This is a genomic window from Wenzhouxiangella limi, assembly GCF_010499265.1.
Lineage (GTDB): Bacteria > Pseudomonadota > Gammaproteobacteria > Xanthomonadales > Wenzhouxiangellaceae > Wenzhouxiangella > Wenzhouxiangella limi.
On record NZ_JAAGSC010000041.1, the window covers coordinates 49,521 to 279,336 of the forward strand.

At 64.4% G+C, this 229,816-nt stretch carries 204 protein-coding genes, 1 tRNA gene and 1 pseudogene (1 of these 206 running past the window's edge); 117 read left to right on the plus strand and 89 right to left on the minus strand.

Annotated elements, in window-relative coordinates:
* Positions 1–10 precede the first annotated feature (10 nt).
* The 4 genes from G3I74_RS08955 (at position 11) to G3I74_RS08970 (ending at position 5,726) form a co-directional block, all read left to right on the plus strand.
* Positions 11–103 carry a hypothetical protein gene (locus G3I74_RS08955; protein ID WP_338063099.1) on the plus strand — a complete coding sequence of 31 codons (93 nt, stop codon included), beginning with the start codon at positions 11–13 and terminating at the stop codon, positions 101–103.
* A 205-nt stretch (positions 104–308) separates the two neighbouring features.
* Positions 309–1,763: a DUF3375 domain-containing protein gene (locus G3I74_RS08960; RefSeq protein ID WP_338063087.1), complete on the plus strand. Its 1,455-nt coding sequence runs from the start codon at positions 309–311 to the stop codon at positions 1,761–1,763.
* Positions 1,760–2,344 carry a DUF4194 domain-containing protein gene (locus tag G3I74_RS08965; RefSeq protein ID WP_164211258.1) on the plus strand — a complete coding sequence of 195 codons (585 nt, stop codon included), beginning with the start codon at positions 1,760–1,762 and terminating at the stop codon, positions 2,342–2,344. Before G3I74_RS08960 ends, G3I74_RS08965 begins: the two co-directional genes overlap by 4 nt.
* Positions 2,328–5,726 carry an ATP-binding protein gene (locus G3I74_RS08970; protein ID WP_239056804.1) on the plus strand — a complete coding sequence of 1,133 codons (3,399 nt, stop codon included), beginning with the start codon at positions 2,328–2,330 and terminating at the stop codon, positions 5,724–5,726. Before G3I74_RS08965 ends, G3I74_RS08970 begins: the two co-directional genes overlap by 17 nt.
* A 10-nt stretch (positions 5,727–5,736) precedes the next feature.
* Here the strand turns inward: G3I74_RS08970 and G3I74_RS08975 are convergent, their stop codons facing one another.
* Positions 5,737–6,156, minus strand: coding sequence for a type II toxin-antitoxin system VapC family toxin (locus G3I74_RS08975; protein ID WP_164211259.1), 420 nt, complete (start codon positions 6,154–6,156; stop codon positions 5,737–5,739).
* Between the two features lie 5 nt (positions 6,157–6,161).
* A complete protein-coding gene (locus G3I74_RS08980; RefSeq protein WP_164211260.1) occupies positions 6,162–6,404 on the minus strand; it encodes a FitA-like ribbon-helix-helix domain-containing protein in 243 nt (80 codons plus the stop codon).
* A 108-nt stretch (positions 6,405–6,512) separates the two neighbouring features.
* Between G3I74_RS08980 and G3I74_RS08985 the strand changes: the two genes are divergently transcribed.
* The gene (locus tag G3I74_RS08985) at positions 6,513–7,724 is read left to right on the plus strand and encodes a DUF3322 domain-containing protein (protein ID WP_164211261.1); all 1,212 of its coding nucleotides are present in this window, start codon (positions 6,513–6,515) and stop codon (positions 7,722–7,724) included.
* Positions 7,725–7,874: 150 nt separating this feature from the next.
* Positions 7,875–8,186 carry a methylated-DNA--[protein]-cysteine S-methyltransferase gene (locus tag G3I74_RS08990; protein ID WP_420823075.1) on the plus strand — a complete coding sequence of 104 codons (312 nt, stop codon included), beginning with the start codon at positions 7,875–7,877 and terminating at the stop codon, positions 8,184–8,186.
* Here the strand turns inward: G3I74_RS08990 and G3I74_RS08995 are convergent, their stop codons facing one another.
* Genes G3I74_RS08995 through G3I74_RS09010 form a run of 4 tightly spaced genes read right to left on the minus strand, consistent with a single transcriptional unit; the run spans position 8,187 to position 14,570 of the window.
* Positions 8,187–10,277 (minus strand): diguanylate cyclase, encoded by a 2,091-nt coding sequence (locus G3I74_RS08995; protein ID WP_164211262.1) that lies wholly within the window; start codon positions 10,275–10,277, stop codon positions 8,187–8,189.
* Positions 10,268–12,007 (minus strand): putative bifunctional diguanylate cyclase/phosphodiesterase, encoded by a 1,740-nt coding sequence (locus G3I74_RS09000; protein ID WP_164211263.1) that lies wholly within the window; start codon positions 12,005–12,007, stop codon positions 10,268–10,270. Before G3I74_RS09000 ends, G3I74_RS08995 begins: the two co-directional genes overlap by 10 nt.
* 13 nt (positions 12,008–12,020) lie before the next feature.
* Positions 12,021–12,506 (minus strand): chemotaxis protein CheW, encoded by a 486-nt coding sequence (locus G3I74_RS09005; protein WP_164211264.1) that lies wholly within the window; start codon positions 12,504–12,506, stop codon positions 12,021–12,023.
* Positions 12,507–12,539: 33 nt separating this feature from the next.
* Positions 12,540–14,570 carry a methyl-accepting chemotaxis protein gene (locus G3I74_RS09010; RefSeq protein ID WP_164211265.1) on the minus strand — a complete coding sequence of 677 codons (2,031 nt, stop codon included), beginning with the start codon at positions 14,568–14,570 and terminating at the stop codon, positions 12,540–12,542.
* A 453-nt stretch (positions 14,571–15,023) separates the two neighbouring features.
* On the opposite strand from G3I74_RS09010, the gene G3I74_RS09015 reads away from it, so the two are divergent.
* Entirely contained in the window at positions 15,024–16,433 is a 1,410-nt protein-coding gene (locus tag G3I74_RS09015; protein ID WP_164211266.1) for a PAS domain-containing protein, read from the plus strand.
* Positions 16,430–17,119 (plus strand): response regulator, encoded by a 690-nt coding sequence (locus G3I74_RS09020; RefSeq protein WP_164211267.1) that lies wholly within the window; start codon positions 16,430–16,432, stop codon positions 17,117–17,119. Before G3I74_RS09015 ends, G3I74_RS09020 begins: the two co-directional genes overlap by 4 nt.
* Positions 17,120–17,176: 57 nt before the next feature.
* Here the strand turns inward: G3I74_RS09020 and G3I74_RS09025 are convergent, their stop codons facing one another.
* On the minus strand, positions 17,177–18,907 hold the full coding sequence (locus tag G3I74_RS09025; protein WP_164211268.1) for an endonuclease/exonuclease/phosphatase family protein: 1,731 nt from the start codon (positions 18,905–18,907) through the stop codon (positions 17,177–17,179).
* Positions 18,908–19,028: 121 nt separating this feature from the next.
* On the opposite strand from G3I74_RS09025, the gene G3I74_RS09030 reads away from it, so the two are divergent.
* The gene (locus G3I74_RS09030) at positions 19,029–19,415 is read left to right on the plus strand and encodes a DUF6746 family protein (RefSeq protein WP_164211269.1); all 387 of its coding nucleotides are present in this window, start codon (positions 19,029–19,031) and stop codon (positions 19,413–19,415) included.
* 9 nt (positions 19,416–19,424) lie between these two features.
* Here G3I74_RS09030 and recQ read toward each other — a convergent pair whose 3' ends face one another.
* The 3 genes from recQ to hemH form a co-directional block, all read right to left on the minus strand.
* Positions 19,425–21,245: a DNA helicase RecQ gene (gene recQ / locus G3I74_RS09035; protein ID WP_164211270.1), complete on the minus strand. Its 1,821-nt coding sequence runs from the start codon at positions 21,243–21,245 to the stop codon at positions 19,425–19,427.
* Positions 21,246–21,312: 67 nt separating this feature from the next.
* Positions 21,313–22,086: a GDSL-type esterase/lipase family protein gene (locus G3I74_RS09040; protein ID WP_203594648.1), complete on the minus strand. Its 774-nt coding sequence runs from the start codon at positions 22,084–22,086 to the stop codon at positions 21,313–21,315.
* Between the two features lie 3 nt (positions 22,087–22,089).
* On the minus strand, positions 22,090–23,247 hold the full coding sequence (gene hemH / locus G3I74_RS09045; RefSeq protein ID WP_164211271.1) for a ferrochelatase: 1,158 nt from the start codon (positions 23,245–23,247) through the stop codon (positions 22,090–22,092).
* A 162-nt stretch (positions 23,248–23,409) separates the two neighbouring features.
* On the opposite strand from hemH, the gene G3I74_RS09050 reads away from it, so the two are divergent.
* The 4 genes and pseudogenes from G3I74_RS09050 to tatC form a co-directional block, all read left to right on the plus strand.
* The gene (locus G3I74_RS09050) at positions 23,410–24,366 is read left to right on the plus strand and encodes an NHL repeat-containing protein (RefSeq protein ID WP_164211272.1); all 957 of its coding nucleotides are present in this window, start codon (positions 23,410–23,412) and stop codon (positions 24,364–24,366) included.
* Between the two features lie 54 nt (positions 24,367–24,420).
* A complete protein-coding gene (tatA, locus tag G3I74_RS09055) occupies positions 24,421–24,705 on the plus strand; it encodes a twin-arginine translocase TatA/TatE family subunit (RefSeq protein WP_164211273.1) in 285 nt (94 codons plus the stop codon).
* 12 nt (positions 24,706–24,717) lie between these two features.
* Positions 24,718–24,993, plus strand: coding sequence for a Sec-independent protein translocase protein TatB (gene tatB / locus G3I74_RS09060; RefSeq protein ID WP_164211274.1), 276 nt, complete (start codon positions 24,718–24,720; stop codon positions 24,991–24,993).
* Positions 24,971–25,732: pseudogene (gene tatC / locus G3I74_RS09065) on the plus strand (twin-arginine translocase subunit TatC); the annotation flags it as partial. The gene tatB and the pseudogene tatC, both read left to right, overlap by 23 nt.
* 34 nt (positions 25,733–25,766) lie before the next feature.
* On the opposite strand, the gene G3I74_RS09070 reads toward tatC, so the two are convergent.
* On the minus strand, positions 25,767–26,612 hold the full coding sequence (locus tag G3I74_RS09070; RefSeq protein WP_164211276.1) for a BPSS1780 family membrane protein: 846 nt from the start codon (positions 26,610–26,612) through the stop codon (positions 25,767–25,769).
* Positions 26,609–27,325: an LOG family protein gene (locus G3I74_RS09075; protein ID WP_203594649.1), complete on the minus strand. Its 717-nt coding sequence runs from the start codon at positions 27,323–27,325 to the stop codon at positions 26,609–26,611. The genes G3I74_RS09070 and G3I74_RS09075 overlap by 4 nt, the downstream gene beginning before the upstream one ends.
* Here G3I74_RS09075 and G3I74_RS09080 point away from each other — a divergent pair.
* The 3 genes from G3I74_RS09080 to G3I74_RS09090 are packed head-to-tail and all read left to right on the plus strand — an operon-like array spanning position 27,309 to position 28,796.
* Positions 27,309–27,734, plus strand: a complete 426-nt coding sequence (locus tag G3I74_RS09080; RefSeq protein ID WP_164211277.1) for a c-type cytochrome — start codon at positions 27,309–27,311, stop codon at positions 27,732–27,734. The genes G3I74_RS09075 and G3I74_RS09080 overlap by 17 nt on opposite strands.
* A 2-nt stretch (positions 27,735–27,736) precedes the next feature.
* Complete coding sequence (locus G3I74_RS09085; RefSeq protein ID WP_164211644.1) at positions 27,737–28,381, plus strand: rhomboid family intramembrane serine protease; 645 nt, start codon at positions 27,737–27,739, stop codon at positions 28,379–28,381.
* A gap of 19 nt (positions 28,382–28,400) precedes the next feature.
* A complete protein-coding gene (locus G3I74_RS09090) occupies positions 28,401–28,796 on the plus strand; it encodes a response regulator (RefSeq protein WP_164211278.1) in 396 nt (131 codons plus the stop codon).
* Here G3I74_RS09090 and G3I74_RS09095 read toward each other — a convergent pair.
* From G3I74_RS09095 to G3I74_RS09135, 9 genes are read right to left on the minus strand one after another with little or no spacing between them, the layout of a single operon-like run.
* On the minus strand, positions 28,793–30,037 hold the full coding sequence (locus G3I74_RS09095) for an EAL and HDOD domain-containing protein (RefSeq protein WP_164211279.1): 1,245 nt from the start codon (positions 30,035–30,037) through the stop codon (positions 28,793–28,795). The genes G3I74_RS09090 and G3I74_RS09095 overlap by 4 nt on opposite strands.
* 2 nt (positions 30,038–30,039) lie before the next feature.
* Complete coding sequence (locus tag G3I74_RS09100; protein ID WP_164211280.1) at positions 30,040–32,565, minus strand: response regulator; 2,526 nt, start codon at positions 32,563–32,565, stop codon at positions 30,040–30,042.
* 32 nt (positions 32,566–32,597) lie between these two features.
* The gene (locus G3I74_RS09105; protein ID WP_164211281.1) at positions 32,598–33,725 is read right to left on the minus strand and encodes an FIST signal transduction protein; all 1,128 of its coding nucleotides are present in this window, start codon (positions 33,723–33,725) and stop codon (positions 32,598–32,600) included.
* A complete protein-coding gene (locus tag G3I74_RS09110) occupies positions 33,722–35,818 on the minus strand; it encodes a putative bifunctional diguanylate cyclase/phosphodiesterase (RefSeq protein ID WP_164211282.1) in 2,097 nt (698 codons plus the stop codon). Before G3I74_RS09110 ends, G3I74_RS09105 begins: the two co-directional genes overlap by 4 nt.
* Positions 35,819–35,874: 56 nt before the next feature.
* Positions 35,875–36,792, minus strand: coding sequence for an oxygen-dependent coproporphyrinogen oxidase (hemF, locus tag G3I74_RS09115; RefSeq protein ID WP_164211283.1), 918 nt, complete (start codon positions 36,790–36,792; stop codon positions 35,875–35,877).
* Positions 36,793–36,804: 12 nt separating this feature from the next.
* On the minus strand, positions 36,805–39,246 hold the full coding sequence (locus tag G3I74_RS09120) for a DNA topoisomerase I (RefSeq protein WP_164211284.1): 2,442 nt from the start codon (positions 39,244–39,246) through the stop codon (positions 36,805–36,807).
* 1 nt (position 39,247) lies between these two features.
* On the minus strand, positions 39,248–39,724 hold the full coding sequence (locus G3I74_RS09125; RefSeq protein ID WP_164211285.1) for a Smg family protein: 477 nt from the start codon (positions 39,722–39,724) through the stop codon (positions 39,248–39,250).
* On the minus strand, positions 39,725–40,873 hold the full coding sequence (gene dprA, locus G3I74_RS09130; protein WP_164211286.1) for a DNA-processing protein DprA: 1,149 nt from the start codon (positions 40,871–40,873) through the stop codon (positions 39,725–39,727). It abuts the gene before it with no gap.
* 9 nt (positions 40,874–40,882) lie between these two features.
* Positions 40,883–42,082, minus strand: coding sequence for a LysM peptidoglycan-binding domain-containing protein (locus G3I74_RS09135; protein WP_164211287.1), 1,200 nt, complete (start codon positions 42,080–42,082; stop codon positions 40,883–40,885).
* 98 nt (positions 42,083–42,180) lie between these two features.
* On the opposite strand from G3I74_RS09135, the gene def reads away from it, so the two are divergent.
* The 9 genes from def to G3I74_RS09180 all read left to right on the plus strand — a co-directional run bounded on the left by def (position 42,181) and on the right by G3I74_RS09180 (position 52,149).
* The gene (def, locus tag G3I74_RS09140) at positions 42,181–42,693 is read left to right on the plus strand and encodes a peptide deformylase (RefSeq protein WP_164211288.1); all 513 of its coding nucleotides are present in this window, start codon (positions 42,181–42,183) and stop codon (positions 42,691–42,693) included.
* Entirely contained in the window at positions 42,690–43,616 is a 927-nt protein-coding gene (gene fmt, locus G3I74_RS09145) for a methionyl-tRNA formyltransferase (RefSeq protein ID WP_164211289.1), read from the plus strand. The genes def and fmt overlap by 4 nt, the downstream gene beginning before the upstream one ends.
* Positions 43,594–44,916: a 16S rRNA (cytosine(967)-C(5))-methyltransferase RsmB gene (rsmB, locus tag G3I74_RS09150; protein ID WP_164211290.1), complete on the plus strand. Its 1,323-nt coding sequence runs from the start codon at positions 43,594–43,596 to the stop codon at positions 44,914–44,916. The genes fmt and rsmB overlap by 23 nt, the downstream gene beginning before the upstream one ends.
* The gene (locus tag G3I74_RS09155; RefSeq protein WP_164211291.1) at positions 44,891–45,421 is read left to right on the plus strand and encodes a DUF4390 domain-containing protein; all 531 of its coding nucleotides are present in this window, start codon (positions 44,891–44,893) and stop codon (positions 45,419–45,421) included. The genes rsmB and G3I74_RS09155 overlap by 26 nt, the downstream gene beginning before the upstream one ends.
* A 1-nt stretch (position 45,422) precedes the next feature.
* Positions 45,423–47,561 carry an ATP-binding protein gene (locus tag G3I74_RS09160; RefSeq protein WP_164211292.1) on the plus strand — a complete coding sequence of 713 codons (2,139 nt, stop codon included), beginning with the start codon at positions 45,423–45,425 and terminating at the stop codon, positions 47,559–47,561.
* Positions 47,562–47,626: 65 nt separating this feature from the next.
* Positions 47,627–48,976 carry a sigma-54-dependent transcriptional regulator gene (locus G3I74_RS09165; RefSeq protein ID WP_164211293.1) on the plus strand — a complete coding sequence of 450 codons (1,350 nt, stop codon included), beginning with the start codon at positions 47,627–47,629 and terminating at the stop codon, positions 48,974–48,976.
* Between the two features lie 14 nt (positions 48,977–48,990).
* Complete coding sequence (trkA, locus tag G3I74_RS09170) at positions 48,991–50,367, plus strand: Trk system potassium transporter TrkA (protein ID WP_164211294.1); 1,377 nt, start codon at positions 48,991–48,993, stop codon at positions 50,365–50,367.
* Positions 50,367–51,821, plus strand: coding sequence for a TrkH family potassium uptake protein (locus G3I74_RS09175; protein ID WP_164211295.1), 1,455 nt, complete (start codon positions 50,367–50,369; stop codon positions 51,819–51,821). The genes trkA and G3I74_RS09175 overlap by 1 nt, the downstream gene beginning before the upstream one ends.
* A 7-nt stretch (positions 51,822–51,828) precedes the next feature.
* Positions 51,829–52,149, plus strand: a complete 321-nt coding sequence (locus G3I74_RS09180) for a tetratricopeptide repeat protein (protein ID WP_164211296.1) — start codon at positions 51,829–51,831, stop codon at positions 52,147–52,149.
* Positions 52,150–52,164: 15 nt separating this feature from the next.
* Here the strand turns inward: G3I74_RS09180 and G3I74_RS09185 are convergent, their stop codons facing one another.
* Positions 52,165–52,383, minus strand: a complete 219-nt coding sequence (locus G3I74_RS09185; RefSeq protein WP_164211297.1) for a DUF1653 domain-containing protein — start codon at positions 52,381–52,383, stop codon at positions 52,165–52,167.
* A gap of 220 nt (positions 52,384–52,603) precedes the next feature.
* On the opposite strand from G3I74_RS09185, the gene G3I74_RS09190 reads away from it, so the two are divergent.
* A complete protein-coding gene (locus G3I74_RS09190) occupies positions 52,604–55,579 on the plus strand; it encodes an EAL domain-containing protein (protein ID WP_164211298.1) in 2,976 nt (991 codons plus the stop codon).
* On the opposite strand, the gene G3I74_RS09195 is transcribed toward G3I74_RS09190, so the two are convergent.
* Positions 55,555–55,947: an ectoine synthase gene (locus G3I74_RS09195; protein ID WP_164211299.1), complete on the minus strand. Its 393-nt coding sequence runs from the start codon at positions 55,945–55,947 to the stop codon at positions 55,555–55,557. The genes G3I74_RS09190 and G3I74_RS09195 overlap by 25 nt on opposite strands.
* A 118-nt stretch (positions 55,948–56,065) precedes the next feature.
* Here G3I74_RS09195 and G3I74_RS09200 point away from each other — a divergent pair, with 118 nt between their 5' ends.
* The gene (locus G3I74_RS09200) at positions 56,066–57,169 is read left to right on the plus strand and encodes an AI-2E family transporter (RefSeq protein ID WP_164211300.1); all 1,104 of its coding nucleotides are present in this window, start codon (positions 56,066–56,068) and stop codon (positions 57,167–57,169) included.
* 13 nt (positions 57,170–57,182) lie between these two features.
* Here G3I74_RS09200 and G3I74_RS09205 read toward each other — a convergent pair whose 3' ends face one another.
* From G3I74_RS09205 to G3I74_RS09215, 3 genes are read right to left on the minus strand one after another with little or no spacing between them, the layout of a single operon-like run.
* Entirely contained in the window at positions 57,183–58,034 is an 852-nt protein-coding gene (locus tag G3I74_RS09205; RefSeq protein WP_164211301.1) for a helical backbone metal receptor, read from the minus strand.
* Positions 58,018–59,850 (minus strand): SLC13 family permease, encoded by a 1,833-nt coding sequence (locus G3I74_RS09210; RefSeq protein ID WP_164211302.1) that lies wholly within the window; start codon positions 59,848–59,850, stop codon positions 58,018–58,020. The genes G3I74_RS09205 and G3I74_RS09210 overlap by 17 nt, the downstream gene beginning before the upstream one ends.
* Positions 59,851–59,878: 28 nt before the next feature.
* On the minus strand, positions 59,879–61,921 hold the full coding sequence (locus tag G3I74_RS09215) for a thioredoxin domain-containing protein (protein ID WP_164211303.1): 2,043 nt from the start codon (positions 61,919–61,921) through the stop codon (positions 59,879–59,881).
* A gap of 95 nt (positions 61,922–62,016) precedes the next feature.
* On the opposite strand from G3I74_RS09215, the gene G3I74_RS09220 reads away from it, so the two are divergent.
* From G3I74_RS09220 to G3I74_RS09250, 7 genes are read left to right on the plus strand one after another with little or no spacing between them, the layout of a single operon-like run.
* On the plus strand, positions 62,017–63,219 hold the full coding sequence (locus G3I74_RS09220; protein ID WP_164211304.1) for a class I SAM-dependent rRNA methyltransferase: 1,203 nt from the start codon (positions 62,017–62,019) through the stop codon (positions 63,217–63,219).
* Between the two features lie 4 nt (positions 63,220–63,223).
* Positions 63,224–64,081: a prolipoprotein diacylglyceryl transferase gene (gene lgt / locus G3I74_RS09225; protein ID WP_164211305.1), complete on the plus strand. Its 858-nt coding sequence runs from the start codon at positions 63,224–63,226 to the stop codon at positions 64,079–64,081.
* Positions 64,078–64,911, plus strand: a complete 834-nt coding sequence (locus G3I74_RS09230; RefSeq protein ID WP_164211306.1) for a thymidylate synthase — start codon at positions 64,078–64,080, stop codon at positions 64,909–64,911. Before lgt ends, G3I74_RS09230 begins: the two co-directional genes overlap by 4 nt.
* Positions 64,911–65,447 carry a type 3 dihydrofolate reductase gene (folA, locus tag G3I74_RS09235; protein WP_164211307.1) on the plus strand — a complete coding sequence of 179 codons (537 nt, stop codon included), beginning with the start codon at positions 64,911–64,913 and terminating at the stop codon, positions 65,445–65,447. The genes G3I74_RS09230 and folA overlap by 1 nt, the downstream gene beginning before the upstream one ends.
* Positions 65,444–66,331, plus strand: coding sequence for a cation diffusion facilitator family transporter (locus tag G3I74_RS09240; RefSeq protein ID WP_164211308.1), 888 nt, complete (start codon positions 65,444–65,446; stop codon positions 66,329–66,331). Before folA ends, G3I74_RS09240 begins: the two co-directional genes overlap by 4 nt.
* Before the next feature lie 6 nt (positions 66,332–66,337).
* Positions 66,338–67,162 carry a symmetrical bis(5'-nucleosyl)-tetraphosphatase gene (locus G3I74_RS09245; RefSeq protein WP_164211309.1) on the plus strand — a complete coding sequence of 275 codons (825 nt, stop codon included), beginning with the start codon at positions 66,338–66,340 and terminating at the stop codon, positions 67,160–67,162.
* A 41-nt stretch (positions 67,163–67,203) separates the two neighbouring features.
* Complete coding sequence (locus G3I74_RS09250) at positions 67,204–67,638, plus strand: universal stress protein (protein ID WP_164211310.1); 435 nt, start codon at positions 67,204–67,206, stop codon at positions 67,636–67,638.
* 44 nt (positions 67,639–67,682) lie between these two features.
* Here G3I74_RS09250 and aroE read toward each other — a convergent pair whose 3' ends face one another.
* The 5 genes from aroE to mnmC1 all read right to left on the minus strand — a co-directional run bounded on the left by aroE (position 67,683) and on the right by mnmC1 (position 72,894).
* Positions 67,683–68,513 (minus strand): shikimate dehydrogenase, encoded by an 831-nt coding sequence (gene aroE, locus G3I74_RS09255; protein WP_164211311.1) that lies wholly within the window; start codon positions 68,511–68,513, stop codon positions 67,683–67,685.
* A complete protein-coding gene (gene hemB / locus G3I74_RS09260) occupies positions 68,510–69,508 on the minus strand; it encodes a porphobilinogen synthase (RefSeq protein WP_164211312.1) in 999 nt (332 codons plus the stop codon). Before hemB ends, aroE begins: the two co-directional genes overlap by 4 nt.
* A gap of 21 nt (positions 69,509–69,529) precedes the next feature.
* On the minus strand, positions 69,530–69,826 hold the full coding sequence (locus tag G3I74_RS09265) for a sll1863 family stress response protein (protein ID WP_164211313.1): 297 nt from the start codon (positions 69,824–69,826) through the stop codon (positions 69,530–69,532).
* 128 nt (positions 69,827–69,954) lie between these two features.
* The gene (locus tag G3I74_RS09270; RefSeq protein ID WP_164211314.1) at positions 69,955–70,950 is read right to left on the minus strand and encodes a hypothetical protein; all 996 of its coding nucleotides are present in this window, start codon (positions 70,948–70,950) and stop codon (positions 69,955–69,957) included.
* A gap of 60 nt (positions 70,951–71,010) precedes the next feature.
* Complete coding sequence (mnmC1, locus tag G3I74_RS09275; protein WP_164211315.1) at positions 71,011–72,894, minus strand: FAD-dependent 5-carboxymethylaminomethyl-2-thiouridine(34) oxidoreductase MnmC1; 1,884 nt, start codon at positions 72,892–72,894, stop codon at positions 71,011–71,013.
* Positions 72,895–73,007: 113 nt separating this feature from the next.
* Here mnmC1 and G3I74_RS09280 point away from each other — a divergent pair, with 113 nt between their 5' ends.
* From G3I74_RS09280 to gcvH, 3 genes are all read left to right on the plus strand, one after another.
* Positions 73,008–73,442, plus strand: a complete 435-nt coding sequence (locus tag G3I74_RS09280) for a MerC domain-containing protein (protein WP_164211316.1) — start codon at positions 73,008–73,010, stop codon at positions 73,440–73,442.
* A 76-nt stretch (positions 73,443–73,518) separates the two neighbouring features.
* Positions 73,519–73,821 (plus strand): Mpo1-like protein, encoded by a 303-nt coding sequence (locus G3I74_RS09285; protein WP_239056808.1) that lies wholly within the window; start codon positions 73,519–73,521, stop codon positions 73,819–73,821.
* Positions 73,822–73,879: 58 nt separating this feature from the next.
* The gene (gcvH, locus tag G3I74_RS09290; protein WP_164211318.1) at positions 73,880–74,266 is read left to right on the plus strand and encodes a glycine cleavage system protein GcvH; all 387 of its coding nucleotides are present in this window, start codon (positions 73,880–73,882) and stop codon (positions 74,264–74,266) included.
* A gap of 14 nt (positions 74,267–74,280) precedes the next feature.
* On the opposite strand, the gene nfi is transcribed toward gcvH, so the two are convergent.
* From nfi to groES, 7 genes are all read right to left on the minus strand, one after another.
* Complete coding sequence (gene nfi, locus G3I74_RS09295) at positions 74,281–74,925, minus strand: deoxyribonuclease V (protein WP_164211319.1); 645 nt, start codon at positions 74,923–74,925, stop codon at positions 74,281–74,283.
* 12 nt (positions 74,926–74,937) lie between these two features.
* On the minus strand, positions 74,938–75,390 hold the full coding sequence (locus G3I74_RS09300) for an Mpo1 family 2-hydroxy fatty acid dioxygenase (protein ID WP_164211320.1): 453 nt from the start codon (positions 75,388–75,390) through the stop codon (positions 74,938–74,940).
* Positions 75,391–75,427: 37 nt separating this feature from the next.
* Entirely contained in the window at positions 75,428–77,971 is a 2,544-nt protein-coding gene (glnE, locus tag G3I74_RS09305) for a bifunctional [glutamate--ammonia ligase]-adenylyl-L-tyrosine phosphorylase/[glutamate--ammonia-ligase] adenylyltransferase (RefSeq protein ID WP_164211321.1), read from the minus strand.
* Positions 77,968–78,756, minus strand: coding sequence for a gamma-glutamyl-gamma-aminobutyrate hydrolase family protein (locus G3I74_RS09310; protein WP_164211322.1), 789 nt, complete (start codon positions 78,754–78,756; stop codon positions 77,968–77,970). The genes glnE and G3I74_RS09310 overlap by 4 nt, the downstream gene beginning before the upstream one ends.
* Positions 78,753–79,757: an amidoligase family protein gene (locus G3I74_RS09315; RefSeq protein WP_164211323.1), complete on the minus strand. Its 1,005-nt coding sequence runs from the start codon at positions 79,755–79,757 to the stop codon at positions 78,753–78,755. Before G3I74_RS09315 ends, G3I74_RS09310 begins: the two co-directional genes overlap by 4 nt.
* Before the next feature lie 131 nt (positions 79,758–79,888).
* Positions 79,889–81,547: a chaperonin GroEL gene (gene groL / locus G3I74_RS09320; protein ID WP_164211324.1), complete on the minus strand. Its 1,659-nt coding sequence runs from the start codon at positions 81,545–81,547 to the stop codon at positions 79,889–79,891.
* 53 nt (positions 81,548–81,600) lie between these two features.
* Positions 81,601–81,891: a co-chaperone GroES gene (gene groES, locus G3I74_RS09325; protein ID WP_164211325.1), complete on the minus strand. Its 291-nt coding sequence runs from the start codon at positions 81,889–81,891 to the stop codon at positions 81,601–81,603.
* A 302-nt stretch (positions 81,892–82,193) separates the two neighbouring features.
* Between groES and cutA the strand changes: the two genes are divergently transcribed.
* The 6 genes from cutA (at position 82,194) to accC (ending at position 87,701) form a co-directional block, all read left to right on the plus strand.
* Positions 82,194–82,496 (plus strand): divalent-cation tolerance protein CutA, encoded by a 303-nt coding sequence (gene cutA / locus G3I74_RS09330; RefSeq protein WP_338063088.1) that lies wholly within the window; start codon positions 82,194–82,196, stop codon positions 82,494–82,496.
* The gene (locus G3I74_RS09335) at positions 82,489–84,741 is read left to right on the plus strand and encodes a protein-disulfide reductase DsbD (protein WP_164211327.1); all 2,253 of its coding nucleotides are present in this window, start codon (positions 82,489–82,491) and stop codon (positions 84,739–84,741) included. Before cutA ends, G3I74_RS09335 begins: the two co-directional genes overlap by 8 nt.
* On the plus strand, positions 84,738–85,271 hold the full coding sequence (locus tag G3I74_RS09340; RefSeq protein WP_164211328.1) for a TlpA family protein disulfide reductase: 534 nt from the start codon (positions 84,738–84,740) through the stop codon (positions 85,269–85,271). Before G3I74_RS09335 ends, G3I74_RS09340 begins: the two co-directional genes overlap by 4 nt.
* Before the next feature lie 125 nt (positions 85,272–85,396).
* Positions 85,397–85,843, plus strand: a complete 447-nt coding sequence (gene aroQ / locus G3I74_RS09345) for a type II 3-dehydroquinate dehydratase (RefSeq protein WP_164211329.1) — start codon at positions 85,397–85,399, stop codon at positions 85,841–85,843.
* 31 nt (positions 85,844–85,874) lie between these two features.
* Entirely contained in the window at positions 85,875–86,339 is a 465-nt protein-coding gene (accB, locus tag G3I74_RS09350) for an acetyl-CoA carboxylase biotin carboxyl carrier protein (protein WP_164211330.1), read from the plus strand.
* Positions 86,340–86,351: 12 nt separating this feature from the next.
* Positions 86,352–87,701, plus strand: a complete 1,350-nt coding sequence (gene accC, locus G3I74_RS09355; protein ID WP_164211331.1) for an acetyl-CoA carboxylase biotin carboxylase subunit — start codon at positions 86,352–86,354, stop codon at positions 87,699–87,701.
* A gap of 37 nt (positions 87,702–87,738) precedes the next feature.
* On the opposite strand, the gene G3I74_RS09360 is transcribed toward accC, so the two are convergent.
* From G3I74_RS09360 to G3I74_RS09380, 5 genes are read right to left on the minus strand one after another with little or no spacing between them, the layout of a single operon-like run.
* Complete coding sequence (locus G3I74_RS09360) at positions 87,739–88,221, minus strand: chemotaxis protein CheW (RefSeq protein WP_164211332.1); 483 nt, start codon at positions 88,219–88,221, stop codon at positions 87,739–87,741.
* Positions 88,218–93,590, minus strand: a complete 5,373-nt coding sequence (locus G3I74_RS09365; protein ID WP_164211333.1) for an Hpt domain-containing protein — start codon at positions 93,588–93,590, stop codon at positions 88,218–88,220. The genes G3I74_RS09360 and G3I74_RS09365 overlap by 4 nt, the downstream gene beginning before the upstream one ends.
* 49 nt (positions 93,591–93,639) lie before the next feature.
* Entirely contained in the window at positions 93,640–95,682 is a 2,043-nt protein-coding gene (locus tag G3I74_RS09370; RefSeq protein ID WP_164211334.1) for a methyl-accepting chemotaxis protein, read from the minus strand.
* 40 nt (positions 95,683–95,722) lie between these two features.
* The gene (locus tag G3I74_RS09375; protein WP_164211335.1) at positions 95,723–96,304 is read right to left on the minus strand and encodes a chemotaxis protein CheW; all 582 of its coding nucleotides are present in this window, start codon (positions 96,302–96,304) and stop codon (positions 95,723–95,725) included.
* A 43-nt stretch (positions 96,305–96,347) separates the two neighbouring features.
* Positions 96,348–96,776 carry a response regulator gene (locus G3I74_RS09380; RefSeq protein ID WP_164211336.1) on the minus strand — a complete coding sequence of 143 codons (429 nt, stop codon included), beginning with the start codon at positions 96,774–96,776 and terminating at the stop codon, positions 96,348–96,350.
* A gap of 179 nt (positions 96,777–96,955) precedes the next feature.
* Here G3I74_RS09380 and gshB point away from each other — a divergent pair, with 179 nt between their 5' ends.
* From gshB to G3I74_RS09415, 7 genes are read left to right on the plus strand one after another with little or no spacing between them, the layout of a single operon-like run.
* Positions 96,956–97,897 (plus strand): glutathione synthase, encoded by a 942-nt coding sequence (gene gshB / locus G3I74_RS09385; RefSeq protein ID WP_476726643.1) that lies wholly within the window; start codon positions 96,956–96,958, stop codon positions 97,895–97,897.
* On the plus strand, positions 97,894–98,760 hold the full coding sequence (locus G3I74_RS09390; RefSeq protein WP_164211337.1) for an energy transducer TonB: 867 nt from the start codon (positions 97,894–97,896) through the stop codon (positions 98,758–98,760). Before gshB ends, G3I74_RS09390 begins: the two co-directional genes overlap by 4 nt.
* Before the next feature lie 26 nt (positions 98,761–98,786).
* Positions 98,787–99,341: a YqgE/AlgH family protein gene (locus tag G3I74_RS09395; RefSeq protein WP_164211338.1), complete on the plus strand. Its 555-nt coding sequence runs from the start codon at positions 98,787–98,789 to the stop codon at positions 99,339–99,341.
* A complete protein-coding gene (gene ruvX / locus G3I74_RS09400; RefSeq protein WP_164211339.1) occupies positions 99,334–99,774 on the plus strand; it encodes a Holliday junction resolvase RuvX in 441 nt (146 codons plus the stop codon). Before G3I74_RS09395 ends, ruvX begins: the two co-directional genes overlap by 8 nt.
* A complete protein-coding gene (locus tag G3I74_RS09405; RefSeq protein ID WP_164211340.1) occupies positions 99,761–100,696 on the plus strand; it encodes an aspartate carbamoyltransferase catalytic subunit in 936 nt (311 codons plus the stop codon). Before ruvX ends, G3I74_RS09405 begins: the two co-directional genes overlap by 14 nt.
* Before the next feature lie 42 nt (positions 100,697–100,738).
* Positions 100,739–101,425, plus strand: coding sequence for a tRNA (guanosine(46)-N7)-methyltransferase TrmB (gene trmB / locus G3I74_RS09410; RefSeq protein ID WP_164211341.1), 687 nt, complete (start codon positions 100,739–100,741; stop codon positions 101,423–101,425).
* A gap of 36 nt (positions 101,426–101,461) precedes the next feature.
* Positions 101,462–103,270, plus strand: a complete 1,809-nt coding sequence (locus G3I74_RS09415; RefSeq protein WP_164211342.1) for an SLC13 family permease — start codon at positions 101,462–101,464, stop codon at positions 103,268–103,270.
* A gap of 27 nt (positions 103,271–103,297) precedes the next feature.
* Here the strand turns inward: G3I74_RS09415 and G3I74_RS09420 are convergent, their stop codons facing one another.
* A complete protein-coding gene (locus G3I74_RS09420; RefSeq protein WP_164211343.1) occupies positions 103,298–103,642 on the minus strand; it encodes a Rieske 2Fe-2S domain-containing protein in 345 nt (114 codons plus the stop codon).
* A gap of 16 nt (positions 103,643–103,658) precedes the next feature.
* On the opposite strand from G3I74_RS09420, the gene G3I74_RS09425 reads away from it, so the two are divergent.
* Positions 103,659–103,937, plus strand: a complete 279-nt coding sequence (locus G3I74_RS09425) for a hypothetical protein (RefSeq protein ID WP_164211344.1) — start codon at positions 103,659–103,661, stop codon at positions 103,935–103,937.
* 12 nt (positions 103,938–103,949) lie between these two features.
* Here the strand turns inward: G3I74_RS09425 and G3I74_RS09430 are convergent, their stop codons facing one another.
* The 12 genes from G3I74_RS09430 to G3I74_RS09485 all read right to left on the minus strand — a co-directional run bounded on the left by G3I74_RS09430 (position 103,950) and on the right by G3I74_RS09485 (position 113,750).
* Positions 103,950–105,638, minus strand: a complete 1,689-nt coding sequence (locus G3I74_RS09430) for a Na(+)/H(+) antiporter subunit D (RefSeq protein WP_203594652.1) — start codon at positions 105,636–105,638, stop codon at positions 103,950–103,952.
* Complete coding sequence (locus G3I74_RS09435; protein ID WP_164211346.1) at positions 105,631–105,924, minus strand: hypothetical protein; 294 nt, start codon at positions 105,922–105,924, stop codon at positions 105,631–105,633. Before G3I74_RS09435 ends, G3I74_RS09430 begins: the two co-directional genes overlap by 8 nt.
* Positions 105,924–107,399, minus strand: a complete 1,476-nt coding sequence (locus tag G3I74_RS09440) for a proton-conducting transporter transmembrane domain-containing protein (protein ID WP_239056810.1) — start codon at positions 107,397–107,399, stop codon at positions 105,924–105,926. Before G3I74_RS09440 ends, G3I74_RS09435 begins: the two co-directional genes overlap by 1 nt.
* Positions 107,396–108,883 (minus strand): monovalent cation/H+ antiporter subunit D family protein, encoded by a 1,488-nt coding sequence (locus tag G3I74_RS09445; protein ID WP_164211347.1) that lies wholly within the window; start codon positions 108,881–108,883, stop codon positions 107,396–107,398. The genes G3I74_RS09440 and G3I74_RS09445 overlap by 4 nt, the downstream gene beginning before the upstream one ends.
* A gap of 18 nt (positions 108,884–108,901) precedes the next feature.
* The gene (locus G3I74_RS09450; protein WP_164211348.1) at positions 108,902–109,264 is read right to left on the minus strand and encodes a cation:proton antiporter subunit C; all 363 of its coding nucleotides are present in this window, start codon (positions 109,262–109,264) and stop codon (positions 108,902–108,904) included.
* A complete protein-coding gene (locus G3I74_RS09455) occupies positions 109,261–109,731 on the minus strand; it encodes a Na(+)/H(+) antiporter subunit B (RefSeq protein ID WP_164211349.1) in 471 nt (156 codons plus the stop codon). The genes G3I74_RS09450 and G3I74_RS09455 overlap by 4 nt, the downstream gene beginning before the upstream one ends.
* Complete coding sequence (locus G3I74_RS09460) at positions 109,728–110,282, minus strand: DUF4040 domain-containing protein (RefSeq protein WP_338063089.1); 555 nt, start codon at positions 110,280–110,282, stop codon at positions 109,728–109,730. Before G3I74_RS09460 ends, G3I74_RS09455 begins: the two co-directional genes overlap by 4 nt.
* A 29-nt stretch (positions 110,283–110,311) precedes the next feature.
* The gene (gene mnhG / locus G3I74_RS09465; RefSeq protein WP_164211350.1) at positions 110,312–110,668 is read right to left on the minus strand and encodes a monovalent cation/H(+) antiporter subunit G; all 357 of its coding nucleotides are present in this window, start codon (positions 110,666–110,668) and stop codon (positions 110,312–110,314) included.
* Positions 110,661–110,954, minus strand: coding sequence for an MrpF/PhaF family protein (locus tag G3I74_RS09470; RefSeq protein ID WP_164211351.1), 294 nt, complete (start codon positions 110,952–110,954; stop codon positions 110,661–110,663). Before G3I74_RS09470 ends, mnhG begins: the two co-directional genes overlap by 8 nt.
* Positions 110,951–111,424, minus strand: coding sequence for a Na+/H+ antiporter subunit E (locus G3I74_RS09475; RefSeq protein WP_164211352.1), 474 nt, complete (start codon positions 111,422–111,424; stop codon positions 110,951–110,953). The genes G3I74_RS09470 and G3I74_RS09475 overlap by 4 nt, the downstream gene beginning before the upstream one ends.
* 112 nt (positions 111,425–111,536) lie before the next feature.
* A complete protein-coding gene (locus G3I74_RS09480; RefSeq protein ID WP_164211353.1) occupies positions 111,537–112,313 on the minus strand; it encodes a nuclease-related domain-containing protein in 777 nt (258 codons plus the stop codon).
* A gap of 12 nt (positions 112,314–112,325) precedes the next feature.
* On the minus strand, positions 112,326–113,750 hold the full coding sequence (locus G3I74_RS09485) for a phospholipase D-like domain-containing protein (protein WP_164211354.1): 1,425 nt from the start codon (positions 113,748–113,750) through the stop codon (positions 112,326–112,328).
* Positions 113,751–113,845: 95 nt separating this feature from the next.
* On the opposite strand from G3I74_RS09485, the gene metK reads away from it, so the two are divergent.
* From metK to metF, 3 genes are all read left to right on the plus strand, one after another.
* Positions 113,846–115,063, plus strand: coding sequence for a methionine adenosyltransferase (metK, locus tag G3I74_RS09490; protein ID WP_164211355.1), 1,218 nt, complete (start codon positions 113,846–113,848; stop codon positions 115,061–115,063).
* Positions 115,064–115,120: 57 nt separating this feature from the next.
* Positions 115,121–116,581, plus strand: a complete 1,461-nt coding sequence (ahcY, locus tag G3I74_RS09495; protein WP_164211356.1) for an adenosylhomocysteinase — start codon at positions 115,121–115,123, stop codon at positions 116,579–116,581.
* Positions 116,582–116,703: 122 nt separating this feature from the next.
* Positions 116,704–117,558: a methylenetetrahydrofolate reductase [NAD(P)H] gene (gene metF / locus G3I74_RS09500; protein ID WP_203594653.1), complete on the plus strand. Its 855-nt coding sequence runs from the start codon at positions 116,704–116,706 to the stop codon at positions 117,556–117,558.
* A gap of 19 nt (positions 117,559–117,577) precedes the next feature.
* On the opposite strand, the gene G3I74_RS09505 is transcribed toward metF, so the two are convergent.
* Both G3I74_RS09505 and G3I74_RS09510 read right to left on the minus strand, forming a co-directional pair.
* Positions 117,578–117,766 (minus strand): zinc ribbon domain-containing protein, encoded by a 189-nt coding sequence (locus tag G3I74_RS09505; RefSeq protein ID WP_203594654.1) that lies wholly within the window; start codon positions 117,764–117,766, stop codon positions 117,578–117,580.
* A 10-nt stretch (positions 117,767–117,776) separates the two neighbouring features.
* On the minus strand, positions 117,777–118,724 hold the full coding sequence (locus G3I74_RS09510) for an isoaspartyl peptidase/L-asparaginase family protein (protein ID WP_239056815.1): 948 nt from the start codon (positions 118,722–118,724) through the stop codon (positions 117,777–117,779).
* Between the two features lie 133 nt (positions 118,725–118,857).
* On the opposite strand from G3I74_RS09510, the gene G3I74_RS09515 reads away from it, so the two are divergent.
* Positions 118,858–119,274, plus strand: coding sequence for an MAPEG family protein (locus G3I74_RS09515; RefSeq protein ID WP_164211358.1), 417 nt, complete (start codon positions 118,858–118,860; stop codon positions 119,272–119,274).
* Here G3I74_RS09515 and G3I74_RS09520 read toward each other — a convergent pair.
* Positions 119,260–119,781, minus strand: coding sequence for an NUDIX hydrolase (locus G3I74_RS09520; protein ID WP_164211359.1), 522 nt, complete (start codon positions 119,779–119,781; stop codon positions 119,260–119,262). The two genes, G3I74_RS09515 and G3I74_RS09520, sit on opposite strands and share 15 nt — an antisense overlap.
* 104 nt (positions 119,782–119,885) lie before the next feature.
* On the opposite strand from G3I74_RS09520, the gene G3I74_RS09525 reads away from it, so the two are divergent.
* A complete protein-coding gene (locus G3I74_RS09525) occupies positions 119,886–121,283 on the plus strand; it encodes an NHL repeat-containing protein (RefSeq protein WP_164211360.1) in 1,398 nt (465 codons plus the stop codon).
* 22 nt (positions 121,284–121,305) lie between these two features.
* On the opposite strand, the gene G3I74_RS09530 is transcribed toward G3I74_RS09525, so the two are convergent.
* Positions 121,306–122,229, minus strand: coding sequence for a 5'-3' exonuclease H3TH domain-containing protein (locus tag G3I74_RS09530; RefSeq protein ID WP_203594655.1), 924 nt, complete (start codon positions 122,227–122,229; stop codon positions 121,306–121,308).
* Entirely contained in the window at positions 122,226–122,858 is a 633-nt protein-coding gene (locus G3I74_RS09535; RefSeq protein ID WP_164211361.1) for an HNH endonuclease, read from the minus strand. Before G3I74_RS09535 ends, G3I74_RS09530 begins: the two co-directional genes overlap by 4 nt.
* Before the next feature lie 145 nt (positions 122,859–123,003).
* Here G3I74_RS09535 and G3I74_RS09540 point away from each other — a divergent pair, with 145 nt between their 5' ends.
* Positions 123,004–124,359, plus strand: coding sequence for a Do family serine endopeptidase (locus tag G3I74_RS09540; protein ID WP_164211362.1), 1,356 nt, complete (start codon positions 123,004–123,006; stop codon positions 124,357–124,359).
* Between the two features lie 20 nt (positions 124,360–124,379).
* On the opposite strand, the gene G3I74_RS09545 is transcribed toward G3I74_RS09540, so the two are convergent.
* The 6 genes from G3I74_RS09545 to G3I74_RS09570 form a co-directional block, all read right to left on the minus strand.
* The gene (locus G3I74_RS09545; protein ID WP_164211363.1) at positions 124,380–126,197 is read right to left on the minus strand and encodes a putative nucleotidyltransferase substrate binding domain-containing protein; all 1,818 of its coding nucleotides are present in this window, start codon (positions 126,195–126,197) and stop codon (positions 124,380–124,382) included.
* Positions 126,198–126,233: 36 nt separating this feature from the next.
* Positions 126,234–128,423, minus strand: a complete 2,190-nt coding sequence (locus tag G3I74_RS09550) for a 3'-5' exonuclease (protein WP_164211364.1) — start codon at positions 128,421–128,423, stop codon at positions 126,234–126,236.
* Entirely contained in the window at positions 128,420–128,794 is a 375-nt protein-coding gene (locus tag G3I74_RS09555) for a response regulator transcription factor (protein ID WP_164211365.1), read from the minus strand. The genes G3I74_RS09550 and G3I74_RS09555 overlap by 4 nt, the downstream gene beginning before the upstream one ends.
* A 73-nt stretch (positions 128,795–128,867) precedes the next feature.
* The gene (locus G3I74_RS09560; protein WP_164211366.1) at positions 128,868–129,392 is read right to left on the minus strand and encodes a hypothetical protein; all 525 of its coding nucleotides are present in this window, start codon (positions 129,390–129,392) and stop codon (positions 128,868–128,870) included.
* Between the two features lie 111 nt (positions 129,393–129,503).
* Positions 129,504–131,276: a sodium:solute symporter family protein gene (locus G3I74_RS09565; RefSeq protein WP_164211367.1), complete on the minus strand. Its 1,773-nt coding sequence runs from the start codon at positions 131,274–131,276 to the stop codon at positions 129,504–129,506.
* A 16-nt stretch (positions 131,277–131,292) separates the two neighbouring features.
* Positions 131,293–131,562 (minus strand): DUF4212 domain-containing protein, encoded by a 270-nt coding sequence (locus tag G3I74_RS09570; RefSeq protein WP_420823076.1) that lies wholly within the window; start codon positions 131,560–131,562, stop codon positions 131,293–131,295.
* A gap of 156 nt (positions 131,563–131,718) precedes the next feature.
* On the opposite strand from G3I74_RS09570, the gene G3I74_RS09575 reads away from it, so the two are divergent.
* A complete protein-coding gene (locus G3I74_RS09575; protein WP_164211369.1) occupies positions 131,719–135,687 on the plus strand; it encodes a hybrid sensor histidine kinase/response regulator in 3,969 nt (1,322 codons plus the stop codon).
* Here G3I74_RS09575 and G3I74_RS09580 read toward each other — a convergent pair.
* Positions 135,666–136,346: a response regulator transcription factor gene (locus G3I74_RS09580; RefSeq protein ID WP_164211370.1), complete on the minus strand. Its 681-nt coding sequence runs from the start codon at positions 136,344–136,346 to the stop codon at positions 135,666–135,668. The two genes, G3I74_RS09575 and G3I74_RS09580, sit on opposite strands and share 22 nt — an antisense overlap.
* A 26-nt stretch (positions 136,347–136,372) precedes the next feature.
* Complete coding sequence (acs, locus tag G3I74_RS09585) at positions 136,373–138,316, minus strand: acetate--CoA ligase (protein WP_164211371.1); 1,944 nt, start codon at positions 138,314–138,316, stop codon at positions 136,373–136,375.
* Positions 138,317–138,476: 160 nt separating this feature from the next.
* On the opposite strand from acs, the gene G3I74_RS09590 reads away from it, so the two are divergent.
* From G3I74_RS09590 to G3I74_RS09645, 12 genes are all read left to right on the plus strand, one after another.
* A complete protein-coding gene (locus tag G3I74_RS09590; protein ID WP_164211372.1) occupies positions 138,477–139,805 on the plus strand; it encodes a DcaP family trimeric outer membrane transporter in 1,329 nt (442 codons plus the stop codon).
* A 145-nt stretch (positions 139,806–139,950) separates the two neighbouring features.
* A complete protein-coding gene (locus G3I74_RS09595; protein ID WP_164211373.1) occupies positions 139,951–143,829 on the plus strand; it encodes an EAL domain-containing protein in 3,879 nt (1,292 codons plus the stop codon).
* 2 nt (positions 143,830–143,831) lie between these two features.
* Positions 143,832–144,947: an MlaE family ABC transporter permease gene (locus G3I74_RS09600; RefSeq protein WP_239056816.1), complete on the plus strand. Its 1,116-nt coding sequence runs from the start codon at positions 143,832–143,834 to the stop codon at positions 144,945–144,947.
* The gene (locus G3I74_RS09605; RefSeq protein ID WP_338063090.1) at positions 144,944–145,720 is read left to right on the plus strand and encodes an ABC transporter ATP-binding protein; all 777 of its coding nucleotides are present in this window, start codon (positions 144,944–144,946) and stop codon (positions 145,718–145,720) included. Before G3I74_RS09600 ends, G3I74_RS09605 begins: the two co-directional genes overlap by 4 nt.
* Entirely contained in the window at positions 145,720–146,685 is a 966-nt protein-coding gene (locus G3I74_RS09610; RefSeq protein ID WP_164211375.1) for an MlaD family protein, read from the plus strand. The genes G3I74_RS09605 and G3I74_RS09610 overlap by 1 nt, the downstream gene beginning before the upstream one ends.
* Positions 146,682–147,317, plus strand: coding sequence for an ABC-type transport auxiliary lipoprotein family protein (locus G3I74_RS09615; RefSeq protein WP_164211376.1), 636 nt, complete (start codon positions 146,682–146,684; stop codon positions 147,315–147,317). Before G3I74_RS09610 ends, G3I74_RS09615 begins: the two co-directional genes overlap by 4 nt.
* Positions 147,318–147,402: 85 nt before the next feature.
* The gene (locus G3I74_RS09620) at positions 147,403–148,956 is read left to right on the plus strand and encodes an AbgT family transporter (protein WP_164211377.1); all 1,554 of its coding nucleotides are present in this window, start codon (positions 147,403–147,405) and stop codon (positions 148,954–148,956) included.
* 43 nt (positions 148,957–148,999) lie between these two features.
* On the plus strand, positions 149,000–150,373 hold the full coding sequence (locus G3I74_RS09625; protein ID WP_164211378.1) for a TolC family protein: 1,374 nt from the start codon (positions 149,000–149,002) through the stop codon (positions 150,371–150,373).
* Between the two features lie 10 nt (positions 150,374–150,383).
* Positions 150,384–151,412, plus strand: a complete 1,029-nt coding sequence (locus tag G3I74_RS09630; RefSeq protein WP_164211379.1) for an HlyD family secretion protein — start codon at positions 150,384–150,386, stop codon at positions 151,410–151,412.
* Positions 151,413–151,427: 15 nt separating this feature from the next.
* The gene (locus G3I74_RS09635; protein ID WP_164211380.1) at positions 151,428–152,549 is read left to right on the plus strand and encodes an ABC transporter permease; all 1,122 of its coding nucleotides are present in this window, start codon (positions 151,428–151,430) and stop codon (positions 152,547–152,549) included.
* On the plus strand, positions 152,549–153,682 hold the full coding sequence (locus G3I74_RS09640) for an ABC transporter permease (RefSeq protein ID WP_164211381.1): 1,134 nt from the start codon (positions 152,549–152,551) through the stop codon (positions 153,680–153,682). Before G3I74_RS09635 ends, G3I74_RS09640 begins: the two co-directional genes overlap by 1 nt.
* Before the next feature lie 36 nt (positions 153,683–153,718).
* The gene (locus tag G3I74_RS09645) at positions 153,719–155,086 is read left to right on the plus strand and encodes a leucyl aminopeptidase family protein (protein ID WP_164211382.1); all 1,368 of its coding nucleotides are present in this window, start codon (positions 153,719–153,721) and stop codon (positions 155,084–155,086) included.
* Between the two features lie 12 nt (positions 155,087–155,098).
* Here G3I74_RS09645 and G3I74_RS09650 read toward each other — a convergent pair whose 3' ends face one another.
* A complete protein-coding gene (locus tag G3I74_RS09650) occupies positions 155,099–156,061 on the minus strand; it encodes a DUF3667 domain-containing protein (protein ID WP_164211383.1) in 963 nt (320 codons plus the stop codon).
* A gap of 58 nt (positions 156,062–156,119) precedes the next feature.
* Here G3I74_RS09650 and G3I74_RS09655 point away from each other — a divergent pair, with 58 nt between their 5' ends.
* The 4 genes from G3I74_RS09655 (at position 156,120) to G3I74_RS09670 (ending at position 162,037) form a co-directional block, all read left to right on the plus strand.
* Positions 156,120–157,490: an MATE family efflux transporter gene (locus G3I74_RS09655; protein WP_164211384.1), complete on the plus strand. Its 1,371-nt coding sequence runs from the start codon at positions 156,120–156,122 to the stop codon at positions 157,488–157,490.
* Positions 157,491–157,564: 74 nt separating this feature from the next.
* Positions 157,565–159,427 carry a signal peptide peptidase SppA gene (sppA, locus tag G3I74_RS09660; RefSeq protein ID WP_164211385.1) on the plus strand — a complete coding sequence of 621 codons (1,863 nt, stop codon included), beginning with the start codon at positions 157,565–157,567 and terminating at the stop codon, positions 159,425–159,427.
* Positions 159,428–159,574: 147 nt separating this feature from the next.
* The gene (locus G3I74_RS09665; protein WP_164211386.1) at positions 159,575–160,591 is read left to right on the plus strand and encodes a metal-dependent hydrolase; all 1,017 of its coding nucleotides are present in this window, start codon (positions 159,575–159,577) and stop codon (positions 160,589–160,591) included.
* A 27-nt stretch (positions 160,592–160,618) separates the two neighbouring features.
* Positions 160,619–162,037: an alanine/glycine:cation symporter family protein gene (locus tag G3I74_RS09670; RefSeq protein ID WP_164211387.1), complete on the plus strand. Its 1,419-nt coding sequence runs from the start codon at positions 160,619–160,621 to the stop codon at positions 162,035–162,037.
* A gap of 16 nt (positions 162,038–162,053) precedes the next feature.
* Here the strand turns inward: G3I74_RS09670 and mnmG are convergent, their stop codons facing one another.
* The 5 genes from mnmG to G3I74_RS09695 all read right to left on the minus strand — a co-directional run bounded on the left by mnmG (position 162,054) and on the right by G3I74_RS09695 (position 169,136).
* Complete coding sequence (mnmG, locus tag G3I74_RS09675) at positions 162,054–163,934, minus strand: tRNA uridine-5-carboxymethylaminomethyl(34) synthesis enzyme MnmG (RefSeq protein WP_164211388.1); 1,881 nt, start codon at positions 163,932–163,934, stop codon at positions 162,054–162,056.
* Between the two features lie 67 nt (positions 163,935–164,001).
* Entirely contained in the window at positions 164,002–164,811 is an 810-nt protein-coding gene (locus G3I74_RS09680; RefSeq protein ID WP_164211389.1) for a hypothetical protein, read from the minus strand.
* Positions 164,812–164,911: 100 nt separating this feature from the next.
* Positions 164,912–165,961, minus strand: a complete 1,050-nt coding sequence (locus G3I74_RS09685) for a hypothetical protein (RefSeq protein WP_164211390.1) — start codon at positions 165,959–165,961, stop codon at positions 164,912–164,914.
* 68 nt (positions 165,962–166,029) lie between these two features.
* Positions 166,030–166,644 (minus strand): hypothetical protein, encoded by a 615-nt coding sequence (locus tag G3I74_RS09690; RefSeq protein WP_164211391.1) that lies wholly within the window; start codon positions 166,642–166,644, stop codon positions 166,030–166,032.
* 11 nt (positions 166,645–166,655) lie between these two features.
* Positions 166,656–169,136 carry a penicillin-binding protein 1A gene (locus G3I74_RS09695; protein ID WP_164211392.1) on the minus strand — a complete coding sequence of 827 codons (2,481 nt, stop codon included), beginning with the start codon at positions 169,134–169,136 and terminating at the stop codon, positions 166,656–166,658.
* A gap of 224 nt (positions 169,137–169,360) precedes the next feature.
* Here G3I74_RS09695 and pilM point away from each other — a divergent pair, with 224 nt between their 5' ends.
* The 8 genes from pilM (at position 169,361) to G3I74_RS09735 (ending at position 178,618) form a co-directional block, all read left to right on the plus strand.
* Complete coding sequence (gene pilM, locus G3I74_RS09700) at positions 169,361–170,434, plus strand: type IV pilus assembly protein PilM (protein WP_164211393.1); 1,074 nt, start codon at positions 169,361–169,363, stop codon at positions 170,432–170,434.
* Positions 170,434–171,003 (plus strand): PilN domain-containing protein, encoded by a 570-nt coding sequence (locus G3I74_RS09705; RefSeq protein ID WP_164211394.1) that lies wholly within the window; start codon positions 170,434–170,436, stop codon positions 171,001–171,003. Before pilM ends, G3I74_RS09705 begins: the two co-directional genes overlap by 1 nt.
* 2 nt (positions 171,004–171,005) lie before the next feature.
* Positions 171,006–171,632: a type IV pilus inner membrane component PilO gene (locus G3I74_RS09710; protein WP_203594657.1), complete on the plus strand. Its 627-nt coding sequence runs from the start codon at positions 171,006–171,008 to the stop codon at positions 171,630–171,632.
* Entirely contained in the window at positions 171,632–172,165 is a 534-nt protein-coding gene (locus tag G3I74_RS09715) for a pilus assembly protein PilP (RefSeq protein WP_164211395.1), read from the plus strand. Before G3I74_RS09710 ends, G3I74_RS09715 begins: the two co-directional genes overlap by 1 nt.
* An 8-nt stretch (positions 172,166–172,173) precedes the next feature.
* Positions 172,174–174,381, plus strand: a complete 2,208-nt coding sequence (locus tag G3I74_RS09720; RefSeq protein WP_164211396.1) for a type IV pilus secretin PilQ — start codon at positions 172,174–172,176, stop codon at positions 174,379–174,381.
* Positions 174,382–174,433: 52 nt separating this feature from the next.
* The gene (locus tag G3I74_RS09725; RefSeq protein ID WP_164211397.1) at positions 174,434–177,451 is read left to right on the plus strand and encodes a hypothetical protein; all 3,018 of its coding nucleotides are present in this window, start codon (positions 174,434–174,436) and stop codon (positions 177,449–177,451) included.
* Positions 177,452–177,523: 72 nt separating this feature from the next.
* Positions 177,524–178,132 carry a DUF938 domain-containing protein gene (locus tag G3I74_RS09730; protein WP_164211398.1) on the plus strand — a complete coding sequence of 203 codons (609 nt, stop codon included), beginning with the start codon at positions 177,524–177,526 and terminating at the stop codon, positions 178,130–178,132.
* Positions 178,133–178,153: 21 nt separating this feature from the next.
* Entirely contained in the window at positions 178,154–178,618 is a 465-nt protein-coding gene (locus tag G3I74_RS09735; protein ID WP_164211399.1) for a GAF domain-containing protein, read from the plus strand.
* Here G3I74_RS09735 and G3I74_RS09740 read toward each other — a convergent pair.
* Positions 178,597–179,076, minus strand: coding sequence for a SixA phosphatase family protein (locus tag G3I74_RS09740; protein ID WP_164211400.1), 480 nt, complete (start codon positions 179,074–179,076; stop codon positions 178,597–178,599). The two genes, G3I74_RS09735 and G3I74_RS09740, sit on opposite strands and share 22 nt — an antisense overlap.
* 44 nt (positions 179,077–179,120) lie before the next feature.
* Between G3I74_RS09740 and pepN the strand changes: the two genes are divergently transcribed.
* Positions 179,121–181,796 (plus strand): aminopeptidase N, encoded by a 2,676-nt coding sequence (gene pepN / locus G3I74_RS09745; RefSeq protein ID WP_420823074.1) that lies wholly within the window; start codon positions 179,121–179,123, stop codon positions 181,794–181,796.
* On the opposite strand, the gene G3I74_RS09750 is transcribed toward pepN, so the two are convergent.
* Together G3I74_RS09750 and G3I74_RS09755 are read right to left on the minus strand one after the other, a co-directional pair.
* On the minus strand, positions 181,776–182,357 hold the full coding sequence (locus tag G3I74_RS09750; protein WP_203594658.1) for an N-acetylmuramoyl-L-alanine amidase: 582 nt from the start codon (positions 182,355–182,357) through the stop codon (positions 181,776–181,778). The genes pepN and G3I74_RS09750 overlap by 21 nt on opposite strands.
* Positions 182,354–183,712, minus strand: a complete 1,359-nt coding sequence (locus G3I74_RS09755; protein WP_164211401.1) for an amidohydrolase family protein — start codon at positions 183,710–183,712, stop codon at positions 182,354–182,356. Before G3I74_RS09755 ends, G3I74_RS09750 begins: the two co-directional genes overlap by 4 nt.
* A gap of 108 nt (positions 183,713–183,820) precedes the next feature.
* On the opposite strand from G3I74_RS09755, the gene G3I74_RS09760 reads away from it, so the two are divergent.
* Complete coding sequence (locus G3I74_RS09760; RefSeq protein ID WP_164211402.1) at positions 183,821–184,483, plus strand: protein-L-isoaspartate O-methyltransferase family protein; 663 nt, start codon at positions 183,821–183,823, stop codon at positions 184,481–184,483.
* 24 nt (positions 184,484–184,507) lie between these two features.
* Entirely contained in the window at positions 184,508–185,854 is a 1,347-nt protein-coding gene (locus G3I74_RS09765) for a TolC family outer membrane protein (protein WP_164211403.1), read from the plus strand.
* Positions 185,855–185,870: 16 nt separating this feature from the next.
* Here the strand turns inward: G3I74_RS09765 and G3I74_RS09770 are convergent, their stop codons facing one another.
* Positions 185,871–187,100 carry a 3-deoxy-D-manno-octulosonic acid transferase gene (locus G3I74_RS09770; RefSeq protein WP_164211404.1) on the minus strand — a complete coding sequence of 410 codons (1,230 nt, stop codon included), beginning with the start codon at positions 187,098–187,100 and terminating at the stop codon, positions 185,871–185,873.
* Positions 187,101–187,151: 51 nt separating this feature from the next.
* Here G3I74_RS09770 and G3I74_RS09775 point away from each other — a divergent pair, with 51 nt between their 5' ends.
* Entirely contained in the window at positions 187,152–188,066 is a 915-nt protein-coding gene (locus tag G3I74_RS09775; RefSeq protein ID WP_164211405.1) for a lysophospholipid acyltransferase family protein, read from the plus strand.
* An 18-nt stretch (positions 188,067–188,084) separates the two neighbouring features.
* Here G3I74_RS09775 and G3I74_RS09780 read toward each other — a convergent pair whose 3' ends face one another.
* From G3I74_RS09780 to G3I74_RS09790, 3 genes are all read right to left on the minus strand, one after another.
* The gene (locus G3I74_RS09780) at positions 188,085–190,142 is read right to left on the minus strand and encodes a glycosyltransferase (RefSeq protein WP_164211406.1); all 2,058 of its coding nucleotides are present in this window, start codon (positions 190,140–190,142) and stop codon (positions 188,085–188,087) included.
* Between the two features lie 34 nt (positions 190,143–190,176).
* Positions 190,177–190,389 (minus strand): zinc-finger domain-containing protein, encoded by a 213-nt coding sequence (locus tag G3I74_RS09785; protein WP_164211407.1) that lies wholly within the window; start codon positions 190,387–190,389, stop codon positions 190,177–190,179.
* Between the two features lie 61 nt (positions 190,390–190,450).
* Entirely contained in the window at positions 190,451–191,335 is an 885-nt protein-coding gene (locus G3I74_RS09790) for a phosphoribosylaminoimidazolesuccinocarboxamide synthase (protein ID WP_164211408.1), read from the minus strand.
* 49 nt (positions 191,336–191,384) lie between these two features.
* Here G3I74_RS09790 and rpe point away from each other — a divergent pair, with 49 nt between their 5' ends.
* Genes rpe through G3I74_RS09820 form a run of 6 tightly spaced genes read left to right on the plus strand, consistent with a single transcriptional unit; the run spans position 191,385 to position 196,893 of the window.
* Positions 191,385–192,044, plus strand: a complete 660-nt coding sequence (gene rpe, locus G3I74_RS09795; RefSeq protein ID WP_164211409.1) for a ribulose-phosphate 3-epimerase — start codon at positions 191,385–191,387, stop codon at positions 192,042–192,044.
* A gap of 46 nt (positions 192,045–192,090) precedes the next feature.
* Positions 192,091–193,569, plus strand: coding sequence for an anthranilate synthase component I (trpE, locus tag G3I74_RS09800; RefSeq protein WP_338063091.1), 1,479 nt, complete (start codon positions 192,091–192,093; stop codon positions 193,567–193,569).
* Entirely contained in the window at positions 193,566–194,156 is a 591-nt protein-coding gene (locus tag G3I74_RS09805; RefSeq protein ID WP_239056818.1) for an anthranilate synthase component II, read from the plus strand. The genes trpE and G3I74_RS09805 overlap by 4 nt, the downstream gene beginning before the upstream one ends.
* Complete coding sequence (gene trpD / locus G3I74_RS09810) at positions 194,153–195,172, plus strand: anthranilate phosphoribosyltransferase (RefSeq protein WP_164211410.1); 1,020 nt, start codon at positions 194,153–194,155, stop codon at positions 195,170–195,172. The genes G3I74_RS09805 and trpD overlap by 4 nt, the downstream gene beginning before the upstream one ends.
* Complete coding sequence (gene trpC, locus G3I74_RS09815; RefSeq protein WP_164211411.1) at positions 195,169–195,960, plus strand: indole-3-glycerol phosphate synthase TrpC; 792 nt, start codon at positions 195,169–195,171, stop codon at positions 195,958–195,960. The genes trpD and trpC overlap by 4 nt, the downstream gene beginning before the upstream one ends.
* 27 nt (positions 195,961–195,987) lie before the next feature.
* Positions 195,988–196,893 (plus strand): TonB-dependent receptor, encoded by a 906-nt coding sequence (locus G3I74_RS09820; RefSeq protein WP_203594659.1) that lies wholly within the window; start codon positions 195,988–195,990, stop codon positions 196,891–196,893.
* A 43-nt stretch (positions 196,894–196,936) separates the two neighbouring features.
* Here G3I74_RS09820 and G3I74_RS09825 read toward each other — a convergent pair whose 3' ends face one another.
* Complete coding sequence (locus tag G3I74_RS09825) at positions 196,937–197,971, minus strand: 2Fe-2S iron-sulfur cluster-binding protein (RefSeq protein WP_164211413.1); 1,035 nt, start codon at positions 197,969–197,971, stop codon at positions 196,937–196,939.
* An 86-nt stretch (positions 197,972–198,057) separates the two neighbouring features.
* Here G3I74_RS09825 and G3I74_RS09830 point away from each other — a divergent pair, with 86 nt between their 5' ends.
* The 8 genes from G3I74_RS09830 (at position 198,058) to phnE (G3I74_RS09865) (ending at position 205,581) form a co-directional block, all read left to right on the plus strand.
* Complete coding sequence (locus G3I74_RS09830) at positions 198,058–198,378, plus strand: putative signal transducing protein (protein ID WP_164211414.1); 321 nt, start codon at positions 198,058–198,060, stop codon at positions 198,376–198,378.
* Positions 198,371–199,144, plus strand: coding sequence for a lysophospholipid acyltransferase family protein (locus tag G3I74_RS09835; protein ID WP_164211415.1), 774 nt, complete (start codon positions 198,371–198,373; stop codon positions 199,142–199,144). The genes G3I74_RS09830 and G3I74_RS09835 overlap by 8 nt, the downstream gene beginning before the upstream one ends.
* Positions 199,134–200,156: a YheT family hydrolase gene (locus G3I74_RS09840; protein WP_164211416.1), complete on the plus strand. Its 1,023-nt coding sequence runs from the start codon at positions 199,134–199,136 to the stop codon at positions 200,154–200,156. Before G3I74_RS09835 ends, G3I74_RS09840 begins: the two co-directional genes overlap by 11 nt.
* Positions 200,135–202,159: a tetratricopeptide repeat protein gene (locus G3I74_RS09845; RefSeq protein WP_203594660.1), complete on the plus strand. Its 2,025-nt coding sequence runs from the start codon at positions 200,135–200,137 to the stop codon at positions 202,157–202,159. The genes G3I74_RS09840 and G3I74_RS09845 overlap by 22 nt, the downstream gene beginning before the upstream one ends.
* Positions 202,160–202,220: 61 nt before the next feature.
* A complete protein-coding gene (locus G3I74_RS09850; RefSeq protein WP_164211418.1) occupies positions 202,221–203,180 on the plus strand; it encodes a phosphate/phosphite/phosphonate ABC transporter substrate-binding protein in 960 nt (319 codons plus the stop codon).
* Positions 203,181–203,210: 30 nt separating this feature from the next.
* Positions 203,211–204,011, plus strand: coding sequence for a phosphonate ABC transporter ATP-binding protein (gene phnC / locus G3I74_RS09855; protein ID WP_164211419.1), 801 nt, complete (start codon positions 203,211–203,213; stop codon positions 204,009–204,011).
* Entirely contained in the window at positions 204,011–204,793 is a 783-nt protein-coding gene (phnE, locus tag G3I74_RS09860) for a phosphonate ABC transporter, permease protein PhnE (protein WP_164211420.1), read from the plus strand. Before phnC ends, phnE (G3I74_RS09860) begins: the two co-directional genes overlap by 1 nt.
* Positions 204,790–205,581, plus strand: coding sequence for a phosphonate ABC transporter, permease protein PhnE (gene phnE, locus G3I74_RS09865; RefSeq protein WP_164211421.1), 792 nt, complete (start codon positions 204,790–204,792; stop codon positions 205,579–205,581). Before phnE (G3I74_RS09860) ends, phnE (G3I74_RS09865) begins: the two co-directional genes overlap by 4 nt.
* 78 nt (positions 205,582–205,659) lie before the next feature.
* Here the strand turns inward: phnE (G3I74_RS09865) and coq7 are convergent, their stop codons facing one another.
* On the minus strand, positions 205,660–206,298 hold the full coding sequence (gene coq7 / locus G3I74_RS09870; RefSeq protein ID WP_164211422.1) for a 2-polyprenyl-3-methyl-6-methoxy-1,4-benzoquinone monooxygenase: 639 nt from the start codon (positions 206,296–206,298) through the stop codon (positions 205,660–205,662).
* Positions 206,299–206,349: 51 nt separating this feature from the next.
* On the opposite strand from coq7, the gene G3I74_RS09875 reads away from it, so the two are divergent.
* From G3I74_RS09875 to G3I74_RS09905, 7 genes are all read left to right on the plus strand, one after another.
* Positions 206,350–207,060 (plus strand): DUF481 domain-containing protein, encoded by a 711-nt coding sequence (locus tag G3I74_RS09875; protein WP_164211423.1) that lies wholly within the window; start codon positions 206,350–206,352, stop codon positions 207,058–207,060.
* Positions 207,060–207,386 carry a (2Fe-2S) ferredoxin domain-containing protein gene (locus tag G3I74_RS09880; protein ID WP_164211424.1) on the plus strand — a complete coding sequence of 109 codons (327 nt, stop codon included), beginning with the start codon at positions 207,060–207,062 and terminating at the stop codon, positions 207,384–207,386. Before G3I74_RS09875 ends, G3I74_RS09880 begins: the two co-directional genes overlap by 1 nt.
* 103 nt (positions 207,387–207,489) lie before the next feature.
* On the plus strand, positions 207,490–207,918 hold the full coding sequence (rplM, locus tag G3I74_RS09885) for a 50S ribosomal protein L13 (RefSeq protein ID WP_164211425.1): 429 nt from the start codon (positions 207,490–207,492) through the stop codon (positions 207,916–207,918).
* Positions 207,919–207,943: 25 nt separating this feature from the next.
* Positions 207,944–208,336 (plus strand): 30S ribosomal protein S9, encoded by a 393-nt coding sequence (rpsI, locus tag G3I74_RS09890; protein WP_164211426.1) that lies wholly within the window; start codon positions 207,944–207,946, stop codon positions 208,334–208,336.
* A gap of 25 nt (positions 208,337–208,361) precedes the next feature.
* Positions 208,362–208,435, plus strand: a tRNA-Gln gene (locus G3I74_RS09895).
* A gap of 479 nt (positions 208,436–208,914) precedes the next feature.
* Positions 208,915–209,796, plus strand: coding sequence for a hypothetical protein (locus G3I74_RS09900; RefSeq protein ID WP_164211427.1), 882 nt, complete (start codon positions 208,915–208,917; stop codon positions 209,794–209,796).
* Between the two features lie 451 nt (positions 209,797–210,247).
* Positions 210,248–211,087: a choice-of-anchor D domain-containing protein gene (locus G3I74_RS09905; RefSeq protein WP_164211428.1), complete on the plus strand. Its 840-nt coding sequence runs from the start codon at positions 210,248–210,250 to the stop codon at positions 211,085–211,087.
* Positions 211,088–211,252: 165 nt separating this feature from the next.
* On the opposite strand, the gene G3I74_RS09910 is transcribed toward G3I74_RS09905, so the two are convergent.
* A complete protein-coding gene (locus G3I74_RS09910) occupies positions 211,253–211,765 on the minus strand; it encodes a hypothetical protein (protein ID WP_203594661.1) in 513 nt (170 codons plus the stop codon).
* Between the two features lie 33 nt (positions 211,766–211,798).
* Here G3I74_RS09910 and G3I74_RS09915 point away from each other — a divergent pair, with 33 nt between their 5' ends.
* Genes G3I74_RS09915 through G3I74_RS09925 form a run of 3 tightly spaced genes read left to right on the plus strand, consistent with a single transcriptional unit; the run spans position 211,799 to position 215,300 of the window.
* Positions 211,799–212,980, plus strand: coding sequence for a sensor histidine kinase (locus G3I74_RS09915; protein ID WP_164211429.1), 1,182 nt, complete (start codon positions 211,799–211,801; stop codon positions 212,978–212,980).
* Positions 212,977–213,618, plus strand: coding sequence for a response regulator (locus G3I74_RS09920; protein WP_164211430.1), 642 nt, complete (start codon positions 212,977–212,979; stop codon positions 213,616–213,618). The genes G3I74_RS09915 and G3I74_RS09920 overlap by 4 nt, the downstream gene beginning before the upstream one ends.
* A 35-nt stretch (positions 213,619–213,653) precedes the next feature.
* Positions 213,654–215,300, plus strand: a complete 1,647-nt coding sequence (locus tag G3I74_RS09925) for a M28 family metallopeptidase (protein ID WP_164211431.1) — start codon at positions 213,654–213,656, stop codon at positions 215,298–215,300.
* Here G3I74_RS09925 and G3I74_RS09930 read toward each other — a convergent pair.
* The 4 genes from G3I74_RS09930 to G3I74_RS09945 are packed head-to-tail and all read right to left on the minus strand — an operon-like array spanning position 215,297 to position 220,894.
* Entirely contained in the window at positions 215,297–215,605 is a 309-nt protein-coding gene (locus tag G3I74_RS09930) for a hypothetical protein (protein WP_239056822.1), read from the minus strand. The genes G3I74_RS09925 and G3I74_RS09930 overlap by 4 nt on opposite strands.
* Positions 215,595–216,509: a patatin-like phospholipase family protein gene (locus G3I74_RS09935; RefSeq protein WP_164211432.1), complete on the minus strand. Its 915-nt coding sequence runs from the start codon at positions 216,507–216,509 to the stop codon at positions 215,595–215,597. Before G3I74_RS09935 ends, G3I74_RS09930 begins: the two co-directional genes overlap by 11 nt.
* Positions 216,510–216,542: 33 nt before the next feature.
* A complete protein-coding gene (locus tag G3I74_RS09940; RefSeq protein ID WP_164211433.1) occupies positions 216,543–219,701 on the minus strand; it encodes an efflux RND transporter permease subunit in 3,159 nt (1,052 codons plus the stop codon).
* The gene (locus G3I74_RS09945) at positions 219,698–220,894 is read right to left on the minus strand and encodes an efflux RND transporter periplasmic adaptor subunit (protein WP_164211434.1); all 1,197 of its coding nucleotides are present in this window, start codon (positions 220,892–220,894) and stop codon (positions 219,698–219,700) included. The genes G3I74_RS09940 and G3I74_RS09945 overlap by 4 nt, the downstream gene beginning before the upstream one ends.
* A 150-nt stretch (positions 220,895–221,044) precedes the next feature.
* On the opposite strand from G3I74_RS09945, the gene map reads away from it, so the two are divergent.
* The 7 genes from map to G3I74_RS09980 form a co-directional block, all read left to right on the plus strand.
* Positions 221,045–221,818 carry a type I methionyl aminopeptidase gene (gene map, locus G3I74_RS09950; RefSeq protein WP_164211435.1) on the plus strand — a complete coding sequence of 258 codons (774 nt, stop codon included), beginning with the start codon at positions 221,045–221,047 and terminating at the stop codon, positions 221,816–221,818.
* On the plus strand, positions 221,815–224,505 hold the full coding sequence (gene glnD, locus G3I74_RS09955; protein WP_164211436.1) for a [protein-PII] uridylyltransferase: 2,691 nt from the start codon (positions 221,815–221,817) through the stop codon (positions 224,503–224,505). The genes map and glnD overlap by 4 nt, the downstream gene beginning before the upstream one ends.
* Positions 224,502–225,332 carry a 2,3,4,5-tetrahydropyridine-2,6-dicarboxylate N-succinyltransferase gene (gene dapD / locus G3I74_RS09960; RefSeq protein WP_164211437.1) on the plus strand — a complete coding sequence of 277 codons (831 nt, stop codon included), beginning with the start codon at positions 224,502–224,504 and terminating at the stop codon, positions 225,330–225,332. The genes glnD and dapD overlap by 4 nt, the downstream gene beginning before the upstream one ends.
* Before the next feature lies 1 nt (position 225,333).
* On the plus strand, positions 225,334–225,681 hold the full coding sequence (locus G3I74_RS09965; RefSeq protein WP_338063092.1) for a Spx/MgsR family RNA polymerase-binding regulatory protein: 348 nt from the start codon (positions 225,334–225,336) through the stop codon (positions 225,679–225,681).
* 9 nt (positions 225,682–225,690) lie between these two features.
* Positions 225,691–226,716 carry an HD domain-containing protein gene (locus tag G3I74_RS09970; RefSeq protein WP_164211439.1) on the plus strand — a complete coding sequence of 342 codons (1,026 nt, stop codon included), beginning with the start codon at positions 225,691–225,693 and terminating at the stop codon, positions 226,714–226,716.
* A 250-nt stretch (positions 226,717–226,966) separates the two neighbouring features.
* A complete protein-coding gene (locus G3I74_RS09975) occupies positions 226,967–228,319 on the plus strand; it encodes a carbohydrate porin (protein WP_203594662.1) in 1,353 nt (450 codons plus the stop codon).
* A 34-nt stretch (positions 228,320–228,353) separates the two neighbouring features.
* Positions 228,354–229,816, plus strand: the 5' portion of a protein-coding gene (locus tag G3I74_RS09980; RefSeq protein WP_164211440.1) for a BCCT family transporter. It continues 166 nt past the right edge of the window; only the first 1,463 of its 1,629 coding nucleotides appear in the window; its start codon is at positions 228,354–228,356; its stop codon lies off the right edge, out of view.

Here is a 229,816-nt window from a genome sequence, read left to right on the forward strand (position 1 = left end):
TCATCGCGTTATCGGCAGCAATGGTGCGCTCACCGGCTATGCCGGCGGGCTGGAACGCAAGCGGTGGCTGCTGGCGCTGGAGGCCGAACTCGCGCTGTCTTGAGTCAGCCCGCTATTGCGGCCCGGGAGGCAGTTTCACTACCAGCGCATCATGGTCGGCGTGATTGGCGTGTTCGCGATCGAAATCTTGTGTTGATCCGAAAGATTTGAATGCATGGATATTGTCCAAATTTTCTGAGTTCGCGAGTCCGGTTTTTCCTTTTTGTACCAGCAAGGATTCGCTTAAACGCCTAGACTGAGGTCCGCATGTGTTATCCGAGAAGGCTTTGGATTTCGATACCTTAAGCGCATTGCGTGAGACTCATGGTGGCTGGCGCTTGCTCGTCGCCGATAGCGCGCCGATGGTAACCAGCTTTTTTTATCGAACATTCATCGAGTCCAACTCGCGCGCCATGGCCGAGGGCGAACTGGTCACCCGGCTCGATGATCATCTGACTGCCATCCGCGAAGTTCACGGCGAGGACAGCTATCCACGCCCGGCTTTGGCTTATCTCAAAGACTGGTCCGATGATCAGCGAGCCTGGATGCGGCGTTATTACGTCAGCGACAGCGACGAGGCCCATTACGACCTCACACCGGCGGCCGAAGCCGCGATTCGCTGGCTGGCCGGACTGGAGCAGCCAAGTTTCGTCGGCGCCGAGTCGCGGCTGTTGACGGTGTTTGACTTGCTGCAGCAGATTGTGCGTGGCACCGAGACCGACCCGGCAGCGCGCATTGCTGAACTGGAGGCGCGGCGCGCGAGCATTGATGCCGAAATCGAGCGCATCCGCGCCGGTGAATTGTCTTTGATGGACGATACCCGCCTGAAAGAGCGCTTCTTGCAGATGGCCGACACAGCCCGCGCGCTGCTGGCCGATTTTCGCCAGGTCGAGCACAATTTCCGCCACCTCGATCGTCAGGTGCGCGAACGCATCACCTGGTTCGAGGGCGGCAAGGGGGAAGTGCTGGAAGAAGTCTTCGGCGAGCAGGATGCCATCGCCGACTCCGACCAGGGCCGCAGTTTCCGTGCCTTCTGGGATTTCCTGATGTCGCCGGCCCGGCAGGAAGAACTGAGTGGTCTATTGGAAAGAATCTTCGAGCTCGAAGCGGTCATCGAACTCAAGCCCGACCGTCGCCTGAAGCGTGTCCATTACGACTGGCTGGAGGCCGGCGAGGTAACCCAGCGCACCGTGGCCCGCCTGTCGCAGCAGCTCAGGCGCTTTCTCGATGATCAAGCCTGGCTTGAAAACCGGCGCATCATGGAATTGATCCGCAGCCTCGAGCGCAAGGCCGTGGCTGTGCGCGAGACTCCACCCCGGCAGCTGGGCATGCAGCTGGACATGCCCGTGCCGGCGCTGAACCTGGTTATGGATCGGCCCTTGTTCAGCCCGCCGCTGCGGCCTGAAATCCTGGCCGATGTGCGGTTGGCCGACGACAGTTTGATCGATGCGCAAGCCCTCTTCGAGCAGGTCCATGTCGATCGTCTGGCTCTGGAAGCGGCCATCCGCCGGGCTTTGCAGCAGCGCGACCAGATCAGCCTGGCCGAACTGCTAGAGCAGCGGCCGCTGACTCAGGGCCTGGCCGAACTGGTCACCTACCTGGCCATTGCTGCCGAGGACGGTGCTGGCCTGATCGATGACAGCACGATCCAGACGGTTGCCTGGACCCAGGCAGACGGTCGCCAGCGTCAGGCCCGGGTGCCTCTGGTACTCTTCTCGCGATGAGCGAATCCGGACCCGATCTCCGCCTGTCGCTGCCGCTGATCGCGCTGTTCAAGGGTGTGGTCTATGCCGACCAGGGCAATGAAAACTGGCAGCGGCTGCTCGATGGCCAGGCGGCCATCCGCGATCACGTGGCCGTGCTGGGTCTTGAACTGATCGTCGATGAGGCCGAAGGCTATGCCTTTTTGCGCCAGCGCCCGGAACAGGAGGAGGAGCATGCCCTGCCCCGGCTGATGGCGCGCCGGCAGTTGAGCTACCCGGTGAGCCTGCTGCTGGCTTTGCTGCGCAAGAAGCTGGCCGAGCATGACGCCGGCGGCGGTGATCTCCGCCTGGTGCTCTCGCGCGAGGACATTGCCGATCTGCTGCGGCTGTTCCTGCCTGATTCGGCCAACGAGGCGAAGCTTATGGATCGGGTCGGCATGGACATCAACAAGGCCGTCGAGATGGGCTTTCTGCGCAAACTTCGGGGCCAGGACGACCAGTATGAGGTCCGGCGCATCCTCAAGGCCTACGTCGATGCGCAGTGGCTGGCCGAGTTCGATCAGCGCCTGGGCGAATATGCCGCTCATGGCGCAGCAGAATAGGCCGATGGAGGGTCTGGCGCTGGATTTCGTGGCCGATGACACCCGTGCCGGCTACCGCCTGCACCGGGTGGAACTGCTCAACTGGGGTACTTTCGACCGCCATGTCTGGCGGCTTGATCCTTCCGGCGCCAACTGCCTGGTGACCGGCGACATCGGTTCGGGCAAGTCCACCGTGATCGATGCCATCACCACCTTGCTGGTCCCTGCTCAGCGCATTACCTACAACAAGGCCGCCGGCGCCGAGGCGCGCGAGCGCAGCCTGCGCTCCTACGTGCTTGGCCACTACAAGTCCGAGCGCGGCGAAGGCGGGCTGAGTGCCAAGCCGGTGGCCCTGCGCGACCACAACAGCTACTCGGTCATCCTCGGCCATTTTTACAATGAGGGCTTCGATCGCCACGTGACTCTGGCCCAGGTGTTCTGGGTCAGCGACACCCGCGGCCAGCCGGAGCGCTTCTATATCGTTGCCGACCGGCCGCTGAGTATTGATGTGCACTTCTCCGGTTTCGGCAGCGATCTGAATGAACTGCGCAAGCGCCTGCGCGCGCTTGAGCATGTCGAGTTGCATACTGCCTTTCCCGCCTACGGCGCCAGCCTGCGACGCAAGCTGGGCAGTGCCAGCGACCAGGCGCTGGAGCTGTTCAACCAGACCGTGTCGATGAAGTCGGTCGGCAACCTGACCGAGTTTGTGCGCGAGCACATGCTCCAGGCTGCCGATACGGCGCAGCGGATCGATGAGTTGATTCGCCATTTCGACGATCTCAACCGCGCCCACGAGGCGGTGCTCAAGGCCCGCGATCAGATCCAGGCACTCAAGCCCATCGTCAAGAATGCCGATGAGCACGCCGAGCGCAGTGCCCAAACCGCCGAACTGCGCGGTTGTCGCGAGGCTCTGCCCCCCTGGTTTGCCAGTCTTCGCATCGAACTGCTCGATCGCAGGCTGAAGGATTTGGCCGCCGAGCAGGCCCGGCTGGGTGACCGCGTGGCCGCGCTCAAGCGCACCCGGGCCGGGCAGCGCCGGCAGCGTGATGATCTGCGCCAGTCGATCGCCGAAAACGGTGGCGACCGGCTGGAGCGCCTGCGCGAGGAGATCGAGCGTCTGCAGGCGGATAAGGCTGAGCGGCGGCGTGAAGCCGAGCGTTACCGCGAGCTGGCCGGCGGCCTGGGCTTGCCCGAGGCGACCGACGCCGACATCTTCCGTGCCAACCGGGTCGCGCTGCAGTCTTTAAGCGACCAGGCCGAGGCGAGTCAGGCCGAGATGCAGAACGAACGCACTGACCAGTCCGTGGCGATGCGTGACCTGCGAACTCGACATGCCGAAGTCGACGCCGAACTGACCTCGCTCAAGGCCCGGCGATCGAACCTGCCCGCGGCGATGCTGGCGCTGCGCGAGCGCCTGTGCGAGGCGCTGAATCTGGCGCCGGCCGAGCTGCCGTTTGCCGGCGAGCTGATCCAGGTGCGCGAGGATGAACGCGACTGGGAAGGCGCCATCGAGCGCCTGTTGCACAACTTCGCCCTGTCGCTGCTGGTGCCGGACCGGCACTACCGTGCCGTGGCCGAATGGGTCGATGCGACCCGTTTGCGTGGCCGGCTGGTCTACTACCGGGTTCGCGAGCTGCGCAGCGCCAGCCCCGAGCGCGCCGCACCCGAAGCATTGAGTCGCAAGCTCGCCATCCGCACCGACAGTGCCCACTATGCCTGGCTGGAGCAGGAACTGACCCGGCGCTTCGATCATGTCTGCTGTCGAGACCTGGACCACTTCGCGCGCGAGACTCGCGCGATCACCAAAGCTGGTCAGATCAAGACCGGCGGCGTGCGCCACGAGAAAGACGATCGGCATGCCATCGATGATCGCGCCCGCTATGTGCTGGGCTGGAGCAATGAAAACAAGATTCGAGTTCTGGCCGAGCAGCGCGGCCAGATCGAAAAGCGCATCCAGGCCGTGGCCGATGCCATCGCCCGGCTGGATGGGGAGCTGCAGGACCTGGCCGGCCGTACGGGCGATCTCAATCGGCTCGACATGTTCGAAGACTACCAGCGCCTGAACTGGCAGGAAGCAGCGACCCGTATCACCGAGCTGGAATCCGAGGAACGTCGCTTGCGCACCGAGTCCGATGTGCTCAAGACCCTGCGTGCCAGTCTGGATGAGGTGGAGCAGGCTAGCGAACGCACCGAGGATGAACTCGAGCAGCGCCAAGGTCAGTTGAGCACCGTAGAGGAGCGTATTCGCAGCGCCGGCGAGGAACGTGAGCAAGCGGTCCTCCTGATCGACGAGCTTGATGCGGCTGATCGCGAGCACTGGTTTGCCCTGCTGGCCGCATGGCGCGAGAAGGCTCTGGCCCAGCAACCGATCAACCTTAACGGCATCGATGCCCGTCAGCGCGAATTCCGGGCCTGGCTCACGGCCCGAATCGATGCCGAGGACAAGGCCCTGGCTCGACTCAACGATCGCATTATCCAGGCCATGCAGAACTTTCATCATCGTTGGCCCCAGGAAGCGCGCGAGGCCGATTGCAGCGTGGCCGCGGCCGGCGAATATCGGCGCCTGCTCGACACCCTGGCCGGCGATGATCTGCCGCGGTTCGAGCAGCGCTTCAAGGCTTTGCTCAACGAGAACACCATTCGCGAGGTCGCCGGATTCCAGGCCCTGCTGCACCGCGAGCGCGAACAGATTCGCGAGCGCATCGAGATCATCAACCGCTCGCTACACGAGATCGATTACGAAAAAGGCCGCTATATCCGCCTGCTGGCCGAAACCGCGCCAGATGCCGACATCCGCGAATTCCAGCAGAAGTTGCGCGCCTGTACCGAGGGGGCGGTGACCGGTTCGGAGGACGCCCAGTATTCCGAGCAGAAGTTCTTGCAGGTGCGCGACATCATCGACCGCTTTCGCGGCCGCGAGGGCACGACCGAGCTGGACCGGCGCTGGACGCGCAAGGTCACCGATGTGCGCAACTGGTTCATGTTCTCGGCCTCTGAGCGTTGGCGCGAGGATGACCGCGAACATGAGCACTATGCCGACTCCGGCGGCAAGTCGGGCGGGCAGAAGGAAAAGCTGGCCTACACCGTACTGGCCGCCAGCCTGGCCTACCAGTTCGGTCTGGAGTGGGGTGAGAAGCGTTCGCGCTCATTCCGCTTCGTGGTCATCGACGAGGCCTTCGGCCGCGGTTCCGATGAGTCGGCGCGCTATGGGCTGGAATTGTTCGGTCGGCTCAATCTGCAGCTGTTGATCGTCACCCCGCTGCAGAAGATCCACATTATCGAGCCATTTGTGGCCAGCGTCGGCTTTGTCCACAATCCGGACGGCAAGCAATCCATGTTGCGCAACCTGAGCATTGAGGAGTACCGTGCCGAGCTGGCCGCCCGCCAGGGCAGCCCGCACTGAGATCCGGATTCTATTGAGTCCAGGGGTTCGTGACCGGTATGCCGCAGTCGGAAAAGTCACGGTCGTTGCGCGTCACGATGCCCCCATCGCGCGAGCGGGCGATAGCCGCGATCTGGCCATCAAACTGGCTGATCGGATGACCGCTGTGACGACGCGCGGCGACGATGCTGGCGTAGGACTTGGCTGCACTGCGGTCAAATGGCAGGATGCGGCTGGCAAAATCTTCCGTCATCATCAGGTTGAATTCTTGGAGGAGTTGCTCGCGTCGATTTCCGGCCGGAAGCAAAGCCAGACCATAGCGGAGTTCCGCTTCGGTCACAGCGGTAGTGAACAGGCTCCCGCCGGCTTGTGCGCCGATCCAGGCCACGACCCGCCCATTCGGCTTCGGTCGCATCAGTTCCGAAATCACGTTGGTATCGAGAATCTGCATGGCGATCAGAGCGAGGGCGGTTCGCGCGTCGGCTCCCGTTCGGGAAGCGTCAGATTGACCCCGCCAAGCGGCGCGAAGCGTGCGCGGATGCGTTCAGCCAGGTTGTCGGGCTCGCCGCTATCCATTGCCAAGGTTGTGCGTAGAAGTTCACGGACTTCATCTTCCATCGATCGCCCATGACGCGCCGCGCGCCGCCGCAGTCGTTCTTTGAGCTCATCGTCGAGCCTGCGAATGGTTATGCTGCCCATGGTGCGTTCCTTTTGCGATGCAATCAATGATTTCGAGAGTCTAGCATCTTTGGTTTGTCTGGCCGATATTCGCTAAGATTCTGGTTGGCAATAGCAAGCCGCTATCCCATGTCCGCAAAACCCTGGACTCGACCGCCTGATCTCATCGCCCAGTTACGCCGGCACTGGGATTCCGGTCGTCTTCTGGCGGAGCGACTGGAGGGGCAGGAGTCGCTGTTTCCGCTCAAGCTCAGGCTGCGCAAGGCCGGCTCGCGCGATCTGGCCGAGGATTTCGATGGGCTGCGTGCATGGGTTGCCGAACTGATCGAGCACTCGCGCGAGCGGCGGGGTTACGGCTATGCCATCGAGTGGCGCACGGTCAATCATCGTACCCGCGGAAGTAACCGTCTGCCGCAAGCGATCCTCGTGCCTAGTGCTGAAGATGCTTTGCGCCTGATCGGCAAGACTGCCGAGGCACGCCGCTTCGATCAGCTGGCCGCGCAGCTGCTGGGCGAGTTTCACGGTTTGCGCGGCTGGCTGGCCCGTCGCCCCCTCGAGGCGCTGAACCGTTTTGATGAATGGCCTCAATTGCGAGCCATCCTGCGTTACTTTTCTGACCATCCCCGCCCCGGTGTTTACCTGCGCCAGCTCGACATTCCCGGCCTCGACACCAAGTTCATCGAGAGTCGCCGAGGCTTGGTCTCGGAGTTGCTTGATGCGGTCCTGCCGGCCTCGGCTATCGATGCATCGGCCACCGGAGCAGCCGCTTTCAATCGGCGCTTCGGGCTTGCCAGTCGCCCGGCACAGGTGCGTTTCCGAATTCTTGATTCAAGACTTGCGGTGCAAGGGCTGACCGATCTGTCCGTGCCGGCCGAGGAGTTCGCGTGCTTGGACCTACCGATTGATCAGGTCTTTATCACCGAAAACGAGATTAACGGGCTAGCCTTTCCGGCCCACCCTCGGTCCATCGTGGTGTTTGGTCTTGGCTATGGCCTGGACCGTTTAGCCGGGATCGATTGGCTGAGGAATGCGTGCTGCTGGTACTGGGGGGACATTGATACCCATGGTTTTGCCATTCTCAATCGCTTGCGGGCGAAGTTGCCGATGGTTCGGTCCTTCCTGATGGACCGCGCAACCCTTGACGCCCACCGTGAGCTCTGGGGCCGCGAGCCGGATGATCGGCGTTTTCTCGGCGAGCTGACTCGGCTGGATGAGGCAGAACAGGCGCTCTACCGCGCTTTGCGTGATGATCTGCTCTCGCCGGGCCTGCGCCTAGAACAAGAGCGCATCCGTTACGTCTGGCTGGCGGCATTCCTGGAACGAGTGCAGATGGCGCGTTGACTGGCTGAAAATGGCACCGTGTAACGGCATGCACCGAATCGACATTCAAACCACTCTCGGACCCATGGTTCTTGCCGCTGGACCGAACTTTTAGCCAATGCGAAGCTTGAGCTCAAGGCCTGCCTGGCCGGTGAGCTCAGCGATTTCGATCTGCCCCTCGCGCAGCAGGGCACGCCGTTTCAGCGCGCGGTCTGGGAATATCTGCGCTCCATTCCCTACGGCCAGTCGGCAAGCTACGGCCAGATCGCCCGCGCGCTGGGCAGACCGTCTGCTGCACGTGCCGTGGGGCTGGCGGTGGGGCGCAACCCGTGGGCCCTGATCGTTCCCTGTCATCGCGTTATCGGCAGCAATGGTGCGCTCACCGGCTATGCCGGCGGGCTGGAACGCAAGCGGTGGCTGCTGGCGCTGGAGGCCGAACTCGCGCCAGCACTCGACCCTGCGGCGGGTGAATTCAGCGCCTGATTACGAGCCGGAATCCAAACAGACTCTGTTCCGGCCGCTGTCTTTGGCCGCATACAGCGCCCGATCGGCCCTTTTCAGCAGGGTCTCGTCGCTTTCACCGTGCTTCAGTTCGGCGACGCCGAAGCTGGCAGTAATGGGCTGGCCTTCGGGCACGGGGTTTTTCTGTACTTGAGCGCGAAGCGCCTCGGCGATGCGCTTCGCATCGCTCGATCGAGTACAAGGCAGAAGAATCAGGAACTCTTCCCCGCCCCAGCGACCGAAGATATCCGTCTGCCGAATACGTGCGCTTACAGTTTCGGTCACGGACTTGAGCACCTGGTCTCCCACATCGTGGCCAAACTGGTCATTGACCTTCTTGAAATGATCCAGATCTAACAGGATCAGGGAAAACGCGCTGGTATACCGATCGGCCTTTCGGGTCTCTGCCCGAAGCGCCTCTTGCAGGGCTCGCCGGTTGGCTATGCCCGTGAGGCTGTCCTGCATCGCGATCCGCGACAACTGGGAATTGGCATTGAGCAGCGCGCTCTCGGTCTCCTTCAACGGGGTGATATCGACCAGCGTGACGACACAACCGGGCCTATCGTTCGGGAAGGCGCACGGGTAAGCGCTGATCTTGACCGAAAGGGCCTGTCGATCAGGGATCTGGATGACGCATTCCCGCTGCTGGAGTTTTTCGAAAACGAGGTCCGACTGCAAAAGGGAACGAATGAACGGCCTGTCCTCCTCAGCAAAGAAGTCCAACAGCAGTCCAGGCTTGGCACAAATTTCATCCGGGCACGCCCTAAATATCTTGCCCAGCGCTACGTTGGCATAAAGCACCTGTTTGCCCCGTCGCACCCAGAACGCGTCCGAAACGCTGTCGGCCACCGCATTCATCAAGGAGTTGATGCGCTCGAGCATGGATATGGCGTGCTTTTGCGGGCGCAAGTCCCGCATGATTGTTGAAAACTGCAGGATTTCACCCGAATAGGGATCGCGGTGTCCGATGATGTGTTGTTCAATCGGCACTTCCACGCCGCTGCTATCGATGATCGCGGTCTCTCCCGTCCAGATTCCACTTTTGACCGCGGCGGGTAGCGCTTCGTGGACAATCTTTTCGAACGCCCAGTCCGGGTGATGCTGCTTGATGAATTGCCCAATGTCGTTCTTGTAAAAGCCGTTTTCGCGCGACTCTTTCAAAACCGCGTCGGTGACTGGCGGGTTTTCGCTGATCGGAATATCCCCAAAGGCATCGCGTCCGGCTTCGTTCAGAAAAAGCGGTCTTCCCTGCACATCAAGAACGGCGACGATATCCGGGGATTGATCGAGCACAGCGACCAGACGGCGCAGCAAATGGCTGTTGCGCCGGTCGCCGGTCAGATCCTGGCAGGTGCCCATCATGGACAGGGGCGCACCGGTCTTCGAAAACTGGACCGATGCGCGGGTCTTTATCACTCGATACGTTTTGTCGGGTCGCCGAATCTCGAATTCGATATCGTAAGAACCCGTGGACAAGCCTTGTTCTATGGCTTTTTCCACGCGCTCGCGATCCTTGCTGCGCACGCTGGCCAGAAAGTCCTGGAAGTTGAGATTGTCTCGCTGTGAGTCGAGGCCAAAAATACTGTAAACCTGTTCGCTCCAAACCACCTGCTCGGTTTGGATGTCCCAGAGCCAAACGCCCAGGTTCGCCAGTTCCAGGGCCTGTTCCAACAACTCGAAGTCCTGGATCTGGCCGATGAAGATGTAAAGCGAGCACGCCTCGTCGGCATAACAGGTTGCAAGGCGGTGGCCGATATATGCCGCAGTGGCCATGCCGGCCCCATCGGCATCAATGGCGAAGCGCTTGAGCGGCTTGCCCCACGACAATTGATCTCCAAAAATTTTTGAAGAAGGTAAGCATTCGTCTCCCTGTCCGGCAGGTAGCTCCAGTATCCTGGGCTCGAGAGTGGACTTGCCCAGTAGTGCTCTACCCTTGCGGTTGGCGTTCCGCACCCGGTCATCAGCTCCCACGATGAACGCCGGGAGGTCGATAAGGTCAAGAGAAATCTGGATAGAAGCCGTGACGAGCGACTGGGTATCCCGCCATGCCTCGATACTACCGCTTACAGCCATTTGGCTCGCCACGACTCCATCGAGGCCGGGCGGTCGAACAGGAAGCCCTGCAGGCGAGTGTCTTCCCAGTCCCTGAAGAATCCGGCGTGGTCGGTTTTCTCGACGCCCTCGGCGACGATGTCGATAGAAAGCTCTCTGGCGATGGAGCAGATTGACCGGCAGATGCTGCGGCTGCTGCGATGAAATGGAAGCCAGCGGACGAATGATCGATCGATTTTGACTTCGTCGATCGGCAGGTCAGCAAGATGACTAAGGCTGGAATAGCCTGTTCCGAAGTCGTCCAGGGAATGTCGAATGCCAAATGCGCGCAGCGTCTTCATGCGCCGGGTGACCGCGTCGAGGTCATTTACGATCGAACCTTCGGTCAGTTCGATCTTGAAAAGTCGAGGGGGGAGCCCGGACTGCACGATACCGTCGACCAGGTGAGTGTTGAACTCGGTGGATAAATATTCCCTGGATTCCACGTTCAGGCTGATTGGCACGGCGGTGCCTGAGGCGAAGGCGGCCTTTTGGAAATCAATCAGCTGGGCGATCAGCTGGCGCGTCAAGCAGCCCATTTTTCCCAGCTGCCGGGCGGCATTCAGGAACACGTTGGGTGGAATCACGGTCTTGTCCGGAGTGACCCAGCGCGCCAGTGCCTCCGCGGCCATCAGCCCGCCCGACTGATCGACGATGGCCTGGAGGTAGAGTTGAATATCGTTGTTTTCGATGGCCCCAAGAAGATCGGATTGCAATGCGCGTTGATGCCTCGACCCGCTTTGCTCTTCGACGGCCAGGATGGCTTCTGCCTGGTCGCCCGTCTTTTTTGCTTTCTTAAGCGCTTGGTTGGCACGCCACATCACGTCCGAAGATGTCTCGTTGCCCTGTATTGGCGCCTTGGTCATACCAATACTCGCACTTGCAGCGGTCTGGCCGCCGGTAATCCACATGGGCCGGTTCAGGTCTCTTTGTAGCTCCGTGACCCAATTGGTCACAGGGCCGGTGACGTCGATATCGGACAGGACGTCGGCGTCGAGTATGATGCCGAATTCGTCGGATCCCAGCCGACCCACAAAGCCATCTTCGCCCACGAATGAAAGAAGCCGCCGGGCGTATTCGCTGAGAAAGCAGTCGGCCTGCTCGGCCCCCACATTGGCATTGAGGGCGTGGAAGTTATCAATGTCGATGATCAGGAAATAAAAATCGGCGGTAGCGCCGTTGGCGGCGACATTTGCCAGTCTTTCCGATATCGTTCTTTGGAGATAATCGCGGTTGGGAAGCTCGGTGAGAGGATCGTAGCTGACCAGCTTTTCAACCTGCCGCTGCTCGCTCTGCTCGTGAGTCAGCAGCTCCTTGAAGGCGATATACCCGATGATGTCGCCGTCCGGGGCCTTGATCGGCGAAATATTGACGTACTCGGCATACTCTTCGCCCGACTTTTTTTTGTTGATCAATATCCCTCGCCACGTCCCCCCTTGGCTGATCGTGGACCAAAGCGTCTTGTAAGTCCAGTCGACGACGCGACCGGAGCGGAAAATATTCGTCCTTTTGCCGATCAGTTCCGCGGCCGAGTATCCGGAAATCTCCTGGCAGCGAGTGTTCGCATAGACGATCGTTCCGGAAACGTCGGTGATGACGACAGAACCATGGAAGGCCTCCAGTGCTTTCTGCCAAACGTCTTCGAGCGCATATGGAGAGATCGGTAGACACTCTCCATCAATTCGAAGATCCGGCTGCTGTTCAATGGGCATAAAAATTCAGCGCTTAGCGCAGTATGTCAGAGGGATCTCTCAGCAAGGGAATGTCCCGGCCGTCAATGACCGCCGTGCCGGCGACCAGGTGGGTGCTGCCGTTTAGACCTTTTGGGATATCGCCGTCGCGCAGTTCATCGAAACTCGGCGCGGCATGAAGGTTGTCGACCAGCATTCCCCAGTGACCGGAAACGTTATCGGTCTGAGGATGAAAAACGACGATGCTGGCTTTTGCCTTGGTCTCAGACTCGCCGATCTTGGCAATGCGATTGAAAACGATGACGGGCAAGTCGCCGTGATCGGTTTGGTACTTAAAGTGCGCCCAGTCCTGCTCGGCTTCAATCGTTCGGGTCGGGTCAAACGGGATGACCCGCTGAACCAGACTGGCCGGTATGGCGTAGGACTGATCGGCGGCCTGAAATTCCAGAATCATGCGTCCGAGTTCAAGCTGGTCCTGGCTTGCGGTGAGTTCTTGAGCGCTTAGAAGGGTCGAAAACATTGGATAACTCCTTGAGTGTTTGGGGGGCGTGGCTTAAAAACGGACAAATCCGGCATCGTCGTCGGCAGCGCTGGCTTGCAAGGGCACTGTGCTCTCGATGGGCTGAGACAGCTGCTCCGGCTGAGAGCGCTGCGGTTCCCGGAAAGCGGCCCCGGAGCTGGCCGACTGTTTCTCGATCTTGAAGAAACCCGCGATTTGTTGAAGTTCTTTCGACTGTGCCGCCATTTGCTCGGCGGTCGCAGCGAGTTCTTCGGAGGCCGAAGCGCTCTGCTGGGTAACCGTTGAAAGCTGCTGCATCGCGCCGCTGATCTGACGTGCCCCGTTGTCCTGCTCGGCAGAAGCGGCCTCGATCTCGGCAATCAGTGAGGATGTCTTCTCGATTTCGGGCAGGATGGCGGTGATCGTGGTGCCGGCCTGTTCGGCCTTTTTCACGCTCTGGACGGCGACATTGCCGATATCCTGGGAAGACTGCTGGCTGCGCTCGGCCAGTTTCCTGACTTCTTCGGCCACCACCGCAAAGCCCTTGCCGTGATCGCCGGCGCGGGCGGCCTCGATCGCCGCATTCAGCGCCAGAAGATTGGTCTTGTAGGCGATGTCATCGATGATCTTGATCTTGTCGGCAATCTCGCGCATCGCCTGAACGGTGGCGGTGACGGATTTCTCGCCCTCGTTGGCCTGGTTGACCACCTTTTCGGCGATCGTGCTGGTGACCTGCGCGTTTTCGGCATTTTGCTGAATGGAGGCGGACATTTCCTCGGCCGAGGCGCTGGTTTCTTCCACGCTCGCGGCCTGTTCCGATGCCCCCTGGCTGAGCTGCTGGGCGCTGGCCGAGACCTGTCCGGAAGCGCCCGACATGTTATCGCTGCCGGCGATCAGCGAGCGGGCGATGTCGACCAGGTGCGTGCGCATGCCCTCGAAGGTCACCGCCAGTTGCCCGAACTCGTCTTTTTGCGCCAGCAGGCGGGGGTCGGCGGAGACGGTCAGATCACCCGATGACACGGCACCGGCAACGCGGCCGCATTCGCTGAGATCGGCGCGGAACTTGCGGGCGAGGATGATCCCGAGCACCGAGGCCAGGATGAACCCGATCACGATGGCGGTGATCTGGTTTCGGGTCGCGGCGCTTTGCACCGAGCGACCCTGGTCGACCGACCCGGCGACCTCGATGCCGATGTTGTTCTTGAGCTCGTTGAGCAGGTTTTCGATGGTCGACGAAAGCGGCACCAGCTGACCGAGCACGATTTCGGTCGACTGCGCGAAAGGCGCATTGGCCTCGATCGCCGTTTGTGACATCTCGGAGAGGGTGGAGATCACGGAATTGGCCGCCGGCTCCATGCGCCCGGAGAAGATGGAGAACGCCTGCTCGCGGTTCCCCGATCCGACCTCTTGTGAAACATCACCCATGGCGCGGTGGAACTCATCGTGATCGGCTCGCGCCTGGGTCAGGTATTGCTGGAGCTGGGGGTTGGTCGTCTGGAAGCTGTCCAGCCACTGGCCGAACGCGCATTCGGTCGATTCGACAAACTCGAACGCGTCGAGCTGGTAAACGCCCTTGAGGGTGCGCACTTCGGCGGCCAGGTGGTCGCCCCTGAAGGACTCGAGCTCACGCGCAAGCTGGAACGGGTTCGCGATATCGTTTTCGGCGATGTCCTGCTGCAGCCCGTCGATGACCCGGCCCTGGCTTTTGTAGGTCTCGATTTCGGTCGCGATGTCGTCGACGAACTGGCGGCTCTGGGCGCTGATGTCCTGGGATTCCAGCGAGTCAATGAGCTCGGCGATCTCGTCGATGCGCCCGTTCTTGCGCTCGATAATGCGGCGACGCTCGGCTGGATCGAGCTCCGGACTGAGCAGCAGCCGGAAGTAGCCGTCCAGCGCCATCTTGTTCTCTCCGAGGGATGAGATGGTCTGGACCAGCGGCAGGTCATCTTGGGCGACTCGCTCGAACTGGTTGCCTATCAGGCCAAGGGCGCGTAGCGAAAGCAGGCCCATGATCAGGATCACGATCAGAATAATGGCGAAACTGAGATAGATTTTCGTTTGGACATTGAGGTTCTGGAGGTTCACCGCGGGTTCCTGCAAGCATTTGTTCGGGAGGGCTCGACCCGGTCGATCCGGGGCGCGCTGCTTATTGAATTCGAAGCGTCATGCTATCTGCGGCCGTAAAATCAAGGCAATAGCGATCTTTGGTAAACCTTTGTCGCTTAATTGCTGACGAGGCTGTACGCAGTTGACTGGTTGGCCCGGCTTCGCCGACGGTTTGAGATGGGCAGTCGATCGAAAGGGATTGATATCAAGCTTCGCTGCCCCCTTGAACGGAGCCTCGCGACAGGGAAGGGAGGCTCGCGACAGGCACCGCCAGGTTTTGCTTGTCCTTCAGCAACCGTCATTTTATTCACTTGAGGTTCACATTGTCCACAGATCATATTAAGAATTTGCTAATTTGACGGCGGAGGTTGGCTGCATCAACCCGATTTGCGCTTTGGCATTGGCTCGCTCACTCAGACAAGGCTTCGCCAAGTGGGGCAGACGAAGGAAGAATTGATAGGACTGCTGGGCACCGACGGGCGCCTGCAGTACGTGAACGATGCGGCGCTGGACTACGTGGGGCTGCCCGCGGGCCGGATCATCGGGCGGTTTGCCTGGGAAACCCCCTGGTTCGCTGGCCAGGCCGAGCGGGTCGAACGCCTGGTCGACGCCATTGGCCGGGCTTCAAAAGGCGAGTTTGTAGAGTTTCCCGAGGCGCTTTCCGGCGCGGGTGGCACGACCCGCTATTTCACGGCTTCTCTGACGCCCTTGCAGCCTGCGCCAGGATGGACCCAGTCCTTGCTGGCCAGGGCCTGGGAGATCAACGCATCGGACGATGACAGCGCCAGCGCCACGACGGCGGTCAACGCCATCAACGGCCAGTTCGGCGAGTTCTATCAGAAGTATCTTCGCGGCTTGATGCACGGTTCCGGTGATGCAAGCCTGCATCGGCGCGTGTTCGACCTCAACCAAACCGCCCTGGTCATGCTGGATCGATCGGGCCTGATCCGGTCGTTCAACGACAAGGCGGCGGTGTTGTTCGACGGTGCCGACGGGTTCGCGATTGGCCATTCGCTGGCTTCCATCCTGCCGCCGCTGCGTCAACTGATCGGCGCGGAAAGTGAGTCGGACCAGATTGCCGGGCGCTGGGCGGGACGATTGTCCGCGGCCGCCGATGTGGTGTTGAATCACAACCAAACCGGGCCGACAAGAGTCTGTTTCGCCATCCGCCAGCTGCCGGCCGATAAAGGTTACGTCGTTCTGCTCGGCGAGATTCCCGACCTCGATGCCACCGAAATCATGCTCGTCGATTCCCGGGAAGTCGCGGCGTTGAAGAACGCGCTGCACGACGGTCCGGCCAACGAACTGGTCGCGTTACGTTTGCGCATTGAACAGATGGCGCGGATTCGCAGCGCGTCGGATGAGCAGCTGAACTGGCTGCGATCATGGCTCAGGGACCTCACGGCAGTTGAATCCTCGCTGCGCGCTCTGATCGACGGTCTTCCTCCGGCCAGCGTCACTGCGGGAACCTTCTACTCCTCGGTCTCACGTCTGGCCGGACGGGTTTCGATGACTTTTGCCGCCCGCTGCCGCTATCGGCTCTTCAGACCTCTGGATCTGCCGGACGACAACGTGGCCCACCATCTTTTCCTGATCGTGCAGGAGGCGGTGACCAATGCCGTGCGTCATTCAACGGCGTCTGAGATCGAAGTCCTGATTGGCGCCGGCGGCCGGGACTGCGTGGTCATCAGGGATAACGGCGGTGGCTTCGGGCTCGAGGCGCTTTTTTCCGGCCGCGGGCATGGCGTGCGCTCGATGCGGCTGAGAGCCAAAGAGATCGGCGCCGATATCGGCTTTGGTTTTGAGGGGTCGCGAGGTACTGAGATCGTGGTTTCCCTGTGACTCCGGCTGACCTGGACGAGTCACCAATCCGCGTTCTGCACGTGGATGATCATCCGGCCATTATCCAGGCAGCGCGCGCTTGCCTGGTCGAGAGGTTTCCCGGTGTTGAATACGTCGGCGTTGGCTCTCACGAAGAAGGTCAGGCCCTAATGGAGCAAGGCGCGTTTGATGTCGTGATCCTGGATCTGTCGGTCGACGGGAGCGTCACTCTGCGCAAGATCAAGGAGTATGCAAGGAACACACCGACCATCATCTGGTCGATGCGCTACAACTATGGGGTGATCCGGACCGCGCTGGATTACGGCACGCGCGGTTTCGTGGGCAAACACGAACCGATCGCGGTGCTGGAGAAAGCCATCGAGGCGGTGTTGTGCTCCAAGAAGTTTTACCTGAGCGCCGAGGGCCAGGCGATTCTTTCCGACGGGGGTTTGAGTACATCCTTTCTGTCGCCGGGGTTTTACCAGCTTGGAGTGCTTTCTCCCCGAGAACTCCAGGTGCTGCGGCTGACGGGAAAAGGGTTTTGCATCCAGGAAACGGCCGAGGCCCTCGGCGTCAAGCCGAAAACCGTCGAGACATTCCGCCGCCGCATTCGCGAGAAACTGGCGCTGGGCAGCGCCCACCATCTGGCACCGTTTGCCGTGCGCTGGGTGTCTGACGGCGAACCCCTTTACCTGAAGTATCCGTAGTGGATTTCTGACGCCTGTGTGGCGGATGGTCGCCGCCGCGCTGTGCCAAAGCCCGCGCTAAGATTCCGGCAGGTGCAGTTTCACCACCAGCGGATCATGGTCGGCGGCCTGGCGCGGGTTCAGGCTGTTGATCGGTATCAGCGCCAGCTCGGTAGCCGGTTTCAGCGCCTGGCTGACAAGGATATGGTCGATGGCCTGGGCGTTGCCCTGGAAGATGTAGGTGAACCGTTCTCGGCTTGGCAGATCGGTGACCGGGTTGTGCAGGGGCACGGTCTTATCGCCGGTCAGGATGCTCAGCGGTTCGGAAAACCAGTGATCGTTGAGGTCGCCGAGCACGACCAGGCGGTCGCGCCGGTCCGTGTTCAGGCCGGCGGCGAAATCCAGCACGGCCCGGGCCTGGGCCTGGCGCTGCTCGGCATCGCCTTCGACCGGGGGCTGGCGCTGACCGAACAGCGGGTCGCTGCCGCCCTTGGAGGCGAAGTGATTGTTGATCACAACCAGCCGATGGCCGTTGAAGACGAACTCCGCGACCAGCGACTTGCGGCTGTTGGCAAAGGCCGGTCCGCCGAGACGTCGGGCGCTGTCGGTCACCAACTCCACCCGGGCCGGGTTGTAGAGGAAGACATTGCGGATGTTGCCCCCGGGCTGGCCGCCGTCGGCGTTGCGCTCGGGCGGCAGATCGAGCCAGGCATAGCTCGGCCCGCCGGCCTCGGTGATGGCGGTGGTCAGGGCTGCCAGGGTTCGATCGGCCGAGACCAGGTCGCTGTCTTCGGCACCGTTGCCGTCCTGAATCTCCTGCAGGCCGATGATATCCGGCGCGTTCAAGATTTCGGCGATGTGGCGGGCCAGTTCGTCCATGCGGCCGCTGCCGATGGCATCATCCACGTCGCGCGGCGTGCGCACCGCGCTGAAGTCCTCGATCACCGGATTGAGGTTTTCGACGTTGTAGCTGGCGACCAGCAGGTGGTCGCTGTCGCCGGACAGGCGGCTGCTGATTGCGGTTTGCGGTTCGGGGAGGCGTCGCAGCGCGTGCTCGGCGACAACGCGGAAATTGCCGAAGCGGTAGTCGACGACACCGGTGACAGCGGCAAAGCGATCGCCCACCGTCGCCGGGTCCGGGAAGGTGGGCAGCAGCAGCGGGTTGGGCTGGACGAGAATGCGGTCGGGATTGAAGTCGTCCGGTTGCGCGGCCACGGTGCCGAACCGGCCGAGATTGCGGTGGTTGTTGCCGGCGACCACCCAGGTCTCCTGAAAGCGGCTGGTCGGACCGACCACCCGGTTGGTCTGCAGAGAAACGCGCATGCCCATCAGCGCGGTCCAGAAGTCGATGGCGTTATCTTCCGGCTTAAGCGGCGCGTCAAACGCCGCTGGCGCCAGGCTGGCGGGGATTTGGACGCCGTCGGGTCCGATCAGCACCGCCGCCGGCACCGGCTGGTCACGGGCAATGACCTCGATGTTGGGCTGGACCATGCGGGTGACGGGCAAGTCGGTCGGGCGATTGTCCGGCAGATAATGCTCGATGCGCCCGCGCAGAGCCACCCGGTCTCCCCGTCCGACCGACGGCCGGCCTTCGGTCAGCACGGCCAGCCCGGCGCGGCGATCGATGTCGGGCGCCTGCACCCAGAAACGGTCTTCCAGCACCAGGGTGACGATCCCCTGGGTGGTGATTTCGCGATTCGGCACGGTTGGCACATGGCCGTCGCCGTGAATTTCGGGGATGCTCAGGGTCTGGGCCGAGAGGCTCGCGGCCAGTAGAAAACCGATCAATAAAGTCGAGAGGATGCGCATGGGGATCCGGCCAGTTGGCGTGGAGGACCAGGAGATGATAATTCAAGCACGCATCAGAGTCTGCGCATGTAACTGTTATGCTGACCGTCTGTATCCGTCGACACACCCATGGAGTGCAAGCATGCCCAAATTTTCCCGCGTTCTCTTTTTCCTGCTTTCCGCCGCGCTGGTTCCGCTGGCGCTGGCGTCCGATGATGACGATGATCGAGCCGAACACTTCGAGGGAAAGCCCGCGCGCACCCTGGAAGAAGCGCTGGAGAACTTCAGCGAAGCCAACTCGCAGTTCTCCGAACTGCTCAGCCAGGACAGCCTGGACACGCAGGCGGTTTTTGAGGTCCACGAGCTGACCTACACCCTGGAAAATGCCCTGGAAAAGATTCGCGACGAGATGGAAGAGCTGGCCGAAGTGCTCGAGGAAGTCCACCTGGCTTCCGAGCGCAACGACGGCGAAACCGTCAAGGAGCGCGGCGAGGTCTACCTCGACACGGCGCGCAAGATCATCCGCTAACCGGGACCGTTACAGGGCGGCAATGACGTTGAGCACGTCGCCGCCGTACCGATCCAGCTTGTGCTGACCGACACCGGTGACCCGGGCCAGATCGTCCAGCGTTTCCGGCCGGGCCTCGAGAATGGCGGCCAGGGTGGCGTCGTGGAAGATGACGTAGGGCGGCACGCCCTGCTCGCGCGCGGTTTCCAGCCGCCACTGTCTTAATGCCTCCCAGGCCGGCGAGTTGGTGTCGATCTCGACCCGGCTGCCGGCGGCGCGTGTGCGCCGGACGGGAACGGTATCGCGGCGCAGCTGCACCTGCTGTTCGCCCCTGAGCAGCGGTCGGCAGCGTTCGCTCAGCTGCAGGCCGCCGTGGCCGGCCGGGTCGGGCTGCAGATGGCCCAGGGCCAGCAGCTGCCGCAGCACCGATTGCCAGGTCTTGCGATCGAGATCGCTGCCGATGCCGAAGGTGCTCAAGCGATCGTGTCCCAGCGAGGCGATGCGGTCGCTGGCGTTGCCCAGCAGGACGTCGATGACGTGGCCGGCGCCGAAGCGCTGACCGGTACGGTAAACGCACGACAGGGCCTTGCGCGCGGCCTCGGTCGCGTCCCAGGTCTCGGGCGGATTGAGGCAGTTGTCGCAGCGACCGCAGTTGCCGGGATGATCCTCTTCGAAGTAGCTCAGCAGCGGCGGACGTCGGCAGCCGGCGTGCTCGCAGTAGGCCAGGAGCGCTTCCAGGCGCTCGCGCTCCAGCCGTTGCTGGGCCTCCGGCGCGCTGGAGTTGGCCTGCATCTGACGAATCTGGACGATGTCGGCCAGGCTGTAGACCATCCAGGCGTCGGCCGGCAGACCATCGCGTCCGGCGCGTCCGGTTTCCTGGTAGTAGGCCTCGATCGAACGCGGCAGGTCGAGGTGGGCGACAAAGCGCACGTCGGGCTTGTCGATGCCCATGCCGAAGGCGATGGTGGCGCAGATGATGACGCCGTCTTCGCCGATGAAGCGGTCCTGATGGGCCTGTCGCTCGTCGGCGCTTAAGCCCGCATGGTAGGGCAGGGCGGTCAGACCGTTCTGGTAGAGGAAGGCCGCGATCTGCTCGGTGCGCTTGCGCGAAAAGCAGTAGACGATTCCCGAATGACCGCGGTGCTCGTTCTGGATGAAGCGCAACAGCTGCGCGCGGGCGTTGTCTTTCAGCCCGACCCGGTAGCGCAGGTTGGCCCTGTCGAAGCTGTCGATGAAGGTGCGGCCGCCGTCGGCCAGCAGGTGACGACTGATTTCGGCCCGGGTGCGTTCGTCGGCGGTGGCCGTCAGCGCAATACGTGGCACCTTTGGAAAACGCTCGCGCAGCAGTCCCAGCTGCAGATACTCCGGGCGGAAATCGTGCCCCCACTGCGACACGCAGTGCGCCTCGTCGATGGCAAACAGGGCCAGCCGGCAGCCCTCGAGCATGGCCAGCACCGGCTCGCGCAGCAGGCCTTCCGGGGCGACGTAGAGCAGGTCCAGATTCCCGTCCCGCAGATCCCGCTCGACCTGGCGCCGGGCTTGCGCGTCGAGGCTGGAGTTGAGTACCGCGGCGGCAACGCCGTTGGCCTTGAGCGCTTCGACCTGATCACGCATCAGCGCGATCAGCGGCGAGATGACGATGCCGGTGCCGGAACGCACCAGGGCCGGGATCTGGTAGCACAGCGACTTGCCGCCGCCGGTGGGCATCAGAACCAGGGCGTTGTCGCCGTCGACCACCGTCTCGATGATTTCGCGCTGGCGGCCGCGAAAGGCGTTGTAGCCGAAGATCCGGGCCAGCAAAGCCTCGGGCGAAGCCGACCCGGCCGTGTCGACGGGGGCCGTCTGGTTCATTCGCGGGTCGCGCAGGAGAACATGGTCGACAGGATAACCGCCCGGATTGTCCGAAGCGGTCGGAAAATCACCCGGCCGACCGTCGGACTTTGCCGGTGGCGCGCAGCAGGTCCAGAGCCGCCGGGGCCAGTTGTTCGGCCCACCGGGCATGGCCGATGGCGTTGGGATGGAAGCCGTCCTCGCAAAACAGCGCGCTCGAGCCGGCATCCAGCCTCATGGGGACATGGCCCATGTCGGCCCGGGAGCCGACCAGGCCGGCGGCGGCATGGTCGAGCAGGCGCGAGCGGGCGCCGAGCAGCACGCTCAAGGGAAACGGCAGCAGCGGAAAGCGCTGCATGTCGGGGACACCGGCCAGCAGAACCGGGGCCGGGCCGGTGCGCGCGCGCAGCGCCTGGATCAATGCCTGCAGGTCGGCGCGCCAGCGCCGGGCCGAGCGCATGGCCAGACTGTCGTTGACGCCCAGTCCGATCAGGATCAGGTCGGTCGATTCGGCGTCGAGATCGGGCAGCAGCTTCTCGTGGACGGCTTCGGCGGTGAGTCCGCCGCGAGCCAGAATCTTCCACGCCACGGCCCGACCGGTGGCGCCGCCCAGATGTTGGGCCAGCGCGCAGCTTACGCTGTCCCTGAAGCTGTCCAGCCCGACCCCGGCCAGCGGTGATTCGCCGACGGCGAGCAAGCGAAGCGCGGGACCAGGGCCGGCGACCTCGCCGCATCGCGCGCCCGGCGCTTCGGCCAGCCGAACCGCGCGCTTTCGCAGTCTTTTCCCCTGCGCCAGGCCGATCGGTGCCAGCGCCAGGCTGAGCGAGGCCAGCAGCTGGCGCCGAAGGCCCTCGACGTCCACCGCCTATTCGAGGTTCAGGGTCACGGCCGCCTTGTCGGCCTGCTCGAGCCGGGTGCGCACGTGGTCTTCCGGTTCCGAGCAACGGCCTTCGAACTCCGGCCAGCCCTGGCCGTGACGCAGACACAGCTGCTTGAGCACGGCGACGTGGTCGTCGGATTCATTCAGGCAGGGGATGTACTGCAAATCCTCGCCGCCGGCTTCGACAAACTCTTCTTTGCCTTCCATCGCGATTTCCTCCAGCGTTTCCAGGCAGTCGATGGAGAATCCCGGGCAGATGACCTGGAGTTTCTTTACGCCGGCATGGCCGAGCGCTTCGAGCGTGTGATCGGTATAGGGCTTGAGCCACTCGGCCCGCCCCAGGCGTGACTGGAACGAGACTTGCCAGTCGTCTTCGCCCAGGTTCAGCCGCTCGGCGATCTTGCGCGCGCTGAACTGGCACTGGCAGTAGTACGGGTCGCCGGCCTGCAGGTTGCGCTTGGGGATGCCGTGAAAGGAAAACAGCAGTTTGTCGGGCTTGCCGTGCTCGGCCTGGTGACGGCGAACGGAATCGGCAATGGCTTCCTGCCAGCTGCTCTCGCGGTAAAAGTCGTTGATGAAGCGCAGTTCCGGGAAGAAGCGCTGGCCCTGCATCCAGGTGGTGACCTGGTCGAACACCGAGGCCGTTGTTGTGGCCGAATACTGCGGGTACATCGGCAGTACGAGCAGGCGCTGGACGTTGTTGGCCTTCATGCGCTCCAGCGCGGCCTGGATGGAGGGCTGGCCGTAGCTCATGGCCAGCTCCAGCGATACATCGGGCAGGTCCGGTTCGAGCTCGGTCGCCAGCTTTTCGGCCAGGCGCCGGTTATTGAACAGTAGCGGGGACCCCTCGTTGGTCCAGACCTCGGCATAGGCCTTGGCCGATTTGGGCGCGCGAAAGGGCAGGATGACGCCGTTGAGAATCAGCCACCAGATCGGCCGGGGGACCTCGACCACGCGCGGATCACCCAAAAACTGCTTCAGGTACGGTCTGAGCGCCTTGGCCGTTGGCGCGTCCGGCGTGCCGAGGTTGACCATCAGGATGCCGGCCCGGGCCGGCTGGCGGTGGGCGGTCACTTCGGCCACGCCCTGGCGGGTGGTGACGAGATGACGGGATCTGGCGGGTTGGGCGTTGGAGGATTGCATGAGTTCAAGGCCGGCGACGAATGAGCCTCTATTGTACGAATCCGGTCGCTGTCGACGGTGAAGCGTGCCGGTCGTCCAGCGATGGTCAACTGCGAACGCGTGGGATTGTCCGCCGCGCTCTGCTATGATGTAATGATCGAAAGTCCGCAGGAATGTCCCGCCGTGCGTAGCCTCGCACCTGTCTTCCAGAGTGTGCTGGCCGTGGTCGCCATGACCCTGGCCGCTTCGCTGTGGGCGAATCCGGCCGGGTACAGCATCAATTCACGCGGTCTGGATACCGAAGACGAACCGATCAATCATCTCTGGCGCGTGTTTCTGTCCGACGGGCGCGCAGAAAAGATAGGCCCGGTGCGTAACGATTTCGTGGACGTCGAAGCGCTGGCCCTGAGTCCGGATGGCACGCTTTACGGCGCTGATGACAGCACCAATACCTTGCTGGAGATCGATACGGGTAGCGGTTTTGGCGACCCCGTCGGCAGGGGCTTCGAGGTTGGCAACATGGGGCTGGCGGGCACGTTCGATTTCGGCATGAGTTTCGACTGCAACGGGAGACTGTATGTCGTTTCGGCGATGGAACAATCCCTGTTTTTGGCCGATCTGGAGACAGGTCGGTTGCGGCGGGTCGGCGAAGCCGGCTCGCTGGGCGCGCCGATCACCGATCTGGCGGTGCGCGGCGACGAGGTTTACGGCATCGGCGTCGGTTTGACGCGTGAGGGTCAAGAAGCGGCACCCAATCTGTATCGCATCGATCTCGAGGAAGCCTCGTCGACATTGATCGGTCCGCTGGGCGCTGCCGCGGCGCCTTACAACAACGCTGGCCTGTCCTTCGCCGACGACGGCAGCCTGTGGGCGATGACCGACCGGCGTGCGGTGGGTAACGAGGACGGACCGAGCCAGATCCTGCGTATCGATCCGGCCACCGGCACCGCCGAAGCGGTCGCCGAAACCATCATCGGGATGGAATCGCTGGCGGTGGCTCCGCCGGTGATGTGCCAGCTGCGGGACGTCGCCAGGCCGGCTGGGCATCCCATTCCGGTGTTTTCTGCGCCCGCTGTGCTGGCTCTGATTCTGACGGTTTTTCTGATGGCCGGAGTTCGCCTGCGCTTCCGGCAGTCCTGATACACTTCCGGATCTTGCAATGACTGCGCAGTCCCTGTCGAAAGGAGTGTTCTGATGGGTTTTGGCAATATCGGCTGGTTTCAGATTCTGGTCGTCCTGCTGATCGTGCTTCTGGTGTTCGGCACCAAGAAGATCCGCACGCTGGGCGGGGATCTGGGCGGCGCCATCCGCGATTTTCGCAAGGGCATGAGCGAAGACGAAGAGGCGGAAAACGACAACGAGTCCAAGAACGCCGGCGAGAGCAGTTCGGACGAGACGAAAGCGGATGAGGAACAGAATTCCGAAAAGAAACCCGAGAAGGCGAAGAAAGCCGCATCGGGAACCGCGAAAAACACCTGACCTGGCCGCACGATGAGCGGTATTGGCTTCACTGAACTGGTCTTGCTGGCCGTGCTTGCGCTGCTGGTTGTCGGGCCCAAGCGCCTGCCGGAAATTGCCCGCACCGCGGGCCAGATGACCCGGACGGTCCGCGGCGCCTGGCAGAACATCAAGTCGGAATTCCAGTCCGAGCTGGACAACGAGCACAATCGCCGGATCATGGAAGCCGCGGCCAAGACGCGCAAGGAACTCGAGACGCCGTTCCGCCTGGACGAGGAGCCCAAGGGTGACCGAAAAGACGGAGGATAAGCGCGAGCTTACCCTGATCGACCACCTGCTGGAGCTGCGCACCCGTCTGCTCCGGGCGGTCATCGCAATCAGTATCGTGGTCATCGCGCTGGCCCCGTTCGCCCGTCAGCTGTATTCCCTGCTCGCCGAGCCGCTGGTGCGTTACCTGCCCGAAGGCTCGAGCATGATCGCGATCGACGTGGCCTCGCCGTTTTTTGCGCCGTTCAAGCTGGTGCTGATCCTGGGGCTGCTGATCTCCATGCCGGCGGTCATCTACCAGGCCTGGGCCTTCGTTGCACCCGGGCTGTATCGGCACGAGCAACGCCTGGCCCGGCCGCTGCTATTTGCCTCGGTGCTGCTGTTCTACGCCGGCTGCGCCTTCGCCTACTTTGCCGTCTTTCCGGTGGTGTTTTCGTTCTTCACGTCCATGGCGCCGGAAGGGGTCGCGGTGATGACCGACATCAGCCGCTACCTGGACTTCATCCTGACCCTGTTTATCGCTTTCGGGCTGGCTTTTCAGGTGCCGGTTGCCACCATCGTGCTGGTCGCGCTGGGCATCACCACGACCGATACCCTGGCCAAGGCGCGGGGTTACGTGGTGGTGGGCGCATTTCTGGTGGCCATGCTGATCACGCCGCCGGACATGATTTCCCAGACCTTGCTGGCGCTGCCGGTTCTCGTCCTCTACGAGCTCGGCATCTTCATGGCAAGAGTGATGGTCCGGCGCACGCAGGAAGCCAGCGCCGCCTCGGGCAAAGACTGAGCGCGACCTGATTAGCCGCTTGGCCCGCTCACTAGGGCACTAGATCATCTCGGCCCGGAAGCTCGTCTTCCAGCCCGGGTGACCAGCCGAACACCTGGCTGAATGCCAGGTATTGGGCACCGGTCATGAGCACCTGGAAAAGCATCACCGCCAGCAAAAGCATCACCTGGGCAAAGAAATTGCCGAAGTTGCCGAGTGCCAGGGTCAATACGCCGCTGACCAGCAGCAAGACGATGAACACGCCGGCCACCACGCCGATCGCGGCCAGCAGGAACCCGGCAAAGGCTGCCCAGTTGCGCAGTACGGCCCGCAGGCTGGTCGCGAGACCCGAAAAAACCGGCGCCCGTCCGAACATGACCAGCGGCACAGCGAAATACATGGCGGCGACCACCAGCGCCATGACCGCGCCCGACATTACAAGGCCGCCGCCCAGAGAGACGTCTGCGAGGGCCTGGGCCATCGCTTCGGGCGATTGCACGGCGGCTTCGAGCTGGTCTGGCCCCAGCTGACTGCTCAGCCAGGAAACCAGCACCACGGCGGCTACCAGCCCCCCGATCATGCCGAAGACGCCCAGCATCAGCAGTCGGGAGCGTCTGAGCGGGTCGCTCCAGGCCGAAAAGAGCGTGGTCGGCGGCGGCGTTTTCCCTTCCCCGAGACGGTCAAAGGCCAGCATGACGCCGGCGGTCAGCAGCGGCGTGATCAGGGCCAGGATGGCCTGGCCGACCAGCGGGATGACCGCGATCAGGGAAACCCCCAGCCAAAGCGCGGCAATGGAAAAAATGGGACGAAAACCGCGTCGCATCCATTCAGCACTGGCCGGAATCCACGCCAGGCCCTGCCGGAAGCCGACGCGCTGGATCGTATAGCCACCGTTCATGACGCGGAACGCACCACGGCGGCCCCGGAAATGGCGTTCGTCGACCAGGCCGGTGCCTCGCCGAGTGCGTCGAGGACCTGCTCCGGTTCCTCCACGCTCTGCCACATCTGCAAATGGGCCTGATTCATGAAGCGTTCGTCCACGCTTTGCTGCAGAAACGCCAGCAGCCGGTCATAATAGCCGCCGGTGTTGACCAGCACGATCGGACCGAGGAACTGGCCGAGACGCTTGAGGGTCATGGCTTCGAACAGTTCTTCGAAGGTACCGCAGCCGCCCGGCAGGGCGACGACGGCGTCGGAGCGTTCGAGCATTCTTGCTTTGCGCGTGCGCATGTCGTCGACGATTTCCAACGACGTCAGTGCCTGGTGCCCGGCCTCGACGCGGGTCAGGAATTCGGGAATGATGCCGTGAACTTCGGCCCCGACACTGAGCGCTCCTTCGGCCATGGCGCCCATCAGGCCGTGTCCACCGCCACCGTAGATAATGGTGAGGCCGGCATTGCCGAGCGAGCGGCCCAGACGACTTGCCGCATTGATGTAGTCTGCACACAGTGCCTGGCTGGACGCGGCATAAACGGTAACGCGCTGAATGGACATCAAGTAAAAACGAATGAACAGGACAATCCCACATTGTAAACGCAGGCTAAGGACTGTACCGGCAGCCGTTCGGTCGGGCTTCGCCGCCGCAGCGCTGGCTGTGCTGACGGCGTGCAACTCGGGTACGCCACCGACCGAGTTGGCCGAGGGGCAGGAGCCGTACCTGCGCTACTGCGCCTCCTGCCACGGCAACCAGGGCGAGGGCAAGCCGCCGGCTTTCCCGCCGCTGGCCGGCTCGGAATGGATGGAGCTGCCGTCCGAGGCGCTGGCCCTGATCGTGTTGTACGGTCTGCGCGGCGAGATCGAGGTGGCCGGTCGAACCTATCGCGGCTACATGCCGCCGATGCAGCATCTGAGCGATGAAGACATCGCCGCGCTGCTGGGCTTTACCGAGCGGACCTGGGCACAGCGCGAGGCCGGTCTGGTGGCCGCCGACATCGCCCGTCTGCGCACGGCTTTTGCCGAGCGACGGCCACCGCTGGAAGGACGGGATGGTCTGATGCAGGCACTGGATGAGCTCCCGTGACGATGCATCCGGCGCGCGGCGGGTTCGGCGGTTCGGCGGCGATCACGCTCCTGATCATCACGGTGGTGACCTATTTCATCCAGGTCAGCGCCTTCACCGACGTGGTCCGCCTGTTCGCGCTTTGGCCCCTGGGCACACCGGGAACGATCAATCTGGGCGATGGCACGACCCTGCAGACCGGCTTTGCGGTCTGGCAGCTGGTCAGCTATGGGTTTCTGCACGGCGGCCTGGCGCACCTGTTTTTCAATATGTTCGCCCTGTACATGTTCGGCTTGCCGATCGAGCGGCTCTGGGGCACCCGGCGCTTCCTGATCTTTTATTTTGTGTGCATGATCGGGGCCGGCCTGGTTCAGCTCGTGGTCGCGCAGTTGTCCGGCGAAATTTATCCGACGATCGGGGCTTCGGGTGCGGTGTTCGGTCTGCTGCTGGCCTTCGGCATGATGTATCCGAACAGCCGGATCATGCTGCTGTTCCCCCCGATCCCGATGCGCGCGAAATGGTTCGTGATTGTCTATGGCATCCTGACCCTGGTTTTCGGGGTCACTGGCACCATGTCCGGCATCGCCCATTTTGCCCACCTGGGCGGCATGCTCTTCGGCCTGGTTCTGATCCTGTACTGGGCCTCCAGGGCATCACCGGGGCGCTGAGGCCTCTCCGGGTCAGTCCATGAATGAAAAGACCTACGCCGACGAAATCCTGATCGTGGATGACCAGCAGCCGATGCGGCTGCTGCTATCCGGGCTGTTGCGCAAGCTGAATTTTCTCAATATCCGCCAGGCCGCCAGCGGAACCCGGGCGCTTGAGATGATCAAGCGACATCGACCTGCCGTGGTCTTCCTGGACCTGGAAATGCCCGACATCCATGGCCTGGAGGTGCTCAGAGCGCTGCGCGAGATGCCCGGCGGGGATGAAATCTTCGTGGTGATACAGACCGGTAGCGCGACCAAGCAAAACGTGGAACGGGCGCGCGAGCTCCAGGTCAACGACCTGCTGGCCAAGCCCTACAGTCTCGAGAAACTGGAAATCTCGATCGGGCGTTATCGCGCATCGGCCGCAGATTAGGACGTCGACCGACCTTCAGCCTCCTCGTCATCATCGTCTCGCAGCCAGCGATCTGCCCAGGCGCTGGCCCGCAGGTAGTCCTCGTTGAGCATGGCCGTGGTATTGGCGCCCAGCGCGTTGAACCGCCCGGCCTCGAAGCCGTCCAGTATGTCGATGAGTTTGCCGAGTTCGCCCTCCCGATGGGTGAGCGCGCGCCGGACCGCGCCGGAGAAGGGCAGGTCACGCACCAGTTGCTCCATGGGCTGGCCTTCGAAGACGTCCAGGCGGGAAAACAGTCCGACCGAAAAGGCGATCGGGCTGGATATGCTGGCGACGCGTTCGGCCAGGTTGGCTGCCATCCCCGCTCGCACCAGCAACTGACGGGCCTGCAGGCGCCGGATCGGTTCGTTGCTGGTCAGCATGAACGTCGAGATCAGCATACGCATGCGTCCCGACCCGACTCGCAGCATCGCCTCGGTCAGGGTATCAATGGTCCGCCCCCGCGGTCCCAGCGCGGCGGAGTTGGCCTGTCGAAGCACCACGATGGCCAGGCTGGGATGCTGGGCGAGCAGCGGTTCGAGTTCGGTGAGACTGCATTCCTCGTTTGATAGCTCGGCGAGCAACTGCAGCTCGACCGCCCGGTTGCCGCTGCGCCGGTGGGTGGTCCTGGGGATGACGACCGGCAGCGAGAAGACGAAGCCCTGCAGCCAGTCGAAGCCCGCCCGTCGGGCCTCGTCCAGCTGCTCCGGGGTTTCGATGAACGTGGCCATCTGCAGCGATCCGCCTATCCCGGCGGGCTCGGTCCGGATGGGGGTCTGGCGCTGGCGGAAATCGGTCTTGATGATGTCCGGCGATCGCTCAAGCTGCTGTGCGGTTGTGGCCAGGACCGCTGCATCGACCGCAATCCGGTATCCGGCTTCCTGCAGCCGGGCGAGGGCTGCCGGGGTCTCGGCACGCTGCCACGCGCTGAGGTTGGGTTCAAGAACGGTCTGCTCGGGCGGATAGAGAATCGATTCCGGCTGCAACAGCCATTCATCCGGGATCGTGCACAGCAAGAAGCGGTTGCCGACCAGTTCTTGCAGGCCAATGTCGAACATGACGCTGGCACAGGCCCGGGCCGTGGCCAGCAGCGCATCGTCGACGTTGGCTTCCCGCGCACTGGCCGATTCGCGGTACAGCAGCTTGTCGCCGATGTGTTCCAGGGCCTGGTTGCAAACCGGCTGGAGTGCGATGCCGTAGCCATCGGCGGGTTGTGTAGCCATCGTTACTCGCCAGGATTGCTGATGGCCTCGAGGGCCGGACGGCAGGCCTCGATCTGTTCGACCAGCCGGTTGGTCAGCGCCTGTAGTTCCCCCCAGTCGACGCCTCCGCGACAGGCGTGTTCCAGTTTCTTGGCCGATTCGGAGGCCGTGGTCATGCCGAAGGTGGCGCCAAGACCCTTGAGGGTGTGGGCAGCGCGTTGCAGCGCGGCAAGATCGCGATCAGACAGGTGTCGGGCCAGTTCCGCCAGGTGTCGGGGCAGTTCCGGCAGAAACGCTGTCAGTACCTCGCGCAGCAATGCCTCATCGCCACCGGAGTGCTTTACGGCACCATCCCAGTCCAGCCCGGAATCGGGTTGCTGGTCGGTTCCGGCTTTCAGAAATTCGTCGAAGTCGGAAAACTGGGCGGACGGTGCTGTCGGTGCCGGCGCCAGGCGCTGGCCGGAGATCACCACGCGCTCGATTTCCGCATACAGACTGGCCGGCTCGACCGGCTTGGCGACGTAGCCGTCAATGCCCGCGGACAGATAGGCCTCGCGGTCGCCCTTCATGGCGTTGGCGGTCAGGGCGATGATAGGGCAGGGTCGGGCCCCGGTTTCCTGTTCCAGCAAACGGATCTGTCGGGTGGCTTCCAGGCCGTCCAGCACCGGCATCATCATATCCATCAAAATGAGATCGAACGCCTGTTTCCCGGCCAATTCTACTGCTTCCACCCCGTTCTCGACGATGGTGTACAGGGCGTTGACTTTTTTTAGCAAGGCCGCGGTGACTTTCTGATTGACGGTGCTGTCTTCGGCAACCAGCACCGTCAGTCGGCGGTCCTGCAGCAGCTCGCGCCGGGTTTGTCCGGCCTGGCGCAGGCCGGTATTGCCCCAGTGCTGGCTCAAGGCCCGCTGCAGCACCGACAGGGTGATGGGCTTGATCAGCAGTGAGCGCAGCTTCAGATCGCGACATTTTTTTTCCTCGCCATGCACGCTGCTGGAGGACATGATGCGAATGTCGGTCGCCTGGGCCAGTTCCTCGTCGAGTATCTGGCGCGCGGTGGCGTAACCGTCGAGGCCCGGCAGGTCGGCATCGATTAACACCAGATCGAACGGTGCCCCTTTTTCACCGGCCTGGCGCAGCCGGATCAGCGCCTCGAACCCGCTCTGGCAGATCTCGTGGTGGACCTGCAGACGATCAAGCAGATGTCCAACCACCTTGCGATTGATCGGTTCACCGGCAACACACAGCACAGAGCGGCCATTGAACTCCACCATCTGCTCGGCTTCGCGCGGCGGCGGCTCGCTGGAGATCGGCAGCTCCAGCTCGATGGTGAAGCTGCTGCCCACATCGAGCGTGCTGCTGGCGCTTATGCTGCCGCCCATCAGGGTGATCAATTCATGCGTAATCGCCAGTCCCAGGCCGGTGCCTTCGAACCGGCGCGCGGCGTCTGACTCGACCTGCTCGAACGGCTTGAAAATGGTCTCGAGCTTGTCGGCGGGAATCCCGACGCCGGTGTCGTCGACCCGAAGCTGCAGGCAGATCGATCGCCCGTTTTGGGTAGTTACCGGTTCGCCGCCGCTCACCGTCAGACGCACGTAGCCGTGCTCGGTGAACTTCAGACCGTTACCGATCAGGTTGATCAGCGCCTGGCGCAGCCGGGCCGGATCCGCGATCACGGTATCGGGCAGGGCGTCGCCGATGTCGTACTGCAGTTCGACGTCCTTGGTCTGGGCCCGCGCGCTGAGGCTCTTGATCACGGTGCCGACGAATTCCATCAGATCGATCGGCTCGGGATGGATTTCGAATTTGCCGGCTTCGATCTTGGACAGGTCGAGAACCTGGTTGATCAGTTCCAGCAGGTGCTGGGCCGACAACCGGGCCAGCTCCAGGTTTTCCAGTTGGTCACTGTCAAGCCGGGTGTCGAGGACCATGTCGATCATGCCCAGAATCCCGTTCATGGGCGTGCGGATCTCATGGCTCATATTGGCCAGGAATCGACTCTTGGCCAGGTTGGCGCTCTCGGCGGCGCGAACCTGCGCCTGCAGGCTGGTTTCATGCAGGCAGGCAATGGCGGCGTTGGCCAGCTTGTCCATGAGAACCTGCAGGGACTGGACCAGCGAATCGGTCAGGCGCTCGCCCGAGCGGCGGAGAATGAGCACGCCGAAGTCGCGCAGCGGAAAGACAAGGAAGATCGACTCACGCAGGGTCCGTCTGAAGGGCCGGGCCGAATAGAAACCGGCCAGCGCTTCGGCCTGGTCCGGCAGCACCAGCGAGTCGACCAGCTCCGCGTTGGTTGGATCGTTGAGAAAGACCCGCGGTGCGCTGAACACCGGCGCCCAGCTCAGCTTCGCCTCTGTGCTTGAAGATACGACCCGCCCGGGTGTCGAGCCCGAGCGGGGCGCCAGTACCAGCGCACCCTGCGCATTGAGTTGGCGCATCATCGTGGCCAGGGCCTGACGCAGCATTTGATCGAGGTCCAGGCTTTTGCCGATGGCCAGCGAGATCTCGAACAGGATTTCGGTTTCGTGGCGGGGTCTGGTGGCCATACGGATGATTCTTGCCGGTCAAGCCGAGGTGGTCAACGGCTCGGCTTGCCGATGCGGGCAAGCACGGTCGTCTTGTTCAGGAATTCAAGGTAATCCCTTCCGCTGTTGGCAATCTCGCCCAGGGTGAAGGCGCCGACCGATGGCTCGCCCTCGGTCAGGGCCTTGAGTTCCTGCTCAATGCCCGGCCCAAGAAACAGCGCCCTGGAAATGCAGTCAAACAACAGCAGCTGCCTGTCTGAGTCGGGCTGGTCCGCACCGACAATCCGGCGGGCCTCGCGGGCCGCCTCAAGCAGGCTGGCCGCATTGCCGTTGAGGACGCGCACGAAAGCGCCCTGCGGTACTTCACCGACGCAAACCAGCTCGTTGTCGTTTTGAACCATCAGCGGATCGCGAACCACCATCTCGCCGTCCAGCTTCTGCAGGCCCAGCGGGTAGGACTTGGCGACCTCGAAAAAATCCTCGCGGGTGATCGGGGTTGGACTGTGGGTGTCCACGATGGCCTTGTAGCTCTCGAAGGCCGGCTGCCAGTTCAGCGTCTTGATGACGTTTCGATCCGCCTCGGTCACCTCCAGCGTATCGCTGATGCCGCTCCAGCCGTGGGTAACGCCGATCGTGCTGGATCTGGGCAGTTTGACAACGAGCGCCACATCGGCCTCAACGCGACCGGAGGAAATGATGCAGGGTTTTTGCTCGAAGCTCAGTGACCCGGCGCCGCCGCCGACGAAATTGTTCGCCAGACCGAAGACAAAAAACAGATCCTCGACGAGCGCCGAAATCCGGCTGGCCAGGCCATCGACCAGGACAACGAGCGTGCTTTCCATCTCCAGGCCCTGCCATCGATCGAGCTGGCCGAGCAGTTCGGCCTCGTAGTCGGCATGCGGGTCGCTCATGCCGGCAATTCTTGCGACATCCGGTCGTTCTTCAAGTCCCAGAATGATCGCCCCGTGTTCGTGACGCTGGTCGTTGATCGCGATGGCCGGGAAGATGCCGCCCAGGACGGGTGTGTTCGTGCGGGTCAGCAGCGCGTCCAGATCCTCTTTCGGCCAGTGGTTCTGATCGCAGCCCAGGACCAGAAGCGCGCCGTGATGTTGCCGATCGGCCTGGTCGAGCAAAGCGGCGAAGTCGTCCAGGTTCGGTGATGCGGTGACCAGAGATTTCATGGCTTGCCTGCCCTTACCGATGATGGTCTGGCGGATGCTGTGCCGTGTCTGGCGAGAAACTGCTCGAACTCATCGAAGGGCAGGGGGCGGGAGAGTAAAAACCCCTGGATTTCATGCACACCCAGCGCGTCGACGTAGTCTCTTTGTCGTTCGGTTTCGATGCCTTCGGCGATCGTGGTCAGGCCCAGCTGGCTGCTCAGGGCGCTGATGGCGGTGACGATGGCGCGCTGTTTTCGGCCCTCGGTGATGTGTTGTATGAAGCTGCGGTCAATCTTGATGGTGTCCATGGGGAACGCGGTGATGTAGGACAGCGCGGAATGACCGGTGCCGAAATCATCGATGGATAGACTGAATCCCAGCGATTTCAGCCGTTCGAGCAGAATGCGGGTTGCCACCGGGTCGTGCATGGCCGTGCCTTCGGTGATTTCCAGCTCCAGGCGATGGTGCGGCAGATCATGGCGGCGACATAGTTCGCGAAGGAAGCGGGGCAGCTGCTCACTGCGCAGCTGCACCGCCGACAGGTTGATTCCCATGCGCAGGTCGTAAGCTTTTGCGCGCAGACGAGCGGCATCGGCAACGGCCTGCTCCAGCACCCAGGCGCCGGCCTCCCTGATCAGCCCGGTTTCTTCCAGCACCGGAATGAATTCCACCGGCGAAACAATGCCTCGGTCCGGATGTTGCCAGCGCAGCAGGGCTTCGCTACCGATGACCTGGCCGCTGTGCATGTCGAGCTGGGGCTGGTAGACCAGAAAGAACTGCTTGTCACGGCAGGCACTGCGCAGATCGGCTTCGAGGACCAGGCGCGATCCGTAGTCGTGTTCCGAGCCGGCAGTGTAGAAGTGCAGGCCATCCCGGCGCGTTTCTTCCGCCGAACGACAGGCGAGCCTGGCGGCCTTGATCAGTTCGTCTGCCGCGTCAGCGTCGGTCGGGTAAACGGCAGCACCCACCATCAGGCGGGCGGGCACGTCGCGCCCGCCGATGGTTATCGGCTGGCTGAGGTGGTCCTGGATTTCGCCGGCCAGCGCGTTGACCTCGGCATCGCCGATTTTTGCGGCCAGTCCGAAGACGCCGTCTTCCAGGCGGCCCGCTACGACCGCTGGCCGGCTGCCTGACTGCAGTCGCTGGGCAATCGTCAAGATGGCTTCGCGGGAACTGCGACTGCCGAAATATTCGCTCAGCTTCAGGACGTGGTCGATCGATATCAACAAGATCAGGATTCGGCCCGGTCCAGCCTCGTTGATCGCTTCGTCCACGAGCTTGGCAAACAGGCGCTGCCGGGGCAGGCCGGTCAACTCGTCGTGTTCAGACAGGTACGCGACCTGGGCTTCCAGGCGCCGGAGGCTGGTGACGTCCTGAAACGAACCGATCAGCGTCTGCTCCTGGCTCAGGCCCGGACTGCAGAATCGCACAACGCGCTCGTGCTCAGCCGTTGGCATGCGGACTTCGAGATCAAACGCCTGGCTGGACCGGGCTGCGGCATCGAAAGCCACTTGCAGCCGCAGGCGGTCATCGGGATGCGTTTCGGCAAGCAAGTCGGGCAGGGATGGCGGCAGGTCATGGCTTCGGGCCAGCAGTTCGGCCGCCGATTCAGACCAGGTCAGAGCCGCATCGGGGCCGGACAGGCGCCAGAAACCCAGGCGGGCAATCTGGCAGGCGCTGGTACGCTCGGCCTGAAGTTGCCTCAGGTGATGTTCGCGCGCATGGCTGGCCATGGCATAGCGAATACGCTGTTCCAGCAGGCGCAGGTTGATGGGCTTGGTGATGAAATCTGTTGCGCCATGCTCGAAGGCCGTTTCGATGGACGCGGGGTCATCGTCGCCGGTCAGCATGATGACCGGTGGCGGGCGTTCCTGATGCCTTTGGTGCATCGCCTTGAGCACCTCGAAGCCATCCATATCGGGCATGTGGACGTCCAAAAGCACCAGGTCCGGGCTCTGCGCGGCGAGCGTCGCCAGTCCCTCTGCGCCGTGTTCTGCTTGCAGCACCGCCATGCCAGCGCGTGTCAAGCCGCTGGAGACCAGTGTTCTGATCAGCGCGTCGTCGTCGATCAGAAGAATCTTTGGTTCGCCTGAATGCTGGTGCCGTGGGTTCATGGACGTGCCCGTATTGCAATACTCCCGCTGCGGGAAGAAAGTTTTCGCCGGATGCTTTACGGACCCGTCTGCAGCCACTCCCGGGGCTTCAGGTATTCGGCCAGCCGGCCTTCGGCTGAAGCCAGCTCGGGCTGGTGGTTGTAGCGCCAGTGAGCGACCGCGGGCAGCGACATGAGGATGGACTCTGTTCGCCCGCCCGACTGCAGCCCGAACAGCGTGCCGCGGTCATAGACCAGGTTGAATTCCACGTAGCGACCCCGGCGGTAGCGCTGGAAATCGGTCTCGCGCTGGCCGAATGCGGTGTGCTTGCGTTTTTCGACAATGGGCTGATAGGCCTCGAGATAGCCGTCGCCGACGGCGCGCAGGTAGGCAAAACAGCGCTCGAAGCCCCAGGCGTTCAAGTCATCGAAAAACAGCCCGCCGATCCCGCGGGTTTCGTCGCGGTGGCGGAGATAGAAATACTCGTCGCACCAGCGCTTGTGTTCGGCATAGACGTCGTCGCCGAACGGCTGGCAAAGGTCGTGGGCGACGCGGTGCCAGTGGCGGCAGTCCTCGTCAAACGGGTAGTAAGGCGTCAGGTCGAAGCCGCCGCCGAACCACCACACCGGCGGCTCGCCTTCTTTTTCGGCCAGAAAGAAGCGCACGTTGGCGTGGCTGGTCGGGACATAGGGATTGACCGGGTGCATTACGACCGAAACGCCCAGCGCCTGGAAACCGCGACCGGCCAGCTCCGGTCGGCGCGCGCTGGCGGCCGGCGGCAGGGCATCACCATGGACGTGCGAGAAGTTCACGCCGCCTTTTTCAAAGACCTTGCCGCCTTCGAGCACGCGGGTCCGTCCGCCGCCGCCCTCGGGCCGGTCCCAGCTGTCTTCACGAAACTCGCTGGCGCCGTCGCTGGCGGCGAACGCCGCGCACAAACGATCCTGAAGATCGGTCAGGTAGGCGGCGACGGGTTCGATGCTCGGTGTGGACATGGTTGAGGTGGCTTACTTTTTTTTCGCTGATTTCTTTTTTGAAGCTTTTTTCTTTGTCTTTTTACTGGTTGTTTTCTTCTTGGTCGTTTTCTTCTTGCTTGATTTCTTCTTGGCCGTTTTTTTTGTCGCGGTTTTCTTGGATCCTGTTTTCTTGGACCCGGCCTTTTTCTTGCCGAACTTGCCGCGCCGGCCTTTCGGCGGTGCTTCGGCCAGGAGCTTCTGGCAGGTTTCCAGGTCCAGGGATTCGGGCTCGACGTCCTTCGGCACGCTGGCGTTACGCTTGCCGTCGGTCACGAAGGGGCCGTAGCGGCCTTTCAGGATTTCGATATCTTCGGCATCGAAGCGCTTGATGATCCGCTCCCTGAGCATCTGCTTGTGCTCTGCGACCTTTTCGAGCGCCTGCTCCAGGGTGATGTCGTGCGGGTCGATATCCTTCAACGACACGAAATTGCGGGCACCATATCGGACGTAGGGGCCGAAGCGGCCGATATTGGCCTGCACGGGTTCGCCTTCCGGCGTCTCGCCCAGGTTGCGCGGCAGCTTGAACAGCTCGAGCGCCTCCTCCAGGCTGATGGTTTCCATCTTCTGCCCCGGGCGCAGGCCGGCAAACTGCGGCTTTTCCTCGTCTTCGGCCTGGCCGATCTGGGCGAACGGGCCATACCGGCCCAGCCGGACGATCACCGGCTTGCCGGTCTTGGGGTCGGTGCCCAGTTCACGCGCCTGCTGGGCTTCCTGGCGGCTGACGGTTTCGTCTTTTTCGTGGACCCGATCGATGAACGGCTGCCAGAACTCCTCCAGCAACGGCACCCAGTCGTGCTCGCCGCGCGAGATCGCGTCGAGTTCGTCTTCGAGCTTGGCGGTGAAGTCGTAGTCGACGTAGCGTTCGAAGTGGTTGGACAGGAAGTTGGAGACCACCCGTCCGGTCGCCGTCGGGGTGAAGCGACGGTTTTCCAGATCGACGTATTCGCGATCCTTGAGGGTCTGGATGATGGAGGCATAGGTCGACGGCCGGCCGATGCCGTGGTCTTCCAGCGCCTTGACCAGGCTGGCCTCGGAATAGCGCGGTGGCGGTTCGGTAAAGTGCTGCTCGGGCCGGACCGCGGCCAGCGCGATCTTGTCGCCTTCCTCCAGCGGCGGCAGGCGGTTGTCCTGGGCCGCCTGGGCGTCCTGGTAGACGGCCAGGAAGCCCGGCTCGATCAGGGTCGAGCCCGAGGCGCGGAAAGTGTGATCGCCGACCTCGAACTCGGCGCTGACGGTGTCGTAGACCGCCGGGATCATCTGGCTGGCCACGGCCCGGTTCCAGATCAGCTCGTAGAGTCGGTACTGCTCTTCGCTCAGGTGGCGCTTGAGCCGGATCGGAGTGAGCTTCGGTGACGAGGGCCGGATGGCCTCGTGGGCTTCCTGGGCGTTCTTGGACTTCGACTGGTAGAAGTTCGGTTTTTCCGGGACCAGTTTGGCGCCGTACTCCGTGCCGATGACCTGACGGATCTCGTTCAGCGCGTCCTGGGACAGGGCCACCGAGTCGGTTCGCATATAGGTGATCAGGCCCTGGGTGCCTTCGCCGATATCGATGCCTTCATACAGCTGCTGGGCCAGGCGCATGGTGCGCTGGGTGGTGAAACGCAGCCGCCGCGCGGCTTCCTGCTGCAGGGTCGAGGTAATGAAGGGCGGCTGCGCCCGCCGGCGGCGCTGGCGCTTGTTGATGCGCGCCACCTCGAACGTCCCGCCCGAGCGCTGTTCGACCTGCTGGCGAACCTCGTTCGCGCGCGCCTCGTCGGTGATGTCGAACTGCTCGAACTTTTTGCCGTCCAGGCGCACCAGATTGGCCGAAAATCGCTCCGCTTCGGTCCCGAGATCGGCCTCGATGGTCCAGTACTCGCGCGCTTCAAACCGTTCGATTTCCTCTTCGCGCTCGACGATCATGCGCAGCGCCGGGGACTGGACGCGCCCGGCCGAGAGTCCGCGCCGGACCTTCTTCCACAACAGCGGCGACAGATTGAAACCGACCAGGTAGTCCAGCGCGCGCCGGGCCTGCTGGGCATCGACCAGGTCGCCGGCCAGGTCGCGCGGGTTCTCCATGGCCTTGTCGACCGCGCGCTTGGTGATTTCGGAAAACACCACCCGGCGGATCGCCGTCGAATCCTTGATCCCGCGCTCTTTGAGGATCTCGGCAATATGCCAGGAGATGGCCTCGCCCTCGCGGTCCAGGTCGGTGGCCAGGTAGACGGTGTCGGCCTTGCGCGCGCTGGCTACGATCCGGTCGACGTGCTTGCGGTTGCGCTCGATGATGTCGTAGCGCATGGCAAAGCGATTGTCCGGGTCCACTGCCCCTTCCTTGGGCACCAGGTCGCGGACGTGACCGTAAGACGCCAGAACCTCGAAATCCGGGCCCAGGTACTTGTTGATGGTGGTCGCCTTGGCCGGCGACTCCACGATGAGAAGATTTTTGGCCATGCTAGTGGCGATATTCGCCCTCTTCGTCGAACATCAGGTCTTCCATCCAGGCGTAGTTCGCTTCCTGCCCGGGCTGGTTGAAAAGCACCATCAGCACCACCCACTTGACGTCTTCCATATCGATGTCTTCTTCCTCCAGCGCCATCAGGCGATCGAGCACCTGTTCTCGCCGGGCCGGGTCAAGCACACCGATGTTTTCCAGATACAGGATGAGTCCACGGGCATCGACATCCAGTCGGCTACATTCGCCATCGGAGAAAATCCGCACCGGATTGCTCTCGTGGCCGGCCATGACCGGCATGCGGCGCTGCTCCGCCAGACCGTCGAGCCAGGAAAAAGCTCTTTCGATCTCGGCGCTGGAGAAGCCCGCTTCTTCCAGGCTGTCGCTCAGCGATTCGCGGTCCGGCGTTGTTTCGGGTTCGTCGTAGATGTAGTTCTCAAACAGATACATCAGCAGATCGAGCACGTTTTCTTTCATTCAGGGTCCTTGGTGCGTGCGGCTGTAGCGTCCGCCGGCGTGGGCCGTGACGTGACCATCCAGTTCCAGCAGGAGCAGCATGGAGGATACCGCCGCAGTCGTCAATTGTGTACGGCGGATGATTTCGTCGACGGGCGTGGGATCGTAGCCGATGGCGTCGAGCAGGCGCCGTTGCTCCTCGTCCAGCTTCACATGTGGTGCGGCACGTTCCGAATCAAGGCCTTCATCCGGGTTCGTCGCCAGGCGCGCGGCCAGGGCAAGGCCCAGCTGGCCGGCGAGCGGTCGCAGTTCCTCAAGCACTTCTTCGGCGGTTTCGATGAGCTTGGCGCCTTCGCGAATCAGGCGGTGGCAGCCGCGCGCCAGTGGGTTGTGCACCGATCCGGGAATGGCGAACACCTCGCGGCCCTGTTCCGAGGCCAGTCGGGCGGTGATCAGGGATCCCGAGCGCTGACCGGCTTCGACGACCAGGGTGCCCAGGCTCATGCCGCTGATCAGGCGGTTGCGGGCGGGGAAATGTCCGGCCCTGGGTTCGGTGCCGGGCGGAAACGTACTGACGAGTGCCCCCTGGCGAACGATTCTTTGGGCCAGATCGCGATGCCGGGCCGGGTAGACGCGATCCAGCCCGGTGCCGGCAACGGCAACGGTCCGGCCGCCGGCGTCCAGGCAGGCGGCATGGGCGTTGCCATCGACGCCGGCCGCCAGCCCGCTGGTAATGACCAGTCCGGCACTGGCCAGGGTGGCGGCGAATGAGCGGGCATGATCCAGGCCGCCAGCGGTGGCGTTGCGGCTGCCGACGATCGCCAGCTGCGGGCTGAGCAGGCAGTCGGGTTGCCCGGCCACGAACAGCGCCGGCGGCGGGTCGGCAATATCGCGAAGCAGTGGCGGGTAGTAATCGTCTTCCAGCGTGATCAGGTGATGGTCTTCGGGCGCCAGCCAGTCCAGGCAGCGCTGCATTGTCTCGGGATCGGGATGATGCAGGGCCCGGATCTGATTGCGGTTCAGCCCGGCATTGAGCAGATCACGATCGGAGGCCTCGATCCAGCCCGAGGGCGAGTCGAAATACTCGCTTAATTCGGCAAAGCGCCGGGTTCCCAGCCCCGGGGCGAGAACCAGTGCCAGCCAGTCGGAGACGGTGCTCCGGCTCGCCATGACCCGCGCTTACAGGCGCCGGTCGGGATGGTCGAGGCGATCGTCGACGCGAATCGCGTTGGTGCCGTCGAGAATGATCGCGTAGCTGATGCGGTCGAACGGTCTGAAAACCATGAGCTGGCCGGCAAATTCTTCGGGCAGTTCGACGTGCACCCGCTCGGGCGATTCGAAGGCGGCCCGGCTCATGCGCGGATACTCGATGTTGTCGCGCATGACGTCGCCGGGCCGGAAGGCAGAAAACATGTGGCCCGGCTGGACCCCGTCTTCGGTGCCGAGGTTGATGGCCACGATCTGATAGTGGCCGGCGCCGTAATAGGCCTCGCTGAGCGTGAGAATACGGCCGCCTTCCGGGGTTTCATCCATGGCCCGCGGGAAGAAGGTTTCCTCGAGCTGAAAATCATCGATCGGCAACACCCGATCTCCGGCCATGACCTCGCGGCGGCCCTCGACGATCTCGAGGACGGCGGGGTCACCGGCCCGCAGGACGACCGCCCGGGCCGCTTCGAGAAACTCGTAGCCGATGATCGGGTAGTCGAAGGCTTCGAGTTTTCCGACCGTGTTGAGCCAGAACTCGCTGCTGGGCCGCTCGCTGTAGGGCACCTGTCCGGCGCCCGTGCCGGTGCGGATACGGTTGCGGCGCATGCCGCGATCGCCGACGATCGCCTCGCTGCGGTCAACGAACTGGTGGACCATGCGGGCGATGATGACTTCCTCTCCCTCGGCCTTGTCGGCCATCCCGCGGGCATAGGTGCGGTCACCGATGCCGACCATGACCCGATGCTCGTAGTTTGCGATGATATAGGGAAGGTCTTCGATCTCTTCGGCGTCGAGGACCCGCGGACGTCTCAGAAAGGGCTCGATGGCGTCGCGCGGTAGCGTGGTGATCGGACCGTCGATGGCCTCCGAGCGAATCCGGGGCGAGAGTTTCTTGATCGAGTCGTCCACCATCAGGCGCGGTTCGCCGCCGATGAACACCAGCGAGATGACGTCGCCGGGATAAATCAGGTGTGGATTTTCGATCTCCGGGTTGGCCTGCCAGATGTTTGGCCATTGCCATGGCCGGGTCAGGAATTTCGAAGCGATATCCCAGAGCGTGTCGCCGGGCTGAACCACGTACTCCCTGGGGTGATCCTCACGCAGTTCGACGGCGCCTGCCTGCAGGCTGAGCGCCAGGACAACGACGGCCAGAACCATTACGATGCGTTTCACGAGCTTTCTCCCATGCGGCCAACGTGGCGTTGAGATTCGCAGGTTATCATAAGTATAGTTGCACAACAGCCCACCGTTACAGGGTTTATGAAACATCTATGGCACAACTGAACATTCTGGAATTTCCTGATCCGCGCTTGCGCAGGGTCGCCGAACCGGTCGACGAAGTGACCGACCACGAACGGCGCCTGGCCGCCGATATGCTCGAAACCATGTACGCCGCACGCGGCATCGGGCTTGCCGCGACCCAGGTCGACGAGGGCGTTCGCTTACTGGTGCTAGACCTCAGCGAAACCCGCGACGATCCGAAAGTATTCATCAATCCGGAGATTATCGGCAGTACCGGTAGCCAGACCTGCGAGGAAGGTTGTCTGTCGGTCCCGGGCATTTATGCCGAAGTCAAGCGGGCCGAGGAAATCCGGGTCCGGGCGCTGGGGCTGGACGGCAAGTCTTTCGAGCTTGATGCCGACGGGCTGCTGGCCGTTTGCATTCAGCACGAAATTGACCATCTCGACGGCAAGGTTTTCGTCGACTACCTCTCGCCGCTGAAACGGCGCATGGTGGAAAAAAAGCTCAAGAAACGGCAGCGCGAGCCCGAAGCGGTGGCATGAATCCGCGGCTGCTGTTTGCGGGCACGCCGACGTTCGCCGTGCCCGCACTACGAGCCCTGATCGAATCCGGACAATCGCCGCTGGCCGTGCTGACCCAGCCGGACCGTGCCGCCGGGCGGGGACGAAAGATGTGCCCGAGCCCGATCAAGCAGCTCGCCCTGGACGCCGGGATCGATGTTCTGCAGCCGGAACGGCTGAAGTCGTCCGATCTGGCGCCGCGTCTTAACGACTTGCAGCCCGATCTGCTGATCACTGCAGCCTACGGGCAGATCCTGCCGCGCTGGCTGCTGGCGCTGCCGCGCCACGGCTGCTGGAATCTTCACGCTTCGCTGTTGCCGCGCTGGCGCGGTGCCAGTCCCATCAACCAGGCGATCCTGCACGGCGACGCCGAGACCGGCGTTTCCCTGATGCAGATGGAAGCCGGCCTGGACACCGGACCTGTGCTTGCGCAGGCGGCCACCGCCATCGGTGATGAGGAGACCGCCGGCGAGCTGCACGATCGGCTGGCGCCCATGGCCGCTTCCCTGCTGCTGCAAACGCTGCGGCAACTGGTCGACGGGACGTTGCCGGCGGCCGAGCCGCAGGACGATGCCAGGGCGACCCACGCACCGCTGATCAGCCGCGGCGATGCCAGCCTGGACTGGCAGCAGCCGGCCAGGAACCTGGTCCGCCGGGTCCGGGCCTTCAACCCCTGGCCGGTGGCTTTTGCGCGGCTGGACGGGTTGGATGTGCGTATTTTTCGCGCGCGCGCCGGCGGCAGCGTCGGCCAAGCCCCGGGAACACTGGTCCGCGGGCATGGACGGCCGGATGCGGTGGTCGTGGCCTGCGGCGAGGGCAGCCTGGAAATCCTCGAGCTGCAGGCGCCGGCGCGCAAGCGCGTGACCGCGGTGGACTGGCTGAATGCCCACCCCGACTGGCGCTGAGCCCAGGCTGGCGGCGGCCAAAGCCGTCGCGGCGGTTCTGGATCGCGGACGCGCATTGGATGATGCCCTCGCCGAAGACCTGCGGGGCCTCGACAAGGCCCGCGACAGGGCCCTGGCACGACGCCTGTCGCATGCCCTGATGCGCGACTGGCCGGCGGCCAATTTTCTGGTCACGCAACTGGTCGCGCGTCGCCCCGCCCGGCGCGACCGCCTGGTGCACTTTATTCTGGCCATTGCACTGGTCGAATTGCGGCAGGCACGAGAGCCGGCGCGGGCGGTCGTGCACTCCGCCGTCGAATCTGCCGATCGCGCCGGTCTGCGCCACCTTCGCGGCCTGGTCAATGCCGTCTTGCGCAACTACCAGCGCCGGCAGGCCGAGCTCCAGCGCGCAATGCCTTCTGATCCGGTGCATCGCCTTGGTTATCCAGGCTGGCTGCTTGAGCGGATCCGCAGCGACTGGCCTGAAGACTGGGAGCGGATTCTGACAGCCGGCAATGCTTCGCCGCCGCTGTGGCTGCGGGTGAATCGGCGTCGCTGGTCGATTGACCAGGCGCGCCAGGCCTTGACGGATGTCGGGCTGGACACGCGCATGGTGGCGGGTCTCCCGGACGCGCTGGTCCTGGATCGGCGCGTGGCGATCAGCGAACTGCCAGGTTTCGAGGAGGGACGGCTGTCGATCCAGGACGGTGCGGCTCAGGCGACCGTGGAATACCTGCGGCTGGAACCGGGCTTGCGGGTGCTGGATGCCTGCGCCGCGCCCGGCGGCAAAAGCGCTCACGTGCTCGAACGCGAGGCGCTGGATCTGACCGCCGTCGAGATTGATCCGCGGCGACTCGAGCGTGTCAGCGCGACCTTCGACCGCCTGGGCCTGTCGGCCCGTGTGCTGGTCGGCGATGCTGCCGAGCCGCAAACCTGGTGGGATGGCGTGCCCTATGATCGCATCCTGATCGACGCGCCGTGCTCAGCCAGCGGGGTAATCAGACGGCATCCGGACATTCGCTGGCTGCGCCGGCCCGACGACCTGAAGGCCCTCGTGCGGCTGCAGGCGCGGCTGCTCGATGGCTTGTGGCCGCTGCTCAGGCCAGGCGGTATCCTTGTGTATGCCACCTGCTCGATCCTCAAGGCCGAAAACGAGGCCCAGGCCCAACGCTTCCTGGAACAGCATGCTGACGCCCGAATCCTCCACCAACCCGGCCGACCGGGCCATGTCCAGACCCCGGGACACCAGATTCTGCCTGGCGAGGGCGATATGGACGGTTTCTATCATCTGGCTGTTGAGCGCCTGCACCGCGGATCCTGATCTGCACGGGCATCTTCGCCTGATTGACCCCGAGCCGCACTGGCGGGGCGAGGTGCTGGGTATTCGCGCCGGTATCGATTTCGAACCCGGTCCCCGGGTGATCGAAGCGCTGGATCACGGTGTGACCATCCCGATTCGCTTTCAGTCCCGCATCGGACCGCCGCTGCGACGGCTGCCGATCACGGATGATCCGCGCAGCCACCGTTTCGAAATTCGATATCTGCCGTTGATCCGCCACTACGAGCTCACCGACTTGCGGTCCGGCGAACAGACCAGCTATCCGCGCCTGGCCATGGTGCGCGACGCACTGGCGCAGCCACGCTGGATGGAAACGCGCCACCGTGACCGCCACTCGGGCGGGTCTGGCTGGCGCCTGCAGGCCCGGGTCGAGATCGATCGAAAGCGTCTTCCCTCGCCCATGCGGTTGCCGGTCTGGTTTGACCGCAACTGGGGCCTGGGCGATGACTGGCATACCTGGAAACCGGAAGAGTACGGAGGGCAGTGAGGTGACCAGCCAGGTTCTGCGCCGCAGCCTGCGAGCGGTCCCGCTGATCGCGGTGCTGGTCGTGTTGCTCAGCTCGTTGTACCTGGTCTCCAGCGTCGAACAGGAGGCAACCCAGCTCGGGCGTGCCGCGTTCTGGGTTTTCGTGACCACGGTGCTGGCGCTGGTGATCCTGATGCTGGTGATCGGCGGTCGGCTGCTGCGCCTGGTCCAACGCGTCCGGCGCGGCGAGCCGGGCTCGCGCCTGACCGCGCGCCTGGTCGCGCTGTTCATCGCCCTGGCGCTGCCGCCGGTGGTGGTGCTGTACCTGTTTTCGCTGGAGTTCCTCTCCGAGACCGTTTCCGGGTGGCTGGATGTCGAGGCCGAGCAGGCGCTGGCCGACGCGATCGAGCTGGGCCAGATGTTCATGGACGTGCGCAGCCGCGAGGCGCGCCAGCAGGTGGGCCGCCTCGGCGAGGAGCTGGCGCTGGATGACGATGAACGGCTCTACGATCAACTGCTGGCGGCGGTCAGCAGCGCCGGGCCAACCGAATTGTCGGTTCTGGAAGCCTCCGGTCGAACCCGGGTGACGGTGAGCATTGACCCGTCCCGCCTGGTGGCCGATCGGCCCAGCGGGTTTGCGCTGGCCCAGGCACTGGACAATGAGCAGTACGCCACCGCCGAGCCGGGGGCAGATGGCCTGCAGATCCGGGTTCTGCGCCGGCTGAGATCGCCCGTGGTGGGCGCCCGGCCGCAGTTGCTGCAGGCGGTTTATCCGCTGCCCGATGATTTCAGTGCCCTGGCTGAAGGCATTGAGCAGGCCTATTTTCGCTACCAGAACGTCTCGTTCCTGCGCGGTCGTCTGGAGCAGAGCCTGGTACTGATCCTGTCGCTGGTCCTGCTGCTGACGGTGTTTCTGGCCATGCTGCTGGCCTTCAACGCCGCCCGCCGGCTGACCCGTCCGGTGCGCGACCTGGCCATCGCGACCGAGGAGCTGACCGCGGGCCGGTTTCCGCGCGAGCTGCCGGTCACCAGCCGCGACGAGCTGGGATTTCTGGTCGATTCGTTCAACACCATGACCCGCGAACTGTCAGCCAGCCGGCGGGCGCTGGAAGCACAGCGACGTTACCTGGAAATCGTGCTCGGCCGGCTGTCGGCTGGTGTACTGGCGGTCGATGGCGAAGGTCGGCTGAGCGCGTTCAACGAATCGGCCGGGCGCATTCTGGGGCTGGACGCCCAGGCTGATCGCTACCGTAGCCTGGAGGCGTTGTCCGAGGATCGCCCCGACCTTCGTCCATTGCTGGCGCTGGTGCAATCACGCGGTGCCTCGTCGGCCACCGACTGGCGCAAGGAAATCCAGCTGGGCGATCCGTCCCAGCCGCTGGTGCTTGTTTGTCGCGGCTCCGAGCTGCCGGCCGAGACTGGCGGCCAGGTGGTGGTTTTCGACGATGTCACGGTGCTCGATCAGGCCCAGCGCGAGGCCGCCTGGGCCGAGGTGGCGCGGCGCCTGGCCCATGAGGTCAAAAACCCGCTGACGCCGATCCAGCTGGCTGCCGAACGCCTGCAGTACAAGCTCGAGGGCGAGCTGCCGCCCGATCAGCGCCAGCTGCTGAGCAAGGCCACGACGACCATTCGGGCCCAGGTCGACACCCTCAAGCGTCTGGTCGATGCCTTCGGCGACTATGCCCGGCCCAGCCCGATGCGGAGGGAATCGGTCGCCCCGGCCGAACTGGTGGCCGAGATTGCCGACTTCTACGCCAGTGGCGATGTGCCGGTTCGCTTCGCGATTGAGGCCAGCGAGGACGCCGGTGAGATCCTGGCCGACGCGGGCCGCTTGCGCCAGGTCCTGATGAACCTGGTCCGTAATGCGCAGGAGGCCCAGCCCGAGGCGACCCCGACCCTGCGCATTGCCGTTCGCCCGGCCGCTCGCGATCAGCGCCCGGGAATCGAACTGGTGCTGCGCGATGACGGCCCGGGGTTCGGTGCCGGGGTACTGGCACGGGCTTTTGAGCCCTACGTGACGACCAAGACCCGGGGTACGGGGCTGGGTCTGGCCATTGTTCGTCGAATCATCGAGGAGCACGGCGGGACGATCGTGATCGGCAACGCCCAGGCCCCGGATTGCCGCGGCGCCGAAATTCGTATCTGGCTGCCTCGCGAATAGTGGTAGGCCGACTGCGGTATGCTTTCGCCAATCTTTCTGTCACCCCGTGAAGTCTGTCTGTCCTGATGGCCGGCGCCCGCATCCTGATCGTTGATGATGAACCCGATATCCGCGAGCTGATCGTGGACATTCTCCAGGACGAGGGTCATCAGGTCTGCGCGGCCGCCGACGCCGCCCAGGCGCGCGAACAGCGGCGTTCGCAGACCCCGGAGCTGATCCTGCTCGATGTCTGGATGCCCGATACCGACGGCATTTCGCTTTTGCGCGAGTGGCGCGATGCCCAGGCGCTGGACTGCCCGGTGGTGATGATCTCGGGCCACGGCTCGGTCGAAACCGCGGTCGAGGCGACCCGCCTGGGCGCGTACGATTTCATCGAAAAGCCGGTCTCCATGGCCAAGCTGCTGGTGACCGTGAACAACGCCCTGGAGGCCGGCCGGCTCAAGCGCGAGAATGCCGGGCTTAAGCAGCGCGCCCCCTCGGTCATGGAACCGCTGGGACGATCGCTGGCGGTGCAGAACCTGCGTCGCCGCCTGGAAAAGGTCGCGGCCCACGACGCGCCGGTGCTGATCACCGGGGAACCGGGGGTCGGCAAGCAGCAGGCCGCGCGCTGGATTCATGCCCACTCAAGACGGGCCCAGGGGCCGTTCGTGGCCGCGCCGACCCGGATCGAGGCCCAGGGCTGGCGCAATCTGCTGCTGGGGAGCGCCGGCGAGCCCGGCTTGCTGGCCCAGGCCCAGGGTGGGGTACTGTTCATCAACGACATTACCCTGCTGGATGCGTCGGCCCAGTCGCTGCTGCTGCGCATTCTGGAAAGCGGCCACCTGGAGCCGGACTCCAGCACCAGTTCCGAGCTCGATATTCGCATCATCACCGGTGCCGGTGCCGGTCTGGCCGACCTGGTACGCTCGGGCCGGATCGATGAGTCCCTGTACTACCGTCTCAACGTCCTGCCGCTGGAGATTCCGCCCTTGCGCGAGCGCCAGGAGGACGTGCCGGACCTGGTCCGTTTCTACGCCGAGTATTTCCCCTCCCGCGACGGCCTGCCCTATCGGCATTTTTCGGTGGCCGCCCAGAATCGTCTGCGCCAGCATCGCTGGCCGGGCAACCTGCGCGAGTTGAGAAACCTGGTCCAGCGGCTGCTGATTCTGGGGGGCGACGAGGAGGTTTCGGTGGCCGAGATCGACGAGGCCTTGGCCCAGGTCGACGCCGTCAGCGCCGGGCCAGGCCAGCAGATACCGGCGCTGTTTCGCCTGCCGCTGCGCGAAGCGCGCGAGGAGTTCGAACGTCAGTATCTCACCCATCAACTCAAGCTGGCCGAAGGCAGCGTGGGCAAGCTGGCCGAGGCGGTGGAAATGGAGCGAACGCACCTGTATCGCAAGCTTCGGCAACTGGGTATCGACCCCAAGCAGGTCTGAGGAGCCAGGAAACCATGCAGATCATCATTCTCGGGGCCGGCCAGGTGGGATCGGGCATGGCGCGCAGCCTGTCGCGCGAGGAAAACGACATTACCGTGGTCGACGTCGACGCCGAGCGCTTGCGCGAGCTACAGGAAAAGCTCGACATCCGCACCGTGCTGGGGCATGCCGCCCACCCGCAGACCCTGATCCGTGCAGGCATCGAAGACGCCGAGCTCCTGATCGCGTTGACCAACTCCGACGAGACCAACATGATCGCCTGCCAGGTCGCCTACTCCTTGTTCAACACCCCGACCAAGGTCGCGCGCGTGCGCGCTGCCGACTACCTGGCCCACCCCGAGTTGTTCGACCGCGAGCACGCGCCGATTGACGTGCTGATCAGCCCGGAGCAGCTGGTCACCGACCATGTCCAGCACCTGATTGAATATCCCGGCGCCCTGCAGGTGCTCGATTTCGCCGACGGTCGGGCCCAGCTGGTCGCCACGCGGGCCTTTCACGACGGCCCGCTGGTTGGTCGCGAGCTCAAATCGCTTCGCGACAAGCTGCCCGAAGGCGTCGATGCGCGGGTCGCGGCGATTTTTCGCAACGACGAACCGATTATTCCCCGCGGCGACACCGTCATCGAGGTCGACGACATCGTCTTCTTTCTGGCCGCCAAGCGCGATATCCCGGTGGTCATGCGCGAGCTGCGGCGCATGGGTGGTCCGGCCAACCGCATCATCCTGGCCGGCGGTGGCAACATCGGCGCGGCCCTGGCCGCGCGCCTGGAGCGCAATCACCACGTCAAGGTGATCGAGGCCGACCCGGCCCGGGCCGGGCACGTGGCCGAAGACCTGGATACCGCCATCGTGCTGGTCGGTGACTGCGCCGACGAGGACCTGCTGCACGAGGAAGGCATCAACGAGACCGACGTTTACTGTGCCCTGACCAACGACGACGAGGCAAACATCCTGTCCTCGATGCTGGCCAAGCGCATGGGCGCCGACAAGGTCATCACGCTGATCAACCGCCCGGCCTATGTCGACCTGGTCGAATCCGACCGCATCGATGTCGCGGTCAGCCCCCAGCAGGTGACCATCGGCGCGCTGCTCACGCACATCCGGCGCGGCCACATGGTCCGCGTCCATTCGCTGCGGCGCGGCGCGACCGAGGCCATCGAGGCGGTCGCCCACGGCGCGCCCGGCCAGTCGAAGGTGGTCGGCAAGCGCATCGAGGAAATCGAGCTGCCGCCGGAGACCACCATCGGCGGCATCATCCGCGGCGAAGAGGTGATCATCGCCCACCACGACGTCGTGATCCAGAACGACGATCACGTGGTGCTGTTCGTGGCCGATCAGCGCCAGATTCGCGAGGTCGAGAAGCTGTTCTCGGTGGACGTGGTCTTCCTGTAATGCGCTGGGCCGCCTATGCCCCGGTGCAGCGGATCGTCGGGGTCCTGCTGCTGTTCATCAGCCTGGCTTTCCTGCCGCCGCTGGTGTTTGCCGTGGTCAACGAGGACGGCGCGGCCATGGCCTTTGTGATCAGCCTGGTGACCGTGAGCCTGACCGGGCTGGGCCTGTACTGGCCGGTTCGCAAAGCCCACCACGACCTGCGCATCAGCGACGGTTTCCTGGTCGTCGTGGCCTGCTGGGCTGCGGTCTGCCTGGCCGGCGCCATCCCGTTCGTGCTGGCGCTGGACGCCAGCCTGGCCGACGCGGTTTTCGAGTCGACATCCGGCATTAGCACGACCGGCGCAACGGTCTTTTCGGGTCTGGACGTCATGCCGATCTCCATTCTCTGGTACCGCCAGCAGCTGCAGTGGATCGGGGGTTTGGGTATCATCATCCTGGCCGTGGCCATCCTGCCGATGCTGCGCGTGGGCGGCATGCAGGTCGCCCGCGCCGAGGCCACCGGCCCGGTCAAGGAGCGGCGCCTGACCCCCAGAATCGCCGAGACCGCCAAGGCCCTGTGGGCGATCTACATCGGCTTGACGCTGGTCTGCGCGGCCGCCTACTGGGCGGCCGGGATGAGCCTGTTCGACGCCTTCGCCCATTCGTTCACGACCATTTCGACGGCCGGATTTTCGACCCACGACGCCTCGATCGGCCATTTCGACAGCGTCCTGATCGAGTGGCTGGTGACCTTCTTTCTGTTCGTCTCCAGCCTGAATTTTGCCCTCCACTATCTGGCTTTGCGTCGGGGATCGGCCCAGGTGTATTTGAAAGACCCCGAACTGAAACTGTTTGCCATGCTGCTGCTGATCGTGACCGTTCTGGTCACCTTCCTGCTCTGGCAACAGCATGCTTATGACAGTTTCTGGGAAGCCCTGCGCTACGGGGTGTTTCAGTCGATGTCCTACACCACCACCACCGGTTTCGGGACCGCCGACGTATCGCTGTGGCCGGGTACCCTGCCGTTGCTGCTGATCCTGGTCAGCGCGCTGGGCGGCTGCGCCGGTGCGACCACGGGCGGGGTGAAGATCATCCGGGTCTACCTGCTGACCAAGCAGGGGATGAGAGAGCTTCAGCGGCTGGTCCATCCGCGCGCGGTGGTGCCGCTCAAGCTGGGCCGGCGCACGCTGGACCCGGAAGTGGCCAACGCCGTGTGGGGGTTCGTCTCGCTCTATATTCTGTGCATCATCGTTCTGACGCTGATCGTTTCAGGGATCGAGGATGATCTGGTTACCGCCGTGTCGGTGGTGTTTTCGGCCATGAACAACCTCGGCCCGGCGCTGGGCGAGGCCTCGTCAAACTGGGGCTCGCTGGCCGATTCGACCAAGTACCTGATGAGTTTCGCGATGTTGCTGGGACGGCTGGAAATCTTTACCGTACTGGTGCTGTTGACCCCGAGCTATTGGAAGCACTGATCCCTGCATGAATCCGGAAGTCATTGAGCAACTGATTGAAAAGGGCCGGGATGGCTACGAGGCCCGCCTGGCGGCCGGGCAGGCGCGTCTGAAGGCCGGGCCGCTGGATCGGGCGATCGAGCATCTGGTCAGGGCGACCGATTTCAGGCCCGACCAGACCATGGCCTGGCAGGACCTGGGCAAGGCGTACCAGCTCGGCGGCGATGCGGCCGCCGCACGCGCTGCCTGGCAGCGCGGCCTGGAAGCGGCTGTCGCCAATGGTGACAAGCAGGCCGAGAAAGTCATGGCTGTCTGGCTGAAGCGGCTGGATCGCTCAGATCCCCAATGACCCGGCAACGGATACTTAGTCTTCGATGCGCTTGAATCGCGGCACCGGCTGACCCTCGATCTGCTTGTGGTCGGTGAACAATTCCAGCGGCCTCACCCACAAAGCGCGGTCGCCGTACAGCGGGCGGTAGACCACCATCCATTCCTCGGTTTCGGAGTGGCGGGCGACGTCGAGGACCTGGTATTCGCCGCCCTTGAAATGGCGATAGCGCCCGGGCTGGATGGAAGGTTTCATCATGCTTGGCCTGTGTTCGAAAAAGCTCGGATCCCGTAGAGTCAAGTCGACCGAAAGGCGCTGGAGGCGGTGGGCGTGCTACATTCGACCAAATGTGAAGATAGCAGAATCGGCCAGGGTGCCAGCGAAATCCTCGCCGGTTTTGTCGCAGGGTAGACGGGTGGTCTTTCAGTCCCAGCATCGGAATCCATTATCGCCATGCCGGCCGGCATGGTCCGCGGTGATATTCGCGGTCGGTGCCGGCGGCCCCGCGCTCGCGCTGGGCGGGAGTGAGTCGGACATCGTCCGGCTGGCCGCCGATCATCCCGCCTTGATCAGCTTCATCCTGCTGATCCTGGCCAGTTTGATGGTGCTGGCGTGGATGCTCTGGCGTCGTGGCCGGCGCCTGCGCGAAAGCAACGTCCAGATCGAGAAGGTTCTGGCCGACCGCGAGCGCATGGCCAGCAAGCTGCCGGTGGGGCTGTACAAGCTGGTCGATCCCGGGAATGAGGATGTCTTTCGCGTCGACAGCATGAGCGACCGGGCGCTGGAGTTGCTCGGGGTGGCGCGGCCCGCGGTGATGGCTGATGCCTATGCCGCGTTCGCCAACCTCCACCCCGACGATCGTGAACGGGTCGTGCAGCGCAACGAACAGGCGCGGCGAGAGGTCGTCCCCTTTCGCGTCGAGGCCCGGTTTCGGGTCGAGGGCCGCCAGCGCTGGCTGCGGATCGAGTCCTGGCCCGTCCGGTTCGATGGCAAGGTCGAGTGGTCCGGGTGCATTATTGACGTCACCGACCGGCACGAGGCCGAGTCCCGGTTTCAGGCGCTGTTTGAGCAAAGCCCGTTGGCCATCATGCTGCACGACGCTGAAACCGGCGAGGTGCTGGACGCCAATCGCGCGGCCTGGGAGTCCTACGGGCTGGACTCCCTGGCGGCTTTGAAAAAACGCGAACTGTGGGCAGCGCCACCGTATTCGGCGGCCGAGGCGCTGGCGCTTATCCGCGCTGCCGCCGAAGGTCGAGTCCAGCGATTCGAGTGGTGCAGCATCAACGTCCACGGCCAGCCGTTCTGGGAGCTGGTCAGCCTGATGCCGGTGGTGATCGAGGGCCGCCTGCGGGTGTTCTCGACCGCGATCGACATCACCGAACTGCGCGCCAGCCAGCAGCGGTTCCGGGCGATATTCGAGCAATCACCGGTTGCCGTTCTGGTCCAGGATGCCGTCAGCGGCGAAGTGCTCGATGCCAATGAGCAGGCCTGGCTTAGCTATGGTTTCTCGTGCCTGCAAGATTTCAAGACGGCTGCAGCGGCCGGACGCCTCAGCGTGGAGCGCGATGGCCAGACCGGTCCCCAGAAATTGCGCGAGGCGGTTGCAAAAGGTGGTGATCGACTCGAATGGCCATCGCGCCATGCCGATGGGCATATGCTGTGGTTTGACGTCACGCTGACCCCGATCGACCTGGAGGGTCGCAGGTGCTGTCTGTCGGTCTGTCTGGATGTCACCCAGCAACGCGAGGTGGCTCGGCGACTGCGCGAAAGCGAGGCTCGTTTTCGGCGTATTCTTCAGGATATCGACGGGGTGGCGGTGCAGGGCTATCGCCTGGACGGGAGCGTCAGTTACTGGAACCGCGCCTCCGAAGCGCTGTACGGCTACAGCGAGCAGGAAGCGCTTGCAGGCAATCTGCTCGATCTGATCATCCCGCCGGAGATGCGTGCCGAGGTCAGCGCCAATCTGCAAAGCGTCGCCGAAGGCGGCGAGATTCCCAACGGCGAGCTTGAGTTGTTGCGCAAGGACGGTAGCCGGGTGCCGGTGTACTCCAGTCACACCGTGCTCAAGTCAACGTCCGACGAGCCGGAGCTGTTTTGCGTTGACATCGACCTGAGCGAACGGAAGGCGCACGAGCAGGCGCTGGACCGCCTGGCCAACTACGACAACCTGACCGGTCTTCCCAATCGCCGCCTGATGGGCGAATTGATCGAGCAGATGATGGCCAGAACGCGTCGCAACGGGGGTACCTTCGCCCTGTGTTATCTGGATCTGGACGACTTCAAGCCGATCAATGATTGCCATGGCCACGACGTCGGCGACCAGGTTCTGGTGGCCATCTCGCGGCGGCTGCGCAGGCTGGTGCGCGGCAGTGACCTGGTGGCCAGGCTGGGCGGGGATGAGTTCGTGGTCGTGCTCGACGGCATCGGCGACGGTCCGGAACTCGATCGCCGGCTGGGCTTCCTGCTCGAGGGCGTCGCCCGACCTATCCGGGTTGATCGTCTGCAGCTTCAGGTTCACGGCAGTATCGGTGTGACCCTCTTTCCCCAGGATTCCGGTGATCCGGACGCCCTGCTGCGCCATGCCGACCAGGCCATGTATCGGGCCAAGGCGCAGGGCCGCAACCAGTACAGCCTGTTCGATATCGAATTGGCCGCCAACGTGCAGCGGCGCCGCGAGCGCCTTCTGGCAATCGAGCATGGGCTCGATCAGGCGCAGTTCCGTCTGCACTATCAGCCCAAGATCGACCTGGCCAGGGGTCGCGTTGTCGGGTTCGAGGGCCTGGTTCGCTGGCATCGCCCGGACGGCGAGGTGCTGGCGCCCATGGCGTTTCTGCCCGACCTCGATCGCAGCGACCTGGAGCGGCGCTTCGGTGAAACCATGATCCGACAGGCACTGGATCAGGCCACGGCCTGGTTCACGTCCGGTCTGGCGGTTACCGTCAGCGTCAATATTTCCGGTCCGCACCTGCTCAGCGAGGGCTTCGTCGAAGTGCTGGCCGAATTGCTGGAAAGGCATCCGGACTGTCCACCCGATCGCTTGGCCCTCGAAATCGTCGAAAGCGCTGCCGTCAACGATCTGGAGCGTGCGGTGTCCGTGCTCAAACAGATCCGGGAACTCGGAGTGCAGGTGTCGCTGGACGATTTCGGAACCGGCTACTCCTCGCTCAGCCACCTGCGCTCGTTGCCGGTTGACGAGGTCAAGATCGATCAGAGTTTTGTGCGCGACATGCTCGACGACATCAACGATCGCAACATCGTCCAGAGTGTGATCAGTCTGGCCGAAGCCTTCAGCCTGCGCGTGGTCGCCGAGGGTGTTGAAACCGCCGAGCACGCCGAGGCGCTGCAGCAGCTGGGCTGCACTCTGGTTCAGGGCTACGCTTTTGCCCGCCCCATGCCGGTCGCCGAAGTGGCTGACTGGCTCGATCGTCAGTCGTCTTCGACCAGCTCGTAGGCGCCGTCGGCGTCGTGGGTCTCGCGTCCGGTGACCGGCGGATTGAAGGCGCAAATCAGGCGCATGTCCTCTGTTCCGCCGCGCAGGATGTGGCGATCGTGCTGGTCCAGGGCGTAAATCACGCCGTCGTGAATCTCATGTACTTCTCCGGTGGCCAGATCCTCGATGCTGCCGTTGCCGGCCACGCAGTAGACCGCCTCGAGGTGGTTCTTGTACCACATGTGCAGCTCGGCACCGGCCGGGATGATGGTTTCGTGGAAGCTGAAGCCCATACGGTCGCTCTTGAGCAGCAGGCGTCGGCTGACCCAGCCTTCGCTGTGGACTTCGCGTTCGGTACCGATGATGTTGTCGACGTCTCTGACGATCATGAATCTTGTATCCGCTGGTTCTGAGTTTGCCTAAGGGTACCGTGCCGGCACCGATCTTGTTGCGCGACGGCGCAAACCCCGTATCATGCAACGATGATCGGGTCTCGGCCGGTAAACCATGACTGAGCGAGAAGAAGCGCGACTGCCTCAGCTATCGCGTGACCAGATTTTGTGGATCCTGGGTACAACGCTACTGATCGGCTGGCTGGTCTGGCTGCTGGCCCCGGTGTTGACCCCATTTCTGGTCAGCGCCCTGCTGGCCTACATCGCCGACCCCATCGTGTCGTGGCTGGAGCGGATGCGGATGCGGCGCGACGTGGCGGTTTCGCTGGTGTTTGTGGTGGCGGCGCTGCTGCTGGCCCTGGCGCTGGTGCTTATCCTGCCGCTGCTGATCCGCGAGACCACCGAGCTGTTCAATCGACTGCCCGGCTACTTCGAGCAGCTGCAGAGCCGTTTTCAGCCGGTTCTTGAAGAGCAGCTGGGCCTGCAGCTTGATCCGGAGACGTTCGATGCGGCGCGGCTGCGCCAGCTGCTGGAAGAAAACTTTTCCAACATCGCCAACGCCGCCCAGGCCACCTGGGGCTATCTGACCGAGTCGGGCGGCCGCTTCATGGTCTGGGTGACCGGCATTATCCTGATCCCGCTGGTGTCGTTTTACCTGATGCGCGACTGGAATCGCCTGATCGCGATCATCCGCGACATGCTGCCGCGCAATATCGAGCCCATCGCGGTCCAGTTGGCCGGTGAGTGCGACGAGGCGCTGGGCGGCTTCCTGCGCGGCCAGATCCTGGTGATGTTCAGCCTCGGGGTGATTTACGCGATCGGGCTGTGGCTGGTCGGCCTGAACAACGGCATTGCCATCGGCATGATCGCCGGGCTGGTCAGCTTTGTGCCTTACCTGGGGGCGATTACCGGCGTGTTGCTGGCCGGCGTCACCGCTGTGATCCAGAACTTTGATTTCTGGTTTTTGCTTTCGATCGCCGTGGTCTTCACCTTCGGCCAGCTGGTGGAAAGCTTTGTCCTCACCCCGCGGCTGGTCGGGGACCGCATCGGCCTGCACCCGGTGCTGGTGATCTTCCTCGTGCTCGCCGGCGGCCAGCTGTTCGGTTTTATCGGCGTGCTGCTGGCGCTGCCGGTGGCCGCGGCCGGAACGGTGCTGGTGCGCTACTTCTACCGCGGCTACAAGCAAAGCCGTATCTACCAGGACGAGGAACGTTCGTGAGCCGGATTTCGCCTCAGGGCAGCAGCCGGCAGAGCAGATCGATGCCGTCGATGATGCGCGGCGTCGGCCGGATCAGCGTATCTGGCTCGACCGCGATCAGGCTGAGATCATCGGGCAAGTGGTCGCGGTCGCGACGCCAGCGTTGGAGAGGGTCATCGCCGCCCGGCTCGGTGCCGGCGACAATCACCGCCGGTTGGCGAGCCAGTACCGCTTCATAGTCGACCGCCGAAGCCTCGACGTCCAGATCGGCAAAGATATTCCGCGCGCCGCAGCGGCGCAGCACTTCGGTCAGGATGTGTCGTCCGCCCAGCGTGTAAAGCGGCCGCTCGGAGACCTGGTAGAACGTTGGCAGATCCGCCTCTGCGGGTTCCGGTCGCTCGGCCAGGGCGCTGCGGTAGTCTTTGGCCGCTTGCTGCCCTCGATCCGGCCGTCCCAGGCGCCGGCCGATCTCGACCAGGGCCGAGCCGATCTCTTCAAGCCGCCCGATGCGAATCCAGGCCACTTCGATGCCCAGTTCCTCCAGCCGCTCTGCCGCGGCGGCCGGCGTGCCGCCCTCCCAGGCGAGGGCAAGATCCGGATCCAGCCCGAGGACGCGCTCCAGGTCCAGGCGAAAGGCGTCGCCGATCAGCGGCAGCTCGGCGGCCTCGGCCGGGTAATCGCTCCAGGCCACGGTGCCCACCAGCGCATCCCCGGCGCCGGCGGCAAAGGCCAGCTCGGCCAGATGCGGCGCCAGCGCAATCACTCGCGGCGGCTGCGCCCCGGCCGGCTCGGTCGCCGCGCTCAGCGCCAGCGCCAGCATCAGGCCGACCGCCAGGCCGGTCCGAACCCTGAACCCCGAACCCCGTACCCTAGATCCGGTAGGCATAGGTCAGCGTCGCCGTCAGCACCAGCCACAGCAAAAAGAGCAGCGGCAGTCCGACGCGAACGAAATCGTTGAACTTGTAGCCGCCGGCGTTCATGACCAGCAGGTTGGTCTGGTAGGCCATGGGCGTGGCGAAGCTCAGATTGGCGCCGAACAGCACGGCCAGCACGAAGGGCTCGGCCGGCAGCATCAGCTGCTGGGCCAGAGAAATGGCGATCGGTGTGCCGATCACGGCCGCGGCGTTGTTGGAAACCACGTTGGTCAGCGCGGCCATGGCCAGCATCAGCCCGCCCAGAATCACGAAACCCGGCACCCCGAAACTGGCGGCCAGGAAGACCTGGGCCAGCCAGTCGGCGCCGCCGGTTCGCATCAGCGCCATCCCCAGCGCCAGCGAGGCGACGATGATCATCACGACCTGGATCGACAGCGCACTCATCGCCTCCTTCCAGGTCAGGCAGCGTGTGACCAGCAGCGCCAGCACCCCGAAAACGGCGCTGATGGCGATCGGCAGGATGCCCAGTGCGGCAACCACGATCACGCTGGCCATGATCGCCAGGGCAATCGGCGCCTTGGTCGTTTTGGGCAGATTGACGCTGCCGTCGAGGACGAGAAAATCGCTACCTTCCTTGAGGACCCCGAGCTTGTTGGGGGTGGACTGGACGAGCAGCACGTCGCCGGAGCGCAGCACGGTGTTGTCCAGACCGGTCGCGCGACTGTTGTCCGTGCCGCTGGACACCCGGTGCAGCGCCAGCAGGCGCAGACCGAATCGCGACAGCAGTCGTGCCTGGCCGATGCGCACCCCGAGCAGGCGCGAGGTCGGGGTGATGGCGACTTCGGCGATCTGCTGGTTCAGCGCTTCGAGCGGGTGACTGTCGTCGACCTCGACGTCGCCGGAATAGAGCTTGCCGCCGAGCAGATGGGCGAATTCGCGCAGGTTGTCGCGGGTGTTGGTGGTCGTGATGCGATCGCCGGCCTTGAGCTTGACGTCGGGCAGGGGGGTGACGAACACGCCCGGGCCGCGCTGGATTTTTTCGACCTTGAGCTTTCCGTCGCAGGCTTCGATGGCGTCCGCCAGGGTTTTGCCGGTGGCCGCGGAGTGCTGTTCTAGGCGAATCTGGGCGGTGTAGAGTCGCTGCACGGACGACTGCAGCGGCACCTGGCGTTCGGGGATCAGGCGCGGGGCGATCAGCCAGAGGTAGAGCAGGGCGACGACGCTGGCGATCATCGCCGGAACGATGAAGTCGAACATCTGGAACTGGGCAACGCCCATGTCGAAGGCGACCCCGACCACCAGCAGGTTGGTCGAGGTGCCGATGGTGGTCGACATCCCGCCGATGATGCTGATCAGCCCGACCGGCAGCAGCATGCTGGAAGGCGAGGTACCGGTTCTAAGAGCGACCCCGATCAGGATGGGCAGCAGCATCACGACGATGGGTGTGTTGTTGATGAACGCGCTCAGGGTTGCGCAGATGACCAGGGTGAGCAACAGGGAAAGACTCGGTGACCGTCGCCAGGAGGCGGCCAGCAGCCGTCCGACCGGCTCCAGTGCCCCGGACCGGATCAGCCCCTGGCCGAGGATCATCAGGGATGACACCGCGATCAGCGCCTGGTGGCCGAAGCCCTGGAAAAAATCGACCGAGTTCAGTTCGCGGCCGTCAGGCCCGGTATACGGGAACAACTCGAAGCCCACGGCCAGCACCGCCAGCACCACCAGAGAACTGGTTTCCAGCGGGATCCGGTCGCGCGAAAACAGCACCAGTGCCAGCAGGACCAGCAATAGAACGGCCAGGGCATGAGCATTGGGCAGCAACAGGTTCATGGGCCGCCATTCTACGGCCAACGGAGTCCTACGGTATTTCGTCGCGAAGCGCGGTGGCCAGCTCGGCGGCATTGCGTATCGGTGCCAGGCAGCGACGTCCGCGGCACAGGATCGCCAGCGGGGATTGAGCAGACGCCAGTTCCGCCAGCTGGGTCGGGGGCTCATCCTCAGGGTCCAGCACGGGGATTCGGTAGCAGGCCACCGCGGGATACTGGTCGGCTGCGCGCTGCATTGCCGCCAGCTGCTCGGCGGGCCCGGCGAGGAGAATTTGCGCGCGCGTCTGGGTGGTTTCCAGAGCGGCGCTGATCAGCGTCGCATAGGCCAGCGGCGTGCGCTTGGCATCGCCGGCGGCGGCCCGCAGACTGCGTTCGGCTGCCGCCAGCAGCGTGGGCTCGCCGGTCAGATCACCCAGGCGAAGCAGCCCGCGGATCGCGAGCCCGGCGCCGGCCGGGGTGGCGTCGTCGGTGTAGGCCAGCGGTCGGGTCAGCAGCGGCTCGTGATCGACCGAAGTGAAATACATGGCGCCGCTTTCGGGGTCGGTGAACTGCTGCTCAATCCGGCGAGCGATGCGCCGGGCGAGGTTGAACCAGCGCCGCTCGAAACGCCACTGCAGCAGCTCCAGGCAGGCCAACAGTGCGGCCGCATGATCGTCCAGGCTGGCGTTTTGCGCGCTGCGGCCCCGGCGCCAGACCGCGCGCGGCGGTTCGTGGCCGAACAGACTGATCGCGACGGCGTCCAGTGCACGGGCAGCCTGTTCGCGCCAGTCTTTGCGACCGAGCAGTCGACCGGCTTCGGCGAGGCTGGCGATCGCCAGGCCATTCCAGCTGCCAACCAGCTTGTCGTCGATGGGCGGGGCCGGGCGCTGGTTCCTGGCAGCCAGCAGCGTGGCAAGCGCTTCGTCCAGCAGCGCTGTTATCGCTTTGCGGTCGCGTCCGCCGTCGGTCAGTTCGTCAAAGTCCTTGCTGATAACCGGATGCCAGGCGCGGCTTTCGAAGTTGGGCGGTCCGTCCAGGCCGAAGCGGGCGCAGAAGATATCGGCCTGATCTGCCGGCAGCAGGGTTCTTACCTGCTGCGGGGTCCAGACATAGAACGCGCCTTCTCCGTCCTGGCTGTCGGCATCGCAGCTGGCCGCGAACGCGCCATTGTCGAGGCGCATTTCCCGGAGTAACCAGTTCACCGTCTGCTCGCTCAGGCCGCGGTATCCGGCGTGATCCCAGCGTCGGGCAGCGCGGGCGAACAGACCGAGCAAAAGAGCGTTGTCAGACAGCATCTTTTCGAAGTGGGGGATCTCCCAGGCCGCATCGGTTGCGTAGCGGAAAAAGCCGCCTCCGAGGTGGTCGCGAAGACCGTAGCGGGCGATGGCGTCCAGGGTGTCGGCCAGCATGCGCTCGGCCTGGTCGTCATGGTCGATCAATGACTCCAGCGCCATCAGCACCGGTGCCTGGGGGAACTTGGGCGAAGTGCCGAAGCCGGCATGTTCGGCGTCGAAGCGGGCTGCCAGCTGCCCGATCAGGTCGTCGGCGGCGCCGGCGGGTCCGGATTCGTCCGGGTGTGGACTGGCAATGGCCTGCAGTGCCTCCTGGACCTGCAGGTGCTGGGCGCGCAGCTCGTCGCGGCGCGTGGACCAGATTTCCTGGATGCGCGCGAGTAGGTCGGAAAAGCCGATCAGGCCATGCCGCGGTTCAGGCGGAAAGTAGGTGCCGGCAAAAAACGGCGCCTGGCTGTCGGGGTCGAGAAAGACCGTCAGCGGCCAGCCACCACCGCGGCCGCTCAGCAGCTGGTGGGCCAGTTGATAGATGCGGTCGAGGTCGGGACGCTCCTCGCGATCGACCTTGATGTTGACGAAATGCTCGTTCATCAGCTCCGCCGTGGGCTCATCGGCAAAGCTCTCCTCGGCCATGACATGGCACCAGTGGCAGGCGCTGTAGCCGATCGACAGCAGGATGGGACGCTGGGTACGGCGCGCCAGTTCAAGGCTCTCGCGGCTCCATTCCAGCCAGTGCACCGGGTTGTCGGCGTGCTGGAGCAGGTAGGGGCTTAAGGCACGATCGAGCTGATTGCGCAGGTCCATGAGGTCGCCTGGGAGATGTCGTTCGGATGGGCAGGATAACTTGATCGGTTACACTTGCGCGCCGAACCAAAGCGAACGCCGGGTCGCCGTCCTCGATGCAGACAACCGATTCGATCGTGCTGAAAAAAGGGGAGGATCGGCGCCTGCGCGCCGGCCACCTCTGGGTGTTCAGCAACGAGGTTGACGTGCACACCACGCCGCTGACTGAGCTGGTTGCCGGGCAAACCGCCAATGTTGTCGATGCTGCCGGCCGCAGCGTGGGAACGGCCCTGGTCAACCCGCATTCGCTGATCTGCGCGCGCCTGATCAGCCGGCGCCCGGACGTGGAGCCATCGGCGGCATGGCTGCTTGAGCGCATGCGCTCGGCGCTGGCCATGCGCGAGCGTTTTTTCAGCCAGCCGTTTTACCGCATGGTGTTTGGCGAAAGCGACGGTCTTCCCGGCCTGATCGTCGACCGCTTTGGCGGTTTTCTGGTCGCCCAGGCCAACACCGCCGGTATGGACCGGCTACGGCCGGACATTGAGCAGGCGCTGCAGCAGCTTCTGCAGCCCGACGGCGTGCTCTGGCGCAACGACGCCGCGGTGCGAGAGCTCGAAGGCCTGGGTCGAAGCATCGAGCCCGGCCCCGGCAAGCTGCCGGACAAGCTGGCTGTCATCGAAGGCGACCTGCGCTTCGAGATCGAACTGGCGGCCTCGCAGAAGACCGGCTGGTATTTCGACCAGCAAGCCAACCGGCAGCGGGTCTGGCCGCTGCTGGGAGATTGTGAGCGTGTTGCCGACCTGTATGCCTACCACGGCGCCTGGGGTCTGGGGGCAGCCGCCCTCGGCGCTGCGCGCGTGGAGTGCGTGGATTCGTCGCTGCCGGCGGTCAACGCTATGCGCAGCAACGCCCTGGCCAATCGACTCGATGATCGGGTGACGGCCACGCAGCAGGACGTTGAGCAGTGGCTGGATGCACGGCTTGCCGGGAAAGAGCGCTTCAATGCGGTCATTGTCGATCCGCCGGCTTTCGCGCCGCGCGCACGCGACGTCAAAGTGGCGCTGGCGGCGTATCGGCGCATCAACGAAAAAGCGCTGCGCCTGATTCGTCCGGGCGGCCTGCTGGTGACCTGTTCGTGTTCGGCGCACGTGTTCGAGGACCGCTTCATCGATATCGTTCAGCAGGCGGCCCGCCACGTCGATCGCGATCTTCAGGTCCTCATGCGGCTCGAGCAGGGGCCGGATCATCCGGTGATGCCGGCGATTCCCGTGACCCGCTACCTCAAGGGTCTGGTGGTGCGGGTGATGGAGAGTTTCTGAGGCGATGAACAACAGCTACTACTATCATCAGATCGACCCGATTGCCTTTTCGGTCGGTGGTTTCGGAATCTACTGGTACAGCCTGATGTACCTGGTCGCGTTCGGCCTGTTCTGGCTGCTGGGACGAATCCGGGCCGGCCGAGACGATGCGCCGCTGAAGCCGGACCAGGTTTCCGACCTGCTGTTCTGGGGGGTGGTCGGCGTGGTCGCCGGCGGTCGCATCGGCTACGTGCTGTTCTACGGGCTGTCCGATCTGATGGCCGACCCGCTGCTGCTGTTCCGGCTGCGTGACGGCGGCATGAGTTTCCACGGCGGCCTGATCGGCGTGCTGGTGGTGATCTGGGTCTACGGTCGTCACCTGGGCTGCGGTTTCCTGCGCCTGGGTGATTTCATCGCGCCGCTGGTGCCGCCGGGACTGGCGGCGGGTCGCATCGGCAATTTCATCGGCGGCGAACTGTGGGGTCGGCCTACGGATGTGCCTTGGGCGGTGATCTTTCCGGATTCCATCGAGCGCGGCGGGCGCTGGTCCGAGGCCCTGTACCAGCAATACCTTGCCGGGGCGCTGGACGAATACGCGCGTCACCCCTCGCAGCTCTACCAGGCCGCGCTGGAGGGCTTGCTGTTGTTTGTTGTGCTGTGGTGGTATTCGTCCAGGCCAAGACCGGTCGGTGCCGTGAGCGGATTTTTCGTGGCCGGCTACGGTGTGCTTCGTTTCACTGCGGAGTTTTTCCGCGAGCCGGATGCCCACCTGGGCTTTGTGGCGCTGGACTGGTTGACGATGGGGCAATTGCTTTCGCTGCCGATGATCCTGGGCGGCGCAGCGCTGATGGCCTGGTCCTATGCCAAGAGGAAGCCGGCATGAAGGGATACCTGGAACTGCTGCACCACGTGCGCAACCACGGCGTTCGCAAGGCTGACCGGACCGGTGTCGGCACGCTCAGCTCTTTTGGTCACCAGCTGCGCTTCGACCTGGCCGAGGGCTTTCCGCTGGTCACGACCAAGAAGGTCCACGTCCGTTCGATCATCCACGAACTGTTGTGGTTTATCCGCGGTGAAACCCGCCTCGACTACCTGCGCGCCAACGGCGTCACGATCTGGGACGAGTGGGCCGACGAGCACGGCAGCCTAGGGCCGATGTACGGGGTCCAGTGGCGGTCCTGGCCCACGCCCGACGGCCGGGCCATCGATCAGCTGACCCAGGTGGTCGAGCAGATCCGGCAGCGCCCGGACTCGCGCCGGCACGTGGTCTCGGCCTGGAATCCGGCCGATCTGCCGGATGAATCGATCTCGCCGCAGGCCAACGTCAAAGCCGGGCGCATGGCGCTGGCGCCGTGCCACTGCCTGTTCCAGTTTCACGTCGCCGAGGGCCGGCTGAGCTGCCAGCTCTACCAGCGCTCGGCCGATCTGTTCCTGGGCATCCCGTTCAATATCGCCTCCTACGCGCTGCTGACGCTGATGGTCGCCCAGGTCACCGGGCTGGCGCCGGGCCACTACATTCACACTTTCGGTGATGCCCACATCTACCTGAACCATCTTGACCAGGTTGACGAGCAGCTTCGCCGAAGCCCGCGGCCGCCGCCGCAGATGGTGCTCAACCCCAGGCGCACGCGGCTTGAGGATTTCGTCTACGCGGACTTCGAGCTGCGCGGTTATGACCCCGGTCCGGCCATCCGCGCGCCCGTGGCGGTGTGATGACGGCTGCCGGGCCGCAATCGTCGAGCACGACCGGGCTGACGCTGGTCGCGGCCATGGCGCGGGGTCGCGTGATCGGACGCGACGGCACCATGCCGTGGCATCTGCCCGCCGATTTGCGCCACTTCAAGCGCATCACCCTGGGCCACCCGGTGATCATGGGGCGCCGGACCTTCGAGTCCATCGGCCGGCCGCTGCCGGGTCGAACCAACCTGGTTATCAGTCGATCGCGTCCACAGCTGCCGCCAGGGGTCTGTCTTGTGGGCAGCCTCGAAGCCGCGCTGGCTGAAGTGGCCGAGGAGCACCCGGCCATGGTGATTGGTGGCGGCCAGATCTATGCCGCGGCCCTGCCGCTTGCCGAGCGTCTCGAGTTGACCCTGATCGATGCAGAAGTCGACGGCGACACCTGGTTTCCTGCCCTGCGCTGGTCGGATTGGCGGGTGGCTGCGGTCCGGACGCGACCGGCCGACGAGCGCAATCCCCACCGGCTGAACTTTGTCAGTCTGGAGCGCAAACACGGTCCGGTCCAGCCATGAGCCAGGGCCTGCACTGGCCTCAGAAGCGGCGCGTCACCATCGTCGGTGCGATCATCAACCTGGGCCTGTCGGTGGCCAAGGTCGCTGGCGGGGTTGCCGGCCAGTCGCAGGCCCTGATTGCCGACGGCGTGCACTCGCTTTCCGACCTGGCCAGCGATGCGCTGGTGCTGCTGGCCGCCCGCTTCGGCTCGCGCGAGGCCGATCACAACCATCCCTACGGCCATGAACGCATCGAGACCCTGGCCACGCTGGGGGTCGGGCTGATCCTGCTGTCCATCGGGGCTGCGTTTCTGATCGATTCGGCCACCCGCCTGCTCGAGCCGGCCCGCCAGCTCATGCCCGGCTGGCTGGCGCTCGGTGTGGCGGTGCTGTCAGTGCTGGTCAAGGAAGGTCTTTACCACTACACGGTGCGCGTCGCCCGCCGGACCGATTCGGCGCTGCTGCGGGCCAACGCCTGGCATCACCGCAGCGATGCCATGTCGTCGGTGGTGGTCATTGTCGGCGTCGCCGGGGCGATGATGGGCCTGCGCTGGCTGGACAGCGTGGCCGCGGCCATCGTCGGCCTGATGCTGGGCTGGGTGGGCTGGAGTCTGCTCGGCTCTGCGGCCAGCGAGCTGGTCGATACCGGCCTGTCCAATCGTGAACTCAAAGCCCTTTCAAAGACCATAGACGGCGTTCAGGACGTCGCCTGGCATGATCGATTGCGCTCGCGGCGAATGGGCGGGCGGATCTTCGTCGATGTCCGCATCCACGTTGACGGCGATCTGAGCGTGGCCGAGGCCGAAACGATCAGCGCCCGGGTCGCTGAGCGCATGGTCGACCAGCTGCCGGGCCAGGCCGACGTGGTCATCAGCATTGCATCCGGTGCCCGGTCGGTAGAATAGCGAGCCATGAAACGCCAGATCTTCATCGGCGACATCCAGGGTTGCCGCGACGCGCTGGCGCGGCTGCTGGACCGACTCGACTTTGATCCGTCGAAAGATCGCCTGCGGTTTGCCGGTGACCTGGTCAACCGCGGCGGCCAGTCACTGGAAACGCTGCGCCTGGTGCGATCGCTGGGCGATGCGGCGATGACCGTACTCGGCAACCACGACCTGCACCTGCTGGCCTACGCGTACGGCCACGCACCGGCGCGGCTGCGACGCAATTCCGAGTTCGACGCCGTCCTGGACGCCGCCGATGGGTCGGATCTGCTCGCCTGGCTGCGGCGCCAGCCATTGTTCTGGACCAGCGCCAAGAGAGGGCTCGCCCTCGTTCATGCCGGCACCGACCCGCGCTGGGGGCCGGACCAGACGGCGGTGCAGGCAGCCGAGCTGGAGCACGCCCTGGCGACCGAGCCGGAGCAGTTTTTCCGCCACATGTACGGCGACCGTCCGCGTCGCTGGCGTCCCAGCCAGCCGCACTACAAGCGCCTGCGCGCCAGTACCAACGTGTTTACCCGCATGCGCTTCTGCGACGCGCGCGGGCGGCTGGAGCTGGAGGCCAAAAGCGATCCGCGAGCGGTGCCCAGGGGTTTCCGGCCCTGGTTTGAGCATCTTCACCCGGACTGGCGCGGCCGGCTGCTGATCTTCGGCCACTGGGCGATGCTGGGCTTGATGATCACCGAACAGGTGGCCTGCCTGGATTCGGGCTGCGTCTGGGGCGGGCGCCTGACCGCGCTGGTCGACGACGGCGAGAGCCGTTCGGTGGTCTCGGTTGCCTGCCGCGAGGGCTGAGCCGTGGCATCATGCCGCCTGGGCACCGAATGGAGAAAGACATGAGTGCATTTCGCAAGGTGATCGTGGCCGTCGATGGCTCCGAGCAGGGCCTGCAGGCCGCGCGGGTGGCCGCGCGCATGGCCGACAGCATGGGCGCCGAGCTGGTCCTGCTGCACGTGTTTGCGCTGATGTCCGACGACATTGCCGGCGCACTGGGCATGACCACCGAAGAAATCGAGGAGGTCCGCGACAGGACGGCGCGCAAGGCCTTCGATGCGGTGCTCGACGCCATCAGCGACCGCCCCCGGCCGCCGGAAGAGGTGGCGCTGGTCGGCGATGTGGCCGAAGCCATTCTGGACTACCTCAACGATGCGCGCGACGTGCTGCTGGTCATGGGTCGCCGCGGCCAGACGCGGATGGGTTCACTGCTGCTGGGCAGCGTTTCCGACAAGGTCCTGCGCCACACCCGAACGCCGGTGACCGTGGTCAGTTGAGCGCCGTCCGGCGGGCCGCGGGGCAACCCGCGCCGGGCAATCTTTCAGGGCGCGGTCTGTCCTGAGCGCAGGGCTGCCAGCACGGGGTCCATCTGCGGCCGCCGTCCGGTCCAGATTTCGAAGGCCAGGGCGGCCTGGCCGACCAGCATGCCCAGTCCATCGTGGCAGACCAGCGACTGGCGTGAACACCAGTCCGCGAACGGTCGATGGGCCGGGCCGTAGTTGAGGTCATAGGCGACCGCGCGCGCGTCCAGCCAGCCTCGCTCCAGCGGCGGCAGCGCCTGCCCGTGGCCGCTGCTGGTGGCCTGGATCAGCAGGTCAAATCCATTCAGATCCCCAGCCTGGTCGAATCCGCCACCGATGACGACGCCGCGGTGGGCAAACTTCTGGGCCAGCGCTTCGGCGCGCTCGCGGGTCCGGTTGAGAATCACGGTCAAGGCCGGCTGGCGGTCGAGCAGCGGACCGAGCACGCCGGCGGCGGCCCCGCCGGCGCCGATCATCAGCACGCGCTTGCCGGCCGGATCGAGGCCGAGACGCTGCAGGTCCAGCATCAGGCCTGAGCCGTCGGTGTTGTCGCCGTGCCAGCCGTCTTCGCGCCGGACCAGGGTGTTGACCGCCCGCGCCGTTCGCGCCGCGGCCGCCACCTGCTGGCACACGCCCAGCCCGGCCTGCTTGAGCGGCACGGTCAGGTTGGCGCCGCGGCCGCCGGCGACGATGAAGGCGGCAAAGCGCGGGCCGAAATCCTCGCCTCTACAGCGCACGGCCCGGTAGTCCAGCGCGATCCCGGTCTGCTGTCCGAAGCGGCGATGAATCTCGGGCGAGAGCGAGTGTTCGACCGGATCGCCGAACAGGGCCAGCTTCAGGGTCTGGCTCAAGCGTTGCGGTCCCGAAGCTGCTCGGCCACGTCCAGCGCGGCGTAGGTCAGGATGGCGCAGGCGCCGGCGCGTCGGATCGAGAGTAAGGATTCCAGCATGACCTTGTCGCCGTCCAGCCAGCCCTGGGCCGCTGCGGCCTTGAGCATGGCGTACTCGCCGGACACGTGATAGGCCAGGGTCGGGGCACCGAACTCGTCGCTGATGCGGCGGATGATGTCCAGGTAGGGCAGGGCCGGCTTGACCATGATCATGTCGGCGCCTTCTTCCAGGTCCAGGCCCACCTCGTGCAGCGCTTCGTCGCTGTTGGCCGGGTCCATCTGGAACGACTCCTTGCCCGACTTGCCCAGGCTGGCCGCCGAGCCCACCGCATCGCGGAACGGGCCGTAGAAGCTCGAGGCGTACTTGGCCGCGTAGCTCAGGATCAGCGTGTTGCGGTGGTCCTTGGCCTCCAGCGCGCCGCGAATGGCGCCGATGCGCCCGTCCATCATGTCGGATGGCGCGACCACGTCGGCCCCGGCCTCGGCGTGGCTGATGGCCTGGCGCACGAGGACCTCGACGGTCTCGTCGTTGAGCACGTAACCGGTCTCGTCGATCAGCCCGTCGAGCCCGTGCGAGGTGTAGGGGTCCAGGGCCACGTCGGTGATCACGCCGAGCTCGGGAAAGCGCGCTTTCAGCGCGCGCACGCTGCGCTGGACCAGGCCATCTTCGCGCCAGGCCTCTTCGGCGCCGTCGGATTTGCGCTCGGCCGGCACGACCGGGAACAGCGCGATCGCCGGGACGCCGAGGGCCAGGCAGCGCTCGGCGATGGCGAACAGGCCGTCGCGGCCGACCCGCTCCACGCCCGGCATCGAGGCCACCGGCTCGCGGGCCTGGTCATCATCGAGCACGAAGACCGGGTAGATCAGGTCGGCCGGGGTCAGCGTGGTTTCGCGCACCAGACGGCGCGAGAAGGCATGCGCCCGCAGCCGGCGCGGGCGAGTCAGCGGAAACGACATCGACGTGTTCTCTTTAAGGGCCTATCTGAAATGAGAGCGGAAATATTCCACCGAGTTCTGGAAAGCCTTCCAGGCGTGTTCGGCCTCGAGCTTGAGCTTGTCGAACTGGGCCTCGCTGGCCGCGCGCAGCTCCTTGAGCTTGTCTTCCATTTCCGCGCGCTTTTCGCGCATATCGGCCAGCTGCTCCTCGTAGCGTTCCTCGGCCTTGCCGCTGGCCTCATCGGCCTTTTTTTCCAGCTTGTCCATCTCGCTGTTGAGGTCATCCAGCCTGCTTTTAAGCGTCTCGATGAACTGATCGCGTTTGGATTGTTCGGCCATGGGAGTCTCCCGCGGTGAGTGTGGCTTCAGTATAGCGCCGCAGGCTGCGCCGATCGGACGAGGCGGGTAAATCAGGCTGGGCCGGCGAACATGGCCGGCAGAGGTCGAGAGCGGATGTTGGCGGGCGTCTAGCGTTGCGCGTCGGCGCGCGCGGGCGGTGGCGGCGGCAATCCGCAGTCCAGGCCGGCCTGGGTGGCCAGGAAGGCGAGTGCGCTGGCCTCTCCGCCGCGCTCCCAACGCCGCAGAAACTCGCGGATGAGTCGCGGCTCTTCGGCCGCCAGCGATTCCATGCCGACAGCACCGGCGCAGCCGCTAAACTCCAAAAGCTCAGCCTTCCAGCTGTCGTGTCGAGCCACGGCCAAGGTATCACCGGCTGCTTCTGCCCGCTGGGCGGTAAGATTTGAGGCTAAGGCGGTCAAGAGTAAGTTGTCGCCTCGATCCATCATGGCGTTGAGCAAACGTTCGCATGCCTGATCCAGCGCTGCATCGTTATCGGCCCTTTGCTGGCACAGGTCGGCGATGGGCGACAAGGGTGGGAGGGTGATCGGCGCCAAAGCAAGCGCAGCCATCTGCGCGCGGGTCGAGGGCGCGTCGGTCTGGGCGTCAATGCCGTCCAAGACAGTCATTGCGAAATCGGTGTGACGCGGCGCCAGGTGTTCGGCCGACACCATGACGTCCCGGGCACGCATAAGATCGCCGGGCTCGGTCAGATGAAGCCGGGCCAACAGCTCCGCGCCATCCAGGGCGACGATCGCCTCATCCAGGCCGCGGCGGCGGCAGTCGACAACCCGGTCGGTCATCCTGCAAAGCTGCGCCAGCAGGGCGCGCGTGAGGGCGGAATCCGCTTCTTCAATCAGCCCGTGCAGATCCTCGACAAACTCGGCTTCGCTCAGCAGCGGCTGCTCCTTGGTCTGCCAGAGTTTCGCCTGCTCGGCCAGCAGCAGCCCGGCCGCTCGTTCGGCCGGCGCGGACGAGGCGATCAGGGTCCCGGCAACGCGGATCATCCGGGCCTCGAGTTCGGCCTGCTCCAAGCGCTCGGCTTCCGGGCCCGGAGTGGTCGGTATGGCCACAGCCAGCCCGGATACCCCGACAACAACAAGCAGGACGAACAGCGTCAAGCGCATGATGAATCTCCCTAGCCACCAACACCAAGAGGTTGAAATACCACACCGGGCCCCGGCCCGTCAATCAGACGGTCGGGGCGGCGCGGCCGGTTTCCAGCCCGGGTCGCGCCGGCGCTTGCGCAGGATGAAGCGCTCCGGCGCCAGCGCGGCTATCAGCTCGGCGTCGGGGAACGGGCTCAGGCCGCTGGCCTGGTCGGCGATCAGGTCGGCGCACAGCGGCGTGTGGGTCAGGCCGCGCGAGCCGTGGGCCAGGTTCAGGTAGACGCCGGGCACGATTCGGTGCGGATGCTGTCCGGGGTCGGGCAGTGGCCCGGCCAGGGGCAGGAAGTCGGGCGTCTGGCAGCGCACGGCGGCGCGCCGGCCGGCGACCTCGATCGAGCTACCGCCCAGCGCCTGCCAGTGCTCGGGCAGGTGCTCGCGCAGCTGGTCCAGGTTGGTCCGGTCGTCGTCGGCGCGGGTCCGGGTATCGGTCTCGTGCAGGTCGAAGGTGGCGCCAACGCAGTGCAGACCGTCCAGCGCCGGGGTCAGGTAGCCGGCATGGCAGACGGCCTGTTCCCACTGCCGGCTGGCGGCTGTGGCGGGCACGTAGCTGACCTGGCCGCGAATGGTTTTCAGCGGCAGCCAGTCCAGAGCCGGTAACTGGCTTACCGCACCGGCCATGGCCAGGACCAGCACATCGGCGGCCAAACGGCCGCCCCCGTCGGTTTGAATCTGCAGCCCGCCGTCGGCGCTGAATCCCTGCACGCGCTCTCGAGTGAGTTCGATGGCGGGGTGATCGAGCAGGTGCCGGCACCAGCGGGCCGGTCGCAAATAGCCGGCGCCGTGAAACAGGACCTGGCGCGGCCCCAGGCGCTCCATCAGCGTCTGAGGCCAGGTGCCCGCGGCCAGGGCTGCGTCGATTTTTCGGGCCATGCGCTCGTCGGCTGCCAGCTGGATCACGCCGTTGAGCCGGCCATCGTCGGCCTGACCGGGAAAGCCGAGCGATCGCAGGCGGGCCAGGGCGTGGACCAGGGCGAGCTGGTAGAAGCGGTTCTGCGCGGTCATGTGGGCGCTGGCGGTCGAGTAGACGACGCCGGCGAGGTTGCCCGAGGCGGCGCTGGCCACCCCGGCCGGATCGCACACCCGCACCCGCCAGCCGCGCTCGGCCAGCGCCCGGGCGGTGGTGCAGCCGGCCAGGCCGGCCCCGGCAACCACCGCCTGGCCATGCACCAGCCGGCGCGGCGGCGCCGTGCCGGGACGCTGGCCGATCAGCCGATGGCGCTTGCCGCCGAAGCCTGCGACCCGCTCGACCGCGAAGCCGGCGCGCTCGAGGCCGCGGCGTACCGGGCCGGCGGCGGTGAAGGTGCCGAAGGTGGCGCCGGGACGGGAACGGTCGGCCACGGCGGTAAACAGCGCTTCGCTCCACATGGCCGGGTTGCGCGCCGGCGCGAACCCGTCGAGAAACCAGGCGTCCACCTCGGCCCGGCAGCCCTGCCAGCAGGCCGCGGCATCGCCCAGCATCAGCACCAGACGGATACGCGCGTGAAGCTCGATAACGTGGTGACCGGCCACCGAGGGCGGATAAGCCGCGACCAGCGCGGCGGACAAACCGGCCAGCTCCGGTGCTTCGGGCTGGGCGCGGATCAAATCAGGCGGCGTCAGCGGATGCAGCTCGGCCGAAAACAGATCGAGGCGAGCGTCCGGGGGCGCGTGATCGAGAAAACAGCGCGCGGCCAGCAGCACGTTGAGCCCGCTGCCGAAACCGGTCTCGCCGATGACGAACAGCGCGCGGGCGCCCAGGCCGGCGAAGCGCTCGGGCAGGCGGTTGGCCTCGATGAACACCGACCGGCTTTCGGCGACGCTGCGGCCGGGCATGCTGTAGCTGTCCTGGTAGGCCAGCGATCGGGGCGTTTGATCCTGCCAGTCAATGACGGCGGGCTGGATGGGCTTGAAGGGACGCGACATTGGATGGCCAGTGTAGCCTCGCGCATGCGATCGGCGATGTCGACGCGCCGGATCGCTAGATGTTATATCATTACGAATAATCAGTAGACAGAACGATGACAGGAGCAAATCTCATGGCTGCAGTGCTCGATCCCGTTAGACGGGGCGGGAAAAAAGAGCGTTTTGATCAGGCCGCCATCTGCCTGTCGGTGGCCTGTCTGCTGCACTGTCTGGCTGTGCCGCTGCTGCTGGTTGTCGCGCCCTGGCTGTCGATGGGGCTTTTGGGCGAGGAGTGGTTTCATCTGACCCTGGTGGTTGCCATCATTCCGCTGAGCCTGCTGGCCTTTCGCGCCGGCGGCGGCGCCGGGCGAAAAGTGCTGGGGCCCGGCCTGGCCGGCTTGGGCATGATCACGCTGGCGGCGGTGTTCGAGGCTTTTCACTTGATGGATCACGCGGTTGCGGCCGCCCTGACGTCGCTGGGCGGTATTTTGCTGATCCTGGGCCACTGGCGGAATCTACGCGCTCGCGGCTGTCGGGTGCGCCGGGATGAGGCTGCTCCGCTGGTCTGAATCCGTTCTTTTGTCGTCGCCATCGGTCTGCTATCGTTTCTGACCGGACTTCACCATCGACCCGGAGCGGATGGCCATGACCCAATCCTTTGGCAGTTTCGCCGAGTTCTATCCCTACTATCTTTCCGAACACGAAGACGTTCGCTGTCGGCGCATGCACTTCATGGGTACCTGGCTGGTGCTGGTGGCGCTGGCCCTGGCGGTGATGCATTCGCCCTGGTGGGTTCTGGCCATGCCGCTGTTCGGCTACGGTTTTGCCTGGTTGGGTCATTTGCTGTTCGAGAAAAATCGCCCGGCGACCTTCAAGCATCCGTTCTACAGCCTGCTTGGCGACTGGGTGATGTTCGCCGATATCCTGCGCGGTCGGGTTCGAATCTGAGCCATCGCGCCCGAGGGCATGCGCTAGAATCTCAGCCATCAATCGACGGGGAATCACTATGAGCGAGATACCAAAGGACCTGCGCTTTTCGGAAAGCCACGAATGGGTCAGCCAAGAAGAAGACGGCGCGGTCAAGGTCGGTATCACCGACCACGCCCAGGAGCAGTTGGGCGACCTGGTCTTTGTCGAACTGCCGGAAGAGGGCGCGACCCTCGGCCAGGGCGATGCCTGTGCCGTGATCGAGTCGGTCAAGGCGGCATCAGACATCTACACTCCGGTCTCGGGCGAGGTCATCGCCGTCAACCAGGCGATTGTTGATTCACCGGAAATCATCAACAATGATCCGTACGGAGATGGTTGGTTGTTCTCGGTGCGGCTGGAGGATGATGCCGAGGTTGAAGGGCTGATGGACGCCGACGGTTACGGCGCCCACATCGAAGACTGATCCGCCGTGTTGTGCTAGTCGCGGGTGCCGGCGAGCCGGTCGGCAGCGCGAATTGGCTCGGGGAGACGAAAGCGCGGTGTGCACTCCAGTACCAGGCGCGTGGCCGTTTGCAGGCTGACGCGATGGCCGCTGGAGACGAACACCGGCCGAACCGCGGTCCGGGTCCGCAGCACGCTGCCGATGACCTCTTCGCCGTCGCGCAGCAAGGATTCCGCCCCGCGCTGGCGATCCGGCTCTTCAGCCTGTCCGCACAGGCGACTCTTGCCGACTCCGATGGTGCAAAGGCCGGTCTCTACCCCCAGATGGCAGGCAACGCCAAAGCGCCGCGGGTGAGCAATGCCCTGGCCGTCGCAAAGCACGAGATCTGGCTCCGACGACAGCCGCTCCAGAGCGGCGAGCACCGCCGGCAGTTCGCGAAAAGAAAGTAGCCCCGGGATGTAGGGCAGGCGCGTGGGTTGCTCGGCCACGGCCTGATCGAGCGTCTCCAGCCCCGGGTAAGACATCAGCACCGCTGCCGCCCGAGTCAAGCCACCGCCCTCGGGAAATGCCGCGTCAACGCCGGCTACGGTCCGAATGGCTGCAGGAAGATCGTCCTCGACGACAACGCGCCGGGACAGCTTGCGCTGCTTTTGTACAAGTTCACTGGCCGATGGCAGCACCGAGACGCTTTTTCAGTACGACCAGCCAAGACGGCGGTAAACGAAACCCATCAGCCAGGCCGGACCGATCAGCAGAAAAGCCAGATCCTTGAAGAAAGAAGGTTTCTTGCCTTCGATCTGGTGACCGACGAATTGCCCGATCCAGGCGCCGACAAAAACAACCAGGGCCACCGCCCATAGCGGCGCCGTCAGCCGGGTCTCGAGGAACCAGCACAGGGCCAGCGACAGCAGCATGAAAAGGCCAACGCCGATCGACAGTCGCGGGGACAGCGCGACGTACCAGATTTGCACCAACAGTGCTGCCAGTACCGCCCAGTTCAGCCACTCAACCGGTGCAGGGATGGACCAGACCAGCGCGATCACCGACCAGAAAATCAGTGGCACGCAGATCCAGTGAATCAGCTTGTTGGTGGGGTTCTGGTGGCTTTCGCCGTATTCGTCAAACCAGCTGTCGGCCGATCGCATCGCTGCAGCTCCTTCGTGGACTTTTCGTGTCCTGATTCTAACCGCTGCGACCGAAACAGGACTGCCAGACTGCCGATACGGTCCGGCGCGCTGCGCTCAGGTCGACATCATCGGGGTGGCGCTGCAGCCAGCAGATGTGGCGGGCCTGAATGGCCTCGTTCCAGGCCTCGATGAGCCCGCTTGCCTGTTCCCCTGTCAGCCAGCCCGAGCGTCTGAGCAGGTCGATCTGCCGATCGCTCCGCCGGACCTCGATCAGTTCCGGACTCTTGGCGGCCTGGCACAGCACACCCGCCTCGGCGATGTACTGGATGTCGGTCATCAGGCCCTTGATCGGGGTTTCCGAGCGATCGCGCTGCTGGCGCGCGCGCATGTCGGCCAGGTCGGTGAGCACCCGGTGGCTATCGCGTTGCTGGCACAGTACGTGTTGTCGAATCCGCTCGAAACGGTCTTGGAGGGCCTGGCTGCCGTTCACCCAGCGGGCCCGGATCAGCGCCTGGTGCTCCCAGGTCCAGGCCTGTTTATCCTGGTAGTTGCCAAAGCTGTCAACCCGGCTGATCAGCATGCCGGCGCGGCCGTTCGGCCGCAGCCGGGTATCGATCTCGAACAGGCGCCCTCCCGGCAAAGGCATCTGCATGAGGCTGATCAGGCGCTGCGCGATCCGCAGCGGCGGCGGGTCAGTACCGTGGAGGAACACGAGGTCGAGATCGGACTCGTAGTGCAGAGCACGGGCGCCGAGGTTGCCGTAGCCGATCACGGCGATATCGCTGTCGGGCGGATCGAGCAGGCGAAGAACCTCGGCGAGGATGGTCTCGGCGATCAGGCTCAGGCGCTCGGCCGCCTCGACCGGCGTGATCCGCTCGTCGAGTTCGGCCAGGGCCGTTCGCAGGAAGCCGGCCTGGCGCCAGCGCCCGAGGCCGTTGAGGCTTTCTTCCAGCTCATCCGAACTGCTTGCGGGCAGTGCCGGCAGGTCCAGGCCGTGAATCGGGTCGAGCAGGTCGTCGAGCAGCTGTGGCGCCTCGGTGATCCAGGCGCTGACCCGCTCACTCAGCGAGAACACCCGAACCAGCCGGGTCAGGGTTTGCGGGCGCTCGTGCAGCAGGGAAAGGTAGGAGGATCGACGGCTGATCTGTTCGATCAGGCGCAAAAGCTCCGGCAGCAGCGCGTCGGCACCGGGTTCGGCCGCCGTGGCGAGCAGCAGTTCGGGCAGCAGACGCTCCAGCCGGCGGTGACCCTCTGCGCTCAGGTTACGCCGGGTCAGGCGCTTGTCGAGCTGGACCAGTGATTTGGCGGCTTCGTCGGGATTCTCGAACCCCAGTCGAGTCAGCTGCTCGCCGAGATCGTCCTGTGGCGGCCAGAGGCCGGTTGGAACAGCGGTCTCGTTGGCCGGCGCCCGAAAGCGCTCGCTGAACCGGGCGCCGATGCGCGCCTGGTGCCCGGCGATTTCCTTGTCCAGGGCGGCGGGATCGGCGTGGCCCATGAGCTCGGCCAGGCACTGCAGGGACTCGGTCTCGCAAGGCAGGTGGTGACCCTGGCGTCCGGTCATGGCCTGCAGGCGATTTTCCAGGATGCGCAGAAAGCCGTAAGCCTGCTGCAGCTCTCGCGCGGGTTCGGCTTCGATCAGACCGAGCGCGGCGCAGGCCTCCAGACCGGGCAGAAAGCCGGCGACGCGCAGCATGCGGTCTCGTCCGCCGCGCAGGATCTGCTGACTCTGGACCAGGAACTCGGCGGCGCGGATGCCGTCTGGTCCGCGCTTGATGTCGCGTCCACTGTGGCTGCGGGTGCCGGCCTCGATACGGGCATGCAGTTCGCGCAGGCTGTCGAAAATACCGTAGTCGAGGTAGCGGCGATAGATGAACGGTTCGATGGCGGCCAGCAGGCGCTTTCCGGCGTCAAGGTCGCCGGCCACCGGCGCCGCCTTCAGCCAGGCGTAGCGTTCCCAGGTGCGGCCTTCTGTCAGAAAATACTGTTCCATTGCCAGTAACGACCAGACCAGCGCGCCGGCGTCCCCGAACGGTCGCAGACGCGCGTCGACAATCCACACCCGGCCGTGTGAGGTGACGGTATCGAGCAGCCGGATCAATTCGCGCGCGACCAGCTGGTGGTAGCGGCCGGCATCGAGACGGCGCGGGCCGGTGCTTTCGCCCTTGCCGTCGTGGACGAACACGATGTCGATATCGGAATTGAAGTTGAGCTCGTTGCCGCCGAGCTTGCCCAGTCCGAGGACGGCCAGCCGCAGGGGTCGATCGCGGTCGTCGCGCAGCTCGCCGCAGTTTTTCTGGACCTGGTGCTCGGCGGCAACCAGCGCCAGCTCCAGGCAGTCGCGCGCCAGCGCCGATATGGCGCAACCGGTCGTGGCGATGTCGCTCATCCCGGCAAGGTCCTGCCACAGGATGTGGACCGACTGGAGCTGTCGATACCGGCGCAGCGTGATCTCGGGTTGGGCGAGCAGTTCATCTTCTGCTGGTCGGCGGACGGAAACAGAAGGGTCCGGGTGGTCCGGAAATCGTCGCCAGGTCTCATCGACAAAACGGCAGTGTGCTGCCAGCCACCCGGGTGTCAGTTCGTGGACAGGACGTTTCATGGCGCCTTGCGTTCGGCCGCTGCCCTGATCAGCGCCTCGAAGAGCGCCCGCTGCTCAGGGCGCTGGGGCAGGTATTCGGGGTGCCACTGAACACCCAGCGCGAAGGACGGCCCGGTTTGCTCGATCGCCTGGATTACACCGCTGGCTTCATGGGCGCAGGCCATCATGTGGTCGCCCAGGTCATCAATGGCCTGAGAGTGCAGGGCGTTGACGCGGACCCGGGTCATGGCCAGGATACGGGCCAGGCGCGAATCCTTTGCAATCTCGATGCGTTTGCGCGGCAGGACAGAGCGAATCGCCGGATGCTCCTCGTAGAAGCCCTCCAGGTCCTGGTGCAGGGTGCCACCGGCGGCGACGTTGAGCAACTGCATGCCGCGACAGATTCCGAGCCGGGGCAGATTGCGATCGCGTGCCTCGCTGATCAGGCGCTGTTCAAGCGCGTCGCGGGCCTGGTCGAGTCCGCCGGTCTTGGTCGTGAGCAGGCGTCGAACCAGCAGCAGCAGCGGGAACAGCAGAATCCCCGCCAGGCGACGCCAGCCGAGCAGTCCGGGATCTTTCAGCGACTCCAGCTTCGGCATCGGCTCGGCGCCGTACAATTCCGGACTGACGTCGGCGCCACCACCGACGATCAACCCGTCGAGCTGCTCGATGCCGCTGCGCTTGCCCGGGCGAATCCGCAGCGGCTGGCCGCCGGCCCGGCGCACCGCGCGTGCAGTAAACAGCCAGGCCGCCAGCCCGCCCTTGTCGGGGCCGGTGACGCCGATGACGGGTCGCTTGCCGCTCATGAGCGCAGTTTACGCACCAGCGCGGAAAGCCAGCGCTTGACTGGGCTGGAGCTTTTCAGACGGGACGTGCACTCCTTTTCAAGTGCACGCGGCTCTGCCGCCAGGCGTTCGACGGCGACCCAGTCATTCCAGGGAACGGACAGGTTCCAGTCTGGTTCGTCGATCAGGCAGTTGGGCAGCCGGTAGTGAAAAGCCGGCCTTGGCTTGATCAGCTCTTTTTCCACCGGCGCGGCCATTACCCTTTGCTCGTCGATATGGGCAAACAGCGGTAACAGGTCCAGCGGACGGTTGCGGGTGGGCGTGTAGTAAAGGAAGTCGTCGATCAGGGTCGTAAGGTCGGGCTGATAATCCGGATTCAGCACGTGGGCGACATAGTCTTCAGGATAGGACTGGACGTAAGGCGAAATCCGCCGCGCCAGATCGACATCGGACCGTTCCAGCAGCCACTCGTACTTGAGCAGGAAGGCGCGCAGCATGTTCAGCAGGTAATCGGCATCGAGACTGGCCGCCTCGATGTTGAGCTGCAGGCCGAAAGCGTAAAACGGCGAGGAATGCGTGCCTTTGGCGCCGGCCTTGTGCAGCCGCAGTCGGATCTCGTCGAGGCGGGCGAACTCCGTCCAGGGAATCGGCGGGCCGACCAGTTCCCGGGGCACGATCAGCCCGGCGACCCTTGACATGAGGTCTTCGATGTTGTCGCGAGCAGACCCCTCTCCGATGTCGATGCCGATCTCGGCGAGCGCTTGCTGATAGCGACGATCCCGCAGGATGCTGGCGTCGAGCTCGATATTGAAGTCGCCGAATTCGGTCGCGCGAACCCGAGTCAAAAAGGCGCTTTCATGCTCGATCGATCCGCCGACAACGGCGGTTACGGCTTCGGCCATCGCCTGCGGCCGAACCTCGGCCACCTCGAGTTCCAGGCCGATGCGGCGCGCGTCGCCCGCCGGGGTGGTTTGCCGGGGCAGCGGATCGAAACGGGGCTGGCGAGCGCTCGACTGGTTCATGCAGTGGCTGGTAGCAATGGTCCTGATCTTGAGAATAGCGAAAATGGCTCGGCCCTGAACGCAGAACCCCGGCGCGGGGCCGGGGTTCTGACGGGGTGCGTCGGGTCCAAGCAGACCCGTTGCCGGGCTTCTTACATCATGCCGCCCATGCCACCCATTCCGCCCATGCCGCCCATGCCGCCCATGTCGGGAGCACCGCCGCCTTCGTCAGACTTCGGCAGTTCGGCTACCGCGGCTTCGGTGGTAATCATGAGGCCGGCCACGGACGACGCGTTCTGCAGGGCAGATCGGGTCACCTTGGTGGGGTCGAGAATGCCGGCTTCGATCATGTCGACAAACTCGCCGGACGAGGCATTGTAGCCGTAGTTGCCCGAGCCTTCCGAGACCTTGGCCAGGATAACCGAGGGTTCGCCGCCGGAGTTGGAGACGATCTTGCGCAGCGGCTCTTCCATGGCGCGCAGGGCAATCTTGACCCCGACGTTCTGGTCTTCGTTGTCGGCTTTCATGTCGCGAATGGCTGCAATCACCCGGACCAGGGCCGTGCCGCCACCGGGCACCACGCCTTCTTCGACGGCCGCACGGGTGGCGTGCAGGGCGTCTTCGACCCGGGCTTTCTTCTCCTTCATTTCGACTTCGGTCGCCGCGCCGACCTTGATCACGGCAACACCGCCGGCCAGCTTGGCCACGCGCTCCTGCAGCTTTTCACGATCGTAGTCGGAGGAGGCCTCCTCAATCTGGGCGCGAATCTGACCAACACGGCCTTCGATGTCCTGACCGTTGCCGGCCCCGTCGATGACGGTCGTGTTTTCCTTGGTGATCTGGATTTTCTTGGCCGAGCCCAGCGACTCCAGGTCGGTCTTCTCCAGGCTCAGGCCCACTTCTTCGGAAATCACCTGTCCACCGGTCAGGATGGCCATGTCTTCGAGCATTGCCTTGCGGCGGTCGCCGAAGCCCGGTGCCTTGACCGCGGCGACCTTGACGATGCCGCGGAGGTTGTTGACGACCAGGGTGGCCAGCGCTTCGCCCTCGATGTCTTCGGCCACGATCAGCAGGCTGCGGCCGGCCTTGGCCACGCCTTCGAGTACCGGCAGAAGCTCGCGAACGTTCGAGATTTTCTTGTCATACAGCAGAATATACGGGTCTTCCAGCTCGACCTGCATGGTCTGCTGATCGGTCACGAAATACGGCGACAGGTAGCCGCGATCGAACTGCATGCCCTCGACGACGTCCAGCTCGTTTTCCAGCGACTGGCCTTCCTCGACGGTGATCACGCCTTCCTTGCCGACCTTGCCCATGGCGTCGGCGATGATCTTGCCGATTTCGTCATCGGAGTTGGCCGAGATGGTGCCGACCTGGGCGATGGCCTTGTCGTCCGTGCACGGAGTGGACAGCTTCTGCAGCTCGGCAACGGCGGCTCGCACGGCCTTTTCCATGCCGCGCTTGAGATCCATCGGGTTCATGCCGGCAGCGACCGACTTCAGGCCTTCGCGCAGCATGGCGTGGGCCAGGACGGTGGCGGTGGTGGTGCCGTCGCCGGCGGCGTCAGAGGTCTGGGAAGCGACTTCCTTGACCATCTGGGCACCCATGTTCTCGAACTTGTCTTCCAGCTCGATTTCCTTGGCCACGGACACGCCGTCCTTGGTCACGGTCGGGGAGCCGAAGCTCTTTTCGAGCACGACATTGCGGCCCTTGGGGCCGAGAGTAACGCTGACCGCACGGGCCAGAACGTCGACGCCTTTGAGAATGCGGTTGCGGGCGTCTTCAGAAAAACGGACTTCTTTGGCACTCATTGTTGCTAATCCTCTACTTTCAATTCGGTTGGGTTAGGAGACCTGGGGGCCGATCAGGATTCAATGACCGCCATGATGTCGTCTTCGCGCATCACCAGCAGTTCTTCTGAGTCGACCTTGACCTCGGTGCCCGAGTACTTGCCAAACAGGACCTTGTCGCCGACTTTGACGTCGAGGGCCTTCTGTTCGCCGTTCTCGAGGATCTTGCCGTTACCGACGGCCAGGACTTCGCCGCGGATCGGCTTTTCGGTCGCGCTGTCGGGAATGACAATGCCACCGGGGGTGGTGCGCTCTTCTTCAACGCGCTTGACGATGACGCGATCATGCAAAGGACGCAAATTCATGGGTGTTTTCTCCCTTACGACTGTATCGATTGAAATTAACGGTTGATGCAAACATCGCCGACTACCGTCAGGCCGGATTCGGCGATACCCAGAGTTTCGGGGCAGAGGACTTTTCAGTACGCTGCCGTCACGCTCAGCCAAATGGAGCCCCGGTGCCGCCGTTTCAAGAGCGCGCAGGCGATCGTTGGCATCCGATTTTTCAGCATTGTGTGGATTCGCCCTTAAATCCGAGCAGGTAAACTAGCCGACTTGTTCGAAGTGAGAGGTTGCCTACCATGTCTTCTTGCCGGCTGCTACTGGCCGTGACTACCTGTGCAGACGCAAGCGCGGCCGAACGTCTGGCCGCGGCGCTGGTCGAAGCCCGACTGGCGGCCTGCGTCAGCATCAGCGCGCCCGTCCGGTCGGTTTACCCATGGCAGGGCCGGATTGAGGTAGAACAAGAGGTGGTGCTGACGATCAAGACCGCTCCGGCTCGGATTGAAGCGCTCAAGCGGTTCATTGCCGAACACCACGATTACGATGTGCCCGAGTTGTTGATCAGTCCGGTGACCGACGGTGCCGAGGCGTATCTGCAGTGGGCCGAAAACTGGATGACGAATGGCTGAACGATTCGCTGCTGTACTGACTGGATGGCCGGTCGCCCTGGCTTTGCTCCTGGCCCCGCTGGCGCAGGGCCAGATCAATCCCGATGACCTGTTGCCGGTTGAGGAAGCCTTTGCTCTGGAGGCCGCGGCTGACGGTGAGCAGGTGGAACTGACCTGGCAGATTGCCGAGGGTTATTACCTGTATCGACACGCGTTTCGCGTCGATGGCGTAAACGAAGATGTCGTGGCGGGCGAGCTGCAGATCCCGCGTGGAGAACTGACCACGGACGAGTTTTTCGGCGAGACTGAAACCTACCGCGGCCAGGTGAGCGTGCGGGTCCCGCTGGAGTCGGTGCCCGAGGATGGGCGGATCGAATTGATGGTGCGCTCCCAGGGCTGCGCCGACGTGGGCCTCTGTTATCCACCCAGCCGCGAGCGTGTCAGCCTGCAGATGCCCCCGACCGAACCGTCCGCCGCGCCCTCCGCTTCCGGATTGTCGGATCTGTTGCGCCAACCTCGGCCTTCGCCGGGCGGCCTGCAGGATTCGAACGAGGCGCTGCCCGCCGAGGAGGCCTTTTCGGTCGACGCCATCGCCAGCGGCCCGGGCAGTCTACTGGTCCGCACGCGCGCGCTGCCCGGATATTACCTGTACCGCGAGCAGTTCGCGTTCCGTCTCGACGGCGACGACGCGGAAGTCGTGCGCGCTGATCTGCCGCCGGGCACCTCGATTACCGACGAGTCCTTTGGCGAAACCGAGGTCTACTACGGCGAAATCGAGATTCCGGTCCACCTCGGGCGCCCGGCCGGAGCGGCCAGGACAGTCGAGCTGATCGTGGATTACCAGGGCTGCCTTGAGGGCAGTATCTGCTATCCGCCCATGCAGACCCGGCTCCCGGTGGATCTGCCCGCAGCCGAGATCGCGATCCGACAGGACGCCGGTGGTGAGCAAACCTCGGCCACCGCGGTGCCGGCCGGAGAGCAGGACCGTCTGGCCGCAGCGCTTGCGGGTACGCCGGTTCTGGCCCTGCTGCTGTTTTTGGTGGCCGGCTTGCTGCTCGCCTTCACGCCGTGCGTGTTTCCCATGGTGCCCATCCTGTCGGGGCTGATTGCCGGGGAGGGTGATCGCCTGACCACGGCGAAAGCGTTCCGACTGTCGCTGGTCTACGTGCTGTCCATGGCGCTGGTTTACACGGCTTTCGGGGTGGTGGCCGGCATCTTCGGTCAGAATCTGCAGGCTGTTTTTCAGCACCCGGCAGTGCTGAGCGGTTTCGCTTTCCTGTTCGTGCTGCTTTCACTGGCCATGTTCGGTTTTTACGAGCTGCAGCTGCCGGCTTCGGTGCAGACCCGTCTGAATGAATTGTCGAATCGGGCCGAGGGCGGGACGCTGATCGGCGCCGCGATCATGGGCGCGCTCTCGGCGCTGGTCGTGGGACCCTGCGTGGCCCCGGCCCTGATGGGTGCGCTGATTTATATCGGTCAGACGGGCGACGCCGTGCTTGGCGGAGCGGCCCTGTTTGCCATGGCCATGGGCATGGGTATTCCGCTGATTGTCTGGGGCACCTCGGCCGGCAAGCTGCTGCCGCGCGCCGGCGGCTGGATGAATGCGGTCAAAGCGGTGTTCGGAGTCGGCCTGCTGGCGCTGGCGATCTGGATGCTTGAGCGGGTGGTGCCGCCGACCGCGATCATGCTGATGTGGGGTGCGCTGGCGATAGCCAGTGGGGTCTATCTCGGTGCCTTGACCCGGCTGCCGCCGGATGTCGCCGGTTGGCGCAAGCTGTGGCAGGCGCTGGGCGTGATCGCGTTGCTTTTCGGTGGCGCGCAGATCCTCGGGGCCTTGTCGGGCGGGGACGACTGGATGCGGCCGCTGAACCATCTGCGCGGTGGGGCGGGTGCGGGAGCGCCGGTCCAGACGGTGTCGTTTCAGCCGGTCGAGACCCTGGAGGCGTTGGAGTCAGCCATCGCCACGGCCCCGGGGGCGGTCTTTCTGAGCTTTACCGCCGAGTGGTGCGTGGATTGTCGGCGTATGGAACGGCGGACCTTTCCGGAAGCCGCGGTCCAGGAGCGTTTTGCGCAGATGACCATTCTGAAAGTGGACGTGACCGACTATACCGACGATGACCGCGAAATCCTGGAGCATTTCGGTCTGATCGGGCCGCCGGCCTACCTGTTTTTTGCCGGTGGGCAGGAGCTTCCCGGATTGCGCACCTACGGGTTCATTGCGCCGGATCAGCTGGCCGGCCTGCTCGATGAGGCGCGCGGCGCATGAGCCGAATGCTGTGGCTGTACATCGGCGCGGCGCTGATCGGGCTGTCGCTGGGCGGTGCTTTTGCCTGGCTGTCGCGTCCGGCGCCGCCCGAGCCCGGCACTGCCGGTGCGGCGGTGGGCGACCCCCGGCCGGGTTTTCGGCACGGGGGGCTGAACGGTGAATGGATCGATGCCGACGACTTCGAGGGTCAGCTGCTGCTGGTCAATTTCTGGGCTACCTGGTGTGCACCGTGCCGGCGAGAGATGCCGGTGCTGCAGGCGGCCAGCGAACGCCACGGTGATGACCTGGCCGTGGTCGGACTGGCCATCGATGATCTCGAAGCCGTGCGTGAGTTCGTGACCGGACTTGAGATCCGTTACCCGATTGCCGCCGGCAATGCCGACGTCATGGCCACCCAGCGTGCCTGGGGCAATGCGGCCGGTGCCCTGCCGTACACCGTGCTGGTTGACCGGAGCGGCGTCATCCGCTGGCAGCACCTGGGCGAAGTCAGCGTCGAGCAACTGGAGTCGGCCCTCGCGCCCTGGCTGTAGACCGCCGTTTCGGCGGGTTGATTCCCGGCCAAGAGCGGTGAAAATGCGCCATACGGCAGCGAACGTGTGGACATCATCGTTAGTTTCGGGCACACTCCCCCATCTTGCCCGTTACCGGAGTCAGCGTGCCCAGTGTTGTTGTCATCCATGGTCCGAATCTTGACCTGCTCGGCCGTCGCGAGCCGGAAATCTATGGTCGGACCAGCCTGCAGGAGATCAACGCCCAGCTGGCGCGATTTGCCGAAGACTGCGGCGTGGCGCTGTCTTTTTTCCAGTCCAACGCCGAGCATGAACTGATCGCGCGTGTCCATGAGGCCGGCCACGAAGCTGCCGACTGGATCATCATTAATCCGGCAGGTTTGACCCACACCTCGGTGGTCTTGAGAGATGCGCTGGCTGCAGCCGGTGTTCCCTTCATCGAGGTTCATCTGAGCAATCCCGAGCGCCGCGAGTCGTTCCGGCATCATTCCTACCTGGCCGATCTGGCTGAGGGCAGGATTTCCGGATTCGGCGCCGATTCCTACCTGCTGGCGCTGCAGGCTGTGATCAATCGCTTCGACCTCAAGACCTGAAAGTCACCGCTCACCGGAAAGTGAGATACTGATGGATCTAAGAAAAATCAAGAAACTGATCGAGCTGCTCGAGGACTCCCAGCTCGGCGAGATCGAGATTCACGAAGGCGAGGAATCCGTTCGCCTCATTCGCCATTCAGGCTCCGTGGCCGCACCCGCTGCCGTTCCAGCGATCGCGGCAGGAGCAGGCACGACACCCGATTCGGTGCCGAAGTCATCGGCCGACGATCTCCCTGAAGAGCCGGTACTGCCGGAAGGCGACCTGGTTCGTTCGCCCATGGTCGGCACATTCTATTCGTCGCCCAACCCGGAAACACCACCGTTTGTGAAGGTGGGCAGCAAGATCTCGGTGGGCGATACCTTGTGCCTGGTCGAGGCGATGAAAATGTTCAACCAGATCGAGGCCGAACTGGCCGGCGAGGTGGTCGCGGTGCTGGTCGAGGACGGTCAGCCGGTGGAGTTCGACGAACCGCTGTTCGTCGTCCGCCGGTCCTAGGCGAGGCAGCACATGGCGCCATTCAAGAAAATCCTGATCGCCAATCGGGGCGAGATTGCGCTGCGCATCCTGCGCGCTTGCCAGGCGATGGATATCCGCACCGTGGCCGCGCACTCCACCGTAGATCGGAACCTGAAACATGTCGGCATGGCCGACGAGTCCGTTTGCATTGGCCCACCGCCAGCAGCCGAGAGCTACCTCAACGTGCCGGGCCTGATTGCGGCCATGGAGGTGACCGACGCCGAAGCCGTTCACCCTGGCTACGGGTTTCTGGCCGAGAATGCCGATTTCGCCGAGCGCGTTGAGGAATCGGGCTTCGTGTTCGTCGGTCCGCGCGCCGAGACCATTCGTCTGATGGGCGACAAGGTATCAGCCATCCATGCCATGCGCCAGGCCGGCGTGCCCTGCGTGCCTGGCTCCAACGGCCCCCTGGACGATGATGAGCGGCGCTCGCTGCGTCTGGCCGGCGATATCCGCTATCCGGTGCTGATCAAGGCGGCGGCCGGTGGCGGCGGACGGGGAATGCGAGTGGTGGAGCAGGCCGACGATCTGCTCCGAGCCATCAGTCTGACCCGCCAGGAAGCGCGCTCGGCCTTTGGCGACGATACCGTCTACATGGAAAAGTACCTGAGCAATCCCCGTCACATCGAGGTCCAGGTGCTCGCCGACGCCCACGGCAATGCGATCCATCTCGGTGAGCGCGACTGCTCCATGCAGCGCCGCCACCAGAAAGTGATCGAAGAGGCGCCGGCGCCCGGCATCACCGACAAACAGCGCGAACGGATCGGTCGAATCTGTACTGACGCCTGCAAGCGCATCGGCTATCTGGGCGCCGGTACTTTCGAGTTTCTGTATGAGAACGGCGAGTTCTATTTCATCGAAATGAACACGCGCATTCAGGTTGAGCACCCGGTAACCGAATGCGTGACCGGTGTCGACCTGATCCGCGAGCAGATCCGGATCGCGGCCGGGGAGCCGCTTCGCCTGAGACAGGAAGACGTGCGCATCAGCGGTCACGCGGTCGAATGTCGGATCAACGCTGAAGATCCCGAAAAGTTCCTGCCGCGGCCGGGTCAGGTCGAGGCTTTTCACGCCCCCGGCGGCCCTGGTATCCGGGTTGACTCGCATATTTACGATGGCTACTCGATCCCGCCGAACTATGACTCGATGATCGGCAAACTGATCGCGCACGCCGAGTCTCGCTCGGCGGCCATTGCCCGCATGCGCGTTGCCCTGGACGAGATGGTACTGCGTGGCGTGGTGAGCAATCTGCCGCTGCACCAGCGCCTGATGACCGACAGCGGGTTCGTGCGCGGCGGCAGCAATATCCACTACCTGGAAAAACTACTGGGTCTTCAGTAGCCGCCTGCCGGTTCTGGCAGGCAGCAACCGCTCGCCGCTACGGTGTCTTGCCCGACAGCGGCAGCGTACCGACAGCGGCGTGCGCGACCAGATGGGCAAGCCGGTCAAGGTCCGGAATGATGGCCGGACTTTCTTCCAGCATCACCCGACCGGCCACGCCGATGGGCCGTTCGGATTCGGGGATTTCGGCCAAGGTCGAGCGATCGACCGTGGTCAGGCGCGGAAACGCCTGGGTAAGCAGCGCGAAATAGGGCATACGCTCGCTGCCGATCAGCGATTTGGCAAAGCAGATCCGGGCCGTGTTCAACTCTTCGCGTTCGGCGATCCCGGCGAGCACTGAAAAGTGGATCAGCGGAACTTGCCAGCCCCGCCACAACAGCATCCCCGGCATCCAGGCAGGGGCATCCGATATCGGCTCCGGTTCACTGTAGCCGGTGACTTCGGCGACCGACGCATTGGGCAACAGCAGTTCGGCGCCGGTGACCGGTACCAGGACGCAGCGAACTTCCGTTGCCGTCATGACGCCGACTCCCCGGACTCATCCAGCCCGAGCTGCGCTGAGACCCGCGTGACCAGGTCATTTTCCTGGTAAGGCTTGGTCATGTAGTCGTTGATGCCGAGATCGGCGGCCTTTTTGCGGTGTTTTTCGCCGCTGCGCGAAGTGATCATGATCATGGGGATATCCATCAGCCGCTTGTCGTTGCGAACGTGGATCGCGAGTTCGTAGCCGTCCATGCGCGGCATTTCGATATCCAGCAGGATGAGGTCGGGCCGGCGGTCAACCATGACTTCAACCGCGTCCAGGCCGTCGCGGGCAGTCATGACCTCGAATCCATGCTGCTCGAGCACGCGTTCGGTGACCCGGCGTACGGTGATGGAATCGTCGACGACCAGAACCAGCCGTGCCTGGTTTTCGGGCCGCGCTGCCTCCGTCGTGATCTCGGACCGGGCCTCGCTCGGTTTGCTGCCGGAGACAAAAGCACGACGAAGCAGCGGACCGATGTCGAGAATCGGAACTACCTGGCCATCGCCGGAGATGGTTGCACCCAGGATGCCTGCCACCGAACTGATCTGGGGCCCAACCGGCTTGATCACGATCTCCCGATGCCCTTGCAGTTCGCCCACTTTCAGCGCGGCTCGCTGATCGCCGGTCTCCACCATGAGCAGGTTCAGGGTGTTGGCCCTGGGGGGCTCCGGTGTGAAGTCGAGTTGGCGCTCCAGCTCCAGCAGCGGATAGGTCTGGCCGCCGTACTCCAGCCCGGGAGATTGTTTTTCAAGCTGCGCCTGCCATTCTTCGACCGGCAGGCGGACGACCCCGCGTACGGCCTGCAGGGGGATCGCAAACTGTCGCTCGCCGATACCGACCAGGATGCCCTGCAGTACCGTCAGCGATAGCGGAATGCGGATAATGAATGCGGTTCCCTGACCGGCCCGGGTTTCGAGCACGACGCTGCCCCCCGTTTGACGCACCGTATTATCCACCACGTCAAGGCCAATACCGCGCCCGGCCAGCTCGCTGACCGCCTCGGCCGTGGTCAGCCCGGCCGCGAACACCAGGTTGGCGACGGCAGCGTCATCCGGATCATCGTCGATGTCAAGCAAGCCGCTGTCGATGGCTTGCTTACGAATGCGCTCCAGGTTCAGACCACTACCATCATCGCTGACCCGGATGACCAGTTCCGTGGATTCACGCGCCACCTCGATACGGATACGACCGGCTTCCGGCTTTCCCGAAGCGCTGCGCTGTGCCGGGTCTTCGATGCCGTGACTGACCGAGTTGCGCAACAGGTGTTCAATCGGTGCGGTCATGCGGTCGAGGACGTTGCGGTCCAACAGGCCTTCCCCCTCCAGCTGTACTTCCAGCTCGGCCTTTTTGCCGAGCTCCCGGCAGGCGTTGCGTATCACCCGCCGGAAGCGGGGCAGCAGAGTGTTGAACGACACCATGCGTGCCTCCATCAGTCCTTCCTGCAGCTCATTGGCCACGCGTGACTGCAGCAGCAGCAGGTTTTCGGACTGGCGGGCGTTGTCTTCCAGCAACGTCGTCAGACTGCCCAGATCTCCGGTGGATTCAGCCAGGGCGCGCGAGAGTTGCTGGATGGTGGAATAGCGGTCAAGCTCCAGAGGATCAAAGTCACCTTCAGCCGGGCCATGTTCGCGCTCGAAGCGCGCCAGCACCTGCGCTTCGGTCTCGATCTCGAGCTTGCGCAGCTGACCGCGCAGCCGGGTCACGGTTTCCCCGACCTCGGTAATGTTGGCCCGCAACTGCGTGATGTTCTGCTCCAGCCGCGATCGGAAGATGCTGATCTCACCGGCCTGGTTGACCAGGTCATCCACCAGAGCGGCATCAACTCGCAGCTGTTCGCTGCGCTGGGACGATGGCTCTTCGTGGGCCTCGGTCGTGTCGGTGGCCGATGGTTCGTCGATGATCCGGTTGGATTCGATCTCTTCGGCCTGCGAGCTAAACAGTTCCTCGACGGTTTTTGTGGGCAGCGGTCCGTGGTCAAGCACTGCCTCGAGCATGGCGTTGAGGTGGTCACAGCCGGCTTCAAGCGCGTTGCGGCGTTCCGCGGTTGCGCTGCGGGTTCCGGCAGCGATGCCCTCCAGCAATTCTTCGAGCGCGTGTGCGATCCCGGCGAATGGATCAAGCCCCACCATCCGCGCACTGCCCTTGAGGGTGTGCAAGTCCCGCTGCAGCGCCGTAATCAGGCTTCTGTCTTCCGGCGATTCCTGCCACTGTTGCAGCAGGCCGTCGGCATGTTCGAGCAAATCCATGCCTTCTTCGATAAAGGTCTCGAGTAGTTCCTCGCCGATCGCATCGTAGTCCGGGGTAAAAGCTGAGGGCTGCTCCGGCTCCGGCTCCGGCTCCGGCTCCGGCTCTGGCTCCGGCTCCGGCTCTGGCTCCGGCTCCGGCTCCGGCTCCGGCTCTGGCTCCGGCTCCGGCTCCGGCTCCGGCTCCGGCTCCGGCTCCGGCTCCGGCTCCGGCTCCGGCTCCGGCTCCGGCTCTGGCTCTGGCTCCGGCTCCGGCTCCGGCTCTGGCTCCGGCTCTGGCTCTGGCTCCGGCTCCGGTTCGGGCTCTTCGATTTGGAAAAACGGATCGTCCTCCAGATCGCCATTGATCGCCGCGAACGGATCCAGCGAAGTGGTGAAGACGGAATCATGCTCAACATCCGTTGATTCCGCTGCCGGCGGCACTGGCGATTCGCCAGTTCGTTGACGGTGGGCTTGCTCCTGCAGCGCGCTGAGCCTTCGCGCCAGTTCGGCGGTCTGGAAATGGACATCCTCGATCGGCTGACGCTCCAGGCGGTCGAGGCGCAGGGTGAACAATTCCAGAGATTCCTCGATGGCTTGCTGGCCCTCCTCGCTGGGTGCGGCCTGGCATAGATGCAGTTCGTCGAGATAGTCTTCCAGAATCTGCGCGGTCTCGCACTCGTCGCCGATCGGTGCCAACCGCATGGTGCCCTTCATGGTGTGTACCGCTCGGACAAGATCCTCCTGGATCTGACCCGGCAGATCGCGCGAACGCGCCTGCTCAACCCAGTCTGCGAGCGTGTCGAGATGATCCGACAACTCCTTGATCATCAGTTCGATCAGGGTGTCGTCGAGGTCTTCCATCTCTGGCGGCACGGGTTCTTCAAAGGTCGCGACCTCAGGCTCTGCCCAGGCCTCAGCCCGCTGAGCCAGCGCTCGACATTGCTCTGTATCCAGCGTGGCTTCGCCTTCGCCGGTCAGTCGAGCACGCAGGCTCGGCAAGGCGTTGACGGCCTGGGCAACCAGATGACCCAGGGCGTCGCTGGTCTTGATTCGCCCCTCGATGACCTGGTTGAGCAGGTTTTCGAAGGCCCAGCAGAACTCTCCGATCTCCTCGGCGCCGGCCATGCGACCGGAGCCCTTGAGTGAATGGAAGGACCGTCGCAGGGTGCTTAGTGCTTCGTCTTGCCGGTCGGGCTGTGCGAGCCACTCCGGTAGCGTTTTCTCAAGCGTCTGCGCTTCCTCTTCGAATTCTTCGAGGAAGATGGCCACGATATCGAACTCGTCGACTGGCTCTGGCTCTGGCTCCGGCTCCGGCTCCGGCTCCGGCTCCGGCTCCGGCTCCGGCTCCGGCTCCGGCTCCGGCTCCGGCTCCGGCTCCGGCTCCGGCTCCGGCTCCGGTTCCGGTTCCGGTTCCGGTTCCGGTTCCGGTTCCGGTTCCGGTTCCGGTTCGGGTTCGGACACCGTCTCCGGCCAGTACCCCAGGGCTCGCAGCCGGTCGCGCGCTGCGGCAAACTGTGCTTGGGTTTTTTCCGCGTCCGATGCCCCGATCGCCTCGAGGTGGAACTCGATGACCGTGAGCGATTCGGCGAGCGCTGTCAGTGCTTCGGGCGCCGGATCAGCAGGATTGGCGACGAACTCGCGCTGGACGAGGCTCTCGGCGGCGTCCAGCATCCGGCCGGGCTCCTCAAGTTCGGCGAGGTGGATCGCTCCGGCAATGCGCCGCAGGATGCTGCCGGCCTCGGAGGCGGCATCGCCCTCGGCCTTGCCGCGAGCCAGGCCATCGAGCAGGTGACGGGCGTGGGCCAGGTCCTCGATGCTTTCCCGAATGAGATGGCGCACGATGCGCTGGAGTTCGGAAGCCGGCAGCAGCGTGGGCGCGGCTTCGGGTTCGTTTTCTTCGTCGATGGCGACCCGGGCAGCCGCGGAGAAGCCTTCGGAAAGACCGGATTCGACCACCAGCAGCTCTCGCGCCACCTCAAGCAAAGTGGGGTCATCGACATCGCTGCCGACCGAAGAAAGGCGTTTCGCCTGTTCGATGATGCGCTGGCCGAGGGCGTCGAGGCCGATCATTGCCAGGCTTTCACCAACGGACTCCAACAACTCGGTCTGGTGCTCGAGCACGTCCGGATCCCGGTCGCTTTCCAGCTGCGAGCCCAGCACGTCCTTGATCCGCGCCAGGTCTTCGCGGGCGGCTTCGGTGACCGCGCGAATCAGATCACGATTTCGCCCGGCCAGGAAAACGCTGGCTTCCAGTTCGGGTTCGGAGAATGCTTTGTCGAAGTCGAAAGCCGCAGCCAGTTCCCGCGTCATGGGTGAATCCGACCCCGAGGAGGCAACCTGGAACAGGACGGCCCGAACCGCGCTGTCGGCGCGGCTGCCGATGACGAGTTCGTCCGTTTCGCCACAGACTTCCTTGAGCAGGGTGTCGAGCCGAGAAAAATGTCGTGAGACGTCGGCCGAAAACTCGATTTGCCCTGCCTCGATCAGCTCGGCCAGCCCGGCCAGCGACCAGGCCAGCCGTCGCAGACCGTTGGGCAGCAGCGGATGGTTACGAATCCGCATCAGAGCCTCACCCACGCCAGCGAAGAGGGCGGCCTCGCGGCCACCGGTCAGGTAATTCCTCAAGGCCAGCTGAAATTGACGCCGAAGCTCGGGAAAGCCGGGCGAGCCATCGGCCTGGTCGGCCGGCGGGCGAACGCCGCCCAGTCGCACCGGGAAAAAGTCCGCTTTGTCCAGGGCAGGTTGACCGGCGGCTACTCGCAGGTCATTGATCACCGGAAGAATGACGCCGATCTGGTCGCTGCCGCTGGCCTCAACGTAGTCCAGATAGTCCGGAAGAATCGCCGTGGCTTCCAAAACGGTCTGAACGGTCTGCTCTGTGTCTGTGGTCTCTGCGTTCAGGGCAATCAGCGCGTCACGCATGGCCTGGGCCATCAGGTCACCGCTTTCGAAATTGAGCACGGCCAGGCTGCGGTGGACTTTTTCGCAGGCTTCGGTGGCTTGCGCCAGCAGCTGGTCACGGTCGGCCGAACTCTCGTCGGCCCAGGACTCCAGCGAATCGCGCACGTCGACGCACAACTCCTCGAGCATCGGGCGAGTCCATTCCAGGGATTCCCGGCTCAGCGGCGAATGGCTCACGGGTTGTCTCCGCTCGGGATCCGTGTCGCCTTGATGCGCCTGGAGCTTGTCACGCGTCGTCGTCCTCGGGCAACTTGAAGTCTGCGACCGACTCGCGCAGTTCCCGCACCAGTTCGGCCAGGCTGGCAACGGAAGTCGCTGTCTGTCCGGTGCCCTCGCTGGTCTGGACTGAGATGTCGCGAATGCCGTTCATCATCGCGGCGATGCGGGTTGCGCTGCGCGATTCTTCCTGGGCCTGGTGCGATATGTTCTGGATCAGCCCGGCCAGGTCGTTGGACACCCTTTCAATCGATTCAAGCGCCTCGCCGGCGTCCTCGGCCAGCCGCGCCCCGGACACGACCTGGGAAGTGGTTTCTTCCATCGAGTTGACGGCTTCCGAGGTGTCGGACTGGATGGTCTGGACCAGCGCCTCGATGCGGCGAGTGGCGTCGGTGGCTCGTTCTGCCAGCCGCTGGACCTCGTCGGCGACCACGGCAAAGCCGCGTCCGGCACCGCCGGCAGAAGCGGCCTGGATGGCGGCGTTCAGCGCGAGCACGTTGGTTTGTTCGGAAAGCCCGCTGATCAACTCAACGATGTCGCCAATTTCCTGGGAGGATTCTCCAAGCCGCTTGATGCGCTTGGAGGTTTCCTGGATCTGGTTGCGGATGTTGTCCATGCCGGCGATGGTCTGGCGAACCATGTCGGCGCCGCGATTGGCGGTCTCGACCGAGCTTTGGGCAACTTCGGCCGATTCATTGGAGCGCCCAGCCATGTCGTCGAACGACCGGGCCATTTCGTTGATGTTGTCTGTGGCGGTGCCGATCTCTCGCGCCTGGTGTTCGCTGGATTCGGCAAGCTGAATCGTGGTCGCACGCGTCTCCTGGGCCTGCGCGGCCACCTGGCGGGCGGTACTGTTGACGCCGGCAACGAGATCGCGCAAGGCCTCAACCGCGTAGTTGACAGAGTCGGCGATGGCGCCGGTCACGTCTTCGGTGACCGTCGCCTCAACGGTCAGGTCGCCGTCGGCCAGCGAACTCATTTCGTCAAGCAGTCGCAGAATGGCCTCCTGGTTGCGCTGATTGATCTCGGCGGTCATGCGCGCATTGCGGCGCTGGTTGCGGTAGGCGCCCAGACCCAGCGAGAATAGAACCAGCAAGGTGGCGGCCGCCAGGACGATGCCCGCGGTCAGCGAGGGCCAAAGCCGCGCCTCGTCAAGGTTGCGGTAATCATCGGCCAGAACGGCCGCCTGCGCGGTCAGTTCTTCGGCATCGAAGCCGATTTCATCGGCGGCCTGACGCACTTCGAACAGGTCGGTCGAGGCCGTCAGGATGGTTTCCACGTCATCGCCGACATCGGCGAAAAGACTGCTCACCGACTCCAGTGTCTGCCGCGCTTCGGAGTCTGTCACCTGCTCGACCCCGAGCTCCTCGGCGCCGTCCAGCAGGCCCCTGAGCACCCGACCAAACAAAGTGGCGTCGCGGCTGAAGCCGTCGGCTGCGGTCATGGCGCCGCTGCCTCCGTCGATGATGTTGCCGACTTCACGCAGCATGCGATCGGCCAGCGCCAGCTGGCGACTGGCTACGTAAATCTGTGCCGGCTCGGCCCGAGTGGCGACAAGGCGCTGAACGACCTGGTCGGTGGTCGCCTGCAGTCGAGGTACGGCAGCAGAAAAGTCGGCCGCGGCATCGGCCAGCGTCAGCAAAAGGTCCGTGCGCTCGATGAGTTGGCCAGAGTCGCGGTCGATGCGACGCCAGATGTCTTCCAGGGTAGCCAGCGACGCGTTCACGTTGTCCGGCGAAGGAGGGAGCGCAAGCGCCGGATTTCCTTCGCGCAGGCTGTTCACGGCCTGACTGATGTCGCTGCGCAGCCCGGCGAGGTCGCTCAAGGCATCCACATCGCCCTGGGCGGCTTCGCTGGCCGTCCTGGCCAGTTGCTGGGCCCGCACCTGGATGGCAGTCGTCAGGGCCAGGTATTCCGCCTCCTGGCGCGCGCGCTCGTTGAGCAGATAAAAATTCCAGGACGCCGCTCCCAGCAACGCCGCCAACAGAACAAACAGCAGCCCCTGTCCCGGCGACAGCTTCTGTGAGGCACTCTTGCTTGCAGCACGAGTCATTGGTTTTCCTTGTTGGCTGTGACGTTCATGGATTGCGATTTCACCAGCCTTCCCGGGCGCCGTTCATGAAGTCGGCACGCTGTCCCAGTTGATCCAGTTCGAGAATTCCCCAACGCGTGTCTCCGGCCGGGAAGGACTGGCTTACCAGGCCGGACAAGGGTGTGTCCTGCCATTGCTCATCGGGGGTCAGATCGTCGGTGTGGAAATGTCGCTGGCCCAGTACTTCGTCGACGATCAGACCAGCCAGCCGCGACTGGAAACGCGTCAGGATCAGTCGTGACCGGGGCGTGGTAACCGTCGGGTCACCGAACAGGTACCAGCCAAAATCCGAGACCGGCGCCAGATTGCCGCGCACGTTGGCGATCCCGAGCAGCCATTCGCGCGTTCCGGGGATGGGCGTATAAGGCGGCGGAGCGATGATTTCCTCGATCAGATCGATACGGCAGGCGAGGTGATGGTTGCGCACCCGAAAGCCCACCCCGGACCAGTTGCTGATCGTTTGTTGGCGCTGCGCTTCTCCGGCGTCATGTTCAAGGCTTCGCCGCTCGTAGTCTACGAGGCGGGCAAAAAGGTCAGCGTTTCCGGGCTTGTCTTTGGCGTGCGTGTCTGCGGATTGTTCCATCGGCGATATCCCGGAGAAAGCCTGTGCCGCTCTCGGCGCCTTTTCAGGCCGCGGCTGTCGCGTTCAGCTGATCCCTCACCGCACTGAGCAGTTCATCGCGCGTGAAAGGCTTGGTCAGGTAGTGATCCGATCCGACGATTTTGCCGCGGGCCTTGTCGAACAGCCCATCCTTGCTGGTAAGCATGATCACGGGCACCCGCCGAAAGCGCGCGTTGTTCTTGATGATGGCGCAGGTCTGGTAGCCGTCAAGGCGCGGCATCATGATGTCGACGAAAATCAGATCCGGCTCGTGGCGATGAATAAGCGCAAGTGCCTCGAACCCGTCAGTTGCGGTAATGACCTCGCAGCCCTCTCGCGTCAGCATGGTTTCCGCCGATCGCCGGATGGTCCGGCTGTCGTCGATCAACAGGATTTTCAGGCCGGCAATCGCCGTAGCGTCCTGGTTGCTGCTGGGGCTGTCATGTTCACTCATAAGCCGCTATGGTAATCGCCGGACCATCCCCCTTGTAAACTATTGCGTAGGGTAGACGATCTCGGTCTGGTTTGCCAATCCGGTGGAACAATACCCTCTATGATTTTGTCTTGAATACGAATTTCTGGATCAGGCCGCATTAATGGCGGGCTGGTTTCTGGGGAATACGGAGGCGCCGTGTGCAAAGAAAGCATCTGATCATGGTCATGGACGATATTGCGAGCATCAATATCGTCAAAGACACCTCTTTTGCGCTTTTGCTGGAGGCACAGCGCCGCGGGTACGAGGTTTTCTATCTCGGCGAGAAGGATCTCTACCTCGAAGGGCACCATGCGGGCGGCGTCATGCGGCCGCTGCGGGTCATGGAGGATCCGACCGGCTGGTTCGAACTGGGAGAGCCAGTCCGCCACCTGTTCGGTGACGACGATCTGGTCCTCATGCGCGCCGATCCCCCGGTTGATCCGGACTACCTCCACGCGACCTACCTGCTGGAGCAGGCGGAGTCGGCCGGTGCGCGGGTGGTCAACCGGCCGCGGGCGCTGCGCGACTTCAACGAAAAACTGGCCATCGCCCGGTTTCCCGACCTGATTCCGGCGACGCTGGTCAGCGCCAGCCATGCCCAGCTGCGCCGCTTCATCGCCGATCACCGTCAGGCTGTTCTCAAGCCGCTGGACGGCATGGGAGGACGCGGAATCTTTTTGGCGCGACATGATGATCCGAATCTCAACAGCATGTTCGAAGCGCTGACCGGCGGCGAGCAGCGTCCCGCCATGGTGCAGGAGTTTCTGCCGGCCATCAGCGAGGGCGACAAGCGGATCCTGGTTATCGGCGGCAAACCGGTCGATTATGTGCTGGCGCGGATTCCGGGCGGCGAGGATTTCCGCGGCAACCTGGCCCGCGGTGGCCGTGGCGAGGGCAGGCCCCTGAGCGCCACTGACCGCGCGATGGCGGAGGCGCTGGGTCCGGTGCTCTTGGAAAACGGAATCTACCTGGCGGGTCTCGACGCGATCGGCGATCGCCTGACCGAAATCAACGTAACCAGCCCGACCTGCATGCGTGAACTCGACGCCCAGTTTGGCCTGAATCTCGCCGGCCTCCTGTTTGACGCGATCGATCCATGACTGCTGTCGGTTCCAACCTGCGCGGAACCGACTCCCTGGCCATGGCGCTGGCCCTCGCTGTGGGCCTGCATGTGGCCGTCATTGGCCTCGTGCATTTCGATTTCGAAACCTTCCGCGCCGAACGCGAATTGCCCAGCCTGGACGTCGTGCTGGTGGACTGGGCTACCGAGGAGGTGCCTGAGGAGGCGGATTTGCTCGCTCAGGTCAGCCAGTCGGGCGGTGGCGAAAGCCCTGAAACCGGTCGTCCGCCAGAGCCAACGCCGGCGACCGAGCCGGCGCCGGAACCGAATATCCCGCAGCCGATCGCCGAAGCCGGTCAGTCGAATCCGCTGCCCGAAGAGCTGATCGCGGTGGACGAGTCCAGCGACCCGCTGCTGCTTGAAAAAGAGCCGAGCGAGCGCCTGGAAGCCGATGCGCCCGATCCGCGGGAGCTGGTCGAGCAGTCCATGGCCATGGCCCGGCTTAATCCGGAGCGAAGCCGCCAGAGCGAGGACTTTCGTCAGCAGCCGAGGCGGAAATTCATCTCGGCGAGCACGCGCGAGCATCTGTATGCCAGCTACATGAGCGCGTGGATTTCCAAGGTTGAGCGAATCGGCAACATGAACTATCCGGAAGCCGCCCGGAGGCAAAACATCGAGGGCAGCCTCGTGCTCAGCGTCGATATCCTGCCTGACGGCGGCATCGATCAGGTCCGCGTACTGCGCTCGTCCGGCCATGCGGTGCTCGACGAGGCGGCGGTGAAAATCGTCCGTCTGTCCGCTCCGTTCGCCGCGCTGCCCGAGGAGATCACCGACCAGGTCGACATCCTGACCATCACCAGAACCTGGCAGTTCAGCAGTTCCGGGGGTCTAATACAGGGCTGAGGCAGCGCGCCTGCTAGAATCATCGCATGAGTTATCTGGAAAGACAGTTTCTGATTGCCATGCCCGGCATGGATGACCCCAATTTCAGTCGCGGGGTCACCCTGCTCTGTCAGCACAACGAGGAAGGGGCGCTGGGCATCACTATCAATCGACCTTCGGAGTTCGCGCTCCAGGACCTGCTTTCGCAGGTGGGTCTCAAGTGCGCCGATTCACGGATGAGCGAATTGCCGGTCTTCGACGGTGGGCCGATGCATCGCGAGCGGGGTTTCGTTCTGCACGGTCCCGACCGTCACTACGAGTCCAGCATGACGGTCGGTCCGGAGATCGTCATAACCACCTCGCGCGACGTCCTCGAAGATATTGCTTCGGGAAACGGTCCGGAACGCTTCCTTGTCGCGCTTGGCTATGCGGGCTGGGGTGCAGGCCAGCTCGAAGACGAGATGCGCGAAAACGCCTGGCTGCACGTGATGGCCGATTCCGAACTGTTATTCGACCTGCCGGTGGACCAGCGCTGGGAAGGCGCGGTCTCGCGGCTGGGGATCGAGGTGGGTCGCCTGCAGCCAGCGGGTGGCCATGCCTGAGTCGGGTGCCCTGCTGGCGATCGATTACGGAACGCGCACGGCGGGCCTGGCAATCGGCCATCGACTCACGGGTTCGGCCCGACCCCTCGCGCCGATTCGCTATCGGCGACCGGAAGCCCTTTTAACCGAACTGGCGGCGGTCATCAAGCAATGGAAGCCCGAGCGGATCGTGGTTGGTCTACCGCTGGGCAGCGACGGCGATGAGACCCCGATGAGCCGGGAGATTCGTCGTTTTGCTGCGACTTTGGCGGACATCGCGCCGAATCGCGCGATTGAGTTCCATGACGAGCGAATGAGTTCCGAGCACGCCGCCCGCGATTTTGCCGAGCGTCGCGGCCAGGGCCGGGCGCGGCGGCGCGACGCCGAACGCATGGACAGCCTGGCGGCGGCCGTGATCCTGGAGTCGTGGATGAGCGAACATGGCTGCATCTGACGCCGTGGCCCGTCATCTCCTCGACATCGATCGGCTCAGCGATCGCGATCTGGACTGGCTGATCGCGCGCGCCCGGTCCCTGGCCGCTGGAGCGTCTCCCGCGGTTCTGGATTACGCCGTGGTCAACCTTTTCTTCGAGCCCAGCACACGCACGCGCGTTTCCTTCGAGCTGGCTGCTGCGCGCCTGGGTATGCGCGTGATCAACGTGGAACTGGAGCGGTCCTCGTCGACCAAGGGAGAATCGCTGGAGGACACGGCGGCGACGCTGGCAGCGATGGGCGTCGATGCCCTGATCGTTCGTCACCCAGAAACCGGGCGCTGCCATCGACTGGCCGAGGCGCTGCCGGCACCCTTGAAGTTGCTCAACGCGGGTGACGGCAGTGGCCACCACCCGAGCCAGGCGCTGCTCGACGTGGCAACGCTCGAGTTGGCCGGGGTCGAATTGAGCGGCGCCCGCGTGGTGATCGTTGGGGACATCCTGCGTTCGCGGGTGGCGCGCTCGGACATTGCGGCCTTGCTGCGGCGGGGCGCGGCCGAAGTGTGCCTATCGGGTCCACCCGACTGGCTGCCCGATCGCGTGCCCGCCGGCGTGTGCACGGCCGCAAGTCTGGCCGAGGCGGTCGCCGAGGCCGACGTTGTGATCATGCTGCGTATCCAGCACGAGCGCATGGGCCGCCAGTCGTGGCCGGACTCGGCGGACTACCACGCCGACTGGGGCCTGAGGCCGGAGCACCTGGAACGGGCTAGCCCCGACTGCCGCGTGCTTCATCCCGGTCCGATCAACCGTGGCGTCGAGATCAGCGATGCCGTGGCCGACGGTCCGCAATCCCTGATTCTGGAACAGGTAAGAATGGGCGTGTATGCGCGCATGGCGATCTTCGAATGGCTGTTTGCCTCCGACCATCTCGCCGCGCGCGTCTAGAATGGCGGGCATGGACACCAAGTTCCACGGCCGGGGGTTGCGATGACGGGAGAAGCCCGCCCCGACTTTCCGCGCCGGGTTCGCAGCTTTGTTCGGCGCCCCGGCCGGCTGACCTCGGCCCAGCAGCGCGCGCTCGATGAGCGCCTGCCCCGGTACGCGGTCGATGTCGACCTGACGGATCTGCGAGCCGCTTTCGATCGGCCCGCGCCGCTGGTCGTGGAAATCGGTTTCGGTAACGGCGAGGCGCTGGCGTGGATGGCTGCGCGTGAGCCGGAGAAGAATTTTGTCGGCATTGAAGTCCATGAGCCGGGGGTCGGTCGGCTGGTGCGGCAGCTCGATGATCAAGGGCTTGGCAACGTGCGTATCGCCATGCGCGACGCCGTCGAAGTGCTGTCCGGCCAGGTGCCGTCGGCCAGTCTTGCCCAGGTCCGGGTCTACTTTCCCGATCCCTGGCCGAAGAAACGTCACCACAAGCGGCGCATTGTTCAGCCTGCATTCGTCGAAGGGATCGCCGAACGGCTTGAGCCCGGGGGGATACTGCATCTGGCAACGGATTGGGCGCCGTATGCGCAGTGGATGGTCGAAGTAGCTGAAGGCTGCGAGCGCCTGGAAAACCTCGGCGATCCCTGGAGCGAGCGCCCGGCATGGCGGCCGCAGACGCATTTCGAGCGCCGTGGACTGGGACGCGGGCACGAAATTTTCGACCTTGTCTACCGGCGCGGCTGCTGAATGGGTATGGACGGGGGTCTGACTCTCAGCGGCGACATGCTACTGGTACTCACCGTGCTGGGGCTGACCATTTTTCTGTTTGTCTTCGAGATCGTGCGCGTCGATATCGCCGCGGTCTGCATCATGGTGCTGATCGGGCTGCTCGGGCTGGTGCCCGGCGACCAGTTGTTCAACGGTTTCGCGTCCAATGCCGTTATCTCCATCATTGCCGTGATGATCATCGGCGCCGGTCTCGACCGCACCGGGGTGATGAACGTGGTTGCCGGCTTCATTGTTCGAGTCGGTGGTCGCTCTGAGCCGCGCGTCATGGGTATGATCGCCTCGACGACTGGCGTGACCTCCGGTTTCATGCAGAATCCGGCGGCGACCGCCCTGTTTCTACCGGTGGTCTCCCGCATCTCGGCCCGTCTCGATATGCCCCTGTCCCGGCTACTGATGCCCATGGGTTTCTGTGCGGTCGCCGGCGGCACCATCACGATGGTCGGGTCCTCGCCCCTGATTCTGCTCAACGACCTGATCCTGACTTCGAACCGTTCCCTGCCTCCCGGGGCGGAAGCCATGCAGGAGTTCGCGCTGTTTGCCGTCGCACCCATCGGCATCGCTTTGCTGTTGGCGACGCTGGCGTATTTTCTGCTGATCGGAAAGAAAATGCTGCCCGACGAGGAGGCGAAGCGACCGGCTGCCCCCGGCCGCACCAAGCGGTACTTTGCCGAAGTCTACGGAATTGATGGCGATGTCTATGAAATGCTGGTGACTGTGGACTCGCCGCTGGTCGGTATGCGCATTGCCGAGGCCGAGAGCCTGGAGGGTGCGCCGCTGATGCTGGCCATTCAGAATACCGACAAGCCCCGCCTGGCCCCGCCGGCCGAAGAAATGATCTGGGTTGGCACCGTGCTCGGCGTGATGGGATCGCGTGAGCAGGTGGGCGAGTTCGCGCTGAGCCATCATCTGCGCCTGCAGCCGCGCCTTCGCACCTTTGGCAACCTGTTCAACCCGACCCGGGCCGGCATCTCCGAGGTCGTCATCCCGCCCGGGTCACGCCTGATCGGCCAGACCATCGGCGAGGCGCGCCTGCGCCAGCGCTTCGGGATTTCGGTGCTGGCCATCAACCGCCGCGAGGAAATCATCACTGGCGGGCTGCGTGAGCAGCCGCTGCAGGTGGGTGACTGCCTGGTCAGCCATTCGACCTGGCGCGATCTGGCCAATGTGGCTCGCGACAAGGATTTCATCGTTGCCACGGACATCCCCAAAGAAGAGCAGCGCCCGCAGAAAGTGGTGCATGCGCTGGGTTTTTTTGCCCTTTCGCTAGGCTTGATCCTGTTCACGGATTTCCCGCTGCCGGTCGCCTTGCTGACCGGTGCGGTCGGTATGGTGCTGACCGGGGTGCTGAGCATGGACGAGGCCTATGGAGCGGTCAGGTGGTCGACGGTCTTCCTGATGGCCAGCCTCATCCCCCTGGGCTATGCCCTGGAGGTCACCGGTACGGCGGCGTGGCTGGTTCAACAGGCTCTGCTGGTGCTGGGCGAGACGCCGGAAATCGTGCTTCAGGTGTCGCTGGCCGTACTCGCTACTGCCTTCGCGCTGGTCATGTCCAACGTCGGAGCCACCGTGCTGCTGGTGCCGATTGCCGTCAACGTGGCCCTGGCCACCGGAGCCAACCCGGCGCTTTATGCGTTGATCGTGGCGCTGGCGACGTCCAACGCCTTCATCCTGCCGACCAACCCGGTCAACGCCATGATCATGGGGCCGGGCGGCTACAAGGTGCGGGATTTCCTGCGCGTGGGCGGGTTGATGAGCTTCGTGTACCTGAGCGTGATGCTGTCGATGGTCAATCTGATCTATTGAAACCGCTGGTAGCGGGACGGGTCGAGATCAGAGCTCGTCGGCGGCAAAGATCTGGCCGTCTTCTTCCAGCAGCGGGCAGCGAGTCAGAATGGCGCGCGGGCAGGGGCCGGCCACGCACTGACCCGTGCGCGGCTCGAACACCGCGCCGTGGGCGGCACAGATGAGTCGGTTGTGCTCATCGGTAAGAAACTGGTCCGGCGCCCAGTTCAGCGGCTGGCCGGCATGCGGGCAGCGGTTGTACCAGGCCTGCGGCTGCCCGTCGACGCGGGTCGCTACCAGATAGCGCGGCTGTCCGGCAACATTGAACTGCAGTTCGTGGTACTCGCCTTCGGGCAACTGATTGGACCGACAAAGGAACTCATGCTGGCTCACGGGGTCAGGACTCAGGATGAAGCATTCAAGAAGATCACCATTCTATCAGCCGCCGACCAGCCCGCTGGCCCGCCTGGGTCTGGCGCTGGCCGGTATAGGAATTCTCGCGCTGAGCTTCATGCTCGGTCTGTTCGTCCTGGCGATTGCCATGGGGCTGGCCTTGATCGGCGGGGTGGTCATCGCCGTGCGGCGGCTGCTGGCAGGAAAATCGTCGCCCGAGGATGAAGCGCGCGGTCCGATCGACGTGGAATACCGCGTGATTCACCGATCGCGTGGGGATCGAGGCCCGGACTGATCGCGCCGGGTCTCAGTGCTGGCGAATCCCGAACATCAGCAGCGAGGCCAGCAACACCACCACCCAGAACGCCATCGAGCCGGTTGGCCAGGTCCTGGCGAGCTTGCCATCCCGGCCGTGGCGCTTCTTGACGCGTGCCATCCACTGCACCAGGGTGTCCATGAATACGTTGCGCAGCTCTGCGTTCGTCGCGCTGATGCGATCGCGCAATGCGATCGTCAGCGCTTTCCCACCGCCGCGGTAGATCCAGTCCACGTCCAGGGCGATCTTGTTCTTGCCCCCGACCAGTCCCAGCATCAGGAAAAAGGCCAGACCGGTAAACAACAGCAGCTGCATCTCCTTGAGAACGTGACCCACGGTCCAGGCGTTGTAATCAATGGGGGCCGGAAGAATCGCGTACAGCGGGCCCGGCACAACGCCGATCAGGAAACACAGCGACGCGGCCAGTCCCATGGCGAGGAGCATGTTGGGCGGCGGTTCTGCCGGGCGAAGTCCGGCATCGCGATGGAAGAAAGTGAACCACGCCAGTTTCAGGCCGATGCTTAAAAACGTCCCGGCGCCGGCGGTGAGCAGCATAAGGTAGATGATGCCCCGCCCGTCGTCGGCCGCGGCTTCGATGATGATGGTTTTGCTCACGAAGCCTGAAAACAGCGGAAAGCCGGAGATCGAGACCGCACCCACCATGAACAACAAGAAAGTCCACGGCATGCTGCGGTACAGCCCGCCCAGCTCGGTCAGCTTCGATTTGCCGGTCATGTAGATGACTGCGCCGGCGCCCATGAACAGTAGCGCCTTGTAGAGAATATGGGTGAACGCGTGCGCCGCCGCGCCGCTCAGTGCCAGGCTGGTACCCATGCCCACGGCACAGACCATGTAGCCGACCTGGCTGATGATGTGGTAGGCCAGAATCCGCCGGATGTCGTTGGCCAGGACCGCGTAGATCACGCCGTACCAGGTCATGATCACGCCCATCCACATCAACAGCTCGACCCCGGGGTAGCCGCGCATCAGCACGTACACCGCCGTTTTGGTGGTCAACGCGCTCATGAACACGGCACCGGTCACGGTGGCTTCCGGGTAGGCATCCGACAGCCAGGCGTGCAGTGGCGGCACGGCGGCGTTGATCATGAAGGCCACCAGGATCAGGTAGAAGGCCGGAGAGGCGGTCTCGATGCGGTCGAAGGCGATCGAGCCGGTGGTCTGATAAAAAACGATAACGCCGGCCAACAGCGACATGCCGCCGATGGCGTGAATGATCAGGTAGCGCATGCCCGCGGCGTAGGAGACGTCGGTGCCGCGGCGCCAGATCAGCCACACGGAGGTGATGACCATCAACTCCCAGAATACATACAGGGTGACCAGGTCACCGGCCAGCACTGCCCCCAGTGCTGACGCCGCGTAGGTCAGCGCGGCCACGTGCTGCACCGTATCTTTTACATGCAGCGCGAAGATCATGCCGATGACCAGAATGATGCCGAACACGTAGGCAAACACCAGGCTGAGGTCGTCGACCCGGCCAGTGACCAGCGGCATGCCGAGGAACTCGAACTGCCCATGCGTTCCCGGACTCAAGGTAAATAATGCGGCCAGGCCGAGCAGCGGCACCAGCACCAGCCAGACCCGGCGCGCAGCAGCGGGCAGCAGCGGCAGCGCGGCTGCGCCGAGCAGCAGAACCAGCGCTGGATGCAGCCAGTCAGTCATCACGGCTCCGTTCGCGTCCCGGCGCTTCGTGCTCGTGTTGTTCGCCGTAGTAGTCCTCGGGCTTGTAGAGCAGCAGGTGCCCCAGGCCCTTGGCCACGGCAATGAAGAAGACGCAACCGACAAAGCCGAGCACGGCGGCGAAACCGCCCAGCCCATCCCAGGGGAAGCGGACGTAGGCCGGAGGGATGATGATGTCGGCGAGCACCAGCAGGGCCATCACGACCAGCGTGATCAGGCTGAGCAGGCGGCCGCGCGCGACCAGGCGTTCCAGCCAGCGCCCCAGCATCAGGCGAGTCCTCCTGAAAAGATCGACGCCATCAGGTCAAAACCACGCTGAGCCAGCACGAACAGCACCAGCGTGCCAAGAGCGGTCAGGCTCAGCGGGACCACGCACAGCCAGGGTGCTTCCTTGATGCCGGGTTGTTCGCTCGCCGGCAGCGGCTTGAGAAATGCCCTCAGGACGGGCGGCAGCAGATAAGCGATGTTGAGAATCGTGCTGAGGAGAAAGGCGGCCAGGATCAGCATATGGCCTGCGTCGAAGGCCCCGCTAACCAGGTGCCACTTGCTCCATAAGCCCCCGGTGGGCGGCAGGCCGATCACGCACATCGCGCCGATGAAAAACGCGGACATGGTGATCGGCATTTTTCGTCCCAGGCCGTCCAGTTCGGAAACTTTTTTCTTCTTGCTGGCCAGGTAGATCGCCCCCGCGCAGAAAAACAGCGTGATCTTGCCAAAACCGTGCATGAGCATGTGCATGCCGCCACCGATCGCGGCCAGCTGACTGGTCAGCAAGGCGCCGATGACGATGTACGACAACTGGCTGACCGTTGAATAAGCCAGCCGGGCCTTGAGGTTGTCCTGGTGCATGGCGACCAGTGAAGCCACCAGCATGGTGAACGTCGCCACGTAAAGCACGAAATCAGTCGTCGCCAGCGTTTTCAGATAGTCCAGGCCGAAAATGTAGATCGCCAATTTCAGGACCACGAACACGCCGGCTTTGACCACGGCGACCGCGTGCAGCAGGGCCGAAACCGGCGTCGGCGCCACCATGGCCGCCGGCAGCCAGCGGTGGAACGGCATCAGCGCGGCCTTGCCGGTGCCGAACATGAACAGCACCAGCAACAGCGCGCCCGTCGCCGGTGTGACCTGGCCGGCCAGGATGCCGCCGGGCGTGAACGTCAGGGTGCCGGTGGCCGCCCAGGTCCAGATCATGGCCGGTAGCCAGAGGCAGATACTGGTCAGCAGCAGCAAAACCAGGTAGGTGCGCGCGCCGCGTTTGGATTTCTCCGAGCCGTCGTGGGCGACCAGCGGATAGGTCGACACCGACAAAATCTCGTAGAAGACAAACATCGTCAGCAGGTTGTCGGCGAAAGCGATGCCGGCGGCGGCCCCCAGGGCGATCGCGTAGCAGGCGAAGAAGCGCCCCAGGTTGGTATAGCCGCCGTGGGTCATGTAGCCGATGGCATACGGCGTGGCCAGAATCCAGAGGGTCGAGGCCAGCAGCGCAAACAGCAGGCCCAGTGGCTCGACGGCAAAGCCGATCGTCAGACCGGGCAGGATTTCCCAGACGCTTTGCTCGAGGGCTTCGCCAGACAGGGCGGGACCGGCCAGCCCCCAGACAGCGACCAGGAACACGCCGGAGGTCAGCCAGCTCAAGCGCTGGATCCACTGGCGGCTGCCGGCGGCAAAGCCAATCGCGATGGCCCCGACGAAGGGAATCAGCACCACCGTCAGCGGCGCCAACTGCGGCAGCCAGCTCATGGCGCGCTTCCCCCGTCGCCCAGCAGCGCACCGGCTGCCGCGCGCGCTGCACCCACCGTCAGCCGGGTATCCAGTCCGAAGTAGAAATTCAACGAGACCACGAACCAGGTCGGGATCAGCAGCGCCAGCGGCGCTTCGCGCATCTCTGCCGCCCCGTTCGGGCGCGGCGAGAACCAGGCGGCCTCGATGACCCGCCAGATGTAATACAGCGCCATCAGCGACGTGATCACCAGGAACACGACCAGCCACCAAGCCCCGGCTTCGATCGAGGCGAGCACCAGGTACCATTTGCTGATAAAGCCGACCGTGGTCGGAACGCCGATGATGGACAGCCCGGCCAGCGCGAAAGCGGTCAGGGTCCAGGGCATCTGCCGCCCGAGCCCGCGCAGGTCATCCAGCCTGGCCGATCCGGTGCGGTAGATCACGCATCCCACGGCCATGAACAGTGCGGTCTTGATCAGGGCATGGTTGAACAGGTGCAAAAACGCCGCCGTCAGCCCGGTCAAGGTAGCCAGCGAGACCCCGAGAACCATGTAGCCGACCTGGGCGACCGAAGAATAGGCCAGCATGCGCTTGAGATGAATCTGGAACATCGCCACCCAGGAGCCTGCGAACATGCCGGCCAGGGCCAGCACCATCAGGACCGTGGACAGTGGCAGGACGACGAAGCTGTAGTCCGGGCCAAAAACGGTGAAGGCAAAACGCAGCATCACGTACAGCGCAACCTTGGTCGCCGTTCCGGCCAGGAAGACGGTGACGAAGTTCGGGGCGTAGGCGTAGGCGTTGGGCAACCACAGGTGTAGCGGTAGCAGCGCCAGTTTCAGGCCCATGCCGACCACGATGAAGGCCAGCGCCGCGCGGACCGCGTTGTTGTCGCTCATCGCCGGTAGCCGTTCGGCCAGGTCGGCCATGTTGAGCGTGCCGGTGACCATGTACAAAAACGCGATGCCGATCAGGAAAAAGGTGGCGCCGACCGTGCCCATGATCAGGTAGCGGAACGCCGCCAGCAGGGCGCGCCGATCCTGGCCGTAGGCAATCAGCGCGTAGCTGGCCAGCGAGGAGATTTCAAGGAATACGAAGACGTTGAACGCATCCCCGGTCAGGGTAATTCCCAGCAGGCCTGCAACGACCAGCAAAAACAGCGCGTAGAAAGTGCCGTGTCGACCCTGGATCTCGACCGCGACGCTCTTGGGTGCCCAAAGCAGGGTGACAGCGGCCATGGCGGCCACCAGGAACGCCACGAATGCGTTGGCCGCATCGACGCGGTATTCGATACCGATGGGTGGTGGCCAGTTGCCGAAGGGATAAGACATCGTTGCCCCGCCCAGCGTCTCGGCCAGGACCGCGGCTGCGATAATCGCGCTCGACAGGCAGACCAGCATTGTCACTGCCCAGGGCGTGGCGCGCCCGGGCAGCACCGCCACGAACCCCGACCCGATCAGCGGAGCCAGCATCATGAAGGGCATCAGATCGAGCAGGGTCATGGCTTGGCTCGGTCCCCGTCAGCCTTGTTCATCGTCGTCGAGGTCGTCACCCAGATGATCGTCCTCGATGGTGCCGTAGGCCTCCTGGATACGGACGGCCAGCGCCAGGCCGACTGCCGTGATGGCCACCCCGACCACGATGGCCGTCAGTACGATCACGTGCGGCAGCGGATTGGAGTAGACCTCGACGCCGTCGCGCAGGATCGGGGTGGATCCGCCGACGACCTTGCCGGCCGAGACGAACAGGATGAACACCGAGGTCTGGAACAGGTTCAGGCCCATGACCTTCTTGATCATGTTGCCGCGCGCAATCACGCAGTAAAAGCCAATCATCATCAGGGTGACCACCACCCAATAATTGAAGAAGCCGAGCAGCGTCACGCCGAATCTTCCTCATCATTGAGCGCTTGTTCATCAAGCACTTCATCCCACATCTGCCGGCGGCGGGCGAACAGTGTGAACAGCAGCATGGCCACGGTGGCCACGGTCAGCCCGACGCCGAACTCAACGATGATGATGCCGGCCTGCTGGGCCGCCTGCGGGTTCGACAGCAGGTCCGAAAACTCCAGGTACCGGCCGCCCAGCAAGACCCCGGCCAGTCCGGTCAAGGCATAGATCAGCACGCCGGCTGCGCTCAAAACGTACATCGCCTTGAGCGGGATCGCGTCCAGGCCGCGCTTAAGTCCGTAGATCAGTACAAACAGAATCCAGCCGGCCGAGAAGACCAGGCCGGCCTGGAAGCCGCCACCGGGGGAGTACTCGCCGTGGAACTGGATGTAGAGCCCGACCAGCAGAATCAGCGGAATCAGGAACCGGGCCAGGATGCGCAGAATGCCGTTGTTTTTCATGGCGAGGGCTTCCGCTGGGAGGCGCGCCTGCGGCTGATGGGACGGCGTCTGCGCACGCCGGGCAAGCCCCGGTGGGGGCGAACCGACAGCAGGGCAAACACCGCCAGGGCCGCGGCGAAGATGACGAAGGCTTCGCCCATGGTGTCGATCGAGCGATAGCTGGCAAGAACCGCTGCGACCATGTTGGGAATGCCCATGTCGTCGCCGGTATTGGCCACGTAGTGCGCGCCGACGTGCGTCTGGGCCGGATTGTCCGGGTTGCCGAATTCCGGCAGATCCATGGCCGCGTACCCGAGCATGGCGCCGGTGACCAGGACAACCGCCAGCGCCAGCCAGTTGTATCCGCCGGTGGGATGTTCGTGGCGTCGGGCCAGGGTCAGGACAGCGAGCACAAGAATCGTGCTCAGTCCAGCGCCGACGGCGGCTTCGGTCAGGGCGACGTCGCCGGCATCGAGCACGGTAAACAGTCCGGCCGAGAGCAGCGAGTAAATCGCAAACAGCATCGCGGCCGCAAACAGATCGCGTACGCGCACCACGGCCACGGCGACCACGACCAAAAAAATCAGCAGGGGAATATCGATCAGGTACGCGATGACGGCTTCCCCCTGTGAGCGGAAAGCGGCTCGGAGTCGTCGGCCAGTTCCGGTTCGACCCCGTCAATCATCGCCGCCCTGGACAGGGCATGGGTTGCGGTCGGTGCCGTAAACAGCAAAAACAGCAGGATCAGCAGCAGCTTCAGCGTCAGCAGGCTGATGCCCGACTGCAGGATCAGACCGGCTCCGATGCAGATGGCGCACAGCGTGTCGGTGATGCCGGCGCCGTGCAGTCGGGTGTAGAAATCCGGGAATCGGAACAGCCCCAGACCGCCGATGAAGCCGAAAGCGCCCCCGATCAGCAGCAGGCTTCCGGACAGGATATTGATCCCCCATTCAAGCATCTTGCGGGTCCTCCTCCGTGGCGCTGCCCAGATCGCGCGTCTTGACCAGTTTCAGCACCGTGACGATGGCGATGAAATTGATCAGGGCATACACCAGCGCGACATCGATCAGGTCGGCGTGGCCGGTGATATGCGTGATCAGCGCGACAACGAGTACCGTTTTGGTGCCGAAGACGTTGACCGCCACGATCCGGTCGTAGATGGTCGGTCCCTTGAGCGCCCGGCCCAGCGCCAGGGCCATGGTCGAGAAGACGGCCATGGTCGTCGCGATCAGCACCAGCGTCATTGCTGCGACTCCGTGGACCCTTCCAGCCAGCAAATCTTGTCGGCCAGCCGTCCGCTGACCAGCGATTGTGCTGATTGCTCGTCCAGCGCGTGGGCGACCAGCGTGTCGCGGTCCAGCCCGATCGTGACCGTACCGGGGGTCAGGGTACAGGTATTGCCGTAGACCACCTTGCCCAGAGAACTTTTGTGCGGGACCGGGACGCTGACGATACGCGGACTGATCTTTTCCGGGCTGAAAACCAGCCGGGCAACGTGCAGGTTGGCCTGGATGATCTGCCCCAGCGCCCACAGCCAGAAAACGGGCAAGCGCCAGGAAAAAACCAGCGGATTGTGTTCGTCGCCGACAATTCTCATGCGCAAAGCGATCCAGACCACGAGGATCAGGCTGGCGCCCCCCAGAAAGAAAATGACCGGTTTGTAGACGCCGGAGATCGCCAGCCACAGGCCGGCCAGGGTAAGGGAGAGAAACAAAACGTTACGCATACATGCCCGGATTCTACCAACAGCCCCCGTGAATTTCCGTAGTTTATCCGGCCGGCCGCCAGGCGATGTCGTTGCCTGCCAAGTTGCGGTCAACGACACATCAGGCTGGTCGCGGCAAGGCACATCCGACCGCGCCCGCCAGCAGGCGGATGGCGCTGGACCGGTCTGGATTCGACAGCGGTGCGGCGCGGGCGAAATGGCCGACCAGTTCATCGGCAGTCAGAACGGGGACCTCGGACAGTTCCCGGTCGCGCAGACCGACTTCTGAACGCGCGAAGCAGATGATGGGCTGGACCGGATAGACCAGGCTGTGCTGCAGCAGCCAGCGGTTCAGCGCCTCGGTCTGGGCCGCGACCTGGCGCAGAGGATTGGCGATGGCGTTCCATCCCGGCCTGCCGCCGCAGCCGGCCTTGTGGGCCAGCGGCCAGTCCTGTTCGTCGGGCCGAACGTAGATCAGGCCCGGCGTGTTCTTGACTTCGATGAGATGCACCCCGGTCGGGGCGACGACGACGAAATCGATTTCGCGTCGGCCGCCGGCCACCGTGGGGTCGGGGATCTGGACCTGGTTGAATACCACGTGATCGTCGGGCAGCTGTTTGAGCGAGCGCAGCACCCGCGCCTCGCCCTCGGCGCCGGTCAGGGCCGAGGGCGGCACCGAGCTGCTGCCGGTGAGGGCTGAAAAGAAGATCGCCAGCACGGCGATGCCCGCGGTCAGCACCGCCAGCGGCGGCATGATCCAGTAGCTCGCCAGGGTCGCAACGACTCCGACGCACACGGCGATCGCGACCCGCGCACGCTGTTGCCGGGCGGCTTGCCGCATCTCGGCCCGATGCTGGTCCAGCGCGGTATAGGATTGCAGAAAGCGCAGATTAGCCATCAGCTAGCCTGTTTATAAATAGGGGGAAAACAACCAGCTCAGGGAGTCGCGCAGGCGCTGTGGCAGCGGACGTCCATCGACTTCGGTCAGGGTGACCTCGCGGCCGCGGTCGGCCGCCGCCTCGACCTGCTCGGCCAGGTCTCGGGCAAAGTCATCGCCGTAGACTTCTACCTGCAGCTCGAAATTCAGCCGCAGGCTCCGGGTATCCCAGTTGGTCGAGCCGATCAGCGAATAGTAATTGTCGACAACGAACAGCTTGGAGTGATTGAACGGCGGTGGCTGGTAGTAGACCCGCGCGCCGCGGAACAGAATCTCCCACAGCATGTTGCGCGTCGCCCAGTGGATGTAGGGCAGGTTGTTGCGTGCCGGCAGCACGATCAGGACATCGACCCCGCGCACGCACGCGGCCTGGATGGCGCTGATCAGTTCGCGCGGCGGCAGGAAATAGGGCGTCATGATGCGCACCGAGCGGCGCGCTTCGCCGATGGCGGCGTTGAGCAGCATCATCAGTTTGTCGAGGTCTTCATCGGGCCCGTCGGTGACCGTCCGGCACAGCAAACTGCCGCTGCGGGTCGGCACGCGGCAGTCCGGGTCCTGGCTGTCCTCGGTCGAAAATCGCCACATCCGCAGGAATTCCTCGCGCAGCTGCCCGACGGCCGGGCCTTTGACCACAAACTGGACATCGGCGGTGGGCCGCTTGTTGTCCTCTATGTCAAGGCAGTGCCGCTCACCGATATTCATGCCGCCGGCGAAGCCGATGGCATCGTCGATCACCAGAATCTTGTGGTGGTTGCGCATGTTGATCGACAGGCTGGGTGGCAGCAGCCTGGGCGGTAGAAAGCGCCCGACCTGAATCCCTGCCCGTTGCAGTATCTTGCTGCTGCGCGGCCAGGAATACAGGTCGCCGAAGCCGTCGATGAGAATGCGGACGTCGACCCCGCGCTGCACCGCGCGCTGCAGCGCGGCCACGAAGCGCCGGCTGGTTCGATCGTTGTCGAGGATGTAGGTCGTCAGCAGAACGTGATGGCAAGCATCATCGATGGCGGCGAGCATCGCTGGATAGGCCTGCTCACCGTTGACCAGCGGCTCGACGTGGTTGCCGCCGACCAGCGGATGTCGGCTGAGCGCCTGCCCGACCCGGGCCAGTTCACGATAGGCCGGCGGAATATTCGACGGCAGCGGGTGGGTCTCCGGCAGCGCCGCGCCGCGCTCGTAGCCGATGCTGAAGCCGGGCAGGCCCAGACCCTGCGCCTTGCCGCGAACGCGATTGAGGCCGAAGAACAGGTACAGCACGGGACCGGCCAGCGGAAAAAGGATACAAACCGCAATCCAGCCGAAAGCGGCCTTCGGATCGCGTTTATAGAGCAGGGCGTGAATAGCGGTCGCCGGCGCCAGCAGCGCATGAAACAGCAACGCGATCAGGGTTTCGAAGGACATCAGATGGCCATCATAGCGATACCGGCATGCATGGACGTCTTGATCGACCTGCGCTACAATCATATCTTTCTATCCGTATCAAGAGATATAAACCGATGTCCGGCTACCTTTTTACCTCCGAATCCGTCTCTGAAGGCCATCCCGACAAGCTGGCCGACCAGATTTCCGACGCCGTGCTCGACGGCATCCTGACCCAGGACGCCAACGCGCGCGTGGCCTGTGAGACCTTCATCAAGACCGGTGCGGTCGTCGTCGGCGGCGAGATCACGACCTCGGCCTGGGTCGATCTGGAAGAACTCATTCGCGACGTGGTTGTGGAAGTCGGCTACGACTCGTCGCGGGTCGGATTTGACGGCCGCACCTGCTCGGTCATCAACATGATCGGCAAGCAATCGCCCGATATCGCCATGGGCGTGGATCGCGCCGACCCGGAACAGCAGGGGGCCGGCGACCAGGGCCTGATGTTTGGCTACGCCGCCAACGAGACCCCGGAGCTGATGCCGGCGCCGATCTACTACGCGCATCGGCTTATGGAGCAGCAGACGCGGCTGCGCAAGCAGGCCGACAACCCCCTGCCGTGGCTGCGACCCGACGCCAAAAGCCAGGTCAGCCTGCGCTACGAGGAGGGCAAGCCGGTCGCCATCGACGCGGTGGTGCTCTCGACCCAGCACGACGAAGAGGTCTCGCTGGACGAATTGCGCGCGGGCGTGATGGAGCACATCATTCGCCCGGTGCTGCCGCAGGAATGGCTGCACCGCGATACCCTGGTTCATATCAATCCCACCGGCAAGTTCGTCATCGGCGGGCCGGTCGGCGACGCCGGCCTTACGGGTCGCAAGATCATCGTCGACACCTACGGCGGCATGGCCCGCCACGGCGGCGGCGCTTTTTCAGGCAAGGATCCGTCCAAGGTCGACCGTTCGGCCACCTACGCCGCGCGCTACGTGGCCAAGAACGTGGTCGCTGCCGGGCTGGCCGAGAAGTGCGAAATCCAGGTCAGCTACGCGATTGGCGTGGCCGAGCCGACTTCCATTTCGGTGACCACTTTCGGCACCAATAAAATTCCGGAAACGCAAATTGAGAAGCTGGTGCGGGACCATTTCGATCTGCGGCCTTTCGGCATCCTCAAGATGCTCGACCTGCTCCATCCCATGTACCGCCAGACCGCCTCGCTGGGGCATTTCGGCCGCCCGCCGGTCGAGACCACGGCAGCGGTGGTGCGCGACGGGCGCCAGACCGAAGACCATTTCACCACCTTTAGCTGGGAGCGCACCGACCGCGCCCAGGCGCTGGCTTCCGCCGCCGGCCTGTAGCTTTAAGCGGCCCAAACCGAATCGACCCATCTGCACATCATCAAAAGGACATCAAGCATGAACGCAAGAACCGAAGACGCGCGCAAGAGCGTACTGTTCGACGACAGCATCGCCCCGACCGAGCATGACTTTTTCGTCGCCGACCTGGCCCAGGCCAAGTTTGGCCGCCAGGAAATCGCCATCGCCGAAACCGAGATGCCCGGCCTGATGCAGACCCGAACCGAGTTCTCGGCCGACAAGCCGCTCAAGGGCGCGCGCATCGCCGGCAGCCTGCACATGACCATCCAGACCGCGGTTCTGATCGAGACCCTGATCGAGCTGGGTGCCGAAGTGCGCTGGGCCTCGTGCAACATCTACTCGACCCAGGATCACGCCGCTGCGGCCATGGCCGAGCGCGGCGTGCCCGTGTTTGCCTACAAGGGCGAGAGCCTGACCGAGTACTGGGAGTTCGCCCACCGCATCTTCCAGTGGCCCGACGGCGGCACCGCGAACATGATCCTCGACGACGGCGGCGATGCCTCGCTGCTGCTGGATCTCGGCGCCCGCGCCGAAGCCGATCCGTCCGTGCTCGACAATCCCGGCAGCGAGGAAGAAACCGCGTTGTTTGCCTCGATTCGCAAGCGCCTGGAAATCAACTGGGGCTGGTATACCGAAGCGCTGGAAAACATCCACGGCGTGACCGAGGAAACCACTACCGGCGTGCTGCGGCTGTACCGCATGGCCAAGGCCGGCACCCTGAAATTCCCGGCCATCAACGTCAACGACTCGGTCACCAAATCCAAGTTCGACAATCTTTATGGCTGCCGCGAATCGCTGGTTGACGCCATCAAGCGGGCGACCGACGTGATGATCGCCGGCAAGACCGCCATCGTCTGCGGCTACGGCGATGTGGGCAAGGGCTCGGCCCAGTCGCTGCGCGCTTTGTCGGCCAACGTCTGGGTCACCGAAGTCGACCCGATCTGCGCCCTGCAGGCGGCGATGGAGGGCTTCAAGGTCGTCAACCTGGAAGATCCGGGCGTCATCGAGTCGGCCGATATCATCGTGACGGCCACCGGCAACTGCAACATCATCCGCCACGAGCACATGCTGCGCTGCAAGGACCAGGCGATTGTCTGCAACATCGGTCACTTCGACGACGAAATCGACGTCGCCAGCGTCGAGCAGTACGAGTGGGAGGAGATCAAGCCGCAGGTCGATCACATCATCTTCCCCGACGGCAAGCGCATCATCCTGCTGGCGCGCGGGCGCCTGGTCAACCTGGGCTGCGCCACCGGCCATCCCAGCTTCGTGATGTCAAACTCGTTCACCAACCAGGTCCTGGCCCAGATCGAGCTGTGGAAGAACGGCGATCGCTACGACAACGAGGTCTACTTCCTGCCCAAGCATCTCGATGAGCGCGTCGCCCGGCTGCACCTGGCCAAGATCGGTGCCCGCCTGACCGAGCTTACCAAGGACCAGGCCGACTATATCGGCGTGCCGGTCGAAGGGCCCTACAAGCCCGAGCATTACCGCTACTGATCGGGTCCGGTCTCAGCAGCCTGACCGCCGGTGCCGCGCGCGACCCTCTCGCGCGGCACCGGCGGTTGTGATCCGCTGAGCTCGCATTTCAGACCCTGACCCCGCAGAAAAAGGATGGCGTCATGGGCAAGGTGGAAGCACCGCAACTGAGTTTCGAGTTTTTCCCGCCGCGCGACGACGTTCAGACGGCTCGTTTTCGCACCGCAAGGGATCGCTTGCTCGCCCTGCACCCGGACTATGTATCGGTGACGTTCGGCGCGGGCGGCTCGACCCGCTCGCGCACGGTTGATACCGTCCGCGAGATCGCCGAGGCCAGCGGAATTCCGGTGGCCCCCCATATTTCCTGCATGTCAGAAGACCTGGACAGCCTTCGCCAGCTGCTCGAGAGCTACGACCGTTTCGGCGTCAAGCGGCTGGTGGTGCTGCGGGGCGACCGTCCTTCTGGACGCTACGCCGGCGTGTTCGAACATGCCGCCGACCTGGTGGCCGATATCCGCCAGCGCTGGGGTTCACGGTTTCACCTGGAAGTGGCCTGTTACCCCGAACACCACCCGGAGTCGCCCAGCCCGGCCGCGGACCTGCGCCACTTCCGCGACAAGGTGGCGGCCGGGGCCGACGGCGCCATCACCCAGTATTTCTTCAACGCCGAGTGCTATTTCCGTTTTGTCGACGACGCCCGCGCCCTTGGGGTGGATGTGCCGATCGTGCCCGGCGTCATGCCGATCACCAACTATCAGGGCCTGGCCCGATTTTCGCGAACCTGCGGCGCCGAGATTCCGCAGTGGATCGACAAGCGTCTGCAGGCCTGGGACGCTGAAGGTGACCGCGAATCCCTGATCGAATTTGGTCACGAAGTCGTCTGCAATCTTTGCCGTCGCTTGCTTGACGGCGGTGCGCCGGGTCTGCACTTTTACACTCTCAACCGGGCGGGGCCGTCATTACGCCTGTGCAGCGACCTGGGTCTGGGGAATCGCTGAGCTCTCTTCGCGTGCGGGCTTAATCGCCCTCGGCGCGCACGTGCAGCGTGCGATCCGCGCTATCAGGTCCTGGCAGGTCGATCTCAATGGGTCGACAGCAAACGGCGCAATCCTGAAGCACGGTTTGGCCGGCGTCGTCGGGCTCCAGCTCCACCCAGTTGGGTTCTCCGCACCACGGGCAGGAGAACGGCTCGGATTCGGTCAGCAAGTCGGCAGCCTCAATCGTCTCCGTAGATGGCGATGGTCTTGCGCCCCGCGGCATCGATGGCGGCCCGGTACATACCCTCGGTGTTGAACGGCATGGCGATGTTGCCTTGCGCGTCGATGGCGATGACGCCGCCGTCGCCGCCGGCTTTGACCAGAACGCCGTTGACCACGGCATCGGCGCTTTCGGCCAGATCAAGACCGGCGTGGCGTATGCGCGCGCAGATATCGTAGGCGACGACGTGGCGAATGAAAAACTCGCCGTGGCCAGTGGCGCTGACCGCGCAGGCCCGGTTGTCGGCGTAGGTGCCGGCGCCGATGATCGGCGAGTCCCCGACCCGGCCCCAGCGTTTGTTGGTCATGCCGCCGGTCGAGGTGGCCGCGGCAAGATTGCCGTCGCCATCCAGCGCCACTGCGCCCACGGTCGAGAACCAGTCCTCCGACAGCTGCACCGACGCGTCCTGGCGGGCCTGAACCGCGCGCAGCTGCTCGGCCCGGAACTCGGTGATGAACCAGTCCGGATCCTTGAATTCAAGGCCGATGGTTTCGGCAAAAGCGGTCGCACCGTCGCTGACCAGCATGACGTGCGGTGAGTCGGTCATGACCGCGCGGGCCGCCTCGATCGGGTGACGGATGCCGGCTACGCTGGCGACCGCGCCGGCGGCCAGGCTGGCGCCGTCCATGATCGAGGCGTCCATCTCAACGGTACCATCGTGGGTCAGCACGGCGCCCCGTCCGGCGTTGAATTCGGGCGCGTCTTCCAGAATGCGCACGGCGGCGACCACCGCATCCAGGCTGCTGCCGCCATCGGTCAGCACCTGATGGCCGGCTTCGATCGCATCGCTCAGGGCCGAACGAATCGCGGTTTCCTGTGCTTTGCTCAGGTTGCCGCGCTCAATCGTGCCAGCACCGCCGTGGATGGCGATGCCGATCGGCGCTTGCGCCAGGGCAGAGAGGCTCATCAGAATCAGGCTCACAGTCAGTAACAGGTTTTTTTTCATGACAGGGTCAGGCGCGGACAAACGGGAGAGATCGAAAGTCTAGCATTCCCGGTATACTCCGGCGCTGGCAGGCACCGCGAGAGCGCACCACGATATGAGCTATACCATCACCCTGTTTTATGCCGGCCTGTCCGGCCTGATCCTGCTGGCGCTGTCGTACCAGGTCGTGTCCCTGAGGCGGCGGTTCCAGGTCGGGCTGGGCAGTGGCGAACAGCCGGAACTTGAGCGCGTGATCCGGGTTCACGCGAACTTTTGCGAGTACGCTCCGCTGGCGCTCATCCTGCTGCTGGCGCTGGAGGGCTCGGGCGCTCTGCCGGCGGCGGTCCTGCACCTGCTCGGCCTGGCGCTGGTCGTGGGCAGGTTTCTGCACGCCTGGGGCCTGAGTCGAACCGGCGGCGTTTCGCGCGGCCGCTTCGTCGGTACCCTCCTGACCTGGATGATGCTGCTGGCCGGATCACTACTGGCTGTCGGGATGGCGCTGGGGGCTTGGTGGTTCTCACTGGGTGGCTGACCAGTACAGGGCGGTAAAAATCTTCGGATCGATCGCCAGGCCGGCGCGGTAGCGGTCGATCAGCCAGCCGTCGATGGCGGCAGCGGGGATGCGATGGACGATGATGTCCTCGCTGTCGTCACCGCCGCCGGGGCCAACCGGTTCCAGGTCTTCGGCCCACACGAAGCAGACCTGTTCGCTGGTCAGCCCGGCCGAGGTCGGGCAGGCCATGATCTCGCGCAGCCGTCCTGCCCGCCAGCCGGTTTCCTCGACCAGTTCGCGCGCTGCGGCAGCCAGCGGCGCCTCGCCGGCTTGTTCATCGCAGTCGCCGACCAGGCCCGCCGGTAGTTCGATGGTGCGCTGCTTGATCGGTATGCGATACTGTTCCACCAGCAACAGCTCGCGTTCGGGCGTCCAGGCGATCAGCACGACCACGCCATGGCGACGTTCGATGAATTCCCAGCCGCGCCGTTCCCGCAGGTTCAGGTAGCGACCCGAATAAAGGGTTGAATCCGGTTTTTCGGTCATGTTTTTAGCCTTGCGTCTACAGGCCTGTGAACATCCGGCCGGTCTGAGGGTCCGAGCTCAGCGAGTTTTTGCTATTTCCTTAAAAAGATACAGGACCGAAGCACATGCGTCGATCATTCCTTTCCCTTTGCCTGACTCCGCTGATGCTGTTGAGCCTGGCGCTGAGTGTCCCCTTGCCGGCCCAACAGGCGCCGGAAACCGCGCCGCCGGAGAATGCGCCAGCCGGGGCGCGCCTGGCCTACTGGTTCAATCAGGCGGCACAGGCCTTCGAGAGCGACAGCGTCGACGACTGGGTCGAAGCCACCGAGCAGCTGCATGAGATCCGACCCTACAACCAGGACTTCATGACCCATCTGGTGCTTGGTTATGCCCGCCAGGGCGATCTCAGTAACGCCTTCAACATGATGCTGCACATGCAGCAACAGGGGCTGGCCGAAGACTGGAGTCGATTCGAAGAACTCGAACCGCTGCGCGAGCATCGGCTCTACGAGCACCTGGTCGGACTCATGGAAGAGGCCGGACAGCCGTTCGGGCGCTTCGAGGAATACGGCCAAGTGCCGGCAGACTTCGCCATGCCCGAGGGCATGGCCCGCGATCCCGAAAGCAACCGGGTATTTATCGGCAGCGTCCGCGACGGGCGGATTCTCAGCAGCGACGATGGCGAGGACTGGACGGTTTTTGCCTCACCGGACACGGTCGAAGGGCTGGCCAGCGTGTTCGACCTGGCCGTCGACAGCGAGCGCGGCCACCTGTGGGTGGCTACCGGTCCGGCGCCGCAGTTTCGGGACTTCGATCCCGACGATGCGGCCCCCACCGCCTTGATCAAGCTGGACCTGGCCTCGGGCGAACGGCTGGGGTCGTATCTGACCGCCAGCGGCAGCGACCAGCACCTTCTCGGCTCCATGGTGCTGGCCTCAGACGGCACGGTCTACGCGGCCGATACCCGCCAGCCGGTGGTGTTTCGCCTGACGCCCGAAGGCGATGTCCTGCAGCCGTTTTTCGGTAACCAGAATTTCTCCAGCCTGCGCGGGCTTGCCCTGTCGGGTGATGACGGCCTGCTCTACATGGCCGACTACGAGCAGGGCATTTTCGTGCTCGCCACCGACGGTTCCAACCAGGGCTGGAAGCTGGCCGTGCCCGAGACGCTCAACGAAGGCGGGATCGACGGATTGTACTGGTGGGAGGACCATCTCATCGCCATCCAGAACGGGATCAGTCCGCAGCGCGTTCTGCGCCTGCAGCTGGGTCCGGACGGCCTGGGGGTGGTTGCCGTTGCGCCGGTGCTGGCGGCGCTGGAGACCTTCGAGACGCCGACCTTCGGGGCTATGGACGACAGTCACCTGGTGATGTTTTCCGGCAGTCACTGGCCGCACGTGGACGGGCGGGGCAACCCGGTGGGCGATGAATTGCCCGTTGTTCGCCTGATTGAGACCGATGTCGATGCCGCCGAGGTGATGGTGGTTGGTGAGGAGGCGCTTGAGCAGCTCCAGCGCGGGCGCTGACCGGCCCCGGCGCGGTGGCCGGTCAGGCCTCCGGAATCGAGGCCGTCGCCCGCTGGCGGTGGAGGCGCTCGCGCAGCGGCCGGCCAAAGCCCAAACCGTCGAGCAGGGCGTCCAGCGCATCCTCGTTGCCGCCATCGCGCTGGATTCTGGGCGCATCGCGCAGCTGCTCCACGTCGTCGGCCAGCCGCGTTAGACGCAGCGCCAGCCGGGCCTCGGCTTCGTGGGCTTTGAGCTTCGCCGGCAGGGTGCGTGCGCCGCGCAGCTTCAAAAACGGAATCTCGTCGAGGCGCTCGAACAACTGATCGAGGGTGCCGAAATGGGCCAGCAGGGCGCCGGCGGTTTTGGGGCCGATGCCCGGTACGCCGGGGATATTATCGACGGGGTCGCCGGTCAGGGCCAGGAAGTCGGCGATCTGGTCGGGGCGCACGCCGAAATGAGCGAGCACGCCAGCCTGGTCAAGTCGCCGACGGCGGGCAAAATCCCACCAGCTGTCACGCTCGCCGATCAGCTGGGCCAGGTCCTTGTCGCCGCTGACCACGCAAAACGTTCGCTGCTGGGTCCGACAATGCCCGGCCAGGCAGGCAATCAGATCATCGGCTTCGAAGCGATCGTCGGCATAGACCGGCAGGCCGGCGTGACGCGCCAGGTCCTTGCACCAGGCGAACTGCTGCCGCAGGGCTTCCGGGGCCGGTTCCCGGTTGGCCTTGTAGGCCGGGTAAATCTCATTGCGAAAGGAGCTGGTCAGGGACTCGTCGAAAGCCACCGCGATATGGGTGCCGCGGGTCTGCTCCAGGAGTTCGCACAGAAAGCGGGCAAAGCCATAGACCGCGTTGGTCGGCCGGCCGGCCGAGTCGGCAAACTGATCGGGCATGGAAAACCAGGCCCGGAAAATGTAGACGCTGGCATCGACCAGGTAGACCGGGCGGCTTTCCGGCACCGGGTTCACTGGATCGGATCCAGGTTGTTCCTGCCTTCGGCCAGGCTGCGGGCCAGGCGTCGACGCAGCACGCTGTGGCGCGGAAAGTGGGCGAGCAGGAATTCCATCTGGTCGGCCAGGATCCGGCGTCCCTGGAGGTAGACGTACTCGGCGTGGGTCGGCGCAAACGGAATCGCCAGCAGCTGCATCCCGGCCTCTTCGGGTGTACGTGATCCCTTGTGGTTGTTGCATCGCTTGCAGGCGGTCACGACGTTGCTCCAGGTGTCGACGCCATCCTGGGCCAGCGGCTTGACGTGATCGCGCGAGAGTTCACTGTGATGGAACTGGTTGCCGCAGTACAAACAGATGTTTTCGTCGCGGCGAAACAGCGCCCTGTTCGACAGCGGCGGGGTGTAGCGGCCGTAAAAGCGGTGGGCGTCGGGATGGCTGCCCTGGGTGGCGACGATGGCGTTGACGGGAATGACCGTCCGCTGCCCGGTCAGGGCGTTGACGCCGCCGTGGAGATGGTAGAGCACCCGCCCCAGCGCGTAGCTGACCTGCCCGAGAACGATCAGGCGAACGGCATCCTGGTAGCCGATCCATTCAATCGGCATGCCGGTGACGTCGGTGCGCAGGACCTGCTGGTCAAGATGCAACATCTTGTGTTCTGCCTGTAGTCAGTCCCCAAGATATGGCGATTCTACCCACAACTGCCGCGGGGGGCCAGTGCCGTCAACGGGCGGTCGTGAACCAACTCGAGGTCCGGGCAGTCGAAGCGCCTGAATTTTCACCGAGAGAGTGTCGATGAGCAAGCTACTCCCATTGCTGACCATGCTTGTGATGCTGGGTGCAGGCCCGGTAGATGCCGTTCTTCCGGCCGAAGTCGATGGTCGGCCGTTACCCTCGCTGGCGCCCATTCTCGAACAGGTCACGCCGGCCGTGGTCAACGTGCATACCCGCACCCGCGTGCAGGTTCGGTCCAGCCCGTTCTTCGATGATCCTTTTTTTCGGCATTTCTTCAACGTTCCCAGTGTCCCGCGCGAACGCGTTCAGCAATCGTTGGGTTCGGGCGTGATCGTGGACGCCGAGGCGGGACATGTACTGACCAACAATCACGTCATTGACGGCGCCGACGATATTGCTGTCACCCTGGAAGACGGGCGCGAATACGCTGCCGAACTGGTTGGGGCCGACCGCGAAACCGATCTTGCAGTCATCCGCATCCAGGCCGAAGACGTGAGCGCCCTGCCGCTGTTTTCGGCCGACAGCCTGCGGGTGGGTGATTTCGTGGTTGCCGTGGGCAATCCCTTCGGTCTGGGCCAGACCGTGACCTCCGGCATCGTCTCGGCGCTGGGCCGATCCGGCCTGCGCGGGCTGGAGTACCAGAACTTCATCCAGACCGATGCCTCGATCAACCCGGGTAACTCCGGGGGCGCCCTGATCGATTTGCGCGGCCGGCTGATCGGCATCAACACCGCCATTTTCACGCCTTCGGGCGGTAACGTAGGCATCGGATTTGCCATTCCGGCCAGTACCGCCGAATACGTGATGGACCAGCTGGTGCGCTATGGCGAAGTACGACGCGGATCGCTGGGCGTGGAGGTACAGGATCTCGACGCCCGGCTGCGCGAAGCGCTGGATGTCTCGGTCCAGGCAGGCGCGGTAATCACCCGACTGATGCCGGATTCCCCGGCTGACCAGGCGGGACTGCGGGCCGGGGACGTGATCGTCGCGATCGACGAGCGCCCGGTTCGCGATGTCCAGAGCCTGCGCAACATCGAGGGCCTGCTGGCGATCGGCAGCGAAGTTTCGGTACGCCACGTGCGCGAGGACCGCGAACGTACCGTGCGCCTGGTGCTCGAAGAGAACCTGGATGCGCGCATTTCCGGTCGCCGTCTGGACGAGCGGCTGGACGGGGCCACGCTGGTCCAGGCGCCCCAGCGCAGCCGGAGCGGCGGGGTGCTGATCGAGGATGTGCGTCGCAATAGCCCGACCTGGCGCGCCGGTCTGCGGCCCGGTGACCTCATCATCACGCTCAACCAGCAGCCGCTGGCCGATCTGGCCCAGATGCGGGAAAAGTTTCCGCTGGATTCCGATGCGCCGCTGATGCTCGAGATCCTGCGCCGCGGCGTCGGCTACCGCGTCATCCTGGAACCGTGAGCCGGACTTTCCGGAATGGATCAGACCTGGTAGCGGTTGGACAGGGCTTCCTGGGCAGTGCGCACGATGCCGAAGGCTGACCGCAGGTAACGCCGGTGCAGGCCGGACAATTCGTCCGGGTCGACCAGGTGGTTGGGCTTTTCGCCACGCTCGTAGAGCGCCACCTGGTGGCGCAGGCGCACGTTCCCGATGAAGCGCAGGGCGTGGATCAGGTCATCGGCATCGCCGTCGTTCATGATGCCCTGCTCGCCGGCGGCCCGGAGCCGCTCCTCGGTGTGGACCGCGGTGATAGCGCCTTCCAGCGCGCGCACGCGGGCCAGATCGACGATCGGAATCACACCCCGCTTTTTCAGGTTCAGGCCCTGGCTTTTTTCGCCGTCGTGCTCCTGGACGAACTGTCGGAAAAGGCCGAGCGGGGGGCGATGGCCCATGGATTCGGCGGCCAGGAAGCGCCTGAAGATCTTGCTCTGGCTGGCCTGTTCCAGGACTTCGGCGTGCAGGCGACGGGCCATGGCGAGGTCGCCGGCGACACCGCGCATGTCGAAAAAAATGCTGGACTGCATCACCGACTTTGGCTTCGGTTCCACGATCCAGCCGGCAAAGGTCTTGCGCCAGGCCGCGTATCCCATGCGCCATTCGCCCTTGGCCATGACACCGCCTGGACAGTAAACATAGCCGCAGTCGTTGAGGCCGTCACAGACGAAGTCGGCCAGCTTTCGGAAGTACTCGGCCGCCTCGCCTTCGGGGGCGTGGGCCAGTAAAAGACCATTGTCCTGATCGCTGACCAGGCCCTGCTCGAGACGGGCCTGCGAGCCGAAGGCCATCCAGGTCCAGGCCATGGGGGCTTCTCCCAACTGGTCCAGGGCCAGGGCCAGCAGCCGGCGCGTGCAGGCATCGGTGATCATGCTGGCCACCCGGCCGACTTCGCTGACCTGGCTGCCCTGCCGAGCCATTGCAGCGAGCATGCCGGGTCCCTGACGGGCTACTTCCGCCACCGCCGCTGCATTTTCCGCGCGCTGGATGTCGCGAACCAGTCGCAGGGGGTGCGGTGACTGCTGCCGCAGGAGGTCGCCGGAACTGATGACGCTGGCCAGTTGCCCGTCTTCGGTCGTCACTGGCAGATGGTGAATGCCCAGGCGCATCATCTCGACCAGCGCATCCTCGATGCGGTGATGGGTAGAGACGGTGACGGGGTCCCGGGTCATGACCTCGGCGATTGGCAGCTTGGGATCCATGCCCTGGCCCAGCACCCGATTGCGCAGGTCGCGGTCGGTGACGATGCCCACCAGCGCGCCGTCGCGGACCAGCGGTACCGAGCTGACCTGGTGGCGGCTCATCAGCGCAGCTGTCTCGCCGATCGAGCGTTCTGGATCACCGGTGATCGGTGCTCGCAGCGGCAAGTCTCCGAGTCTTGCCGGGCGATGCCCGCTGGCTTCGCGCAGGCGGGCGCCGGGCCCATCGCTGAAAAACCTGGCGAAGTCGGGGTTACGTTGCCCCAGTGTTTCTAGATCCGGTGCCGGCAGGTGGAGCAGAGACAGCTCTTCGATGGCTTCGACCTCGTAGTCGCAGGCTTCGCCGTTGAAGCGCACGGCGTGGCCGAACAACTCGCCTTCGCCCCGCTGCTCCAGGGGACGACCATCGGCTGCCTTGAGGACGACCGCGCCTGCGGCGATGACGTAGATGCCGTGCTCCCCGGGTTGCTCGAACTGTCCGACCGAGTCGCCAGCGCTGAACTCGAGGGTCTGGCACGCGCTGATCAATGGCTCGATTTCTTCTCTGGGCAACTCCGAAAATGGCGCGACTTCGGCCAGAAACGCGCAGGACGCGGCAGGCTGCATGCGGATGTCTCCTTAGATTATCAATAGATCCGGGAATCAGTAGTTGACCCGGGCATAGTAGGTCTTCTGGGCTGCCTCGCGCGCCTGCCTCAGGGTATGAATCCCCTTTTCGGCCAGCAGGGGGATGAGCTGAACGAGGATTTCGGCGGTCACCATGGCGTCGCCGATGGCGGTATGGCGACCGATAATGGTCAGTCCAAAACGCTCGGCGATGGCTTCAAGGCGGTGCGAGTCCTGATTTTCATGGACCAGCGCCGACAACAGCAAGGTATCCAGCACCGGGTGATCGAAGCGCACGCCGGTGCGCTTTTCCTTGAGCTGCAGGCAGCGCATGTCGAAGGCCGCGTTGTGGGCAACCAGAACAGTATCCTGGCAGAAGCCGTGAAAGGCTGGCAAAACCTCGTCGATGGTCGGCTGGTCCTTGACCATGTCCGGAGTGATACCGTGAATCGGAATACTGGCTGGCGGAATGATCCGTTTCGGGTCGACCAGCTGGTCAAAGAACTCATGCGTGAGCACCTTGCCGTTGACGATGCGGACCGCGCCAATCTGAATGATTTCGTCACCCTCCGCCGGATTCAGCCCTGTGGTCTCGGTATCAAAGACGGTATAGGCCAGCTCGACCAGGGGGCTGTCATCGAGGCCGCGGGTTCTTTCCGTGGCCTGGAACAGGTCAAAATCGTAATATTCCGGACGGCTTTCATAGCGCATGAAGGTGGCGGCCGGCAGTTCTTCCTGGGGCGTGGCCAGGGGCAACAGCAGGCGAAAGAAGCAGCGATGGCGCGCGTCGTTGATTTCCTGCTCGATCCAGCATTCGCCGCCGTGACGTTCGAGGACATCGCGCACCGTCAAGGAGAGAGTTTCGGAGCCGACCTGAATCGGCTCCTGGTCCCAGCCGAGCTCGGCTTTGTCGCTTGCCCCGTCGCAGGGCATCCAGATCAGGTCCAGCACGCCCTGGCCGGATTGCTCGCCCGCTCGCAGGGTGAGCTTGCGTACCCTGCAGCGCTCGTGCAGGCGGCCCGCGAGATGGAGCACGGCTTGCAGCAGGGTGAAGCTCTCGACTTTCAGCCAGACGGCCTGGTTGCCTGGTTCGACATCGACCTGCAGGTCCAGCTCCGATTCCAGACGTCGCATGCCGGCTTCGACCAGATCTTCTCCCAGCATATCTTCCAGCGGCCAGCGTGAGCGAAGAGCAGCGCTTGACGGCGGCTGCAGCTCATCGATCCGGCGACTCAGGCCGTGGACTTCCTCGCGGATTACGTCGAGCAGCCGTTCGCGCATTTGTTCGCTGATGGCGGGATCTTCCAGCACCTCGGCGGCTGCGCGGGCATTGGCCAGCCGCGACCGGGTTCCCTCGGTCAGGCTGGTAAGAATGCGGTCCTTTTCGGCATCGGCCTGCATTTCGTCGGTGATGTTTTCGATCAGCAGCACGAAACCGGTCATGCTGTCGGTCGCCCTGGCTTCCTTGCCGCTGGTCTCGACGTCGCGCACCGGGGTCATCTGCACTCGGAGCAGTTTGCCGGAGGGTGTGGTGGTGACGAACTGGGCCGACGGGGCACCGGCGCCGCGTCGCAGTCGGCGCTGCACGTTTTCGAGCGCGTGGTTGACGAGCTTGCGGTCCAGCACGGTATAGATCGACCGACCCAGGCCCATCAATTCGGCACCGCCGGCTGGCGTCGGCAGCCGCGAAAGGCGACGGAACTGCAGTCGCGCGCGATTGTTGTAAAGCAGTATGCGGCCGTCGAGATTGCAGACCACCACGCTCTTGGTCAGCTCCGACATCAGTGCTGCTAGCCGATTTTTTTCCAGTTCGGTCTGGCGGCTGGCGGCCTGTACGCGCTGGTCCATGTCCTCTCTGAGCGCCTCGCGCTGGGCGACCAGCTGTCCAATCACCTCGGCCAGGCGACGGTTTTCCGCGCTGCCGCGGGGTGTCGGGAGACGCTGGACATCGGTTTCGAGCAATAACCGGGCCTCCTCGGCCAGCTTGGCCGGTGCTCGCAGATAGTGGTCGATCAGGTGGCGCAGGGCGGCCGCGGTCGGAACCAGAGAGCCGGCCCACAAAAACAGCAGTAGCCCACCCTTGCCGCCAAGTGCTTCCAGCACGGTTTGCCAGTCGGCGGGATCCAGTACCGCCCATAGCAGGATCCCGGCCACGACCAGCCAAAGCAGGCAGGCCAGGCCGACGACGGCAACGCCGACGGCCAGACGCCAGTCAAATCGCCTCATCGCGCTTCCTTGAGCAGAATTTGCACCTGACGGACCAGGTCATCGGTAGAGAACGGCTTGACGATGTAGGCGTCGGCGCCCAGTGCCTTGCCCTTGGCGATATCGGTCTCGCGCGCCTTCGCGCTCAGCATCACGATGCGGATATGGCGCAGTGATGGATCTGCGCGAACCTGCTGGCAGATCTCGAAACCGGACTCGCCGGGCATCATCACGTCGAGCACCACCAGATCTGGACGTTGCTGCCGGATCATCTTCATTGCCTCAGTGCCATCGCGCGCCATGCTGACGTCGAAGCCCTGGCGCTGCATCAGGTATTCCAGCGAAATGAGCAGATTGGCTTCGTTGTCGGCGATCAGAACCTTGCTGGCCATGGCGTCGGCCTCCTCTTGGATCAAGGTAGCAAGCGGGAGGCGTGTTTACGCTTCGACTTTGGTTGTAGAACGGTCATGGCTGTCTGTTGCAGGCAATGGCCAGGGCCGGGTCATCGGGCGCCAGTTGGCGCCAGTCCGCACCCGGTAGATCGCCGGCCGGGTCCAGCTCGACGCCGCCATGCAAATCCGCCCGCCGGCCTTCGGTACAGTCGAAAACGACCGGAATCCGGCGCGCCGGCATCCAGCGTCCCAGAAGCAGCACGCTGGTCATGACCCGTCCGGGCTGGTCCGCATGAGTACGATTGCGCCGGGTGTCCAGGGCCACGATCCGCAGGCTCAAGGGGCGAACGTAGGTCCAGGGTCGGTACCAGGTCGATTCCCGGCTGATCGAGACCACTTCGACCCCTTCCGGCAGTGAGTCCACCGTGCGCGGCAACCAGCTGTATTCCATCGAAATCATGAACACGATCATGCCGACGCCGGCCGCTGCCGGGGCCAGCCAGGAGGGCAGACGGCGACCGGTGGCGGCATTGATCGCCATGACCACCCCGGCCAAGGCCAGTCCCAGAACGATGGCCGCCAGGAATTCAAGCAGCATGAATGAAGGCTCCGAAGAATGGGTGCGGAAATAAACCTGCCCGGCAGCGAGGCCGGGCAGCGATCTTGACCAGGCCGCCGGGGTTGGACCCGGCGACGGCATGTGCGGCGCTTAGTGGTCGACAGCGGCGCCGGCACCGCGCGGAACGCGGATGCTCTCGACCAGTTCCTGGATATGCTCGGGTGGTTCGGCTGTGACCTTCATCACAAGGTAGGCTACCAGGAAGTTGATCATCGCGCCGATGGCACCGAAAGACAGCGGCGAGATGCCGAGCAGCCAGTTGTCGGGCGTATTGGCGAGCATGTTGGTTTCCGGAATGAAGAACCAGCCCAGGTAGGTGAAGATGTAGAGCAGGGTGGCGATCAGCCCTGCCAGCATCCCGGCGACCGCGCCGTAGGTGTTCATTTTCTTGGAGAAGATGCCCATCATCAGGGCCGGGAACAGCGTCGCGGCCGCCAGTCCGAAGGCCAGTGCCACCACCTGTGCGGCGAAGCCCGGTGGATTGAGCCCGAGGTAGGTCGCCAGCGCGATCGCGAATGCCATCGATACGCGCGCGGCGAGCAGTTCCTGTTTGTCGGTGATGTTGGGCGTGAGCACTGATTTGAGCATGTCGTGACTGATGGCCGAGGAAATCGCCAGAAGCAGCCCGGCCGCGGTCGACAGCGCTGCGGCCAGGCCGCCGGCGGCGATCAGGGCCAGTACCCAGGGCGGTAGCTGGGCGATTTCCGGATTGGCCAGAACCAGAATGTCGCGGTTGAAGGTCACCATTTCGTTCCCTTCCCAGCCTCGCTCGGCCGCAACCGAGGCAAACTCCTCGGAGTTGTCGTTGTAGTACTGGATGCGACCGTCGTCGTTTTTGTCCTCGAAGGCCAGCAGTCCCGTCTGTTCCCAGCTCTCCATCCAGTCCGGACGCTCGTCGTAGCGGATCGGCTCGGCTGACGTGCCGTCGGGGAAGATTGTGGTGATGATGTTCAGTCTGGCCATGGCGCCGACGGCCGGTGCGGTCAGGTAGAGCAGGGCAATGAACACCAGCGCCCAGCCGGCCGATTTGCGGGCATCGGCGACTTTCGGCACGGTGAAAAACCGGATGATGACGTGCGGCAGTCCGGCGGTGCCGATCATCAGCGACAGGGTAAACAGGACCATATTGACGGTGGAGCCATGATGACCGGTGTAGTCCTGAAAGCCCAGCTCGATCAGAACCTCATTGAGCTTGGTCAGCAGGGGCATGCCGGACTCGGCGTGGGTCGAAAACAGTCCCAGCCCCGGAATCGGGTTATTGGTCAGCTGCAGGGAAATGAACACCGCGGGGATGGTGTAGGCGGTGATCAGCACGCAGTACTGCGCCAGCTGGGTGTAGGTGATCCCCTTCATGCCGCCGAGGACGGCATAGATGAAGACCACGGCCGCAGCGATGAACAGCCCGGTCTCGTTTTGCACTTCCAGAAAGCGCGAGAAGGCCACCCCGGCGCCGGTCATCTGGCCGATCACGTAGGTGATGGAACACACCAGCAGGCAGACCACGGCGACGACGCGCGCACTCTGGCTGTAAAAACGGTCGCCGATGAATTCCGGAACCGTGAAGCGGCCGAACTTCCTCAGGTATGGCGCCAGCAGCAGCGCCAACAGCACGTAGCCGCCGGTCCACCCCATCAGGAAGGTCGAATTGCCGTAGCCGACGAAGGCGATCAGGCCTGCCATGGAAATGAACGAGGCCGCCGACATCCAGTCGGCGGCAGTCGCCGCGCCGTTGACGATCGGATTGACGCCGCGACTGGCAGCGTAGAAGTCGGACGTCGTCCCGGCGCGCGCCCAGATGGCGATGCCGATGTAGAGGGCGAACGAGGCGCCGACGACGAGGAGATTGAGTGTGAACTGGCTCATGGTGATCTTGCTCCCTTTACTGTTCGTCGACGCCGAATTCGCGGTCGACCCGGTTCATGTACCAGGTGTAGTAGAAGATCAGCGCGATGAAGGTCAGGATCGAGCCCTGCTGGGCGAACCAGAATCCCAGATCGGTGCCCCCGATGGTGATTGGCAGCATCTGCAAAAGCGGCCGCAGCAGGATGGCGAACCCGAAGGACACCAGGGCCCAGATGGCCAGGCAGATCTTGATGATGCGGATATTGGCCGTCCAGTAGGCGGCAGCGGACTTGTCGTCAGACATGATGATTGGATTCCCTCGGCAGAAGTGTGCTTGTTCTTTCTTGAAGTGTAGGCAGCCTGTTTGAGAAAACCCATACGACCAAAGTAGGTTCCGCCTGTGAGGCGCTGCTATGATGCGTGCGGTTTCTGATGGACGCATTCACAAAACGATGGGCGCCTGATGTTTTCCCCGACGGTTCTGGTGCTGGTTTCCCTGGCCTACGTGGGCGTGTTGTTCCTGATCGCCTGGTGGGGCGATCGGGTTGCGTTCAGGCGTGGTCGCCTGCCGGGCCAGCCTGTCATCTACAGCCTGTCGCTGGCGGTGTACTGCACGTCCTGGACCTTCTACGGCGCGGTCGGACAGGCGGCCACGACCGGCTGGGATTTTCTGCCCGTTTACCTGGGGCCAATCCTGATGTTCGCGGTCTTCGGCGGTTTTTTGCAGCGCATGGTGCGCGTCGCCAAGGAGCAACAGGTTACCTCGATCTCCGACTTTCTGGCCTCGCGCTTCGGTAAGACCCGTCGCCTGGCGGTCCTGGTGACCGTGGTCGCCGCATTGGGCGTTCTGCCCTATATCGCTCTTCAGCTCAAGGCCATCGCCATGGGCTTCGATCTGTTGACTTCGGATCTGGCGCAGCCCCTGACAATGCTGGACAGTCCGGGCCCGATCCAGCGCGATACCGCCCTGGGCGTTGCACTGCTGCTGGGTGTATTCGCGATGCTGTTCGGAACACGCCAGCTTGACGCCACGGAGCATCACCCCGGCCTGATGCTGGCGATCGCCTTCGAGTCCATGGTCAAGCTGCTGGCCTTCCTCGCGGTCGGAATTTTCGTGACCTGGTTTCTGTTCGACGGACCTGAATCGCTGGCGCCCATGGCCGTGGACGATGCTCTGGTGGCCGCGGTATTTGCACCGGAGAACGTGCGGCTGACTTTCGTCACTATCCTGCTGCTGTCCACGCTCGCCGTATTCTGTCTGCCGCGCCAGTTTCACGTTGCGGTGGTCGAAAGCACGAGCGCGCGGGACGTGCGCTGGGCGCGGCTACTTTTCCCCCTGTATCTGGTCCTGATCAGTCTGTTCATCGCACCGGTCGCGGTCGCCGGGTTGCTGATTTTCGGCGACAGCATGGCTCCGGATGCCTTCGTTCTGACGCTGCCGCTTCAGGCCGGACAGGAATGGCTGGCGCTGCTGGCCCTGCTCGGCGGATTTTCTGCTGCAACCGGCATGGTCATCGTGGCCGCTGTTGCCCTTTCGATGATGGTGTCGAACGACATCGTCATGCCGCTGCTGCTCAGGGCCAGGCCGGTTTCTGGCGGCGCCGGTGCAGATCTTGGGCGCTTGCTGCTGGTGGTGCGACGCGTGGTCATCGTGGGGCTTTTGCTGCTGGCCTGGCTGTACTACCGGCTGTTCGGGTATTCCGAGAGCCTGGCCGGCATCGGACTGCTTTCCTTCGCCGCGGTCGCCCAGTTCGCGCCGCTGGTGATTGCGGCCATCTTCAGCCGGAAGGCCAATCGCCAGGGAGCCTTGCTCGGGCTCTCGCTTGGATTCGGTACCTGGTTGTACTGCCTGCTGCTGCCGGTTGTTGCGCGCGGCATCGGTATCGGGCAGGTCTGGCTGGACCAAGGGCCCTGGGGATGGGCCTGGCTGCGTCCCGAAGCGCTGTTCGGGTTTGAGGCCGGTGATGCTCTAAGCCACGGCGTATGGTGGTCGCTGTTGCTGAACGTCCTCGGCCTGCTGGTCGGTTCCTGGTTCGGTTCACCGCGGCCTATCGACCGGATCCAGGCCAATGCCTTCAGCGGGGCGGCCAGTGACCCGGGGACGGATTCGCTACCGCGGGCCGGCATCGCCACGGTCGGTGACCTGGTCCAGCTGACCCGGCGATTCCTCGGCGAGCGCCGCGCCCGGCTGGCTTTTGACGAGTTTGCGCGGCGCGCCGGTCGTGAGCTTGGCGATGCTCAGCCGGCCGATGCCGGCCTGGTCGGCCATACCGAGCGGGTGCTGGCCGCGGTCATCGGGGCCAGTTCGGCGCGGATCGTGCTGGCCTCCGCCCTGGCCGGCAGCGGGATGCAGCTGGACCAGGTCGTCACCCTGCTCGATCAGACCTCACAGAAGCTCAAGTTTCGCCAGGAGTTATTGCAATCCGCCCTGGAGAACCTGTCGGAGGGTATCAGCGTGGTTGACGGGGAACTGCGGCTGGTGGCCTGGAATCGTGCCTATCTGGATCTGTTCGATTACCCGGACGGACTGGTCCAGATCGGTCGTCCGGTCGAGGAGCTGCTGTATTTCAATGCCCGCCGCGGCATGATGGGCGAAGGCGATGTCGAGTCGCTGGTCGAGCGACGGCTGCACTGGATGCGCCAGGGGAGTTCGCACTTCTACCAGCGACATACCGGCGACGGCCGGGTGATCGAGATTCGCGGCAACCCGATGCCCGGCGGTGGCTTCGTCACCAGCTTCAGCGATGTCACCGAGCGTCTGCAGGCCGAGGAAGCCCTGCGCCAAAGCGAGCGCAACATCCGTTTCTACACCGACAACGTTCCGGCCCTGCTGGCCTATGTCGATGCCGATCTCTCTTTCCGCTTCACCAACCGGGCCTACGAGAACCTGCTGGGCCTGAACCGTTCGGAGCTGATAGGTCGACACCTGCACGAAGTTTTCGATCAGCACGAAATGCTGCGCCGCTCACCCTATCTGGAAGGGGCGCTGGCCGGCGAGCGCCAGGACTTCGAGCTGGAAATCATCGATGCTCGCCAGCGTCGCCGCTACGTTCTTGCGACCTACATCCCGCAGTTCAACCGGCGTGGCGAAGTGCTGGGGTTTTTCTCCCTTTTGCAGGACATCACCGAGCGCCGCCAGGCCGAACTCCGGCTCCAGGAGGCCAAGGAAGAGCTTGAGCGAAGAGTTGCCAGCCGCACCCATGAGCTCACCGAACTGAACCGTGAACTGAGTCAGGAGATTCGCATCCGCTCGCGCGTTGAAGACGCCTTGCGCGAGGCCAAACGGGAAGCCGACGAGGCCAACCATTCCAAGACCCGCTTCCTGGCTGCGGCGAGCCACGACCTTTTGCAGCCGCTCAACGCGGCTCGGCTATTCATTTCAGCGCTTGGCCAGCAGCAGGGTTTTACCCCGGAACAGGCGCATCTGATCGAGCGGCTGGAAGGATCAATCGGCAGTGCCGAGGAGTTGCTCAGCGCCCTGCTCGATATCTCGCGGCTCGACGCTGGCGCCATGGCGACGGATGTGCGGGAGTTTACGATTGCCGATCTGCTTGATCCCCTGTATGCAGAATTCAGCGCACTGGCGCGCGAGCGTGGTCTTCGTTTTGATCTGGTGGCCTGTCGGGCCCGGGTCGTGTCGGACCCCAAGCTGCTGCGCCGGGTTCTGCAGAACTTCATCTCCAACGCGCTGCGCTATACCGAGCGCGGTCGCGTGCTGTTGGGCTGCAGGCGCCGGGACGGTCATTTGAGTCTGCAGGTCTGGGATACCGGCCCCGGCATACCCGCGGACCAGACCGAGTCGATCTTTCGCGAATTCCACCGCCTGGAAGCCTCGCGCCGCAGCCGTGAGCGCGGTCTGGGGCTGGGCCTGGCGATTGTCGATCGGATCGCCCGGATGCTGGACCACCCGGTCAGCTTGCATTCCCAACCGGGTCGAGGGACGGTTTTCGCGTTGACGGTACCGTTAGCGACCGGTTCGGCCGAACCGCCTGCGGCCCGTTCCGGGCGGGCGCGTCGGCAGGGGCGGGACCTGGCCGGCATGCGAGTGCTGTGCGTGGACAACGAGCCCGACATCCTGGCGGGCATGCGTTCGCTGATCGCGCCGTGGGGATGTGATGTCCGGATCGCGCGCGATGAGAACGAGGCGCTGGCGGTGATGGGAGATGACTGGCTGCCGGCTGCCATACTGGCCGACTACCACCTTGATGAGGCACGCAACGGCATCGATCTGATGAATCGGCTCCGGGCGCGCTTCACGGATCCTGTCGGCGGTATCCTGATCACCGCTGACCAGGCTGAACCGGTCCGCAACGAAGCGCGCGCAAACGGCTATCGCGTGCTGCACAAACCGCTTAAACCGGCGGCGCTGCGGGCCTTGCTGAGTCGATTGGAAAGTCTGCGCGAGCGCGATCAAGCGCCGCGAGAGGGCTGAAACGCATCGGCGGCCTGCGCGGGAGAATCGACCCCCAACTGGTTGAGCAGCAGAACCGCCTGCGTTCGGTTGCTGACCTCCAGCTTGCGAAAAATCGCGGTCATGTGGGCCTTGACCGTGGCTTCCGAGATACCAAGCTCAAAAGCGATCTGCTTGTTCAGCAGCCCGTCGGCCAGCATCATCAGCACGCGGAACTGCTGCGGGGTAAGTTCGCCCAGGCGCCCGGCCACGTCGAGTTCGTCGGCGGCGCTACCGGCCACATCGCTTTCGGGTGGATGCCAGATGTCGCCGGCCAGCACGGTCTCCAGCGCATTTCGAATCTCTTCCACCGAAGCGGATTTGTGGATGAAGGCGGCCGCGCCGTGATCCAGGGCGCGCTGGATGACCACGGCATTGTTATTGGCCGATATCAGACACACCGGCAGCTCAGGATGGTGGGCGCGAAGATACACCAGCGCCGAGAACCCCTGCACGCCGGGCATGTGCAGATCCAGCAGGACGAGGTCTGCCGAGTCATGCTCCGCGGTGACTTGCTGCAGTTCTTCCATGCTGCCGGCCTGGGCAATCACGACATCGCCCAGGGCCTGGCGCAGGGCCAGGCTCAGGGCCTCCCGGAACAGCGGATGGTCATCGGCGACGATGACCTTGCGGCGGTTCATGACGGCAGGTCGCCGGGGCGGATCGATCAGCGATTCATGCGCCGATCGATCAGGTCATTGACCACGCCGGGTTCGGCCAGGGTGGAAGTGTCGCCGAGATTGCCGTAGTCGTTTTCGGCAATCTTGCGAAGAATTCTGCGCATGATCTTGCCCGAGCGCGTCTTCGGCAGACCGGGCGCGAACTGGATGAAATCGGGCTTGGCGATCGGGCCGATCTCGGTGCGCACCCACTGGCTGAGTTCGCCCAGCAGGGCGTCGCTGGGTTCCTTGCCGGCCGACAGGGTGACGTAGGCATAAATCCCTTGCCCCTTGAGGTCGTGTGGAAAACCGACCACCGCGGCCTCGGCGACGCTGGGGTGGGCGACCAGCGCCGATTCGATCTCGGCGGTGCCCATGCGGTGGCCGGAGACGTTGAGCACGTCGTCCATACGACCGGTGATCCAGTAGTATCCGTCCTCGTCGCGGCGCGCGCCATCGCCGGTGAAATACACGTTTTCGAAGGTCGCGAAGTAGGTCTGGAAGAATCGTTCATGGTCGCCGAAGATGGTGCGCATCTGGCCCGGCCACGAACCTTTGAGGACCAGCGCGCCATTGTTGGCGCCGTCGAGTTCATTGCCGTCGGTATCTACCAGCGCCGGCTGCACGCCGAAGAATGGTCGGGTGGCCGAACCCGGCTTGAGGTCGGTGGCGCCCGGCAGCGGGGTGATCAGGGTGCCCCCGGTTTCAGTCTGCCACCAGGTGTCGACGATCGGACAGCGCCCGTCGCCGACCACGTGGTAGTACCACTCCCAGGCCTGGGGATTGATCGGTTCACCGACGCTGCCGAGCACTCGCAGGCTCTTGCGCGAACACTTTTTGACCGGTTCGTCGCCGTCGCGCATCAGGGCGCGAATGGCGGTTGGGGCAGTGTAGAAGCTGTTGACCTGATGCTTGTCAATGATTTCCCAGAAGCGCGAGTTGTCCGGATAGGACGGTACGCCCTCAAACATTACGGTGGTCGCTGCATTGGCTAGCGGGCCGTAGACGATGTAGCTGTGACCGGTCACCCAGCCGACGTCGGCGGTGCACCAGTAGACCTCCCCGGGGCGATAGTCGAACACCAGTTCGTGCGTCATGCCCGCGTACAGCAGGTAGCCCGCCGAAGTGTGCAATACGCCCTTGGGCTTGCCGGTCGAGCCGGAGGTGTAGAGGATGAAAAGCGGGTCCTCGGCGTTCATTTCTTCCGGCGGGCAGTCGCTGTCGGCGCTTGCGGTGATTTCTTCATACCAGAGGTCGCGGCCATCGGTCCATTCGATATCACCGCCGGTGCGCTTGACCACGATGACTTTTTCAACCGTGGTGACACGTTCCTGGGCCAGCGCCTTGTCGACGTTGGCCTTTAGCGGTACTTTCTTGCCGCCGCGCACGCTTTGGTCGGCGGTGATCACGATGGAGGCTTCGCAGTCGACGATGCGATCGGCCAGCGCGCCGGGAGAGAAGCCGCCGAAGACGACGGAATGAACGGCCCCGATGCGGGCGCAGGCCAGCATGGCGACGGCGGCTTCCGGAATCATCGGCAGGTACAGCGTGACCCGATCGCCTTTCTTGACGCCCTGTTCGCGCAACGCGTTGCCCAACCGAGAGACCTTTTCGTGGAGCTCGCGGTAGCTGATGTGCAGACTGTTGTCGGGATCGTCCCCCTCCCAGATGATGGCGGTCTGGTCGCCGCGCTCTTCCAGATGAAGATCCAGGCAGTTGTAGCTGACGTTGAGCGTGCCGTCTTCAAACCAGCGGATATGGAGGTCATCCTTGGCGAAGGAATAATTGCTGACCTTTGAGAAAGGCTTGATCCAGTCAAGGCGCTGACGCGCCTGCTCGCCCCAGAAGGCATCCGGGTCGCGAATGGAGTCGGCATACATCTTCTCGTACTGCTGCTTGTCGATGAGGGCATCGAACTGTGCGGGCACCGGGTAGATTTTTTCTTCGCTCATGATCGTTTCTCGATGGGCTTTCGAATTCGGCCCCCAGTCTATCAATGCCGGGGAATCGCGACACATTCGACTTAAGTCGCTAGCTGCGACTAAGGTCGAATGCGTTCTGCCTGGCTCACTGATATGCTGTTAACGCTTCCATAACAAGAGGAGAGAGAGCATGAAATCACGAGGGCTGAAGAAACTGGTCGTGGCGCTATGCGTCGCGGGTCTAACCGTGCCGGCATGGGCCGACGCCGACCCATCTGAACGCGAACGCGCGTTGGAGCAGCGCGTCGCCGATCTTGAGCGCATGGTCCAGCGGCTGTTGTCTGAACGCGAAGACGAGACCGAAGAGGCTGCACCGCAGCTTGAGCAGGAGGTTGAGGAACTCCGTGCTGAGGTGGCCCGCCTCGATACCGAGAAGGCCGAGCAGGTAATCAGTCCGGGCACCAACTTCAGCTTCGGCGGTTTCATCAAGCACGACATGATGTACAGCCGCTACAGCGACGGAACGCCGGCGCCGCAGAGTATCTTGCGCGACTTCTACGTTGCCGGCGCCGTGCCGGTCGGGGGCGAAGAGTCGACGACCGATTTCGATACCCATGCCCGCGAGACCCGGTTCATCTTCAACGTCGAGCGGCCTGAAGACGGTCTCCAGGGTTACATCGAGATGGACTTCACTTCCCGCACGGGGGGTGACGAGCGCCTGACCAATGCAACCAGCCCGAGTATCCGGCACATGTTCGTGCGGTGGAACAATCTCCTCGCCGGCCAGCACTGGTCGACCTTCCAGAACGTCGGTGCGCTACCGGAAAATCTGGACTTTGTCGGTCCGGCCGAGGGCACGATCTTTGTCAGGCAGCCCCAGATTCGCTACACCAACGGGCCCTGGCAGTTCTCGCTGGAAAACCCCGAGACTACGGTGACCCCCTTCGGCGGTGGTGGCCGGATCGTGACCGACACGGCCAGCGTGCCCGATGTCGTGGTGCGCTACAACCACTCGGCTGACTGGGGCTCTTTCGTGGCTGCCTTCATGGGTCGGCAACTCGGTATCGATGGCCCAGGCGGCACTGAGCGCGAGACCTCGTTTGCATTCAGCCTGTCGGGCAAGTTCGACATTGGCCGCAACGATATCCGCTGGATGTTCTCAGGCGGTCCGGGCATCGGACGCTACCTGGGCCTGAACACCGCCAACGATGCGGTGCTCGACGCCGGTGGTGATCTGGAAGCCATCGACGCCTATGGCGGGTTCTTGTCCTATCGTCATTTCTGGTCTGACCAGTGGCGCTCAAACTTCACCCTGTCTGCCTTCAGCGCCGACAACGAGACCAATCTGACCGGGTTTGGTGTGACCGAGCAGGCTGAGAGCGCGCACGTGAACCTGATTTACCAGGCCAATTCAAAGCTTCGCTTCGGTGCCGAGTACATCTACGGCCGGCGCGAGGTTGAATCCGGCGCCTCAGGCAACATGAACCGTCTGCAGTTCTCCACCATTTACGCATTCTGATCCTGTTGGCGATCTTCCGGTCGTCGGCCACAGGCCGGCGGCCGGATGCTGTGCCAAGCAGCGTTTGTGCCTCGCTTCTTCATGCTATGTTCGCCATCCGTAATAGCCAAACGGCTCGGGTGTGCCCAGTTCCGAATCCCACAACATGAGTTCTTCCGACCGCGCGACCCTGTTGTCGCAGGTGGCCGAGGCGCTGGTCACCGCCGGGCCGGAGTCGATCGATGCTTTGATCGAGCAGGCGTTGGCAAGAACGGGCCGTCTGCTGGAAGTTGATCGCTGTTCCCTGTTTCTGTTCAGCGAGCGCAGCACTGAACTCGAGCTGACCCACGGCTGGGAGGCCAAGGGTGTCCCGGCGCTGCCGCTGAAATCCATGTCCTCGGTGCCGGCGGCCAAATTGTTCCCCAGAACGATGGAGGCCCTGCTCACGGGTCGGGCTTTGCCGATCAGCGACACCCGCCGGCCCGACAAAGTGATTCAGGATGAGGGCGAACGTCTGTTGCAATTGGGCATTCGCGCCATCTTGCTGGTACCAATGTTTGCCGGCGAGCGTCCCGTTGGCCTGATCGGCATCGATCGGGCCAGTGCAGTGAGGGACTGGTCCGGGGATGAATCGACTCTGCTGGATAATCTTGGCCAGTTTCTGACCCACGCGTTGCTGCGCGTGCGCGCCGAGCAGACATTGCGGCAGGTCAAGGAGCGGTACCAGGCCTTGACCGAGAAGAGCCAGAGCATCCTGTTCGAGGTCGGTCGGGATGGACGCTATAACTTCGTTTCCAGTAACGCAGAGGCCATAACCAGCTACCGGGCCGACGAGCTGGTCGGACGCTCGTTCCGGGATTTTCTGCATCCTGAGGATCTGCCGGACCTGCTCGCTAAATTTCGAACGGCGATGACCGATTCCGCGGCACTGCCCGTGCTCGAGTATCGGGTGATTCACGGGGATGAAAGCGTGCACTGGCACCGGGCCGTGCTCGTGCCCTTGCGTGACGAGTGCGGCAGTATCCGCGGCGTGGTTGGCACTGCCCTCGACATTACCGATCTCAAGGAGCTTGAATCCCACCTCCGAGGCGAGGCCGCGCTCACAGCGCTGCTGGTGCGAATGGCCACCCACTACATCAATCTGCCGATTCGTGATTTCGAGTCGGCAATCGCCCGCTCGCTGCGCGAGCTGGGACAATTCGTTGGCGCTGATCGGGCGTACGTCTTTCGCTATGATCGTGAAGCCGGAGTGGCGAGCAATACCCACGAGTGGTGCGCGGCCGGCATCACGCCCCAGATCGAAGAGCTGCGCGCCGTGCCGCTGGACCAGATCAGCGACTTTGCCGCTTTGCACCAACGGGGCGAGCCGATCCACATCGCTGAGGTTTCGTCCTGGCCCCATGAAGGCACGCGCGAAATTCTGGCCGCACAGCATGTCCAGTCGCTGGTGAGTGTGCCCTTGATGCTCGACGGCGAGTGTCTGGGCTTTGTCGGCTTCGACTACGTGCGTGCCCCCAGGGACTATTCCGGCAACGAGATCCATCTGCTGACCGTGTTTGCCCAGATGTTGGTCAACATGCGGGTTCGGGGAAAAATCGAGCGCCAGCTCGCCGATGAACGTCGTCGTCTCGGCGAGATCATCGACGGTACCGACGCCGGCACCTGGGAATGGAATCTGGAAACCGGCGAGATGCGGTTCAATCACCGCTGGGCCGAAATGCTGGGTGTCGCGTCGGTGGAGGATCTGCCACCGACCTCGAGCGACTGGGCCCACCACGTTCATCCCGACGACGCCCGCGTGGGGATGGAGAACCTGATCGGCCACCTGAAGGGGCTGCAACCCAACCTGGAAACCGAAATCCGGGTCCGCCGTGCTGACGGAAGCTGGCTGTGGATTCTGGTACGCGGCCGGGCCTCGCACCGGGAAGCGGACGGCCGGGCACGCCTGATATCGGGCATTGCCATCGACATCCAGCAGCGCAAGCAGGCCGAGGCCGAGCTGCGCAAGGCCGCCAGCGTTTTCACCCACTCTGGCGAGGGCATTCTGATTACCGATCTGGACAATCGGATTGTCGAGATCAACGAAGGCTTTACCCGGATCACCGGCTACCCGCGAGAGGAGATCCTGGGGCGCAAGCCAAGCGTGCTTTCGTCGGGGCGGCACGACGAGGGTTTTTACAGTGCCATGTGGCGGGATCTTCTGGCCGATGGTTACTGGTCCGGCGAGATCTGGAACCGTCGCCGGGACGGCACCGAGTATGCCCAGCGCCTGACGATCTCGACCGTTCGCGACGATGATGGCAAACCCTCGCACTATGTCGGCCTGTTCGCCGACATCACGGCCCAGAAAAATTACCAGCGCGAACTGGAGCGCATGGCCCACTACGATTCGCTGACCGGCCTGCCGAACCGTATTCTGCTGGGCGATCGGCTCAGTCAGGCGATGTCGCAGGCGCGCCGCAACGGTCAACAGATCGCGGTGGCCTATATCGACCTGGACAACTTCAAATCCATCAATGATCGGCATGGACATCGGGCCGGCGATCAGGTGCTCAGGGCTGTTGCCCAGCTGTTTTGCGAGGTCCTGCGGGAAACCGATACGGTGGCGCGTCCCGGCGGCGATGAGTTTGTTGCCATTTTGACCGGGCTGGGGGCGGAGACCCAACTGGATCGGCTGCTGCAGCGGCTGTTGCACAAACTGGACCCGCCAATCGTTTTGGACGAGGTTGGCGTAAAGGTGAGCTTGAGCATCGGCGTGACGCTGTACCCCCAGGTTGGAGAACCGGAAGCCGATCAGCTGCTGCGCCAGGCAGACCAGGCCATGTTCGAGGCCAAGCGCAAGGGCCGCAATAATGTCTGTTACTTCGATACCGAGCTGGAGCGAAGCGCCCAGCAGCGTCGACTCGACCAGATCCGCCTGCGCCAGGCGCTGGCCGACGACGAGTTCGCCCTTTATTACCAGCCGCAGGTCGACCTGCAAACCGGCAGGGTTCAAGGTGTCGAGGCCCTGATTCGCTGGATTCATCCGGATCGCGGGCTGCTGGCGCCGGCGGCTTTCCTGCCCATGATCGAAGACCCCGCGCTGGCCGTTGAGCTGGGGCAGTGGGTGATAGAGCGCGCCCTGCAGGATAACGAGCATTGGCGCCGTGGCGGCCTCGACCTCGACATTGCGGTCAATGTTGACGCCGCCGATCTCCTGGCCCAGGATTTTACTGGCCGGCTGCAGCGCATCCTGGCTGACCACCCCGATTTTCCGGTAAGGCGGCTGATGCTGGAGGTGGTCGAAACCAGCATGCTCGAAGACATCTCGCAGGCCACTGCCATCACGCGCGCTTGCCAGGGGCTCGGAGTTGCCTTTGCGCTGGATGATTTCGGGACCGGTTTTTCGTCCCTGAGCCACTTGAAGCATCTTCCGCTGCAACAGCTCAAGATCGATCGCAGCTTTGTCTCCGACATGATGTCCGACGCTGATGATCTCGCCATCGTCGAAGCGGTGATCAACCTGGGCCAGGTGTTCAGTCTGGACGTGCTGGCTGAGGGCGTTGAATCGGATGAGCACGTCGAGGCCCTGATGCAGTTGGGATGCCGCCTGGCCCAGGGCTATCGAATCGCACGCCCCATGCCGGCCAACGAGATTTGCGGATGGGTCGAGGGCTGGAAATTGCCGGAATCCTGGCGTCGTGTTCGTCCTTTGCTACGCGAGAATCGGCCGCTGTTGTTTGCCGAAGCCGACCTGCGCTGTCGTCTGAAGCGGCTGGAAGCAGCGGTTGGTTCGCTTTCCACCCAGTGTCCGCTGATCCCGCAGCCGACGCCGCCCTCCGGACTGGAGAATTGGCTGGCCACGCATGGGCAAGCGCCGGCCGTTGAGGGCTTGATGGACATCGTTTCAGCGCTGATTGTCCGTGAAGAAGCGTTGCTGGATTTGTGTCGGGCGGGTCGGCAGGTGGATGCTGAAGCCGAGCTGGCGCGTTTTGCTGAGCCGGCGAGCCGGCTGATCGAACGCCTGCGAGGCCTGCGCAGCCAGGATCCAGGCACCGAGGCGTGATGATGAAAGCTTCATCGCAATGGCTGCTTGAGATCCATAAGCCGGGGCGAACCCTGAGGCTTGGCGGAGATTGGCGCATAGATCATGCCGCCGCGCTGCAGCGGACTCTGGACGACTGCTCTGAGGATTTTTCCGGCCTCGACGGAACCGATATCGCAGCGCTCGATGCCGCCGGCGCCTTCCTGCTGCTGGAGTTCGCCCGCCGCTGCGGGGTCGATGCCGAAGCGATCAAGCTGGAGGCCAGGCAGCGCGAACTGCTGTTCGCCGTGGCCCGCAGCCAGGAAATCGAAGAGCCGGGTGCCGACAGCGACGGCCCGCTTTGGCGGCGCGGCCTGGCCCGGCTCGGTGGTGCCGTCCTCGCGCTCAAGGTCAACACCTTCCGCTTGCTGGGTTTCCTGGGCCTGGCCCTGGCGACGCTGGCCGCCACGGTGCTGCGGCCAGGCCGCTGGCGGGTGACGGCGACCGTGCATCACATGCAGCAAAGCGGTCTGGACGCACTGCCGCTGGTCAGCCTGCTGAGTTTCCTGGTGGGCGCGGTCATCGCCTTCCTGGGCGCGACGGTATTGCGCGATTTCGGCGCCGAGTTGTTCGTGGTCGACCTGACCACCTACGCGTTCCTGCGCGAGTTCGGGGTTTTGCTGACCGCGATTTTGCTGGCCGGGCGCACCGCCAGCGCCTTCGCCGCCCAGATCGGAACGATGAAAAGCCGCGAGGAGATCGACGCCATCCGCACCCTGGGCCAGGATCCGATCGTGCTGCTGGTGCTGCCGCGCCTGCTCGCGCTTTTGATCATGCTGCCGCTGCTGTCGGTGGTCGCCACCCTGGCCGGACTTCTCGGCGGGCTGACGGTGGCGGTCTTCAACCTGGGCATCCCAACCGATTTGTTCATCAGTCGGGTCCAGGAGACCGCGACCTTAAGCCACTACCTGACCGGCTTGTCCAAGGCGCCCATTTTCGCCATGGTGATCGCGCTGGTCGGCTGTCTGGAGGGCTTCAAGGTCGCCGGCACCGCTCAGTCTGTGGGTGAACGCACCACCTCGGCGGTGGTTCAGAGCATCTCGCTGGTCATTATCATCGACGCGCTGGCGGCGGTTTTTTTCATGGAGATGGGCTGGTGAGCGAGGCGGTGATCCGGGTCCGCGGACTCAAGACCCAGTTCGGAACCCAGGTGGTTCACGAAGACCTGGATCTGGACGTCCAGCGCGGCGAGATCCTGGGCGTGGTTGGCGGCTCGGGCACCGGCAAGTCGGTGCTGATGCGCGCCATTCTCGGCCTGCTTTCCCCGCACGCCGGGTCGGTGGACGTGCTGGGTGAAACCGTTACCGGCCGGCGCGATCCGGTCAAGCTCAGGCGGCGGACGGGGGTGCTGTTTCAGGACGGCGCGCTGTTTTCCTCGCTGACCGTGCTCGAAAACGTCGAGGTGCCGCTCAAGGAGCATTTTCCGGAACTCTCAGCCCAACTGCGAGGAGACCTGGCGCGCCTGCGCTTGCGCCTGGTCGGCCTGGCCCCCGGCACCGGCGCCAAGCTGCCCTCGGAACTGTCGGGCGGGATGCGCAAGCGGGCCGGGCTGGCGCGGGCCCTGGCGATGGACCCGGAGCTGCTGTTTCTGGACGAACCCACGGCCGGACTCGACCCGATCGGTGCGGCGGATTTCGATGAGCTGCTCAAGACCCTGCAGCAGGCGCTGGGTCTGACCGTGTTCCTCATTACCCACGATCTTGATACGCTGTACGCCATCTGCGACCGGATCGCCGTGCTGGGCAAGGGCCGTATTCTGACGGTGGGTACGCGCGAGGAGGTCGAGGATTTCGATGACGACTGGATTCGGGATTATTTTCATGGACCGCGGGCCCGGTCCGCCCGGGCCGCCCAACGCCGCGGAGGCGACTGATGGAAACCCAGGCCAATCACGTTCTGATCGGTGCCGTGACCTTGCTCGGTGCGCTGCTGGCCGTCGCCCTGGGTTTGTGGTCGGCCAGCTACCGGGCCGATGCGGCCTGGCAGGAGTTCGAGATTCACTTCTCGCAGGCGGTCACCGGCCTGGCCGTGGGCAGCGTGGTCCAGTACAACGGCATCAACATGGGTGACGTGCGCGACCTCTATCTTGACCCGGACGATCCCAGCCGGGTGATCGCGCTGGTCCGGGTCGAGTCGTCGGCGCCGGTGCGCGAGGACACCACCGCCCGACTGACCATCAACGGTCTGACCGGGGTGTCGTTCATTCAGCTGCGCGGCGGCAGCGCCGACGCGCCGCCGCTGCGGTCGGACTCGGATAAGCCGCCGGTCATCGTCGCCGAAGAGTCGCCGCTGCAGCGGCTGCTCGAGCAGTCCGAAGACATCGCCAGCGCGGCCAGTGAGGTCATGCTGCGGCTGCTGGAGTTCTTGAGCGAGGACAACGCCGCCCGCGTGGCCGGTACGCTCGACAACATCGATGCGTTTACCGTGGCCATGGCCGAGGAGACCAATCGCATCAGCGCTATCGTCGGCAATTTCGAGCAGGGCAGCGCACAGGCCAACGAGACCCTCGCCGAGTTCAACCAGGCGCTGACCGAGTTGCGCGGACTCATGGCCAACCTGGATCAGCGGGTCGATGACTTGATGCCGCAGCTGGCCGCTGATCTCGAGTCCAGCCTGGCGCGCTTTGCCTCGGCGTCCGAGCGCGTCGATCGGATGCTGGCCGAAAACGAGCAGGCCATCGCCGAGTTCGGCAACGATACCCTGGCTCAGCTCGGACCGGCGGTGAGCGAGCTGCGCCAGCTGATGCGCGATTTTTCCCGCCTCAGCAGCCAGTTCGAGCGCCATCCTGCCCGCTTTCTGCTCGGCGGAGAGCAGCCGGAGGAGTACCGCCCGCAATGAGCCTGTCCCCCTCGATCTATCCCAATGCCCTGCGCCTGGCGAGTGTCGTGCTGGTTGCATTAAGCCTGTCGGCGTGCGGACTCGGCGGGCGATCGGCGCCGGTGACCATCGTCGCCCCGCAGATCGACCTTGAGACCCAGGCGCAGTGGCCCGAAGTCGACTGGGCGCTCCAGGTGCGCCGGCCCGTGGCCGATCGGATGCGCGATTCGGAGCGGATACTGATCCGCACCGGATCGTCGCGGCTGCAGACCTATCCGGCGGTGGCCTGGCTCGACAACGCCCCCGACATGCTCCAGGCGCTGATGATCCACGCCCTGGACGATTCCGACCGCTTTGCCGCCGTCGGCCGGCCGGGCAACCTGCGCGCGCGCTTCGCACTGGCGACCGAGCTGCGCCGCTTCGAAGGGGTCGACGACCACGCGTCCGCAATGGCCGTGGAGCTGGTGATCCAGTCGAATCTGATCGACCAGCGCAGCGGCGCGGTGGTGGCCAGCCGGACGTTTCGAGTAACCGAGCCGGCGGCCGGCAATCAGCTCGACGCGCTGGTGCCGGCCTTTGAGCGCGCGATCCAGAGCTACTTCGAGGATCTCATCGATTGGGTGCTGGTAGAGGGTCAGCGCCAGGAGCGCTGATTGGCCGCGCTTGCGTTCCGGCTGCTGACGCCCGGCCGGCGGTTATACTCGGCGCCTTGCCGATTCCTCGTGGTGATCTTTGCTCATGAACCAGTCCGCCAGCCATAGCCTGGGACAGCGTTTCGGTGCCTTCGTCGAGCGCGCCGGCCGCCGGATCCCGGATCCGGTCATCATCTTCATGGCCTTCTATCCGCTGGCCTTCCTGGCCACGGTCATCCTCGGCGGTCATCAGTTCGAGTCCATGGGCGCCGGCGGCGAGCCGGTGACCTACGAGATTCTGCCGATGTGGCAGGCCGAGCACGTGCGCTGGATCTTCGACAACGCCCTGCTGCGCAACTGGCTGGCCTTCGGCAACGGCGTGCTGGGGGTGATCCTGGTGGTCATGCTGGCCATCGGCATCGCCGAGAATTCGGGCCTGTTCGGCGCCCTGATCAAGCGCGCCGGGGCCTGGATTCCGCAGTCGCTTTTGCCGATGCTGCTGATGTTTCTGGGCATCATGAGCTCGATCGCCACCGACGCCGGCTACCTGGTGCTGATCCCGCTGGCCGGCCTGCTCTACGCCGGGCTGGGCCGCAATCCCCTGATCGGCATGGCCGCCGCTTTCGCCGGGGTGTCGGCGGGGTTTTCGGCCAACCTGATGCCGGGCACGCCGATCGACGTCATCATCGGCATGAATGCCGAAGTCTTTGCCGATGCGCAGGGTGTGCCGTTCACCACCGCCGACGGCAATACGCTGCGCCCGGCGACCATGAACTACTGGTTCATTCTCGCATCGACCTTCCTGCTGACGGCAACCGGCTATTTCGTGACCCGGCGCTTCGTCGAGCCGAAGCTGGAAGGCCAGGACTTCGTGGTGCCGGACGATCTGGACGCCGGCGAGTTCCAGGTCAGCGCGGCCGAGCGGCGCGGGCTGCGCTTCAGCCTGCTGGGCGTGCTGGTGGCCGCGCTGATGATCGCCGGCCTGATCTTCGGTCCGCTGGCGTCGTTCGAAAACGAGGCCGGTCAGGTCGTCCAGCCCTACATGGACAACATCATCCTGCTGATCTCGCTGTTTTTCGTCGTGGTCGGCGTGTTCTACGGCGTCGCTGCCGGCACGTTTGGTTCGGTGATGGACATCGTCCGGGCCATGGTCAAGCAGATGAACACCATGGGCTACATCCTGGTCCTGACCTTTTTCAGCTACAACTTCCTGGGCCTGCTCAGCTACAGCGGGCTGGGATCGTGGATCACTTACCTGGGGGCACAGAGCCTGCTGGCCCTGGGGCTGCAGCAGTTCCCGGTGCTGCTGCTGGTCGGCTTCGTCCTGACCACGGCGGTGATCAACATCTTCATCGGCGGCCTGACCTCGAAGTGGATGCTGCTGGGTCCGATCTTCATCCCCATGCTGTACTTCGTCAACCCGGCCATGACCCCGGACCTGGTCGCCGCGGCCTTCCGCGTGGCCGACTCATCGACCAACATCATCACGCCGATGATGACCTACGCCGGCGTGATCCTGGCCTTCATGCGCAAGTACCGGCCGGACATGGGTTTCGGCGACATGCTGCTGATCATGCTGCCGTACTCGATCGCCTTCATGCTGGTCTGGACCACGCTGCTGGTGGCCTTTTTCGTGCTGGGTATCCCGCTGGGCTTCTGATATGTACGGGCCGGGTTTAGCGCAGCTCTGGACAACTCGGGCGGTGCTCGGAAAGGGCCTCATCGCAATCGCGCTGCTGGTCTTTATGGCCGGTCATTCGGCGGCGGCCGAACCGCTGAGTTTCGCCGCGGCCATGGAGCGGCTGGAGGCCGACAGCCACGTGCTTGACGCGGCCCGGCGCGAGCTGGCGGCTGCGCGGGCCGAGGCCGAGGTGGCCCGGGGCCGGCGCCTGCCTTCGCTCGCGCTGGAGGGCAAGGCCACCCGCCTGGACGAGCCGCTGGGCCTGGAGTTGTCCGAGTATGCCCCCGCCCTGGGGGGCTTGCTGCCGCCGGGCCTTGTGCCGGACCGGCTGGTCATCCAGGAGCGCCAGTTCTATAACCTGTCGCTGGAGGCCAGGCTGGCGCTGTATTCCGGCGGCCGCATCGCCGCCGGCATCGCCGCCGGGGAGGCTGGCGCCGAAGCCGGCCAGGCCGCGCTGGCCGCAACCCGCGCCGAGCTGCACGAGTTGCTGGTGCAGCGCTACTTCGGCCTCAGCCTGGCCGACCAGGCGGTGAGCGTTCGCCAGGCCACCGTCGACGGCCTGGGGCGCCACCTGGCCCACGCCACCCGCATGGAAGAGGAGGGCCTGATCGCGCGCGCCGAGCGCCTGCGCGCCAACGTCGCCCTGGCCGAGGCCGAGCGCGATCTGCAAACGGCCGAGGAGTCCCGTTCGCTGGCGGCATCGGCGCTGGCCGCGCTGCTGGCCATGTCAGGCCAGGCCCAGCCGACCACGCCGATCCCGCCGCCGCCGGCCGCGCCGTCGCCCGAACGCTTTATCAATGAAATGCGCGCAAGCAGTCCGACCCTGGCCGAGCTGCGTGCGCGCAAGGCCCAGGCCGAGGCCGCCGTGCGCGCCGAGCGCGGAAGCTTGCTGCCCACCCTGGGCGCGTTCGGACGGCGCGAGCTCTACACCGACGATCTGACCCTGCTCGACCCGGAGTGGGCGGTCGGCCTGGTTGCCCGCTGGACGCTGTTCGACGGCGGCCAGCGCCGCGGCCGGCTGGACCAGGCCGCCGCCCGGGCCGATCGGGTCACGGCCCTGCTGGCCGACGCCGAGCGCCAGCTGGAAGTGCGGGTTCGCCAGCGCCACCAGCAGCTGGTCACGGCCCTGGCGCGGCTGGATTCCTTTGTTGCCACCCGCGATCTGGCCGAGGAGAGCCTGCGCGCCCAGCAGCGCGCCTTCGAAGAAGGCCTGACCTCCTCGCTGGACGTGATCGACGCCGAGCTGGCGCTGTCGCGCGTGCGCTTAGGCGAGCTCGATGCCCGCCGCCAGGCCTGGGTGGCCCTGGCCGGTTTGCTGGCGGCCGTCGATCAGACCGACCAGCTGGTCGAGCGCGTGAGCGAGCAGCTGGCGGCCTCTTCCCCCACCCTCGACTGACAGGCTGCCCATGTCCGAGCCCAAGCCCGCACCCAAACCCAAGTCAAAACGCTCGCTGCGGCTGGCGCTGGTTGTTATCGTCTTGCTGGCCGTCGCGGTGGTTGCCGCGCTCTGGATTTACCGGCATTTCAGCCGCTCCGAGCCGGTCTGGCTCCAGGGTCAGATCGAGGCCACCGAGGTGCGCGTGGCGGCCAAGGTCGGCGGGCGCGTGGCCTCGGTCGAAGTCCAGCGCGGTCAGACCGTGGACAAGGACCAACTGCTGGTCGTGCTCGACCTGCCTGAAGTCCGGGCCCGGGGGCGCCAGGTTCAAGCCCAGGTCGAGGCCGCCCAGGCCATGGCCGACAAAGCCGAAAGCGGCGCCCGCGAGGAGCAGATCCGGGCCGCCAGGGCGCAGTGGCAAGCGGCCGAGCAGCAGGCTGAATTCGCCAGCGTCAGCGCCGAACGGATCGAGCGGCTGCACGCCGACGGGGTGGTGCCGGCCCAGCGTCGCGACGAGGCGGTTGCCAAGGCCGCCGCCGCGCGCGGTCAGGCCGAAGCCGCCCGCCAGGCCTGGGAAATCGCCCGCGATGCGACCCGTCCGGAAGACCGGCGTGCCGCAATGGCCCAGCTGTCGCAGGCCCAGTCTGGGCTGGACGAAGTCCAGGTGACCCTGGATGAGGCCGAGCAGCGCGCCCCGGCTGCCGGTGAGATCAGCGTCACCGTGGTCGAGCCGGGCGAGGTCGTCGGCCCGGGTTCTCCGCTGGTCGTGATCAGCCGCAGCGACGACCCGTGGCTGACCCTGAACCTCAGAGAGGACCTGCTATCGGCAGTGCAGATGGGCAGCGAACTGACCGGCCAGTTGCCCGCCCTGGGCCGGCGCGAGGTGACGTTTCGGGTCGACTACATGGCCCCGCTGGCCGATTTCGCCACTTGGCGTTCGGCCCGTGACCTGGGCGGATTCGACCTGCGCACCTTCGAGATCCGGGCCCGGCCGACCGCCCTGGTCGAGGGCCTGCGGCCGGGCATGACGGTGCTGATCGATGAGCGCTCGCTGCAGTAGCAACCCGCAGCCGTGATGCGCGCGGTCCTGGTGCGGGAGTGGCGCCGGTTTCGGCACACGCCGCGGCTGTGGCTGCTGGTGATCGTGGCGCCGATCCTGCTGCCGACCATCCTGCTGACGGTGTTTGCCGAACGCACCCCCAGCGAGCTGCCGATCGCCGTGCTCGACTACGACAACAGCCCACTCTCGCGTCAGATCATTCGTGCTCTGGACGCCGCCCCGGGTGTCCAGATCGAGCGCTACCGGGCCGACCTCGAGGCCGCCGGCAGCGCGGTGCGCCGCGGCGAGGTGTTTGCCGTTGTCGCCCTGCCGCCGGACCTGAACCGCGACGTTCTGCGTGGCCAGGCGCCCCGGGTGCAGCTGTACGACAACCGCCAGATGCTCACCGCCGGCAACGTGATCATGCGCGAAGTGCGCACGGCCGTGGCCACGGTCGGCGCCGGTATCGGTCTGCGCCAGGGCGTTTTTCCGCCGGTGCGCACGGAAAACCACCCGCTGTTCAATCCCGGTCTGGACTTTGGCCGTTTCCTGGCGCTGCCGCTGATGGTCACCCTGCTGCACATCCTGGTGGTGGTCGTGACCATTGACGTGACCGGGCGCGAGCTGCGCGAGGGCACTGCCGGGGCCTGGCTGCAGGCGGCCGGGGACCGGCCCTGGGTCGCGCTGGTTGCCAAGCTGGCGCTGTATTTTGTCTGGTTTTCGCTGCTTGGCGTGCTGGCGCTGGTGATCGGCGCGCGCTTGCTCGGGCTGGAGGTGCGCGGCAGCGCCGGGTTGTGGCTGGGCGGCTGGGTCGGGCTGACCGCGGCCTGCATCGGTCTGGGGCTGTTCCTGACCGGACTGATCGGCAACCTGCGCATGGCCACCAGCGTGGCCAGCGTGATCGTCAGCCCGGCGTTTGCCTATTCCGGCATGACGTTTCCGGCCCAGGCCATGGAAGGCTTCGCCGTGCTGTGGTCGCGGCTGCTGCCGCTGGGGCACTACCTGAATCTCCAGGCCGGGCAGATGGTGATGGGGGCGCCGGCCGCCAGCGGTTTCATGCACCTGCTCTGGCTGCTGCCGTTTGTGGGCCTGCCGCTGCTGGTGCTGGCGCGCTGGCGTCGGCTGATGTCCAACCCGGATCTGTGGGGTGCGCGCTGATGAGCGCCTGGCGGATCTTCATCGACGAACTGCGGGCGGCCCTGAGCGACCGCGGCGTGGTCATCGTGATCCTCGGGGCGAGCGTGTTCTACGCGCTGTTTTACCCGCTGCCCTACCAGTCCCAGGTCGCCATCGAGCTGCCGGTGATCGTGGTCGACCAGGATCGTAGTGCCAGCAGCCGCGACCTGATCCGGCGGGTGTCGGCGACCGAGCAGATTCGCATTGAGCGGGTGATCAGCGAGCCGCGCGCAGCCGAGGCACGGGTGCGCGACATGCGCGCGGCCGGCATCCTGCAGATCCCGCCGGACTTCGAGCGCGACATTCTGCGTCGGCAGCCGGTCCAGGTCGGCGCCTACGGCAACGCCGCCTTCCCGGTGCTCTACTCGCAGGTCGTGACCGGCATGGTCAACGCCGTCCAGGACTTCAGCGCTGAAATCGTGCGCGAGCGCCAGCTGGCTGACGGCCGCCCGCCGCTGCTGGCCGACACCCTGGCCGAGCCGCTGGCGGTCGACCTGCGCGAGTTGTACAACCCCGACGGCGGCTACGCCAACTACATCGTCCCGGCGGTACTGGTGCTGATTCTGCAGCAGACCTTTCTGATCGGCATCGGCATGATGGGCGCCGGCCGGCGCGAGCAGGGTGTGAGAGCCGCGCACGGCCTGGTTGATTTGCTCGCGCGCGCGTCCGCCTACCTGCTGTTGCTGGCGCTGCTGCTGGGTTTTTACCTGCTGGTGGTCTACGAGATCTTCGATTTTCCCCGCTTTGGCCGCGTGCGCGATGTCTACGTGCTCATGCTGCCGTTTTTTCTGTCCGTGATCTTTCTGGGCCTGGCGCTGGGCCAGCTTTTTCGCTCGCGCGAGACCGCGCTGCAGACCATGCTGCTGCTCAGCCTGCCGGCTGTCTTTCTGGCTGGCTTTGCCTGGCCGGCCGGCCTCATGCCCACACCCCTGGTCTGGCTGGGTCAGCTGATCCCCTCAACGTCGGGCATCGACGGTTTCGTGCGCATTTACCAGATGGGCGCTTCGCTTGAAGAGGTGCGCGCCACGCTGATCCAGCTGTGGCTGATGGCCGGCGCCTACCTGCTGCTGGCCTGGTCGACCTCGCGGTCCGGCGAGCCTGCTGCGGTATCCTAGAAAACTGATTTCAACGCCCGTTACGGGGAGAGCCGAATGTCCATGTTCATCACCGATTCCGATTGCGCCGTTGCCCTTTATTCGCTTGACGGCGACGGACTGAAGCGCTGGCTGGAACAGGCCGACTCAAACCAGGCGCGCTGGGTGGAGACAAGCGGTTTCGAGCCCGAGCGCGGTCGCTGGCTGGCCGTGCCCGACGGCGACGGTGGCCTGGCCTGCGTGCTCAGCGGGCGCGAGAGCGACGATCGCCTGTGGGCGCTGGCGCATCTGCCGGGTGAGCTGCCCGACGGCGATTACCGTCTCGAAGCCGACTGGCCGGCCGAAGAACTTCAGCGCGCCCGGATCGGTTTCGGCCTCGGCGGCTATCGTTTCGATCGCTACAAGCCCGGCCCGGAGCGGCGGGTCAGACTGGTCGTGCCCGAGCGGGATCTGCACGAGCTCGAGGTGCTGGTCGACGCCTCGTGCTACGTGCGCGACCTGGTCAACACCCCGGCGCTGGACCTGGGGCCGGCCGAGCTGGCGCGCTCGGCCGAACAGCTGGCCGAGCGGTGCGGGGCGCAGTTCGAGGTCATCGAAGGCGAACGCCTGGAGCGCGAGTTTCCCGCCATCCACGTGGTCGGCCAGGCCTCCAGCCGCCCGCCGTGCCTGATCCGCCTGCAATGGGGCGAGGCGGACGCCCCGCCGCTGGCCCTGGTCGGCAAGGGCGTGATCTTCGACTCCGGCGGGCTCAACATCAAGCCCGGTGCCGGCATGGTGCTGATGAAAAAAGACATGGGCGGGGCCGCCCACGTTCTTGGTTTGGCAAAAATCATCATGTCGCTGGGTCTGAAGGTCAATTTGCGGGTCTACATCCCGGCGGTGGAAAACGCCATCTCGGGCAACGCCTACCGGCCGTCCGACATCATCCGCACCCGCAAGGGCAGCACGGTGGAAATCGGCAACACCGATGCCGAGGGGCGGGTGGTGCTGTCCGACGCCCTGACGCTTGCCTGCGAAGAGGGCGCCGAGCGCATCATCGACATGGCGACCCTGACCGGCGCGGCCCGGGTGGCGCTGGGTGAGGATCTGCCGCCGATCTACGCCCGCGACGGCGAGCGGGCCAGAGCGATCCAGGATCTGTCGTTCAAGGCCGAAGACCCGCTCTGGCACATGCCGCTGTACGCGCCCTACCGCGACTACATCCGTCCGCCGATCGCCGATTTGTCGAACTCGGGCACCAGCAAGTTCGCCGGCAGCCTGACCGCGGCCCTGTTTCTGGATCACTTCGTCGAGCCGCAGGTCGACTGGTACCACCTCGACATCTACGCCTGGAACCTGGGAGATCGCCCGGGCCGCCCCGCCGGCGGCGAAGCCCAGGGACTGCGCGCGCTCTGGGGCTGGCTCGATCAGCAGTACGGACGCTGAACCGGTTCGCTTCTACAGCCGCCAGATCCCCAGCAGGACCACCGCGACCAGGCAGAACAGCAGCATCAGGAAATAGGACGCGCCCAGAACGAGGTATTTGCCCAGGGTCAGGGGCCAGCCCTGGCGGTAAAAGCGCTTCTGGCTGATCAGGACGTAGATTGGAATCCACAGCCAGATCGCGGCACCGATCCAGTACAGCAATGCACTCCCCAGACCGTGACCGATGAAGGTCGCGTCGGCCAGCAGGTCGCGCAGCAGCGCGATGAGGTAAAGCGCGACCAGGCTCAGAAAGACGAAGGTATGGTTGTGGACCTGCAGCAGCAGATGCTCGATGTAGTAGCGTTTTGCGAACAGGTAAAAGACCCCGACCCAGGCCGAAAACAGCGGCAGGATGACGAACATGGTCTGCGGCAGCATGCCGGCGGCGGTGCGCACGAGTCGAGCCGGATTGCGCGCCGCCTCGCGGGTGTTGGTTTCCATCAGGCCGAGCTGCCGGTTCAGCCACGCATTCGCGCCATCGCCCAGCCAGCCAATTTGCACCGGGTTGTCTTCCGGATGCCAAGGCTGGGTGCCGAAATGCAGGACATTGACTTCGGCCTCGCCCAATTCGGCATTGGCCTGCGAGTAGTCGACGGTGCCGACCACGAAGCTGACCACCAGAAACGCGAGAATGCTGGCGACCAGGTAAAGCCGCACCGGCGGCGTGTAGCGCGCCCGCCGTCCCTGCACGTATTCGCTGGACAGAAATCCGGGCTGCAGCAGCAGGCACTTGAGCGTGCGCCACATGCGCGAATCGTAGTACAGCGTTTCGGCGGCCAGGTCCCCGATCAGGCCGGGCAGGGCGCGGATGAACGATTTTCGGGGCTGACCGCAGCGATGGCAGTAGCGACCCTGCAGCGCGGTTCCGCAGTTGTCGCACAGGGATCTCGGTCGCGCGGGCTCTGTACCAGCCGAGCCGTTGTCAAGTGCTTGCATGGATGGGTCCGACGGTTGACAATGCCGCTCCCCGCTTGATCAGGATCCCGCCGAGTATATGCCAGCGCCTTCGGATTCGCCCGGTCTGCGCCACGAGGTGCGCCGCACGCTGGTGCTGGCCGCGCCGCTGGTGATTGGCCAGCTGACCAACTTCGGCATGAACTTCGTCGACACCGTCATGGCCGGGCGCATCGGCAAGGTGGATCTTGGCGCGATCGCGGTCGGCTCGTCGATCTGGGCGGCGGGTTTCCTGTTCACCCTGGGCGTGCTGCTGGCGGTTTCGGCGACCGTGTCCCAGCTCGACGGCGCCGGTCGGCCGCGTCAGGCCGGCGAGTTCACGCGCCAGGCGCTGTGGCTGGCGCTGGCGCTGGCCGCCGGCCTGATCGTGCTGGCGCTGAGCGCCGGGCGGGTCATGGACGCCCTGGAGGTCGAGCCGGCGGTGGCCGATCTGGCCATGGGCTACCTGCGCGCCATTGCCTGGGGCGCGCCGGCGCTGGTGCTGATGCTGACCCTGCGGTTTTTCTCCGAGGGCATGGGTCATACCCGGCCGACCATGTACGTGGGCGTGCTGGGCATTGCCTGCAACATTCCGCTGAACTGGATGCTGATGTTCGGCAACCTGGGTTTTCCCGCGCTGGGCGCGGTCGGGGCCGGATGGGCTACCGCCATCGTGCTGTGGCTGCAGCTGTTTCTGATGATGTTCTGGATTGCCTGGCGTCCGCAGTACCGGCCATTCGACGTGTTCGGGCGCTTCAGCGCGCCCAACCCGCGCGAAATCGTCGCCCTGCTCAAGGTCGGTCTGCCGATCGGCTTCATGGTCCTGATGGAAGGCGGGCTGTTTGCCGCCTCCGCCCTGCTGGTCGGCATTCTCGGCGCCTTGCCGGTGGCCGCCCACCAGGTCGCGATGAACTACACCGGCTTGGTGTTCATGGTGCCGCTGGGGCTTTCCGGGGCGATCACGGTGCGGGTCGGCAACGCCGTCGGGCGTGGCGACCCGGTCGGTGCGCGCCGGGCCGGCCTGGTCGGCATCGGTATCGCTCTGGTCTTTGCGGTTTGCTCGGCCACCGTGATCGTGGCGTTTCCCGAGGCGATCGTTCGACTGTACACCACGGATCCGGAGGTGATCGCGCTGGCCGCCAGCCTGCTGATGTACGCGGCGATCTTTCAGATCTCCGACGGTCTGCAGGTCGCCGCCGCCGGCGCGCTGCGCGGGATGAAGGATACCCGGATCCCGATGTTCTACAGCGTGCTTGCCTACTGGATGATCGGCATGAGCGTGGGCTGGTGGCTGACGTTTCGGGCCCAGTGGGGTCCGGCCGGCATGTGGGTGGGTATCCTGACCGGCCTGAGCGTGGCCGCCGTGCTGCTCACGGCGCGTTACTGGCGTCTTTCACGGCGCACCATCGAGTTCTCCGGTGTGCAGGGGTGACCATAGGCACATTGCCCCCGCTCACGAGTCCGGCCTAGAATCCGGGTTGATTCCGCCCGCGTCCCAAAATCACCATGAACTCTTCCCGGCAGCCCAATATCCTCGTCCGCCTCTGGCTCGGCTTCTGGCGCAGCGTGACCGCGCTGCGCATCGGGGTGTTCAACGTGCTGTTCCTGATCGTCCTGGCGCTGATTATCGGCGTCCTGCTGCGCGGCGGCGAGCAGCTGATCGTCGAATCCGATACCACCCTGATCGTCGATCCCAGGGGCTTTCTGGTCGAAGAGTACACGGGCACACCGATCGAGCGGGCCCTGAACGAGGCCCTGGGCGAGGAGGTCGGCGAAACCCGTTTGCGCGACATCCTGTCGGCCCTGGACCGGGCCGCCCAAGATGACCGCATTACCCAGGTGCTGCTCAGCACCGATGACCTGATCGGCGTCTCTCCCGGCGTCATGCTGGAACTGCAGGAAGCCTTCGCCGAGTTCCGCAACAGCGGCAAGCCGGTCATTGCCTACGGCGGCTTCATGGGGCAGGGCCAGTACTTCCTGGCCTCGCTGGCCGACGAGGTCTGGCTGGATTCCGACGGCCTGGTGCTGCTGACCGGCTACGGACTCTATCGCCAGTATTTCGCCGAAGGCCTGGAGCGCCTTGCGGTGGATGCCAACCTGATTCGGGTCGGAGAATACAAGTCGGCCATGGAGCCGTTCATCCGCAGCGACATGTCGGAGGAAGCGCGCGAGGCCAGCACCTTCCTGCTCGGCGATCTGTGGCAGCGTTACGTGGAAATGACCGCCCGCAACCGGGGTCTGCCGGTGGCCGTCATGGCCGAGCTGACCGAACAGCTGCCGCGCCAGCTCGAGCAGGCCAACGGCGACGGCGCGCGGGCCGCGCTGGAGGCCGGACTGGTCGACCGGCTGGTCAGTCGCCCCGAGCTGCGCGCGGAAATGGCGCAGCGCGGCGCGCCGGACGACAACGGCAGCTATCGCAACATCGGCTTCATGTCTTACCTGGCGGCCTCCCAACCTCAGATGCGCGCCCCGGAAGGTCAGGTCGGCGTCATCGTGGCCCAGGGTGCGATCACCGAGGGTGTGCAGCCGCCGGGCACGATCGGCGCCGATTCGACCTCGCGCCTGATCCGCCAGGCCCTGCACGACGACGACATCAAGGCCGTAGTGCTGCGGGTGGATTCCGGTGGCGGCAGCGCGTTCGCTTCCGAGATCATCCGGCGTGAACTCATGGCGCTGCGCGAGGCCGGCAAGCCGGTGGTCGTCAGTTTCGGCAACGTGGCGGCCTCGGGCGGCTACTGGATTGCCATGGGTGCCGACGAAATCTGGGCCTATCCTTCGACCATCACCGGGTCGATCGGGATCTTCGGTTTCTTCCCGACCTTCCAGGACACCCTGGCCAAGATCGGCGTTTATAGCGACGGCGTCGGGACCACGCCGCTGTCCGACGCGATGCGCCCGGATCGGGAAATGAGCGACGCGATGGAACGATTGCTGCAGAGTTTCATCGAGCACGGCTATCGGGAGTTCATCGGCCTGGTGGCTGAACATCGGCGCATGAGCGTCGAGGAAGTCGATGCCGTGGCCCAGGGTCGGGTCTGGAGCGGCGCCCAGGCCCAGGAGCGCGGCCTGGTGGACAAGCTGGGCACGCTCGACGATGCCATTGGCTCGGCGGCAAGAATGGCGAGCCTGGGCGAAGACTATCGCTTCACCTACGTCGAGCCGAAGCTGGAGCCGTGGCAGCAGTTTCTGACCCAGATGGGCGCGCGCGCGATCCTCGCGGCCGGCTTCGAAGCCAGCCATCCGCTGCTCGATCTGCTGCCGGCCGATTTCCGCTCCGGCCTTCTGGCCGATCTGACCCAGGTCTTCAACAGCACCCAAGGTGGTCGTCCCGGGGTCATGGCGCACTGTCTGTGCGAGGCGCCGCGCTAGCGCGAAATCCGGGCCAGCCCTTCGATCTGATCGATTTCACGCTCAAGCACCTGCAGCCTGAGCGCTCGATCGCCAGGCATGGGCGAATCATGGCGATGGGCTCGGTACACTACGGGCTGTTTTCTGCCGTCCGAGCCTAGCCGATTCATGGACCCGGTTACCCACGGCGTCGTTGGCGCGCTCAGCGCGCTGCCGGCAGCAAGGCGCAGACAGATGCGCAGCGCCGCCCTGGCCGGGGCCGCCGGCGGCATGGTGGCCGACCTCGACGCGCTGATTCGCTCCTCATCCGACACCCTGCTCTACATCGAGTATCACCGCCAGTTCACGCATTCCTTCGCCTTTGCGCCGGTGGGCAGCCTGCTGGCGGCGCTGGCCCTGTGGCCGCTGCGCAAAAAGCGGGTCTGGTTCGCCCGGGTCTATCTCTGGTGCCTGCTCGGCTACCTGGTTCACCCGCTGCTCGACGCGGCCACCTCCTACGGCACCCAGCTGTGGTGGCCGATCAGCGATCGGCGCGTGGCCTGGAACTGGATCAGCGTGATCGATCCGGTTTATTCGCTGCCTTTGCTGGTGCTGCTGGCCGCGGCGATCTGGCGGCGCAGCCATGCCGTTGTCGCGATCGCGCTGGCCTGGATGGTGGTTTACCTGGGGTTCGGCGCCTGGCAGAACCAGCGCGCCGAGGCGCTTCTGGCCGGATGGGCTGACGAGGCAGGCGTGGCGGTCGAACGCCTGGTGGCCAAGCCGGCATTCGCCAACCTGGTGGTCTGGCGTGGTCTGATCGATGACGGGCAGGATCTTCACCTGGTCGCGATCCGCACCTTGCCGGGGTCCGAGCCGGTGTTTTATCCCGGCGGCGCGGTGGCGCGCTTTGATCGCGATGAGGTCGACCCGCAGACCCGCCGCGACCGCGACCTGGCCCGCTTTGATCATTTCTCGTCGCGCTGGCTGTTTCACTATCCGGCCCTGGACGCGGGGTCGCGCATCTTCATCGGTGACTTTCGCTACGCGCTGGATCCGGCCAGCCAGCGCCCCCTGTGGGGCGTGTTGGTGGATCCGAATGACCCCCACAGCCCGGCCGAGTACACTACATCGCGCCGGATGAACGACGCTGATCGCCGGCGCTTCTTCCAGCGGCTGCGCGGCGAACCGGCCGCGGCCATCGACTAAAAAACCTAAAAGCGGAGCGCACTCGCCATGCTTGTCACTGTCACCGACTTTCTCTGGTCCTACGTTCTGGTCATCGTGCTGATCACCATGGGGCTGGTCTTTACCGTGGGCTCGCGCTTTGTCCAGCTGCGCTATTTCGGCGAGATGTTCCGGGTGCTGGGGCAAGCCTTCCATCATCACCCCGGGCAGGTGTCTTCTTTTCAGGCATTGACCCTGAGCGTGGCCGGCCGCGTCGGTGCCGGCAATATCGCCGGCGTGGCCGTGGCCATCACCCTGGGTGGCCCGGGCGCAATTTTCTGGATGTGGGTGGTCGGCCTGATCGGCATGGCGACCAGCTTTTTCGAGTGCTCGCTGGCCCAGGCCTACAAGACCCGGGACGAAAAGACGGGGACTTTCCGCGGCGGACCGATGTACTACATCGAGCGCGGCGTGGGCAGCCGCGCCCTTGGACTGGTGTTTACCCTGCTGCTGCTGGTGACGTTCGGACTGGCCTTCGTCGCCCTGCAGTCGTTTACCGCTTCGTCGTCGCTGGAAGAGGCCTTCGGCGTTCCGACCCAGGTCACCGGCATCGTGCTGACGGCGGTGGTGGCGGTGACGATCTTCGGCGGGGTGCAGCGCATTTCGCGGGTCACCGAGGTGGTGGTTCCGGTCATGGCGGTGCTCTACATCGCCGTGGCGCTGGTGGTGATCCTGGTCAACATCGGCCAGGTGCCGGCAGTGTTCGGGCTGATCGTCAAGAGCGCGTTCGGGCTTGAGCCGGCCATCGGCGGCGGCATTGGCGCGGCCATCATGCACGGCGTGCGGCGCGGCCTTTTTTCCAACGAGGCCGGGCTGGGGAGCGCGCCCAACGTGGCCAGCGTGGCCTATGTGCCGCATCCGGTTAACCAGGGCATCGTGCAATCGTTCAGCGTGTTCATCGACACCGCCGTCATCTGCACCGCGACCGCCTTCATCATCCTGATGGCCGGCATGCACACGGTCGGCGATGTCGACAACGGCGTCGTCTTGACCCAGCTGGCCCTGGCCGAGCACGTCGGCGCGTGGGGCCAGCCCTTTGTCAGCTTCGTGCTGATGCTGTTTGCCTTCAGCTCGATTCTCTACAACTTCTATCTCGGCGAGAACGCCACCCACTGGATCGATCCGGGCAACCGCTTTTTGTTCGTGATCTTTCGGGTGCTGATGCTGGTGCTGATCCTGTGGGGGTCGATGCAGGACCTGACCACGATCTTCAGCTTTGCCGACCTGACCATGGCCCTGCTGGCGGTGGTCAATCTGCTGGCGCTGGGCCTGATGGTCAAGGTCTGCTTTCGCCTGATGCGTGACTACGACGAACAGTCGCGCGCCGGCACGACGCCGGTGTTCGACCCGGACCGCTTTGCCGACCTGGCGATTGATCGCGACGCCTGGAGCGACGCGTCCGGCTCACGACCGGTAAAGAAGAGCTGAACTGCCGAACGCGCCTTCAGGCGGCCGAGCGATGGCGCTTGAGGTAGACCAGGATCTGTGAGATGGCGGCCGGGGTCATGCCCGGGATGCGGCTGGCCTGGTCGATGGAGGCGGGGCGGATTCGGTCGAGTTTTTCGGTCAGTTCCGCCGACAGCCCCTTGACCGCCTCGAAGCGGAAGTCCTCGGGGATGGCCTGGCCGGCGGCGCGGCGCTGGCGCTCGATCTCGGCCTGCTGGCGGCCGAGGTAGCCGGCGTAGCGAATCTGGATGGCGACCTGTTCGGCCACGTCTTCGGCCTCGACCCCGGGGCCGAGGCCGTCGATGCCCATCAGCGCCCGGTAGCTCACCTCCGGGCGGCGCAGCAGTTCCTCAGCGGTCACGTCCTTGCTGATCGGAATGCCCAGCGCTTGCGCTGCCTGGGCCGCTGTCGTCGAGCTGGCGCCAATGCGCAGGCCGCGCAGGCGCTCGAGTTCAAGCTCGATCGCCTCGCGCCGGTGGCAGAAGGCCGCCCAGCGCGCGTCGTCGACCAGACCCAGTTCGCGACCGATCTCGGTCAGGCGCAGGTCGGCGTTGTCTTCGCGCAAATGCAGCCGGAACTCGGCCCGGCTGGTGAACATCCGGTAGGGCTCCGGTGCGCCCTGGGTGATCAGATCGTCGACCAGCACGCCCAGATAGGCCTGGTCGCGTCCCGGCGTCCACGGCGCCAAATCGGCGGCCTGGCGGGCGGCATTGAGGCCGGCCAGCAGGCCTTGCGCGGCGGCTTCTTCATAGCCGGTCGTGCCGTTGATCTGGCCGGCGAAATACAGCCCCCGCAGATCGCGGGTTTCCAGGCTGGGCCTGAGATCGCGCGGGTCGAAAAAGTCGTACTCGATGGCATAACCCGGCCGGGTGATCTCGGCCTGCTCCAGGCCCGGGATCGATCGCACCATCTGGATCTGCACGTCGAACGGCAGGCTGGTAGAAATCCCGTTGGGGTACCACTCGCACACATCCAGGCCTTCGGGCTCGAGGAAAATCTGGTGCGAGGACTTGTCGGCAAAGCGCACCACCTTGTCCTCGATCGAAGGGCAGTAGCGCGGGCCGGTGCTCTCGATCGCGCCGGAGTACATCGGCGAACGATCGAGGCCGGCGCGAATCAGCGCGTGGGTGGCCTCGCCCGTGCGGGTGATGAAGCACGAGACCTGGCGCGGGTGCTGGGCGCGCTCGCCGAGGAAGGAAAACACCGGGCGCGGTTCGTCGCCGGGTTGTTCGGTCAGGGCGCTGAAGTCGATGCTGCGGCCGTTGATGCGCGGCGGGGTCCCGGTCTTGAGCCGGCCGACCGACAGCGACAGCTCGCGCAGCCGGGCGGCCAGGGCATTGGCCGGCGCGTCTCCGGCGCGGCCGCCGGCCAGGTTGGTCTCGCCGATATGGATGCGACCGCCAAGAAACGTGCCGGTGGTCAGGACCACGGCGCGGGCGCGGAAATCCAGGCCCATGCCGGTGCGAACGCCCACCACCCGCTCGCCCTCGACGATCAGGTCGTCGACGGCTTGCTGGAAGATGCTCAGGTTTTCCTGATGCTCCACGGCCCGGCGCACCGCAGCGCGGTACAGGCTGCGATCGCACTGGGCACGGGTCGCTCTGACCGCCGGGCCCTTGCGGGCGTTCAGGGTGCGCCACTGGATGCCGGCGCGATCGGCCGCCTGCGCCATGACGCCGCCCAGGGCGTCGACTTCGCGGGTCAGGTGGCCCTTGCCGATGCCGCCGATGGCCGGGTTGCAGCTCATCTGACCGACGGTCTCGACGTTGTGGGTGACCAGCAGGGTGCGCGCGCCGCAGCGCGCCGAGGCCAGGGCGGCTTCGGTGCCGGCGTGGCCGCCGCCGATCACGATCACATCGAAGGGATCCGGGTACTGCATTTGCTGTCCTGGCTGGTCAGAAACTAACCAGCAAGTCTATCAGCAGGGCCTGAGCTTCACCAGAGCTTTAGCGCTCGATCTGGCTGGCGCTCGTTGATGAGACGGCCGCCGCCGAATCCCGTGAAGATGCTCCGATCTGCCGATGGCCCGAGCGCGCGGCCGACTGTCGACTGCTGGAGCGGCTGCCTGAGGAATCGCTGCGCTCGGCCCGCATCCGCTGCGCTGTCGCGCCGCGCTCGCGCTGGGCCGTGCTTCGGGCCCTGACGGTCCGGGCATCAAGACGGGTGTTGTGCTGCGAGTCGGCGCGGCGCTGGGCGGCAAGCGTTCGCCGGGATTCATTTCGGGTCCCGGCGGCCTGAGCGTCAAGGCGACGCTGCTGCTGCGAGGCGACCTGGCGGCGCTCGGCAAGGGTTCTTCGGGCTTCGCTGACGCGTTGCATGAGATGCAGTTCGGCCCCTGCGTTGAGCGCCCGGATGCGGTGGTCCCCGGCGGGCCCCTGATCGCGCTTGGTCAGCCAGAAGTCATCGCGTTCGGCGCGCAGTCGGGTGTACAGGTGACGGGTATAGAACTCTTCCAGGCAAAGATGCTTGGCCCAGCGGCTGCAGGGGCCTGCCGAGGGATGCAGCGGCGGGTCATAGGCTGCTCGCGCCCCCATCGGCCCGTAGAAGTGGCTGAAGTAGAAGAAATCGATCGACCAGAACGGATAGCTCCTCGGGTTGACGATCGCCGCCTGGCGCGAGCTCAGGTGGGTCCGGTCCGCGCTACCCAGATAAACCCCGTCGTCGACAGTGCGGAATTGAGAAGAGCTCGCGCAGCCTGAAAGCAGCACGGCGATGGCCAGAATTCCCGCAAGCCGGGACGTGGAAACGTTGATCATCAGCGATTTCCCCGTACACACCGAGCTTTAACGTTAGCGCTGCAGCGGCGGAAAGTCAAACCCCGGCCGGCCTGTGCCAGCTAGCGGCCGACTAGCGTGGTTACCGATCCCGCTCTCGATCGGATCGATCGATTCTTGACCTGGCGCGGGGAGCTTGCGACGTTTCCCGTGGCGGCATCCGGCGGGTCGAGGGCGCAGGCCGCGCCTGCGGTGCACGCGAGGGGGTGATTTCTTGCCGGGGCGACGGTCGTGAGGGTCGGGACTGTTGGTCCGGTGCTCTGGTGGCAGGGGCCGGGCGCGACCGCGGTTCGGTCGCGCGGATGCGCGGCGCGGGCGCCGGTCGGGGCGCTGATCTGCGCTCGGCGCTGAAAGCCGACATATCGACGCCAGAGCGGAGCTCAGCTCGTGGCGGCTGACGCTGCGGTCGCACCGTGCGCATGGGGCTGCTGCGCTGGCGCGACGGCTGGGTCGATGGACTGCGCCGGGTGGCGGCCGGACGGGTGGTCGACCGCCGCTGGGAGCTGCGCGTCGCGGCCCGGACCGGCTCGGTCCTGCGGGCGCCACGGGTGGCGCGGTCTTCGGCGATGCGCTGACGAAGCATGGCATCCGAACGTAACGCGGGCGCGCCCGGCTGGCTGGTGGGTCGGACGATTCTGGGAGAACGCCCCCGCTCGTCAATGGCGCGCAGCCTTTCGTCGATCTGGTGAACCCGGTGAGAGGGCCGTTGATACGGGTCGCCCAGGTAATGCGGATAGCGCACGGCATAAGGGCGCCACGGCCGGTAGCTGGCGTAGCCGAAGCCGTGCCACGGGTAATAGGTGCCGAAGCCGACGCTGAGGCCGAAGCTGCTGCCTGCGCCGGGGCGGTAGCCGTAGTACCAGCCCGGGTAGGGGTAGAACCATGGATCGTAGGCCGAGACCGCGACCGAGTAGGGGTGGTAATAGCGGCTGAAATAGAAGTAGTCCAGCGACCAGTAGGGGTAGAGCAGGGGATCGGCGACCACCACGGTGCGCGGCTGGTGCCGGGTCTGGTCGAAATAAACGCCGTCAGCGCCGTAGCGCGGCTGGTGATAGCTGACGCAGGCGGTCAGGCCGAAGGCCAGCGCGCCAAGGACGGCAACCCTCAATACCTTGCCAAGTAGTTTGCTCATGACTCGAATGTACCGCAGGCGCGGCAAGCGTGCCTGAACGGGCCGTGAATAGGACGGTTGTTTGCCAACTAGCCTTGATCGATCAAGGCGCGCAGGTCGGCCCGGCCGATTCTGCGTACCGCGTTGCCGTCGATCGGGCTGGGCGGCGGATGAACCGCATCGCGTCCGATCATCAGGGTCATTTCCACGGTCTGTTCGCCGGCCTCGACCACCAGCACGTCGACCTCGCGGTAGTCGCCGTCGTGCCAGCGAATCCGCCGCCGCTCCTGCTCGAAATCGATGCCGTGCTCCATCAGGAAGTGGACTACTGCGTCGGGGTCTTCGGAAAACAGGTGCAGGCACACGCGCGAATATTCATCGGCCGTGCCCTCCAGGACCGGGCCCACCAGACGCGGCTGGAACGGTTCCAGAAAGTCCATGGCTTCCAGCGCGGCCAGCCGCATCGCGCGCAGTCTTTCGGCGTGCTCCGGGCCGCCGTAGAGGTGCTGCCATTCCTTGAGCGCGCGCTCGATCTCGGCGTTGGTGGGCAGGCCGCCGCGGCTGGCCGCACCCAGGCGCTCGGCGGCCTTCTGCTTGGCGGCCAGGTAGGATCTTTGGCCCTCGGTGGCGATGATCCGGGCCGCTTCGGCGGCCACTTCCTGGCGCTGTCGCCGGCTGCTGGATCGGGCGGATCGATGGGCCATCAGCGCACCTTTTAAAAAATGTCGTAGGGGTCGTCTTCGCCGCCGCGCTCGCTGGGATCCTCCAGCGGCGGCAGATTGTCGGCGTGGAACCATTCAGGAATCGCCCCCGGGGTGCCCGGGCGCGCCCTGAGCCCGGAGTCGGGATTGATCATGGCCCGGGCGAGCCCGACCGGCTCGGCGGGCAGGCGTTCAGGCCGACCCTGCAGGGCCACTTCCATGAAGTCGACCCACAGCGGCAGCGCCGTGCGGCCACCCTGCTCCTGGCGCCCGAGCGAGTCGTTGTCGTCCATGCCCAGCCACACGGTGGCGACGATGCCGCCGCCGAAACCGACGAACCAGGTATCGCGCAGGTCGTTGGTGGTCCCGGTCTTGCCGGCCAGGTCCTGTCGGCCCAGCGCCAGCGCGCGCCGCCCGGTGCCCTCGCTGACCACGTCGGAGAGCATGGAGTGGATCAGCCAGCTGGTCTGGGCGCTGACCACGCGGGGCGCGATCGGCGGAATTGTCGGGCCGACCAGTTCTGCGCTGTCTTCGGCGCTGCCCTCGGGCTGGCTCAGGTCGACCCGCCGCGGTCCGGCCGGGGGCGGTTCCTCCGCATTATCTTCTTCGAGCGCAGGCTCGGGGCGGGGTTCAGGACAGTCGGGGCAGATCCGCGGCCATTCCGGTTCATAGACCGTGCGTCCGAAACCGTCGGTGACGCGATGGATGAACTGCGGCTCGACCGCATAGCCGCCGTTGGCGAAGGCACTGTAGGCGGTGGTCACGCTCAGCGGCGTGAGCGAGGCCGAGCCCAGCGCCATCGACGGTCCATTGGGCAGGTCGGTGCGCTCAAACCCGAAGTCGCTGATGTAGTCGCGGGCATAGTCCAGACCGATATCCATCAACAGTCGTACGCTGACCAGGTTGCGCGAATGAATCATGGCTTCGCGTAGGCGCGTGGGGCCGTGGAATCGGCGCCCGAAGTTGGTCGGTCGCCAGGCTCGCTCCAGCGACGGGTCATCGACCACGACAGGCGCATCGTTGACCATGGAGGCCGGCGTGTAGCCGTGATCCAGGGCAGCGGCGTAGATGAACGGCTTGAACGACGAGCCGGGCTGGCGCCGACTCTGGGTGACCCGGTTGAACTGGTTGCGCGAGAAGTCCAGGCCGCCGACCATGGCCAGGATGGCGCCGCTATCGGCTTCCATGGCGACCAGCGCCGCTTCGGCACGCGGCACCTGGGCCAGCTGCCACTGATCTTCGACGCTGCGCAGCCGCACCACGTCGCCTGGAACGAGGACGTCGGTGACCGCGGTCGGTCGCGAGCCGAGGCTGTTGAGCTCCAGAAACGGTCTGGCCCAGGTCAGGCTTTCGAGCGTGAGGGTGATCTGCTCGCCGTCGCGCAGCTGCAGCCAGGCCTGTTCGTCGTCGGATGCTACGACCACGGCCGGGACCAGGTCGGCCACGGCCCGGACCTCGCGCAGTCGTTGTTCCAGCGCTGCCGCGTCTTCGAGGATTTCGGGTGCCAGCTGTTGTTCGGGCCCGCGCCAGCCGTGGCGGCGATCGTAGGCCTGAAGACCATCGCGCACGGCCTCGTCGGCGGCGCGCTGCATCGATGAACGCACCGTGGTGTGGATTTGATAACCGCCGGCATAGGCCTCCTCGCTGCCGAATCGATCGATCAGCTCCTGGCGCGCCATTTCCGCCACCCACGGGGCGTTGAGCTCGATGACCGGGCCGTGATAGCGGGCCGTGTTGGGCGCGGCCAGCGCCTCGTCGCGGGCTTCGGAAGAGATGTAGCCCAGATGGTGCATGCGCTCAATCACCCAGTTGCGCCGGACCATGGCCTGGCGCGGGCCGGAGATCGGGTTGTCGCGCGAAGGCGCCTTGGGCAGCGCAGCCAGCTGCGCCATCTGGGCGATCGTGAGCGTTTCAAGATCGGTGCCGTAGTAAACCCGGGCCGCCGCAACGATGCCGTAGGCGCGGTGGCCGAGGAATTCCTTGTTCAGGTAGAGCTCGAAGATTTCGTCCTTGCTCATCTCGCGCTCGATCTTCAGCGCCAGCAGCATTTCGCGCAGCTTGCGCGTGACCGAGTATTCGGTCGTCAGGAAGAATCTTCGCGCCACCTGCTGGGTGATGGTGCTGCCGCCCGGCACCCGGCCCTGGCCGAGGCTGCGGGCGTACAGCAGTGCGCCGCGCAGGGTGCCGCGCCAGTCGATGCCGGGATGGCGATAGAAGCGGTCATCCTCGGCGGCCAGAAACGCCAGCCGCAGCGTCTCCGGTACCTCGTCCAGGGCAACCGGCGTGCGCCGCTGCTCGCCGATTTCGGCCATCAGTGCGCCGTCCTCGGAAAACACCCGCAGCGGCACCTGCAGGCGAATGTCGCGCAGGCTCTCGACGTCTGGCAAGGTCGGAACCACCAGCACCCAGATCGCGCCAATCCCGGCTGTCCCGGCCAGCAAAGCCAGGGAAAACATGTAGATGGAAAACTTTATTAAAAACTTTAATCGGAGCATGAGTTGTGGTACAAGGAGTAATCCGCCTGTCACGTGTGCGCAGTCCGGTCATTGAGACGGTGCCGGAGGGAAAAAGTGCCGTCGGTCAGCCAAGAGGGGCAGACAATCGTCACTACCGGTAGTATAGTTGTTTGCGTCACCGGGTCCCTGGCGGAAATTGGGCGTCAAAGTGTGACTCGTGGCACACTGCGCGGGGCAGGTTCAAAGAGGGCGACGACACGCAGATGAACGGAATTCTGGGCAAGCTACTGGGCAAGGGCCCGCCTCCGCTGGTTGGCGTGGACATCGGCACCAGCAGTATCAAGGTGGTGCAGCTGGCCGGTTCGGGCGATGCCGTGCGGCTGGAAGCCTTCGGCGTAGAGCCTCTGCCCGACAACGCCGTCAGCGAAGGAGTCATCGGCGAACCGGAGCCGGTTGCGGCGGCACTGCGCCAGGTCATCAAGCGCGCGGGTGTGACGGCAAAGCGCTGCGCCATGGCGGTCAGTGGTTCTGCCGTGATTACCAAGATGATCAATTTGCCGGATGATCTGAGCGAGGACGATATCGAGGCGCAGATCGAGGTTGAAGCCGGTCATTACATTCCCTATCCGCGCGAGGAAGTCAGCCTGGATTTCGAAGTCCTGGGACCGTCTCCGAGAAACGCGGATTTGCTGGAGATTCTTCTGGCCGCCTCAAAGACCGAGCATGTCGACATGCGTCGCGAGGTGGCGGACCTGGCGGGCCTGACCATACAGGTCGTGGACGTCGAATCGTTCGCCGTCTCCAATGCTTTCGATCTGGTTCGGCAACAATCGGGGATTGACGAATCGGAAACCCTGGCGGTGCTCAATATTGGCGCTGTGTCGTCCACCATGATCGTTTTGCGGGGTAATCGCAGTATTTACAGTCGCGAGCATTCCTTCGGCGGCAATCTGCTGGTGGAGGAATGCATGCGCCGATACGGCATGGATGCCAATCAGGCTCGCTTCCTGCAGCGGGGAGAGGCGCCGCCGGCGGGTTTCGAGGACGAGGTGCTTGAGCCTTTCCGGCAAAACATCATTCAGCAGATCAGCCGTGCGCTGCAGTTCTACGCTTCTTCCAGCGATTACATGAGCCTGGGCACGCTTTACCTGACAGGCGGCGGTGCTTTGATACCGGGTCTTGCCGAGGCGCTGGGTGACGAGGTGGGTATCTCGACGGAACTGGGTGATCCACTCAAGAGTATGCGTCTTTCGCCTCGGATCAACGCCCGGCAGCTGGATCAGGTGCGGCCGGCGCTGACCATTGCCACCGGCCTGGCGCTCAGGGGGTTTGACTGATGTCCAGAATCAATCTTCTGCCCTGGCGGGAAACCCAGCGTCAGGAGCGCCAGCGCAATTTCGTGATTCTCGTCGTGGCTGTCGCAGCGCTAGCCGCTGCCGCCGTATTCGGTTCCAACCAACTGATGGGAAACATCATCGAAGGCCAGGAGGCTCGCAACGACTTCCTCCGCAGCGAGATCCGCGCGCTCGACCGGGAGATTGCCCGTATCGAGGATCTCGAGCGGACCCGGGATCGTCTGATTTCGCGCAAAAACGTGATTGAGCGCCTGCAGGAAAACCGTTCGCTGATGGTTCACCTGTTCAACCAGATTGCCCAAACGGTTCCGGAGGGGATTACGCTCAATTCCGTTCGTCAGACCGGCTCGGATTTGACCATCGTGGGTACGACGGAGTCCGAAACCCGGGTTTCGGAGTATATGCGTCGGATCGCGGACGCGACCTGGTTGCGAGACCCGCAACTACGCATCATCGAGATCGAGTCGAGCGAGCAGCGCGCCGATCAACCGTTCCGGTTTGAGCTGCAGGCGGTTATTGGTCCGCCGCGCGACAGCGGCGAGGAGGTCTGATCATGCAGTTGTCAGAACTCAAGGATCTTGATTTCAATAACCTGGGCAGCGCCTCGAGTGGTGCCAAGTTTGTCATCCTCGCTTTCATCGCCGTGCTGATTCTGGCGGCTGGATACTGGTTCCTGATCAAGGACCAGCGCGAGACGCTGGAAAACAGGGAACGCGTCGAAGTCCAGCTCAAGCAGGAGTTTCAGGAAAAGCAGCAAAAAGCGGCCAATCTTCCGGCCTATGAGCGGCAGCTGGTGGAAATGGAAGAAATGCTCGAAGCGATGCTTCGGCAGTTGCCGTCGAAAACCGAAATGGCTGAGTTGCTGGTCGATATCTCTCAGACCGCCTTGGGGGCGGGGATCGACAATGAACTGTTCGAGCCGCGTGCAGAGATCACACGAGACTTCTTCGCGGAGCAACCGATCAACGTGCGCATGGTCGGGACTTACCATCAGTTCGGTGAATTCGTCAGCACCGTGGCTTCGCTGCCGCGGGTGGTCATCCTGACGATTCAGGACATCTCGCTGCAGCCGGTGGAAGGTTCCGGTGGCCGCTTGCGCATGGACGGCGCGATCACGACCTATCGCTATCTCGACGAGACCGAGACCGCCGCCGCGCAAAGCTCGGAAGGAGGTCCCTGATGGGCGCAAGATTCAAGATGTTCTGGCCGCTGCTGATGGTCGTTGTCTTTGTGACGGCCTGCGACCGGGATGCTCGCGATCTGCGGCTTTGGGTGGCCGAGGAAAGCCAGCGTCCGGGCGAGCCGATTGACCCGATTCCGCCGGTGGAGACCGCCGAGGTTGTGGCCTACGAGGCGGACAATCTGCGCGACCCCTTCCAACGTCAGGCGGCGCGAGCGGAAGACGATGTGACCGACGTGGGTACTGGCGACGGGCCGCGGCCCGATCCCGACCGACGCAGGGAATTTCTGGAAGGCTTTCCGCTGGATACCCTGGCCATGGTGGGTACGCTGCGAATCGACGGGGTGGATTACGCCCTGATTCGGGATAACGAGAACGTGGTTCACCGGATCACCGAGGGCAACTATCTGGGCCGCAATCATGGCCTTGTCGAGCGGGTCACGGCCAGCCGCGTGGAGTTGCGGGAATTGGTTCAGGATGGCCGTGGCGGCTGGAGCGAACGGCGCGTTCAGATCGCGATGGATGAAGCCTGATGAGTGGAATGAAGACGATGAGCCGCAGGAATTTTGGTACTGCAGGACCCGATTCGGGGACGACTGGGAGAAGCGTGATGACAAGAAAAGCCGGGTTGGCCGGACTGATGACTCTGCTTCTGGCGCTGTTGGCGACTGCGCAGGCAGCTGAACTGACCGATGTGCGGGTTGAAAGTACAGGTGGCGAGGTGCGACTGATCCTGACGACTGATTCTTCCTTCCCTGAACCAACAGTTTTCGCAACCGAGGAGCCGCCACGGATTGTTGTCGATCTCCCGGAAACGAGCACGAGCCTGTCGGCTGAAAGCGTTTCCGTTGGCAGCGGACCCGCTCAAAGTTACCAGGCGCTCAGCGCCGGTGGACGAACCCGTTTGGTCGTCGACCTGTCGCGGATGGTCCCCTACGAGCTGGAGATGGCCGGTAACGAACTGGCGCTGGTCGTTTCCGGCGGCGCCGCCAATGCCGTGGGTGCTGACACGTCCCGCGCACGAAGCGGCGCCAGCGGCGACGCTGGCCACGCCATCACCAATTTCGATTTCCGCCGCTCACCGGACGGTGGTGGCCAGGTCATCGTCAATCTCGATCAGCCCGGCGTTAACATCACGGTCGATGAACGCGCCGGCGGGCTGAGGGTCGACCTGTTCGACACGATTCTGTCGGAAGATATGTATCGCCGCCTGGATGTCGCCGATTTTGCAACACCGGTGCAGATGATCACTCCCGAACAGCGCAATGACAACGTGCGATTGTTGATCGACGTGGCCGGCGCCTACGAACATCTGGCCTACCAGACCGACAGCCAACTGGTGATCGAAGTGGAGCGACCGGAGGAAACGGAGGCTGAGCAGGATCGCGAACTTCAGTTCTTCGAGGAGCGCGAGTACGAGGGCAGCCGCATCACGCTCAATTTCCAGGATATCCAGGTCCGCTCGGTTCTTCAGTTGATCGCCGACGTTTCCGATCTCAACATCGTGGTCTCGGACTCCGTGTCCGGAGCACTGACCCTGCGGCTGACCAACGTCCCTTGGGACCAGGCGCTGGACATCGTCTTGGAGACCAAGAATCTGGACATGCGTCGATCGGGCAATGTCATCTGGATCGCCCCGATCGAGGAGATCGTCAGTCGCGAGCAGCAAATCTTGCGAGCCCGCGCCGATCGCCAGACCCTGGAGCCGTTGCGCACGGCCATGATCCCGATCAGCTACGCCGATGCCTCCAACCTGGCGGGCATCGTGCAATCGAGTGCAGGTGAAGAGAGCGGAATGCTTTCAGAACGTGGTTCAGTCTCGGTTGACGAGCGCACCAATACGTTGCTGGTGACCGACACGCTGGAAAATATCGATCAAATTCGAGATCTGGTCACCGAGCTGGATCGGCCGGTTCGCCAGGTCTCGATCGAGTCACGGATCGTGATCGCCCGCCACGATTTCAACTACGAGCTGGGCGTGCGGTTTGGGGTAACAGCGTCCCGGCAGGACAGCCGGGGCAACCTGTTTTCCACTTCGGCGACCTCTGAAGCTCTGGATGGCATCAACCAGACTGCCATCGCGAATCGCCGGTCCGGGCGGGGTAGCAGTACGCCGGTGGATATCCCGGGTCTTGAGGATCGCCTTAACATCAATCTTCCGGTGTCCAATCCGGCCGGCAGTCTGGGTGTGTCCTTTCTTGCCGCCGATTATCTGTTGGATCTGGAACTCAGCGCGCTTGAAACCGAAGGACGTGGCGAGGTGATTTCCACGCCTCGTCTGATCACGGCCAACCAGCAGGAAGCCTTTATTCAGCAGGGTGTGGAGATTCCGTTTGAATCGCTGCAGGGAGGCAATCAGGCCGGCGCGGTCAATGTGGAATTCAAGGAAGCGGTTCTTGAATTGCGAGTCCGGCCGTTGATCACTCCGGATAATCGCGTGCAGCTGGATCTGAGCATCAAGCAGGACACCGTTGGTGAAATTTTCGAAACGGGTCGGGGGGGCTCCGTGCCTTCGATTGACACCCGCGAAATGGGAACCAATGTTCTGGTGGATAACGGGCAGACCGTGGTGCTCGGCGGCATCTTCCAGGAGGAGCGTAACTTCAGTTCCAGCAAGGTGCCGGTCATGGGTGACGTGCCCGTGCTGGGCCATCTGTTCCGGCGACGGGGTACCGAGGATCAGAAGCGCGAGCTGCTGATTTTCGTGACCCCCTCGATCCTGGACGACCGCGCGGCCTACGATGACTGACCGGGAGCCGAACGAAATGAATGCAATCAATACTCTTAGGGACTTGCCACCAATGAACGCGGTGAAAAACACAGTTGCACTTCTGCTTCTTTTCACGCTTGCAGCTTGTGGCGGCAGCTCTTCCGGCGGCTTTGATAACGGCGGTGCAGCGCGACTTACCGTAACGCCGGTTCAATCCTCGATTGAAGCCGCCGCTTTTGAGTGCACGCCCAATGTTCAAGTCAATGTGAGCGTTGAGCAGGCTGACGGTTCTGCTGTTGCCGATGGCACCACGGTGAACTTGAGCAGCAGCAATACCGACCTCGCTAGCGTGGAGACAGACTCCGCTCAGACATCGGGTGGTACCGCTCAGTTCAGGGTGTTTAGTGGCGTTGAAACCGGATCGGTGACTTTGACGGGATCGTCTCAGAATCCTTCAGGGGCTGGCACGGTAACTGGCACTGCGACGCTGCAGGTATCCGAAAGTTCTTGCGAGCCCCCCCCAACTGCCGTTTTGGAAATTTCCGGTTCTGCTTCAATACCCACGAATACAGCAGAGGTCCCACCATTCCTGGGGTCGCCGTACGTCAATGAACTGACCGTTCGCTACACAGACCCCGATGGCAACGCCGGTGAAGTGGAAGGCGGCCAGATCTCCGTGGCGGTTTCGCCGGTCAGCCTGGGCGCCTTCTCGACCCTGGACGATCCGACGACCGACGAAAATGAGTTCGAACTTCTGGTGGGCAGCGGTCCGGTCAACATGACCGCGGGTGTCGCAACGCTTTTCATTCACAGTGCCGACCGACCGGGAACATTGACCGTCTCGGTGACCGCGCAGGATGCCAGCAGCGGTGAGCGGTTTTCAGAAGACTTCGTTCTCGAGATCGAAGATGGCGGCGCGGACTTCCTGCCGGGTGATCTGTCGTTCGGGATCGGGCCGGATCCGGTGTACGTGCAAGGCTCGGATGGACCGACCACCAAATCGCTGAGCGTGACGGTCACCGACTCCGGAGGCAACCCGGTTCCCAATCCTGAGGCTGACGGTGTTGCCTTCAATAACGTGCAGCTGAAGCTTGACGCTCCGGACGGCAGTGGCGCCCGCTTGACCGGAACCGGGGCCGAAGGATCGGTCAACGGCACCGAAATCGCCGTCCGTACCGTCAACGGCGTTGCCAATTTCTCGCTTAACGCCGGTTCCGAGACCGGTAATCATCGAATCACGGCAACCGTGGACCGAGCCGACAACAATGTCGACAACGAAATTCAGGATGATCTGTCAGCCCAGCGGTCGATCAACGTGGGCGATGGCCGTCTGTTTGCCTTGCGGCTGGTCAGCCCGTCAACGAATGCGTTGCTGATCAATCCGATTGCGGCCGAGTTTGAGACCGATGTCGAGCCGCAAGTGGATCCGGACACCGGTATTTCCATCCCGCCCAATCCGGATGGAACGTACTCTTATACCGTCACGGTGATCGCCACCGATCGTCAGGGCAATCCGCCGCTGCCGGGCCAGCCGGTCGCCTTCGGCAAGGTCGATAGTCCACTGACACCGAGCAATCCGCCACTGTACGTGTTCTCCGGGCCCGACGGTGACCCCGAGGAAGGAGGGCTTTTGTTCACTGTCGATGATCCCGACGAAGGGCTCCTGACCGATCCGGACCGCCCGGACGAGGCCGTGGAGTCGGGGGACACCCTGATCCTGTTTGGCAAGAGCGTGCCCGGCAACCGCGAGCACGAAGCGGTGCGCTCCGTTGCCAGCGTGGTCGACTCACAGAGCCTGACGGTGACCGAGCCGTTCAATTCGAATAATCCCAGCGGAGAGCTGGTCGACGACGGCGCGGTCATACCCTGGGTAGTCGGCCGCTCGCAGGTCGGATTTATCGACGGCAACCTCGTTCTGGATGAGCGTGGTCGTGGATCGGTGCGCCTGACCTATCCGGTTTCTGCAGTGGGACAGCCGGTGGTTCTGTGGACCCAGGGAGAGCAGTCCGGGTCGGCTGGGGTGAAAACGGTGGCCGATGCGCAACCGGTTACCTTCCCCGCGGTTACGCCACTGACGTTAACCGCTGTACCGTCGAACGTGCGCGGAAACTCCGACGCCACCGTGCGCCTGTGCGTTGTCGATGGCCTGGGAACCCCGCTGAACGGATTTTTCCCGAGGGCCGATCTGGGCGGCGGGGATATCGGGGCCGAACTGGATGGCGCGCCTCTGCCGGCGAATACGGCGGCGGCCACTGGCTCTGCCGGGCCTGGATGCGTGGACACGGTCTTGTCCACCACGGGGATGGTGCCGCAGGGTGATTCGGCCACGGTCGTGTTCTCAATCAGCGACGCTGTTGCCGAAGTCGAAGTTGTGCCGCCGGGCGTGGCCCGCCTGACGGTGCGACCGTCGACCGTCACGGACACGATACCGGGAACCTTCATCAGGTCGTTGACCTTGACTTTGCTCGACGGCGATGATCAGCCCATTCCCGGCGTAGGCCTTACGGGCACCTGTAACGCAGACGGCGGCATTCTGGACATCGAAACCGTGCCAGGAATCACCGACGGCAATGGTCGGACCTCAGCGAGCGTTCTGGTCGGACTGTCGGGTTGCGCCAGTTCGCTTGACGACGAAACCTTCCCGCGGGTCGGTCAGTGTGAGTTTACGACTTCATCGGGTTCACCCACGGGTCTGTTTACGGGCGTTGGCGTTGATCTGCGCAGCTTCCAGAGCTTCCTTTCGCCGCCGCCGCCGGATCCTGCCTGCCCGCCGCTGGAAGATGATGGCGAGTTCCAGTTGGTGGTTGATGTTCGTGCACCTAGAGACGCTGTAAGTAGAATCTTGAGTAGTCCAGAGGGCATCAGTTGCGGCAAGTCCGAAGGAGCTTTACTAGAAGATGGTACGCTTGAATTGATTGAGAGCTTAGACTGCATCAGTTCATTTACTGATAGTTCCGTACTTCTGCAAGCACCAGTGGGCACTTCTCCAACCTGGTCAGGAGACTGTAGGCGGGTGCCGGTGTCAAGCGAAGAGGACACGGAAAGATTTGCATCGGTCAATTTTGACGAAACAGGAACTCCAGCGATTTGTGTGGTCGATTTCAACTAATCTTTTCACTCAAGTAGTCACCACCAAGGGCCCGGCGAGTGTCGGGCCCTTGCGTGTGCGTTCTACAGTTTGATGCGCCATTCAGAGGCCTGCGAGCGCAACAAGCGGGTGATCTTAGAGGTGCTTGCAGCGCTGTTGCCGCAGTGCTCAACAGTGCTCGAAATCGGCTCGGGCACCGCCCAGCACGCGGTTCACTTTACCAAGCAGATGCCCGGTCTGCGCTGGCAGTGCTCGGACCTGGCCGAGAACCTTCCGGGTATTCAGGCCCGCGTCGATCTGGAAGGCGACGACCTGCTGCCGAACCCGATCGAATTGAACGTTCTGACGGCGAACTGGCCGGCAGGCCGTTTTGATGCGGTTTTTACCGCCAACACCCTGCACATCATGCCCTGGGATCACACGCTGGTGCTGCTGGACCAGGTGGTCAAGGTGCTGGTGCCCGGGGGGCGGCTGATTATCTACGGCCCATTCCACGACAGCGGCATTCACACTGCGGCGAGCAACGCAGCGTTTGATCGCTCGCTGAAGTCCCGCGATCCGGACATGGGCGTGCGTGACGCCGTTGAGATCACCGCCCAGGCCGCGCGCCGCGGCCTGCACGCAGAGGCGGATCTGGCCTTGCCGGCCAACAACCGTACCCTGATTTTCCGGCAGGCTTCCTCAATCCCCCAAAAAACCTGAAACTTCGCTCTCGACTTTGTAATGACCGATTCGATGCCTCCTCATTACCGGACTCTGGTCGCCCAGGCCCGCGGGCTGTTGTCCGGGCAGCCGCATCAGATTGCCAATGCGGCCAACCTGAGCGCGCTGATTTTCCAGGAACTGCCGGATTTGAATTGGGCAGGGTTTTACTTCATCGAAGGCGAAAGTCTTGTGCTCGGGCCCTTCCAGGGCAAGCCGGCCTGCGTCAACATCCCATGGGGGCAGGGCGTGTGCGGCACGGCCGCCGCCACGGGCCAGACCCAGCGGGTGGCTGACGTGCACGCGTTTGAAGGTCATATCGCCTGCGATACGGCTTCGAACTCGGAAATCGTCGTGCCGCTGAAACGCGACGGCATGGTGTTCGGCGTGCTGGATATCGACAGTCCGCTTGCGAATCGATTTGATGCCGGCGACCAGGCCGGGATCGAGGCGCTGGCAACGGTCTACGTCGAGTCCGTCGGCTGAAAGGCCGCGACGGTGCGCGCCCGTTCAGGCGCCGGCGGCAGTGGCAATTCCAGGATGACGAGGCTACCCGCTTTCATGCCGACGACGGGCAGCTGCCCGCCAAGCCAGCGCACCAGTCCCTCGAGGCCGGGATTGTGGCCGATCAGCATGAGAGAACTGGTCTCCGCGCTGGCCTGATCGACTAATTTGACCAGATCGCCGACGCTGGCGTTCCAGAGCCCGGGTTCAATCACCGCGGGGGGAAAGTCGAGGTGCCCCAGGGCGGTGCGCGAGGTCTCCAGTGTCCGCTGGGCCGGGGAGACCAGGATGCGCCCCGGCAACGGCTCGGCATACTCGCGAATCCAAGCCTGCAGGTCGTGGCAGGTTCTGCGACCCGAAACTGTCAGTCGCCGGTCCTCGTCACGCCCGGAAGGCGCGCGGTCCTCTGCGCTGGCATGTCGGAGCAACCACAACTTCATCGAAACACTCCTTGACCCCACGATCCGTATACTACAGAGCCTTCATGACCACGGAATCACAGATGGCCCTTCGCGCCGACCAGAACAGCAAGCCCACGCTGCGCCGAGATTACCACCCACCGGCCTGGCTGATTGATCAGGCAGAACTGACGCTGAAGCTGGATCGCGACACGACCCGGGTGCATGCACGCCTGTTCGTGCGTCGCAACCCTGACAGCGACGCCAGCCGCGCGCCGCTGGCCCTGGCCGGCGTGGGCCTGACCACACGCGCCGTGCGCGTCAACGGAAACCCTGTGACTCATGGTCAGCGCCGCCATGAGGGTGAGGAAATGATCATTGGTTCGGTGCCCGACCAGGCCGAGGTTGAAACCGAGGTCGAGATTGCCCCCAGCGCCAACACCGCGCTGGAGGGCCTGTACGCGGCCGGGAACATGCTGCTGACCCAGTGCGAGCCAGAGGGTTTTCGCAAGATCACCTGGTTTCCGGACCGTCCCGACGTGATGACACGGTTTCGCGTGCGGCTTGAAGGGTCGCGATCGGAATTTCCGGTGCTGCTGTCCAACGGCAACTGCATAGAGCAAGGCGAGCTCGACGGCGGCGAACACTACGCCGTCTGGGAGGACCCGTTTCCGAAACCCAGCTACCTTTTTGCCATCGCCGCAGGACGCCTGGCGTCGATCAGCGACACCTTCATTACGGCCTCGGGCCGGACAGTGGCCCTGCAGATTCATTCCGAACCCGACAGCCTCGATCGTCTGGCCCACGCCATGGGCAGCCTGAAGCGGGCCATGCGCTGGGACGAGGAGCGATTCGGGCTGGAGTACGATCTGGACGTTTACCACATCGTTGCCACGCATGATTTCAACATGGGCGCGATGGAGAACAAGTCGCTCAACATCTTCAATGCGCGCTACGTGCTGGCCGATCACGAAACCGCCACTGACGCTGATTTCGAGGCGGTCGAGGCGGTGATCGCGCACGAGTACTTTCACAACTGGACCGGCAATCGCGTCACCTGCCGGGACTGGTTCCAGCTCACCCTCAAGGAAGGCCTGACCGTCTTCCGCGACCAGGAATTTACCAGCGACCTGCATTCGCGTCCGGTCAAGCGCATCCAGGATGTGACCGATCTGATTGCCCGCCAGATGCCGGAAGACGCCGGCCCAATGGCCCATCCGGTGCGACCGGAACGCTACGTGGAAATCAACAATTTCTATACCGCGACGGTGTACGAAAAAGGTGCGGAAGTGGTGCGCATGTACCAGACGCTTCTGGGCCACGACGGCTTCCGGCGCGGGCTCGATCTTTACTTCCAGCGACACGACGGCCAGGCGGTGACCTGCGACGATTTCCTCGCGGCGATGGGCGACGCCAACGGCCGCGATCTCGGCCGGTTCGAGCGCTGGTATCGCCAGGTCGGCACACCCACCGTGCGGGCCGCTACCCGTTTCGATGCCGATCAAGGGGAACTGGTGCTCAGCCTGGAGCAGTCGCTTCCCGAACACCCGGATAACGCTGATCTCGGACCGTTGCTGATCCCGGTTGCCGTGGGTTTTCTGGACGCCGATAACCGGCCGCTCCAGCCGGTCCTGGTAGGAGGTGACACCGGCCCATCCGAGACCGTGTTGCTGGTGCTCGATCGGGAGCGCGAAGAGTATCGTTTCCGCGGCTTGCAGGCTGATGCCCTGCCGTCCCTGTTGCGCGACTTTTCCGCGCCGGTGCATCTGGAATATGACTGGTCGCTGGAGCAGCTGGCCCGACTGGCCGGCTTCGATCCGGACGCCGTCAACCGCTGGCGCGCCGGCCGTCGCCTGGCAGAACGCATTTTGCACGAGGGCATCAAGCGCCCAGCAGGCCTGCCGGATACCGTCGCACTGCTGGCTTCGGCCTGGCGAGCGACCCTTTCCGACCCGGCGCTGGACCCGGCGCTGGCGGCCGAGCTGCTGTCGCTGCCGTCCGAAGCCGAGCTTGCGGAACAGTGTGAGCAGGTCGACCCGGAGGCGATTCATCGTGCCCGAACCGATCTGGCCACCTACCTGGCCGATCATCTGACCGCCGAACTCAACGCCGTGTTCCAGCGCCTCGATAGCGATCGTGCCTGGAGCGCGGATGCGGCAGAAATCGCCCGCCGGCGCCTCAAGAACATCGCGCTGCATTGGCTTTCGGCAGCCAGCGATCGAACCTGGAGCGTGCAGGCCGAAGCGCAGTACCGTCGGGCCGACAACATGACCGATCGGTTCGCGGCGCTGCGCGCACTGGTTCACGGCAACGCAGATGAGGCCGACGCCGCGTTGGCGGATTTCGCCGAGCGTTTTGCCGACGATGCGCTGGTCATGGACAAGTGGTTCGCCGTTCAGGCGACCCGACCCGATCCGGCGGTGGCCGAGGTGCTGCCGAAACTGATGGAGCATCCTGCCTTCAGCCTGAGAAATCCGAACAAGGTACGCGCCGTGGTCGGCGGTTTCGCCATGGCCAACCCGGTGGCTTTTCATCGCGCCGACGGGGCCGGTTACCGGCAGGTGGCCGACATCATTGCCCAGCTTGATGTCATCAACCCGCAAGTTGCAGCGCGCCTGGCCGCAGCGTTTGCTCGCTGGCAACGCTATGAACCCGGTCGGGCAGAGCGGATGCAGGGCGAGCTGGAGCGTCTTGCGGGCGGTCGCCTGAGCCCGGACGTGGGCGAAATCGTGGCCGCGGCGCTACGGCCTGCCAAGCGCTGACAAACCGGTTGCCTCGCTCACGGTGCGCCAGGGAAAGTCCGGGCCCGGGTCCAGTTTTCGCCGAACCTGGAGGTTGGGATCATCGCTGGCCGGCACGAAGCGCACATCGAGCTGGTCGTGCCCGGCGATACCGTCCAGCGTTGGAATATGTTCCATTAAACGGTTGAGCAGATCGATCAGCGCCGCGATCTGAGCCGGCGTGATGGCCTCCCGCCAGGCTTGGTGATCACTGTTGAACCAGTCCGGGAATCGACCCAGGTTGATCAGTTCGATACCGATCGACGAGCGATTGTGGCCGGCGACGTGGTGGGCGACCCGATCCAGCGCGACCCATTGCTCGACGTGGCCGTCGCGATCGATATAAAAGTGACCGCTGTTGCCGGTTTGAGAGACCGGGTAGTGGATGCGTTCGCCGTATTCCCGGGCAGCGGCCAGATCGGGCAGTTCGGTCGCGTGGATGACCGCCAGCTCGATTTCCTCTGGGGCGCGGGCCTGAAGTCGCTTCCAGTAACTCAGCGGTTTGTGGTCAACCCCTTCCAGCCAGGCCGAAGTTGCGTTCACGACTTTCCCGCGGCGCGTGCGGCCACCTCCTCAAGCATCCGGTCCAGGGTTTGTCGGTCGAACCAGCGTCCGGCCCGCATCACGCCCTCGATCTCGCGGCTGTTGCGGATGTCATCGAGCGGATTGGCGTCGAGCAGGACCAGATCGGCAATGCAACCGGACTGGAGGCAAGCGTAGCGATCGGACTGGTCGAAATAGCGGGCGACGTTGACGGTGCCGGTGGCCAGCGCCTCGGCAGGTGACAGGCCGCTGGCGACGTAGGTTTCAAGCTCGTGGTGGATGGCGTCGCCCGGGATGTTGAGAATCTGCGGCGCATCAGCGCCTAGCAGCAGCACCGCCCCGGCCTCGTGCAGCGCGCCGATCAGCGCGCGCCGGATTTCAACGAAACGCTCGCCTTGCTCGGGTGAGGTGCCGGCGCGGATCCGGTCAATGCCCTCCAGCCACTGGGCTTGCGTGGCTTCCGGAATCCAGCGCATGGCCGGCCGGGCCATCAGGGCATCGAGGTCTCCGATCGCCCAGTTCTCGATCAGGCTCTGGGTGGGCACGTTGGCGATGCCTGACTCGGCGGTCCGGCGCGCCAGTTCAGGAATGAGATCCGGGTCCATCCCCTCAACGAGATTGATCGCAAACAGCCCCGGATAGGTGCCATGCAAGGGGTGGTCCGGCGGCACCAGTTGCTGACCGTAGCCATCCAGATGATCGATGCTGCCCTGGCGCGAGGCCAGCACCCGGTCCAGCCCCACGGCCACGGAAACATGGCCCGAGTAGGCCATACCCAGGGCATCGGCGGTTTCGGCGATGGCGGCAAAGGCGTCCGGCCACAGGCCTGGATGCAGCTTGAGCAGGTCATAGCCGGCTTCGGCCTGAGACCGCGCGCGCTCGGCGGCCGCAGCCGGCGAGGCGATGGTGCGGTTGTTGAAAGACGGGCCCGATGTGATCAGGCGCGGCCCGGGGAGCTCGCCGGCAGCCAGTCGCTGGCGCAGAACCAGATGCGATGGCTCGCCCAGCATGCCCCGGATCGTGGTGATGCCGTGGGCCAGGTACAGCACGAGCGTATCGTGGATCTGCTGCGCCCCGACCCGTTCCGGCGGTACATGGGCATGCATCTCGGCCAGCCCGGGCATGAGGTATTTGCCCGCCGCCGATACCCGGATGGCATCAGCCGGCTCGGACCCGGCGGGCAGAATACGGCCCGAGGCGACAGCCAGGTCGGCGGGTGCGGAGACCTGACCGCTGGCCACGTCGACCAACCGGACCTGTTCGAATATCACCGTCGAACGGGTTTCGGCGTGCGCGGCAAGCTGACTGATCAGCGCCAGGCTGGTGAAAAGCAGGTGGAACGACTTCATCTTCATGATCGATCTGGCCTCGGCGTTTGCGTGAGTCTGCCAAGCTGATTCTACTGCAGGCGCTCATGACCTCCGGCACAGCCGATCTCACGGCGGGGCGAGTACAATAATAGAATGTCGCTCAATATCGAACAGGCTCGATTCAACATGGTCGAGCAGCAGATTCGCACCTGGGACGTGCTCGATACAAACGTGCTCGACGTTCTGGGCAAGGTGCCGCGCGAGGATTTCGTGCCGTCGCGCTATCGCCGCATGGCGTTCGCCGACCTGCGCCTTCCATTGGCCATGCAACAGGTGATGATGAAGCCGGTCGAGGAGGGCCGAATGCTCCAGGCGCTGGGCCTGGAGCAGGGGCATACGGTCCTGGAAATCGGCACCGGCAGCGGTTTCACCGCGGCCTGCCTGTCTGCCCTGGGTGGTCGGGTTTTGAGTATCGATATTCATGCCGAACTGGCCGATACCGCCGCCGCGCGCCTGGAACGACTGGGATTTACCGATGTGGAAGTTCGCTGCAGCGATGTCTTCGACGAGAGTTTCGACCCCGGCAGAACGTTTGATCGGATCGTTGTGACGGGGTCGGCGGCTGATGTGCCGACGCGGCTTCTGGACTGGGTCAGCCCGGGTGGTTGTCTGTTTGCCGTGCGGGGCTGCAGCCCGGCGATGGAGGCGGTCTGTGTGAACCTGGATGCCCAGGGTCAGCGGTCCACTGAAAGTTTGTTCGAGACCGACCTCCCCAGACTGATTGGGGCAGAGGACCGTCCCGTTTTCGAATTCTGAACCCGATTACATTAGAGTATGTTCATGATCAAGAAAACTGCTGTTGCGCTGAGCCTGTCGCTGGCGCTGAGTCCGCTGGCCGTCGCGGTCGACCTGTTGGGCGTATACGAACTGGCCCAGTCCAATGACGCCGAATTGCGCGCTGCGGAGAGTCGCCTGGCCGTTGCCGGAGAGATCCCGGTTCAGACCCGCGCAGCGCTGCTGCCCCAACTGTCGGGCAGCGCTTCGCAGACCCTGGGAGAGTCGTCGCCCAGCGTGGGCGGAAACAGCCTGCCGACCAACGACATCGATCAGCGCAACTACAGCATCCAGCTGCGCCAAAGCATCTATGACGACGCCAACTATGGTCGCCTGGAGCGCGGTCGAGCGGAGCTGGCGGCCGCCGATGCTCAATACAGGGAAGCCTTCCAGAACTTCCTGTTCCGCGTCAGTGAGCGCTACTTCGATGTCTTGACCGCGCTGGATACCGTGCGCTTTGCCGAGGCCGAGGAAACCGCCTTGCGGCGCCAGTTCGAGCAGGCTGAACAGCGCTTCGAGGTCGGCCTGGCGGCGGTCACCGACGTCCATGAGGCCCGCGCAACCTGGGACGGGGCGAGGGCGCGGGTGATCGTGGCCCAGAATACGCTGGAAGATGCCCGCGAGGCGCTGCGCGAGACCACCGGCACCTGGTTCGAGAACTTTGCCCGCCTGATCGAGGACGTACCGCTGTCGCCGCCGGAGCCGTCCAACGCCAACGAATGGGTTCAGTCCGCGCTGGAGACCAGCCCGCTGGTGCTTCAGCAGCGTCGCCAGGTCGATGTGGCCGACGCCGAGCTGCGTATTGCCCGTGCCGGCCACCTGCCGTCACTGGGTCTGACCGGTTCCTACAGCCGCAACCAGAACAACGAGTTCGTCGCGCGTGACCCCGAAACCCAGACCCCGATCGGAACCACCACCTTCCGCACCGACGGCTGGCAGCTGGGCCTGACTCTCGATATTCCCATCTTCGAGGGCTTTGCTACCGAATCCCGGCGTCGTCAGGCCGGCCAGAGCCTGCGCTTGGCCGATGAAGTGCTGGATCAGGCCGAGCGGGCCGTTGTTCGCCAGACCGAAACCGCCTACCGCGCGGTGATCGCTGGTATCCGGGAAGTTGAGGCTCGGCGCCAGGCGGTGGTATCAGCCGAAAGCGCGCTGGAAGCGACCAATGCCGGTTTTGAAGTTGGCACGAGAACCATTGTCGACGTGCTGATTTCCGAGCAGCGCCTGTTTCAGGCCGAACGCAATTACTCCAACGCTCGCCATCAGTTCATCCTCAACGGTCTGCGCTTGCGCCAGGCTGCCGGCCTGCTGGATGAGCAGGATCTGGTCCAGGTCAACCAGCTGCTTCAGTAGTCTGCTTTTCGCCAGGTCACAGCCACGGATCGAGGGCGGCGAGCGTTTTCTTCAGGCTGCCGCGACCGTTTCGTAGCGCCGCCTGCGCGGCCAGGCCGATTTTTTCGGCTTCGGCCGAATCGGCAAACAGTCTCTGCAGGCAGTGGGCCAGGGTCGGGGCGTCGACGACCTTGACGAGACCGTCAGTTGACTCCAGGGCGCTGGCCGCCGCTGCCTGCTGTTGTAGATGCGGTCCGGCCAGGACCGGGCGGGCCAATGCGGCAGGTTCGAGCAGGTTGTGTCCGCCCAGCTCAACCAGGCTGCCGCCGACGAATGCCACCTGCGAAGCCGCGTAGCAGACAATCAGCACGCCCAATCGGTCGACCAGAACGACCTTGGTGGAGGCGTCGGGCGTCTGTCCATAGGCGCACCAGCTCAGCGCTTCCTGGTCCATCAAACGGGCGATCTCTCCGGCACGGTCGGGATGACGGGGTGCAATGACCAGCAAGGCGTCGGGCCGCGAGTTCAAAAGCCGGCGGTGGGCGGCGATCAGGATCTCTTCTTCACCGGGTCGCGTGCTGCCCGCAGTCCAGACGGACCGCCCCGCCCATTCGGACTTCAGCGCCGCGGCCCGGGTCGTCAGGTCATCGGGCAGGGCGAGATCGAATTTCAGATTGCCGGTTTCGACAATCCGCTGCGGTGGCAGTCCGAGAAGGGTCAGGCGCTCGGCGTCGGTTTGCGTCTGGCAGGTGGCCAGGACAATCCCGTTCAGCGCCTCGCCGAAGAGCTTCGGAAAGCGTCGGTACCGGCGCATGGCGGGTTCGCTCACGCGGGCGCTGATCATCAACATGGGGATGTCGAGCGCACGGCAGCGACCGAACAGCTCTGGCCAGATTTCGGTCTCGATGATCAGACCCATACGCGGTCTTGCCCGATTAAGCCATGCGCGCACTGAGAAGGGGTTGTCCAGCGCCAGGTAGCGGTGCTCGACCCGCTCGCCAAACAGATCCCGACAGCGCTCGGCGCCGGTCACCGTCATGGTGCTGATCAGAAGCTTCTCGCCGCGCTCGAGCAGGGCGTTGATCAGGCCCTGGGCGGCGTTGATCTCGCCCACGGATGCCGCGTGAATCCAGACTCGCCCGGGGCTGAGGCCCTCAAGCCATCCCAGGCGCTCGCGCCAGCGCCCCGGCCGGGTTTCGCCGCGCTGCAGGCGCACCAGGGCCAGCGGCGTCAGCAGAAGGGTCAGCAGGCGATACACGATGGGCATGGTCCGGCCAGTGTAGCCCCGGCCGCAGCGGCTGGCCGCATAATGTAAGCCATGAAAGCCTTGGGCAACTTCCTGCTGCGTTTGACGCTGCTGCCGGTGCGCGCGCTGGGACGGCTGCCGCTGGGGCTGGCGCGTGGGTTGCTGCGGCCGCTGGCTCCGACGCTGCGCCTGCTGATGCGACGTCGCCGGGCGGTGGTGGAGCGCAACCTGGCGCTGTGCTTTCCCGAGCGAGGAGAGGGCGAGCGCGACGCGCTGTGCCGCGCCCATTTCCGCCATCTGGCCGACAGCCTGGCCGAAACCGCTGTTGTCTGGTGCCGGCCCGGTCGCTTCGATCAGCGCTTCGGCGAACTGGTCGGGCTCGAACACATGCGCGCAGCCCAGGCCAGCGGCCGCGGGGTGCTGATGCTGACCGGGCACGTGACCTGCATCGAGCTGGGCGCGAGGCTGGTCGGCGAAAGCGTCACCGCCCGGGCGATCTACCGGCCGTTGCGCCAGCCGGTGCTCGAGGCTTTTCAGAACCAGGGCCGCGCGCGCTACGCCGAGGCCATGATCGCGCGCGACGATGTGCGCTCCATGGTCCGGCATCTGCGCGCCGGCGGCGTGCTCTGGTATGCCCCGGACCAGGACTTCGGGCCGGAACGCAGCGCTTTTGCGCCGTTCTTCGGCGTCCCCACCGCCACCCCGACCGGCCTGGTGGACCTGGTCCGCCTGGGTCGGGCGCTGGTGGTGCCGATGTATCCGCTCAAGCTGCCCGACGGGCGCGTGCAGATCCACTTCGAGGCGGCGTGGGAAGACTATCCCTCCGGCGATACCGAGGCCGACCTGACCCGTTTCAACGCCTTCCTCGAGCGTTACGTGCGCCTCAATCCGCCCCAGTACTGGTGGCTGCACCGCCGTTTCAAGACCGCGCCGCCGGGAGAGCCCGACCGCTACGTGTCCCCGGCGCCCCCGAACCCCGAATCCTGAAACCCAAGCCCCGAATGCCTATCGTTTCCGCCCCAGCCGCGCCAGGGCCCGATATTTTTCCAGCGTATAGGCCGCCGTCAGCCGACTCATAATCCAGCCGCCGCGCCCGTCCAGGAAAGCCGCCCGCAGCAGGTAGTTGTCGACCCAGTTCAGCGCGGCCCGAACCCACGCCAGCGCCGGCCAGCGGCAGCGCTTGCCGGCGGCGAAACGCTCGCGCGCCTGCAGCTGCGCGTAACCCGACAGCTTGGCCCGGGCATGCTCGACGTTGCGATAGCTGTAGTGGTGCAGGGGTGCCTGCAAATGACCGATCCGACACTGGCGGTCGATAACGATCTTTTCATGCACGGCCGCCGACGTGAAGCGACCGCAGTCGCGCCGGAATAGTCGCAGCGGCGCGCGGGCCCAGTGGCCGTGATGCAGGGTGGTGCCGAATGCATGGGTCCGCCAGGGCAGGCTGTAGGCCTGGTGTGGAGGCGTTGTTCGTCCCAGAGTGAAGTCGATTTCGCGCCTGAGCTCGGGATCGACCACTTCGTCGGCGTCCAGGGACAGCACCCAGTCCCCGCCAGCCCGGTGCAGCGCGCGCTGTTTCTGCACGCCGAAGCCGGGCCAGTCGGTCTGCTCGACACGGGATGTGTATTGGCGGCAGATGGCCACCGTATCGTCCTGGCTGCCGCTGTCGAGCACGATAATCTCGTCGGCCCAGCCATGCACCGACTCCAGGCAGCGGCCGATGCGGTCGGCTTCGTTGCACACGATGACGATCACGCTGAGCGAGGCCTTGCGCGCGCCCGCGCCGGCCAACTCGCGGCGGCGCTCTGAAACCGCCAGGGCCAGCGTGGTGCTCAACAATAGCGTAAACCACACCACCCCGATGTTGCGCTCGAAGATCGACTCGCTCAGCGCCATGGTCGCCAGTACGGTGATCGCGGCCAGGCCGCACCAGGCGATATGCACCGTGGCCTGCAGACTGCCCTGCCGGATCTGCCAGAACCGTCTCAGCGGTGCCGTGAACAGCATCATCAGGGCCAGCAGGCCGGGCAGCCCGGCGTACAGCAGGGCCGAAAGAAACTGGTTGTGCGGATGACGGTAGGCCAGCAGTTCCGGGCGCACTTTGCCGCTCGTGGCCGCCTCGTTCAGGGCCAGCTGGAAAGCTTCAGGTCCAGGTCCCCACCAGAGTTGGTCCAGAATGCGTGCACTCGCGATCCGCCACATCTCGATCCGTTCGGCCACGCCGCCTTCCGGCTGCTGGCCGTTGATCGAAGCCATCAGTTCGCGGCCGATATCGATCATGCGCTGATCCATGTCCACCGACGGCAGCAGGGTGAGCGCAAGTGTGCCGGCCACGAACAGCAGCGGCAGACCGAATCGCCACGCCGCACCCACATGGTGGCGGTAGATGATCACGTAGACGACCAGCAGCGGCAGAGCCGCCAGCCAGGCGCCGCGCGAACCCGACAGCAGGCTTGCCGAAATACCACCGACCACGCCCGCGGCCGCCAGCGCCCGCTGCCAGCCCGGCGCTTCCGACGCGCCAACCCGGGGCAGCAGCATGAAGGCCATGAGCAGGGAGATGCCGCCGAAATAGATCGGGTTTGTGGCGCCACCGGCGCGCGGCCCGAACTCGCTCACCTGGCCGGTCAGCAGGAACCACCAGCCGTACAGCCCCGCCGTCAGCGCGCCGGCGATCAGGCCGTTCCACCAGTACGCGGCGAGCCCGTCGACCCGGCGCAAGAAAAGAAACACCGGCACGATCAGCAGCAGGCGGCCGGCGCGGGTCAGGGCATCGGCACCGCTCGCCGGCAGCCCGTGGCCTAGCCAGGCCAGCAACAACAGGCCGACGAAGACCAGCGTTATCAGGATCAGCAGGCGATCGGTCGCCTGAATGTCGGCCACGCGCCATCCGCCTCGAAAGCTCAGCCAGGCGATGCCGATCAGCGCAAGCCCCAGCAATCCTGCGCCGGCGACCTTAGGCAGCAGCAGGCCGAACGCCAGGACCGAAAACAGGATCAGACCGGCTGCCTGCGCCAGCGCGCGGTCGGAACCGATCAGAGGCGGCTGAGACTGGGAGGACGTCACCGGGTCAGGAGGGCTTGATCTGCCGGGGCGGTGACTAATCCTGTTCCAGAATAAACTCGGCGCCGCAGTACGGGCAGCGTGCCCGACCGGTCTTTTCGATCGGCAGGTAGACGCGCGGGTGGGAGTTCCACAAGGCCATCTCCGGGGTCGGGCAGCTCAGCGGCAGATCGCTGCGCTGGACGCGGTACTGGCGCTCGGTGTTGGCCGGACGTCGATCGGCGGACGAAGAAGCAGAAGATGTATTCATGATCAGATGGGTCTGGGCAACGCGGCTTAATGCATAGTGTAGCGCCGCAAGCCGATGCGCTTTAGGCGCGCTCGGCTCCGGTCAGCCTGCGCACCGCCTCGCGGTAGCGCTGCTGGGTCTGCTCGATGATCTCCGCGGGCAGGCGCGGGCCTGGCGCGGTCTTGTCCCAGTCCAGCGTTTCCAGGTAGTTGCGCACGAACTGCTTGTCGAAGCTCGGCGGGCTGATGCCCAGCCGCCACTCATCGACCGGCCAGAAGCGCGAGCTGTCGGGGGTCAGAACCTCGTCGATCAGGAACAGGTGGCCGTCGTCGTCGGTGCCAAACTCGAATTTGGTATCGGCGATGATGATGCCGCGATTGCGCGCCCAGGCCGCCGCCCGGCGGTAGATGGACAGCGAAATGTCGCGCACCCGCAGCGCAATTTCGGCGCCGATGAGCTTCTGCATGGCGGCAAAGTCGATGCTTTCGTCGTGCTCGCCCTGGGCCGCCTTGGTCGATGGAGTGAAGATGGGTTCCGGCAGACTGTCGGCCTGCTGCAGCCCGGGAGGTAATTTGATGCCCGAGATGTGGCCGCAAGACTGATAGTCCGTCCAGCCCGAGCCTGCCAGGTAGCCGCGCACGATCGCTTCCACCGGCAGCGGCTTCAATCGCCGCACCAGCATGCTGCGAGGCGCGAGTGCTTGGGCCAGGTTGGGCGAGCCCAGGACTTCGGCCAAATCATCGGCAACCAGGTGATTGCGGACAAGGTCATCGAAGCGTTCGAACCAGAAGTTGGAAATCCCGGTCAGAATTTCCCCTTTTCCCGGAATCGGATCGGGCAGCACGACATCGAAGGCAGACAGCCGGTCCGAGGCGACGATCAGCAACCGCTCGTTGTCCACAGCGTAGATGTCGCGCACCTTGCCTTGGTGCAGGAGTTCCAACGGCGGGGTAGGGTAGTCGGTCACGGCTGGCGTACAATTCCAATCCAGCCTGCATTATAGATACCGTTTGCCCATGAAACAGCCGCTGGTCATTGCGCCTTCGATTCTGTCCGCCGACTTCGCACGTCTGGGTGAGGACACCCGGGGCGCCCTGGAGGCCGGGGCCGACTGGGTCCACTTCGACGTCATGGACAACCACTACGTGCCCAACCTGACCATCGGCCCGCTGGTCTGCCAGGCGCTGCGCGATTTCGGCATCACCGCGCCGATCGATGTGCATCTGATGATCGAGCCGGTCGATCGCATCATCCCGGACTTTGCCGAGGCCGGCGCCAGCGTGATCAGCATCCATCCCGAGTCGACCCGCCATCTGGACCGGTCCCTGAGCCTGATCCGCGAATGCGGCTGCAAGGCCGGCATCGTGCTCAACCCGGCCACGCCGCTGGACGTGCTCGACTGGGTCAGCGACAAGATCGACCTGGTCTTGCTGATGTCGGTCAATCCCGGCTTCGGCGGTCAGAAGTTCATCCCCTCGGCGCTGACCAAGCTCAAGCAGGCCCGGCGCATCATCGACGACTCCGAGCTTGAAATCCGGCTGGAGATCGATGGCGGGGTCAAGCCCGACAACGCCGCCGACATCATCGCCGCCGGTGCCGATACCCTGGTCGCCGGCTCGGCGATCTTCGGTTCCAACGACTATGCCGGCGTGATCCGGGCGCTGCGCGGCCACTGAGCCGAGCGCGTCTTGCCCCGTTTTTATTGCTGATGAAGATCTGATCGTGGACGCCCAGCGCTTCGAAGACTTCGCCCGTCAGGGCTATAACCGGATTCCGGTCTGGCGCAGCATCGCCGCCGACCTGGACACGCCGCTGTCGGTCTATCTCAAGCTGGTCGATGGCCCCAACGCGTTCTTGCTCGAGTCGGTCCAGGGCGGTGAGAACTGGGGCCGCTACTCGATCATCGGCCTGCCGTGCCGGCGCGCCTGGCGGGCCAGCGGCCGTTGCTTCGAGCAGCTGGACTACGGCCGGGTCGTGGAATGTCGCGAGAACGTGGATCCGCTAGTCCAGATTGCGTCGGTGGTCGATGAAGTCCGCTCACCGAATGTCGACGAGCTGCCCGGTTTCAGCGGCGGTCTGGTCGGCTATTTCGGCTACGAGACCGTGGCCCTGGTCGAGCCGAAGCTGGATTTTTCTGCCAAGGCCGACGAGCTGGGCGTGCCCGAGATCCTGCTGCTCGAGGCCGAAGAGCTGGCGGTGTTCGACAATCTTTCGCAACGCCTGAGCCTGGTGGTCAACGCCGACCCGGGTCAGCCGGATGCCTGGGCGCGCGCCCAGCGCCGGCTCGATCAGCTGGTTCATCGACTGCGCTGCGGTTCGCCGGGCTATGCGTCGCCGGTGGCCATTCCGGTGCCCGCCGAGCAGGACTATCGCTTCGGTTTCAGCGAGGCCGACTTCAAGGCCGCGGTGGCCAAAGTCAAGGACTACATCCTCGCCGGCGATGCCATGCAGGTGGTGCTCTCTCAGCGCATGAGCGTGGCCCTGGCGGCGCGCCCGATCGACGTCTACCGCGCCCTGCGCAGCCTCAACCCCTCGCCGTACATGTATTTTCTGGATTTCGGCGAGTTCCAGGTCGTCGGCGCCTCGCCCGAGGTGCTGGTCCGCGTCCAGGGCGGCGAGGCCACGGTGCGGCCGATCGCCGGCACCCGACCGCGCGGGCGAACGCCGGAAGAAGACCGCGCCCTGGAAGCCGAGCTGCGCGCCGATCCCAAGGAACTGGCCGAGCACCTGATGCTGATCGACTTGGGAAGAAACGACGTCGGCCGCATCGCCGAGACCGGCAGCGTGGTCGTGACCGATCAGATGATCGTCGAGCGCTACTCGCACGTCATGCACCTGGTCTCGGAAGTCCACGGGCGGATTCGGGACGCAATGAGCCCGATCGACGTGCTCAAGGCGACGTTTCCGGCCGGCACCCTGTCGGGCGCGCCCAAGGTGCGGGCGATGGAAATCATCAACGAACTCGAGCCGGTCCGGCGCGGCATCTACGCCGGCGCGGTCGGATACCTGGACTGGCACGGCGAGGCCGATCTGGCCATCGCCATCCGCACCGCGCTGGTCCATCGCGACACCCTGCACGTCCAGGCCGGGGCCGGCATCGTCGCCGACTCCGACCCCGACCGCGAGTGGGAGGAAACCCTCAACAAGGGCCGGGCGCTGATCCGCGCCGTCGCCCAGGCCAGCGGAGGACTGCACCGATGAAGGTGCTGATGATCGACAACTACGACTCGTTTACCTACAACCTGGTCCAGTACCTGGGCGAGCTGGGCGCCGAGGTCGAGACCCGCCGCAACGATGCCCTGAGCATCGCGGATATCCGGGCGCTCGATCCCGACGGCATTGTGCTCTCGCCGGGCCCGTGCACGCCCGACGAGGCCGGTATCTGCCTGGACGTGGTGGCCGAGCTGGCCGGCGAGATCCCGCTGCTGGGCGTGTGCCTGGGTCACCAGGCCATCGGCCAGGCTTTTGGCGGCAAGGTCGTGCGCGCGCGCCAGGTCATGCACGGCAAGACCTCGCCCATGCACCACGCCGACCAGGGCGTGTTCGCCGGGCTCGACAATCCCTTGGAGGCAACCCGCTACCATTCGCTGATCGTCGAGCGCGAGTCGCTGCCCGACTGCCTGGAAGAGACCGCCTGGACGGCGTTCAAGGACGGCACCCGCGACGAAATCATGGGTTTCCGGCATCATGAACTGGCCGTCGAGGGGGTGCAGTTTCACCCCGAATCCATCCTGACCCGGCAGGGACATGCCCTGCTGGCCAACTTCCTGAAAGGCATTCGCACATGAGTGAAATCCGCAAAGCGCTGGCTGAGCTGGCCGAAGGCCGCGACCTGACTTCAGGGCTGATGCATGCGGCGATGAACGAGATCATGGGCGGTCAGGCCGATCCGGCTCAGGTCGGCGGTTTTTTGATGGCACTCAGGGTCAAGGGCGAAACGCCGGCCGAAATCGCCGCGGCTGCGGAGGTCATGCGCAGCTTCGCCACCCGGGTCGAGATCGACCGCGAGGGTCTGACCGATATCGTTGGCACCGGTGGCGACGGGTCCAGCCTGTTCAATGTCTCAACTGCCTCGGCGTTTGTCGCGGCGGCTGCCGGTGTGCGCGTGGCCAAGCATGGCAACCGCTCGGTCTCGAGCAAGTCCGGGGCGGCCGACCTGCTCGAGGCGGCCGGCTGCCGATTGGATCTGGACTGCGATCAGGTCGCTCAGCTGATCGAGGAACTGAACGTCGGTTTTCTGTTTGCTCCGCAGCACCATGCGGCGATGAAACACGCCATCGGGCCGCGCAAGTCGCTGGGTCTGCGCACGCTGTTCAACCTGCTCGGGCCGCTGACCAACCCCGCTTCTGCGCCCAACCAGGTGCTGGGGGTATTCTCGGCAGAATTGCTTGCGCCCATGGCCGAAGTCATGCGGGCCTTGGGCGCCAACCATGTGATGGTGGTCCATAGCCAGGACGGACTGGACGAGATCTCGCCGGTGGCCACCACCCGCGTGGCCGAGTTGCGCGACGGCGCAATCGGTGAATATCCGATCTCGCCCGAGGGTTTCGGCATCCAGCTGGACTCGCTGGAAGGGCTGGTGGTCTCCGGTGCCGCCGACAGCCTGGCCCTGATCGAATCAGCGCTGGCTGGCGAGCCTGGGCCGGCCGCGGACACCATCGCGCTTAACGCCGGCGCGGCGATTTACGTGTCCGGACAAGCCGAATCGCTCAAAGCGGGGGTCGAATCAGCCCGCGAGGTACTCGAAAAGGGTGCCGGCCTGGTTCGATTGCGTGAATACGCCGAGCGGACCCAGGCGTTGTGAGCGAAGACATCCTCGCCAGGATTCTCGCGGTCAAGCGCCAGGAAATCGCTTTTGGCAAGGCCAGTCGCGGCCTGGACGAACTACAGGCATTCTGCGCCGATTTGCCCTCAGCGCGTGATTTCGCCGGCGCGTTGAAGCGGCGCGCCGGCGCCTCTTGTGACGCCGTCATCGCCGAGATCAAGCGTGCCTCGCCCTCGGCCGGCCTGATTCGAGCCGATTTCGACCCGGCCGCCATCGCCCGATCCTACGAGGCCGGCGGGGCGAGCTGTCTGTCGGTGCTCACCGACGAGCAGTTTTTCCAGGGCCACGCCGATTTTCTCGCCCAGGCACGCGCTGCCTGCCGGCTGCCGGTGCTGCGCAAGGACTTCATTATCGATCCGTGGCAGGTCTGGGAGACCCGCGCCCTGGGCGCCGATGCCCTGCTGCTGATCGTCGCCGCGCTGGACGATACGACCCTGGCCGAGCTGTCGGCCCTGGGGCGCGAGCTGGGCCTGAGCGTGCTGGTCGAAGTCCACGACCAGGCCGAACTGGACCGCGCGCTCGCGGTCCCCGGCGACCTGGTCGGCATCAACAACCGCGACCTGCACCGCTTCGTGACCGAACTGGAAACGACGCTTCGCCTGGCGCCGCAAGTGCCCGACAACCGCCTGGTGATCTCGGAGTCCGGTATCCACACCCGGGCCGATATCGCCCGCCTGCGCGCTGGCGGCATCGGTGCCTTTTTGATCGGCGAGTCGTTCATGCGCCAATCCGATCCGGGAGCCGCGCTGGCGCAGCTTTTGGGTTAGGCTGAACTCCCCGATCAAGAGGCCAAGATGATGCGTCTGTTTTTTGCTCTGGCATTTGTTGCAGCGTCCACTGCCGTGCTGGCCCAGCCGTCCGGCGAGGGGCAGAGCCCCTGGCAGACGTTCATCGAGGGCGGTGTCGTCCACCAGATCGACACCGACCTGGACGAGGGCGGCAGCTATTCGGCCACGCGCGCCAGCATCGAGGCCGGCCTGGCCTTTGCCACCGGACCGCGCGACAGCATTGGCGTGTCGCTGGGCTACACGCGCGACGATTACCGTTTCGATGGCTCTTTAGGTCTGGCCGGTCGGGACCCCTGGGGTTCCCTGCACGAGTACCGGGTCAGCGTGCCCTGGCGCAAGGGTTTTGGCGAACGTATCAACGCTTTCGCCCTGCCGTCGCTGCGCTGGAGCGCAGAAAGCGGTGGTGATCTTGGCGATGCCATGACCGCCGGACTGATCGCCGGGGCCAATTACCGCGTCAGCGACCGGCTGAGCATCGGGCCGGGCATCGGCGTGTTCGACGAGATCGAAGACAGCGTCAACGTCTTTCCCATCCTGCTGATCGACTGGCAGATCACCGAAACGCTGGCGCTGGAAACCGGCGGCGGGCTGGGCGCGACGCGAGGCCCCGGACTGCAGCTGAACTCGACCGCCATCGAGGGCTGGACGCTCAGCCTTGGTGGGCGGTATGAGACCTATCGCTTCCGCCTCGACGACGACGGCGCGGTGCCCGATGGGGTTGGCGAGGAAAAGGGCGTGGCCATGTTTCTGGCCGCCAGCTACCGCTCCAGTCCGGGCGTCAGCGTCAGCGTATTGGCCGGTCTCGAGCTCGACGGCAAGCTGAGGCTGGAAGACAGCAACGGCGACAAGATCCTGAGCGATGACGCCGACCCGGCGCCGTTTGTCGGCTTCGCCTTCCGGGCCCGGTTCTGATGCGGTTAGAAAACGCCTCACCCTGGCCCGGGCGAGCCGCTTTTCAGCTCTGATTGATCGGCACGTCCGGGGCAAAGTCAAAGCTGTCGTAGAACAGGCGGTCTTCGGGTACGCCGGCGCCCAGGAAGGCCTCGCGCCCGGCGCTGACCATGGCCGGTGGACCGCTCATGTAGACGTCGTGGTCGGCCAGGTCAGCGACCTGACGGATCACGGCTTCATGGACCAGGCCGCTTTCGCCGCTCCAGTCGCTGCCCGGTTCGACCAGCACGGGCGTGAAGCTCAGGTCCGGGTGCTGCTCCATCCAGGTTCCGATCAGTTTGCTCGCATACAAGTCGGCTTCGGTCCGTACCCCCCAGAACAGTCCGACCGGGCGCGGATCGCCGGCCTCGATCAGTTCCTCGACCATGGATTTCAGAGGCGCGAAACCGGTGCCACCCCCCATCAGGATCAGCGGCCGGTCCGACGATCGGCGGATGAAAAACGTGCCCAGCGGCCCCTCGAAGCGCAGGATGTCCTTCGGTTTCATGGTCTCGAAGACCTGGCCGGTGAACCCGCCGCCGCTGACGTGCTTGATGTGCAGTTCGATGAAATCGGTTTCCGAGGGCGCCGAGGCAATCGAGAAGGCCCGGCGCTTGCCGTCGGCCTGGATGATGTCGATATACTGCCCGGCCAGGAACTGCAGGCGGGCAGCTTTCGGCAGCTTCAGGCGCAGGCGCATGATTTCGGGGGTGAATTTCTCCAGCGATTCGACCCGGGCCGGCAGCTTGCGCACCGGGATATCGGCAACCTGCTCCAGCTCGCGCGCCTCGATGACCAGATCGCCTTCCGGCACGGCCTGGCAACTGAGCCCGAAGCCGGCGTAGAGGTCGTTGAACTCCAGCGCGCTGGGCGGATTGTAGGGATAGCCGACCGTGCCTTCGACAATGCGGCACTTGCAGCTGGCGCAGGTGCCGTTCTTGCAGCTGTAGGGCAAGACGATGCCGTGGCGCAGGGCGGCGCTCAAGACGGTCTCTCCCGGGCGGGCCGAGAAGCTGCGGCCGCTGGAGGCGACGGTGATCTGGTTGGCGGGCTGACTCACGGTATTGATCGGTTTGAGTGGGTGATGAAGCGCGCACCTATGCTACGCTTCGCGCCCTATTGTCGCCACGCCGGGCACTGAATTTCGTGAGCAAGTGGGTCCGCGTCCATACCGCCGACAATCCGCCGGAAGCCGTTTTTATCCGCGGATTGTTGGAAGCCGAGGGCATCCCGGTACAGCTCAAGAGCATGGAACTGTGGACCGCTGCGGTCGAAATCTACTTCGCCGAGGGTGCCAGACCATCGGTTTGGGTGCCGCGCAACGCGGTTGCCGAGGCCGAGCGGGTGCTGGCCCAGCGGGATCGAAGCGGCAGCGGCCGGGGCTGGACCTGCGGCTGCGGAGAACAACTGGAGGCGCAATTCACCACCTGCTGGCGCTGCGGCCAGGGTCGACCTGAGCATGGCTGAGTACTCTGCGAAATCGCGCTGGTTCGGCTGGCCCCTGCTTTGGCGCCTGCCGCTGCTGCTGGTCTGGGTGATGCTGCTGCCGGTCGGGCTGCTGGCGTTTCTGCCGGGAATTCGCGAGCTTCCCGCCGGCGAGATGAAGCTGCACATGCGGGTCCATCGGCTGTGGACGCGCGGCGTGGTCGCCGTGTGCGGCGTGCGCCTGCGCGTCAGCGGCAGCCTGCCGCCACCGCCTTGCCTGGTGGTTGCCAACCACATCACCTGGTTCGATATTCCTGTGCTGCATGCGCTCTGGCCGATGGGTCTTGTGGCCAAGGTCGAGATCCGCAGCTGGCCGCTGATCGGTCGCCTGGCCGAGATCGCCGGCAGTATCTTCATCCAGCGTGGCAGCCAGGAATCCCGGCGGCGGGTGAATCGTCGCATGGCGGCCCGGCTGCGGCGCGGCGAGATGATCGGCGTTTTTCCCGAAGGCGGGATCCATCCCGAGCGCGGCGTGAAGCGCTTTCATGCCCGCCTGTTCGGCAGCGCCATTCGCGCCCGCGTGCCGGTCGTGCCGCTGGCGATTCGCTACTGGCGCGAGGGCAATCAGCATGACACGGTGGTGATGGGCCTGGGCGACAGCCTTTTTAGCAGCGGGTTCCGGTTGTTGTCGCAGCCTGGACTGGAAGTTCAGGTCACTATCGGTCAGCCGATCACCGACTGGCACATCGGCCGCGATGCGCTGGCGCGTCGGACCCAGGACATCATTACGGGATTTTATGAAGCCTGACGCTGCTCCTTACGCTGGCTGGCCGGCGTTTGCTCCAAAGGGCTGGCTGGCCAATCCGCACGTCCAGTCCCTGATGACCTCAGGGCCCTGGCGCAAGAGGGCGGTTCGACGCCAGGCGCGCGAGTTCCTTTCCCGCAGTGAGCCGGAAGTGATCCGGGCCAGTGACGGCACCCGCCTGCTGGGTTACCGCAACCGGCCACGTCAGGGCGAGGTGATGCGTCGAGATGCGCTGGTGATCCTGCTGCACGGCTGGGAGGGCAGCGTCGACTCCAACTATATGCTGGCCTCGGCGGTGGCCCTGGATGCGGCCGGCTTCGACACGTTTCGGCTCAATTTCCGCGATCACGGCGAGTCGCACCATCTCAATGAGGGTCTTTTCCATTCCTGCCTGCTGACCGAGGTGGTTGACGCGGTCGGTCAGCTTCGCCAGAACTATGGCGATCGTCCGGTGTTTCTTGCCGGCTTTTCGCTGGGGGGCAATTTCGCCCTGAGGGTGGCCCGCAATGCACCCGAGCACGGTTTCGAGTTGAACCGGGCGGTGGCGGTCAGCCCGGTCATCCGTCCACGCCACGTCCTTGACGCGCTTGAAGAGGGCCTGGCCGTTTATCATTATTATTTTGTTTACAAGTGGCGACGCTCGCTAAGAATCAAGCAAGCGCTTTATCCGGAAAAATACCGCCTTGAGGAATGGTTCCGGATCAGGGACCTGCGCGAACAGACTCGCTGGCTGGTGGAAAACCTGACCCGGTTTCCGGACCTGGACAGCTATCTGGAAGGCTACTCGATCGCCGGCGACTACCTGGTTGGACTGCAGACGCCGTCGCTGCTCGTCTCGGCGATTGATGATCCAATCATTCCGGTCAGCGACATTCAGGCCCTGCCGGATATCCCCGCACTGGACGTGGAGCTGCTCGAGCGTGGCGGCCACTGCGGGTTCATTGAGACCTGGAGCATGGAAAGCTGGATCGAGAAACGACTGATTGGAGAACTATGTCAACACCTGAAAACCTGATGGGCGAGATCCGTTCCATGCTGCAGGAAGGTCGCTACGCCGACGCTTCTTCGGCCTGCCGCGAGGCGCTGGGCGAGGCGCCCGACAGCCCGGATTTGAGAATGCTGATGGGTCTTTGCGACGAGGCCGCAGGGCGGATCGACAGCGCTCGGGCGTGGATGGAAAAGTCGCTGGAAAAAGACCCGGACCATCCGGCCGCCGGCTATCACCTGGGTCGGCTTCTGCTGGCGGCGGGCGAGGATGAACGGGCCCGGGCTGTGCTAGAGCAGTGCGTCGCCCAAGATCCGAATCATGCTGCCGCGCGTACCTTGCTGGCGCGATTGGCGCAGCGCGCCGGTCATCTGGATGAGGCGGTCGAGGGTCTGCGAACCGCGCTGCGCGCCGACGACAAATACGCGCCAGCCCACGCCGGGCTGGCGGCGCTGCTTCTGCGGAAAGGGGAGCTTGACGCCGCCCACGAGCACGCCAGTCGCGCCATCCGGCTGCGACCGGCCGACGCGTTCAGCCAGGTGACTATGGCCCAGGTTTTTCAGGCCCAGGGCCACATGGATTTTGCCGAGCAGTGCCTGCGCAACGCGCTCGAACAGCAGCCGGAGCATCCGCAGCTGCGCGCTGCCATGGAGCAGCTCCAGCGCGTGCAACAGTCCGGCGGCGACGACGCCAATACGCCAGACTCCTTGCTGGCGCGAATGCGTTCTCACTATCGCGCCGGCCGCACCGGACCAGCGGCCGAAATCGCCCTGGCCCTGCAGCATCGTCTTGATCGGTCCGCACCCGAAGCGCTGGAGCTCGCCGAGGTGCTGATGGATGCCGGTCAGGTCCAGGCCAGCGCCGACGTGCTCGAGCGCGCCGATTCGACCCTGCCGCGTCATGGCCTGACCCGGGCCCGGCTGGCCGCGGTCAGCGGGGACATGGACCAGGCCCTGGCGCAGCTGGCCGAGCTGTTTGCCAGCGATCAGGCCGAGCTGCGCCACGATGCTCGCCGCCTGGCCGCCGACCTGCATCTGCGCAGCGGACGCATGGCGCCAGCGCTGGAAGTACTCACCCCCTTGCTCGACGAATCGACCCTGCCGCCTTCGACGATGCGCATGATCGCCCAGCTCGAGCACGCCGGTGGCGAAACCGCGACCGCGCGCAAGCTGCTGGAGTCCTTGCTTGAGCGCGAAGAATTATCAGATGGCGAACGTGCGGTCACCCACAATCTGCTCGGACGGGTCCTGGATGAATCGGGCGCCTACGCGGCCGCGGCCCGTCACCTGGTCCAGGGCGGCTGGCGCGAGCCGTTCATGGTCGGCGAGCTCGACCAGGTCAGCCCCGCCGAGCTGCGCGCGGCCTGGGCGGGGCTGGAGGCCTGGCCGCACAATGATCAGCCGGTCGACGACGGCCGGCCGGCGCCGCTGTTCGTCGCCGGCTGGCCCGGCAGCGGGCGCGAGGCCCTGCTGCCTGCGCTGGCGGGACTGGGCGCTTTGCAGGTGCTGGTGCCGGCTGAGTTGATGCGCCGAAGGGAGCTGTTGGGTCTGCCGGCGGCGCCCGAGCGCCTGGCGAGTTTAAGCGAAAGCGACATCCGCCGGGTTCGCAAGCGCTACGTGCTGGGCGCCGCGGAAGCGCCGGCCGGGCCGCTGGAAACAGGCCTGCCGGAGGCCACGGCGCTGCCGGCCATCGCGCGCTTTTTCCCCGGCGCGCGCATCCTCTGGCTCAAGGCCTCGGCGCCGGCGCTGCGCCTGCACTGGCGCCTGGCCGGCTGTCGCGATATCGAGCGCATGGTCGAGGTCTGGCAAGCCGAGGAAAAGCTCTACCAGCACCTCAAGCCGCGCCTGCCGCTGACGTTTATCGAACTGGAGACCGACCGGCTGATCGCCGAGCCGGAAGCGGCAGCCGGCGAACTGGCCGAAGCGCTGGGCCTGGAAGACCCAGGTTCTCTGGGCACAGCGCTGGCCCAGGCCCTGGGCCAGGCCGGCTACCGCGAGGCTGACCACTGGCGCCATTACCGCGAAATCCTGTAACAGCCGGGGCTGTCATGCACCCGTTACACTCAGCCGGGGTAAATCCGCTAGGATGCGCCCTGTGAAGCGCGCACTTGTCCCCATTCTGGCCCTGGTGCTGACCGCCTGCTGCCCCGAAGAGCAGGTGGACGAGCGCGGCTGGCCCAAGGAACTGGTGCTGGGCCTGGTCCCGGCGCTGGAGGCCGAGGCCCTGGTCGACAACCTCGAGCCGCTGACCGATCACCTGGAAGAGGTGCTGGGTATCCCGGTGCGCTCGTTCGTGCCGCAGGACTACACCGGCCTGGTCGAGGCCCTGGGCTCGGGCCGGGCCGATATCGGCATGCTGCCGCCGTTTGCCGCCATGCTGGGCCAGCGCCGCTACGATATCGAATCGATCCTCATTTCCGTGCGCCGGGGCGAGACCGGCTATCAGTCGCAGTGGTTTACCAATGATCCTGCGGTGTGCGAGGGCGAGATCGAGTACGTCGAGCGCATCTGCGAGTCGCGCCAGCCCGGCCGGGAGAACGTGATGCGCAAGTTCGCCCGCTGCCAGGGCAGCCTGGAGGCCATGCGCGATGAATCGGTGGCTTTCGTCGACCCCAACTCGACCTCGGGCTTCCTGTTTCCCGCCGTTCAGCTGCGCGAGATCGGCATCGATCATCAACGCGACCTCAACAGCCTGTTCGTCGGCGGCCATGACGCGGCCGTGCTGGCCGTCTATGGCGGCGATACGCGCTTCGGGGTGAGCTACGACGATGCCCGCAACATGATCTGCAACCAGTACCCCGATATTGGCGAAAAGGTCATCGTGTTCGAAGATGCGCCGCTGATTCCCAACGACGGCGTCCAGGTGCGCCCCGGTCTGCCGGCCGACCTGCGCCAGGCCGTCATCGATGCCTTCATCGACCTGGCCGAGTCCCAGGCCCACCTGCCCGACGACGAAAAAGTGCTGTGGGTGCTCTACGAAATCGACGGCTTCACCCCGACACCGGACGGCATCTACGACCCGGTGCGCGACGCCTACGAACTGATGCGCAACTAGCGCTCGTCTGCTTCACGATCTGGATATCGCATGGATAACAACAGCAACCAGGGGTCGATTCGCTTCAGCGACGCCAATATCGTCTACCCCAACGGCACGGTCGGGATGAAGGATCTGAACCTGGAAATCAAGCCGGGCGAGTTCGTCGTCATCGTCGGCTCGTCAGGCGCCGGCAAGTCGACCCTGCTGCGCGCGATCAACGGTCTCAACAAGATGACCTCAGGCACGGTCGAGGTCGACGGCGAGGCCGTGCCGCAAAAAGACGGCCGCGAGCTTCGGCTGCTGCGCAAGCGCGTCGGCATGATCTTCCAGGACTTTCGCCTGGTCAAGCGCCTGACCGTGATGTCCAACGTGCTGATCGGCCGCCTGGCCCACGTGCCCGGCTGGCGCGCCATGCTCAACCTGTGGCCGGCCCACGACAAGGAGGTGGCGATGAAGGCCCTGGAGCGGGTCAGCATTACCGAGAAAGCCTGGGTCAAGGCCTCGCAGCTGTCCGGCGGCCAGCAGCAGCGTGTCGGCATCGCCCGCGCCCTGGCTCAGGAGCCGGCCATCATCCTGGCCGACGAGCCGGTGGCCTCGCTCGATCCGGTCACTACCCACCAGATCATGCAGGACCTGGTCCGCATCAACCGCGAGCTGGGCATCACCACCCTGGTCAACCTGCACTTTCTCGATCTGGCGCGCAAGTACGGCCAGCGCATCATCGGCCTGCGCTTCGGCGAACTGGTCTACGACGGCTCGGCCAAGACGGTCACCGATGAGGATTTTCGCGATATCTACGGGCGCGATTTCACCGAGGACGACGTGCTCGACGAGGACGTGGTCGGCTGATGAGCGCTGTGCCCGCCAAACCGCCGCGCAACTGGCTTGCCTGGGGCGGCACGATCGCCTTCCTGGTCGCCATGACCTGGTGGTCGGCCCACGGCATCGGCTTTTCGCTGACCGAACTGTTGTGCAACCTGGCCGGCGGTTCGCGCCTGCTGCAGGAATCCTGGCCGCCGGATTTCGCCTTTCTGCCGCGGCTGTACGAGCCGTTCATGGAAACGATCAACATTGCCATCATCGGCACCGTGGTCGGCGGCATCCTGTCGATACCGGTCGCCGTGCTGGCCGCGCGCAATCTGACGCTGGGCCGGGTAACCTGGTTCGTCGACCGCAACTTCATGAACATCCTGCGCACGCTGCCCGATCTGTTCTGGGCCATGCTGTTCGCCACCGCGGTGGGCTTCGGCCCGGTGGCCGGTGCCCTGGCGCTGTCGGTGTTCACCGTCGCGGTGATCTCCAAGCTGTGGTCGGAGTCGCTGGAGGCGATCGACATGGGCATGCCCGAGGCGGTGCGCGCGGTCGGCGGCACATGGCTGCAGATGGTCCAGTTCGGCGCCATCCCGCAAGGGCTGCAGCACTACGTGTCCTACGCGCTCTACGCCTTCGAGCTCAACGTGCGTGCCTCCATGGTGCTGGGCCTGGTCGGCGCCGGCGGCATCGGCATGATCCTGGAAGTCCAGCGCGCCAACTTTGAGTACGAACGCGTGAGCATGATCATCCTGGCCGTGCTGGTGGCAGTCCTGATCATCGAGCAGATCTCGGAGACGATCCGGAGGCGCCTGGAATGAGCACGCAAACCGGCCTGCTTCAGCCGCAAAAGCGCATCGGCTGGGCGACCTGGGCGACCTTCATCATCGCCGCGCTGTTTTTGTGGTCGCTGATCGCGATCGAATTCTCGCCCGGGCGGATGATTCAGGTGCCGGCCCAGGTCGCGCGCGTGCTGTCGTTCTTCTACCCGGCCGACATGGCCTACGGCTGGAGTGCGGTGCTGCCGGCGATCATGGAGTCGATCCAGATCGCCTGGATCGGCACCATCATCGCCGCCATTTTGTCATTGCCGCTGGCCCTGTTCGGGGCGCGCACGCTGTTTCCGCGCATGGCCCGCCTGGTCAAGCTGATCTCGGCCACCGCGCGCGCCTTTCCCGAGATCCTGCTGGCGATTTACTTCGTGCCCATCGTGGGCCTGGGTGCGTTTGCCGGCGCGCTGGCTATCGGGATTTCCTCGGTCGGCATGCTGACCAAGCTGGGGGCGGAGGTGGTCGAGTCGATCGACTTCGGCCCGGTCGAAGCGGTCGAGGCCTCGGGTGGATCGCGGATTCTGGCCTTGCGCTACGCCGTGGTGCCGCAGGTCCTGCCCGAAATCGTCGCCCACTGGCTGTTTCGCTTCGAGCTCAACATCCGTGCCTCGGCCGTTCTCGGCGTGGTCGGCGCCGGCGGTGTCGGGGGCGTTCTGCTAAACACCTTGCGCTACCGCCACTTTGAAAAAGCCGCCGCCGTGTTGCTGCTGACGATTATCGTGGTGTTGGTTATTGATATGGTTTCGGGCGAGATCCGGCGGAAGATTATTCGGGGGTGATCTGGGTCGGGTTACGGGTTATGGAGTTACCACCAGCTCAGGCATTTCCGTAACCCGTGACCCGTAAACCGTAAAGCGTCAAACCCGATACACGATCGCCTTCATCACCCCGGCCGTGAACGCCATAAGCTGCTGGACCGGCGCCGGGACGGTGCGCGCGCCGTGCTCGACCGCCATGTCGGCGTGGCGGGCCTCGTCCTCGGCCATCTGGGCCACGATGGCGCGCGACCGTTCGTCGCCGGGCGGCAGGGTGTCCAGGTGGTCGTTGAGATGGGCCTCGACCTGGCGCTCGGTGGCCTCGACGAAGCCCAGGCTCCAGCGGTCGCCGGCCAGACCGGCCGCCGCGCCGATGGAAAACGAGCCGGCATACCACAGCGGGTTGAGCAGGCTGGGACGGCTGCCCAGCTCTTCCAGGCGCTCGGCGCACCAGGCCAGGTGGTCTTCTTCCTCGCGCGCGGCCTGCTCCATTTCGGTGCGTACCTTCGAGGTACGCGCCGCGGCGGCCTGGCCGGCATACAGGGCCTGGGCGCAGACCTCGCCGGTGTGATTGATCCGCATCAGGCCGGCGGCGTGGCGGCGCTGATCCTCGTCGAACTCCACGTCTGGCGTGTCGCCGGCCGGGGACGGCGCCGTCCCGCCCGGCGGTGGCCCCAGCACCACCCGCAGCGCCTGATCGATGTTGGTCAGCCAGCCGTCGTACAGTGTCTTTTGGCGCATTCCCAATCCTCGTTATAATGCCGCGCATATCTAGCTGGGAAGTGTAAATCAATGCGCTGCAAATTCTTGTGGGCCGGGGCCTTGCTGCTGGCCGCCTCGGTTCAGGCGGATTTCGCCGGAACGGGTGAACTGGGACTGGTCGTCAATCGCGGTAACAGCGAAACCGAGGCCGCCAACGCGCGCCTGGAACTGCTGTGGAACACCGAGCAGTGGGAAAACGAGGCCACGGCGGTCGGGGTCTACGCCAGCGACAGCGGCGAGACCAGCGCCAACCGCTTCACCTTGGCCAACACCCTGAACTACAACTTGAGCGAGCGCAGCTACATCGGCGGGGCGCTGCGCTACGACCGCGACAAGTTTTCCAGCTTTCGCTACCAGAGCTCGGTGGCCGCCAGCTACGGCTACCGCGTATGGATGGGCGAGCCGCACAGTCTGACCATCGAGGCCGGTCCCGGCTACCAGTTCAATGAAATCCGGGCGACCGGTCGAACGGAAAATCAGGCCATTGCCCGCGCCCTCCTGGACTACCGCTGGCAGATTTCGGAGTCCACGGAACTGACCAACCGGCTGCTGGTCGAGTCGGGCAGCGAAAACACCTTCCTCGAGAACTCGCTGGCGCTGACCGTGGCGATCAACTCGCGGGTCGCGCTGGGTTCGGGCGTGACCGTGCGCCACAACACCGACGTCCAGCCGGGCAGCGAAAAAACCGACACCCTGACCACGCTGTCGCTGGCCTACAACTTCGGTTCGGCCGCCGAGTAATGGGCTACTACCGCCATCACCTGTTTTTCTGCACCAACCAGCGCCCCGACGGCGCCGAGCGGCCGTCGTGCGCCCAGTGCGACTCGCCGCGCCTGCGCGGCTACGTCAAAAAAAGGCTTAAAGATCTGGGCCTGACCGGGGCCGGCGGCATCCGCGCCAATACTGCCGGCTGCCTGGACCGCTGCGAGGAAGGCCCGGTGCTGGTGGTCTATCCGGAAGGCGTCTGGTATACCTACGTTGACGAAGACGATCTCGACGAGATCATCGAGTCCCATCTGATCGGGGGCAAGCCGGTTGAGCGGCTGATGCTGCCTGAGCCGGTCTGACGGCCAGCGGCATAAAAGTAATGGCCCTTGCGTTACCTGCGGCGTTCCGGTAAAATTTCCGCTCTTTCGCGCAGCACTTTAGAACAGCGAGCCTGGAATCCGCATGAAAACCTATTCCGCCAAACCGCAGGACATTCGTCGGCAGTGGCACCTGGTCGACGCCGATGGCAAGACCCTGGGCCGCCTGGCCACGGAAATTGCCCGCCGCCTGCGGGGCAAGCACAAGCCCGAGTACACGCCGCACATGGACACCGGTGACTACATCGTCGTGGTCAACGCCGAGAAAGTCCACGTCACCGGCAACAAGCTGGCCGACAAGATGTATTACCGCCACACCGGCTATATCGGCAATCTGAAGTCGACCAACCTGGAAAAGCTGCTCGCCAGCCATCCGGACCGGGTCATCCAGCAGGCGGTCAAGGGCATGATGCCCAAGGGCCCGCTGGGCCGGTCCATGCTGGCCAAGCTCAAGATCTACGCCGGCGGCGAACATCCGCACACAGCCCAGCAGCCGCAGCCGCTGGAACTGTAACCAACAAGAATGACCAGGACAGACCATGGCAACTGAACAGTACTACGGCACCGGCCGCCGCAAGACCTCCACCGCCCGCGTTTTCGTGCGCCGCGGTTCGGGGCAGATTACGGTCAACCGCAAGCCGCTGGATGAATTCTTCGGCCGCAAGACCGCCCAGATGATCGTCCGCCAGCCCCTGCAGCTGGTTGACATGAGCGAAACCTTTGACGTCAACGTTACCGTCAAGGGCGGCGGCACCACCGGCCAGGCCGGCGCCATCCGCTTAGGGCTAGCCCGTGCCCTGATGGAATACGATGAAGCTCTGCGCCCGCCGCTGCGCAAGGCCGGCTTCGTGACCCGCGACGCCCGCGCCGTGGAACGCAAGAAGATCGGCTTGCACAAGGCCCGCAAGGCCACCCAGTACTCGAAACGTTAAGTTTCGGAGTTCGGGGACGATCTCTTGGGGGATCGTCTAGTGGTAGGACTACGGACTCTGACTCCGTCAGCGGGGGTTCGAATCCCTCTCCCCCAGCCAGATACAGAAAAACCCGCCTAGTGCGGGTTTTTCTGTATCTGGCTGGGGGAGAGGATTGGTTCGAACCCCGAGGTTCGAAACCGCGCGCAGCCCGGTTCGATGTGGAGCTCGCGCCAGCGAGCGCAGCACCCGCAGCGAAGCGGAGGGCAAGCCGCGCAGCGGCGCAGTCCATCCCTCTCCACCGCTCCCGCTGCAGTAATCGACTAACCGGCTAGGCTTGCTTTTCAGTTCCGTGTCAGGAATCCTCCAACCGGGGCAATCAAAAGAACCGCGCCCAAAATGACGCGATTCCCCGCCTTTTTCCGTTTACACCTACAGGAACCCGAAAAATCAGGCGGCGCCGCTGCGCCCTTAGCCACTATCGGTGGCGTGGTTGCGGACCCGGACGGATTGCCCTACACTACGGCCAACTGAGGGCAAACCACCTGGTCGCCGATGTTTGGGGTCGAAAATTGGCAGATCAGATGAGGACAAATTCCATGAGCAAGCTTTCCAAAAACAGCAAACGCATTCTCGGCGTTGCCGCAGCCTGCCTGATGCTGGCCGGCTGGTCGGCCTCCAGCCAGGCACGAGATTGTGTGGTTACCAACTGGCTCGGTGGCCAGCCCGGATTGAGCGATGGCAATGCCGGCAAGCAAGATACGCAGGCGACATCTAATAGACGGTATGCCGGACACTGTGGTTTGCGGGTTCCAGTTGATGGTACCCCCCGCTTCGTGACTGACAATTCACCTGCCCCAGAAGACACTTACATTGCCCGTTTTTACGTCTTCCTCGACAACGCCGGCTCCGACGAGATTGTTCTATTTTCCGCAGACGACGGCACGGATGCGAAAGTGCAGATTGTTTACAACGCTCCTACGTCGGGTGATCTGACATTGGAAGTGGTCGATTCAAGTAACGACGTGAACGAGCTAACTTTCGATGATGTTGGCGCTGGCTGGCATTCTGTGGAATTTGCTTGGGAAGCTTTGGAATCCGCAACGATTGCGTTTTCCTTAAACGGCTCTGATGATCTTACGAATACGATCAACACTTCAGGAATCGCGCTGGCTAATGCCAACCTTGGTAACGTTTCTGGCGCAGGCTCGGCTGGTACGAATAGTATTGACTTCGACGATTTTGACTCTCGGCGGAGTTCACGTCCTGGTCGGCTTTGCCGAGGATTGACGAACCTCTCGCGTTCATCCCTGGATCTGCAGGATGCGTTGAATATTTTCGACGAATTTGCGAGTAATGGTAATACGCCGGCCGATGGCCAGCCTGATTACAACGAGGACGGCGTGGTCGACTTTGACGATGCTCTGCTTGTGTTTTCCAGATTTGCGTCGGGCAACGAGGATTGCGCGTCGAACCTGTAGAAAGCAATTTTCGTCTTAACCACATAAATAACATTTGGAAGGGTAATTAGTGATGCACAAGTTAAGTTCACGATTCGTCGGAAGCCTTTTGGCACTCTCAGTGGTCGGGCTTTCCTCCACTGCAATGGCCCAGGAATTTTCCGTGTCCTCGGAGACCGCGTTTGTCGGCGACACAACCGTCACGGTCGATTGGACTTACACCGCTGGGGCGAGTGTGCAAGGGATCGGCGTAGATATTGAGTTTAACGAAGCTCTCTTGACTCCGGTAGCGACTGGTGCGGACGTAGACAATTGCGTGGCCGACGCAACTGCTGACCAATCATCGTGTCAGGTAATAGCCACAGATACTATTCGAGTTTCATTGCTTAACTTTGGCGATCCTCTAGATACACAGGGCGGGACAATAACTTTCACTATCGCTGAGACTGCGTCAGATGGCGATTCAAGCCCCATGACCCTCACGCTCGCCAGCGTGACTCCGACTGCGTCCGTGGAGCTTGGAACTGAAGGAGGCGTTTCAATCACTAGCGGTCCCCAGTCGCAACTGGCGCTGACACCCGATCCCCTGGCTTTCGGCACTGTGGACCTCGGCAATATGCCCGTTACTGAGTCGTTCACGCTGAGTAACGAAGGAGAAGCGGACGCTTCGAATATTGACGTTTCGCTGGCCGGCCCGGATACCGAATTCACCATCGCTAGCAACGGCTGTGGCAGCACGTTGGCCGCTGGGGCAGATTGCACAATCACGATTCAGTTCAATGCCGCCGACAACGGTGACTACACCAACGCAATTAACATCACCAGCGACGCTGATGTGAATCCGAATCCATCGGCCGGCATTACCGGCTCTGCAGATTCCGTGGCCAACCTGAGCGTGACCCCGCCTTTCGGCCCGGTTGACCTGGGAACGATTGTCGTTGATACCACGGGAACGGCCAATGGCTCGATCAGCAACTCCGGTTCTGCTGCCGGCGACTTCTCGTGCTCCCTGACCGGCGATCCAGAAATCTCGACCAATCCGACGCCACTGTCCGGCACGGTTCCGGCGGGCGAATCCGTTCCCTTTAGTCTTGCCTGTGCCGTGCCCGACACCGCTGAGGAAGGCGATACGTATAGTGCCAGCCTGGTCTGTACAGGGGATAATGGCTTTTCGGGCACCCATGAGATTTCGTGTGCTGCTACCGAATTCGAGCCGCTGCCCGTACCGACCATGACGAACTGGAGCATCGCGCTGTTCGCCCTGATGATGCTGCTGGTCGGCGGTATGAGCATCCGGTTCTTCCGGACGTAATAAACGAGCAACGGGGCCGGCTTCGGCTGGTCTTGGATAGAAAAGAAAAACCGCCGGGTGCTGCCTGGCGGTTTTTCTTTTAAGGGTTTACGGGTTACGCGTTACGGTTTACGGGCTGGACTGGGGCGGGTTTTCCGTAACCCGTAACCCGTAATCCGTAACCCCTCAGACCCGCACTCCCCCGCTAGCCGCCAAAATCCCCCGCCCCACCAGCCACGCCCGCGCCTCCGCCGCGTCTTCCTCAAACCACTTCCGCGCCGACCCCAGCCGAAACGAATACCCCCAGGCATCCATATCGGCCATGCAGCGATCGCGCCCGAAGCCGGGCAGGCGGTCGGCGAGCAGGATCTGCAGATAGCACACCGCGTTTTCCTCGTCGTAGTCGCCGCCGGCGTTGGTGTGCAGTCCCTGACGACGATCGTCGTCCATGCACAGCCAGTGGCAGGCCTCGTGCAGGATGGAGTGGATTGGGGTGTCGTCCCGGGCGTACAGGCGGTTTTCGATCAGCCCGGCCTCTTCGTCGCCCCAGAAACTGCCGGGGATGGGCTGGCGATTCTCGATCCGCTCAAGCTGCAGGCCCAGTCGCTCAAGAAAGCGGCGGACCGGCTCGGCGCCCAGGTCGGCCAGACGGATCACATCAGCGCTGTTGGTGTCTTCGATCAATGACCTCTGCCCCATGGCGTGGACGGTGAACCGGATTAGAATAAACCCATGACCGACCGCCTGCTCCAGTCCCTGACCCGCCTCGGCGAGCTCCAGCCCGTTGACTGGCTGCGCTACATGGGTTTTCTGGTCTGGCTGCTGGCGGCCGTGCCGCTGCTGATTCTGCCGCTGGTGGCCAGCGAGCCGCCGACGCCCGGCGCGATGGTGGGCTGGTGGTCCGGGGCGGTACTGTTTTTGCTGGCTTTCATCCACCCGGCCGTGCGCCTCCAGCGCCGCTCGCCGTTCTGGCTGCGGGTGGCGCTGCTGGCGGTGATGTCGGTTTCGGCCTTTGCGGTCAACTATTTCACCCGCTCCGGCATCGGCAGCCTGCTGGCCATGGTGGTCGCAGCGCTGCTGCCGTGGATGCTGCCGGCGCTGCCCGGCATGGCCTGGGTCGGGACGCTGGCGCTGGTGTTCGGGGCCTGGGTGATCTTCACGCCTGAAGGAACGTTCTTGCTGGCGCTGATCTTTGTGCTGATGAATCTCGGCCTGACCCTGTTTCCGTTCATCGCCTCGCTGCTGGCGCTGCAGCAGGTCCAGGCCCGCGCCGACCTGCGCCGGGTCAACTCCGAGCTGCTGGCGACCCAGTCGCTTTTGGCCGAAAACACCCGCATCGCCGAGCGCGTGCGGATTTCGCGCGATCTGCACGACCTCATCGGCCATCACCTGACCGCGCTGACGCTCAACCTGGAGGTCGCCAGCCACACCAGCGACGGCAAGGCCAAGGAGCACGTCGACCAGGCCGCGTCGGTGGCCCGGCTGCTGTTGTCGGACGTGCGCGAGGTGGTCGGCGATCTGCGCCGCGACGGCCAGGTCAATCTGCGCGAGGCCCTGCAGGTGCTGGCCGAGGGCGTGCCGCAGATCACCATTCACCTCGACATTCCCGAGCACCTGGCCCAGACCGAGCCCAGCCACGCCCAGACCCTGCTCAGATGCGCCCAGGAAGTCATCACCAACGCGGTCCGCCACGCCAACGCCGCCAACCTCTGGATCGAACTGGAATCCGGCCGCGACGGCATTTCGCTGCGCGCTCGCGACGACGGCCACGGCGCGGCCGAGCTGATGCCCGGTAACGGGCTCAACGGCATGCGCGAGCGCCTGCGCGAACTGGGCGGGCGGCTGGATATTTCCACCGCTCCGGGGGTAGGTTTCCAGCTGCGCGCCTGGATGCCGCTGGACAAGCCCTTATGATCCGGGTGATGCTGGTCGACGACCAGACCCTGGTTCGCCAGGGCGTGCGCTCGCTGCTGGAGCTGTCGGACGATATCGAGGTCATCGCCGAGGCGGTCGACGGCGATAGCGCCATTCGGACCGTGCCCGAGCACGCCCCCGACGTGCTGCTGCTGGACATGCGCATGCCCGGCAAGAACGGCCTGGACGTGCTCCAGGCCCTGCAGGCAGCCGGCAGCCTGCCGCCGACCATCATCCTGACCACCTTCGACGACGAAGAGCTGGTGCTGGCCGGCATCCGCGCCGGCGCGCGCGGCTACCTGCTCAAGGACGTGGCCCTGGAAGACCTGCTCGAGGCCGTGCGCTCGGTCGCCGCCGGCAAGACCCTGGTCAAGCCGGCCGTCACCGAGCGCCTGCTCAAGGGCCTGGGCCAGCTCAACACCGGCTTTTCGGCCCTGGACCAGCCCGACCCCCTGACCGAACGCGAGACCGAGATCGTGCGCCTGATGGCCGGCGGCTACTCCAACAAGGAAATCGCCAGCGCGCTGAACGTGGCCGAGGGCACGGTCAAGAATCACGTCTCCAACATCCTGTCCAAGATGGGCGTGCGCGACCGCACCCGCGCCGTGCTCAAGGCTTTCGAGGGCGGATTGATCTAGAATCGAACCCCGCGACTCAACCACAAGACAACCCCATGCACCAGTTTTTCGCCCTTTCAGCGCTTCTTGCCACACTCGGTCTTTCTGCTGCAGCCACGGCCGAACTGCCGCCGGTGCCGGGCGACGGTGTCGATCCGGCCCGCTATGGCCAGTACATGGCGACCCTGGCTTCCAACGAGTTCGAAGGCCGAGCGCCGGGTACGCGCGGTGAGCGCCTGACGGTCAACTACCTGGTCGAAGAGTTTGCCGAGCTGGGGCTTGAGCCCGGCTACGGCGACAGCTACCTGCAGCCGGTGCCCATGGTCGAGATGACCAACGAGGCGCGCTCGCCGCTGAACCTGGCGCGCGATGACGAGCGCTGGCAGATGGCATACCCGAACGAGATGATCACCTGGTCGCGGCGCGGCGGTCGCGAGCCGCACGCGATCGAGGGCTCCGAGCTGGTGTTTGTCGGCTACGGCGTGGTCGCCCCGGAATATGACTGGGATGACTACGCCGGCCTGGACGTCACCGGCAAGACCGTGGTCATCCTGGTCAACGACCCGGGCTTTGCCACCGGTGATGAAACCCTGTTCAACGGTCGCGCCATGACCTACTACGGCCGCTGGACCTACAAGTACGAGGAAGCCGCCCGCCAGGGCGCGGCCGCGGCGCTGATCGTGCACGACACCGAGCCGGCCTCGTATCCGTGGGAAGTGGTCACCAACTCCTGGTCACAGGCCCAGTTCGAGCTTGGCGATACCGGCGACGAGGCGCTGATGGCGATCGAGGGCTGGATCACTCTGGACGGGGCGCGCGACCTGTTCGCGCGTAGCGGCGAGGACTTCGATGCCCTCATGAACGACGCCAAGGCGCCGGGTTTCGAGGCCGTGGCGCTGGGCACGACAGTCTCGGCCAGCGTGCGCCAGAGCGTGCGTACCGGGGTGTCGTACAACGTGCTCGGCCTGATCCCGGGCAGCGAGCGCCCCGACGAAGCGGTCATCTACATGGGCCACTGGGACCACCTGGGCCGCAATATGGCGCTGCCCGGCTCGGCCGGCATCTACAACGGCGCCGTCGACAATGCCACGGGTATCGCCGGGCTGCTGGAGCTCGCAAGGCTTTACCGCGAAGGCGGCCAGCCCGAGCGCAGCGTGCTGTTTCTGGCCGTCACGCTCGAGGAATACGGCCTGCTGGGCTCGCGCTACTACGCCAACAATCCGGTGTTTGCGCCCGAGAATACGGTTGCGGCCATCAACATGGACGCCATGAGCCTGGTCGGGCCGACCCACGACGTGGTCGTGGTCGGCTATGGTTCCTCCGAGCTCGAGCCGTTGCTCGAGCAGGCCGTGGTCGAGCAGGGCCGGCGCATGGTGCCCGAGCCCTCGCCCGAGGCCGGTTTCTACTACCGCTCCGACCACTTCAACTTCGCCCGCGCCGGTATCCCCGCGCTCTATGCCAAGGGCGGTGTGGAGCACCGCGAGCTGGGGCGTGACTACGGATTATCGGTCGAGCGCGACTACCGCGATCGCCGCTACCACAAGCCGGCTGACGAGTTCGATCCCGACTGGGATCTGACCGGCGTGGCCGAAGATTTGGAACTTCTCTACCGCGTGGGTCGCGGACTGGCGGATGGCGAGGGCTGGCCTAACTGGTACCCGGGCAACGAATTTCGTGCCATTCGGGAACGCCAGCGGCCCTAAGCATTGCCGACGTCGCGGTCGCGAGGAGAGTGCAGGTACTCGCTTTCTTCGGCCGACTGCATGACCTGGCGGGCAAGTTCCTCGATGCGCTCGCTGGCGCTGAGCATGTCGTCCTCGTTGGGCACGTCCTGGGGCTGGTGGGCATAGAGCCAGTAGTGCACGGCGCCGGCGATCAGGCCGTCGGCCAGCGCCCAGGGGTCAGCATCCGGGTTGGCGTCGGCCAACTGGTTGCCCAGGGCGACGACCGCGTCGGCGGCTTCGTCGAACAGATCCTGGTTGACTTCGTCGATGTCGTCATCCTGCATCGGGGTATCCCTTGTCCTTGTTCTCGATGGCGGCCCGGGTCAGCCCGGCGCCCAGGTCGATGACCCGGCGGGCCCGATGGAACTCGTGGACCATACACGCGTTCTTGGGAATCCGGACCACCAGGTCGGGCTGAAAAATGGCCAGGTGCTGCCGGGTCAGGGCCGCCTCCATGGTATCGAGCGAGCGCATCATCACCGCGAACAATCCCGGCTGGGTCTCGCTGGGGTCTTTGTCGCCGGCGAAATTGTCGACAAAATCCCTGAGCTTGTCCCACACGCTGCCCTCGCCGGAGTCCTTTTCGGTTTCGTTTTCTTTTTCATCCAGTTTGGGGTCGGCCGGTCCGTTGACGTCGGCGACCATGGTCAGGTTGGTCATGCAGCGCAGCGTCGGGGCGACCGGGATCGGGTTGAGCAGACCGCCATCGACCAGCACGCGGTTGCGATAGCGATGGGGCGTAAAAATGCCCGGTATGGCAATGGACGCCCGAATCGCGTCGAACAGCGAACCTCGATCCAGCCACACCTCGCGGCCCTGCTCGATGTCGACGGCCACGGCAGTAAAATCGATCTTGAGGTCGCGGATTTCGAGATCGCCGACCAGTTCCTCGAGCTTGCCGATGATCTTGCGGCCCTTGATCAGGCCGCCGCCGGCAAAGCTCCAGTCGACCAGCGACAGCACGTCGGATTGCTTGAGGCCGCACACCCAGTCTTCGTAGGCCTGGAGCTGGCCGGCGGCGTGAATGCCGCCGACCAGCGCACCCATGCTGCTGCCGGCGATCGCCTCAATCTCGGCCCCGGCGTCTTCCAGCGCCCGGATGACGCCGATGTGGGCCAGGCCCCGGGCGCCGCCCGAGCCGAGCACCAGCGAGACGGTTTTTCCGGACAGGGGCTTTTGCTCACTCATGCGCCTATTCTAGGCGTTTGCAGACCTTTGGCGTTAACTTGAGTCCGCCGCCACCATGCCGTGCCGTTCGCGTCCGCTGACCCGCTGGATCAGCCGCACGGCATCGTCGCCGATCAGGTACAGGATCGGAATCAGCCCCAGCGTGATGACGGTGGCGAAAACGATGCCGAAAGCCAGCGAGGTGGCCATCGGGATCACGATCTGGGCCTGGAAGCTGGTCTCGAAGAACACGATCGGCGCCAGCCCCAGGAAGGTCGTCATCGAGGTCAGGATGATGGCCCTGAAGCGCGCGCGGGCGGCCTTGATGGCTGAGTCTATGCGGCTTTCGCCGGCGCGGCGATGGCGGTTGACGAAGTCGACCAGGATCAGGCTGTCGTTGACCACTACGCCGGCCAGGGCGATGATGCCGAACACGCTGAGCATGGAGATCGGCATGCCCAGCACCCAGTGGCCGAAAATCGCCCCGATCATGCCGAACGGGATCACCGACATGATCAGCAGGGGCTGCAGATAAGATTTCAGCGGAACGGCGATCAGGGCATAGATTAAAAACAGCGCGAAAGCCGTGCCCCAGAGCAGATCGCGCTGGACTTCCTGCTGGCTGCGGGTGGAGCCGGCCAGGCGGTAGCGCACGTCCGGATAGCTGGAAAGAATCTGGGGCAAGTGGACTTCGCGCAGGTCGCTGGAGATTCTGCCCGGCTCGGCCAGGTCCTTGTCGACCCGCGCCGAGACGCTGATCGAGCGCTCGCGGTCGTAGCGGCGGATCAGCGACGGGCTGGAGCCGACCGTGACGTCGGCCACTGCGCTGAACGGTACCGCCTCGCCGGCCGGAGTGCGGATGCGCATGCTTTCCAGGTAGCCCTCCGAGGAGCGCTGCTCGCGCGGATAGCGCACCATCACCCGAACATCGTCCTGGCCGCGCTGAATGCGCTGGACTTCCTCGCCGAAGAAGGCCTGACGCACCTGGCGGGCGAGATCCTGCTGGGTCAGTCCCAGGCTCTCGGCCTCGGGACGGATCTCAAGCTGCAGTTCGCGGGTGCCGCCGTCGAAGGAGTTGCGAATGTCGAAGGTGCCGTTGTAGCTGCGGATTTGCGCTTCCAGTTCCGCTGCGGCGGATTCGAGCTGGGCCAGGTCGCGCCCGACCAGCTGGAAACTCAGGTCCGGCCCGTCGCCGCCGGGCCCGCCGGCCCCGCCGATGCGCATGGCGCGAACGCCCGGGATCTCGCCGACTTCCTCGCGCCAGATGCGCTCGAGCTCGCGCGTGCTGACCCGGTTTTCTTCATCGCGGGTCAGCTCAACCAGCATGCCGCCGGTGGTGTCCGAGCCCGACCAGGAGAACACGGTGCGCACCACCGGCCGGTCGAATCCGCGCTCGGCCTGGATTTTGGCGTCGGCCGTGGCCAGCGCTTCGGCCAGTAAATCCAGGTTGGCGTGGGTGACCTCAGCCGGCGTGCCCTCGTTCATTTCCAGGTCGACCTGCATGAAATCGCCGGCCAGGTCGGGGAAGAACACGACCCGGACCATGCCGCCGGCGATCAGTCCGAAAGACAGGATCAGGATCGAGATAAAGCCGGCCAGCGCCAGGTAGCGGTTGCGCAGCAGCACCTTGAGCGAGGGCAGGTAGACGTTGTCGACCAGGTGGTACAGGCCGTCGGAAAAGCCGCGCTGGAAGCGGATCATCCGGTTGCTCGTGTCGGCCTCGTATTTGCGCACCTTCATGTGGGCCAGGTGGGCGGGAAGAATCAGCTTGGATTCGATCAGCGACATGATCAGGCACAGCACCACGACCCAGCCGATGGCGGCAAAGAACTGCCCCTGCACGCCGGAGACCAGCAGGATAGGGGCGAACGCCGCAATCGTGGTCAGCACCCCGAAGGTGGCCGGAACCGCGACCTTGTAGACGCCGTTGACCACGTTGTCGACCGAATGTCCCTTGGCCCTGATCTCGGTGTAGGCCGACTCGCCCATGACGATGGCGTCGTCGACCACAATCCCCAGCACCACGAGGAAGCCGAACAGGCTGATCATGTTGATCGTGACGCCGACCACCGGCAGCAGCCACATCGCGCCCATAAAGGCCACCAGCAGCCCGACCATCACCCAGAAAGCCAGCTTCAGGCGCAAAAACAGGGTCAGGATCAGAAACACCAGCAGCGCACCGGCGGCCAGGTTCTTGCCCATCATCTCGATGCGCCCGCGCAGCAGGTAGGAGATGTCGGCCCAGTGGTCGATGTTGATTCCCGCCGGCAGATCGGCCTGGGCCTGGTCGATGTAGTTGCGCACTTCCCGGGCGACGGCCAGGGCGTCCTGGTCGCCGACGCTCATGACCCGGATGGCAATCGCCGGCTGACCGTTGTGGCGGGCGTAGAAATCGCGCTCGACGAAGCCGTCGCGGATCTCGGCGATATCGCGCACCTGGACCCGGCTGCCGTCGGCGTTGGTGCGCACAACGATGTCTTCGAAGTCGGCCGCGACGTAGGCCTGGCCGACGGTGCGCACCAGCACGTCGCCGCCCGAGGTCTCGATGCGACCGCCGGGCAGATCCAGCGACGAGCGCCGGATGGCCTGGGCGACTTCGCCCAGGGTCAGGTTGTACGAACGCAGGGTTTCCTCGCGCACCTCGATGCCGATCTCGTAGGGCCGTGCGCCGGTCAGTTCGGCCCGGGTGACCGAGGGCAGGGCGGTGATGTCGTCGCGCATCTGGCGGGCGGCTTCCTTGAGCGTGCGCTCGGGCACGGAGCCGAACACCGACACCCAGATGACGTTCTGGCTCCAGGTGGCGCGCCGGTAGCGCGGGCGCTCGGTCTCGGCCGGGAAGGTGGGGATGGCATCGACCCGGCTTTTGATGGTGTCGAGCACCTCGAGGACGTCATAGCCGGCCTCGACCTCGACCGTGACCGTGCCGGCACCCTCGCGGGCGGTGGCGATGATTTCGCGCACGCCGTCGAGATCCTGGATGGCTTCCTCGATCTTGATCAAGACACCCTGCTCGACGTCCTTGGGGGTGCCGCCGCGGTAGGGCACGGTCACGGTCACAAGGTTGGTCTCCACCCTGGGGGTGATTTCCTTGCTGATGGTGATCGCTGAATACGTGCCGCCGGCGATCAGGCAGATCATGAGCAGGTTGGCCGCGACCGGGTTGTGCGCGAACCAGGCGATGATCTGGCCGTACCAGTTGCGGGCCTCGCTCATGGGGCTTCTCCCTGATCAGGCGCGTCCAATGAGCCGCGCACCCTGAGCGGCAAGCCGGGGATGGGCGCCTGGATCGCGGTCGTGATCACGCGGTCGCCGGGCTTGAGCGAATTGCGTACGTAGGCGCTTTCCGGGGTCGTGCGCAGCACGTCTACGGTGCGGATTTCCAGCTCGTCGTCGGCGTCGGCCAGATAGACGCTGTTGCCGTCGCGCAGGGCGCCACGCGGTAGCCGGATCAGGCCGGCCGATGTGCGGCCGCGAATCTCGGCCTCCACGAAGGTGCCCATCGCCAGCGGCGTTTCGCGCGAGGCCTCGAGCAGGCCGTAGGGATCGCGGATTTCGGCAACCGCGTGAACCAGCCGGGTGGCTTCGTCAACCACGCCCTCGGTGCGAACGATCTGCGCTTCCCATGCGGCTGACCGTCCGCCGACGCGACCGCGCAGCGTGACCGGGACCGGTTCGCTAGCGACGGTTTCTCCCGGCGCGGGCAGATCAAGAAAGGCCATGTCCTGGTCCGACAACGGCAGGCGGACCTCGGCCACGTCGACGGCAAACACCACCGCCAGCGGCGTGCCGGTGGACACGAACTGCCCCAGATCGACCTGGCGGGCCCGGACCAGCCCGTCGAAGGGCAGCGAGATGCGGGTACGCTCGAGGTTGCGCCGGGCGCGCAGCACACTGGCCTCGGCGGCCTGGACGGCGGCCTGGGCGCCGGCGACCTGCGGCAGCCGCAGGACCAGCTCGCCAGGTTCGCGCTCGCCGCCGTGCAGGCGCTGCCAGTCGAGCCGGGCTTGCTCGGAGCGCGCGCTTTCATCGGCCAGCCGCGACTGGGCCGAGGCCAGTTCGGCTTCGGCCTGCAGCAGAGCCGCCTCGTAATCGCTGGGATCGATTTCGGCCAGCGTTTCGCCCGCGCGGAAGAAACCGCCGGCGGTGAAGTTGTCTGCGACATCGACCAGGCGGCCGCTGACTTCGGCGGCGATGGTCGTTTCGGTGCGCGGCTGGACCGTGCCCTGGGCTTCGACGGAAAAATGGCCGACGCTGCTTTCGGCTTCGATCACGTCAACCATCATGGCGGTCACGGTCGGCTCACGTTCCGGCGGTTCCGGACGGTTGCGGGCCAGCATCACCACCGCAGTAACGGCCAGGGCGATCATCAGTACGCTGGGCAGAACGATTTTCAGCAGGACTTTCACAAACGAACCTCGATCACGAATCGGGCCAGAAAACAGGGCTCCATGGTGCCAAAGCAGGCGCGGACGCACACGTGCCAGAAGGCACAGCCTGCACCGGAGGCTACGGCCCTGGACTACAATTGAATCCCTCGCACAACGAAGTCTCCGCCGATGGATTCGTCAATCCAGATCAAGACTGCCGACGAGATCGAGGCCATGCGCGTAGCCGGACAGCAGGCTGCCAGCGTGCTCAGGATGATCCGCGAGCACGTCCGCCCCGGCGTGACCACTGGTGAACTGGACGCCATTTGTCATGCTTATATCGTCGACGAGCTCAAGGCTATTCCCGCCCCGCTGAATTACCGCGGCTTTCCCAAGTCGGTTTGTACCTCGGTCAACCACGTTATCTGTCACGGTATTCCGGGCGACAAGGTCCTCAAAGACGGCGATATCGTCAATATCGATGTCACGGTGATCCAGAACGGCTGGCACGGCGATACCAGCAAGATGTTTTTCGTCGGTGAGCCCTCGGTGAAGGCGCGTCGCATCTGCGACGTGGCCCACAAGGCCCTGATCACCGGCATCGAGATGGTGCGCCCGGGCGTGACCCTGGGCGATATCGGACACGCCATCCAGACCTACGCCGAGGGCGAGCGCTGCTCGGTGGTTCGCGAGTACTGCGGGCACGGCATTGGAAGGGTGTTCCACGAGCCGCCGCAGATCCTGCATTATGGCTACCCTGGAGACGGTGTGCGGCTCGAGCCGGGAATGACCTTTACCATCGAACCCATGATCAACCTCGGCAAGCGCCATACGCGCCTTTTGCCGGACAACTGGACCGTGATTACCCGTGACCGCAGCCTGTCGGCGCAGTGGGAACACACGATGGCGGTGACCGAGGACGGAGTCGACGTTCTCACCTGCCTGCCCGAAGATTCGCTGTGAACGAGCGCCTGGGCGCAGTCGCTGCGACGCGATACTGCCTGGATTTTCAGGCGCTGGCCGCCTTGCCGCCGGATCCTGTAGAACTCGCCGGCGGCCTGAAAGCGGCGCGCGAAGCTGCCGATCGGGAGCTTTCGGCACGGTTTCAATCGGGCACCGACATTCGCGAGCTGGTTCATGCCCGCGCCTGGGTGCTGGAGCAGCTGGTGCTGTGTGCGTGGCGCCATCTCATCCAGGTCGATATCGAGCTTGACCTGTGTGCGGTGGGCGGCTTCGGCCGCGGCGAGCTGCACCCGCACTCCGATCTTGATTTGCTGATTTTGGTGTCTCAGACGGGAGCGCAACCCGACCAGACGCTGCCACAGGACCTGGAGACCCTGATCCAGGTGCTGTGGGATGCCGACCTGCATCCCGGGCACAGCGTGCGCACGGTTTCGGAATGCGTGATCGAGGCTGAAGCCGACGTGGGCGTGGCCACCAACCTGATGGAGTCGCGCCTGCTGGCCGGTTCCGGGCGTTTGCTGTCGGCCATGCGTTCAGCGACTGATCCGCCCGCACTGTGGCCGGCTGCCGAGTTCTTTGCCGCCAAATGCGCCGAGCAGGATGCCCGGCACGCCCAGTTCGAAGACACCATCTACAACCTCGAGCCCAACATCAAGGAGGGGCCGGGAGGATTACGCGACCTGCAGATGATCGCCTGGGTCACCCGGCGCCACTTCAGCACCGCCACCTTGCATGGACTGGTCGAGCGGGGTTTCTTAAGCGAGCAGGAGCACGATGACCTGGTCGCCAACCGGGACTTTCTGTGGTCGTTGCGCTGGACGCTGCACGAGGTGGCCGGGCGAGCCGAGGAGCGGCTGCTATTCGAGCACCAGCGTCGTCTGGCGGCGGCCTTCGGTCTCGACGTGGATGGGCTCGGCAACGCGGCGGTCGAGCAGTTCATGCAGCGCTATTACCGCTGCGCGATGCAGGTTGCACGCCTGAACGAGCGGCTGCTGCAAAGCTTCGACGAAGAGCTGCTGGCCGGTCGTGTGCACCTGCCGTCGGCCGATATCGACCGTCAGTTCCGCATTCACGATGGCTACCTGGAGCTGGCTGATCCGCACGCCTTCGTCGAGCGGCCCGAGCTGCTGATGCGCATGTTCCTGGTGCTGTCCGAGCACCCCGAAATCCGGGGCGTCCGCGCCGCGACGATTCGGCTGGTGCGCGAACATCTTTATCTGATCGATGAGCACTTCCGCCAGAATCCGGAGGTGTTGCAGATGTTCCTCAAGCTGCTGCGAAGTCCTCGCCTGGTCTATAGCCAGCTGGCGCGCATGAACCGCTATGGCGTACTCGGCGCACTGCTGCCGGCTTTCGCCGACATCACCGGGCGAATGCAGTTTGATCTGTTTCACGTCTACACGGTCGATCAGCACACCCTGTTCGTGATTCGCAATCTGCGCCGCATCGCTCTGGGCAAGCACGAGCATCAGTTCAGGCACGCGATCGACACCATGGCTCGAATAGAGCGCCAGGAAGTGCTGTATCTGGCCGCACTGTTTCACGACATTGCCAAGGGGCGCGGCGGTGATCATTCCGAACTGGGTGCGGAAGATGCCCGCGCTTTCGTTGACTGCCTCGACCTTGCCGAGGAAGATCGCGACCTGGTGGTCTGGCTGGTGCGCGAGCACCTGCTGATGTCGCGCACCAGCCAGCGCGAGGACATCAGCGATCCGGTGGTCGTCAACCGCTTCATCGAGCGGGTTCAGAACCGGCGCCGGCTCGATCACCTGCTGGTGCTGACCACGGCCGACATTGCCGCCACCAGTCCCCGCCTATGGAATTCCTGGAAAGACAGCCTGCTGTGGGAGCTTTACCAGGCGGCGGTCGATACGCTGGAGCGGGCCCCGGAAGAGCGTCCGGACCGCGACAGCAGCGTCAGTGAAACGCGTCAGGAGGGGCTTGAACTGCTGGCGACCGAGGGCATGCCGGACGCGCGCTCGGCAGCGCTCTGGTCTGCCTTGCCGGAGCGGGCGTTTCTTCGTCTGGACGCCGATCAGCTGGCCTGGGCGACGCGATCCGTAGACCGGGCTGAAGGCCTTCCGCTGGTGGTTTACCGGCACTTGCCGGACAAGGGCATTAGCGAAATCTTTGTTCACGCCGAAGACTTCGCCGGGCTATTTGCCGTGGTCGCGCGCGAGCTCGACCGGATGCAGCTCAACGTGCTCGCAGCCCGCGTCATCACCAGCCATGACGGCAAGAGCTGGGACGTGTTTCAGCTGATGGCTTCGGCCGGTGGGCCGTTGCTGGATTCCGATGCCGCCCGCCTGGCCCGCATCCTGACCGAGCAGCTGGCCGCCAAGGCGGTCCGGCCACTGCCGCCACGGCCGGTGCCGCGTCGCCTGCAACCGTTCATGGGACGGGCTGAAATCCGGATCGCCCCGTCAGGAGACCTCACCTGCGTCGAAATGGCTGCGACCGATCGCCCAGGACTGCTGTCGGCAATCGCCGAGGCGCTGGTCAAATGCGACGTTCAGCTGCTCGACGCCCGCATCGCCACCTTCGGACAGCGAGTGGAAGACGTGTTTCTGGTTTCCGATGCCGGCGGTCGAGCCTTGACCGAGCAGGCTTGCCGGACGCTCGAAGAGGAACTGCGTGGTCAGCTCGACGTCGAACCGTCCCTGGAAACTTCAGGAGAGTCTGCATGAACAGCCAGCATCATCCCGCCAGAAGCCTGATCGAAGATGCATGGGAGCGGCGCACCGAGCTCGGTCCCGATGATCACGACTCGCGGTTGCGGGCCGCGGTCGATGAATCCCTGAGTGGTCTGGAAGCCGGCACGCTGCGCGTGGCCGAGCCTTCCTCCGACGGCTGGGTCGTCAACCAGTGGCTCAAGCAGGCCATCCTGCTGCATTTCCGGATCACCGCCAACCGCGATATGGACGGCGGTCTGAGTCACTATTTCGACAAGGTCGATCTGCGCTTTGCCGGCCCCGGCGACGCCCCGGCCGACAGCGGCGCCCGGGTGGTGCCGCCGGCCACGGTGCGGCGCGGCGCCCATGTTGGTCACGACGTCGTCCTCATGCCCAGCTACGTCAACATTGGCGCGTTTGTCGGCCAGGGCAGCATGATCGACACCTGGGCGACCGTGGGCTCGTGCGCGCAGATCGGGGCCGGCGTGCATATTTCCGGCGGCGCCGGCATCGGCGGGGTGCTCGAGCCGCTGCAGGCCAACCCGACCGTCATCGAGGACGGCTGTTTCATCGGCGCGCGTTCCGAGGTGGTCGAAGGGGTGATCGTCGAGAAGGGTGCGGTGATCGGCATGGGCGTTTTTCTCGGCCAGTCGACCCGGATCTACAATCGCGCCACCGGCGAAACCCTGACCGGCCGGGTGCCGGCCGGGTCGGTGGTGGTGGCCGGCAGCCTGCCGGCCGAAGACGGCTCGCACAGCCTGTATGCCGCCATCATCGTCAAGCAGGTCGACGAAAAAACCCGCTCGCGAACCTCGGTCAACGAACTGCTGCGGGCGGCCTGAAGTGAGCGAGCTGACGGTGTACGGCATCAAGAGCTGCGATACCTGCCGCAAGGCACTGAAGTGGCTCGAGGCGCACGAGCGTGCCTATCGCTGGCACGATCTGCGCGCCGACGGTGTGGAAATCGAACAGCTGCAGCGCTGGCTGGCGGCGGTCGGAGCGCAGGCGCTGATCAACCGCCGTTCAACCACCTGGCGCGCGCTGAGCGAGGCCGAGCGCTTGCGCGCCGGCGACCCGGAGCAGGCCGCCGGACTGTTGCAGGCCAACCCCACCTTGATCAAGCGGCCGGTGTTCGAATCCGAGGGGCGCGTGCAGGTGGGGTTTGATGCGACGGTCAGGGAGAGCTTGTAGACTGAGCCCATGAGCCAACCTGCAGAACAGATTGTTGCGCTGCGCCCGATCGGCCGGGCCGAGCGCGAGGCGCGCGAGGCGCTGCTTTCGCCCCTGGCCGCGCGTTCGGCCGACAGCCGCGGCCGGCGCCGGGAAGAAGCGCCGGATCCTTATCGGACCGAGTTCGAGCGCGACCGCGATCGCGTCCTGCACTCCAAGGCGTTCCGACGCCTGAAGCACAAGACTCAAGTCTTCATCAACCCCGAAGGCGACCACGTCGTCACCCGCATGAGCCATACCCTGCAGGTGACCCAGGTGGCGCGTGCGCTGGCCAGCGCGCTGGGCCTCAACGAAGCCCTGACCGAGGCCATCGGCCTGGCGCACGACTGCGGCCACACGCCGTTTGGCCACACCGGCGAGGCGGCACTGTCGGAATACGTTGAAGACGGTGAATGGCTGCACTCGGAGCAGGGCGTGCGCATTTTCGAAGTGCTCGAGCCCTGCAATCTGAGCTGGGAAGTGCTCGACGGGATTCGCGCCCACACCTGGCGGGTCAAGCCCCCGCCGCATACGGCCGAAGGCTGGGTGCTGCGCTTTGCCGACCGTATCGCCTATCTCAATCATGATCTGCAGGACGCCGTTCGCGCCGGCGTGATCGCGGCCAGCGACGTGCCCGGCGAGATCACCGCCGTACTCGGGCCGTTTCGCGGCGGGGTCTGGATCAACACCATGATCGAAGCGGTGATCGAGGAATCGTGCCGTCGAGGAAAGGTCGCCATGCATGCCGACGTGCTGCTGGCCATGAAGCATTTTCGCGAGTTCATGTTCGAGCGCGTTTATCTGCGGCCCGAAGCCGCAGCCCAGGCGCGCAGAGCCACCGGCGTGATCCATCAGCTGGTCGAACATCTGCTGGCCCATCCGCAAGAAATCCCCGATAGCTATCGCATTGCCGAGGCCGAACCGCTAACCCAGGTTCTTGATTATGTCGCCGGTATGACCGACCGCTATGCGCTCAACCTGCACGACCGTTTGTTCCGTCCGCGCGGATTGGTCTGATCGCGTTTGTTTGCAATCCGTTAAGCCGTTTGTTATTGTCTACGGCTGATTCATTGATTCGGTGATGCATCTCTTGCACGAGATGCCCCTCACTTCATGCTCGGGTGCGTAGCATCCTTGCAGGTTCAATTCAAGGTGGCCAAGCGTCAGTCGCGATGAGCCGCCAACGCTGATTTATTTTTTCGACTGTTGCCGCTGTTTCGACAGCATTCAAAACAGTCGTGTTCAGAAACACATAGGGAGAATTTTGATGAACAGGAAACCTCTTGCGTGGTTGTGCGCGCTCGCTTTGGCCGCTCCATCTACTGCTTTGTTTGCCTCCGAGAACGCTGATGAGGCCGAGCAGCTGCGCCAGCACATCGAACAGATGCAGCGCCAGTTGCTTGAAATGCAGGAGCGGCTCGATGATCTGCAGGCCGAGCGCGATGAAGAGCGTATGGCGCGTGAGCGCGTCGAGGCACGCGTTGAACAAGTGGCCGAAACCGCGGATCAGGCGGCAGCCGAAGACGAAGAAGGCATCAACGTTGGCGGCGCGGTGCGCTTTCAGTACGTGTTCGAGGACTACAACGACACCAACAAGGAAAACAACGGCACGCTGGAGCTTGATACCGTTCGCTTGAACTTCGACGGCACGGTGGGTGACGTGATTCTGTCGGCCGAATACCGCTTCTACCAGTACATGAACGTCATCCATCATGCCTGGGCCGGCTATGACTTTTCCGATACGCTGCAGGGCCAGGTCGGCATCCACCAGGTGCCGTTTGGTGTGACGCCCTACAACTCGCACAGTTTCTTTTTCAGCTCCAATTACTACCTGGGGCTTGAAGACGACTACGATTTCGGGGTCAAGCTGATCCACGATGACGGCCCGCTCAACCTTCAGGGCGCGTTTTACTGGAACGACGAGCTGGGCGGGGCCGACGGCTATTACGGCTTCGACGGCGGCGACTTCCCGAACAATCTCAACGATCGCTATTCCTACGACATCGTCGGCGTGCGCGCTCCGGGCGAAGGCACCTTTGCGCTGCCGAACGAGGGCGCGTTCGACGCCAGCATCTTCAACCTGCGTGGTGCCTACACGCTGGGATACGGGACCGATTTCACCACTGAGCTGGGTGCTTCGGTTCAGTTTGGCGATGTAGTCGACAACGCCGGCAACAGCAACGGCAGCCAGTCGGCTTACGCGCTGCATCTCAACGGCAACTACGGTCCATGGAACCTGATGCTGCAGGCGACCGAATACGAGTACGACATGGACAATGGCTCCGGTCGCATGGCGGTCGGCGCCTACGACTTCTTCGACACCATCCCGGCCGAAGCGACCACCTACACCGCCAACCTGGCGTATAGCCTGCCGGTCAACTGGGGTCCGATCTCGAACCTGCAGTTCTACAACAACTACTCGCTCATCACCGACAAGTCGGCGGGTCTGGAAGACACCTGGATGAACGTGACCGGCGTGTCGGTCACCTCGGGCGGGCTGTTTACCTATATCGATCTGATTACGGCCGAAAACCAGCCGTTCATAGGCGGCAGCATGGATTCGCCGACTGATGGCGGCACCAATACGCGCTTTAACATCAACTTCGGTTACTACTTCTAAGCGCAACCGCCGAACTGACCGGAGATAAAAAACTATGAGCGATCAAAAACAAAACCAGACCGATCAGGACAAGCTGCTAGAAGAGCTCGAGGAGGTCTACGAGACCGACTACGAGCTGGGTCAGGACAACGTGACCTGGATGGGGCTCGACCTGCATAACCCGGTCTTCGTAGTCAGCGCCGTGCTGATCCTGCTGTTCGTGATTCTTTCGCTGATCTTTCCCGAGCAGTCCAACTCCATGCTCGGCTCGACGCGGGTCTGGATCGGTGAAAACTTCGACTGGCTGTTCCTGTCGGCAGGAAACTTCTTTGTCCTGTTCTGTTTGATACTGATTGTCCTGCCCGTGGGATCGATTCGGCTGGGCGGTGACGAAGCCAAGCCGGAATTTTCCATCATGTCCTGGTTTGCGATGCTGTTCGCGGCCGGCATGGGCATCGGCCTGATGTTCTGGTCCGTTGCCGAACCGGTCGGCTATTTCACCGAGTGGTTCGGCACGCCCCTGGGGATTGCCGGCGGGACCGAGGAGTCCAAGACCGCGGCGCTGGGTGCGACCATGTACCACTGGGGTCTGCATCCCTGGGCGATCTACGGGGTCGTGGCGCTGTCGCTGGCCTTTTTCTCCTACAACAAGGGTCTTCCGCTGACCATCCGATCGTGCTTTTATCCGTTGCTCGGCGATCGCGTCTGGGGCTGGATGGGTGACGTCATCGACACGCTGGCGGTGCTGGCAACGATATTTGGTCTGGCCACGTCGCTGGGCCTGGGCGCCCAGCAGGCCGCTGGCGGGATCGACTTCCTGTTCGGCATCCCCAGTGGGCTGCTCTCGCAAACCCTCATCATCGCCGGCGTGACCACGGTAGCGCTGATTTCGGTACTGCGCGGCATCGAGGGGGGCGTCAAGCTTTTGAGTAACCTCAACATGCTGCTGGCTCTGGCCCTCTTGATGTTCGTGATGTTTGCCGGGGGGCTGCTCGCTTTCGCCGGCAATCTCGGCCAGACCGTCAGCGGCTATGCCCAGTACGTGCTGCCGCTGAGCAACCCGGTCGGTCGCGAAGACGATGTCTTCTACCATAGCTGGACGATCTTCTTCTGGGCCTGGTGGATTGCCTGGTCGCCGTTTGTGGGCATGTTCATCGCGCGGGTCTCTTACGGCCGCACGGTGCGCGAATTCCTGACCGCGGTGCTGATCGTGCCGGTGGTGGTCTCGACGGTGTGGATGAGCGCCTTCGGCGGCTCGGGCGTCGATCAGGCACGAGAAGGGATCGGCGCGCTGGGCGCTGAAGGGATCACCGATTCCTCGCTGGCGCTGTTCCAGATGCTGCAGTCCATGCCGATGACATCGATTACATCGTTCCTGGCCATCGTGCTGGTGCTGGTGTTTTTCGTGACCTCGTCGGACTCCGGCTCGCTGGTGATCGATTCGATCACCTCGGGCGGCAAGATCGATGCGCCGGTACCGCAGCGGGTGTTCTGGGTGATGGCCGAAGGCCTGATCGC

Bases quoted from the DNA above. Each gene is read 5' to 3' on its own strand.
- G3I74_RS09935 (WP_164211432.1), bottom strand. From the start codon at position 216,509: ATGAGTGAGCAAAAGCCCCTGTCCGGAAAAACCGTCTCGCTGGTGCTC.
- G3I74_RS08970 (WP_239056804.1), top strand. From the start codon at position 2,328: ATGGCGCAGCAGAATAGGCCGATGGAGGGTCTGGCGCTGGATTTCGTG.
- G3I74_RS09515 (WP_164211358.1), top strand. From the start codon at position 118,858: ATGAGCTATACCATCACCCTGTTTTATGCCGGCCTGTCCGGCCTGATC.
- G3I74_RS09560 (WP_164211366.1), bottom strand. From the start codon at position 129,392: ATGCTGCTTGAATTCCTGGCGGCCATCGTTCTGGGACTGGCCTTGGCC.
- fmt (WP_164211289.1), top strand. From the start codon at position 42,690: ATGAATCCGCGGCTGCTGTTTGCGGGCACGCCGACGTTCGCCGTGCCC.
- G3I74_RS09520 (WP_164211359.1), bottom strand. From the start codon at position 119,781: ATGACCGAAAAACCGGATTCAACCCTTTATTCGGGTCGCTACCTGAAC.
- G3I74_RS09715 (WP_164211395.1), top strand. From the start codon at position 171,632: ATGGGCGCAAGATTCAAGATGTTCTGGCCGCTGCTGATGGTCGTTGTC.
- G3I74_RS09740 (WP_164211400.1), bottom strand. From the start codon at position 179,076: ATGAAGTTGTGGTTGCTCCGACATGCCAGCGCAGAGGACCGCGCGCCT.
- G3I74_RS09615 (WP_164211376.1), top strand. From the start codon at position 146,682: ATGAGCCTGTCCCCCTCGATCTATCCCAATGCCCTGCGCCTGGCGAGT.
- G3I74_RS09445 (WP_164211347.1), bottom strand. From the start codon at position 108,883: ATGACCCTGCTCGATCTGATGCCCTTCATGATGCTGGCTCCGCTGATC.
- glnE (WP_164211321.1), bottom strand. From the start codon at position 77,971: ATGAAACGTCCTGTCCACGAACTGACACCCGGGTGGCTGGCAGCACAC.
- mnmG (WP_164211388.1), bottom strand. From the start codon at position 163,934: ATGCAGTACCCGGATCCCTTCGATGTGATCGTGATCGGCGGCGGCCAC.
- dapD (WP_164211437.1), top strand. From the start codon at position 224,502: ATGAACAGCCAGCATCATCCCGCCAGAAGCCTGATCGAAGATGCATGG.
- G3I74_RS09185 (WP_164211297.1), bottom strand. From the start codon at position 52,383: ATGAAACCTTCCATCCAGCCCGGGCGCTATCGCCATTTCAAGGGCGGC.
- G3I74_RS09710 (WP_203594657.1), top strand. From the start codon at position 171,006: ATGCAGTTGTCAGAACTCAAGGATCTTGATTTCAATAACCTGGGCAGC.
- G3I74_RS09640 (WP_164211381.1), top strand. From the start codon at position 152,549: ATGAGCGCCTGGCGGATCTTCATCGACGAACTGCGGGCGGCCCTGAGC.
- G3I74_RS09900 (WP_164211427.1), top strand. From the start codon at position 208,915: ATGAGCAAGCTTTCCAAAAACAGCAAACGCATTCTCGGCGTTGCCGCA.
- G3I74_RS09220 (WP_164211304.1), top strand. From the start codon at position 62,017: ATGCAGACAACCGATTCGATCGTGCTGAAAAAAGGGGAGGATCGGCGC.
- mnmC1 (WP_164211315.1), bottom strand. From the start codon at position 72,894: ATGTCGCGTCCCTTCAAGCCCATCCAGCCCGCCGTCATTGACTGGCAG.
- G3I74_RS09545 (WP_164211363.1), bottom strand. From the start codon at position 126,197: ATGCAGCCTGCCGCGTCCTGCGCGTTTCTGGCCGAAGTCGCGCCATTT.
- trmB (WP_164211341.1), top strand. From the start codon at position 100,739: ATGACGGGAGAAGCCCGCCCCGACTTTCCGCGCCGGGTTCGCAGCTTT.
- tatA (WP_164211273.1), top strand. From the start codon at position 24,421: ATGGGTTTTGGCAATATCGGCTGGTTTCAGATTCTGGTCGTCCTGCTG.
- G3I74_RS09070 (WP_164211276.1), bottom strand. From the start codon at position 26,612: ATGAACGGTGGCTATACGATCCAGCGCGTCGGCTTCCGGCAGGGCCTG.
- G3I74_RS09210 (WP_164211302.1), bottom strand. From the start codon at position 59,850: ATGAACCTGTTGCTGCCCAATGCTCATGCCCTGGCCGTTCTATTGCTG.
- G3I74_RS09880 (WP_164211424.1), top strand. From the start codon at position 207,060: ATGGGCTACTACCGCCATCACCTGTTTTTCTGCACCAACCAGCGCCCC.
- coq7 (WP_164211422.1), bottom strand. From the start codon at position 206,298: ATGCGCCAAAAGACACTGTACGACGGCTGGCTGACCAACATCGATCAG.
- G3I74_RS09940 (WP_164211433.1), bottom strand. From the start codon at position 219,701: ATGAGCGAGGCCCGCAACTGGTACGGCCAGATCATCGCCTGGTTCGCG.
- sppA (WP_164211385.1), top strand. From the start codon at position 157,565: ATGAACTCTTCCCGGCAGCCCAATATCCTCGTCCGCCTCTGGCTCGGC.
- G3I74_RS09600 (WP_239056816.1), top strand. From the start codon at position 143,832: ATGAAAGCTTCATCGCAATGGCTGCTTGAGATCCATAAGCCGGGGCGA.
- G3I74_RS09425 (WP_164211344.1), top strand. From the start codon at position 103,659: ATGAAGCATTCAAGAAGATCACCATTCTATCAGCCGCCGACCAGCCCG.
- G3I74_RS09370 (WP_164211334.1), bottom strand. From the start codon at position 95,682: ATGACTCGTGCTGCAAGCAAGAGTGCCTCACAGAAGCTGTCGCCGGGA.
- phnC (WP_164211419.1), top strand. From the start codon at position 203,211: ATGGATAACAACAGCAACCAGGGGTCGATTCGCTTCAGCGACGCCAAT.
- G3I74_RS09395 (WP_164211338.1), top strand. From the start codon at position 98,787: ATGAGTTATCTGGAAAGACAGTTTCTGATTGCCATGCCCGGCATGGAT.
- G3I74_RS09485 (WP_164211354.1), bottom strand. From the start codon at position 113,750: ATGTCCTTCGAAACCCTGATCGCGTTGCTGTTTCATGCGCTGCTGGCG.
- pepN (WP_420823074.1), top strand. From the start codon at position 179,121: ATGACCACGGAATCACAGATGGCCCTTCGCGCCGACCAGAACAGCAAG.
- G3I74_RS09540 (WP_164211362.1), top strand. From the start codon at position 123,004: ATGAGCAAGCTACTCCCATTGCTGACCATGCTTGTGATGCTGGGTGCA.
- G3I74_RS08995 (WP_164211262.1), bottom strand. From the start codon at position 10,277: ATGGCTGTAAGCGGTAGTATCGAGGCATGGCGGGATACCCAGTCGCTC.
- G3I74_RS09765 (WP_164211403.1), top strand. From the start codon at position 184,508: ATGATCAAGAAAACTGCTGTTGCGCTGAGCCTGTCGCTGGCGCTGAGT.
- G3I74_RS09735 (WP_164211399.1), top strand. From the start codon at position 178,154: ATGACCGATTCGATGCCTCCTCATTACCGGACTCTGGTCGCCCAGGCC.
- acs (WP_164211371.1), bottom strand. From the start codon at position 138,316: ATGAGCGAAGAAAAAATCTACCCGGTGCCCGCACAGTTCGATGCCCTC.
- G3I74_RS09760 (WP_164211402.1), top strand. From the start codon at position 183,821: ATGTCGCTCAATATCGAACAGGCTCGATTCAACATGGTCGAGCAGCAG.
- G3I74_RS09655 (WP_164211384.1), top strand. From the start codon at position 156,120: ATGCCAGCGCCTTCGGATTCGCCCGGTCTGCGCCACGAGGTGCGCCGC.
- G3I74_RS09590 (WP_164211372.1), top strand. From the start codon at position 138,477: ATGAAATCACGAGGGCTGAAGAAACTGGTCGTGGCGCTATGCGTCGCG.
- G3I74_RS09975 (WP_203594662.1), top strand. From the start codon at position 226,967: ATGAACAGGAAACCTCTTGCGTGGTTGTGCGCGCTCGCTTTGGCCGCT.
- G3I74_RS09440 (WP_239056810.1), bottom strand. From the start codon at position 107,399: ATGAGCTGGCTGCCGCAGTTGGCGCCGCTGACGGTGGTGCTGATTCCC.
- G3I74_RS09680 (WP_164211389.1), bottom strand. From the start codon at position 164,811: ATGATCAACGTTTCCACGTCCCGGCTTGCGGGAATTCTGGCCATCGCC.
- G3I74_RS09310 (WP_164211322.1), bottom strand. From the start codon at position 78,756: ATGAGCGGCAAGCGACCCGTCATCGGCGTCACCGGCCCCGACAAGGGC.
- G3I74_RS09405 (WP_164211340.1), top strand. From the start codon at position 99,761: ATGGCTGCATCTGACGCCGTGGCCCGTCATCTCCTCGACATCGATCGG.
- G3I74_RS09575 (WP_164211369.1), top strand. From the start codon at position 131,719: ATGTTTTCCCCGACGGTTCTGGTGCTGGTTTCCCTGGCCTACGTGGGC.
- G3I74_RS09025 (WP_164211268.1), bottom strand. From the start codon at position 18,907: ATGCGCATCCTCTCGACTTTATTGATCGGTTTTCTACTGGCCGCGAGC.
- G3I74_RS09840 (WP_164211416.1), top strand. From the start codon at position 199,134: ATGAAGCCTGACGCTGCTCCTTACGCTGGCTGGCCGGCGTTTGCTCCA.
- groL (WP_164211324.1), bottom strand. From the start codon at position 81,547: ATGAGTGCCAAAGAAGTCCGTTTTTCTGAAGACGCCCGCAACCGCATT.
- tatB (WP_164211274.1), top strand. From the start codon at position 24,718: ATGAGCGGTATTGGCTTCACTGAACTGGTCTTGCTGGCCGTGCTTGCG.
- map (WP_164211435.1), top strand. From the start codon at position 221,045: ATGGATTCGTCAATCCAGATCAAGACTGCCGACGAGATCGAGGCCATG.
- G3I74_RS09435 (WP_164211346.1), bottom strand. From the start codon at position 105,924: ATGCTGGGGCGCTGGCTGGAACGCCTGGTCGCGCGCGGCCGCCTGCTC.
- G3I74_RS09390 (WP_164211337.1), top strand. From the start codon at position 97,894: ATGACTGCTGTCGGTTCCAACCTGCGCGGAACCGACTCCCTGGCCATG.
- G3I74_RS09005 (WP_164211264.1), bottom strand. From the start codon at position 12,506: ATGTTTTCGACCCTTCTAAGCGCTCAAGAACTCACCGCAAGCCAGGAC.
- G3I74_RS09215 (WP_164211303.1), bottom strand. From the start codon at position 61,921: ATGGACCTGCGCAATCAGCTCGATCGTGCCTTAAGCCCCTACCTGCTC.
- G3I74_RS09670 (WP_164211387.1), top strand. From the start codon at position 160,619: ATGCTTGTCACTGTCACCGACTTTCTCTGGTCCTACGTTCTGGTCATC.
- G3I74_RS09280 (WP_164211316.1), top strand. From the start codon at position 73,008: ATGGCTGCAGTGCTCGATCCCGTTAGACGGGGCGGGAAAAAAGAGCGT.
- G3I74_RS09095 (WP_164211279.1), bottom strand. From the start codon at position 30,037: ATGGCTACACAACCCGCCGATGGCTACGGCATCGCACTCCAGCCGGTT.
- G3I74_RS09665 (WP_164211386.1), top strand. From the start codon at position 159,575: ATGGACCCGGTTACCCACGGCGTCGTTGGCGCGCTCAGCGCGCTGCCG.
- G3I74_RS09125 (WP_164211285.1), bottom strand. From the start codon at position 39,724: ATGAAAGAAAACGTGCTCGATCTGCTGATGTATCTGTTTGAGAACTAC.
- G3I74_RS09610 (WP_164211375.1), top strand. From the start codon at position 145,720: ATGGAAACCCAGGCCAATCACGTTCTGATCGGTGCCGTGACCTTGCTC.
- G3I74_RS09915 (WP_164211429.1), top strand. From the start codon at position 211,799: ATGACCGACCGCCTGCTCCAGTCCCTGACCCGCCTCGGCGAGCTCCAG.
- G3I74_RS09195 (WP_164211299.1), bottom strand. From the start codon at position 55,947: ATGATCGTCAGAGACGTCGACAACATCATCGGTACCGAACGCGAAGTC.
- ruvX (WP_164211339.1), top strand. From the start codon at position 99,334: ATGCCTGAGTCGGGTGCCCTGCTGGCGATCGATTACGGAACGCGCACG.
- mnhG (WP_164211350.1), bottom strand. From the start codon at position 110,668: ATGCTTGAATGGGGGATCAATATCCTGTCCGGAAGCCTGCTGCTGATC.
- G3I74_RS09335 (WP_164211327.1), top strand. From the start codon at position 82,489: ATGGCTGAACGATTCGCTGCTGTACTGACTGGATGGCCGGTCGCCCTG.
- G3I74_RS09565 (WP_164211367.1), bottom strand. From the start codon at position 131,276: ATGAGCCAGTTCACACTCAATCTCCTCGTCGTCGGCGCCTCGTTCGCC.
- G3I74_RS09620 (WP_164211377.1), top strand. From the start codon at position 147,403: ATGAACCAGTCCGCCAGCCATAGCCTGGGACAGCGTTTCGGTGCCTTC.
- G3I74_RS09265 (WP_164211313.1), bottom strand. From the start codon at position 69,826: ATGGCCGAACAATCCAAACGCGATCAGTTCATCGAGACGCTTAAAAGC.
- G3I74_RS09685 (WP_164211390.1), bottom strand. From the start codon at position 165,961: ATGAGCAAACTACTTGGCAAGGTATTGAGGGTTGCCGTCCTTGGCGCG.
- G3I74_RS09470 (WP_164211351.1), bottom strand. From the start codon at position 110,954: ATGACGCTGGTGCTGATCGCGACGACCATGGCCGTCTTCTCGACCATG.
- rplM (WP_164211425.1), top strand. From the start codon at position 207,490: ATGAAAACCTATTCCGCCAAACCGCAGGACATTCGTCGGCAGTGGCAC.
- G3I74_RS08975 (WP_164211259.1), bottom strand. From the start codon at position 6,156: ATGCAGATTCTCGATACCAACGTGATTTCGGAACTGATGCGACCGAAG.
- G3I74_RS09645 (WP_164211382.1), top strand. From the start codon at position 153,719: ATGTCCATGTTCATCACCGATTCCGATTGCGCCGTTGCCCTTTATTCG.
- G3I74_RS09630 (WP_164211379.1), top strand. From the start codon at position 150,384: ATGTCCGAGCCCAAGCCCGCACCCAAACCCAAGTCAAAACGCTCGCTG.
- G3I74_RS09725 (WP_164211397.1), top strand. From the start codon at position 174,434: ATGAACGCGGTGAAAAACACAGTTGCACTTCTGCTTCTTTTCACGCTT.
- G3I74_RS09875 (WP_164211423.1), top strand. From the start codon at position 206,350: ATGCGCTGCAAATTCTTGTGGGCCGGGGCCTTGCTGCTGGCCGCCTCG.
- rpe (WP_164211409.1), top strand. From the start codon at position 191,385: ATGAAACAGCCGCTGGTCATTGCGCCTTCGATTCTGTCCGCCGACTTC.
- ahcY (WP_164211356.1), top strand. From the start codon at position 115,121: ATGAACGCAAGAACCGAAGACGCGCGCAAGAGCGTACTGTTCGACGAC.
- G3I74_RS09650 (WP_164211383.1), bottom strand. From the start codon at position 156,061: ATGCAAGCACTTGACAACGGCTCGGCTGGTACAGAGCCCGCGCGACCG.
- metK (WP_164211355.1), top strand. From the start codon at position 113,846: ATGTCCGGCTACCTTTTTACCTCCGAATCCGTCTCTGAAGGCCATCCC.
- G3I74_RS09845 (WP_203594660.1), top strand. From the start codon at position 200,135: ATGTCAACACCTGAAAACCTGATGGGCGAGATCCGTTCCATGCTGCAG.
- G3I74_RS09920 (WP_164211430.1), top strand. From the start codon at position 212,977: ATGATCCGGGTGATGCTGGTCGACGACCAGACCCTGGTTCGCCAGGGC.
- G3I74_RS09770 (WP_164211404.1), bottom strand. From the start codon at position 187,100: ATGCCCATCGTGTATCGCCTGCTGACCCTTCTGCTGACGCCGCTGGCC.
- G3I74_RS09270 (WP_164211314.1), bottom strand. From the start codon at position 70,950: ATGCGCTTGACGCTGTTCGTCCTGCTTGTTGTTGTCGGGGTATCCGGG.
- G3I74_RS09300 (WP_164211320.1), bottom strand. From the start codon at position 75,390: ATGCGATCGGCCGACAGCTGGTTTGACGAATACGGCGAAAGCCACCAG.
- G3I74_RS09535 (WP_164211361.1), bottom strand. From the start codon at position 122,858: ATGTTGCATCTTGACCAGCAGGTCCTGCGCACCGACGTCACCGGCATG.
- G3I74_RS09550 (WP_164211364.1), bottom strand. From the start codon at position 128,423: ATGAGGCGATTTGACTGGCGTCTGGCCGTCGGCGTTGCCGTCGTCGGC.
- rsmB (WP_164211290.1), top strand. From the start codon at position 43,594: ATGCCCACCCCGACTGGCGCTGAGCCCAGGCTGGCGGCGGCCAAAGCC.
- G3I74_RS09755 (WP_164211401.1), bottom strand. From the start codon at position 183,712: ATGAAGATGAAGTCGTTCCACCTGCTTTTCACCAGCCTGGCGCTGATC.
- G3I74_RS09315 (WP_164211323.1), bottom strand. From the start codon at position 79,757: ATGAACCAGTCGAGCGCTCGCCAGCCCCGTTTCGATCCGCTGCCCCGG.
- pilM (WP_164211393.1), top strand. From the start codon at position 169,361: ATGAACGGAATTCTGGGCAAGCTACTGGGCAAGGGCCCGCCTCCGCTG.
- G3I74_RS09835 (WP_164211415.1), top strand. From the start codon at position 198,371: ATGGCTGAGTACTCTGCGAAATCGCGCTGGTTCGGCTGGCCCCTGCTT.
- G3I74_RS09000 (WP_164211263.1), bottom strand. From the start codon at position 12,007: ATGCCCATTGAACAGCAGCCGGATCTTCGAATTGATGGAGAGTGTCTA.
- lgt (WP_164211305.1), top strand. From the start codon at position 63,224: ATGAACAACAGCTACTACTATCATCAGATCGACCCGATTGCCTTTTCG.
- G3I74_RS09595 (WP_164211373.1), top strand. From the start codon at position 139,951: ATGAGTTCTTCCGACCGCGCGACCCTGTTGTCGCAGGTGGCCGAGGCG.
- G3I74_RS09245 (WP_164211309.1), top strand. From the start codon at position 66,338: ATGAAACGCCAGATCTTCATCGGCGACATCCAGGGTTGCCGCGACGCG.
- accC (WP_164211331.1), top strand. From the start codon at position 86,352: ATGGCGCCATTCAAGAAAATCCTGATCGCCAATCGGGGCGAGATTGCG.
- G3I74_RS09105 (WP_164211281.1), bottom strand. From the start codon at position 33,725: ATGAAATCTCTGGTCACCGCATCACCGAACCTGGACGACTTCGCCGCT.
- G3I74_RS09380 (WP_164211336.1), bottom strand. From the start codon at position 96,776: ATGAGTGAACATGACAGCCCCAGCAGCAACCAGGACGCTACGGCGATT.
- gcvH (WP_164211318.1), top strand. From the start codon at position 73,880: ATGAGCGAGATACCAAAGGACCTGCGCTTTTCGGAAAGCCACGAATGG.
- G3I74_RS09165 (WP_164211293.1), top strand. From the start codon at position 47,627: ATGGCCGGCGCCCGCATCCTGATCGTTGATGATGAACCCGATATCCGC.
- trpD (WP_164211410.1), top strand. From the start codon at position 194,153: ATGAGTGAAATCCGCAAAGCGCTGGCTGAGCTGGCCGAAGGCCGCGAC.
- G3I74_RS09415 (WP_164211342.1), top strand. From the start codon at position 101,462: ATGCTACTGGTACTCACCGTGCTGGGGCTGACCATTTTTCTGTTTGTC.
- G3I74_RS09085 (WP_164211644.1), top strand. From the start codon at position 27,737: ATGCATCCGGCGCGCGGCGGGTTCGGCGGTTCGGCGGCGATCACGCTC.
- G3I74_RS09205 (WP_164211301.1), bottom strand. From the start codon at position 58,034: ATGCCTACCGGATCTAGGGTACGGGGTTCGGGGTTCAGGGTTCGGACC.
- groES (WP_164211325.1), bottom strand. From the start codon at position 81,891: ATGAATTTGCGTCCTTTGCATGATCGCGTCATCGTCAAGCGCGTTGAA.
- G3I74_RS08965 (WP_164211258.1), top strand. From the start codon at position 1,760: ATGAGCGAATCCGGACCCGATCTCCGCCTGTCGCTGCCGCTGATCGCG.
- accB (WP_164211330.1), top strand. From the start codon at position 85,875: ATGGATCTAAGAAAAATCAAGAAACTGATCGAGCTGCTCGAGGACTCC.
- G3I74_RS09730 (WP_164211398.1), top strand. From the start codon at position 177,524: ATGCGCCATTCAGAGGCCTGCGAGCGCAACAAGCGGGTGATCTTAGAG.
- G3I74_RS09230 (WP_164211306.1), top strand. From the start codon at position 64,078: ATGAAGGGATACCTGGAACTGCTGCACCACGTGCGCAACCACGGCGTT.
- metF (WP_203594653.1), top strand. From the start codon at position 116,704: ATGGGCAAGGTGGAAGCACCGCAACTGAGTTTCGAGTTTTTCCCGCCG.
- G3I74_RS09695 (WP_164211392.1), bottom strand. From the start codon at position 169,136: ATGCTCCGATTAAAGTTTTTAATAAAGTTTTCCATCTACATGTTTTCC.
- G3I74_RS09200 (WP_164211300.1), top strand. From the start codon at position 56,066: ATGACTGAGCGAGAAGAAGCGCGACTGCCTCAGCTATCGCGTGACCAG.
- phnE (WP_164211421.1), top strand. From the start codon at position 204,790: ATGAGCACGCAAACCGGCCTGCTTCAGCCGCAAAAGCGCATCGGCTGG.
- G3I74_RS09360 (WP_164211332.1), bottom strand. From the start codon at position 88,221: ATGACGGCAACGGAAGTTCGCTGCGTCCTGGTACCGGTCACCGGCGCC.
- G3I74_RS09285 (WP_239056808.1), top strand. From the start codon at position 73,519: ATGACCCAATCCTTTGGCAGTTTCGCCGAGTTCTATCCCTACTATCTT.
- rpsI (WP_164211426.1), top strand. From the start codon at position 207,944: ATGGCAACTGAACAGTACTACGGCACCGGCCGCCGCAAGACCTCCACC.
- G3I74_RS09910 (WP_203594661.1), bottom strand. From the start codon at position 211,765: ATGGGGCAGAGGTCATTGATCGAAGACACCAACAGCGCTGATGTGATC.
- G3I74_RS09430 (WP_203594652.1), bottom strand. From the start codon at position 105,638: ATGACTGACTGGCTGCATCCAGCGCTGGTTCTGCTGCTCGGCGCAGCC.
- G3I74_RS09180 (WP_164211296.1), top strand. From the start codon at position 51,829: ATGAATCCGGAAGTCATTGAGCAACTGATTGAAAAGGGCCGGGATGGC.
- G3I74_RS09555 (WP_164211365.1), bottom strand. From the start codon at position 128,794: ATGGCCAGCAAGGTTCTGATCGCCGACAACGAAGCCAATCTGCTCATT.
- G3I74_RS09340 (WP_164211328.1), top strand. From the start codon at position 84,738: ATGAGCCGAATGCTGTGGCTGTACATCGGCGCGGCGCTGATCGGGCTG.
- hemB (WP_164211312.1), bottom strand. From the start codon at position 69,508: ATGTCGTTTCCGCTGACTCGCCCGCGCCGGCTGCGGGCGCATGCCTTC.
- G3I74_RS09720 (WP_164211396.1), top strand. From the start codon at position 172,174: ATGAAGACGATGAGCCGCAGGAATTTTGGTACTGCAGGACCCGATTCG.
- hemH (WP_164211271.1), bottom strand. From the start codon at position 23,247: ATGCAATCCTCCAACGCCCAACCCGCCAGATCCCGTCATCTCGTCACC.
- G3I74_RS09805 (WP_239056818.1), top strand. From the start codon at position 193,566: ATGAAGGTGCTGATGATCGACAACTACGACTCGTTTACCTACAACCTG.
- G3I74_RS09375 (WP_164211335.1), bottom strand. From the start codon at position 96,304: ATGGAACAATCCGCAGACACGCACGCCAAAGACAAGCCCGGAAACGCT.
- G3I74_RS09090 (WP_164211278.1), top strand. From the start codon at position 28,401: ATGAATGAAAAGACCTACGCCGACGAAATCCTGATCGTGGATGACCAG.
- G3I74_RS09510 (WP_239056815.1), bottom strand. From the start codon at position 118,724: ATGAGCCTCTCTGCCCTGGCGCAAGCGCCGATCGGCATCGCCATCCAC.
- G3I74_RS09175 (WP_164211295.1), top strand. From the start codon at position 50,367: ATGCGCTGGGCCGCCTATGCCCCGGTGCAGCGGATCGTCGGGGTCCTG.
- def (WP_164211288.1), top strand. From the start codon at position 42,181: ATGGCACAACTGAACATTCTGGAATTTCCTGATCCGCGCTTGCGCAGG.
- G3I74_RS09905 (WP_164211428.1), top strand. From the start codon at position 210,248: ATGACCCTCACGCTCGCCAGCGTGACTCCGACTGCGTCCGTGGAGCTT.
- recQ (WP_164211270.1), bottom strand. From the start codon at position 21,245: ATGAACCAGACGGCCCCCGTCGACACGGCCGGGTCGGCTTCGCCCGAG.
- G3I74_RS09775 (WP_164211405.1), top strand. From the start codon at position 187,152: ATGAAAGCCTTGGGCAACTTCCTGCTGCGTTTGACGCTGCTGCCGGTG.
- G3I74_RS09930 (WP_239056822.1), bottom strand. From the start codon at position 215,605: ATGCAGGATGACGACATCGACGAAGTCAACCAGGATCTGTTCGACGAA.
- G3I74_RS09580 (WP_164211370.1), bottom strand. From the start codon at position 136,346: ATGAACCGCCGCAAGGTCATCGTCGCCGATGACCATCCGCTGTTCCGG.
- dprA (WP_164211286.1), bottom strand. From the start codon at position 40,873: ATGGCGAGCCGGAGCACCGTCTCCGACTGGCTGGCACTGGTTCTCGCC.
- G3I74_RS09970 (WP_164211439.1), top strand. From the start codon at position 225,691: ATGAGCCAACCTGCAGAACAGATTGTTGCGCTGCGCCCGATCGGCCGG.
- G3I74_RS09705 (WP_164211394.1), top strand. From the start codon at position 170,434: ATGTCCAGAATCAATCTTCTGCCCTGGCGGGAAACCCAGCGTCAGGAG.
- G3I74_RS09690 (WP_164211391.1), bottom strand. From the start codon at position 166,644: ATGGCCCATCGATCCGCCCGATCCAGCAGCCGGCGACAGCGCCAGGAA.
- G3I74_RS08985 (WP_164211261.1), top strand. From the start codon at position 6,513: ATGTCCGCAAAACCCTGGACTCGACCGCCTGATCTCATCGCCCAGTTA.
- G3I74_RS09525 (WP_164211360.1), top strand. From the start codon at position 119,886: ATGCGTCGATCATTCCTTTCCCTTTGCCTGACTCCGCTGATGCTGTTG.
- hemF (WP_164211283.1), bottom strand. From the start codon at position 36,792: ATGTCCACACCGAGCATCGAACCCGTCGCCGCCTACCTGACCGATCTT.
- G3I74_RS09455 (WP_164211349.1), bottom strand. From the start codon at position 109,731: ATGAAAAACAACGGCATTCTGCGCATCCTGGCCCGGTTCCTGATTCCG.
- G3I74_RS08980 (WP_164211260.1), bottom strand. From the start codon at position 6,404: ATGGGCAGCATAACCATTCGCAGGCTCGACGATGAGCTCAAAGAACGA.
- G3I74_RS09240 (WP_164211308.1), top strand. From the start codon at position 65,444: ATGAGCCAGGGCCTGCACTGGCCTCAGAAGCGGCGCGTCACCATCGTC.
- G3I74_RS09785 (WP_164211407.1), bottom strand. From the start codon at position 190,389: ATGAATACATCTTCTGCTTCTTCGTCCGCCGATCGACGTCCGGCCAAC.
- G3I74_RS09120 (WP_164211284.1), bottom strand. From the start codon at position 39,246: ATGGCCAAAAATCTTCTCATCGTGGAGTCGCCGGCCAAGGCGACCACC.
- G3I74_RS09110 (WP_164211282.1), bottom strand. From the start codon at position 35,818: ATGAACCCACGGCACCAGCATTCAGGCGAACCAAAGATTCTTCTGATC.
- trkA (WP_164211294.1), top strand. From the start codon at position 48,991: ATGCAGATCATCATTCTCGGGGCCGGCCAGGTGGGATCGGGCATGGCG.
- G3I74_RS09635 (WP_164211380.1), top strand. From the start codon at position 151,428: ATGCGCGCGGTCCTGGTGCGGGAGTGGCGCCGGTTTCGGCACACGCCG.
- G3I74_RS09820 (WP_203594659.1), top strand. From the start codon at position 195,988: ATGATGCGTCTGTTTTTTGCTCTGGCATTTGTTGCAGCGTCCACTGCC.
- G3I74_RS09925 (WP_164211431.1), top strand. From the start codon at position 213,654: ATGCACCAGTTTTTCGCCCTTTCAGCGCTTCTTGCCACACTCGGTCTT.
- G3I74_RS09250 (WP_164211310.1), top strand. From the start codon at position 67,204: ATGAGTGCATTTCGCAAGGTGATCGTGGCCGTCGATGGCTCCGAGCAG.
- G3I74_RS09480 (WP_164211353.1), bottom strand. From the start codon at position 112,313: ATGGCTAATCTGCGCTTTCTGCAATCCTATACCGCGCTGGACCAGCAT.
- folA (WP_164211307.1), top strand. From the start codon at position 64,911: ATGACGGCTGCCGGGCCGCAATCGTCGAGCACGACCGGGCTGACGCTG.
- phnE (WP_164211420.1), top strand. From the start codon at position 204,011: ATGAGCGCTGTGCCCGCCAAACCGCCGCGCAACTGGCTTGCCTGGGGC.
- G3I74_RS09030 (WP_164211269.1), top strand. From the start codon at position 19,029: ATGCCCAAATTTTCCCGCGTTCTCTTTTTCCTGCTTTCCGCCGCGCTG.
- G3I74_RS09100 (WP_164211280.1), bottom strand. From the start codon at position 32,565: ATGGCCACCAGACCCCGCCACGAAACCGAAATCCTGTTCGAGATCTCG.